The organism is Bifidobacterium sp. FKU (assembly GCF_026016385.1).
Taxonomy (GTDB): Bacteria; Actinomycetota; Actinomycetes; order Actinomycetales; family Bifidobacteriaceae; genus Bifidobacterium; species Bifidobacterium infantis.
Window position 1 is genome coordinate 922361 of the sequence record NZ_CP092888.1, and the last position, 230686, is coordinate 1153046.

Consider the following 230686-nt stretch of genomic DNA (forward strand, 5'->3'; position numbering starts at 1 on the left):
CATTGGCGGAACTCGCGCATCGCAACGGTATTCCGCTTATCGTCGACAATACCGTGCCTACCCCGTACCTCTTCCGGCCCATCGAGTTCGGAGCCGATATCGTGGTGCATTCCACCACGAAAGGCATCACCGGGCACGGCAACGCCATCGGCGGAGTGGTTATCGACGGCGGAAACTTCGATTGGGCCAACGGCAGATTCCCGCAGTTCACCACTCCCGAACTGGTCGTCAGCGATGAACGCAAAGGAATAGCGCGCAGCTTCGCCAGCAGATTCGGCCGCGAGGCGTTCATTCGCCGTGTACGCATCAAATATCTGCGCACTTTCGGCGCGGTGCCCAGCCCGTTCAATACATACCTGTCGATGGTGGGATTGGAGACACTGGCTGTGCGTGAACGGCAGGAAGTCGAATCGGCCATGCATATTGCCGAGCATCTCACGCATGCGCCGCATGTGCTCAAGGTCAATTATTCCGGTTTGGGCAACACGGGTCAGTATGATCTGGTCGCCAAATACTTCCCCAAAGGGATCGGTACGATACTGTCGTTCCTCGTCGACGGCGATGAGAACAACGTGAGACGCATTCTCGACGGAACCGAGGTATTCTCCTATGTGCCGAACATCGGTGACGCGCGTTCGCTGATTGTCGATCCGGCGCGCATCACCCATCGTGAAGTGCCGTTGGAATATCGGCATGCCGCGGGCGTAAGCGACAACCTTATCCGCCTGTCCATCGGATTGGAAAACGTCGATGATTTGATTGCGGACCTTGACCAAGCCATTGCCAACGCATACTGACGTGTATCGCTTACGTATGCGGATAATTGTTCGTTCTGAGAAAAACCTGCGCTGTTATTCTTGAGGCGTTGTGAATTTGGGTTGTTGTATTACGAAAGAAGGAGCAGGACATGGCTATTGACGTCTATGGCGCAACATGGTGCGGTGATTGCAAGCAGGCGAAGAACACGCTTGAGGAGCTTGGCGCCGAATATACGTGGCATAACATCGAAACCGAGGATGGGGCAGCCGATCGTGCGGTGGCCATCAGCGGCCAGCAGCACATTCCCGTGGTGCTCTATCCTGATGGCACATTCCAGGTCGAACCGTCGGCTGTGGATATCAAGAACAAGCTCAACGAGCTGAATATCAAGTAAAGACAAGAGTTGTACGAGTTTGACGATCTGCTGCATCTGTGAGCGAACAATACGTCGGCGTCCGATGTGTTATTCATTGGTGTGAATAGCACTCCATAGGCACTGGATATAACCACGCCGAAACACAGGTGAGCAAGCGCGTCTACGGTAAGGGATTGTGCTTCGCGAACGAACGTTGACGTGCATAACAGCAGCGAAAAGAGAGTATCGGGATGATTCGGATTAGGGGAGTGAGCAAGAGCTTTGCCGACACCACCGTGCTGGATGGGCTTGATCTTGACATTCCTCGACAAAATGTGGTTACTGTCATCGGCCCCTCAGGCTCCGGTAAATCCACACTGTTGCGCATTCTGGATTTCCTTGAGCACGCGGATTCCGGTACCGTCGATTTCGGTGATGGTCTTGTGGATTTGACCACTACCAAATCTGCCGACATTCACAAGGTGCGTTCGAAAATCGGGTTCGTGTTTCAGAACTACAACCTGTTTTTGAACAAGACGGCATTGCAGAATGTGACCGAACCGTTGGTGTATTCCAAGGGAATCAAGCCTGATGAAGCCCGCAAGATCGCTATTGAGCAACTCGATCGTGTGGGACTTGCCGATTTTCATGATCGGTATCCGAGCACACTGTCCGGCGGGCAACAGCAGCGTGTGAGCATCGCCCGCGCCGTGGCTATGAATCCTGAGCTGTTGGTGCTTGACGAGCCCACTTCGGCATTGGATCCGGAAATGGTCAACGGGGTGCTGGGGGTCATCAAGCAACTCGGTAGCGAAGGCATGACCATGCTGATGGTCACCCATGAGATGCGGTTCGCCTATGAGGCATCGAATCATGTGGTGTTCATCGAAGGAGGCCATGTGGTCGAGCAGGGTGATCTGAAGCGGATCTTCGAACATCCGCAGGAGGAGCGTACCGTCGAGTTCCTGTCTTCAACCAACAATGTGCTGATGATTCCGGTGACTCGGTAGAGGCGTTTCACGGCTGTTGTAATTAATTGTGACAATATCAAGAGAGGGGTTTGTCATGTTCAATAATCAAGTGATTCGCAAGGCTGCGGCTTTGCTGTCCGGTGTCGCCGTGCTGGTTTCGGTTGCCGCATGCGGTTCGGCTTCCGCTTCCAGCTCCAGTGCATTGGAGCAGGTCAAGCAGTCCGGCAAAATCGTGTTCGCCACTGAGGGCACTTATGCTCCGTTCAGTTACCATGACTCCAAAACCAATGAGCTGACCGGTTACGATGTCGAGGTGGCCAAGGCCATTGCCAAGGAGGTCGGTATCAAGGCCGAGTTTGCCGAGGGCAGCTTCGACTCCCTGCTTGCCGGTGTGGATGCCAAGAAGTACGATACGGTTGCCGATCAGATTTCCGCCACCGACGAGCGCAAGGCCAAGTATGATTTCTCCGAACCATACACCTACTCCTACGGTGTCGTCATTACCTCCAAGGAGAACCCGAAGAACGTCACTTCGTTCGATGACGTCAAGGGGCTTCGCGCCGCTGAAACCGGTACCTCCAACTGGAACAAGACCGCTCAGGAGAAGGGCGCTACTATCGTTCAGGTTAACGATTTTGGTCAGCAGGTCGATGCCATCACGTCCGGTCGTGCAGATGTGTCATTGAACGATGGCCTTGCTGCGCTCGACTACCTGAAGCAGAAGCCGGATGCGGACATCAAGATTGCCGCCAAGTCCGAGAAGACTCCGGCCGCCTACCTGCCGTTCCGCAAGGGCAGCGATGACTTGGTCAAGGAAGTCAACAAAGCCATTGTCAAGCTGCAGAAGGATGGCACATTGACCAAGATCTCCGAAAAGTACTTTGGCGAGGACTTCTCTCAGGAGTGACATGTTTCCCGGCTCTCCTGTAATTAGGGGAGCCGGGAAATATGAGCTGGCCTCGTGAAGATTACGAGCAGGTGCAACATATACCACACAACAAAGGATGACCAATGGACGCACGAGTATGGGGAATAGTCGTAGATTCTTTTGCTAAGCTACTGATTCCCGGTATCACTGTGACCATTCCGCTGACGCTGATTTCCTTCGCTCTCGGTTTGATACTGGCGATTGTGGTGGCGCTGGTGCGTGTGGCTAAAGTACCTGTGGCCTCCCAAATCGCGTGGTTCTACATTTGGGTGTTTCGTGGTACGCCGTTGCTGGTGCAGTTGTTCGTTATCTTCTTTGGATTGCCGTCTGTTGGCATTACGATTCCGGCATTGCCTTCCGCGGTAATCGCGTTCTCGCTGAATGTGGGCGCCTATGCCGCCGAAACATTGCGTGGTGCGATTCTTGCCGTGCCTAAGGGGCAGCTTGAAGCTGGCTTGGCGGCGAACATGCCGTATGTGACGATTATGCGCCGCATTATTCTGCCGCAAGCATTCCGCTCCGCCTTCCCTGCATTGTTCAACTCCTTCATCGCATTGGTCAAGGACACGTCTCTCGCGGCGAACATCACCGTGGTGGAAATGTTCATGACGGCCCAGCGCATTGTGGCGATTTACTACGAGCCGCTGGTCCTATACATTGAAGTGGGCTTGATCTACTTGCTCTTCTGCACGTTGCTTGGATGGCTTCAGGATTACTGCGAGAAGAAGCTCAACGAACACTTCTGATGTGTTTATATGGCGGCAGTGCTTGATTCAAGTCGGGTGTTTCCTTGGTTGAAATGCCCGACTTTGTTGTTTCTGACGTGCGACTTGGCTGCTTCAAATAATAGTGCACAAGATGTGGCTGCCGGAGTGAACGGAACATGAAATCTGACGTTCGCTTTCTTGGACTTGCCTGTGAGAGCTATCAGTTACCGGGCGTGCGCTGGTAGCATGGATGGTGTTGGGGCGCGGCACAACGATATGCCGTGCTTGACCCTTGTGAGAGGAGTTTTATATGACCATCGCAAGTATGTTGGGCGGAACCATGCTGTTGGTGCTGATTCTATTAGTCGTTCTTATCGTGCTGCTGGCCGCCGCATTGTTCATCGTGCCGCAGCAGCAGGCGTATATCATCGAACGTTTCGGCAAGTTCCTGAAGGTTCAGTTCGCCGGCATTCACATCCGCATACCGTTCGTGGACAGCATCGCCATGAAGACCAACATGCGCGTCAACCAGCTCAACGTGCAGCTGGAAACCAAGACTCTTGACAACGTGTTCGTGACCGTCGTGGCTTCCACCCAGTTCCGCGTGAACCCGAACGACGTGGCAACCGCCTACTACGAGCTGCGCGACCCGGCCGGCCAGCTGAGGAGCTACATGGAGGACGCGCTGCGTTCCGCCATCCCGGCCCTAACCTTGGATGACGCCTTTGCCCGCAAGGACGATGTGGCGTTCGACGTGCAGAAGACAGTGGGCGCCGAAATGAGCCGCTTCGGCTTCACCGTGGTCAAGACGCTGATCACCGCCATCGACCCGAGCCCGCAGGTCAAGAACGCGATGGACTCCATCAACGCCGCCCAGCGTGAAAAGGAAGCCACCCGTCAGCGTGCCGAGGCCCAGCGCATCCAGATCGAGACCCAGGCCGCCGCCGATGCGGAGAAGACTCGCTTGCAGGGTGAGGGCCAGGCCAACTATCGTCGCGAGATTGCCAACGGTATCGTCGACCAAATCAAGAGCCTGCAGGCTGTGGGTATGAACATCAACGACGTGAACAACGTGGTGCTGTTCAACCAGTATCTTGACGTGATGCGCTCGCTGTCCGAATCAGGCAATGCCAAGACCGTGGTGCTGCCCGCCTCCACGCCCGGCGGTTATCAGGATCTCTACGAGCAGGTCACCAAGGCCATGCTCACCGCGGCCGAGACGAAGTAATCACCCCGTTTGCAAATCCTCATCCATCGATAGTGAAGCCCCTCCAAGCGAGGGGCTTCACTGCGTTCCGCGCTGATTCCGACAAGTGCGCAAATGGGCCGTATACAGATTGTGACAAGTGTGAGAATCATCTACTTATAGATTGTGACGAATGCAAAAATACCCCGAATTCAATTTGTAAGTGCAACGCTCGTCTTTGGGTGGCTTGTCTTCGGGAGTACCTTGCCGAGTTCGCGGTACCAAACCTCGTTGGGTGTTTCCCAGTCCAGGACCTTCATGGGGGTGTCGTTGATCTCGTCCACGATGGCCTGCAGGTCGGCGTCCGTCAGGCCGTCGAAACCGGTCCTCTTGGGCAGGTAGCGGCGGATGCGCCCGTTGCGGTTCTCGTTCGTGCCGCGCTGGTACGAGGAGTACGGGTCCGCGAAATAGGTCAGCATGCCGAGCGCCTCGTCCACGAGCACGTGGCAGGAGGACTCCGTGCCGTTGTCCCAGGTGCGGTCGATCCTCGCGGGCGCGGGGATGTCCTTGTAGATGTCGTATTCGGCGCGCGCCGTGGCCGGCGCGCTCTTGTCGGGGATGAACCGGGCGAACAGCCTGCGGCTCCTGCGTTCGACCTGCGTGTCGATGCACCGCTTCGACGGGGAGGCGCCGATGACCGTGTCGGACTCATAATGGCCGAACTCTCGGCGCGAGTCCACGCGTTTCGGACGTTCGCCGATCGGCTGTGTCCTCAGCTCGTCGATCCGGACACGTTCCTCTGCCGACAGGTGGGAATACACTCTCATATCGAGCGCGACACTTTCTCTCTGGTTATGAACTTGAACACTTCCAGCCATGGAGCAGGTGTTGCGCTTCTATTTAGAACTCGTGCGGTCTATCATTACATATTGTGGGGAGGTGTCGTAAATGCCGATTGTCGCGGGATTCCGGCCGTTTTGTGATGCGGTGGCGACATCGTGGCGGACGAGTGCGTATGCGTTGCGTAGGCGTCCGGTGCGTACGGTGGTGATGTGGCTGTCGATGTTGGTGATGATGGCGATGCCGTCGTTGCAGGTGTGGCTGATCGGTTGGGCGTGCGGCCCGGACGGGCTTGGTATGGGGTCGGGGCTGGGCGTGGGCCGGTTCGCGGTGATCCTGGCGGTGCTGACGGTGGGCGCGGTGTTGATGTCGGTGTCGTCGTCGTTGGCGCAGAACATGCGTGACTTGTTGCAGGAGCCATTGATGGCCGAATACCAGTCCGATCTGACCGACGCGCTGGCGCGTCTGACTCCCGCGCAGACGTTGGACGACGAGGTGACGACGCAGGTGCGGGCCGCGCGCGACGCGATCCCGTACAACGTGGCCTCGCAGGCCGCGGACGCGACCTCAGTGGTGGGCGCGCTGGCGTCGATGGTCATGCTGGCCGCGTCCTTGTGGCATATGCATCCGTTGGCGGCGCTGATGATCGCGTTGGCGATGGTCCCGGAGCTGTTGGCCCAGTTCGGCGTGGAGAAGCTCACGAACGAGTTATGGCCCAAGCGCGGCAGGGAGTCGCGTCGGGCGAACTATTTCGAGCGGTTGTTGGATTATCCACCGTCGAGCACGGAGATCGCGGCCACGGCCGGTTCGTTCGGCATCCCTGCGCAGGCGCGCGTACGCTATTTCAATATGGCCGGCATGTGGGAGCGTATCTCGTGGCGCACGGTGCAGTTGACCGGTGTGAGTTCGCTCGTGTTCGCCGTGCTGACGGGCGGCGCGTTCTGGCTGATCCTGACGTCCGGCCATGCGTCCGTGTCGAGCATCCCGGCCGCGTTGGTGGGCATCATGACGGGATTGTCGGTCACGCGCACCACTGGCGAGGCGTTCGGCAACCTCATGGCGTCCACGCCGATGATCCTTGCCTACGAACGGCTCATGGACCTGCTGCGCGCGAACCCCGCGATCCCCGAGACGACCGGTCCGGTCGGCGTGCACGTGGAGCATCTGACGTACGCGTATCCGACTGTTGCAAAGCATGACGATGACGCGGATGACGCGTCGGCAGCGTCGGTTCCGGCCGTTCAGACTCCGGCGTTGGACGACGTGTCGTTGGATGTCGAAGCGGGATCGATCGTCGCGCTGGTGGGCGAGAACGGGTCGGGCAAGACCACGCTCGTCAAGCTCATCGCCGGCATCCTCGACGCCCCGGACGGCACCGTGACCCTGTCCTCGGGCGCGGACGGCGGGAACGGCCGTACCTTGGGGTCGTGGGCCGAACGGTTGGGCGCGTCGAGCATGGTGTTCCAGGATTTCACGCACATCGAGGTGACCGTGCGCGAGTTCATCGATCCCGCTCTGCGGCAATCGGATGATGAGTTATGTGACGGGTTGCGTCGCGCCCGCGCGCTCGACATCGTGGATGGGCTTCCCGGCGGCTTGGATACGCAGCTCGGTCAGGAGTGGGGCGGCGTTGGCCTGTCCGGCGGGCAATGGCAGCGGCTTGCGCTGGCCCGCACGTTCCTGTCCGGCAAGCCGTTGTGGATACTCGACGAGCCGACCGCCGCGGTCGACGCCACCGCCGAGGCCGCGATCTACCATGATCTGATCGCCAACCGTCCGGCGGGCACCACTGTGATCGTCATCAGCCACCGGCCCCGCGTGCTAACCGGCATGGACCGGATTATCGTCCTCGACCACGGCCACGTCAATGAAACCGGCACCTACCGTCAACTGGTCGACAGCAACGGCACCTTCTCCCGTCTCGCACACGACAGCCTCGAATGAGCTCGATGGCATATCCGGTTGATTGTTAAAAACTCAGTGGCCGGCCGACAGATTCGTCCGACGAGGCTCGCGCGAGTGATCATAGCGCGGGTCGCGTCGGATATGCGGGAGATGGCGCGCCTTATATCAAAAGCGATGATTTTCGAATAAGGACACGGCCCCATCAGCCGGTCGCGGGTACTACAGTGAACCACAACGTTCCTCCCCCGATGGTTTGGGGAAACACAGAAAGAGGGAGGAACGATTCCAGGAGCATTCGCTCCGTTGCCATGCAGCAGTAAGGGGAAATTCATGACTGCATCAACCACCGCGGTACCATCAACGGTATCCGCCAGCACCGGAAAGTCCGGTAGCGCAACAACCAAACTCAGCCGCACGCTGGGCGCCGCCCTGGTCTGGGTGGTGTTCGGCGCGGACAACTCGTTCGCCGAAAACGAGAAATTCAACGTGTCCGGCGATCTGTGCCTGCACCTTGACACTTCCGCTTCTGCATTGCGTGCCGTACGAGCGTGAAGCGGCGTTTCTCTGCTCGGTGCATGCCAACGTATACATGGATGTCGGCCTTGCCAATCCGCATATGGGAGCGCAGGTGAGGGAAGTGCTGCGCAATGTTCTGGCGTGGTGCCCATTTGACAAGTTGCTCTATGCGTCGGACGGCGTCGGCATCAGTGAATTGCATTATCTGGCCGCGGTGCTGTTCCGCAGGTATATTGCGCGAATCGCCATCGATTGGGTATCGGATGGCGCATGGAACGCGAATCAGGCGAAACGGGTTATCGACGCCATCGCGCATGCCAATGCGGAATGGCTATACGGTTTGGCGTGAACGGGTACTTCGCCGGTGCCGTCACTTCCCGAGGAACGCCGGGATGGCTTCAGCCGCCGCGTATCCCTTGCGGTACATCATTTCCAGGCCCTCGAAGTTCTTCTTCAGGGTGTTGAGACCATACAGGTCTTCGGGTGCGAGGATCAGCACTTTGCCTTCCGCCTCGTAATGCTTGGCGAGTTCGAGTTCGTCGTTGTAGGTCTTGTAGCGCATGCGCAGCTTCTCGGCCGCGGCGGGGTGGGAGCGTTCGAGGATGCGGGCCGGAGCCAAATCCTTCTGCTGCTTGCGCACTTCGTCACGCAAGCGGGACAGAATCAGAATCACGCGATCATAGCCGTCATCCAGCGCCTTCTGTACCGGGATCGGATCGGCGATGCCGCCATCGAAATACGGCACGCCATCCACCACATACGGCTCGCAGGCCACCGGCACGGCGGACGAAGCCTTGATGATGTCGAAATCATCAAAACGCACGCGCGATTTGTCGAAATACTTGGTCGAGCCGTCCTCGGCATTGCAGGCCACCACGGTGAATCCGGTCGGATTGGCCTCAAAGGCCTCGAAATCCAACGGATTCTCACCGTCATGGTTGCTCAGCGTGCCATAGATGTAGTCGAGGTTGGCGAAGTTGTGGTTCTTGAAATAGCTCTCCGCGCTCGCGTACTCCTTGCGGAAGGCGTATTTGGTGTAGAAGGTGTGGTTGCGGCCGTGCTGGCGGGCGATGAACGAGGTCATATTGGCCGCGCCGGCGGAAACGCCGTAGCACATGTCCACGTCGATGCCGTCTTCCATCATGCGATCCATCACGCCGCAGCCGAAAATTGCGCGGAACCCGCCGCCGACATCAATCATCGCCGTCTTTGCCATACCAACCCCCTGTTCACTTGAATTTGGTATGAGCTTACGCGCGCTGCGCGGACAGCGATATGGGCAGTGTGCCGTGAATTTGTCTGGTTCTTTCTTGGCTCATACGTTCAACAATTTGCGTGATAACTCGGCAATCCGTTCGGACGGATCGGAATTGGCAAGCTCCACGCCGCCGGTAGCGCCTTCGGGCGCCAGCTTGCCCAGAGATTCCAACACCACGCCCAGGTGGCGCACGGTGCCCTCATTGCCATCGATGACGGCGGCCCGTTCAGGCAGCAGCTCGCGGAAGTAGTCGCGGTAAAACACGAAATGCGTGCAACCCAACACCACCGAGTCGATGTGCTCCATGTCATATTGATCGAAGTAGCCGTGCAGCGTGCGCATCACCAGATCATGGTCGCCGAGCCGCCCGGACTCCACAATCTCCACCAAGTCGGGGCAAGGCTCCTTGAAAATGGTGTTCTGCGAGTCGAATCGATCCATGAGTGTGGCGAACTTCCGCTCACGCAAGGTCAGGGGAGTGGCCGCCACAATCACTCTCTGAGGAATATGATGCGGGTCGGAAGGCACGTCACCACGGTCGCACGCCACTTTCAGGGCCGGCTCCATGCCGATGATCGGAATATCGTAGTGTTCGCGCAAATCGTTCACCGCGGCGGAAGTGGCGGTATTGCAGGCGATGACCACGGCCTTGACGCCTTGACGCACGAACCGTTCGACGATATCGAAACTCAGGGCCCTCACCTGCTCAGGCGTCTTGATGCCGTACGGGGCGTTGGCCGAATCGCCAAAATACAGCACATGCTCGGCCGGCATATCCTTGGCGATTTGGCGAGCCACGGAAATACCGCCAAGACCCGAATCGAATACGCCGATTGGAGCCGAAGAGCTCATGCCTGAATCCTCCCTATAGCCATGCCTGCAACCGTATGTTGCCGCGAACCGAACATAAAGCCGATTTTCAGCGGTGTTGTTTCGCTCCCTAGAGTACTCTGAAAGCCATGAGTCTTCCGCAACGAGTAACCAAGACACACGCAACCGGCAATGATTTCGTGGTGTACCTCGACAAGTCCGGCAAATTCGAGCCCACCGCCGATGAGGTTCGATTCCTGTGTGACCGTCACTTCGGCATTGGTGGCGATGGCCTGATTCGTCTGACCCGTCCTGAGTTCGTGTCCGACCTAAGCGATGACCAGGTTTCGGCTGTGCTAGCCGGGGGCGCGAAATGGTTCATGGACTATCGCAACGCGGATGGATCGTTGGCGGAGATGTGCGGCAATGGTACACGCGCCATCACCTTGTTCGCCCAACGCGAGGGTGTGGCCGACTCCACCGAGCCGTTCCGCCTCGGCACCCGTGCCGGCGTCAAGATTCTCACTCCACGCAGCAACACGAAGCCATACGGAGCCAACGTCTTCCAGATCGAAATGGGGGAGTGGAAGGTCGGCGAAACCGATGCCTACGAGGTCACCATCCCCGGCACTGAGGGCTCGGCGCGCGGTACATTCGTGGATATGGGCAACCCGCATGTGGTCGCGGTGATCGAGGATGCCTTCGCGTCCCTGCCAGTGGTTGAATCACTGGATTTGGTCACCAAGCCCGTGGTGGCTCCCGTCATCGAATCCGATCAGAACGTGGAATTCGTGCGGATCGACGAGATCGACCAGAACACCGGCGTGGGCGAGGCCACAATGCGCGTCAACGAGCGTGGCTGCGGCGAGACCCTGTCCTGTGGTACCGGCCTGTGCGCCACAGGCATTGTGCTGCGGGCCAAGACCGGCATCAGCCACTGGGACATCACCGTACGTGGCGGCACCCTGCGCGTGGACGTCACCGACAGCGACGTAAAGCTGACCGGAGCAGCCACGCTGGTCGCCGATATCGATTTGTTGTAAAGGAATCAGGCAGCGAACAGGGCCGCGCCTTCGGTGACGATGATGAGTACCACGATCGCCACGATCCACAGTATGTCGACCATGAGGTCGATGTTGAGGCGATAATACTTATTGAGTCCGGCCGGCACCGCCGCGACATCGGCCTCGCTGTCGCTATCATCAGCCGCCACAGCCTTACGTGACGGCAATCCCTGCACGGCCACGGTCGCATGGCTCAACGCCATGAACTGGATGGTGGTGGAGAACATCAGGGTCAGGCACCACGGGCACAGCGCGTGAATCACGAACAGCGACTGTGTGCTCAGCCAGTACGAGTAGGCCAAAGCGGCCAGTCCGCCCAGCCACGTGCAGGTCGCGAACCAACGCGGCACCTTCACACGAGCCAAACCGATCACCGCGATGGTAATGAACACCGATTCGGCGGCGATGCCGAAGAACGCGTTCGGATAGCTCAGCCCGCCGAACTTCACGATTTCCGCCTGCCAGGACTGGGCCACCGCCGAACAGGACACCACCGAGTTCAGATCGCAGCCGAGCGCGGACTCCGGATGCCTAGCCAACTGCAAAGTCTCGGCGGACAGAATGAGCGAGGCCCCCAATGCCACTGCCGAGGCGATCAGCATGATGAGATATGTCCAAGTGGCACTGTGGCGCCATCCAATCAACGGTCGCGTCTCCGCCAAGCCAAGCGGCGTGGTGTTCGTGGTGCTGGATGATGTGTCGGTTGCGGTGTTACGAGTCATCATGCCCCTTTCGATAGCGCTGCGCTCCAGATTAGCCTCTGCGGTTGTCAGCTGAGTGCCGAATGTCTGGTCTTGGCCGTTGGCAGAAGGTGACGACCTGTCTGCGCCTTGCGTGGGAATGCTGAGATGAGGTTACGATGGAAGGTATGACTGGATATGTGATGCCTTTGGAGCCGCCCGCCGTCGGGTGGGACATCCATTGCCATACCGTCTTCTCGGATGGCACGGAAACGCCGGTCACATTGGCCGAACAATCCAAGGCATTGGGACTCAAGGGCGTGGCCATTTCCGATCATGACACCACCGCCGGCTGGCCGGAGGCCGAAGCCGCAGCCCATAGGGTCGGTTTGCCGTTGCTCCGCGGCACCGAAATCACCGCCACGGATGAGAACGTCTCCGTACACATGCTCGGCTACCAGTATGATCCCACGAATCAGCACATCACGGACTTGTTCGCCGATACTCGAGCCGCACGGTTGCAACGCACGCAGCGCATGGTCGAATTGTTGTCTCGTGATTATCCGATTACCTGGCAATCCGTGCTCGCCCAAGTCAAAGAGGGTGGCAAAACCACCATTGGCCGGCCTCACATCGCTGATGCTTTGGTGAGTGCCGGCGTATATCGGACTCGTTCGGAAGCGTTTGCGGATGCGGTCAGCGCCTCATCCAAATACTATATTCCCACGCCTTCGCCGACCTCTCATGAAGTGGTGGCCGCCGTCAAGGGAGCGGGCGGTGTGATTCTGATCGCCCATGCCGGTGATGTGAGCCGTAACCGCAGACTGTTGTCCGATGACCAGATCGAGGCATTGATCAGCGAGGGATTGGATGGGCTGGAGGTATGGCACCGTGGCAATCCACCGGAGCAACGAGAACGGCTGCTCACCATCTGCCGCCGGCACCAGCTGCTGGTCACCGGTGGATCTGACTGGCATGGCAAAGGCAAACCGAACAAACTGGGGGAGAACCTCACCGATGAGGCCACTGTCGAAGAGATCGTTCATCGCGGCGTGCTTCCGCTATATCGGTGATTCGGCAATAGAAAAGCGTCCTCGAGAAAATGCTCAAGGACGCTTATGCGCGATTCATGGTCACAGCGTGCCGAAGCCGACGGCGTGCTTGGTTTCGGAGCCGATGATCGCGTAACCGAGTGCCTTGGCGGGCACGATGATGCGACGGCCCTTGTCATCGGTCAGATCGATCGTCGCGTTGTCGGCCACGGCCTGCGCGATGGCCTGGCTCACATTGTCGGCTGATTCGTCGGTGCTGAAGTTCACCGGTCGTGCCACGTTCTGAATGCCCAGTTCGATATCCATATAAGGCTCCTTGTCCTGCCGTCTTTGTGACGAACATCATGGTAAGTGGCCGTCGCCGGCCGAGGTTCTGTACTCTATTGTGCCGCGTGTCTGCGTCGTCATGTGCGGTGTTACGCGCTCGGCGTGGCGCGGAACACCGCACACGACATTATTTGGATGATGCGGATGATTCGGCCAGCGGATTGCCCTCGCTGTCATACCCGTCCAACCCGGCACGGGCATCGCGCAGAGCGCGTTCTTCCCGCTCCAGCAGCGGAATCACCGTGGTTTGGGCACTCGAGGCTCCATGCTGAACGAGACTGTCCGGAGTATCGTCATTCACCGCATCGTCGGTCGGGGCGGCGGATTGAGACGCAGGGGAAGCGTCGGTTGACGTCGTGCCGCTATGCCCGTTCATACTGAGGAGCTCCTTCAGCGTGATCGTCACCGAAGAATGGGAAGCGCCATGTGAGGGCTGCGGTTTGGTCGATCCTGTACCGGTTGCGGTGCCGGAGACACTCGCTTGCGGGTGATTGGCGGTCCGGTCAGCATCGGGTTCGACTTCCGGGGTAAGATCCACGTCACCAGCGGCCACGATGTCAGCGGAACCGGTGCGATCGGGGTCGGGCGTGTCGTCCGAGACCTCGGCCGCCGCGGTACCGGTGTCGGACTGCTGCGGTTGTGCGGGTGCCTGATGGCGGTCGTCCTGCAACAATGTGCCGACGGTGATTGTGGAAGGCGAACCGGGCTTCGTCGACGCGGCGGCGGCCGACCCTGCGGCTGGGGCCGATGCCGGAGTGTGCTTGATCACGCCCAACTGGTGTGCGAGTCGTTCGACCTGTGCCTTGAACTGCATGATGCGATTGTTGTCCGCACGGTTCAACGCCTGAATGAATTCGCCCACCTGTTCCATCTGCAGCCACAGGTTGGCCCTGAGCATGATGAGATCGTCAAGTCGAGAGCCCATCATGCGGCCGTATGCGGAGAGCACGGCGTTGCGATGGGATTCGTCGAGCTTGCCGAAAATCCAGGCAAGGTCTCGTGCCGGATCGTTGACCTGCATATCCTGCCAGTTGGTCACCGTGGTGATGGTGGAACCGGAGAACAGGAAGTCGCCGTCGGAGAATCCGCCGTGAACCGTGCAGGTGGAGAACGACCATAGTCCCTCGGTGTCCATGATGCGCGCCCAGCTGTCGGTGATTTCTTGGGGAACATGGCCGGCGGAGCGTAAGCGGCGAATCCAGGCGGTCAGCTGCGAACGAATCTGACCGGTGGTGACTACCGGATATTTGGCATTGGCCAGAAAAGTCGAAGGCAGACGATGAATGGCTCCGATGGAGGTGCCGACGGCCGCGCAGTCATCCAATGTCAACAGGTCGAGAGGACGTGCCTGACCATCACGGTGGACGGCGATCATCACGGTCGTCTCGCCTGTGGGACCGGGCTTGCGCGGGGTCAGCGGTGTGGACTCCGCCTGGGCCTGCTGCCCCACGGCCTGTGCGGTGGCCGTCTGGCCGGGTTGGGAAACGTCTCCCGGGACGAATGCGACCACACGGTCCATATCGAAGCCGAGGCCACCAAGCTCGCGCGCGGCTGCCAGTGTCTGCGCCGCTTTCACACGGCGGATCAGACGTGTACGCCCTTCCCTGGTGTCAGTGGCGTATACGTCGTACAACTTGCCCGAAGCATCTTGGATCACGGTCTGGTCGATGCCTTTGGCCTCGTCGGTTGCGCTGGCCTGCACGTTCTCGCGTACGCCGGCCACCCCCAGATTCGGCAGGACGGCTGAGGCGAGTGCCGCCAACATATAATCGCTACGTTTCATCACCCTTCCACACTAATACATCCGTGGCGATTCGCACCGCAGAATGACACGCAAAACGCATGATTCTGGCGATGTTTTGTCGTGAGCCCGGTTCAGCCATAGGCGTGAGTCGTGCCGTGAGCGCGAATCGTGCCACAATGGACGCATGGAACAGGCGCAGGGGATTCTTGAGGGGCTCGATGAGCGGCAGCGTACCGCCGCGACTACGTTGCAAGGGCCGGTGCGCATCATCGCCGGCGCAGGTGCCGGTAAAACCCGCACGGTCACGCGGCGGATCGCCTATGCCTGCGCCACCGGGGCATGGAAGCCGGAGCGGGTGCTTGCCGTCACCTTTTCGGTAAAAGCGGCGGCGGAAATGCGCGCACGGTTGGTCCAACTCGGCGTAGGGGGAGGTACTGGACGTTCCGGTTCGGGTGCGGGAACTGTCGGAGTCACGGCCGCGACCTTCCACTCAGCGGCATTGCATCAGCTCAACAGCGTCTGGTCAGACATATGCGAGGCTCCATTCCCGCATGTGATCGAAGATCAGCGTGACGTCGTCTCCCGCGCGATCATCCGCGCCACCGCACGTACCGATGCCGATCCGCTGACCGTTCGCGATGTGCTCGCCGAAATCAATTGGGCCAAAATCTCGTTGGTGGCGGTGGAAGATTATGCACGGACCTGTGCCATCGCCCATAGGCAACCGCCCGCCGGACTCGACACCGCTCGGTTCGCCGACGTCTACAGCGCCTACGAGCAGGAAAAGACCTCGCGTGGCGAAATCGATTTTGACGATATTCTGCTGCTCGTATGCCATATCATGGATGATTTTCCCGAAGCCGCCGCCCAAATTCGTTCCACCATCGGCTGGCTCACCGTCGACGAGTATCAGGACGTCTCGCCCCTGCAACACAGGCTGCTGACCCTGTGGCTGGGCGGGGGAGGACCTGACGGCAAGAGCGCGATGAACCGCAACGTATGCGTCGTGGGCGATCCGGCCCAGACCATCTACTCGTTTGCCGGTGCCTCCAGCTGGGATCTGCTGCGTTTCGCCGATGAATTCGGGCCGCTCGCCGCCGATGTCAATCTCAACACCGACTATCGTTCGACGCCGGAAGTCGTGAACCTCGCCAACCGGGTGCTTGCGGCCGCGCCGAACCGTGAGGATTACCTGAAACTGGTTTCCGCCCGCGAATCCGGCCCGCGCGTTACCCGAACCGCTTATGAGAGCGATATGAAAGAGGCGCAGGGCGTGGCGGCACGCATCGCCCGGTTGGTCGCCAACGGAGCCAAGCCGTCCGATTGCGCGATCCTCACCCGCATCAACGCCCAACAGCCGGTATTCGGTGCCGCCTTGCGCGCTGCAAGACTGAAATACCGCGTCCGCAAGGATTCGGGATGGCAATCATCCGCGCTCGCCGACGATGCCGCGTCCAAACGCGCACTATTGGAGGCGATGGGTTTGGACGCCACCGGACTTGCCGCAAACGACGATCCCGGCGTTACGATTTCCACGATCCACGCATCCAAGGGTCTGGAATTCAAGCACGTGTTCCTGATCGGCTGTTCGGAAGGGCTCTTGCCGTACGGTTCGCCGGAAACGGGGGATGCGCTGGAAGAGGAACGCCGGCTTATGTATGTGGGCATCACCCGAGCTGAGGATTCGCTGCATCTGTCGTATGCGCGGACCAAGGATGGTTATGGAGCGCAACACAGACGCCCATCACGATTTTTGTGACGGGCGTCGTTCATGCATACTGAATGCTCCTGAACATTCAGGAGCGGGAATTGGCTGAAGGCCGGTTGACTATGCCTGCGTATCCTCCGAGTTGCCGTTTTCACTGTCTTCGCCATCTTCGCCGAGCAGCTTGGACAGTTCGGCATCCCAATCGATATCGCCGGTCTTGCCATCTGCGGCAGGGTGGGAAGCGGAACCGTTGGCATCGGAAGAGGAGCCTGAAGGGGCGTCGGACGACGGAGACGCGCCAACTGCGGGCTTGTCGCTAGGCAGCGAAGGCAGCAGATCGGGATGCGACCACTTGGCGTCACGGCTTTCAGGGCCTTCGGCGGCGGTGATCATCTCCCACAATCCGGCGGCCTCGCGCATGCGCTTGGGGCGAAGCTGCAGGCCGAGCAGACTCTCGAACGTGCGTTCGGCCGGGCCGCCCATCGCGCGCTCGCGGCGCAGCATCTCCCGCAACTGTTCGATATGCGGCAGGTGGGCCATGCCGGCGCGCCACACCACGCAATCCACCCAGCCCTCGACCATCGCCAGCAACGATTCCAGCGAAGAGAGCGCCTCGCGCTGTTCGGGGGTGTCGGGGATGCCGACCTTGGTGAGGTTCACCGCGCCGGAGATCGACTCCGGATCCATCGACGTGGCGTCACGCAGCTGTTCCTCCATCGCATCCAGGTCGATGGAGATGCCGCGTGCGTACTTGCCGATGAGCGCCTCGAAACGCGGCATCAGCCACGGTACCGAGGCATACAGGCGGGCGTGAGCCATTTCCTGCAGGGCCAGGAAGGAAAGCACTTCAGATTCGGGGATTTTCTCGGTGGTCTCGAATCCGGAGAGCGCAGCCTCGAACGCGGCGGCGTCGGCGGAGGCATCGGAGCCGGAGACTTGGGCGGCACCGTCAGTTGCCGGAGTATCGCTGTTGCCGGCCGAAGTGAAGCCAATGGGATTGGCGGAAGCGTCGGTGGATGTGGAGAACGGATTGACCGAGTCGGTTGAAGTGCCGGCCGTATCGGCCTCGGGCGCAGGGGTCTCACCGTTCAGCATCTTCGCGTATTCGGTGGCGTTCTGGGCAATCAGTCCACCAGCCGGATTCTTCAGCAATGCGATGCCCTGATCGAAACTGCCATGCACTTCATGGCTCAGATTGCCGGCCGCATGCCCCAACTGCATGGCAAAGGACGTGTTGCCCAGCAGCTTCATCAGCTGGGCTGGATCTTTCATGCCGTCGGGAATCGGAATCGGCACCGGTCCGGCGAACATGCCGGCAATCTCGCCATCGCCGAACGCGCCGCCAAGACGCTCCGAAATCACCGAAGCCAAAGCGTCGTTCATCGACTCGGCCACAGGAGCTGCGAACTTCGCCCACTGGTCGATGGTGCCTTCCACCCAGCCGTCGCGGGTCAGCACATCCGGATCGCCGGGCGCGGGATTGAACTCGCAGGCGGTATCCAGCCACAGGTTCGCCTCACTCATCGCGCGGCGAGCCGCCTCGCCATCCACGGCGGACACGCTGGACGCGGAACCGGAGGCGTTGGCCTGCTGCAAGGCAATCGACTTGGCGAGCTTGACGTTGATCGGCCCTTCCTCGACAGTGCGCTGCATATCGCCCATCGTGTTGAGTCCGCCGGCGCTGAACGCGGCCATCATCTGCTGGACTTCGGATGGATTGGGCAGCCGGCTGGGGTCCTGACTCATCAGCTGTTCACGGATCTCCTCAGGCAACTGGCTGATCTGCTGCCAGGCCATCTCACCCTGAATGGGGCCGAAGCATTTGATCAGCCACTCGTGAATCGCGTTGTCGTCCATGCGTATCCTTCTTTGCCGCGGTGTGTTACCCCAAGTGTAGGGTCTGCCCGGGCCTGTTCGCTCGTGGCCGAGCAATATTTTCGGTTTATGTTCGTTTTCGGCTGATTTCGGCCCTCCGCTTACACTGTAGGGTATGTTTGCACGCCACAGGAATCAGGAACCAGACTTCGTCCAGGAGCAGAAGAGCCCGACTGCGGATTCGGAAGCGGGGGATGGGCGCATGCCATCGTTCGAAGTGAAGCATGATTCGCGCCTATCTCGTGGAATCAGCCGTGCTCGGGCCTATGCGGCCGCTCGTCCGAAACGCCATTTCGTCGGTGCATTCGCCGTGTTGCTTGGTGTGGTGATTCTGCTGCTGCCCAGCCCGTACGTCATCGAGATGCCCGGACCCACCCAGGACGTGCTGGGCAAGGTCGAGGATGGTGCGGTTATCGACATCACCGGTACCGGCGTGACGACGTATAAGGATTCCGGCAAGCTGCTGCTGACCACGGTGAACGCGTCCGGCGTGCCCGGGTACCCGATCGTCAACGCGCAGGCCGTCTGGGGCTGGGCCAATCCGCAGGTGGCGGTCATGCCGCGTGAGGCCACGGTACCGGTGGGCCAGAGTGCGGACCAGTATCAGAAGAAAGTCGAACAGGACATGGCCGGTTCCCAGGATTCGGCCAGTGCCGTCGGTCTGGCGCATGCCAAAGCCCATGCGGACGAACTGGGCATTGACGCCAGTGCATTGCAACACGCCAAGGTGACGATGCACGTGGACAGCATCGGCGGACCGTCAGCAGGCATGATGTACACGCTCGGTCTCATCGACAAACTCACCCCCGCCAACGAGAGCGGCGGCAAGACCATCGCCGGCACCGGCACCATAGACAAGGACGGCAAAGTCGGCAGAATCGGCGGCATAGCGCTGAAGATGCTTGGTGCCAAGCGCGATGGCGCCACATGGTTCCTGGCCCCCGCGTCGAATTGTTCGGATGTGGCCGGCCGCGTGCCGGATGGTCTGCGCGACGTCAAGGTCGCCACGCTGGACGAGGCGTATCAGGCGTTGGTGGCCATCGGCAAGGGGCAGGCCGACGATTTGCCTCATTGCGAGGCATGACACGCGCGGCCAGTCGTTGTTTCTGGTGAGACGACTCGCATGGGTCTGCCCACAATGCGGCGATTTTCGGCCGCGTTAACGCATTTGTTCGCGAAGACTTGCTAATGTGTCCCCTGTGAATCAAACGGCATCACAGAACGCTGAAGAATTTGGTTTCGAGCCCGGCGATATCGTCCAGGAGTGGCTCTGGGACGACGATGTGGACGATTCCATTCGTGCCCAGATTGAAGAGCTCACGGGCGAGGATCTCGTGGACGAGGACTACGACTCCGCTGTGGACGGCGTCATCGTATGGTGGCGCGACGGCGATGATGAGGACGAATTGTCCGATACGATCGTTGACGCCTACGCGGTACTGGGCAATGACGGCCCGCTGTGGATACTGACTCCCAAGCCCGGCCGCCCGGGTGCCGCCAGCTCCTCCACCGTGCAGTCCGCCGCACAGACCGCCGGTATGAACGCCGCCACCCCGCTGACCGTCAGCTCGGACTGGAACGGCATCCGCCTGCGCGCATTCGGCAAGGGCCGCTGATAAGCCTCAATCAATACGCTTGACTTTAAGCGTGTTGACCGGCGTCGCGTGCTGCGTAGTGCTGTTGGGCGTGACTGAATGTCATTGCGATTGAGCGCTACGGCACGCGTATACGACACCACGTGTCGCGCAGTGCCGGCCATACGCTATTGTTGTCATTTGCGGGCAATTAGCTCAGTTGGTTAGAGCGCCACCTTTACACGGTGGATGTCGGGGGTTCGAGTCCCTCATTGCCCACTTTCATTTTTCATCACTTCATGCAATCCCCTCATTCCACGGATATGGGCTGTGACGATATTCCCTGACAGTCTTCGGCAAAGGTTCTGAAATCTCAGTGAGATGCGTGCAGAAGGAAACCGGCAGTACTGCTACAGAATCGTGAATTTCGGTCTTCTTGGTCAGATGCGTCTCAATAGTCACGTAAAGTTGTGGCAGAGTGTTTATATCCAGCAGGAGGTCGAATAGCCGATGGCGCAGGAACTTCGTGAAGGGGACGGCAAGTCGGGCATCGCACGTGCGGGCAAGCGCAAGTGGGGGTATGATCCCGCTCAGGTGGACGCTTTCCTGGAGCGCGCCCATGCTTTGTATGACAGCGAGGGCATGAATCTCACCCAGCATGACATTCAGAACGTGTCCTTTGATCTGCGCAAGAACGGCTATGTGATCGCACAGGTTGACGCCGCGCTTGGACGTCTGGAACGTGCCGTGGTCGATAAGCAGACCACATGGGAGATAGCACAGCATGGGCGTGTGACGTGGAAGGCGAAGACCGAGAAGCTGTATCACGAAGTCCAGAACCACGCGGAGCGTAACGAGCGCGAACGTTTCAAGTCCGGAGCGCCCAAGCAGCCTTCGTATGATAAGAAGCAGGTGGATCGTCTGGTCGACCAGATTGTGGACAAGGCGGCGGCCGCATTGGGCGTTGACGGCGTGACCGAAGACGATGTACGGTCTTTGGCCGATCTCGATGCGGATACGGTCAACAATGTGATCTTCACCCAGCGCAAGGGCAAGAGAGGCTATGACGAGCGACAGGTCGATTACTTCCTGAATGCCTGCGTGCAGTTGCTGAGTCGCTTGGAATCCTATGCCCGTGTGGCCGATTTCGTGTCCGGCGAGCCCGCGGCTCCTGCCCAGACCGCCACGAACGTGACCGTTCAAGCGAACGGCGTCTCGCCATTGTTCGCTTCCGGAACGCAGCGCCCGGCAACTGACGAACGTTTTGCGCCGTCTGCCGTTGCTCATGACGAATCATTCGATGCCCTGCATCAGGCCGAGCAGAGCTTGTTCACTGCTCCGGCTCCGGTTGCTCCCGCAGCGCCGGCCGCGGCGGCACCGATCGCCTATGCGCCGGCTCCTGCATCGTTCGATGCTTCCACAAGCACCAATAGCACCAATGCGGAACAGCCGGTTTCCTTTGCTCCCGCAGCATACCCGGTGCATGCGTCCAACGAGTCTGCGGCGAAGCCCGTCTCCGAGACGCCTTCCGTGGCTCCTACCGCAGCTGTTGCGGCTGAGCCTCCCGTCAGTGCCCCGTCCGCGCCGGTTTCCGGTGCGACCGCTGGCAACGCCCCCTCGTTTGCTCCGGCACAGTCGTCACACGAATCCGCAGCTCCGTCATCGACCCCGTCGGTGTTCGCGGAACAGCCCGTGGATATGGTGCAGAACGATTCCTCTCTGGCCGCTCTCGCCCACATGGCTGCGGTTTCTCAGGAACTTCCGGCGGTGGATGTACCGTCCTTCGCTCCCAAGATGCCCAGCCTTGATACACCGAATGCGCTGAAATTGAATGAGGTACCGGGTTCGGTTTCATCCCCGGCACCCTCCGCCCCGGCAGCGCAGCCTGTGAATAGCACTGCCGACGAGGCTGCGTCCGCTGCCATGCCGGTCTCCTTTGCTCCCACCAGCAAGCCGGATCGTAACACGAACTCCATTCCGGTTCGCGTATCCGATAGTCAGCCTGCAGACAGCACGACCTCCCGTCCGGCTGCGGAATCATCTGAATACGTTGCCGCCTCCCACGACACGGAAGCGGCTCAGCCGTCACAGGATAAGCACGATTCCAACGATTCGTTCCCGCTGCTGTTCCCGCTTGTCGGTAACTTCGATTCGGATATCCCCGACCTGTCGTTCCCCACACTGAACAATGACGATACGAAGAAGGAACAGTGAGCATAGCCTCCAACTCCACCGTCATCATTCTCGGATCCACTGGATCCATCGGCACCCAAGGACTTGACGTCATCGCGCGTCACCCTGAACGATTTACCGTCACCGGTCTGGCGGCGGGCGGAGCACATATCGAGCTGCTGGCGCAACAGGCCGCACAGTTCCATGTGTCCGAAGTCGCGGTGTTTGATGAGACCAAGATTCCAGCACTGCAAGCAGCTCTCGCACAGGCCGGCGCACAAGGTGTCCGCGTGACCGGCGGTCCGGATTCGGTCATCGCCATGGCCGGATCCGGTGCGAATGTCGTATTGAACGGCATCACCGGCTCCATCGGCCTCGAACCGTCGATCGCGGCGCTCAAGGCCGGTTCCCAGCTGGCATTGGCCAACAAGGAGTCCGTAGTCGCGGGCGGTCATCTGCTGTTCAGCGCCCAAGTACGCGAGAACCAGATCAACCCGGTCGATTCCGAACATTCCGCCATCTGGCAATCCCTGCGCTCCGGAACCCACGCCGAAGTCGCCAAGCTTGTGGTCACCGCCTCCGGCGGACCGTTCCGCGGTTGGAAACGTGCCGACATGGAGAACATCACTCCCGAGCAGGCGCTGCATCATCCGACGTGGAACATGGGGCCGGTTGTCACCATCAACTCCTCCACACTGATGAACAAGGGGCTCGAAGTCATCGAGGCGTCCCGCTTGTTCAACGTGCCGCCTGAACGCATCGACGTGACCGTGCACCCGCAGTCCATCGTCCATTCCATGGTCGAATTCGTGGACGGCGCCACGATTTGCCAGGCTTCGCCGCCGGACATGCGTCTGCCCATCGCGCTGGGCCTGTCCGCGCCGGACCGCATGACCAATGTGGCCGCCGCGTGCGACTGGACGAAAGCCGCAACTTGGACCTTTGAACCGTTGGACGATGAGGCGTTCCCCGCCGTGCAACTGGCCCGCCACTGCCTGGCCGCCTCCGAGAAGCATACGGCGGTGCTGAATGCGGCCAATGAACAGGCCGTGCATGCCTTCCTCGAGCATCGTCTGCCATACCTCGGCATCGTGGACACGGTCAAAGCCGTGCTGGACCAGATGGACGCCGAGCTTCGTGGTAACCCGCTGTTCACGGACGTGGAGGAAATGAACCAACTTGAGCTTGAAGCCCGCCGACGCGCCGACGACCTGATAAACAAGCAATGATGAATACCTTGAATACGGAAAATCACATCGAAAAGCCGTTCCGCAAAACCGGTGATCCGGTCGACCTGACCAGCGAATCGCCCTTGCACCCGCGCCGCAAGTCCCGCCGCATCATGGTGGGTCCGGTGCCGGTGGGCGGGGGAGCGCCCATCTCCGTGCAGTCGATGACCAACACGCTCACGGCCGACGTGCCCGCCACGCTGCAGCAGATCGCCGAACTGACCGCCGCCGGCTGCGACATCGTGCGCGTGGCCGTGCCGAGTCAGGACGATGCCGACGCGCTGCCGGAAATCTGCCGCAAATCGCCGATTCCGGTCATCGCCGATATCCACTTCCAGTCCAAATACGTGTTCCAGGCCATCGACGCCGGCTGCGCGGCCGTGCGCGTGAACCCCGGCAACATCCGTAAGTTCGACGAAGTCGGCCCGGACATCTGCAAGGCCGCCACCGACGCGGGCATCTCGCTGCGTATCGGCGTGAACGCCGGCTCGCTGGACAAGGACCTGTACGCCAAATACGGTGGCCCGACTCCGGAAGCGCTGGTGGCCTCCGCCTTGAAGGAAGCGCACATGTTCGAGGACGTCGGCTTCCACGATTTCAAGATCTCCGTCAAACACCATGACGTCATCACCATGGTCGAAACGTACCGATTGCTCGCATCCAAGGGCGACTGGCCGCTGCACCTCGGCGTCACTGAAGCCGGCCCCGCCTGGCAGGGCACCATCAAATCCTGCCTGGCGTTCGGCGCGCTCTTGGCCGAGGGCATTGGCGACACGATTCGCGTGTCCCTCTCTGCGCCGCCGGTCGAAGAGGTCAAGGTGGGTTGCAAACTCTTGGAATACATGGGATTGCGCCCCCGCAAGTTCGACATCATCTCCTGCCCGAGCTGCGGCCGCGCCCAAGTGGACGTGATCCAGCTCGCCTCCGCCGTCACCGAAGGCCTGAAGGACGTGACCGCGCCGATCCGAGTGGCTGTTATGGGCTGCATCGTCAACGGTCCGGGCGAGGCACGCGAAGCCGACCTCGGCGTGGCCTCCGGCAACGGCAAAGGGCAGATCTTCATCAAAGGCAAGGTCATCAAGACCGTGCCCGAAGACCAGATCGTCGACACGCTGCTCACCATAGCGAACGATATCGCCGCCCAGATGGAGGCCGACGGCCAAGTGCCAGTCAATTCCACCGGCCCGGTAGTGGTTCCAATCCAGCATCCCGGTCACTGATTCGGCCGAATAGGCCCTCGGCATAAATATCGCGGTCAGATTACAATAGCGCACGTGTCGCAAGAAGAAGAGCATCGCCGTACTGTTCGATCCAAGCCGTGGACCAGCGTCCATCGGCTGATGGTCAGCCTGCCCATCTTCATCATCCTGCTCGGCGTGATGGTCTGCATCTCCAATCTGACCACGGTCCCTTGGAACATCGAGCCCACCGGTCAGTCGATGGCCACGCTCACCGACGACACCAAGGTCACCTTCGACAACCCATCCGGACGGACGTTGCCGGTGCGGGGCGCATATGAGGTCGATGAGCGATACGTCACGCTGAACATGACCGACGATGGCGAGCTGACCGATGAGCCGGGCGCGCAAGGCAAAGCCAACAAGGATGGCATCCAGGCCATCAGGGTGCTGATTCGGGCGCCGAGGAACGCGCCGGGCGCGCGACCGGGCGTGGTGTTCATGCACGGCGCCGGCTTCGGCACCTGCGACAACTCCTTCGGCGACGTGGCCTCCGACATGGCCTCGGCCGGATTCGTGACCGCCGTGATTGACAAGCCCGTGTGGAACACCACCGACGTCACGCGCGACTACCCGGCATCCGCCAAAGCCTACGATCAGGTCATCGACTATCTGCGGGCCCAGAACGACGTCGACGCCGCCAAGGTGGGCATCTACGCCACCTCCGAATCGACGTGGATTTCCTCGTATCTCCTGCAGGACGACCCGAATATCGCCTTCCAGATCCTCCTGAGCCCGATGGTGTTCAGTCCACGTCAATCGCTGGGATTCTTCATCACACAGGATTTCACCCTCGTCGGCGCGAACAAAGGCTACCAGTCCATCGTCCAGCGCGTGTTCAGCGCGGACACCGCCCTGTTCGGACTGACCAATCTCGATCTCGACACGCTCAGGCCGGCCGCCTACGCCGTGCCCACCTACGTGGCGTACGGTTCGAAGGACGTGATGACCGCACAGGTCGACGGTGTGCGGGCGATTCTCGACAACGCCCACAAGGCCGGCAATTGGAACGTCACCATACGCAGCTATCCGGTCGCCAACCATGTGTTGCGCCTGGGAGACGAATCCCAGGCCGGCACCCCGTTCGCCGACGCCTATGTCGACGATCTGATCGACTGGGCCGTCGGCACTTCGGCCGGACTCACGCAGACCAGCGAGAAGGCGGGCGGCACCGACCTGTATCAATCGGTCGGCCTGCCGGGCGCCCTGAAACCCCGCCGCGCCGGCACCATCTACGGGGTGATCCTGCATGCCGCAGTGATGCTGCTGCTGTTGGCGTCCATCGTACTGTCGCTGGTGGCGTTGGGCCGCAAGGCCTCGGCGGACATCCGGTGGCGGCGGGACAGGCGTGAGGCCAAGCGTGCGGGCATGACGGTGCCGAGACGTCCCGAGGTGCTGGGCTTCGTCCACGGTTTCGGCAATGCGCTGCTGACGTTGACCCTCACCACGCTCGCCACGCTGCTCATCTTCGGTGCGGGCCTCGGCCAGGTGATCATGGGCGTGGTCAGACTCGCGTGGGGCGGCGCACCCACGGAGACGCCGGGCGTCATGTACTGGAGCTGGCCGGTCATCCAAGTGGTGTCGGTGCTGGTGTTGTGGGCGTGGTCCCGTGTGTTCATGCACCTGATCGAAGTCGCCTCCATCCGCGGCTTGATTCAGCTGCCTCCTCGGCGTGAATCCGTGCGGGACATCGTCACCGGTACCGATCCGGTGCTTGCCTCCACCCGCCTGGGCCGGATCCTGTTCTGGCTGGTGGCGTTCACCATGCTGTGCATACTCCTGGTGTTCGCCTTCTGGGGACTGTTCGTCTACTGATCGACGACGCCGGGTGCCCGCCGTTCACCGGGCCCCGCCGCAAGGGGAACGAAATGTCACTGTACCGAGATGAAGGCGTGGTGTTACGCACGTCCAAGCTGGCGGAGGCCGATCGCATCATCACCGTCCTGACGCGCGACCATGGCAAGATCCGGGCGGTAGCCAAGGGCGTGCGCCGCACCAAATCGCGCTTCGGCGCCCGGCTTGAGCCGTTCATGCGCGTCGATCTGCTGATCGCCGAAGGCCGATCGTTGGATACGGTTTCCCAGGCCGAGTCGATCGCCGCGTACGGTGCCGCGATCGTCGGGGACTATGCGGCGTATGAGGCCGCGAACGTCATCGTCGAAACCATCGACAAGCTCGTCGGCACGGAACGTGAGCGCATGACGGACCAGTATCGGCTCCTGATCGGCGCGTTGAACGCGCTCGCCAAACGCGCCCACGCCCCGCAGGCCATAGGCTGCTCCTATGTGATGCGCGCCCTGGCACTGGCCGGTTGGACGCCGCGTCTGGGCACATGCGTGGTATGCGGTGCGGCGGCGCCGGCGTATCTGTCGATCGCATCCGGCGGCGTGATGTGCGAGGCCGACCACACCACGGACGCGCGTCGCATCGCGCCGTCCGCATTGGGTCAGTTCGATGCGCTGGTCCATGGTGATTGGACGGTGCTTGACGCCGCACCGGTGGAGCGGGTCGTACGGGAGTTGGTTGAAGATTGGGGGGAGTATTACCTTGAACGGCCGATTCGTTCGCTGCGCTTGATAGATTCGTAGGTATGGCTTTTGAGAACGTTGATTACACCTCGCTGAACATCCCCGCGGCCCCATTCAGCGACCCCGCCCGTATTCCCGACTTCCCCAAGAACAAAGTGCCTCGCCATATCGGCGTGATCATGGACGGCAACGGCCGTTGGGCCAAGCAGCGTGGCATGATCCGCACCAATGGGCATCAGGCCGCCGAACCGGTGGTATTCGACACGATCGCCGGCGCCATCGAGGCCGGTGTGCGCTATCTGAGCCTGTACACGTTCTCCACCGAGAACTGGAAGCGTTCGCCCCAGGAAGTGCGCTTCCTCATGGGCTTCTCGCGTGAGATCATCCACCGCCGCGTGGAACAGATGGACGAGTGGGGTGTGCGCGTGCGCTGGTCCGGCCGTCGCCCCAAGCTGTGGAAGTCGGTGATCGACGAGCTTGAGGCCGCCGAGGAGCGTACCAAGAACAACAAGGTCATCGATGTGGTGTTCTGCATCAACTATGGTGGCCGTGCTGAAATCGCCGACGCCTGCGCCGCCATCGCTCGCGAAGTGCGCGATGGCAAGATTTCCGGCGACCGCGTGACTGAAAAGATGATTGCCGACCATCTGTACAATCCGGACATTCCCGATTGCGACCTGGTGATTCGTACTTCCGGCGAACAGCGCACCTCCAACTTCCTGCCGTGGGAGGCCGCGTATGCCGAGTTGGATTTCGTGCCCGAACTCTTCCCGGACTGCGGCCGTGACGTGCTATGGCGCTCCATCGACCACTACATCCACCGCGATCGCCGATTCGGCGGCGTGAAATAAAGAACAGTCCGGTGGACTGTTCGTTCACGCCGCCTGGCCGAGGCCGATAGGACATGACCAGGTAATGATGAGTCCGGCGAAGCCGGTCCTTGATTGCTGGGGGTGTGAAATAGTCCTTGTTAGGCCCCCTCTGACGGGCTGAGCCGTAAAGCAAACAGCCTGGTCTGTTTGTAGGCGAAGGCGAGACGAGAGTCGAGCCAGAAGAATGCGAGCGGCAGCTTGTCCGTAATTGCGGTCGAGCTGTCCGTGTAGCGGACTGAGGGGAGTTACCGGCACACCTCAGCCATCCTCTCTGCAAACTCATCCAAAAAACGTCCCGAATCCACACCAAGTGCCACATGCACATGCGGCATGGAATGATTCACCAGCCCAACCGGGTCTCCGGTGGTCCGGCCTCGTACTCCATTGAAATCACCGGTATTGGTCTCCGCGCGCAACGCAAGATCAAAACAATCGACCAGTGAAGAATCAAGTGCAACCGCCGCCGCCAACGGATCATGCAACGGCATGCCGCCAGAGAACAGTGCGGGGTCGGCTTCCAAATTTGCCTTGATGGAAAAGTCCGCGAGATCAGCCAAGAACCGCCCGCGCTTGGTCCCTGTCGCACGCCACCGGTCGGCCGCCGATCGCGGTAGCAAACACTGGTGAGTCACATCAAGTCCCACCATTGTGATGTCTGCGCCGGAATGAAATACACGATTCGCGGCCTCAGGGTCTTGGATGATATTCGTCTCGGCCACCGCATCCCAACAATTGCCGGGTTGGGTAAGCGTACCGCCCATCATCACCAGCCTGAGTTTCGACGCAATATCCGGTGCCCGAGTAATAGCCGCATCCACATCCGTCAACGGCCCGGTAGACAGCACGGTAACGTCTCGGCCAAACTCACGAACCTGCTCAATCAGATACTCAATCCCATCCGCAGCATCAACGGAGCACTTCCTTGTGCCCCCGCTGACGAGAGCTGTCGATGTAGCCGACTGGGGACGGTCCACAGGCCGAGAGCGACCCACACGAGAACAAGACCCCGACGCCGGATGAGCATGAGCGTCCCCTACCAAATACCCGCCAACAGAAACAACCCCATCGGGCACATCCTCAGACATGTCATCCCCAGACATATCATCACCAGGCACACCAGCTCCATCAGCCAGAGCCCCGGCCCCTGCCAGCCAAGTATTCCCCAGTCCATCCTTCCCATGAAACTGGGCACACCCTGCATCGGGAACGAACGCATCAGCCCAAGAAGGATGCTCGGAGCCCAAAAACACCGGAATATCCGCCCGGCCAAACAAATCAAGCACCGCGCAAGTATTGGCATAAGCCGTGTTCGCATCCACATTGCCATAACTGGCGATCACACCGCTCAGCTCGCACTCATCCGCCGACCCCAACAAATACGCCAACGCCAACGCATCATCAACACCGGTATCCATGCTGGTAATAATGCGGTCAGGACGTTGGGCCATGGAATCGCCTCCTTGTTAGCATGATTCGCTATGAATAACCTTATCGGCCGATACGCAAAAATGCGTCCTTTCCTCATGGGAAGGACGCATTTTTGCGTAGATTCAAACTCGGAATATCGGAAATTACTTGCCGAGGAATTCGTCGGTGCCAAGGTCCTTGGCCTGCGGGGCCTCATGAATCACCTTGTCATGACTGTCAGTGTAGGCGTCTTCTTCAGCCAGGAAGTCGAAGTATTCCTGAGTGCCCTTGAAGTCGTTGGTGCCGAGCACGAAAGAGCCGTCCTTGATCTTGGCCGGATCGCCCCAGTACTGGCCGTCGACGATAACCTGCATGCTCTTCTTGACGAATTCGGGCTTGAGGTTGGCGTCAGGGGCTTCGTCCACGAGAATCTGCGCGGCGTCATCCGGGTTGGCGTACGCGTACTCGTAACCCTTCTGAGTGGCCTGAGTGAACTTCTTGACCAGGTCGGGATTGTTCTTGATGGTCTTGTCGTTGGTGATGATGCCGATGGCGTCGGCGTTGCCGGGCACGCCGTAGTCGGGCTCGGTGAAGCAGTTGAGCTTCGGGCCGTACATGTCGGCCTGCACGCCTTCCCACGTGGCGTAGAAGCCGCCGAAATCGGCCTTGCCGGATTCCATGGTCTGGAAGGTGGAGGTGCCGACGGTCACCTTGTCGAACTCGCCCTTGCCGCCATCGGTTTGGATCATGCGGCGCACCACGGCATCGGACTCGTTGGAGCCGAAGGTGGCGAAGGTCTTGCCATCCAAATCCTTAGGGGACTTGATGGCGGCGTTGGACGCCAGTGCGCACCAAATGGCGCTCGGCTTCTGCTGCACCTGCAGCACCTGCTTGATGTGAGCGCCCTTCAGCGTGTAGATGCCCACGTTGGTCAGGTTGGACAGGGCGAAGTCGGCCACACCGTTGTTCACGGCTTGTTCGGCACCAGCCTGGGCCACGGCCACGATATCCACGTCAAGGCCGGCGTCCTTGAAGTAGCCCTTGTTCTTGGCCACGTACACGCCGATGTGGTTGGTATCGGGTGCCCAGGAGAGCATGAAAGTGACCTTCTTGAGGTCGGAGGTGTTGGAGTTGGAGGAGTCGGCGGTGTTGGTCTGGCCACATGCGGCGAAACCGAAAGTCATAGCAAGGGCTCCCACGAGGGCAGCGGCCTTGGATACAAGGCTTTTCTTCATAATGATGGTTCCCTAATTCGTTGTCTCTCTATCGTTCTCTGGGATTGCTTCGAACGGAAGTCGGCAGAAAACGATATGGAGGGCCTTGATTTCCGTTCGACCAGCGCCCCCGACATTCCCTATGAAAGCTCGGGAAAGCCGGTTTGCCACACGCTGGTAAAGCTGTTCCATTATAGAGACAGGGTTGGAGAGCTCATGAGAAGCCGCCGCGTTCAGTCGGTCCTGGCTGCCGGCTCGTGCCTTTGACGGTAAGAAAAGAACTACTGGTCCGCGTCGGGATCTTCGTCATCGCCGGCCGGGCCGAGCAGGATGCGTTCGCTGGCGTTCACCGCCAGCATCAGTACGCATGTCATCAGGATAATGACGATGGTGGCGGAGAAGATCAGCGGCGTGCGGAATGAATTGTAGGCAGCCTGCAACCAGATGCCGAGGCCCTTGCGTGCGCCAAGGTATTCAGCGGTGGATGCCGTGGCGAAGATGTATGCGGCAGATACTCGGATACCGCCATAGATCTGACGTGCGGCAACGCGCAGCTTCACGTGCCAGAGCGTCCAGACCGGGGTCGCGCCGCAGGTCAATGCGACGTCGGAATAGAACTGGGGCACGGCTTCCAGTCCGCGCACTGTCTGCACGGCGATGGGGAAGAGGCCGAATACCGCCACGATTACGATTTTGCCGGAAATCTCAAAACCGAACCAAATCAGGAACAACGGGGCGATGGAAATCAGCGGCATGGTTTGTGCGGCGGCAAGCAGCGGATAGAACGCCGCGTTGAACGTGTGAGAGCAGTACAGTGCAATGCCGATCATAATGCCGAAGAACACGGCGAACAGGAAGCCGACCACGCCCTCATAGCCGGTGATTGCCGCGGCCGGGCCGAGCGTGTTCCATGTTTCGATGGTGGCGGCGAAAATCTCGCTTGGCGCGGAGATCATCGTGGGGGAGACATGCCCTAGATCCACCCACGTTTCCCAGACTGCCAGCAATACGATGACGGCGATGACGGTGGGCATGCGGCGCTTGAGGCGCTTGGCGATGGACATGGGATGTCACCTTGCTTTCCGCGCCAGTCCGGTTTGCTGGTGGCGCTTGCGGCCGGGGCGTGGAACAGTAAGGTGAGGAGCCTGCGCGCCTGCCGGTCGTGTGATGGATTGTGTTATATGCCGTCCATCAGTATAGGCGAAGGCGAACGACAGGGGCACACAAAAAACCTCCCTCTGTGAGGGAGGTGAGAGAGCTACTACAGTCCGATGGACTTCATGTGGTGGAGCTTCAGGGAATCCACCTTGAGACTACCGGACTCGGCGGCGAGCTTGATGGCGCGCGGGCCTTCGGAGGCGTAGGAGTAGGAGCTCAGCACCTGGTGGCCACCGTTGACGTAGACCTCCACGGAGCCGCGATCCACGAACACGCGCAGGTCCAGCTTGCCGGAGGCCAGTTCGGCGTCGGTCAGTGGGGCGGCGCGGTAGCCGTGATCGCCGTTGGCCATGGCCTGGCGATCCACCACCACGCGGCCGATCTGGTCGTCATAAGCCACGTAGGTGTAGGCACCGTCTTCGGTGGCGTGAATCTTCAGGCCGGCACGCTCGGCAGTGGAGGCGGCCAAGTCGATGGTCATTTCGATTTCCACGGCCTCGGCGTCATCGGCGATGACCTGCTCGCCATCCATATCGAGCGTGATCGAACCATGGTCGAGGGCATCCTCGCGCAGGCCTTCCATTTCGGCGACCGGCGCGGTGACCACGTCGCCGTCATCGTCAAGGGTGATCTCGCGCGGCAGGGTGAGCTGACCACACCAGCCGTCATCCTCCATGGGAATCGGCTGCACGAACGGGCTCATCCAGCCATAGACGATCTGACGGCCGTCCACGTTGAAGGACTGTGGGGCGTAGTAGTTGTGGCCGCAATCCCACAGGCGGAACTCGGTTTCCGGCTTGAATTCGCCGCCCGGCTCCCACGTGCCGATCATGTAGCCGGCGTTGTTGACGTTGCGGTTCATGAAGCCGCTGGGCTTGGACCCCATGGCGGAGAAGCCAATGACCCACTTCTCGTTGCCGTCCTTGTCTTTGATGGGGAAGAAGTCGGGGCATTCGAGCATGAACACGTCCGGATCCGGGTGCTGGAAGAGCACGCGCTCATATTCCCAGCGGACCATGTCCTTGGAGGAGAACAGCCACATCTGGCCGCGCTTGTCCGCAGAGGAGACACCGAAGGTCATGTACCAGGTGTCGCCGGTCTTCCAGACCTTCGGGTCGCGGTAGTGGTGATCCACCTTGTCGGTCGGGCAGTCGATGATCATGCCCTGCTTGGTGGCGCTGGTCAGCTCGTCGTTGTCCGGCTCGGCGAGCATCTGCACCTGCCAGTCGCCGCCGGTGTTGTCGTGGCCGTTGGCCCAACGGTGGCCGGTGTAGTAGAACTTGAGCTTGCCATCGTCGCCGATTACTGCGGAACCGGAGAATACGCCGTCCTTCTCCTCTTCAAGGGTCGGGGCGAACATGATTGGCTCACGTTTCCAGTTGAGCATGTCGGTGGAGGAGACGTGTCCCCAGTGCATCGGACCCCACTGGGTGCCGTACGGGTGCAGCTGGTAGAACACGTGCCAGCGGCCCTTATAGAAGCACAGGCCGTTCGGATCGTTGATCCAACCGCCGTTGGATGCGATGTGGAACTTCGGGTACCAGCGGTTGTTGCGTTTGGCGGCCATGGCTGCAACGCCTGCTTCCGCCTGTGCCAGAGCTTCGCTGTGGTTCTTGATTTCGTGGAGGACGGGTGCGTCCGGAGTGAAGCCAGTCATCGTTGAATAGCCTTTCTTCATGATTGATGAATCTTGCGATTGTTGAATTGTTGCTTATTGAGTTTTTAGATAAAAGTTTTAAGAATGCTGCCCGAAACGGAAAAAGGGGAAACGCTTCGGGCAGCACGATTTAGTTGTGTTTTTGCCGATTTTGGCGGTTGCGCTCAGGCGTTTGCTTTAGCTGTGGCTTGGGCCTTGAGCTGCTTATCGGTGTAGAACGGATCACCGCCGACTTCCTGGTCGTCCTTCTTGATCACGAAGAAGCCGTAGATTAGGGCGGCCAGCACGATGCCGGAGATGGTGAAGAAGGTCGGACGGTCGCCCATGGCGTCATGCAGGGCGCCCATCGGGGTGGAGAAGATCACCTGGCCGATTTGGGAAGCGATCTGGAAGCCCACCATGTACAGGGTTGCCGACAGTTTGGTGTCGAAGTGCAGGGTGAAGTAGCGGAATGCCGGTAGGCAGAACAGCGGAACCTCGATGGAGTGGAACAGTTTGACGATGGAGACACTGACCGGATCGTGGAACACGCCGCACAGGCCGATACGCAGGAACATCACGGTTGCGCCGAGCAGCAGGGAGTTACGAACGCCGATCTTCTTCATGATAATCGGAACGACGCCCATCATGGCGGACTCGAGGAACACCTGGAAGGAGTTCAGGGTGCCGTAGGTGGCGTTGCCGATTTCGGTGGTCGGGAAGAGGGAAGCGTAGTAGTTAGGGAACATCTGCTGGTCGAACACGGTGTAGAAGGTGTTGGTGAACAGCATGAAGACGATGAGCACCCACAGAGTCGGCATCTTCAGAACGGAGATCATCTCTTTGAAGGATGGGTTGGTTGGAGCCGCGTTCGGATCGGCTTCTTTCTTGAGCTCTTCCTTTTGCTTGGCCGGAACCCAGAAAGCGTAGACGCACAGCATGCCAAGGCCGCAGATAGAGCCGACCCAGAAGTTCAGCAGCGGGTTGATGTTGAACAGGAAACCTGCGCACAGTGCCACGATGGCGTAGCCGAAGGAGCCCCAAGCGCGGGACTGGCCGTATTCGAAGCCGAACTTACGGGAGTAGCGTTCGGTGAGCGCTTCGAACAGGGAACAGCCGGCCATGAAGCCTGAGGAGAGCACGATGGAGCCGATGAGCACGCCGATGAAACGGGTGGTGCCGCCGGCAGTCAGCATCGGGGCATACACGAACTGTACGAACGGGCCGACGAGCGCTGCGATGGCGGAGACGAAGATCACGAGCTTGCGCTTGATGCCCAGCTGATCTTGGATGGCGCCATAGGCGAACATGATGACCAGGGTTGCCAAGGAGTTAATGGAGTAGATCTGGCCCTGCTCTGCGGAGGTCATGCCCAGGCCGTGGGTCGGGTCGGTGAGCCAGCGGGAGAAGAAGGACCACCAGATGCCCCAGGAGCAGAAGAACATGAAGATGCCGAAGGAACTCTGCAGATAGGAAGGATTCTTCCATGCAGATTTGGTTGCACTTGCCATAATCGTCCTTTGATTACTACTTGGTTGGTTATTGGTTATGTGACGCTTCTGCTCGGGCGGCTGTGCCTTTGTAGAAGTTGTTGTGTAGTAATTACTATGCGACGTCAATCGATTTACGTCAATCGATTTATGTCATCGGCGTGTCGTACCCGTTCGACATGCAAAAAGGCCTCCGTGCTGAACGGAGGCCTTGAGAAATCGCGTGGGCCTCGGTTACTTCACCGAGGCCTTTTCGATCAGCGTGCAGTGGATCTTCGCCGGAATCGGCGCGTCGATCGGCGGCAGGGGAGCGGTGGTCGCTGGCCGTGAGACGTCGTCCATCGAGCGTCCTTCGATAATTGACACCAGCTTGGCCACGGCCCAGTAGCCCATCTCGAAATGCGGCAGTTCCACAGTGGTGAGCATCGGTTCCAGCGTTTCGGCGAACACGCGATGGTTGTCCACGCCGACCACGGAGATGTCCTTGCCGACCGTGAGTCCTCGGCGTGCGGCGCATTCGTACACATACCAGGCGCGGGCATCGTTGAAGCAGAAGAATCCGTCCGGATGCTCGGCGTCGAACAAATCGCTGACTGCGGTCAGTGCCGGCCCGCTGTTGAGCACATTGACGACCAGATGATCGTCATAGTCGAGGCCGGCATCCCTGAGCGCCGCCTGATAGCCTTCCAAACGACCGTCCTGCGCAATCATCGGCTCCGAGCAACCCACATAGGCGATACGTGCGCATCCGGCCTTAACCAATCTGGTGGTGGCGTCGTAGCCGATTCGGAACTCGTTCGGTTCGACGCTCGGGATTTTGCCAAGCGAGTCGGTGGCATCCACCAACACCAGTGGCGTCTTGGCTAGCGAAGAAGGCACATGGGTGATGCGGTTCGACATCTTGGCGTACAGGAAACCGTCGGTGCCGTATCGCTTGAGTGCGGCGATTTCCTCGCTCTCGCTGTTCTCACCGTCGGTGATCACGGTGATGAGAATATAGCCGAACTGGCTTGCGGCGGTCTGCGCGCCCAGAATCATACCGCCGGCGTACGGGGTGGTGGCCACCTCCTCGCTGATGAAACCGAGGATGTGTGTCTTGCCTGTACGCAGCGAACTGGCCAGCGGATTCGACCGGTAGCCGAGCTTGGTGGCGATGGCGCGCACATTGTCCGCAATTTCGGACTTTACGCGCCCCTCGTCGCGTCCGTTGAGCACCAGCGACACCGTAGAGACGGAAACCACCGCCTTGTTCGCGATTTCCTTCATCGTAGCCATGCGTCAAACGATACACCCTAATTGACGGACTGTTGGGAAAGCATCAGTTTTCTCCACCGACTCCGCCGAGGTTGCGCACCGCACCGATGAATAATGGTATGCCGTCCGGGGTGACGTACGAATACAGGAATGGGCGATCCACCGTGAATTCGACGTTGTCCACCGGCGCGCTAGTGAAGTCTGCGCCGGCTTTGGTGAAGGACATGGCCTTGGCGCCGGCCTCGTTCACCGCGATGCGCGTGCCCTGCAGAATCGAGCCGATATACAGGTTCTCGCCGTGCGAACCGGCGTCGACCATCTTGGTGAAGTCGGCGTCGCCTGCACTGAACGCATCGGTCACCCCCAGTTTTTCGAATGCCTTGATGGTGGCTTCCGAGTCGAACATGCTGTCGATGGTGAATCGCGGTAGCGTGACGTTCACCGTGGCCGAGTTGACGGAGACGCCCCATCCGGGCATACTGTCCGCGGCGCAACCCATTGCGCCCTCGCCAAGGGATGCCGACGAACACGTGCCGAACGCCCATCCGAGTTTCTGAGCATCGCCGGCCAACTCGTCAAAATGCCCTTCGGCCGGCAGCACGATGGCCAGATTGCCGCCGTTGTCGAACGGAATCTCCACCCGTTGCCAAGTGTTGTACTCATCATGTCCGTAAGCCATTTGGCTGAAGGCCCGGTGCATCATCGGCACCTGAGCATCTCCGGCTTCGCCGTGGAAGGTGCCGTCGCCGGTGGACTGCTCTTCGAACGGATCCTTCCAGCGGCCATCCGCATAGACGGTGTTGATGATGGACAGGACTTCACGGTCACGCAGCGTGATCTTCGGCTTGAGCGAACCATTCGTATGCTTGGCAATCCAATCGGACATCTTGGCGGCGGCCTGATCGTCGAACGGTAGCGTGGTGACTTCGGCCTCGAATATCTTCTTGACGGTGGATTGGTAATCGCTGGCAAGAGAGTAGTCGTTATCGATCCACAGCGAGTTCGCGGCGCTCATCTCGGATTTCGCCCCCGAATATTGCCCGTTGATCGAACTCAGCAGCGATTGGTAGTCGCTGTCGGCCAGCGAACCGGAGTCCAGCAGTTCGTTCAGTTGCGAGCGGGTCGTGCCATTGGCGCCCTGCGCGGCGATGGCCAACGCCATCCACATCGAAGCAGGGGAGTAGTTCACATTACCGGTGCCTCGGTCGCCGGCTCCCATCGCCAGGAATTCCGGTGCGGTGCGGTAGGCGAAGGCTGCGGTGCTGTCGACTACCGGCTGTGTGGCAGGCGTGGCCTTCGGCTTGAACATATTGCGAACCAGTGCGCTGCCATCGCCGGCCGTCCACCATACGCCGCCGGCGACGGCAAGGACAAGCACTACTGTCACGATGGCGGCGATACAAGCGTTACGGCGTTTGCGTTGTTTGCGCAACCGGTACTGTTCCATCAGTTTCTCGCTCATGGTCAGCCCCTTTGCTTGGATCGGCTCGTGCATCATTGCACGAAATCGCTATTTTCATTATATTGCTGCTTTCCCTTGAGCCCAGGAACGGTATGGGAACCCCGGCCGTAAGCGAAGATTGGTACAGCCGAATGCCAGCGGTCCGATGGTTGCGCTCGCCAATGGGAAGACAGACTGCCGGATCGTATCGAACCAAGTATCAGGTTAGTGATTCCCAACACCAATGGCCAGTGCAGCACCATACCGGGGAACCATACGAACAGGTTTTTGGCAGCCCTGTCAAGGACCTCGTCGGGCATGAGATACATTGATGAGCTCCACTGCAGCAGCAACAACACCGCTATCAGTACAACCATGCCAATCCAATGCGCGCGGTTCCATGTGAACAGTCGTTGCGTCCCGCGCTCGGCGGCGGACTGCCTTGCGGAGTTCATACTCGTTGCCATTGTGGGGTGGATGGCGTTTCGTCCGGTCACCGGATGCGTGGCGGTGGCTCTTCATCCAGTGGGTCTGACAGCGCAGGGCGGTCGGGAAGCGACTTCACCGGAAGCGCCCATGAATCGAGCGGTTCTTCTGCCGAGCATCGCACTGGGCAAGTGATTCTTGGTGCGATTGCCTTCTATGGTGTGATGCCAGTGGCCGTGCTGTTTATTGGCTTCATGCTTGGTGGCATGGCGGCGCGATGGAATCACGAACGCAGCTTGGCTCGAGCGGAGTTGGCTCACCGCCGTCAGCAGGAACGCACAGCTCAGGACATTCACGATTACGTATCCAATGATTTGGCATACCTGATTTTGCGATTCGACAACAATATTGCCGATGGCAAGACCCCTTCTGAAGAAGAATTACGCAAACTGCGTAGCGTGGCTATGGGCGCATTAGATCGCACGCATCAGGTCATTGATGTTATTGAAGGCAGGGGAGAAGCGGCGCACAGTGCAGTGACTCCGCATGATTCGACCGTTGATGCCGCTTCTGGCATTGCAACTGCGCGAGCATTTATATGCCCCACTTACGCTCTTACCCTGTTGAAAGAAGGAAAAAGGCAGAGCCGTGATTCCCATGGGGCGGTAAAACACTCATGGGGCGGTTAGCGGATTTTGCCTTTCCGCAGAATAGAGCCGTTTTCGCCTACCGCCCCATGAAGGTTTTACCGCCCCATGAGATATTTACCGCCCCATGGGTGAGCTACCGCCCCATGAAACGTGTAATAACAAAGCATGCCCTTGCTGGTGGAAGCAATGCTTTGCTACTTCGCCCGCTTGTCGGCGAGGATCTCGTCCACCAGCTTGGGCTTTTCGGTCAGCTGGCCGGTGAAGCCGGGACGGATATCCATGTGCAGCACCAGAGAAGTGCGGTAGCCCTGCTCGGCGAGCTTCTTGGCGGCCTCACCGGCCACCTTGAGCACGTCGTCCAGATTGCCTTCCACGTTGGTGAACAGGGCGTTGGTTTCCTGCGGCAGGGCGGATTCGCGAATCACTTCGACGGCCTGAGCCACGTATGGTGAAACCTCGGAGCCCACGCCATTGGCCGACACCTGGATGGCTGCCACGGTGTTGAGGTACGGTTTGCCGGTTTCCGGGTCGATCGGCACTTCCTGAGTAACGGCATTACGGTCAAGAACCATGATTCTCCTTTTTCAGTAGTGTTAAGCTCCCCTGACAGGGGGGAGCTTAACAACCACACTTATGTCAGCGATACTTCCAGAGATGATCCATCGGGCCGGAGCCGTGGCCAAGATTCAGCTGGGCCTTCAGCGCACCGGTCAGGTACTTCTTCGCATGCTTGATGGCCTTGGGCAACGTGTCGCCAAGCGCCAGATACGAGGCGATGGCGGAACTCAGCGTGCATCCGGTGCCGTGCGTGTTCGGATTATTGATACGCGCGCCATCAAACCAGGTCACGGTTCCATCCGTCTCGGCAAGCACATCGTTGGCATCCTCGGTGCCATGACCACCCTTGACCAGCGCGGCACAGCCGTAACGCTCCACGATGCGGTGGGCGGCGGCCTCCATATCCTCCTGATCGCGAATCAGCGTATCGGTCAGCACTTCGGCCTCGGGAATATTCGGAGTCACGACCGTAGCCATCGGGAACAGCTTGCCGGTCAAGGCCGCAATGGCATCGTCACTGATGAGCTTGGCACCGGAAGTGGCCACCATAACCGGGTCGAGCACGATGTTCGTGGCGTGATGGAAGGTGAGTCGTTCAGCAATGACGTCGATGATGTCAGTGGCAGACACCATGCCGATTTTCACCGCGACCGGCGGAATATCCTCAAACACCATGTTGATCTGGTCGGCGAGAATGTCCGGTTTGGTGTCCTGAATGGAACGCACGCCGGTGGTGTTCTGTGCGGTGAGCGCGGTGATGGCGCTCATGCCGAACACGCCGCAAGCCAGCATGGTCTTCAGATCGGCCTGCATGCCGGCACCGCCGGACGAGTCGGAGCCGGAGATCGCGAGAACAGCGGGAAGTGTAGATGTTGCAATCTGTGCCATAGTGTTCATTCTAAGTGGGGCCCATGATGTTTTTCGGAGCGGTTTTCCTTGATGTTTTGCCGCTCCTGTGGTGAGATGGGAGGGTTTGCTGATTGCGATTGATTCATGAAATGTTCGGGAGGGGACATGGCTGATAACGATGTACTGCGCCGTGACGGCGTCTTGGTACGCATCACCGGTTTTGACGATGAACGCACCGCATATTTTGGCGTAATGCCTAATGGGCACACCACACAGCTCACATTTCCGCGTCAGGAGGTGTTCGATGTGGGCGACGTGTTGCTCGTCGGCACGGATTTCTATCGTAAAGTGCCGCATGATGTGTGGCCGTTGAAGCCCCGTGTGGGCATCGTGCGCCGTGCGCTCAACGAAGGCGTGGTCCTGGAGACTTCCGATGGCCTCGAACTGCTTGAAGGCGATTACCCGAATTCGATCATGCCCGGCAACACCGTGCAGTTCACCGACCTGTTCGGCATCGAACGAGTGCTGTGGCCCACGGCCATCCGCCCAGGCGAATCCGATCACGATGACGACATCAAGCAGTACCGCATCACGCCGGGCAGCGATCCGTCGCTTACCTTCGATTCGTTCGGCGGTTATGAGCAGGTGATCACGCGCGCCAAGGAGCTTATCGAAACGCAGCTGGGCAACAGTGCGCAGATGCGTGCGATCGGTGCCAAGCCGATCAAGGGCGTGATTTTCACCGGTGCTCCGGGCACCGGTAAAACACATCTGGCCCGCATCATCGCCAATGTGGCGGACGCGCAGTTCTATCTGGTGTCCGGCCCGACCATCGTGAGCAAGTATGTGGGCGATAGTGAGGAAACGCTGCGCATGATTTTCGCCGCCGCGCAGGCGGACAAGCGCGCCATCATCTTCTTTGATGAGATCGATTCGATTGCGTCCTCGCGCGAGAACGATACCAATGGCGTCGGCAAGCGCTTGGTGGCGCAGTTGCTGACGTTGATGGATGGTTTCGAGTCCAAGGGCAATGTTGTGGTGGTCGCTGCGACCAATCGTATTGAGGACGTGGATCCCGCTTTGTTGCGTCCGGGCCGTTTCGACTGGCAGATTCCTTTCCCAATGCCGTCCGAGCACGACCGTTTGGGCATTCTGCAGGTGCAGGCCCGTTCGTTGTCAATCGAGGGCGAACTGCCGTTGGTGGATATCGCGCAGCGAACCGAAGGCTGGAGCGGCGCCGAAGTGTGCGCCATCTGGACCGAGGCCGCTCTGGTGGCCGCCAAGGACCGACGCGGCGCGATCCGTGCTGCCGACCTCGTCACCGCCTTCGAGCGAGTCGAGCGTCGTCCCGAATTAAGACACCACCGGGCATAATAATTGGCTCCCCTCTCTGAGGGGAGCCAGAGAAAAATTACTCCTGGGCGGTGGAGTAGAGCTTGCCGCCTTGGGCGGTGTACTTTTCGCTCATCGCATCCATGCCGGCGAGGATTTCTTCGGGGCTGAGCACGTTGGCGGACACCACGTCGTTATCGACATTGGCCTTGGCCTTAGCCAGTGCCTCGGAGTCGATGCCAGCAGCAGCCTCCTTCACGATTTGCTGCTGAGCGGCCTCGCCGCCGAATGCCTTGCGGATGTTCTGGGAGATGGCCATCGAGCAGAACTTCGGGCCGCACATCGAGCAGAAGTGCGCCATCTTGGCCGGCTCGGCAGGCAGGGTGTCATCGTGGAAGGCGATGGCGGTGTCCGGATCGTAGGACAGATTGAACTGGTCGAGCCAACGGAACTCGAAGCGAGCCTTGGAAATCGCGTTGTCACGATCCATCGCGTGCGGGTGGTGCTTGGCGATGTCTGCGGCGTGGCAGGCGATCTTGTAGGCGATCACGCCCTGCTTCACATCATCCTTGTTCGGCAGGCCAAGGTGTTCCTTCGGGGTCACGTAGCACAGCATAGCGGTGCCGTAACGACCGATCTCGGTGGCGCCGATGGCGGAGGTGATGTGGTCGTACCCCGGAGCGGTATCGGTGGTCAGCGGTCCGAGGGTGTAGAACGGGGCGCCCTTGCACACCGACTTCTCCAGTTCGATGTTCATGCGTACGGTATCGAACGGCACGTGGCCCGGGCCCTCGATCATCACCTGCACGTCCTTGGCCCAGGCGCGCTCGGTCAGCTCGCCCAGAGTCATGAGCTCGGAAAGCTGCGCTGCGTCGTTCGCGTCGGCCAGGGAGCCGGGGCGCAGGCCATCGCCCAGAGAGAACGCCACGTCGTACTTGGCGAAGATGTCGCACAGCTCGTCGAAGTGCGTGTACAGGAAGCTCTCCTGGTGGTGGCGCAGGCACCAGTCGGCCATGATGGAGCCACCGCGGGAGACGATGCCGGTCACGCGGTTGGCGGTCAGCGGCACGTAACGCAGCAGCACGCCGGCGTGGATGGTCATGTAATCCACACCCTGCTCGCACTGTTCGATCACGGTGTCGCGGAACAGCTCCCAGCTCAGCTTGGAGGCATCATCCTCGACCTTCTCGAGGGCCTGGTACATCGGCACGGTGCCGATCGGCACGGGGGAGTTGCGCAGAATCCACTCACGGGTGGTGTGGATGTCGTTACCGGTGGACAGGTCCATCACGGTATCGGCGCCCCACTTGGTGGCCCACGTCAGCTTCTCCACTTCCTCGTCGATGGAGGAGGTGACGGCCGAGTTGCCCATGTTGGCGTTGAGCTTGGTCAGGAAGGCGGATCCGATAATCATCGGCTCGGCTTCGGGGTGGTTGATGTTGCAGGGCATCACCGCGCGGCCGGCGGCCAGCTCGGAGCGCACGAGCTCAACATCGCAGTTCTCGCGGGTGGCCACGTACTGCATCTCCGGGGTGATGATGCCGTGGCGGGCGTACCACATCTGGGTGATCGGGTGGTCCTTGGCGCGCATCGGCTGGTGCTTGCGTCCACGCCATTCCTTGGTAGCGCGGCCGCGCTTGATGGCGCGCTTACCATCGTCCTCAAGGTTGCGGCGGCGGCCCTCGTAGTCTTCGATGTCGCCGCGGTCGCGGATCCAGTCGAGACGCAGGGGCTTCAAACCTTCCTTCGGGTCGCACTTGGGGCCTTCGGTGTTGTAGTCGTGGAACGGCGGGTTCGGGCCCACGCCGGGCGTGTCGCTCAGCTTGATTTCGGTGTACGGCACTTCCAGGTCGTAGGAACCGTACTGATAGGTGAACGGTACGGACTTGGTCTTGCGGATGTGCGCCTTGTCGCGCTGCTTGGAACCACGGGCGGCGATGTCCACGCGCTGCTGCTTGGCGAGCTTCTGGGCGTCCTTGGCGTCCTTGGCGTTGGTGAACTTCTTCTCAGTGGCCTCGGAGCCAGGCTTTGCGGCCCCTTCCTGAGCAGCCTGAGTGTCAGCAGCGGGGGTGTGGGTTACGACGCGCGGCGCGTAGCCGTGCTTCTTGTCACCGCGGATGGCCTTCCAGCCTTCGACCATGGCGCGCGCGGCCTCTTCCGGGTTCTCGGCACCCGCGATGGCGGAGACCGCGAACCAGCCAGCGGCCTTGGTGTCGGCGAGCATGGCCATATCGGCTGCGGTCACGCCGCCGCCCACGACCACCGGGAACTCGCTGGCGACGCAGATGGTGTTGATCTGGGCGGCGTCCAGCGTCTTGCCGGAGCCGTCGTTGCCGCCCACGGAAGCCTCGGGCTTGGTGGTGGAGACGTGCAGAGGGCCGGCGCCGATGTAGTCAATGCAGCCGTCGGGCAGCTCGTTGATGAGCTGAACGAGGCTTTCGGTCTCAGCCGACAGACCCACGATGGCCTCGTCGCCGAGCAGGGCGCGGGCTTCGCGCGGCTCCATGTCGGTCTGGCCGATGTGCACACCGTCCACCTTGATGCCCTTGCGGCGGGCCTGCCACACCACGTCGGCACGGTCGTCGATCACAAAGGCCACGGAATCGGACTTCTCATTGTCCTCGATGATCTGCGCGATGTCGCGGGCCATGTCGGTCAGCTCAGAGGCATCGGCCTCCTTGGCGCGCAGTTGGATGAAGGTTGCGCCGCCGTGCAGAGCCTGATCCACCACGTCGGTCAGCGGACGGCCTTTGCAGTCCTCCGGCCCCACCACGAAGTACGCGGACAGGTCGAAGCTGTCTCGCATGGAGGCGTATGGGTATTCATTACTCATTATTATTCCTACCTTTGTTGTTTCTTGTGGAAGTCTTATTGGGAAAAACTGTTACGAGCTCCCTCATCAGAGGGAACTGAAACTACTGCACAAAAATCTCGGATTCCGCCACCTGTTCGGCGGTCACATTCCACAGCGCGTCAAGGAACGCGACCTGGAATGAGCCCGGCCCGTGCGAAGTCGTATCGGCTATCTCTCCCGCGCGGTTGTACAGCAGAGATGCGGACAGAGCGGCGGTCAGCGGATCGGAAACCGCCAGATATGTGGCAGCCACGCCGCCCAGCGAGCAGCCGGCACCGGTGATCTTGGTCATCATCGCGCTGCCGCCCGGCAGTCGGTACACGGTTTCGCCGTCGGTCACCAGATCGGCGATGCCGGACACGGCCACGGCGCAGCGGGTGGAAGCGTCATGGGAGGAATGCTTGGCGTGCTGTTCGGTCAGATACTGTGCCAGCGCCATCGCCGCACCGGTTGCGGACTCCACGCCATCGACGGATTCCACTCCGGCGGGGCGGTGCTCGGAAGTGTCCCCCACGGTTTCGGTATTGAGCCCCCACATGTTCGCCAGCGCGATTACCTCGGAGGCGTTCGCGCGAATCATGGTCGGGGGAGCGGCCTTGAAGGCCTGAAGAATAGCGGTGCGGGTGCGGCCGATGCCGGCGGCCACTGGGTCGAGCACCCACGGCTTGTCCAAGTAGTTGAGTCGCTGGGCGATTTCGGGCAGCGCGTCCTTATAGAACGGCAGCAGCGTGCCCACGTTGATGTAGTTCGCGCCCGCGATTTTCGCGGTTTCGATCACGTCGTCCGGCAGGAAACTCATGGCCGCAGTGCCGCCGGCCGCCAGTTGCGCGTTGGCAACCAAATTAATGGTCACAAAATTGGTGAATGACTGGGCCAACGGAGTCGTCTCGCGTACGCGGCGAACGGCATCGGCGATATTGTCGCGGATGGGTGAATCGGCTGGAACCGGAGTCCCGGCGGTACAACCGCTGGACATACCGGTAAACGATGATGCACTATTGCTCATTTACTGCTCCCTACGATGGTCTTAACCAACAGGTTCTAAGGGTCAGGCTCAGGCCTTTCTCAACTCGCGAACCACATGCGAGTCCCCCTGCACTACAGTGCCGACGCTATGCGCCAACATGGACATTATCGTGACGGATTTGTTCGATACGTGTCGTCAGGTCTGGCGCGTCCCGTCCATTCGTGATATGTGGACGCCTCCGCCGAGCAACATCTCCCGAATTTGTGACGCTAACGCGATGTCAGTGGTACAAATTGGGGAAGGGCAAAACAACAGGAACAATATGGAGGTGTTTGCGATATAGGAATCGCTGCGAACGGCCGCTCGTGAGACGCGGAACATATACCGGACAATGCCGCCTGACCTGTCACCATATACGGCTATCCTGAAGCGGTTGTTATTAGACCCCAAACCGTTCAAACCAGAAGGTGCATTGTGGCTCAGTCCAAACTCGATGAAGTCGTATCCCTTGCGAAGCGTCGCGGCTTCGTGTTCCCCGCCGGCGAAATTTACGGCGGCACCCGTTCCGCTTGGGATTACGGCCCCCTCGGCGTCGCTCTCAAGGACAATATCAAGCGTGAATGGTGGCGCTCCATGGTCGTCACCCGTCCTGATGTCGTCGGTGTCGACACTTCCATCATTCTGCCGCCCGAAGTGTGGGTGGCGTCCGGCCACGTGAGCGTGTTCAACGATCCGCTCGTCGAGTGCCTCAACTGCCACAAGCGCAACCGCGCCGACAAGCTCGAGGAATCCTACGCCGAGAAGCACGGCGACAAGATGCCGGAAAACGGCATGAAGGACATCGTCTGCCCGAACTGCGGCACCCGTGGCCAGTGGACCGAACCGCGCGACTTCAACATGATGCTGCGCACCCACCTCGGCCCGGTCGAGGACGAGAACAGCCTGCACTACCTGCGTCCGGAGACTGCACAGGGCATCTTCGTGGACTTCAAGAACGTGATGACCTTCTCCCGTTCCAAGCCGCCGTTCGGCATCGCCAACATGGGTAAGTCCTTCCGTAACGAGATCACCCCGGGCAACTTCATCTTCCGCACCCGTGAGTTCGAGCAGATGGAGATGGAGTTCTTCGTCACGCCCGGCACCGATGAGGAATGGCACCAGTACTGGATCGACGCCCGCACCCGCTGGTACATCGACCTCGGCGTCAAGCCGGAGAACCTGCGCCACTACGAGCATCCGAAGGAAAAGCTCTCCCACTACTCCAAGCGCACCGTGGACATCGAATACAAGTTCGGCTTCCAAGGTTCCGACTGGGGCGAGCTCGAAGGCATCGCCAACCGTACCGATTACGATTTGAGCGCGCACTCCAAGCACTCCGGCGAAGACCTGAGCTACTTCAACCAGGCCACCGGCGAGAAGTACGTGCCGTACGTCATCGAACCGGCCGCCGGCCTGACCCGCTCCCTGATGTGCTTCCTCGTGGACGCCTACGATGTGGACGAGGCCCCGAACACCAAGGGCGGCGTCGACAAGCGCACCGTGCTGCGTCTCGACCCGCGTCTGGCCCCGGTCAAGGCCGCCGTGCTGCCGCTGAGCAAGAAGCCTGAACTGCAGACCGTGGCCCAGAACCTGGCCGACGACCTGCGCTTCAACGAATGGATGATCGACTACGACGAGTCCGGTGCCATCGGTCGTCGTTACCGTCGTCAGGACGAGATCGGCACCCCGTTGTGCATCACCGTGGACTTCGACACCCTCGAAGACCATGCCGTGACCATCCGCGAACGTGACACCATGGCCCAGGAGCGTATCGCCCTCGACAAGGTGGCCGATTACGTGGCCGCCCGCATCGGCGAGAAGCGCACCCGCGTGCCCCTGAAGCCTGTGGAAATGGGCGGTGAGCCTTGGCCTGAGTCCGGCGTTCAGGAAGCCGGCGGTCTGTACTAAAGACGGGTCTGTATAGAGGCTCCCCTCTATGAGGGGAGCTGTCCACGAAGTGGACTGAGGGGAGCCAAAGCTATTTCAGAACAGGAACCACATGGCAGAATCTGAAACCGAAACCACCATCACCGCTACTCACGAGACCAACAATCTCGACCCGCGTACGGACGCGCCGGCACGGCCCGAGACTCCGGTACACATCGCCCCCGTGCAGCTCGGCAACATTACCGTGCCGACCCCGGTGGTGCTTTCGCCGATGGCTGGCGTGACCAACTGGCCGTTCCGCGTGATCTGCGAGGAATACGGTCCCGATGGTCTTTACGTGGCCGAGATGATCACCGCGCGGGCCCTCGTGGCGCGTAATCCGAAAGCCCTGCGTCTCTGCCATTTCGCCAGAAGCGAAAAAATTCGTTCGCTGCAGTTGTATGGCGTGAATCCATCCATCACCGAACAGGCGGCGAAAATCGTGGTCGACGGCAACATGGCCGACCATGTGGACCTGAACTTCGGTTGCCCGGTACCCAAGGTCACTCGCCGCGGGGGAGGCTCGGCCCTACCATGGAAAACCGACATATTCACCGAGCTCATCCAGCGTGTGGTCGCCGCATGCGAGCCGGCGGGCATCCCCGTCACCGCGAAGATCCGCGTCGGCATCGACCATGACCATGAGACCTTCCTCGAAGCCGGACACATCGCGCAGGAGGAGGGCTGCAAGGCCGTAACCCTGCATGCCCGCACCACCGCCGAATACTATGGCGGTCATTCCGACTGGTCACGCATCGGCGAGCTTAAGGAACACCTCAACATTCCGGTATTCGGCAATGGTGATATCTGGGGTGCCGAGGACGCGCTCGAAATGGTGCGCGAGACCGGCTGCGACGGCGTGGCCATCGGCCGCGGATGTCAGGGCCGGCCGTGGCTGTTCGCCAACATCAGAAACGCCTTCGAGGGCAATACCGAACGGCTCAACCCGAATCTGGGCGAGGTCTGCCGGGTGATTCACCGTCATGCCGAGCTGCTTACCGAGTTTTATGAGGGCGATGAGATGATGGCCGTCCACGATCTGCGCAAGCACATCGCCTGGTATCTGAAAGGATTCCCGGTGGGTGGGTCCACCCGCAAGGCCTTTATGGAATGCGAGAGCCTGACCGATGTGGACCGCGAGATCGGCAAGCTCGACCCGACCATCGAATACCCGCCACGCGTGGTCGACAAACCGCGCGGCCGCGTGCGTTTCGCCAAGAAGGTGCACTTGCCGTATGGGTGGTTGGAATCGCGCACCACCACCCACGAAGAGCGTGAGGCGCTCTTCGGTGACGACCCAATGGACGCCAGTTACTGAGAAAATACTGAAAATACACGCAACACGCGCCATTCTGCGCGTGAATTTCCCTCCAAGAGTAGCCTGTTTGCGCTACTCTTGGGTGTAACCGTGAAGTGACAGGAGCCAAACGTGAGCGAGATCGCGCAGAATGAGTTCAACGACAAGACCAACATCAAGGTTGTTGGCGTCGGCGGTGCCGGCGGTAATGCCGTCAATCGCATGATTGCCGAGGGACTGCAGAATGTTGAATTTGTGGCGGTAAATACCGATGCGAAGGATCTTCTGCGCTCCGACGCCGACGTGAAAATCTCCCTGTCCGATCAGTCCAGCCGCGGACTCGGCGCTGGCGCGGACCCGGAGAAGGGTGCTAAGGCCGCACAGGATCATCAGTCTGATATCGAGGAATCCCTGAAGGGTGCCGACATGGTGTTCGTCACCTGCGGTGAGGGTGGTGGCACCGGTACTGGCGCCAGCCCGATCGTCGCTCGTGCGGCTCATCAGCAAGGTGCTCTCACCATCGCGGTTGTCACTCGTCCGTTCAGCTTCGAAGGTCCTCAGCGTTCCGCTTCCGCCGAATACGGCATCGACAACCTGCGCAAGGAAGTCGACGCGCTGATCGTCATCCCGAACGATCGCCTGCTTGAGCTTTCCGACCGTTCCATCGGCATCATCGAAGCCTTCAAGACGGCCGATACCGCACTCCTCGCCGGCGTGCAGGGCATCACTGACCTCATTTCGATGAATTCCTACATTCACGTCGATTTCTCCGACGTGAACTCCATTCTTCGTGGCGCTGGTACTGCGCTGTTTGGCATTGGTTCCGCGCGGGGCGAAGACCGCGCCACCCAGGCCGCCGAAATCGCCATCAGCTCCCCGCTGCTTGAGGAGAGCATCGAGGGTGCCCACGGCGCGTTGATCAACATTGCCGGCCCGACCGATCTGAAGCTGCAGGAGGCTTCCGCCGCCACCGAGCTTGTACGCAAGGCCATTCACCCCGAGGCCCAGATCATCTGGGGTCTTGCTCTGGATGATGCCTATGGCGACGAAGTGCGTGTTACCGTCATCGCGGCCGGTTTCGATCCGGTTACACCGCAGGATCCCTCTGCCGCCGCTCCGGCAATTGCCGTACCGGCCGCCCAGCCGGCTGCCACGCAAACGCAGCAGCCCGCCGCCGCTCCAGCCGCCCAGCCCGTGGCCACTCCGCGTCCGGAATTCACCCCGACGACCGCAGACCCGGCATCCCTGCCCTTTGACGATCCGACTACCTCGCATCCGGACATCGCCGTGAACGATCCCGCCGGCGATCTCGACATTCCTGATTTCCTGCGCTGAAAGGACTAATCCATGGCTGGGTTCATGAAAAACGCGATGTCCTATCTGGGCATGAGCGACGTTGTGGACGATGAGGACGACTACATCGAAGAGGACGAGGAGCAGAAGCCGGCTCCGAAGTCCGCATTCGATTCCGACCATACGGTCACGCCGTTGGCGTCAACCACCGCGCCTGCCGCATCGTCGACCACCAAGCCGTTCCCCGGTGGCCGCGTGAACAGAATCACCACCATCCATCCGAAGTCATATGAGGATGCTCAACTGGTCGGTCGCGCATTGCGTGACGGTGTTCCGGTCGTACTGAATCTCACCGATGTGGCCGAAGCCGTGGCATATCGCATTGTGGACTTCTCCGCCGGCGTGGTGTTCGGCGTGCGTGGTTCCCTCGAGCGTGTCACTCCGCGCGTGTTCCTGTTGAGCCCGGCGCAGGTGAACATCAAGGTCGAAGAGACGACAAAACCAGCCTCGGCACACGATTTGTTCGCTGACTGACCGGTTCAGTAGTTTTCGTATTCGACGTTATATCGGTATTCGGCCGACTCCCAGCAAGGAGTCGGCCGATTCTTATTGTGCTCCGAGCAAACTTTTCATGCGTGGTTGTTAGTCTGTCAGCATGCTTTCCTTAGTGTTCTCTCTGATCGGCCGCATTCTTGCATGGCTCATCAACGCGTATATCACGGTTCTGTTCGTGCGCATGATTCTGGACTGGGTCTCCGTTTTCGCACGAAACTGGTATCCACGTGGTGTGGTGGCCCAGCTGATCAACATTGTGTATTCCATTACCGAACCCCCTCTGCGCTGGCTACGTCGCTATATTCGTCCATTGCCGCTCGGCCCGATTTATCTTGATGTCAGCTTCATCGTGCTGTATCTTGCGCTGGTGGTACTAGAAAGTGTTGTTCTGATAGTGTTCTGAGGCCGTTTTTAACCCGCCGGAGGCATATATATGGCATAAAAACCCACGTCGAATGTTCTGAAACGATGGGGTCGTGATAGCATTCTGACTTGAGACCAACGTAAGTGCGGGCAATGCCCCAAAGCGAGGTGCAAGATTTATGGCTCTGTTGACGCCGAAGGATATTAGGGAGCATACCTTCCAGACTGTTCGATTCAAGGAAGGTTATGATGTCGACGAAGTCGATGACTTCCTTGATCAGGTCACGGAAACCGTCGAGGCTCTTGGACGTCAGGCGGTAGCCGGCGGTCAGGCCACCCAGTCTCTTGGTCCTGACGTGACCAACCTTAATGCGAAGATCTCCGATCTTACCGGTCAGGTGCAGCAACTCCAGTCGGAGAATGCTGGTTTGAAGAACGCTGTGGCTCAGGCCCAGCAGGCCGCTCAGGCTGGCAATGATCAGGCAGCACAGCTTGCCTCTGCCAAGCTCAGCGAAGCCGAGGAATCCAACCGCGCGCTGTCCTCCCAGAATGAGCAGCTCAAGGGTCAGGTCGATCAGCTGAACGCTCAAATCGATCAGCTCACCGCTCAGGCCGCTCAGGCCTCCGGTAACCAGGAAGCCGTCGGCCAGCAGATCGCCGCCATTCAGCAGGAACGTGATCAGTTCCGCGCGGCCAACGAGGAGCTGTCCCGTCAGCTCGCCGCTGCTCAACAGGAGGGTTCCGCCGCTCAGCAGCAGTCCGCTCAGATCGCTGAGCTGTCTCGTCAGCTCGAAGAAGCCAAGCAGCGTGAAAACCAGCTTCGTGCCCAGGTTTCCAAGGTCGAGCCGAGCACTGAGACCGGTTCTCTGCAGAAGATCGCTGGCGCCGCTTCCATGCCGGGTACCGAGCCCGAGCGCGCTACCGCCATGCTGACCCTGGCTATGCAGCTGCACGATCAGTACGTGGAGAAGGGCAAGAACAAGGCCAAGGAAATCACCGAGGCCAGTCAGAACAAGTACAACGACCTGGTCACCAAGGCCAACAACTACTCCGAGCGTACCCGCTCCGAGGCCGACGACTACTCCACTCGTACTCGTTCCGACGCCGACACCTATTCGGATCGTACCCGCTCCGAGGCCGACGCTTACCGTGACCAGACTCACGCGGATGCCGAGACCTACTCCCAGAACACCCGTTCTGAGGCCGACGCATACTCCGTCAAGACTCGTCAGGATGCGGACAACTACTCCAAGTCTCAGCACGATGACGCTGACAACTACGAGAAGGAAGTGCAGCAGCGTGCCGCCGAGTATGACAAGAACACTCGTTCCGCAGCTGATGCGTACGACAAGAACACCCGCTCTGCAGCCGATACGTATGCCGAGCAGGTGCGCGACAACCTTCAGGCTCAGTCCAAGGTCGTCGAGGGCAACATCCAGAGCCTCAAGCAGTTCGAGACTGAATACCGCGCCCGCCTCACCGAGTACCTCGGCCAGCTGGCATCGCAGGTTTCCGAGTCGAACAACTACGTCGACCAGACCTCGTCCAAGACCAACTGAGCGTAGGCAGGTACAGGTCGTATGACGAACCAACAGGGACGGCTGCGCACTCGCGTGGCCGTCTTTGCATGTGTGGCCGCGGCTGCGCTGATTGTCGATCAGCTCACCAAGGCTTGGGCGATGGCCGCGTTATCCAACGGTCGGACCATTCGCGTGATTCCCGGACTGCTGTCCTTCACCTTGGTGCGTAATCCGGGCGCGTCCTTGGGTATGGGATCAGGCGCTACTTGGGCAATCAGTCTGTTGGCCGTTGTGGCTTGCGTGGCCCTTGCTGTGGCTGGGGTGCGCACTGTCTCCATGAAATGGTCGGTGGCGCTTTCTTTCGCGTTTGCAGGCGCTTTGGGCAACCTGATTGACCGTGTTATGTACGCTGACGGCTTCCTCAACGGCAAAGTGGTGGATTTCCTTAACTATGGCTGGTCCGTTGGCAATGTGGCGGATATCTATCTGGTAGTCGCCGGTGTGGTCTTGGTGATTCTGATTCTTATGGGGGAGCCGTTCTCCCACAAGGATCTTATCGAGCAATCCGACGAATCCCTACAGTCTGGGCCGGAGGCGGACGCCAAGTAATGAGTCGAATGGTCCCTGCTCCCGATGCATTGGTGGGTAAGCGTTTCGACGTAGCCGTGGCCAAGATGCTGGGTATTTCACGATCTAAAGCCGCCGATTTGGTCGACTCCGGACAGGCGCGCGTTTTAGGGCGTGAAGTTGCGCGGTCCAGCACGTTGCAGGCGGGGGAGACCGTCGAATTTGATTTGGCGGAGGAACAGGCCGGGCCTGAGCCTATCGCAACTGATATGGCTGTTGTCTACGAAGACGATGATGTCGTCGTGGTCGATAAGCCTGTAGGCGTGGCGGCGCATGCCTCGGTTGGCTGGACCGGTCCCACGGTATTGGGATCGTTGCGTGATCGTGGCGTGCATATCGCTTCCTATGGCGCGGCCGGGCGTGAAGGCATTGTTTCTCGCCTTGATGTAGGCACTTCCGGCTTGATGTTGGTGTGCAAGTCCGACCTTGCGTACACCGAGATGCGTCGGCAGTTCGCCGAGCATGAGGTAAAGAAAACCTATCATGCGCTCGTGCAGGGCGGTCTTAAAGAGAACAAAGCGACCATTGAGGCACCGATCGGGCGCGCCAAAGTGTCCGATTTCCGCTTCTGCGTGACTCCGGCCGGCAAACCGGCCGTTACGCATTGGGATGTGTTGGAGCGTTTCGGCCATGAGGCCACACTGGTATCCGTGAATCTGGAGACCGGACGCACCCATCAGATTCGCGTGCATTTCTCATCGATTGGGCATCCCCTGTGCGGCGACCCCATGTATGGTGCCAATCCGGTGCTGTCTGAAGCTTTGGGACTTGACCGGCAGTGGCTGCACGCCATGAAGCTCGAATTCCGTCATCCCCGCACCCGCGTCTGGACCACGGTCCGGTCCCAGTACCCGGCCGACTTGGCTGCCGCCCTCGATGCCATGCGTGCCCGACACATCGAACCCGCTGAACCTGCCGAACATGCCGAAGTTCTGGTGGACTAATTCCGCAACGTGTGCATCATGCGTTTTAATATTTAGATTCAGTTCCAGCCTCGCCGGATTCATCCCAGAATAACGAGAGATCGGTAATGATGGCTCTCCGTCATGACCATACCCCAAGTGACTGCGGATGCTGAGTACCGTTCAGGCCAATGGTCGGTAACCGTACGTGAATTACCGGTATTTCCGCTCAACGTGTCTCGGTACTCCAGCGTGAAGTGAACAGAAATGAGCCAAAGCAGTAAGGCTGAGTACGAGTATTCGTGGCCGTCATCAATCGATGGTGGTCATTGGGATTCGCGCCATGTACTACGCAGTATGTTGTACGCTCTGCCGAGCTGTGACTGGATTCTGGGGTCCGCAGCCGGTTGACGAGGCTGAAGGCATGTAAAACTTATGCATACTGATCTGTTTTCTTAAATTTGGCTTTATCAATGGCGTCGCGCAGGCTCTTTACCCGCGTTCGGATTCGATCGTTCGTTTTCTCCATGGTCGTCCAGGCTCGATTGAGCCGGACCGGTGCCATATCCGGATCGCAGATGACTGGCGATTCCGGAAGATCTACGAAAACGTCATCTTTAGATGACGATTCAACGTTTCATATTGCAGGTCTCCTTACGGGGCGTTACGTCCGATCGCATTCTTTGAACAATGGGCCACCTAGATTTCCGAGGAGATTGAAGGGCAACACGTGACTTCGGTAGACCAAGGCTGCCGGAATATCTCCGTCAAACCGCCTGTAGCTCGATGGTGTTGTCGCATTGTGCGGCGATGCCAAGATCGTGGGTGACGATGATGAGGGTCTTGCCGTATTCGTGCTGGAGTCGGAGCATTTCGTCGAAGACATGTTGGGCGAGATCGCGGTCGAGCGCGCCGGTGGGCTCGTCGGCGAGGATCAAATCCCCGGGCTTCAATATGCATCGTGCGAGGGCGACGCGCTGCTGTTCACCGCCGGAGAGGGTCATGATCTTGTCTCCCGCGACATGGCCGAGTCCGAGCCGGGAGAGCATGGCCTTGGCCTTGCGCTGCCTGACCTGTTTGCTGTCACGGGTGAAGCGCATGCCGAGGGTGACGTTGTCAAGGGCGCTCATGTCGTTGATGAGTGCGTATGACTGGAACAGGTAGTTGATCTTGCCGCGGCGCAGCATGGTCGCCCGGCGCCCGTCGATGCCCGGCAGGGGCTGCCCGTCGAGCGTGATCGCCCCTCCGGTGGGCGTATCCAGCAGGCCGATGATGTTCAGCAGCGTGGATTTGCCTGAGCCGGACGGGCCGGTGATGGCCATGCTGGTGCCTTCCTCCACGCTGAAGGACAGGTTGCGCAGGATGGTGCGGCTGCCGTAGGTCTTGCAGAGGTGGTCGGCGGCGAGTTTCGTGTTCATGATGATGCTCCTTGGAGGGAAGACCGGGAATATGCCGCGTAATGCGTGCGATGGGTGTTATTCGGATTTGATCATGACCTGCACCTGCCCGGAAGACAGGGTGCGGGACTGGACGGCCAACAGGATCAGCTGGAAGACGAACGTCGCGGCGGCGGCGATGGAGCCGGCCGTAGATCCGAGCAGTACGGTGGCCAGGATCGATATGGCGGACACCACGGCGACCATGACGAACGCGGGCGCGAAGATGCCCGTGAGCGAATAGCCAAGGAGGCGTTTGACGGCGATGGTCTCCCGGTAGGTCACCGCGTAGACACGGCATAGGGTGGCCATGCCGATCAGCTGGAACAGGGCCGCGAGCAGGGCGATGCCGCCGAACAGTTGGATGAACTCGGTCAGGCTTTTGCGCAGTCCGGCGATGAAGTCGCTGGCTGGTCGGTAGATCGGGTTGTTGTCCTCCAGACGGTATTCGGCCAGGTATTCGGGCGTCGTGTATTGCCGTGCTGCGGTTTCGCCCAGCTTGATGTAGCTGTTCGTCAGGCCGGTCGCGCCGAGGCTTTCCGCCTCGAACGGCGTCATGTCCGCGCCGGTGGCCACGAGGATCACCGGGTCCGTGGTTTCGGCGGGCTGGCTCAGGTCGTCGCTCCATGTGAACAAGGGCGTGGACGGATGGTAGGTGGCGAATCCGATCTTGCCGGTATCCATGAACGTGGTGTGGATGTTGCTGTTCCAGTCCTTGTATTTCATGCTGGTCTCGGTCAGGTAGCCTCTTATGCGCTCCTGTTCCGCCGCGTCCATGGTGTCGGGGATCAGGAACATACGTTCGCCGGCCTTGGCGCGCGCGACCGTGTCCTGGTCCAGATCGAATCCCTGGTCCTTCAGATAGTTCGGGGAGACAATAAAGTACCAGAACGCCTGCTCGGGCACCTGCTCGTACAGTCCCTTCCATTGTGCGAGCAGACCGGCATCGAAGTGGCGGGTGTTGGCGATGTACACGCCGTCCCTGCCCTCGATGGACGTATACCAGTCGTACACCTCGCGCATGTGGTCGCCGGACGTGCCCGACGATTCGGTGTGGTTCGTGCCGCGCGAATCCTTGTACAGGAGTCGCAGCGAATCGTATCGGCCCCACCGGGCGTTGACCTGTCCGAGTTTGGAAACCTCGTTCATCGGCGCGTCCAGCGCATGCGCGCCCGCGACCAGGCCGGCGGAGGCCAACACGTACACCACGGCGATCACCGCCAGCAACGCCTTCTTCGATACCCGGTTGCGTATCGCCGCGACCGGACGCACCGACAGCAGCACCAACGCCCCCAACGCCGATGCGGCCAGCACGATCCCGACCACCATCGCACCAGGCATCAGGCCCGTCACCACCAGCTGCACGGTGACCGGGAAACCCTCCATGCCCCACAAAGTCACGGCGAACGGCACCACCATCGACACGAGAGCGCACACCATCAGCGGCCGGTATATCCGCACGGCGTACCCCAGACGCGACCATCCCAACAGCAGATACACGCCCAGACGGGAGAACTCCTGAAACGCACCCAACACCAGCAGCAGCACCAGCGCCACTGCCGCCACGGCCAGCAGCGCCAACGCGATCATCCGCATGAAGCTGTCCTCTGTGCTGGAGCCATGCAACGGGGACGTCAGTCGGTCCGCATCGATGCCGCTCGCCTCGCTCACGCGCTGCGCCAACGCCCGGAACCCAGTGTCGTCAAGACCGATGATCCGGTAGTCGCCGTTGACGGTGCCGGAGAGACGCTCCAACGTGTCCAATCGGACCACGACCAGCCGCCCGCCGAATCTCGCGGCCGGCAAAGAGGCAATCATGTCGGCGCTCACCCGATCCAACCCCAAGGTCGCATCGGCATCCGACCGAAGCAGACGCGACAACAAGTCCAAATCAAGCACGTCAACGCCCTGGTAACGGAACGTCACCTCATCGGAATGCGCACCCACGTCGCCATACACGCCCAAGCGATACCCCTCCACGGATCCGTCCACGGGCGAGACCAGCACATCCGAACGCACCACAACCGCATGAGCCTCCTCTACACCGCTCATCAACGCATTCAACGTTCGGGAGGAACGCTCCTGCGGTACATCGGACAGCGATAGCGCCCGCCCTTGCAAGGGGTACGCGCGCACCGCCGCCATATATCCATCACCCAACGCAAACAACGACAGCATGCCCGACAACATCGCCATCACGACAATCACCAGACATGACGACCAACGTAACCACCTATGCATCAGACATCACCTTCTTGAATGGGACATGTGCCCGTGTTCGCTGATATCACCCAGAACAATCCCAAGCTTGAACCGGTCCGAAGAACTCCACCTGATGCTGGACCGTCAGCAAAAGCGGTACCTACAGGAGTAGCGAAGAGGACGACTGTCATCAGCGTGCACAGTAGCGCTTTTGTTTTCTCATGAAAGCTCCTTTGCATATTCATGTTGAGGTTGTAGCGTCATTGTCGAACCAATGCGATGTATGGTTCTGGGCCTTTTCCGTCGAGAATCGTCAGATGCCGTCGCTTGGTGTTAGTGCAGTGTATGCCTCATCATGTAGGAAGAATTGTCGTGACCAACGTAAATCGCAACTCCCCTTCTTATAGATTTGAGTTCACCGATAGTCACGCGGTAGTCGTCTATGCCTGCCGTGCTGATTGATAGGACGCGAGATGTTATTTAGAATGGACTTATACCGGTACTCCTGCCGCTGATTTCTTACAGAACAAAGTCTACCACCGATAGAGGCGATTACTCTTGTCGCTGGTTGTCCTGTCATCTAAAGATGACAGGACAACCAGCGATTCTTCAGGTTTCTTCATTGACGTTGTTTTGTTCCTGCCGAGATGTGCATAATGGATCCGCGTCTGCGGGAGCCACGGCCTGACGCGGTCGATGGGCGCGAAGGGCCTTAAAAATTGAATTCGGGACAATGGTAACAACAGCTACAGTTGAACTATGCATGGGTTGAAGAGTGCGATTGACAGGGCAGCGGACGCGTGGGCGCGTTCGCTGCCTGGGCGCGTGCTCGACCGGTATGTGTCGCGGCGCGGCCCCCTGCTGGCGAATGGTCTGGCATATGGTCTGCTATTCGCCTTTTTTGCCGGCGTCTGGATTGCGGTGAGCGTGTTCGGCCTTATCATGGTCGGCAACATTGATTGGCAGCAGATGCTGATTGACGCGGTGCGTGAAGTCATTCCCGGTGTGGCCGACTCGTTTCTGACGTCTTCCGCACTAAACACCATGTCAAGCACATTGACGTGGACCGGTCTGGCCACGTTGGCCATATTCTGGTGGACGGTGACCGGCTGGATGAACTCGCTGCGCCACGCCGTACGGTCCATGTTCGACGACTGCGGCGACGAGCTCAATATCGTCGTCGCAAGGTTACGCGATACGCTTGCCGCCATCGCCATCGCAATACTGTTCATTCTTTCGACCGCGGCCGGTACGGTGTCCGGTGGCATCGTACGCCGACTGCTGCAATGGGGTGGCATCCCCAGCAGTTCGTTGCCCGGCACCGTGCTTTTGGAGATGACCGGTTTCGGTACCGGTGTCGCGCTGAATTTCGCGTTGTTCATGTTGCTGCTGCGTGTGGTCTCCCACATCAAAGCCGGACGATTCACGATATTCGGCGCGTTACTGGGATCTCTGACGGTTTCCGCAATGCAGCTTCTCGGTGCGCGACTATTAGCCGGAGCCTCCCGCAATCCGCTGCTCGCACCGTTCGCCGCGTTGATCGGCGTGCTCATTTGGTTCAATCTCGTCGCCCAGGTCATCATGCTGTGCGCCGCCCTCATCGCGGAGTGCCGACGGGAATGCTGAACGGCCGCCCAGACCACACGGTATGGTGGAACACATGGCTGATTACGGGAACAACTTTGTGCAACTGCATAACCACACGCACTATTCGCTGCTCGATGGTGCGTCGAAGATTCCTGATTTGGCCAAGCGTGCGGCCGAACTTGGCATGCCTGCGGTCGGTATCACCGACCATGGTAACATGCATGGCGCCTACGAGATGTACACCAACTGCGTGGCCAATGGCGTCAAGCCCATCATCGGCATCGAAGCTTATGTGACCCCGGAAACCGCACGTCAAGACAAGTCCCGCGTGCATTGGGGCACTGAAGCCCAGCGCCGCGACGACGTCTCCGGTGGCGGTCTTATCACCCACTTGACCATGTGGGCCGAAAACGACGAAGGTCTGGTCAACCTCATCAAAGCTTCGTCCGTGGCCAACCTCGAAGGTCGCGTCATGCGTTATCCGCGTATGGATAAGGAGGTGCTCGCCACCTATTCCAAAGGCGTGATCGCATCCTCCGGCTGCCCCTCGGGCATTATCCAGACCCGTCTGCGTCTCGGTCAGTTCGATGAGGCCCTGCGCGCTGCCGGCGAATTCCAGGATATCTTCGGCAAAGACAACTTCTTCATCGAACTCATGGATCACGGTCTGCCCATCGAAACTCAGGTGACCGGTGACCTGCTGACCATCGCCAAGAAACTCAACGCACCACTGCTGGCCACCAACGATTCCCACTACGTACACGCCGAAGATGCCCAGGCACAGGACGCCATGCTCTGCATCAACTCCGGTTCCCGTCTTGACGATCCGGACCGATTCAAATTCGACGGCACCGGCTACTACATCAAAACCGCCGAAGAGATGCGCGAACTGTTCAAGGACCACCCGGACGCCTGCGACAATACGCTCGTTATCGCCGAACGCTGCAACGTGATGTTCGACGACCACGAAGACGGCGCGTTCATGCCGAAATTCCCCTGCCCCGAAGGCTGGGATGAGACCTCCCTGTTCCTTAAAAAAGTCGAGGAAGGTCTGGAGAAGCGTTACGACGGCAACCCGCCGCTCGACGTATTGAAGCAGGCCGACTACGAATGCGGCGTGATCTGCCAGATGCAGTTCTGCGGATACTTCCTCGTGGTCGCCGACTACATTCAGTGGGCCAAGGACCACGGCATTATGGTGGGGCCGGGCCGTGGTTCGGCCGCAGGCGCCATGGTCGCCTATTCCATGGGCATTACCGAGCTCGATCCGCTCAAGCATGGCCTGATTTTCGAGAGGTTCCTGAACCCTGAGCGAGTGAGCCTTCCTGATATCGATGTCGACTTCGACCCTGAAGGTCGTGCGCGAGTCATCGAATACTGCGGCGAAAAATACGGCACCGATAAGGTCGCCCAGTGCGTCATCTATGGCACCATCAAAACCAAACAGGCCCTGAAAGACTCCGCCCGCATCATGGGTTATGAATTCTCAGTCGGTGAAAAAGTCACCAAGGCGCTGCCTCCGGCGGCCACCGGCGGCAAAGACATCAGCCTGCATGACATCTTCGACCCGACCGCCAAACGTTATGCCGAGGCCAGGGAATTCCGAGAACTCTACGATTCCGATCCGGACGCCAAGCGCATCACCGAGGAAGCCAAGGGTATCGAAGGCCTGATCCGACAGACCGGTGTACATGCCTGCGCCACCATCATGGGTAGCGCGCCCATCACCGACACCTCGCCGTTGCTGGAACGCACCGATGGCACCATCACCACCACCTTCGAATACCACACGTGCGAAACGTTGGGGCTGGTCAAGATGGACTTCCTTGGCCTGTCCAATCTGACGATCATCCACGACACCCTGAAGAACATCGTGGCCAACGGCAAACCCGCCATCGACTACACCAAGATTCCGCTCGATGACGCCGAAACCTACAAACTCATGTCCCGAGGAGACACGCTCGGCGTGTTCCAGCTCGATTCCGACGGCATGCGTTCACTGCTGAAAACCCTGAAGCCCGATAACTTCAACGATATTTCCGCACTTATCGCCCTGTACCGACCGGGCCCGATGAGTATGGATTCGCACACCAACTATGCCAAGCGCAAAAACGGCCTGCAGAAGATCACGCCAATCCACCCTGAGCTTGAGGAGCCTCTGAAGCAGGTGCTTGACGAGACCTATGGCCTGATCATCTACCAGGAGCAGGTGCAGTCCGCCGCCCGAATCCTCGCCGGCTATTCGCTGGGCAAGGCAGACGTGCTGCGTCGAGCCATGGGTAAGAAGAAGCCCGAAGTGCTGGCCAAGGAGAAGGTGCCGTTCTTCGCCGGTATGAAGGAGCACGGATATTCCGAAGAGGCATCCCAGGCCGTGTGGGATATTCTGGTGCCGTTCTCCGGCTACGCTTTCAACAAGGCGCACTCCGCCGCATACGGTCTGATCTCCTACTGGACCGCATATCTGAAGACGCACTACCCGGTCGAGTTCATGGCCGCCTTGTTGCAAGGTGCCGCCACCAACAAAGACAAGACCGCATTGTACTTGGGCGAGGCCCGCCGCATGGGCATCCAGGTGCTCTCGCCGGACGTCAACGAATCGGTGTACGAGTACTCGGCAGTCGGCGACGTCGTGCGATTCGGTCTTGGTGCCATCCGTAACGTGGGTGACAAGGCCGTGGCCGATATCATCGCCGAACGCGAAGGCCCGCGCGGCAAGTTCGTGAACTTCATGGACTTCATCCGCCGCGTGCCCCTGACCGCGCTGAACCGGCGATTGGTCGAATCGTTGATCAAGGCCGGTGCCTTCGACTCGATTGACCCGAACCGTCGCGCGCTGTTCACCGTGCACGAGGCCGCCATCGACTCGGTGGTGAGTCTGAAGCGCAAACAGGCGGAGGGCCAGTTCGATTTGTTCTCCGATGCCGAGGATGGGGGAGCGGAGGCCATGGGCGACGCTTCCGTGACCGTACCCGATCTTGAGGAATGGGACAAGAAGACCAAGCTTAACTTCGAACGCGAAATGTTGGGCCTGTATGTGTCTGATCATCCGCTCTCCGGTATGCAGTCGATTCTCGCGTCCTTGCGTGAAATGTCCATCGCGCACTTGGTCGATCGAGCCAGGACGATGGGCGAGGGACAGCAGGTCACGTTGGCCGGTCTGGTCACCAATGTGGACCGGCGCGTATCCAAGAAGGGCAACCCCTGGGCCATCGTGACCATCGAAGACATGGAAAGCTCCGTCCAATGCATGTTCTTCGGCAAGGTCTATGAAGCGGCCGCCGCCGAACTTGCCGTGGACGCCATCGTACAGATTCGTGGTCAAGTGGAGTTGCGCGACGAAACCGTTTCTCTGAGAGCCACGGAAATGCAGATTCCGACCTTGGAAGCCGAGGATGAACGTCCGTTGGTCATCACGCTGCCGCCGGTGGCGTTGGAGCGCCAACGCATGATGCAACTCGGTCAGGTGCTCGCTAATCATCCTGGTTACTGCGAAGTACATCTTGCGGTGCTGGATGAGAAGGGTAACGCTCAGGTGCTCACGTTTGGCGATCGTTTCCGCGTCAAGCGGGATACTTCGTTGTTTGCTGAGATCAAGATTCTGTTTGGCCCCAGCTGCTTGCCTGCCGCCTGATTGGCGGGTTTCGCCCCTGGCCTCTCCCTCACCTGGCTTTGCTGGGGGAGGGCTCCTTCATCAGAGGGGGCTAAGGCATGTGCCACCATACGATGTGCGCGACTATTGTGGAACGTATGGGCATGGAGATGGCGGATACTGGTAACAACGATGACGAGCAACAATGGATTGCCGCGATGCTGGAACGGCTGTCTCATTCGCAGTTCCGCGCCAAATTCGCTTTGACCGACAAAGACCGAGCCTATGCCCGCACCAAAGGCAAGGCGACCATCGATCGTCATGCGCGAGAAATGTTGCGAGACCGCATAGGCGCAGCCAAACCGAAGAACGACGGCAGGCAGACGCCATGGCGCGGCCATCCGGTATTCACCGCTCAGCATGCTACCGCCACATGCTGCCGCGGATGCATCGAAAAATGGCATCATCTGCCCAAAGGCCGTGAACTCACCGAAGCGGAGGTAAACCGACTTGCCGATTTGGTCATGGCATGGATTGAGCGGGACCTTATCAATCATCCGGTTCGGTGAAGCACCCCGCATCCTCAGTATGCCTGTATACCTTCAATAGTTATGAGCCAACAGCCAACACAGGCCTCGAAAACCGTAGACGCAAGGTATTGGCGAATACGGCAGAACGCCGAACGTTGCCTATGGCGCGTTCGGCAATAATGCGACATAATGTCTATTCAAGAAGAGCTGACGAAGTGTCAACTCAACCCCAAGGAGGCGGAATATGTACTACAGCAGCGGCAATTATGAGGCTTTCGCACGCCCGAAGAAGCCGTCCGACGTGGACAACAAGCATGCATACATCATCGGTACCGGACTGGCGGCCCTGTCCGCGGCCTGCTATCTGGTGCGTGATGGTCAGATGCCTGGCGAGAACATCCACATCCTTGAGAAGGACCCGGTACCCGGCGGCGCCTGTGACGGTCTTGATATTCCCGGCCTCGGCTATGTGATGCGTGGCGGCCGCGAAATGGACAATCATTTCGAGGTCATGTGGGATCTGTTCCGCTCGATTCCCTCCATCGAAACCGAGGGCGTCAGCGTACTCGACGAGTACTACTGGCTCAACAAGGAGGACCCGAACTACTCGCTGTGCCGCGCCACCAAGAATCTCGGCAAGGACGCGGGGCTCAAGGGCAAGTTCGGCCTGTCCGACAAGGCTTCGATGGAAATCATGAAGCTGTTCTTCACCCCGGACGAAGACCTGTATGACAAGCCGATCACCGATTTCTTCGACGATGAGGTGCTGAACTCCAACTTCTGGCTGTACTGGCGCACCATGTTCGCCTTCGAGAACTGGCACTCCGCGCTGGAAATGAAGCTGTACATCAAGCGCTACATTCATCACATCGGAGGCCTGCCGGACTTTTCCGCGCTGCGTTTCACCCGCTACAACCAGTACGAGTCGATGATTCTGCCGATGGTCAAGTATCTGGAATCGCACGGCGTCGAATTCCGCTACAACACCAAGGTCGAGAACGTGGAATTCGCGATTGGCGGGGGAGCCGGCCCCAAGCGTGAGTACACCGGCGTAGGCCAAGACACCATCCAGAAGATTCAGGCCACCTCCGGTTTCTTCAAGCGCAACCCTGCCAGCACGCCCACCAAGAAGCTTGCCGTGCGCATCGACGTGGATCACGAGGGTGATAAATCCTCCATCGACCTGACCGAGAACGATCTGGTGTTCATCACCAACGGCGGTTGCGTGGAGAACTCCACCATGGGTTCCCAGAACTCGCCCGCCGCATGGAACCCAGACCTGAAGCCCGGTGGCGGCTGGGATATGTGGAAGCGTATCGCCGACCAGGACCCGAGCTTTGGCCATCCGGAGAAGTTCTGCTCCGATCCGAATGCCACCAAGTGGATGAGCGCCACCGTCACCACCCTGGACGACGAGATTCCGCCGTACATCCAGAAGATCTGCAAGCGCGACCCGTTCTCCGGCAAGGTCGTCACCGGCGGCATCGTCACTGTGCAGGACTCCAACTGGCTCATGAGTTGGACCCTGAACCGCCAGCAGCAGTTCCGCGACCAGCCCAAGGACCAGTTGTGCGTATGGGTCTACGGCCTGTTCCCGGACAAGCCCGGCAACTATGTGAAGAAGCCGATGACCGAATGCACCGGTGAAGAGATCTGCGAGGAGTGGCTTTACCACATGGGCGTGCCGACCGACAAGATCGAGGCGCTCGCAAAGCACCACGCCAACACCGTGCCGGTCATGATGCCGTACATCACCGCGTTCTTCATGCCGCGCGCGGCCGGCGACCGCCCGGACGTGGTGCCCGATGGTGCCGTGAACTTCGCATTCCTTGGCCAGTTCGCCGAGACCCCGCGCGACACGATCTTCACCACCGAATACTCGATGCGCACCGGTATGGAAGCTGTCTACACGTTGCTCGGCGTGGACCGCGGCGTGCCTGAAGTGTGGGGCAGCGTCTATGACGTGCGCAACCTGCTCAACGCCACCGTCAAATTGCGTGACGGTGCACCGGTCACCGATATGAAGCTCAACTTCATTGAAAAGGCCGTGGTCAAGAAGGTGCTCAAGAAACTCGACGGCACCGATATTGCCACCCTGCTACGCGAATACCACGTAATCTGACATCTATCTGGCTCCCCTCAAGGTGAGGGGAGCTGGCACGCGAAGCGTGACTGAGGGGAGTTGAACGTGGAATGAATTGTCGCGACACGCCAGTGAACATCTGATTTCGTTACGTGAGCCTATAAAAAGCCGGCGTATCCTGATGGTAACGGCGTGATTCAAGTTGATTTCGACACGCCGATAGAACGCCGTCGTTGCAACGATTCTGGCGTGCCTTTTCATGCCCGATTTGCGTGTGTTCGTGTGTTCGTGTAAGTTATTCACCTGTTGCCGCTCAGCGCGGCGGGTTCCTTCCTCTGGTTGGTTTTCCGTCTTGCTGGTGTGGTGGTGGTTTGAGAACTCAAGAGCGTGTTTGTACTACTTCTTTATAGTCAATGATTGCCAGTTCATTCCTCGCCTGATCGCCTGTCGTGGTGGTCGGGTACCCGGGAGGGTTTGATGAGGGGTGAGGTTTTTTGAGGGCGTCCTTCCTTAAGGACGTGCTCGTCAATTTTTGTTTTGAGAGTCATCTGTCGATGTCTCTTCGCATTCTTTTTGTGGAGGGTTCGATTCTGGCTCAGGATGAACGCTGGCGGCGTGCTTAACACATGCAAGTCGAACGGGATCCATCAAGCTTGCTTGGTGGTGAGAGTGGCGAACGGGTGAGTAATGCGTGACCGACCTGCCCCATACACCGGAATAGCTCCTGGAAACGGGTGGTAATGCCGGATGTTCCAGTTGATCGCATGGTCTTCTGGGAAAGCTTTCGCGGTATGGGATGGGGTCGCGTCCTATCAGCTTGACGGCGGGGTAACGGCCCACCGTGGCTTCGACGGGTAGCCGGCCTGAGAGGGCGACCGGCCACATTGGGACTGAGATACGGCCCAGACTCCTACGGGAGGCAGCAGTGGGGAATATTGCACAATGGGCGCAAGCCTGATGCAGCGACGCCGCGTGAGGGATGGAGGCCTTCGGGTTGTAAACCTCTTTTATCGGGGAGCAAGCGTGAGTGAGTTTACCCGTTGAATAAGCACCGGCTAACTACGTGCCAGCAGCCGCGGTAATACGTAGGGTGCAAGCGTTATCCGGAATTATTGGGCGTAAAGGGCTCGTAGGCGGTTCGTCGCGTCCGGTGTGAAAGTCCATCGCTTAACGGTGGATCCGCGCCGGGTACGGGCGGGCTTGAGTGCGGTAGGGGAGACTGGAATTCCCGGTGTAACGGTGGAATGTGTAGATATCGGGAAGAACACCAATGGCGAAGGCAGGTCTCTGGGCCGTTACTGACGCTGAGGAGCGAAAGCGTGGGGAGCGAACAGGATTAGATACCCTGGTAGTCCACGCCGTAAACGGTGGATGCTGGATGTGGGGCCCGTTCCACGGGTTCCGTGTCGGAGCTAACGCGTTAAGCATCCCGCCTGGGGAGTACGGCCGCAAGGCTAAAACTCAAAGAAATTGACGGGGGCCCGCACAAGCGGCGGAGCATGCGGATTAATTCGATGCAACGCGAAGAACCTTACCTGGGCTTGACATGTTCCCGACGATCCCAGAGATGGGGTTTCCCTTCGGGGCGGGTTCACAGGTGGTGCATGGTCGTCGTCAGCTCGTGTCGTGAGATGTTGGGTTAAGTCCCGCAACGAGCGCAACCCTCGCCCCGTGTTGCCAGCGGATTGTGCCGGGAACTCACGGGGGACCGCCGGGGTTAACTCGGAGGAAGGTGGGGATGACGTCAGATCATCATGCCCCTTACGTCCAGGGCTTCACGCATGCTACAATGGCCGGTACAACGGGATGCGACGCGGCGACGCGGAGCGGATCCCTGAAAACCGGTCTCAGTTCGGATCGCAGTCTGCAACTCGACTGCGTGAAGGCGGAGTCGCTAGTAATCGCGAATCAGCAACGTCGCGGTGAATGCGTTCCCGGGCCTTGTACACACCGCCCGTCAAGTCATGAAAGTGGGCAGCACCCGAAGCCGGTGGCCTAACCCCTTGTGGGATGGAGCCGTCTAAGGTGAGGCTCGTGATTGGGACTAAGTCGTAACAAGGTAGCCGTACCGGAAGGTGCGGCTGGATCACCTCCTTTCTACGGAGAATACAGGATGCCGTTCGGCGTCCGGTGCGGACCCTCCCGCGCGATGGTCGCGTGTGGACGGGTTGCTGGTGTGGAAGACGTCGTTGGCTTTGCCCTGCCGGTCGTGCGGTGGGTGCCGGAGTGGTATGGATGCGCTTTTGGGCTCCCGGATCGCCACCCCAGGCTTTTGCCTGGCGCGATTCGATGCCCGTCGCGCCTGCGGGCCGGCCGTGTGCCGGCGTGATGGCGTGGCGGTGCGTGGTGGCTTGAGAACTGGATAGTGGACGCGAGCAAAACAATGGTTTTGAATCTTTGTTTTGCTGTTGATTTCGAATCGAACTCTATTGTTCGTTTCGATCGTTTTGTGATCATTTTTAGTGTGATGATTTGTCGTCTGGGAATTTGCTAGAGGAATCTTGCGGCCATGCACCTTCATGGTGTGTGTTGCTTGCAAGGGCGTATGGTGGATGCCTTGGCAGACAGGACCGATGAAGGACGTTTGAGGCTGCGATAAGCCTCGGGGAGCCGCCTACAGGGCTTTGATCCGAGGATTTCCGAATGGGGGAACCCACCGGCCGTCATGGGTCGGTACCGGCTTCGGCCGGGGGGTACGCAGGGAAGTGAAACATCTCAGTACCTGCAGGAAAGGATATTCCGTGAGTAGTGGCGAGCGAAAGCGGATGATGGCCAAACCTTGCGCGTGTGATACCCGTCGGGGGTTGCGTGTGGGGTGTTGCGGGATCGCGTGCGCCGGCTCCGACGGGCCGGCCGGCAGTTTTAGAAAACCATGTGTCAGGGGAACCGGGTTGAATACCGGGCCGCAGAGGGTGAGGGCCCCGTACCTGAACGCGCATGGTCTGCCGATCGCGTCTCCCAAGTAGCACGGGTCCCGTGGAACCCCGTGCGAATCCGCCCGGACCGTCGGGTAAGCCTGAATATTCCTGTCTGACCGATAGCGAACGAGTACCGTGAGGGAAAGGTGAAAAGTACCCCGGGAGGGGAGTGAAACAGTCTCTGAAACCGTGCGCCTACAATCCGTCGGAGCCTCTTCGTGGGGTGACGGCGTGCCTATCGAAAAATGAGTCTGCGAGTCAGTGGCATGTGGCGAGCATAACCCGTGTGGGGTATGCGTAGCGAAGGCGAGTCTTAAAAGGCGTTTGAGTCGCGTGTCCTGGACCCGAAGCGGGATGATCTAGCCCTGAGCAGGTTGAAGCGCGGGTAAGACCGTGTGGAGGACCGAACCCACCTGGGTTGAAAACCGGGGGGATGACTTGGGGTTAGGGGTGAAAGGCCAATCAAATTCCGTGATAGCTGGTTCTCTCCGAAATGCATTTGGGTGCAGCGTCGGGTCATTGCGTCCCGGGGGTAGAGCTACTGGATGCTTGCGGGCCCGTATCGGGTACCAACAGCAACCAAACTCCGAATACCGGTGACGTGTATCCCGGCAGTGAGTCGGCGGGGGATAAGCTTCGTCGTCGAAAGGGAAACAGCCCAGACCGTCGTCTAAGGTCCCGAAGCGTGTGCTAAGTGGGAAAGGATGTGGAGTCGCATAGACAGCCAGGAGGTTGGCTCAGAAGCAGCCATCCTTGAAAGAGTGCGTAACAGCTCACTGGTCTAGTGGTTCCGCGCCGACAATGTAGCGGGGCTCAAGCACACCACCGAAGACGCGGCAGTATTTTGTACTGGGTAGGAGAGCGTCCCATGAGGGGCGAAGCGGCCGTGTGAACGCGCCGTGGACTTCATGGGAGTGAGAATGCAGACATGAGTAGCGAAAGACGGGTGAAGATCCCGTCCGCTGGATGACCAAGGGTTCCAGGGCCACGTTCATCGTCCCTGGGTGAGTCGGGTCCTAAGGCGAGGCCGACAGGCGTAGTCGAATGGATGAACGGGTCGATATTCCCGTACCGGCTTTCAGCCGCCAGAACCGAGGCTTGGAGTACTAACCTCCGGGTCCGGGCTTGCTTCCCCTTCGGGGGTGGGATGCCTGGGCCTGTTGGGACCGATCCTTGTAGTAGGTCAGCGCAGGAGTGACGCAGAAGGGTAGCCGGCCGCGGAGGTGGTTTTCCGTGGTCAAGCACGCAGCCCGTCCCGTAGGCAAATCCGCGGGGCGTGTGGGCGAGGTGCGATGGTGGGGGCCTTATGGCCCGATATCCGGTGATCCCGGCTGCCGAGAAAAGCTTCGGCGTGAGGCTCGAAGCCGCCCGTACCCCAAACCGACACTGGTGGTCAGGTAGAGAATACCAAAGCGATCGAGCGAATCCTGGTCAAGGAACTCGGCAAATCACTCCCGTTCCTTCGGTTTAAGGGAGACCCCCGATGGTGATCCGCCTCGCGCGGGGAGCTTTTGGGGGTGGCACAGACCAGGGGGTAGCGACTGTTTACCAAAAACACAGGTGCATGCGAAGGCGCAAGCCGCTGTATATGCACTGACGCCTGCCCGGTGCCGGAAGGTTAAGAGGATCCGTCAGCCTTCGGGTGAAGCGGTGAATTCAAGCCCCGGTAAACGGCGGTGGTAACTATAACCATCCTAAGGTAGCGAAATTCCTTGTCGGGTAAGTTCCGACCTGCACGAATGGCGTAACGACTTCCCCACTGTCTCGACCAGGAGCTCGGCGAAATTGCAGTACGAGTAAAGATGCTCGTTAAGCGCAGAAGGACGAAAAGACCCCGGGACCTTTACTATACCTTGGTATTGGCATTCGGTGTGGATTGTGTAGCATAGGCGGGAGGCCGAGAGGCATGGTCGCCAGATCGTGCGGAGCCGCAAGGTGAAATACCGCTCTGTTCGCATTGGATGTCTAACCTCGAACAGTGATCCTGTTCAGGGACAGTGCCTGGCGGGTAGTTTAACTGGGGCGGTTGCCTCCCAAAGAGTAACGGAGGCGCCCAAAGGTCCGCTCAGCCCGGTTGGCAATCGGGTGGCGAGTGCAAGTGCACAAGCGGGCTTGACTGCGAGGACGACGGTCCGAGCAGGGACGAAAGTCGGGACTAGTGATCCGGTGCCGGTGTACGGACGCGGCATCGCTCAACGGATAAAAGGTACCCCGGGGATAACAGGCTGATCATTCCCAAGAGTCCATATCGACGGGATGGTTTGGCACCTCGATGTCGGCTCGTCGCATCCTGGGGCTGGAGCAGGTCCCAAGGGTTCGGCTGTTCGCCGATTAAAGCGGCACGCGAGCTGGGTTCAGAACGTCGTGAGACAGTTTGGTCTCTATCCTCTGCGCTCGTTGGAATGTTGAGGAGGCCTGCCCATAGTACGAGAGGACCTGGGTGGACGAACCTCTGGTATGCCGGTTGTCACGCCAGTGGCACGGCCGGTTGGCTACGTTCGGAAGGGATAACCGCTGAAAGCATCTAAGCGGGAAGCCTGCTCCAAGATAAGCATTCCGTGCAGCCTCGAGCTGCTGTAGTCCCCATGCAGAACACGTGGTCGATAGGCCGGACGTGGAAGCCCCGCGAGGGGTGGAGCCGACCGGTACTAACGGACGAAAGGCAACACTATTATTCCCCGATTCGTTCGGGGACCGCATCATCCTCCTGCAAACCATCCCGTATGGCAATGAGCACGGGAATGGCGCAAGACGAAGCAACATCAACGGCAATCGCGTCCCCTGTCCGGTTCCCGGGCCGCCACAAGGCCGGCAGACCTTGGTGTCTGACCGTATAAGAGAAGATTTGCGGCGGTCATGGCCCAGGTGAGACGCCCGGTCCCATTCCGAACCCGGAAGCTAAGGCCTGGCACGGCGATGGTACTGCACTCGACAGGGTGTGGGAGAGTAGCACGCCGCCGCATCACACGTACGGGAAGCCCCGATACCTTGAAGGTACCGGGGCTTCCCGCATATCTGAAACCAACAAGACAAGACACCGACAAGATATAGGCTCTCGCAACTAGGGTGCGGCCGAATCGTAAGCATATAGAAGAGGGAACCCTCAAGTGACGGAGAGTTCCCTCTTTGCGTATCTGGACCTATAAAGGTCTAGAAATTGAAATTGTCAGGATCGGCACCGTTGCGCTTGCCGGTGTTGATGGCGGAAATGGCGGTCATATCATCGACTGTTAGGTTGAAGTCGAAGACCTCGAAGTTCTGCTTGATACGCTCGGCATGGGTGGACTTGGGCAGCACGACGATGCCGCGCTGGATGTGCCAGCGAATCACCACTTGGGCAGGTGACTTGCCGTACTTGGCACCGATCTCGGCCAATACTGGATTGCTCAGCAGGTTGCCGCCGGTACCGCCGAGCGGACTCCAAGCTTCAGTGTGAATGCCTTTGGCGCGTAGCTGTCCGATAAGTTCCTGATTGGTGAACTGCGGAGAAGACTCAATCTGGTCTACGGCAGGCACCATATCGCTGTGGGTCAGCAGCTCATCAATATGATGCTTTTGGAAGTTACTGACGCCAATGGCCTTGGCACGGCCAGAGGCATAAATCTCCTGCAAGTCATCCCATGCCTGCTGCCAGCCGTCTGCCGGCCAGTGAATCAGATACAGATCCACATAATCCACGCCCAAGCGGTCGAGGCTTTCTTGGAATGCATCCTTGCCACGGCGTGCGCGAATATCGTCATTCCACAGCTTGGTGGTCAAGAAGAAATCGCTGCGCGGCAAACCAGCACGGCGAATACCTTCACCTACTGAGGCTTCGTTGCGGTAAATCATTGCGGTATCGATATGACGGTAGCCATTCTCCAGAGCCGTCTGCACCGCGTTCACTGTAGTATCACCATCCGGTGTCTGGAATACGCCCAAGCCCACCTGCGGGATGACAGTGCCGTTGTCCAGCATAATTGTCGATTGAATTGCCATAATGCCTCATTAGTCGTAGTATTCGTTCAATTTCCCATTCTAGAAACAAGACGATGCAATGAGCCGCGTTTCGCGGGCAAAGAATTGCGTAATGTTGGCGTGATTCTCGTTCATTAGGTCATTATTGCATTCATTAGGTCAATGGGTCCAGGGTCTTCGGCATCAGAACCCAGTCATTACGCCATTCCTGAAGAGCCGTCTTACGGCATACCGACCTAATGAACGTGAAATCGGCCTAATGAATGCAACGAGTAAGCGGCTACGATAATAACCAGTAGAATCACAACCCAGATTGAAGGGGAGAGCACGTGGCAGAGGAGTATGTGGCTGCATTCGATGCAGGGACCACGGCGTTGAAGGGTGCCTTGGTTGATAGGCGAGGCCGTATCGTAGCCAGTGCGAGTAGTGAGCTTAACCTTATTATCAACGGCGACTATCGGGAACAGAGCCCCGACCAATGGTGACAAGCCTTCTGCACGGTCTCCAAGCACATGATTGAGCAGGCGCGGCAATCCGAGTCAGAATTCAATGTGACTCGCATTCGTGGCATCATCTTCAGCGGTCAGATGCAGGATGTTATTGCTTTGAACGGCGAGCTCAATCCCGTCCGCAATGCCATTCTGTATTCGGATGGCCGAGCCGAGGAACAGGCCAAGCAACTCGCCAAGACATATCAGGGTGGAGTAGAACGTTTCCTGAACACCGTTGGCAACCGGCTCGAAGGCTGCTTGCCGTTGCCCAAGTTGATGTGGGTGCGTGAACACGAGCCGGAAACGTACGCGCGCATTCGTCATGTATTGATCAGTTCCAAGGACTACTTGATCGCCCAATTGACCGGCGAATGCGTGGGCGATGTGGCGGCTTGTTCCACAGCCGGTGCCATGAATATCCGTAATGGCCAGTGGGATGCCGAATTATGCGAGGTTGCAGAAATCGACATGACCATATTGCCGCAACTGCATAATCCGCAGGACTGCATTAGCATAGTGACGGAATCCGCTGCACAACGCGCCGGTTTCTCCGCCGGAACTGCGGTATACGCGGGCATTGGCGATGCGGGTGCCACCACGCTGGCCAGCGGTGTCAGCCGCCCCGGCCAATACAACATCAATATCGGCACCTCAGGTTGGATTGCCACCGTTTCGCCCGAACCGTTCACCGACAAGCCCGGTGCTGCGAATCTGGCATTTGGTGTGGAAGAAGGATTCGTGAATGCGGTGCCATTCCTCAACGCCGGTGACGTGCATAAATGGGTTACCGGCGTATTCGCTGATGGCGATTACGCGGAAGCACATCAGCTTATCGAAACATCCAAACCCGGCTCCAACGGTGTGATGTGCCTGCCCTATCTGGTAGGGGAGCGGTTCCCCGTAATGAACCCGAATATTCGCGGGGCCTATGTTGGCCTCGATCCAGACACCACCAAGGCAGACATGATGCGTGCCGCGCTTGAGGGCGTGGCCTTCTCCATTCGTCAAGGTATGGAAAGCTTTGATGCCGAGCCTACCGAGATTTCCCTGATTGGCGGCGGAGCCAGAGAAAATGCGTGGTGCCAGATTCTGGCCGATGTATTGGAGCATCCCATCGAAGTGTTCGCCAATGCCGATATTCTGCCAGCAGTGGCGATGGCCTCGTTGGTGTTCAATGCACCAGACCTGCTGCAATCCGTATGTGAACGCACCGTATATCAACCGAATCCTGACACCGCACGCACATATGCCGACGCATACCGGCGATTCCTGAGCCTCTACCCAATGCTGCGAACGATGGATTAGAGACTTAGTAACCTGCATCACGAATCCACATCACGCACGATAATCTCACGATACGGGTGAACATGGGCGTTCCTCGCCGCTTAGGCCCCTCACGTTGGTACGATGGGGCTTTATGAGTGAGAACATCATGCGAATCATTGACCTGCGTGGTCAGCACCTGTCCCGTGCCGAACTGCTCGCCGCGATGCCGCGCGCCGCAATGGGCACTTCCGAAGCCACCGATCTGGTGCGTCCGATTCTGGACGATGTCAAGGAACGCGGTGCCGCGGCCCTGCGCGACTTCGAGGAGAAGTTCGATCACGTGCGTCCCAAGAACCTGCGCGTGCCGGTCGAGGCGATCAAGGACGCCCTGACCACGCTCGACCCCGAAGTGCGCGCTGCCATCGAGGAATCGGTACGCCGCGCCCGCGCCGTGGCCGCCAACCAGGTGCCGAAGGACTTCTACACCGACCTCGCCGAAGGTGCCCGCGTGGCCGAACGCTGGATTCCGATTCAGCGCGTCGGCCTGTATGTGCCCGGCGGCAAGGCCGTCTACCCGAGCTCCGTCATCATGAACGCTGTGCCGGCCCAGGCCGCCGGCGTCGAATCGCTGGCCATCGCCACCCCGCCCGCCCGCGACAATGAGGAAGGCCTGCCGAACAAGACCATCCTCGCCACCTGCGCCATCCTCGGTGTTGACGAGGTATACGCGGTCGGCGGCGCTCAGGCCATCGCCATGTTCGCATACGGCGCCAAGGGCAGCGAGCCACAGGACGGCGACATCCTGTGCGATCCGGTTGACAAGATCACCGGCCCGGGCAACATCTTCGTGGCCACCGCCAAGTCGCTGGTCTCCGCATTCGTGGGCATCGACGCGGTCGCCGGCCCCACCGAAATCGGCATCATCGCCGATGCAACCGCCAACCCGAGTCTGCTGGCCGCCGACCTCATCGGCCAGGCCGAGCATGATGAGCTCGCCGGTTCCGTGCTGTTCACCGACTCCACCGAGATTGCCGACAAGGTGCAGGAGAACCTCAAGTACCGCGTGCCGCGTACCGAGCACGCCGAGCGTGTCCACACGTCACTGTCCGGCACCCAGTCTGCCATCGTGCTGACCGACGGTCTCGACCAGTCCATCGACGCGGCCAACGCCTACGCCGCCGAACACCTTGAGATTCAGACCAAGGATGCCGATGCTGTCGTCAAGCGCATCAAGAACGCCGGTGCCATCTTCCGCGGCCCGTACTCCCCGGTGCCGCTGGGCGACTACATGTCCGGCTCCAACCACGTGCTGCCCACCGGCGGCACCGCCCGCTTCGCCGCCGGCCTCGGCGTGCACACCTTCATGAAGCCGGTCGAAGTCATCGAATACGACGAGGAAGGCCTGAAGGCACTCGCCGCCCGCATCAACGCCTTTGCGGTGTCCGAGGATCTGCCCGCCCACGGCGAGTGCGTGCTCTCCCGCTTCGTCAAGGATCCGTATGACAAGGCCACCCTGCGCGAGCAGGAGAAGGGAGCCGGTCTGCGATGAGCTCGATTCCCGCAAACCTGCCGTTGCGCAACGACCTGATCGGTGAGGAGCCGTACGGCGCTCCTCAGCTGGACGTGCCGGTGTGCCTGAACGTCAACGAGAACCCGTATGCGCCGGACCCGGCCGTATGCGACACCATCGCCAAGCGTGTGCGTGAAATCGCCCCCACACTCAACCGATACCCGGACCGTGAGCACATCGAATTGCGTCAGGCATTCTCCGATTACCTGGCCCGCGAATCCGGTACCCGTCTGGACGTGGACGAGCTGTGGGGCGCGAACGGCTCCAACGAGATCATGCTCCAGCTGTTCCAGGCTTTCGGAGGTCCGGGGCGTACCGCCTTGGGCGCCGACCCGACGTACTCCATGTACCCGGAGTACGCCCGCGACACCTTCACCGGTTGGAAGCTCGCCCACCGCAACGCCGACTTCACGCTGAACGTCGACAAGGTGCTTGAGGCCATCGCCGAGGTCAAGCCTTCGATGGTGCTGCTCACCAGACCAAACAACCCGACTGGCACCCCGTTGCCGATGGAGGATATCGAGTGTATTCTCGCCGCCTGCGAAACCGCCGAAGTGGCCGGCGCGGGTGAGGGCGTGCACCCGATTCTCGTCATCGATGAAGCGTACGTGGAATTCCGCAAGCCCGGCACCCCGAGCGCCGTGAGCCTGATCAAGGACCACCCGAACCTGGCCGTAAGCCGCACCATGAGCAAGGCCTTTGCCTTCGCCGGAGCGCGAGTCGGCTACCTAGCCGCATCCAAGGGCATCATCGACTGCGTGCGCATCGTACGCATGCCGTACCACCTGTCCGCCGTGACCCAGGCCGCCGCACTGGCTGCCTTCGAACACACCGATGAACAGCTGAGCCGTGTCGAGCACCTGCGCGAAACCCGCGAGGCCACCGCCGCATGGCTCAAGGAACAGACCTACAAGGACCAGCCGCTTGAAGTGGCCGAATCCGGCTCGAACTTCCTTCTGTTCGGTGGGCACTTCGACAAGCGCGAAGCCATCTTCGACGAGCTCCTGAAGCGCGGCGTACTCATCCGCGTGGTCGGACCGGACGGTTGGCTGCGCGTGTGCATGGGCACCGACGAGGAGATGGAGACCTTCCGTAACGCCCTTGTTGAAGTGCTTCGTATAGTGGAAGCAGCATAAGGGACGTTTCTTTCCGATTGCGGCGAGACCCGAAGCGATTCGAGTCCCGCCGCAATCCAATATGACGAATCACACAGGAGACATGATGGCAAGAACCGCGCACATCGTCCGCGAAACCAGCGAATCACACATCGACCTCGAACTGAACCTCGACGGCACCGGCAAAACCGATATCGATACATCCGTGCCGTTCTACAACCATATGATGACCGCGCTCGGCAAGCATTCGCTGATCGACCTGACCATCCACGCCCACGGCGACACCGACATCGATGTGCACCACACCGTGGAAGATACGGCCATCGTGTTCGGCGAAGCCCTGAAGCAGGCTCTCGGCGACAAGAAAGGCATCCGCCGCTTCGCCGATGCCACCGTGCCGCTCGACGAGGCGCTGGCCAAGGCCGTTGTCGACATTTCCGGGCGCCCGTACTGCGTGTGCAGCGGCGAGCCCGAAGGCTACGAATTCTGCATGATCGGCGGGCACTTCACCGGCTCGCTGGTCCGCCACGTCATGGAATCCATCGCCTTCCACGCCGGCATCTGCCTGCACATGCAGGTGCTCGCCGGCCGCGACCCGCACCACATCGCTGAAGCCGAATTCAAGGCGCTGGCCCGTGCGTTGCGCTTCGCCATGGAAATCGACCCGCGTGTAGACGGCGTGCCCAGCACCAAGGGAGCCCTGTGATGGCCGACGACAAGTTCGATCCGGACGAATCGCACTTCTCCGACGAGGAGCTTGAGGCCGCGCTCGCCGGATTCGAGAAAGAATTCGCGGACGATTCGGCATCCGGCGATGCCAGTGATACCAGTGATGCCGCTGAAACAGCGGACGCTGCTTCAGCGAAGTCCGATTCCGACGCGAATGATGATACGGCTGATAAGGCTTCCGCTGATTCCGGCCAGCCTATGACCGACGACGTCACCGGGTCCGTTGCGGATGCGGTGAACGAGGCCATGGCCGACGTGGTCGACCCCTCGCTCGGCTTCGACAACGAACTCGCTGGACTGTTGGGTAACAAGGCGAAGGTGGCGTTGATCGTCACCCGTCTTGCCTCCGCCGAACTGTTGGCCGCGTTCTGCCAGCTGTCAGATATCTCCGCCGCATGCATCGGTGCCAATCAGGGGGCCGTCGCGGTGCTGAAGAATCTGGACGGCGACGGCCCGGAAGCCGCAGCCAAGGACCTGACCACCGTGGTATCCGGCATGGCCGTGATTCTTGCAGTCAATCGTGCCGACAAGCTCGAAGTGGCCATGTACGTGCAGGGAGAGGCCGGACAGAGTTTCGCGCCGCCCGTGCTGTTCACCTCCACACCGCGCTTCGTCGAGGACCTGATGCTCGGCATCGTAACTCTGAACCAACTCAAGACCCAAGGGTTTGAAGTGGTGGATTCCGCTGGACTCGACCATGACCAGGCGATGCAGATTCTCGCCAACCACACCAGACGCGGACGTGGCGGGCGCGGCTCCCGCATCGAATAGACGCCAACCAACCAGTAGGGGATAGGAGAGAATATGACCACAGCGGTTGTTTTCGATTACGGTTTCGGCAATGTACGTTCCATGGTGCGTGCGCTCGCCAATCTTGGCGTCGACACCACTCTCACCTCCGATTATCGTCAGGCGCTGGAGGCCGACGGTCTGGTCGTGCCGGGCGTGGGCGCGTTCGCCGCATGTATGGAGGGTCTGAAGAAGGTCGACGGCGACCGTGTGATCTATGATCGCATCCGCGCCGGCCGTCCGGTGCTTGGCGTGTGCGTGGGCGAGCAGATCATGTTCGAACACGGTCTGGAGCACGGGGTCCATGCCGCGGGCATCGGGCTGATCGGCGGTTCGGTGAACCTGCTGGACGCCGACGTGGTGCCTCACATGGGATGGGACACGATCGAGGCCGCCCCCGATTCGGTGCTGCTCAACGGCGTGGAGAACGAACGGTTCTACTTCGTGCACTCCTACGCCGCGATGGAAGTGAAGCCGGTGGATACGTCTCGTTTCGACATTGATCTGAGCGGTGCGCCCGAACGCGTGAGCTGGTGCTCGTACGGCCGGTCGCGTTTCGTGGCCGCCTATGAACACGGCCCGCTGTCCGCCACGCAATTCCACCCGGAAAAGTCCGGAGACGCCGGTGCCCAACTCCTCAAGAACTGGATCGCCACACTGTAAAAAGCATGAAGCTCCCTCTGACGAGAGAGCTCAAATCGTGTATATGTAACTGAAGAAAGGCTCTTCTTATGTCGTTGACTCTGCTGCCCGCCGTCGATGTACGCGATGGCAAGGCCGTGCGCCTACGCCAGGGTGAATCCGGTTCCGAAACCGATTACGGTTCGCCGTTCGAGGCCGCCCGTACTTGGGTTGAGGCCGGTGCCGAATGGATTCACCTGGTCGACCTTGATGCCGCTTTTGGTACGGGCAACAATCGCGATCAGCTGCGAGAAATCGTTCACGAGCTTGGCGACCGCGTGAACATCGAACTGTCCGGCGGCGTGCGCGATGACGCTTCGTTGGACGCGGCCCTTGAGGCCGGTGCCGCCCGAGTGAACATCGGCACCGCCGCTTTGGAGAATCCGGATTGGACCGCTTCGGTCATCAAGAAGTACGGCGACCGCGTGGCTGTTGGTCTGGATGTGCGCGGTCACACACTGGCGGCGCGCGGCTGGACACGCGAAGGCGGTGACCTATTTGAGACCATGAAGTTCCTTGACTCCGTGGGCTGCTCGCGTTATGTGGTCACCGACGTGGCCAAGGACGGCATGATGTCCGGCCCGAACATCCAACTGCTGCGTGAAGTCGCCGAACGCACCGACGCCAAGGTCACGGCTTCCGGTGGTATCTCCAAGCTGGACGATTTGCGCGCCATCAAGGAACTGGCTGAAATTGGTGTTGATTCTGCCATCCTCGGCAAGTCCCTCTATGCACGTGCGTTCACGCTCCAGGAAGCGCTCGCAGTCGCGAAGTAGGCAAAGGACTCGCCTTGGCGAGACTGTTAATCTGCTTTCGCTCAGCTATCGCTTCACTCAGGTCTCGCCTACGGACAGCCCACTGGGCTGTCCGCTTAACGGCTCAGCACGGGAGGTCGCCGGATTTGAGGAGTTTCTTGAAGACGGCGTAGTCTTCATCATTCTGTTCGGCGTAGCTGACGGCGAATGAGGCGATGGCCTGATCGAATTCGTCGGTGCCACCCATGTAATTGGCAATCGCGATCGAATCGCCGGTTCGCTCATAGTCACTACCATAGTGCCGTGCCGGCATGGGCCCGAGCCATGCCTGACATGCGGACCGGGGCATGTTGATGAAATCTCGCGACTCGCAGGTGACGAACAGTGAGATGTTAACGCCCCTCGTAACACGGTTATGGAACGATAGGCGACTATGGATAAACAGCAGGAGTTTGCGCTGCGCACGGTCGAAGAACGCGACGTGCGCTTTATTCGTCTGTGGTTCACGGACGTGTTGGGAACACTGAAGTCCGTGGCGATTGCTCCGGCCGAACTGGAAGCCGCGTTCGAGGAGGGGCTCGGCTTCGACGGCTCCGCCATCGAGGGCATGACCCGTGTATCCGAGGACGACATGATCGTCCAGCCCGACCCTTCGACGTTCCAGATTCTGCCGTGGCGGGGCGGCCCGCAAGGCACGGCCCGCATGTTCTGCGACATCCTGACCCCGGACGGCGAACCCTCGCTCGGCGATCCCCGGCATGTGCTGAAGCGCACGCTCGCCAAGGCCAAGGACAAGGGCTTCACGTTCTACGTGCATCCGGAAATCGAGTTCTACCTGTTCGAAAGCCAGGACGACTGGTCCAAGACCCCGACCCCGATCGACGAGGGCGGCTACTTCGACCACGTGCCGCGCAGCCCAGGCATGGACTTCCGCCGCGCCACCGTGAACATGCTCGAGCAAATGGGCATCTCGGTGGAATACTCGCACCATGAGGCGGGGCCAGGCCAGAACGAGATCGATCTGCGATACGCGGACGCGCTCACCATGGCCGACAACATCATGACATTCCGTACGGTGGTCAAGGAGATTTCCTTGGAGCGCGGCATCCACGCCAGCTTTATGCCCAAGCCCCTGGCCGACGCGCCCGGTTCCGGCATGCACACGCACCTGAGCCTGTTCGAAGGCGATTCCAACGCCTTCTACGAGGCCGGTCAGGAGTTCAGCATGTCCCTGACCGCCCGCCAGTTCGCCGCCGGCATCCTGTACCATGCGGCCGAAATCTGCGCGGTCACCGACCAGTACGTCAACTCGTACAAGCGCCTGTGGGGCGGCAACGAGGCGCCGAGCTACATCTGCTGGGGCCACAACAACCGTTCCGCGCTGCTGCGTATCCCGCAGTACAAGCCGGGCAAGGGCAACTCCGCGCGCATGGAGTTCCGTGCGCTCGACCCGGTGGCCAACCCATACCTTGCCTACTCGGTGCTGCTGGCCGCCGGTCTCGATGGCATCGATAAGCAGATGCAGCTGGGCGAGCCCACCAGTGATGACGTGTGGGAGCTCACCGACGGCGAACGTCAGGCCATGGGCATCCAGCCGCTGCCGCGCTCGCTGGACGAGGCGCTGAAGATCATGGAGAAATCCGACTTCGTGGCCGACGTGCTCGGTGAGCACGCCTTCGGCTACTTCCTGGACAACAAGCACCAGGAGTGGGAGGACTACAATCATCAGGTCACGCCGTTCGAACTGAAGAAGTACCTGCCGAAGCTGTGATGGAGGAGAGTGTCCCGAGATGAACGCACCGATGGACGGAGCAGGTGCCGGTCGTTTCTTCAACCTGCAGGTCGCCGTCCTGGTGACCGTCACCTTCATGCTGGGCATGAGCGAATTCGTGGTGGTCGGCATCCTTCCCGACATCGCCTCCGGCCTTCGGGTCTCCGAGGTGACCGCGGGCAATCTGGTGGCCCTCTTCGCGTTCGTGTATGCGCCCTGCACGCCGCTCGGCTCCGCCCTGTCGGCGCGGTTCCCCCGCTTCGCCACCTATATGGCGCTGATGGGCGTGTTCCTGGCGGGCAATGTCCTGTGCGTCCTCGCGCCGAACTATCCGGTGCTGCTGGTCGCCCGGCTGCTCATCGCGTCGGTGTCCGGCACGCTGGTGGCCGTTTCCATGACCTTCGCGCCCGACGTGACCGAGGACAGATACCGCACCAAGTTCATCGCCTGGGTGTTTTCGGGATTCTCCATCGCCTCCGTGGTCGGTGTGCCGGTTGGCACCTGGGTTGCCGCCGCCTTCGGCTGGCGGGCCTCCTTCGCCCTGATTTCGATTCTCACCGCCATGCTGATGGCGCTGATGGCCGTGGTGCTGCCGCGTAATTCCCACCCGGCGCGAATCGGGTTCCTCCGGCAGTTCCGTCTGTTCTTCGACCGTCGCATCCAGCTTGGCGTGGCGGACGTGGTGTTCGGTGCGGCCGCATCCTATGTCTTCTACACCTATCTGACGCCTATCATGCGCGACGAGATCGGTGTGCCCGAGCACATGATCAGCATCGGCCTGGTGATATACGGTTGCGCCTGCCTGTGGAGCAACCTGTACGGCGGCACGTTGGCCGACAAGGGACATGGCGTGGAGCCGTTGACCCACATGCGTCCGGTCTACGGCGCTCAGGCCGTCTGCCTGTGTCTACTGGCGTTCGCGTCGCTGGTGCCGGTCGCCGGAGCTCTGCTGCTGGTGGCGCTCGGCATGTTCATGTACCTGCAGAACGCCTCCTCCCAGGTGCTGTACATGGACGTGGCGTACCAGTCCCACCCCGGTTCGGTGAATCTGGCCGCTTCTCTGAATTCCATGTCGTTCAACATCGGCATCGCCATCGGCTCCGCGGTCGGAGGCATGGTCAACGACGCCCTTGGTCTGGCTTGGCTTGGTCCGTTCGGCGCGATATTCGCGCTGCTCGCGGTCGGCACCACGACCCTGCTGCGTCCGTACGTCAGCCCGGTCGGGGAATGACGGGTGGCGTGACGCGCGGGAACGAAGGTTTTTTCCCGCGTGTCCCCGCGGCATGCCTTATCCGCCGACTGCCGTCCATTGATAACCTGCTATCCAAATAACCGATAAGGCCACAGCATGTCATCCTGCTGCGAAACCTTAATGTTAGGACACCGGCTGCAGGGGACCCGGCTCACGGGCGCCCACCTGCGCGGATTGATGATTATCGGCATGTTCAGCGTGAAAATGGGGATGACAATATGACGGATGCGACTGCGAAAGCCGCGCCGAAGGCGGAAAGACGGCGGCGCGTTCTCCGTTCCGGCGCTCGCTCATCGATAGTGGTCGGCGGCGCCATCGTGCTGTTCTTCGTGCTGCTGGCGGCGCTGGCCGGGCCGTTGTCGGCCATCACCGGCAACGACCCGTACGCCGAGCATCCCGAGGCCTTGGGTGCCGGGTCGGTGCCGGCCGGATTCGGCGGCGGCATCAGTGCCCGGCACTGGTTCGGCGTCACCCCGCTGCGCGGCGTCGACCTGTTCTCCATCGTGGCGTACGGCTCACGGATCTCGCTGGGCATCGGCGTCGTCTCGTCGGTCATCTCGCTGGTCATCGGCGTGGCGCTCGGGCTGCTGGCCGGCTATTTCCCCGGGTTGGTCGATGCGCTGATCTCGCGCACGATGGACGTCTTCTTCGGCTTCCCGTTCCTGATCTTCGCGATCGCGCTGTCGGCGGTGGTGCCGCAGAGCTTCCCGAGGCCGGTGCTGCTGACGCTAGTGCTCGGATTCTTCGGATGGCCCGGCATCGCGCGTCTTGTCCGGGGGCAGACGCTGACGCTGAGCAAGCGCAATTTCGCCGTCGCGTCCAAGGTGATGGGTGCTTCGCCTGCCCATGTGCTGTGGCATCAGATCCTGCCGAACCTCATGCCGCTGCTCATCGTCAACATCACGCTGTCGATCCCCGGGCGCATCGGCGCCGAGGCGGGCCTGTCGTTCCTCGGCGTCGGCATGAACCCACCGACGCCCTCATGGGGCCGGTCCATCTCCGACGCCGTGCAGTGGGCACTGGTCGACCCGATGTATCTGATCTTCCCGGGCGCCGCCCTGTTCCTGCTGACCTTCGGCTTCAACCTGCTTGGCGATGGCCTGAGCGACGCCATCGACCCGCGCAAGGGGGTGCGTGCATGAGAATCCTGCAATACATCGGCAAGCGCGTGGCGAGCTCGATCGTCGTCATCCTGCTCATCACGCTGGCGCTGTTCCTGATCTTCTTCCTGCTGCCGACCAATCCGGCGCAGCTGTCGTGCGGCAAGCCGTGCACGCCCGAGCAGCTGCAGCGGGTCTCCGCCTTCATGGGCACCGACAAGCCGTGGTACGAGCAGATGGGCAATTACGTGGCGGGCATCTTCGTCGGGCGCACCTTCGGCAGCGGCGGCGGCGCCGTGGTCTGCTCGGCGCCATGCCTCGGGTATTCGTTCCGTCTCAACGAATCGGTGAGCCAGCTGATCCTCGACCGCTTCCCGATCACCGCGTCGATCGCGGTCGGCGCGGCCGTGCTGTGGCTGGTCATCGGCGTGGCGACCGGCGTGTGGGCGGCCCTCAAGCGCGATACGCTGATCGACCGCACGCTGCTCGGGCTGTCGATCGTGGGCGTTTCGGCACCGTCATACCTGATCGGCCTGCTGACGGTGATCGCCTTTTCGCTGGTGCTGCAGATATTCCCCAGCGGCGGGTACGTGAACTTCCACGACGACCCTGTCGGCTGGTTCACACATCTGCTGCTGCCGTGGCTGGTGCTGGCCGTGCTCAGCGCCGCCGGCTACACCAGGGTCACCCGCACGCAGATGATCGGCGAACTGAGCCAGGACTATATCCGCACCGCCCGCTCCAAGGGCGTGCCCGAATCGGTGATCGTCTTCAAGCACGCGCTGCGCAACGCGCTGCTGCCCGTGATGACCATGTTCGGCCTCGATCTGGGCGGGCTGCTCGGCGGCGCGGTGCTCACCGAGAAGGTGTTCTCGATGCAGGGGCTCGGCTCGCTGCTGCTCGATTCCGTGTCGAACCTCGATCTGCAGGTGCTGGTCGGCGCGACGATATTCGCCGCCGTGCTGGTCATCGTCGCCAACCTGATCGTGGACATCTGCTACAGCCTGCTCGACCCCAGGGTCGCGCTCGGCACGAAGTAGTGCGGCTGCGGCCGCAACACGCGATACTTGCCGGTCTGCTCCACGGACCGGCACCGATAGAGAGGAAAACCATCATGAAGAACAACGCATGGCGCGTATTCGCGGCGGGGGCTTGTGCCGCGGTACTGGCGCTGTCCGGCTGCGGCGCGTCCAACGACAACGCCGCCACCGGCTCGGCGAGCGGCACCACCGTCAAGGGCGGCACGCTGAACGTGCTGCTGTCCAGCACGGAGATGGATCTGGACCCGGCCAAGAGCCAGGGTCTGCCGACCACCACGAACGGCAACATCTTCCGCCGCCTGACCGCGTGGAAGATCACCGACAAGGGCGAGACGAAGGTCGTGCCCGATCTGGCCACCGACACCGGCAAGTCGAGCGACGACGGCAAGACGTGGACGTACACGCTCAAGGACGGGCTCAAGTTCTCCGACGGCACGCCCATCACCTCCAAGGACGTCAAGTACGGGCTGGAGCGTTCCTTCGCCGACTCGCTGACCGGCGGCCTGAGCTACCACAAGACGCTGCTCGAGGGCGCGCAGGACTACCACGGCCCGTTCGACGGCCAGGAGCTCAGCTCCATCGAGACGCCGAACGACAAGACCATCATCTTCCACCTCAACGCGCCGTTCGGCGACTGGCCGTGGGTCGTCTCGCTCGCCGCGTTCACCCCCGTGCCCGACGGCAAGGGCCCGGCGTCCGGCTACGGCAAGCTGCCGGTGGCCTCCGGCCCGTACAAGGTCGAGTCGAACGAGGCCGGCAAGCAGGCCGTCTTCGTGCGCAACACCTACTGGGACAAGAAGACAGATCCGGTGCGCACCGCGGGCCCCGACAAGATCGTGTTCAAGATGGGACAGGACACCTCGGTGGCCGCCCAGTCGATCATGCAGGGCACCGGTGAGGGCAAGAACTCGTTCCTGTCCGGATTCGTGCCGGCCGCGCAGCTCGCGCAGGCGCAGGCCAACCCGAACTACAAGAAGCTGCTGACCACCAGCGGCGACGGCGCGCTGGAATACCTCGCCATCAACACCCAACACGTGAAGAACGCGAAGATTCGCCAAGCGCTGCAGTACGCGGTCGACAAGAAGGCCTACCAGACGGCTTCCGGCGGCGAGATCGCCGGCAACTTCGCCACCACGCTCATCACGCCCGGCATCGAGGGCCGCGAGGACTACGACCTGTACAAGGCCGATCCGACCGGCGACGTGGACAAGGCCAAGCAGCTGATCAAGGAGTCGGGCGAGCAGGCCCCGACCCTCAAGCTCATCGCCACCTCCGCTCAGGCCGAAACCGCCTCCTCGATCCAGACGAGCCTCAAGCGGGCCGGCGTCAAGGTGGACATCCAGACACTCAACGACGATGTGTATTCCGATACGCTGACCAACGACAAGGGCGACTACGATCTGGCCATCAGCTCGTGGCAGCCCGACTTCCCGTCGCCCTACGCCAACATCTCCCCGCTGTTCGACTCCTCGCAGATCGGCCACGGCAACTACAACCTGGCCCGTTACGCGAACCCGAAGGTCGACGAGCTGATCAAGAAGGCCACCGAGACCATCGATCAGACCGAGGCCGGCAAGATCTGGGCCGAGGCCGACAAGACGATCATGGCCGACGCGCCGGTCGTGCCGCTGATCTATTCGAAGAACACGTTCATCCACGGATCGAACGTGACCAACTTCGTCATCGGCAACTTCCCGGCGTACCCGGACTACACGCAGGTCTCGCTCGCCAGCGCGAACTGAGCCGGCATCCGCATCCGGCGCGCGCCGGCGGCATGGTCCGCTGGCGCGCGCCGGACGCATTCCAACGCTTGTGCATCCAAGGAGCTTCCAATGAGTGAACCACGCGCGATCGTGACCGTGGACGGTCTGGCCGTCAGCTTCGACGAGCGGGAGGTGACCCACGGCGTCAGCCTCAGACTGTTCCCGGGGCGCATCACCGCTCTGGTCGGCGAATCCGGCTCCGGCAAGTCGGTGACGGCGATGGCGCTGCCCCGTCTCGATCCGTCGGTGGCCAGCGTGAAGGGCCACGCGTACCTCGACGACGCCCTTGTGGATGACGGGCCGGACTCCGGTCCGGGCGGCGACGGCAAGGACGCCGCCGGCCGCGGCATCGATCTGCTGGCCGCCGACGCGCCGCTGCAACGCATCCGCGGCGAATACATCGGCACGGTGTTCCAGGAACCGTCCACCGCGTTCAATCCGGTGTTCACGCTCGGCGTACAGGTCGCGGAATCGCTCAAATACCACCAGAAGCAGCTCAGCGCCGCCGAGCGCAAGGCCAAGGTGCTCGAACAGTTGCGCGAGGTCGGGCTCGACGACGCCGAACGCGTGTGGTCGTCGTACCCGCATGAGCTGTCGGGCGGCCAGCTGCAGCGCGTGATGATCGCCATGGCGATCATCAACCGACCCAAGGTACTCATCGCCGACGAGCCGACCACCGCGCTCGACGTGACCACGCAGAAGGCGATTCTCGCCCTGATCTCCTCGCTGGCGGTCGACCTCGATCTGGCCGTGCTGCTCATCACCCACGACATGGGCGTGGTGTGGCAGGCCGCGCAGGACGTGTACGTGATGCACAACGGCGTGATCGTCGAGCAGGGGAGCGTCGCGCAGGTCTTCCGCCACCCGTCCGACGACTACACGCGGATGCTGCTCGACGCCGTGCCGCGCCTGCGCATCGACGAGCATGCGGCAGACGGCGAACATGCGGCCGGCGGCGAACGCATCACGGAAAGCGACGCGCCCGGCGGCGGCAGGCGCATCACGCAGGTGAACGACGTGGCCGTGTCGTACAAGGCCGGCAGCTTCGCCGTCAAGGACATCTCGTTCGATCTGGTGGCCGGCAGGACCCGCGCGCTGGTGGGCGAATCGGGAGCCGGCAAGACCACGATCGCCAAGGTGATCTCCGGCCAGCTCGCGCCAACCTCGGGCACGGTGCTCATCGAGGGGGAGGATCTCGCCAAGGCGCATGGCAGGCGCAAGCGCGAGATCCTGAAGCATATGGGCTATGTGTTCCAGGACAGCGGATCGGCGCTCAACCCGCGCAAGTCCGTGGCGTGGAGCATCGGCGAGCCGATGCTCGTGCAGGGCGGGCTCAGCGAGACGGACCGGCGCAAGCGCGTCCTTGAATTGCTTGATCAGGTGGAGCTGCCCGCCGATGTGGCCGGCCGGTTCCCGCACCAGCTGTCGGGCGGCCAGCGCCAGCGCGTCGGCATCGCGCGCGCCTTGGCGCTCAACCCGTCGCTGCTCATCGCCGACGAGCCGACGTCGTCGCTGGACGTGACCGTGCAGCGCAAGGTGCTCGACCTGCTGCGCCGGCTGCAGCGCGAGCACGGTTTCGCATGCCTGTTCATCACCCATGACCTGGGCATCGTGCAGGAGGTGTCCGATGTGATCACGGTGCTGCGCCACGGGCGCGTCGTGGAGAGCGGGGAGACCGGCCGTGTGCTCAACCATCCCAAGGCCGAGTACACGCGTACCCTGCTCGACGCCTCCCCGAAGATCGACCTGTGAGCCGTGCCGCCCGTCATCCGGCCGGCTCTCCGGCCGTGCGGCGGGGCGGCGACGACGGCGCGGATGGCACCTAGCCTTACCGTGGTTTCGGTTTTTGCCGTTCCCGCCCCTATCGGCGCGCGGCACCGAACCAGTTGGCGTAGATGAGGGCGAAGTTGCGGTTGCCGTAGCTGGAGCATGAGTCGCCCTCGCCGAACCCGGCCGCCAGCGAGGCGTCGTTCGGCTGGTAGGGCGTGTAGATGTAGAGCAGCGCGGTCGCCGTGTTCTCGATGTACACGTTGGTGCCGCCGCACCCGGCATTCGGGTGGTACTGGATGTAGTTCAGCGCGTTGGCGTGATAGCCGTAGGCGCTTTCATGTGCCACGTAGTATTGGTAGCGGTGCGCCGCCCCGTACACCTGTCTGAAGAAGCCGGCATAGGCCGGATCGCAGTTCGCGTCGTCCGGGCAGCTCAGCCCCATGGCGGCCTTGTACTGGAAGCCCGTCGGATTGACGGCCGTGACCAGGTGCTGCTCCTTCTGCATCACGGTGAGCAGCACCTTCTGGCTGATGCCGCACGCGCGCGCCGACTTGTCGATGATCGCGGCCGCGGTCTCCTTTCTCGCGCCCTCGTACGCCGCGCAATACTCGTTCGCCGCCTGGTCCTCGGTGTCGAAGGTCATGGTTTTCAGGCACCGGGAACCGCTGCACGCCGCGCCCTGCTTGTCGAGGAACGACTGGACCTCGGCCTCGCTCATCGCATTGGCGTTGAAGAACTGGCCGTCCGAGATGATGTCGCCGGGATTGAAATCGTATTGCTGCGTCAGCTGCAGCTGACGGGCCTCGGCCTCCTGCACGTTGCGACGCCACTGGACGACCCGCACAGTGCCCACGACCAGCGCGACCACGCATGCGGCCGCCACCACGGTGACCAGCACAGCCGCGACGCGCTGCGCCAACCCGGCCAGCTTCCACCAGCGCGCCGGGCTGAGCGGATACCTGCGATTGCGCGGGCGTTTGCCCGGGCGACGTTTGCGATTGCCGCCTGACACGCCCCGCCCCGCGACAATCACGTTCGCCCTGCCGCGCGGATTGGCCGGCTTGCGCCGTTGCGTCGTCGCCATCGCTACGCCAGCGCCTTCTTGATGCGCTGCAGGCTCACCGGCTTGGCGGTGCCGAGTTCCTGCGCCCACAGGGACACGTAGAATTCCTCGAGCATCCAGCGGGCGGCGGTCGCCTGCTTCATCAGCGTCTCGTGGCGGGGGCCGGCCGGCTCCGCCTTGGCCTTGGCCATCGCCTTGTCGACCAGCGTGCGGGCCTCGTCGGCCTCCCACGCCCATCGCACGTCGCGGTTCTTGTCGGTCTTCGCCTTGGCCAGGCGCATGAGATCGGCCTGCAGGTATCGGGAGATGTTCGCCAGCGCATCCGGGGGAGTACGCCCGACGAATCCGGGGAACACCAGCGTGGCGATGTGCTCGCGCACCGACTGCAGCACCGACAGCATCGGCAAGTCGGCCTTGCCGCCAGTGGCCTTGTCGACTTCGGCATAAGCCTTGAGCACGGCGATCACGTCATGCGCCACCTGATAGACGGTGTCCTCGTACACTTCGCGCACATCGAGCACCGCATTGGCCAACGCCTCATCGTCCGAGAGCCTGTCGACATTCGGCATCAGCCGTTTGACCGTGGCCAGCTGCAGGTCTTCGACCAGATCCTTGGTGGACTTGTACGGAGCAGAAGCCAGCATCAACGCCTCGGTACCCAGCCAGCGCGACGAAATGCGTTCGGCCGGCAACCGCAGCGCATCCAATGCGCCACGCCAGAGCATCGTGGCCCGGGACTCGGTGGTGGCACCCGCCTTATGCAACAGGTTCGCCTGACTGACCAGCTTGCCCTGTTCTCCAGCCTGATCGGCCTGCTTCTTGACCATTTGACGGGCCGACGCCTCCGCCTGCGCGGCGAACTTGCGTTGCAGCGCCTTCAGATCCTTGGACACACCCAGCACCTTGACGGGGCCGCGCGCATGCCGGCGTCCACGAGGGTGCTTGCCGGCCGGCAGTTGCTGCTCCACCGAGAACGTGACCCTGAGATACGGGGAAAGACGCTCGACCAGTTCCGGCCCCAACACTTCGGGATGAATCTGCGCACCCTTGGTGGCGATGGCCGCCTTGGTGAACACATGTGCCAGATCGGGCCAGCCAACGGTCGTGCCATCCTCATCCACCGGCGGCAGATTCGGCTTCTGCTGCGTGCCCGAGCCCGGCAGATCCGGGTAATGCTCGTCGATCCAGTCACGAATCGCACGCGCGGCATCCGGGGCCGGCACAAACTGGACGCGCAGCTGCTTGGGCAGCGCCTTGATCATCGACAGGATCAGCTCATCCAACAGGCCCGGCACATTCCATGTGAACTGGTCGGGCGTGATACGCGAGAGCGCCTTCAACGGCACATGCACGGTGACGCCGTCGGCCGGGTCGGCCGGATCGTACACGTAGCTCAAACGCAGGTCGATGGGTTGGCCGTCCGATCCGGTCGTATGCCAATGGTCGGGGTAATCGTCCAGACTCACCGAATCGCTGGATGCCAGACGCTCCACCTTGGCCGGGTCGAAATCAAGCAGATTCGGCTGACGGTCATGCTCGGACTTCCACCATTTCGCCAGATCGGCCACGCTGGTCACATCGTTGGGAATGACCGCGTTGTAGAAGTCGAACAGATCCTCGTCGGACACGGTATCCGCCAGCTGGCGAGTGCGGCTCGCATCATCGGCGGCATCCTCGAGAATGTCGCGGTTCTTGCCCACAAAGTCGTCGTAACTGAAACGCTGCTGAATATCGCCCTCGACCAGACCCTGGCGAATCAGGAAGTCGCGCGCCTCAAGCGGATTGATGCGTCCCCACTGCACGGCACGGTCCTGTACGATCGGCAGACCATACAGCAGCACGCGCGCGGTGGCCACAGCCGAGCCACGCGAACCCGACCAGTGCGGCTCCGCATACGTGGTGCGGGTCAATTGGCCGGCCAACGGTTCGGCCCACGTCGGGTCGATGGCCGCCGAATAGCGGGCCCACAGGCGAGAGGTCTCCACCAGTTCGGTGCTCATCACCCATGACGGGGTCTTCTTGGCCACGGCGGAGGCGGGGAACAGGGCGAAACGGGTGCCGCGCGCGCCCTGATAATCGTTCTTCGACTGCTTCTGGGCGCGTTTCATCGCACGGGCGCGCGCCGCACCGGTCAGCCCCGCGAAATCGGATGCCTTGGGCTCACGCACCACCTGCATGCCCATCATCGACAACAACCCGGCGAGCATCGACTTGTGGATGCCGTCCGCATCCCACGAGCAGCACAGCGAATGCGCGGCCTGCTGATTCAACGGCATCTGGCGAATCTCCAAGCCTGGGCGGGAGGCGGGCAGCGGGTCGCCGACCTTGAACCGCAGCTCCCGGCACATCTGGCGCAGCTGGGAGACGAGATCCTTCCACTGGCGCATCCTCAGCCAGCTGAAGTACTCGGTTTTGCAGATACGGCGCAGCGCGTTGTTGCTCGGGTCGCCGTCCGCCTGGAACACGCGGTCCCAGATGTTCAGGGCCGTCAGGAAGTCGGAGGTCTCATCCGCATACCGGTTGTGGATACGGTCGGCATCCTCACGCTTGTCGTCCGGGCGTTCACGTGGGTCCTGCAAGCTCAGGAACGCCACGACCACGAGCACCTGGGCCAGAAGATTCGGCGAATCGGTTTTCGCGGCTTCGATAACCATACGTCCCAGACGCACGTCGATGGGGATGCGCGCCAGCTGACGGCCGGTATGGGTGAGCGTCACCTCGCCGCGCTTGCGGCCGATGGCCTTGAGCTCGGTGAGCTCATTGAAACCGTCCGACACGGCCTTCATATCCGGCGGATCGATGAACCCGAAGTTCGTGACGTCCTCGGCCGTGCGGGCCACGCCCACCGACAGCATGTGGAGCACCACGGCACCCAGCGAGGTACGCAGGATTTCCGGCTCGGTGAAGCGCGGTCGGGTCTCGTAATCCTCACGCGAATACAGGCGGATCGCGATGCCGTCGGCCACGCGGCCGCATCGGCCGGACCTCTGGTCGGCACTGGCCTGGCTGATCGGCTCGATCGGCAGACGCTGGACCTTTGCGGTCTTCGAATACCGGGAGATACGGGCGGAACCGGGGTCCACCACGTAGCGGATGCCGGGCACGGTCAGCGAGGTCTCAGCCACATTGGTGGCGATGACGATGCGCTGGTGAAGGTGCGATTCGAACACCTTGTGCTGGTCGGCGGCGGACAATCGCGCGAACAGCGGCATGATCTCGATGGCATCCGGTCGGCGCATGTCGTCGGCGCGCGGGCCGTAATGATGCCGCAGTGCGGCCTCGAACTCGTGGATGTCGCGCTCGCCGGAGGCGAAGACCAGGATGTCGCGCGGGCCGCGTTCGTGGGAGGAGTGGATCACCAGTTCGGCGCAGGCGCGGGCCACCGCCGTGGGCATGTCGGTGATGCCGTCGTCGGCGTAGGAGGCACCGGACCGGCCGCGGGGCCGGTCGGAATCGGATTCCGCGATGGCGCTGGCCAGCTCGTCGTAATCGGCGTCACCGGGGCGGGCACCCACCGCGAATCCCGGCACTTCGCGCATCAACGCGGGCGCGGTGCCAAGCGGCTCGTAGACCACCTGCACGGGGAAGGTGCGGCCGGAAACCTCGATTACCGGCACTTTCTCATGCAAGGCGTGCTCGAAATGCTCCTGGAACTTGACCGAATCGATGGTCGCGGAGGTGATGATGAGCTTCAGATCGCGGCGCTGAGGCAGCAGTGCCGTCAGATAGCCGAGCAGAAAGTCGATGTTAAGACTGCGCTCATGCGCCTCGTCGATGATGATCGTATCGTATTGGGTGAGTTTCGGATCGCGCTGGATCTGGGCGAGCAGAATACCGTCGGTCACGACCCTCAATCGTGTGCTGGGCGAGCTTTCGTCGGTGAAACGCACCTGATAGCCGACCTCGTCACCGAGCTTCACGCCCATCTCCGAGGCGATACGTTCGGCCACCGTGCGCGCGGCGATGCGGCGAGGCTGGGTGTGCACGATCTGCTTGCCGTGCGTGCCACGGCCAAGCTCAAGCAGGATTTTCGGCAGCTGTGTGGTTTTGCCCGAACCGGTCTGGCCGGACACAATAACGACTTGGGAACGTTTGACCGCGCTGGCTATCTCATCACGCGCGGCAGATACGGGAAGTTCTGCAGGATACTCATATTTCATGACGAACTTCAATGATACGGAAGCCCTTGGAGCTCGCGTATTTGCTCGCAGTGAACCCCTCGCCGAGCGCATCGTCCAGCCAGGGGATCAGCGAATCGGAGCCGAGATTCTTCTGCACTACGAGATAGGCGGCGCCGCCCACCTTGAGCTTCGGCAGCCAAGCCATAAGCAACGTATGCAGCGCTTCCTTGCCGACTCGGATCGGCGGATTCGACCAAATCGCATCAAACGTGAGATCGCCCGGCACCGTCTCGCAGAACGCCGGCTGGTTCTCGGCGGGCAGGGGAGTGCTGGACTCGTCCACCTGAGCCGTATGAATGTTCGTGCGGCCGTTCGCCTGTGCGTTGGCATGGGTCAGGTCCAGCGCGCGCTCGTTGACATCCACCGCCCACACGTTCGCTTCGGGCGACTCAAACGCCAATGTCAGGGCGATAGGGCCCCAGCCGCAGCCCAAATCCAGGAAATCGCCGGTAAGCGGTGGCTCGGGCGCATGCTTCAGCAATACCGACGTACCGAGGTCCACGCGCGAGCCGGAGAACACGCCGTTCGACACCTGAGCGGTCGTCTCATGGCCGCGCAACGTTACGTTCAATGTGCGGCGCACATCCTTCGACGCGGGTTCCGCAGAGAAATACTGTTCTGCCATGGTCGCTCCATTTCTGCGGGATTCGCCGCTCTCGTATGCCGACCTGTATCAGCCGGCCTATGCCGGTACGTGCCGATCTATGCCAGCATGTCACCTCATGTGATGATAATAAAGGACCATAGAAGAATCGTGAACCATTCCAACCAAACGAGGCGCACTTGACCGACAACACCCAGTACACCGACATCGACCGCGGCAACAACGACGTTACCCCTGAAGGTGTGCTGGCCGGGCAGTCCGAAGTGCTGCTCGACGACAGCCAGCGCGCGACCGGCTGGCATGAGGACGCCAACCAGGAATGGGAGGAGCGCGAGGCCCGCAACGAGCTCAAGCATGTCGCCGGTCTCGGCGAGCTGCAGGACGTCACCGAAGTCGAATACCGCAAGGTGCGTCTGGAACGTGTGGTGCTCGTCGGCGTCTGGTCGTCCGCCGTCACCACGCAAGCCAAGGCCGAGGAATCGTTGAGGGAGTTGGCGGCGCTCGCCGAAACCGCCGGTGCGGTGGTATGCGATGGTTTGCTGCAGCATCGCTCCAAGCCGGATGCAGCCACGTACGTTGGTTCCGGCAAAGCCAAGGAGATTGCCGACATCGTGGCGCGTGAGGAAGCCGATACGATTATCGTGGACGACGACCTGCCGCCGTCACAGCGCCGTGCATTGGAGGACGCCGCCAAAGTCAAGGTGGTGGATCGCACCGCGGTGATTCTGGACATCTTCGCCCAGCACGCCACCTCGCGTGAAGGTAAGGCGCAGGTGGAGTTGGCGCAGCTCGAATACATGCTGCCCCGACTGCGTGGTTGGGGTGGTTCGCTGTCCCGCCAGGCCGGCGGCCGCGCGGCCGGCGCGGATGCGGGCATCGGATCGCGAGGCCCGGGCGAGACCAAAATCGAAATGGACCGTCGTGTAATTCGCACGCGTATCGCCAGACTGCGCCGTCAGATTCGTGAGATGGCCCCGGCGCGTGAGGTCAAGCGCGGTTCGCGCCGTCGCTTCGGCCTGCCCACAGTGGCCGTGGTCGGCTACACGAACGCCGGCAAATCCTCGTTGACCAACCGTCTGACCGGCTCGGCCGAACTGGTGGAAAACGCGCTGTTCGCCACATTGGACACGGCCGTGCGCCGCGCCAAAACCCGCGATGGACGCGCTTACGCCTATGTGGACACGGTCGGTTTCGTGCGCCGCCTGCCCACCCAGCTGGTCGAGGCGTTCAAATCCACCCTGGAAGAGGTGGCCGAGGCCGATGTGATCCTGCACGTGGTCGATGGCTCACACCCTGACCCGTTCTCTCAGGTCGATGCGGTCAACGATGTGTTGGCGGACATCGAAGGCACGGCCTCGATTCCTCGTATTCTCGTATTCAACAAGGCCGATCAGGCGGACGAGACAACTCGTGAACGACTTGCCGCACTGCAGCCGGATGCGTTCATCGTCTCCGCCTATACCGGTGAGGGATTGGACGAGCTGCGTACCGCGGTCGAAAGTCTGCTGCCGGTCCCGCATGTGCATGTCAACGCTCTGCTGCCGTATACCGCTGGCTCCCTGATCTCTCGTGTACGCGAATACGGCAAGGTAGACAAGGTGGAGTACCGTGATGATGGCATACAGCTTGAAGCGGACGTTGACGCCCATCTTGCCGCTCAGGTGGTCGAACAGTCCATTGACTAACGTGATAAACATCACAGTTTGTTTGGGAGCGCTAACAACCGTTGAGAACATTACCATACCGTTATCAAACAGGGTGGTGCGCTGGTAGCAAAACGTCTTAGCGGGTTTATAGAGTGAAGACGTTAGTTACAAGGCCTGCCATTCATCAGCAGACCGCCTTTGAAGAGAGGTTCATCCATCATGGCGGAAACTACCGTTAAGCCCACGAAGCTTGCTGTTATTGGTGCCGGTGCCGTTGGCTCCACCCTTGCCTTCGCCGCCGCCCAGCGTGGCGTCGCTCGCGAGATCGTGCTTGAAGACATCGCCAAGGAGCGCGTGGAAGCCGAAGTGCTTGACATGCAGCACGGCTCCAGCTTCTACTCGACCGTGTCCATCGACGGTTCCGACGATCCTGAGATCTGCCGCGACGCCGACATGGTCGTCATCACCGCTGGTCCGCGTCAGAAGCCGGGCCAGTCCCGCCTGGAGCTCGTTGGCGCTACCGTCAACATCCTCAAGGCCATCATGCCGAACTTGGTCAAGGTGGCTCCGAACGCCATCTACATGCTCATCACCAACCCGGTCGACATCGCCACCCACGTCGCTCAGAAGCTCACCGGCCTGCCCGAGAACCAGGTCTTCGGCTCCGGCACCAACCTGGACTCCGCTCGTCTGCGCTTCCTGATCGCCCAGCAGACCGGCGTCAACGTCAAGAACGTGCACGCCTACATCGCCGGCGAGCACGGCGACTCCGAGGTCCCGCTGTGGGAGTCCGCCACCATCGGTGGCGTTCCCATGTGCGACTGGACCCCGCTGCCCGGCCACAGCCCGCTCGACGCCGCCAAGCGCGAGGAGATCCACCAGGAAGTCAAGAACGCCGCTTACAAGATCATCAACGGTAAGGGTGCCACCAACTACGCCATCGGCATGTCTGGCGTCGACATCATCGAGGCCGTGCTGCGCGACACCAACCGCATCCTGCCGGTGAGCTCCATGCTCAAGGATTTCCACGGCATCTCCGACATCTGCATGTCCGTGCCGACCCTCCTGAACCGTCAGGGCGTCAACAACACCATCAACACCCCGGTCTCCGACAAGGAGCTCGCCGCCCTGAAGCGCTCCGCCGAGACGCTGAAGGAAACCGCCGCCCAGTTCGGCTTCTGATAAAAATCGCTGTACGGAGCGCTTTTCGCACCGCACAAGGCTCGACCTGCCTTTGTAGGCCTTCACCTTGTGCGGCACGAAGATCGCGCATGTACAGCGATTTTCTATACCCTGCTGAATGCTCCCGTTGAGAGCATTTTATTTTTATTCGTGGAATTCGTTGGGGGAGTGGGAGCTATAGCCCTCGGGCTCGAGCTGGAAGGTGGTGTGGGGGATCGAGACCGGGAAGTGCTCGCGCAGGCAATCCTGCAGTTGGGTGAGGATTGTGGCGGCATCTTCCATGGTGAGGTCTTTGTCAACTACCACGTGGGCCATCAGAATCGGCATGCCGGTGGACACCGTGCTGGCGTGGAGGTCATGCACGGCAAGCACATGCGGCATGCTTTCCAGATGTTCGCGTACCTTATCGAGGTCAAGTCCATCCGGCGTTTCCTCCAGCAGCACCTTGACCGCGTTGTGCAGCAACTTGATGGCGCGCGGAATCATCATCAGTGCGATGACGGCACCGGCCACGGCGTCGAAGCCATTCCATCCGGTGGAGATCATTACCAGGGCAGAGGCCACCACGGCCACCGAGCCAAGTGCGTCATTCATCACCTCGAGGAACGCGGCCTTCATATTCATGTTGTCTTCGCGCTGCGAGGCAAGGATGAAAATCGAGATGATATTTGCGGCAAGACCCAGAATGCCCACGAACAGCAGCAAGCCGATATCGTCGATTTCCGCTTTGGAACCGCCGAACAGGCGCATGCCGGCCTCCACCAACGCATAGATGCCAACGACGAGCAGCACCACGGCACCTGCGGCAGCGGTGAGCACCTCAAGCCTGGCCCAGCCCCAAGTACGAGTGTTGTTGGGCTTGCGGCGCATCAGTATGGCGGTGATTGTGGATGCCACCAGCACGGACATGTCGGTGAGCATATGACCGGCATCCACCAGCAGGGCCAGTGAGCCGGTTAAAACGGCCGACACCACTTCGATGAGGAAGACCGAACCGGTGACGGTCAACGTGGCAATCAGCCTGCGCTGATGCGCGGCAGGGTCTACGGAGGTGGATGATGCGGGTGCATGGGTATGAGCCATATGTACTCCTTCGCTCTATCGAGTTGAAACCGCTTCTCAATACCATTTGCGATATGGTCTGAATACGACGAAACCCCGGCGCGAGGCCGGGGTTTCGTAAGCTGTGTGCGACTATAGCACGACCAGCGCGATTCAGCGCACGCTGATCAGCTGGTGGCGAACAGGCTACAATTTGCGCAGTACGGTGACCACCTTGCCCATAATCGTTGCATGTGTGCCGTCGATGGGCGAGTATGCGGGGTTGTGCGGCATCAGCCAGACATGGCCGTTTTCCTTGCGGAAGGTCTTCACCGTGGCCTCGTCATCCAGCAGAGCGGCGACGATATCTCCGTTGACGGCGGAATTCTGTTCTCGCACCACCACATAGTCGCCATCGCAGATAGCGGCATCCACCATGGAATCACCGTGGACTTCCAGCATGAACAGGGTGCCGGAGCCGGTCAGCCGTTCCGGCAGACGCATGACGTCGTCCACATGCTGTTCGGCGGTAATCGGCACACCGGCGGCAATACGGCCAACGAGCGGCACATCGTGTGATTCGGCAATGGCTTCGGCGGGGAATTGGTATATCTCCGCCACATTACTGGTGCTGGTTGCCTCTTCGCTGGCTTGGGAGGGCTTTTCGGCATTCGGGGCGGATCCTGCCACCACCTCGATGGCGCGACCCTTGTTCGCGTTCATGCGGATGAAGCCCTTGTCTTCCAAAACTTGTAGCTGATGCTTGACCGAAGATGGACTTTTGAGCCCGGCGGCATTTCCGATTTCCCGGAAAGAGGGAGCGAAGCCTTGTTCGTCGATATGCGTGCGAATGGCGTCCAACACTTTGCGCTGGCGGTCGGTTAGGGTGGACTCGTCCGGCTTCTGCTTGGGGGAGAAGGGAATGGTGCTCACGTCAGGGCTCCTTTCGTTATGCCACCAGCATAACGTGTTGTTCGCGTGAAATCAAACATCTGTTCGAGTTTCGACTTGACCGTGTCGAACATTTGTGCCATTATAAGAACAGTTGTTCGATAGAACATCTGTTCGAGAGAGGTGGTCGTGATGACTGGTTCAATGGTGATGGCCCCGGCCTGTAGCGCACGTGTAGCTATGCAGCATGCTGGAACGTCCCGCCGGAATGTGCGTGGGAGGATTATCGCAGTGATGGTCGCCTTGGCGCTTGCCTGGTGTGGTTTCGGCGCGTTTACCGCTCAGCAGGCCCAATCGGATACGGGGGCCACGCAGGTGACCAGTTATATCGTGCGGCCGGGGGATACGCTCTGGTCATATGCTTCGGCTATCACGCCTGCTGGTCATGATGTATCGGAAACGGTGGATGAACTGATTGCGTTGAACAATCTTGAGTCCGGATCATTGCAGGCCGGGCAGCGCATTATTGTTCCGGCTGAGTAGATGAAACCCGATCGGCATGGTTTTTCCGCCCGTACACGTTATTCTGGGGAGCATGCATTGTCCTTTTTGCCAGAACCCCGACACCAAAGTCATTGATACGCGCATTAGCGATGACGGTCATTCCATCCGTCGGCGTCGCGTATGCCCGAAATGCAACAAGCGTTTTACCACGGTGGAAACCAGTATGCTGCTGGTCACTAAACGTTCGGGTGGCGTGGAGCCATTCAGCAGAGACAAAGTGATTTCCGGCGTACGCAAAGCCTGCCAGGGGCGGCCGGTCAGAGAAGAGGATCTGAAGCTGCTGGGACAGAAAGTCGAAGAGGATCTTCGCTCCCGAGGCCTTGCCGAAGTCACCTCAGACGAAGTGGGCAAAGCCATCCTGAAACCGTTGCGTGACTTGGATGTGGTGGCGTACCTTCGATTCGCGAGTGTGTACCAGAACTTTGCAGGTCTGGAGGATTTCCAAAGCGCCATTGATGGTTTGCGTGAATAATATTCGAATGCCATGCACCGTGATATGCGAGTGATTCGCAAACCATGGTGCGCGCCAATCATGAAGCCCTGCACTTATGAAAGAGACCCGTCAACGACGGGTCTCTTTCATATCAATCGAGGATGAGCTGCGTCAGCTGATGACACGCATGCGAATGGTGCCCTCGATGCTGCGCAGTGCTTCAAGCGTGGCGGCGCTGGGCTTCTGAGCCACGTCGGTGACCACATAGCCAAGTTCGCCTTCGGTGGCCAGCGACTGGAAGGAAACGTTGATGTTCTCCTCGCCGAGCACACGATTGACATGAGCCAGCACACCAGGAAGATTGTCGTGCAGATGGGCGATACGGCACACACCCTCGCACTCACCGAGGTTGATCTGCGGTAGGTTCACGGACAAGGAGGTAGAACCCCTGAACCAGTAATCCTCAAGACGCTGAGAGACGAAATGGCCGATGGATTCCTGAGCTTCCAAAGTGGAGCCGCCAATATGAGGAGTCAGAATCATATTGTCTTCATTGGCCAGTGAGGTCTCGAACGGATCTCCGCTCTTCTTCGGTTCAACGGGGAACACGTCGACCGCCGCGCCAGACAGATGGCCGGAATCGAGGTGCTGCTTCAGAGCTCCCAGATCGGCGACGAAACCGCGCGAAAGGTTAATGAAAATCGCGTCCTGCTTCATGTGGGCGAATTGGTCTTCGCCGAAGAAGCCGGTGTTCGACTTGCGGCCATCCACGTGCAGGGTCACGGCATCGGACTGTTCCAGCAGTTCGTTGAGGGTGTCGCAACGGTGGGCGTTGCCCAGTGCCAGTTTCTCTTCAATGTCGTAGAACACCACGCGCATGCCGAGGGCCTCGGCCAGTACCGACAGCTGGGAGCCGATGTTGCCGTAGCCTATGATGCCGAGGGTCTTGCCGCGCACTTCATGCGAGCCGGAAGCGGACTTGTCCCACAGGCCATGCTTGATGTGATGCGTGTGTGCGGGAATGCGGCGCATCAAGCAGATGATGTCGCAAATCACCAATTCCACCACGGAACGGGTGTTGGAGTAGGGAGCGTTGAACACGGCGATACCACGCTTGCCGGCGTACTCCAGGTCGACCTGATTGGTGCCGATGCAGAAGCAGCCGATGGCGCTGAGCGTAGGACGCGCATCCAGCACGCGGGCTGTGACGTTGGTCTTGGAGCGTACGCCCACCAGGTCCACGCCATCCAGCGCGTCGATGAGCTCGTCCTCGCTCAAGGCGCCCTTCATGGTCTCGACTTCGAAACCGTGGTCACGCAACGACTTGGCCGCGTCGGGGTGAATGTTTTCCAATAACAGTGCTTTGGGCATGCTTCATACCTTAGATGTTCAGGGACTTCTCGTCTGTTTTTGTCCGAACTATAACCAGTTTCTGGGTCGGCCTGGTCATTGCCACGTACAGGTCCGAAGCGGCGACCGGGCGGCTCGGCGCGTCATCCTCGATGAGACCGGGCTCGACCACCACGACGGCATCGAACTCCAGACCCTTGACCGTTTCGGTGCCGCAGACGCTGATTTGCTCATCCCATTCGGGCTGCTCGATGAGCCTTGCGTATTCGGCCGGGTCAAGAATGGCGGCCAGTTTGCGGCGCACGGCGTCGCGCACCGGGGCGATGAGATCATCCGGACAGATGACGGCGATGCGGCCGGTGCCGTCTGCCGAAACGAATTGTTCGGCAAGCTGCGCCGCCTGCTCGGCCGTCGTTTCCAGCAAGGACGACATGTCGGGCACCACGTTGCGGGACACCGAATCGGGGATGGTGCGCACCGCATTGACCGTGGAGATATAGAGGCCTTCCTTCTCGGCGAAGCGTGAGGCAAGTTCGGAAACTTCCTGCGGATTACGGTAGTTGATGGTCAACTCGTTCAGATCCCAGTGGCTTTCGCCGAACAGGCGGTTCATCGATTTGCTCCAGCGTCGGGTGCCACCCAGCGCCGAAGTCTGCGCCACATCGCCCACGATGGTGAACGAGCGGGAGGGGCAACGGCGGATCAACATACGCCAGTCCATGGCGGTCAGTTCCTGCGCTTCATCGACCACGATGTGCCCGTAGGTCCATTCACGGTCGGCCGCGGCCCGCTGCGCGGTCAGCTCAGCGTCGTCCCCGTTCATCTGGTCGAGCAGCATCTGACTGGAGACGATGCCTCCACCCAGACCGGTCGCGGCCAGCGTGTCTTTGGCATACTGCTCTTCGGCGGCACGACGTGCGTCGGCGGCGGACTGGCGGGCCACCGCCTTGGGATCGGGGCCCAGCATATCCATCGCTTCGTCGAGCAGCGGAATATCGGAACGGGTCAGCGGGGAGCCCTTGGGGCGGGCAAGTGCCGCGATGTCGTTGTCGGTCAGCCAACCAGCCAGAGACTTCAGACGTTCGGGATGGGCGAACAGCTGATCGATGAGCCATGGGGCGGTCATCGGCAGCCAGCACAGGTTCAGGGTCTTGCGCACCTGCTCGTTCATACGCAGCAGCGACATTGCGCGGTTCAGCTCCGCCTGATCCGGCGTGTAATCAAGCTGTTCGGCATAACGGTTCTGCATGCTGGTCAGCATCGAACGGATAAAGGTCTCGCGGGCCTTGTTATGAGGTTGCCGGGTGCGCTTCGCGTCCGCCTGCGCCTGTTCGATATCAGTGGCCAGCATCGGTACCTGAATGCCGCTAATGGTTACTGTCGGCAGAGCAGCGGGAACACGCACGCGTGCGGCGATGGCATTGGCCACTACGGAGGTCATGCGTCGGTCGCCCTTGAGCTTGGCTGCATAAGGGGAGTCGACCGCCGTGGCGGTGATGCCGGGAATCAGATCGCTGATGGTGCGTGAGACCACGCCGGTCTCGCCCAAGGAGGGCAGCACCTGATCGATGTAGTGCAGGAACGCCGAGCTAGGGCCAACCACCAGCACGCCGGAACGTTCCAGCGTGCGCCGGTGCGTGTACAGCAGGTAGGCGGCGCGATGGAGCGCCACGGCCGTCTTGCCGGTGCCGGGGCCGCCCTGCACCACCACGGCGCGATTCATGTCGGAGCGGATGATGCGGTCCTGCTCGGCCTGAATGGTGGCCACGATATCGGTCATCTTGCCGGTGCGGCGTGAGCTCAACGAAGCCAGCAGCGCACCCTCGCCGGTCAATGTGCCGGCGGAAGACGCCTGGCCGACCTGGTCTGAATGCACGTCGAGCACCTCATCCTCAACGCCCACGACTTCGCGGAAACTCAAGGTGATATGCCTGCGCATCACGATGTCGCCGTGATTGGAGGGGGTCGCCTCATAGAAAGGACGTGCGGCTTCGGCACGCCAGTCGGTCAGAATCGGCTCATGGTCCGGGCTCGACAGGCCGATGCGGCCGATGTAATGACGGTCGCCGTTCTTGGCATCGAGGCGGCCAAACACCAGCCGATCCTCAACGCTGCGCAATTGCGTGAGGCGGTTTTCGTACATTGTGGCAAAGGAGTCTCGTTCGCTGCGTTGCGTGGGGGATCCGTGGGAGCCGGCGGCGCGTACGGTGTCCAGGCGTTGCCACATTTCGGCTCGCAGATCATCCAATCGTCCATAGGCGCGATCGACGGCCTGCTGCTCCTCATGCAGCTGGGAGGCGTAACTCGACATGCTGTTCTCTTCGTTCCATTTCCGTGGGGCAGAAAAACTTAAGGCATTCAAATTTACCGCACACCCCCTACGTCAGTGATGCGGACAACCCGGAATAGGTGAATTCAGCGTGAATTCACCATGCTGCTTGGTCGGTGGAGTGCGCAACGTGGATTGGATGTGCGGAGCGTCCATTCGTGCGACAGTCGTGGCCGACACGCGCAATCCATCGGTAATCGCCCTAAAAGGGTGAGCAAATCGTGCAGGAGTGGGGAGAAATGGGGAATCGTGGGGTAGAGTGGTGAACCAGTTGGCCGAAGTGTATCCCACGTAACGATGAAGGAGGTGGAGCCATGGTTGCCGATCAGCCGATTCGCGACGCTGATGCCAACGCACAAGGCTCCACCACTATGGCCGATCTCATGGCTGGTCTGCCGCCATTGCTTCTCGGCACATATACGCCGAAGATCGATGCCAAGGGCCGTATGGCGCTTCCGGCCAAATTCCGCTCCCAGCTGGGGCAGGGCCTGGTCATGGCCCGAGGCCAGGAACGGTGCGTGTACCTGCTGCCGTTCGATGAATTTCGACGCATCGCCTCGCAGATTCAGCGTGTGTCGGTGGGAAACAAAGCCGCCCGCGAATACCTGCGTGTGTTCCTTTCCGGTGCCGTCGACCAGCAGCCGGACAAGCAGGGCCGCGTACTGGTGCCGCAGATGCTGCGCGATTACGCCAATCTGGGTTCCGACGTCGTGGTGATCGGCGTTGGCACCCGTGCCGAACTGTGGAATAAGGACACGTGGGAGTCCTACCTCGCCGAGAAGGAAGAGGGATATTCCGACATTGCTGACGATGTGTTGCCGGAGGTGGAATTCTGATGGTTGATGTGGCGAATATTCATCTGCCGGTATTGCTTGACGATTGCGTGAACCTGATGGCGCCTGCCCTGGAACATGAGAACGCCGTCGCAGTGGATTGCACTTTGGGCCTTGCCGGCCATTCCATCGCCTTCCTCAAAACTGCGCCTCAGGCTCGGCTCATCGGCATTGACCGTGACAGCGAAGCGCTGGGGCTGGCCGCCGAACGCATGGAACGGGAGGGGCTCGCCGATCGATTCATCCCAGTGCATGCCGCCTTCGATCAGCTTGATCAGGTGTTGACGGACCGAGGCATAGAACGTGTGGACGCCGTATTCATGGATCTGGGATTATCCAGCCTGCAGATCGACGAAACCGATCGTGGCTTCTCCTATTCGCATGATGCGCCGCTGGATATGCGCATGGACGTCAGCCAGCCGTTGACGGCCGAACGGATTCTTGCCACCTATGATGCGGCGGAACTGGTCCGCATATTCAAGGAATACGGTGAAGAGCGTTTCTCGCGTCAGATCGCCCGCGCCATCGTGGCGCATCGAGACAAGGAGCCGTTTACCACCACCGCACAGCTCAACCGTCTGGTCGATGAAGTGGTGCCGCAAGCCCACCGCCCGGCGGGCAATCCCGCCAAACGCGTCTTCCAGGCGTTGCGCATTGAAGTCAACGGCGAATTGGACAAGCTCGCCTCCACATTGCCGCAAGCCGCGAACCGACTGCATGTCGGGGGACGACTGGTGGTGGAGTCCTATCATTCGCTCGAAGACAAAACCGTCAAATCGTTCATGGCGCAAGGGCTGCGAGTGGATGTTCCGGCTGGCCTGCCTGTCATACCGCCGGATGCCCAACCGTTTTTCACGGATCTCACGCGAGGTGCCATCAAGGCCGGCGAACATGAAATCGCAGCCAACCCGAGATCGGCTTCGGTGCGGTTGCGGGCGGTGGAAGTCAGCCGTGATATTCCGTCACGATGGAGGAAACGCTTTACGCAAACCGCGCAGGGCCTGAATGACATCAAGATACAAGGCTCCGCGTCTCCGGGCAGAGCCAAAAACACAGCACGAATTCGTACAAGGAGGGGATAACGGCATATGGCAACCGCACGTAACATTCGGTCGAACGCGGCTCCGGCCTCGAACCGGCCGCACACCAAGCATCAGTCCTCCTCCCGACCTGAGCTGCGGGTGGTCTCCAACCCGCGTGGAGACGAGCGGGGCAATGTCGTCGGACGGGTCATCGAATGGACCAGAACAAGAAGCGCACCGCTGGTGCACGTGGCCATCGCAGTGATCTTCCTCGTCGGCACCTTGTTCGGCGCGCTGATGCTGCGTACCCAGATGGTGCAGAACTCGTTTGAGGCGGCACAAATCGAAACCAATATCAACAGACTTACCCAAGATATCGAAGACGATCAGGCCAAACTCGATCAATTAGTCGCGAACCTGCCCGACAAGGCCAGCGACATGGGCATGGTCCCGCAGCAGGGATCAGTGTCCATCGACTTAAGCGGATACCAGTCCAACAAAGGCGGAACCCAGTGAACACCATTCGTCGCATCGTAGAGTTCGCCAAGGTCAAGACCTTCGCGTTCAAATGCATTGCCATCGGCGCCGCATTGGCGTTGGTGGCGTCGGCATGCGTGATTCAGCTGGCCTCCACCCAGCTCATCGGTGGCCGTCAAACCGCACAAGCGGCCACGGCTAACCGCACCCTGACCGTGACGTTGAGCGCCAAGCGTGGGCGTATCCTCGACGCCAACGGCTCCGTGCTCGCTCAAAGCGTGGAGCGTTATACTATCGTCGCCAATCCGGAGGCTGCACAGGAGTTCGAGCCGATTACTTGCAATGACAACACCCGTGATTACTGCCACGAAATTGACGGCAAACCCGTGGGCGCTACCGGAGCGTCGGCCGTGGGCCGACTGCTGGCCAAAGTCTTGGATATGAACGCCATGGAACTGGGAGCTGATCTGTCCGGTACCGGGCAGTATGTGATTCTGAAGAAAGACGTGACCCCACAGGTCAAGCGCAGCATCGAGGCGTTGCACCTGGGCGGTATTGTCTGGGGTGAGCTGAGCAGTGAACGACTGTATGCGGATGGCGATCTCATGGGCGCGCTGCTTGGCGGCGTGAACGACAACGGCGATGGCGTCGCCGGCATCGAGCAGGTCGAGAACAAGACGCTTACCGGAACCGATGGCCATGAAACCTACCAGCGTGGTAATGGCGGCGAAGAGATTCCCGGCACCATGACCGAATCGGTGGCGGCCAAAAATGGCGACGATGTCACCCTGACCATTGACCGTGATGTGCAATGGTATGTCAAAAAGGCCTTGAAGGAGGCCGAGTCCAAGTATGGTGCAGCATGGGCGATCGCCGTGGTGCAGGATGTCCAGAGCGGGGAGATTCTCGCACTGGCCGATAGCGATGAAGTACAGGCTGGTACCGATGCGGCGAAGATGAGCCCGTCTCGGGCCGTGTCCGAAACCTTCGAGCCTGGTTCGGTGGGCAAGGTCATCTCCATGTCCGGCTATCTGCAGACGGGACTGCATAAGATGAGCGATCAATTGTCGGTCCCGGACCACATCACACAGAAGGGCCAGACCTACAAGGACTCATTCGACCACGGCACTGAGCGCTGGACGCTCGCCGGCATTCTGCAGAACTCATCGAACGTCGGCATGATTATGGCCGGAGAGAACTATCCGGATGAGCAACGCTACGAGTACCTGACCAAATTCGGTATCGGACAACCGACCGGACTGAACCTGCCCGGTGAATCGAGCGGTCTGCTCACCAGCCCTTCGGCATGGGATCTGCGTACGCGCAACACCATCCTGTTTGGTCAGGGCTACACCGTCAACGCCCTGCAGCTCAACAACGTGGTGGCCACCATCGCGAACAAGGGCGTCAAGCAGCAGCAGTCGATCATCAGATCAACCACCGATGCCAATGGCAAGACCACTGAGACCAAGAAGGGCGAAGCCACCCGCGTGGTGGATGAAAAGGTCGCATCGGACATGATGAATGCGATGGAATCAGTGGCGGAGAGCTACAACAAGTTCGTCAAGGTCGATGGTTACCGCATGGCCGCCAAGTCCGGTACCGCAGAGGTGCAGGGTTCGGATGGCGCGCTCTCGTCCATTATCTCCGATTATTCCGTGGTGATTCCCGCGGACAACCCGCGCTATGCGGTTACCGTGGTGCTGAAGGATCCGAATGGTGTGTTCGGCGGTCTGACGGCCGGCCCTGTTTCCGCACAGATTTGTGAGTTCCTTATGCAGAAATACGAGGTGCCTGTCTCCAGTCCACGAAAAAATGCTATTCCAGTCACGTGGTAAGGATCAGGGGAGAAAGGCGATAGCCCATGAGTGCAGTGAGCGAATCCATCGCCCAGCGGGTGACCTTGGGAATGCTGGTCGAACGGTACGGTTTTGAAGTCGATCCACCCTTCGCCACCAATGTCACCATTACCTCACTCAGCGATGCCGTGGATACCGTTATTCCCGGCTCGCTGTTCATCTGCACGCATGAGCAGGAACCCGATGTACTGCATGCCGCACAGGCAGGTGCCTATGCGGCGTTGCTGCCACGCGCGTCCAAAGGGCAGATCGCCAATGCCGATATACCGTTGCTCTACGGCGATTTCGACGATCGCGTACTCGGCGATCTGGCCAGCGGCCTGGCCGGCGGACCATCCAACGCCATGGCGGTGTTCGCGGTGACCGGTGCGGATGAGCAGGCCGTCGACGCAGGCGTGTCCCAGCTCTCCGAATTCCTGCACATGCTGGGCAATCCGGTGGCGGTAATCACCGCATCCGGTTCCACGTCGATGACACGTACCATGAACCTGGACTATCCTCTGGGCATCCTCGATATGCAGCGCGCGCTGTCCGTGTGCGCCGAAGACGGTGTGGCGGCCGTGATCATCGCCATGGATGACCGCACATTGGCCGAGCATGCGTTGGAATCGGTGAACGTGGATGTGCTGGGCACGGAAGATGTCAACGCAAGCGCAAGCTTGGACGAATTGAAGACACGCTACGCATTCGTTGCGGAACATGACATGTCCATGACCTCGTCGACACCCGAATCGGATGAAATGGCTGCGGATTCACCGGCCATGTACGACCGCGTCCGACTCGGGCACATGTCCTTGGCCATCGCCATGGTACTGGCCGCCGGCGTGAGGAAAAACAACATACGCAGTGCCCTGCATGTGGCCAATAATCTCAATTAAGTCCGTGGATGCGGGACGAAGCGTAATCGTAAAGGAGTTTGAAACACCATGGTTCCGATGAGCGTGGAGGAGATCGCCGAGGCCGTCGATGGTCGATTGATCGGCGACGCCGATTCCGAGTCTCGAGCCACCAATACGGTCAGTGACTCGCGGCAGGCCGGCCCAGGATCGGTGTTTGTGGCCATCCGAGGCGAGCGTGTCGATGGGCATGACTTTGTGGCGAAAACCGCTGAACAGGGAGCCACGGTGGCCATCGTCGACCATGAGGTGGAGTCCGATGGCCTGCCGCAGATCGTAGTGAAAGACACGGTCGACGCCCTTGGCGAGCTCGCCCGACACAACATCGTTCGCCGCCGCGAGCTGGACGGCGACTTCGACATCATCGGATTGACCGGTTCGGTGGGCAAGACCACCACCAAGGATCTGCTCTCCTCTCTGCTTGCCACCGTAGGCCCGACCGTGGCTCCGGTGGGATCGTTCAACAATGAGATCGGCCTGCCGCTCACTGCGTTGCGGGTCGATGAGCACACCCGGTTCTTCGTGGCTGAGATGGGTGCCAGCCATATCGGCGAAATCGCGCGACTGACCCGTATCGCACCGCCGAACACGGCAATCGTATTGAAGGTCGGCGTCGCTCACCTTGGAGAATTCGGCTCCCGCGAACGCATCGCACAGGCAAAAAGCGAAATCGTGCAGGGACTGCTTCCCGGAGGCACCGCGGTACTGAACGCCGATGACGGACACGTGGTTCCCATGGCCGGCTTGGCCAGCGGCGATGTGCTGTGGTTCGGCTTGGGATCGTCGCAGGAGCCCGAGGTGCGGGCCATTGATGTCACTGCCGACCAGTCCGATCATGCTGAATTCACGTTGGTCGATGCGGACGGCAACCATACGCCGGTGCATCTGGGCATTCCTGGACGTCACAACGTGATGAACGCGTTGGCCGCCGCAACCGTGGCGATGCGTTACGGTATGGCACCCGAAACGGTGGCGCGGATTCTGGCCTCGCAGCACACCATCAGCCCTCATCGCATGGCATTGTCCACGGTGAATCGCGAGGGGACTTCCTTCACACTGATCGATGATTCCTTTAATGCCAATCCCGACTCCATGAAAGCCGGCCTGAACGGGTTGAAGGCTTGGAACTCAAATGACGGCAAGGATCCGTTCCGCGTGGCGCTGCTGGGTGCCATGCTGGAACTCGGCGCCGATGAGACGGCATTGCACACCTCTATCGGCACGTATGCGGCCGAATTGGGCATCGACGCGATCATCGCGGTCGGTTCCGCCCAAGACCAACATCTCGATGCACTGGCACAGGCTCTGGCGGACGGTGCCCGTCAGAGCCAATCCGCGTCGGTGGATTGCGTACACGACATCGATGCGGCCGAACAGCTGGTCATCGACTTGGCGCGCAACCATTCCGACGCTGTGGTACTGCTCAAGGGATCGCACGCGTCAGGCCTGAGCGCTTTGGCTGAACGCTGGGCAAAGAACTGACCCGATAACCACCCCAAGAAACCGACAAGAAAGAGAAGCTGCACGTGATTGCTCTGATCATTGGAATGCTGGTGTCGCTCATCGTCACCCTGGTCGGCACCCCGCTGCTGATTCGGCTGGTCCACAAGCTGCACTATGGCCAGTACATCCGCCAGGATGGGCCGCAGTCGCATCTGGTCAAGCGCGGCACCCCCACGTTGGGCGGCGTGGTCATCAACTTCGCGATTCTGCTCGGTTGGGCATCCTCCGCACTGTACCGATACCTGCGTTCGGACGACGTGCCCTCCTGGTCCGCGGTGCTCGTACTGTTCGCCATGCTGTCGATGGGTCTGCTGGGCTTTATCGACGACTTCGCCAAGGTGCGTAAGAAGCAGAACGAAGGCCTATCGGTGACCGGCAAGTTCATCGGCCAGTTCATCTTCGCCACCATCTACGCGGTACTTGCGCTGCTGATTCCCACCAAATCGGGATTCCCCAGTGCGCAGGCGGGCATCAGCTTCATCGAACGGCCGTTCTTCAACTTCGACTTCGCCGGCCGTGCCGTAACCATCATCCTGTTCGTCATCTGGGTGAACTTCCTGATGACCGCATGGACCAACGCAGTGAATCTGACGGATGGGCTTGACGGTCTGGCGGCAGGTTCGTCGATGATCGCCTTCACCGGTTTTGGCATCATCGCATTCTGGGAAAGCTACCACATCAAGGGCGGCAGCCATGGCGGCTATTCCTATGCCGTGTCCGATCCTCTCGATCTGACCGTCATCGCCGTATGCGCGGCCGTCGCCTGCTTCGGCTTCCTGTGGTACAACTCGAACCCCGCATCGATTTTCATGGGTGATACCGGGTCCCTGGCCTTGGGCGGCCTGTTCGCAGCCCTGTCCATCGCCACGCACACCGAATTCCTGGCGGTGGTTCTGGGTGGACTGTACGTCATGGAAGCCATGAGCGACGTCATCCAGGTCGGGTACTTCAAGATGACCCACAAACGTGTATTCAAGATGGCACCGATCCACCATCATTTCGAACTGAAGGGTTGGACCGAAACCAAGGTGGTGGTGCGGTTCTGGATGATCGAACTCATCTTCGTGCTGCTCGCCCTGACGATTTTCTACGGCGACTGGGTCACCCGCTCCGGCCTGCTGTTCAGCTAGCGGAAATCTGGGTGGGATTATGCTCACCCACGGAATTCCTATATCAGGAGGAACAATGCAAGTAGCGGATAAGACAGTGGTGATCGCCGGACTGGGTGTGTCCGGCACCTCGTTGGCGGAGGTATTGAGGGAACGCGGCGCCCACGTGATTGGCGTCGACGAGAGGAAGCCCGAGGCCGGTCTCCGCTCCTTTGATGACGTGGACTGGGACCACGTGGACTACGTCATGTCGTCCCCGGTGTTCAACCCCCGCACCCCATTTGTGCTGGAAGCCCAACGCCGTGGCATCCCCGTGATGAGCGAGGTGGAATTCGCATGGCAACTGCGTGTGAATAACGAGCGCACCGGTACTCCGGCTCCATGGATCGGCATCACCGGCACCAACGGCAAAACCTCCACCACCGAGATGACCTCGGAAATGCTCACCGCCTGCGGACTCGACGCGCCGACCGCCGGCAATATCGCCTCCGGAGACATGAGCATGAGCCTGTCTCGTTGCGCCACCAATCCTCAGCACGACGTACTGTGCGTGGAACTGAGCTCCTTCCAATTGCACTTCACCGATTCGCTGGCACTTGACTGCGCGGCGATCACCAATATCGCCGACGATCACCTCGACTGGCATGGCGGGCGCGAGAATTACGCCGCCGACAAATCCAAGGTGTTCCACAACGCCAAACACGCCATCGTCTACAATGCGCAGGACGCCAAAGTCAGCGAACTGGCGGCCGAGGCCCAAACCGCCGAAGGATGCCGCAAGGTGGGATTCACGCTCGAGGCCCCCCAGGCCGGTCAGATCGGCATTGAAGATGGCTGGATCGTGGACAGGAGCGGCGTGGCCGGCGGTGCAGTGGGGGAGCCGGTCAGACTGGCCGCCATCACCGATTTCACGCATCTGGCAGAGCCGGACGGCTCACTGTACCCGCATCTGGTGGCCGATGCATTGACGGCATTGGCGTTGGTGCTGGGACTTGGCGCTGATCGAGATACCGCGTTGAAGGCGCTTACCTCGTTCAAGCCGGGCGGCCATCGCATCGAAACCGTGGCTGAGGCCGCAGTCGAGGGCGGCTCCGTTCGTTTCGTGGACGATTCCAAAGCCACCAACGGCCATGCGGCACGCGCCTCGCTGTCCAGCTTCCCGGCCAAGTCTGTGATCTGGATTGCCGGAGGTCTGGCCAAGGGCAGTCGATTCGAGGACCTGGTCAAGGACCAGGCACATACCATCAAAGCGGCCGTCATCATCGGCAAAGACCAGCAGCCGATGATCGAAGCGTTTGCCAGCCAAGCTCCGGACATCCCGGTGACCATCATCGATCCCGAAGACAACGATACCGTCATGGATCGTGCCGTCGAAGCCTGCGGCACGTATGCCGCCGCCGGCGACATTGTGCTTATGGCTCCGGCCTGCGCCTCCATGGACCAGTTCAAGTCCTATGCGGATCGAGGCAATCGATTCGCCGCCGCAGCCAAGACGTGGAGCGAGGTGCATGGCCTCCACTGATATCCATAAGCGTAAGGCATACAGAGCCCCTGACAAGCCCGCACTCGAAATCACCGACTACACGGGTTGGCGAAGCTTGCTCAACCCGCTATGGTGCTACCACGGATTCCGCATGGCCGTGGTGGGGCTGACATGCTTCGGCCTGATCATGGTGTTCTCCAGCTCCACGGTCACCATGGCCGCACTGGGCAAGTCGCCGTTCCTTCAGCTTCTGAACCAGGGCGCGTTTTGCCTGATCGGCTTGGTGCTGGGCTTCGTGGCATTGACGATGCCGGTGACGTTCTGGAAACGGACCGGCGTGTTCTTTGTGGTGGGTGCCTGTCTGTTGCAGGCGCTGACCTTTACTCCGCTGGGTCTCGACGTCTACGGCAACAAAGGTTGGCTGAACCTCGGCTTCACCACTATCCAGCCGGCCGAATTCATGAAGTTCGCGATATGCATATGGCTGCCCTCATCGTTGCATGCCTGCAGCAAGATGTACCACAAGAAGGGAATCAAAGCATATGCCGCGCCGTTGGTGTTGTATGCGATAGGCGTGGCGCTGGTGATAGGCGGCAAGGACCTCGGCACGGCCATGATTCTGGTCTTCATCGGAGGCGTGGCCTTCCTGATCGTCGGATTCCCCAGTAAATGGATGGGAGTCGGCGTATTGGGCGCGGTGGTTATGGTCGGTGCATTGGCGGTTTCCAGCCCGAACCGCATGCGTCGTATTCTGGCCACATATGGCGATTGCTCGGCCGCTGACGCGCAGAGCGTATGCTACCAGTCCATTCACGCCAAGTACGCCATCGCCTCCGGAGGCTTTCTGGGATTGGGCATCGGCAATTCGCGTGAGAAATGGAATTACCTGCCGGCCGCCCATAACGATTTCATTTTCGCGATCATCGGCGAGGAGACCGGATTCGTCGGTTGCGCCATCGTATTGCTGTTCTTCGCGATTCTCGCCTGGTGCATGATCGTCATCGCATTGCAGGTCACCGATCGTTATGTTGCCATGGTGCTGATGTGCGTCACCATTTGGATCGTGGGCCAGGCCATGGTCAACATCGGCGTGGTCGTGGGTGTGTTCCCGGTATTGGGCGTGCCTATGCCGTTCGTCTCCGCAGGTGGCTCATCAATGATCATGTGCTTGACGGCGGCCGGACTGGTTGTGGGACTTATGCGTTCTCAACCGCAGATAAAACAGTCGCGTCAGAGCGCGTAAGTAGACTCGGTAATCATGAATCAAGGCACACCACATATCGTTCTTGCTGGCGGCGGTACCGCCGGACATGTCAATCCGCTGCTCGCGGTCGCCGGGGCGATTCGCGACATCGAACCCACGGCACAGGTCACCGTCATCGGCACTGCGGTGGGTTTGGAGAAGGATTTGGTGCCTGAGGCCGGCTACGAGCTCGACACCATCGAAAAAGTGCCGTTCCCGCGTCGCCCTGACCTGTACATGCTTCGCTTCCCGGCAAAATGGAAGCGAGAAACCGCCAAGGTGCGCTCCATTCTTGAAACGCGGCATGCGGATGTCGTAGCCGGATTCGGCGGGTATGCTTCCGCCCCCGTCTACGCCACCGCACACAAGATGGGCATTCCGATTGCCATCCATGAGCAGAATGCGCGTGCCGGCATGGCCAATAAACTGGGCGCTCGTTGGGCCGATTTCATCGGTACCGTGTACGAAGGCACCGGTCTCAAACCGCGTGCCGGAGCCGACGTCGAGCGTGTCGGTCTGCCGTTGCGCCCGACCATCGCCTCCCTGACCAAACGCATCGGTGACGATCGTGCCGCCGTACGCCGTGAATCGGCCGCGCAGCTTGGCGTCGATCCGAACCGTCCGCTGGTGCTGGTCACTGGCGGATCGCTGGGAGCGCAAAGCCTGAACCGCGCCATCGCCTCCTCCGCCGCAGACCTGTTGGCCCACGCACAAATCATCCACTTGACCGGGCGAGGCAAAATCAGCGAAGTACGCGAACTGGTCACGGCCTCGGCCGGCGCGGACGTGCTTACCGGCATCGGCCCCGAATCGGCCGGACAAGGTGACTACCATACCGCCGAATATCTGGAACGAATCGATCTGGCCTTCGCCTGTGCCGACTTGGTGATTTGCCGCGCCGGAGCCGGATCGGTATCCGAGCTGGCTGCACTGGGTCTGCCGGCCATTTACGTGCCGCTGCCAATCGGCAACGGCGAGCAGCGTTTCAATGCCGAGCCAGTGGTGAACGCCGGCGGCGGCCTTCTGGTCGCAGACAAGGACCTGACCCCGCAGTGGGTGCATGAACATGTGCCCGATCTGCTCGCCGATCACGAACGACTTGCCGAATTCGGCCGCAAGGCATGGGAATACGGCATCAGAAACGCTGCCGAGATCATGGCCCGGCACGTTCTGCAATTAGCCGAACCATCCAAATAGTATTCAGATATCATCCCGTGCGCGATACGGGCCAATCCCGTCCCGCAACACGAGATACGGTCATAATATAGGGTGCTGGAATCCCCAAAGGAGTTTTGAATTGTCTCAAGATCAGCCCATCGTGCTTGACCCCACGTATGCCTCATTCGATGCTGCGGCCCGCCCCGCGGATCTCGGCGCCACCCATTTCATCGGTATCGGCGGTGCCGGTATGAGCGTTCTGGCCGAAATGCTGCACGCCGAAGGAGTCGCGGTGGACGGCTCCGATCGCGCACACAGCGCCAAAACCGACCGACTTGAAACGCTGGGCATCACCGTTGAGTTCGGGCAGCGAGCCGAAAATGTCGCCCAGGCCGAGACCGTGGTCTACTCCAGCGCCATCAAACCGGACAATCCGGAAATCGTCGCAGCGCACGCGGCGGGCAAGCGCATTGTGCATCGCAGTGACATCCTCGCCCTGCTCATGAACGGCAAACGAGCCGTCACCGTGGCCGGAGCGCACGGCAAAACCACCACCAGCTCCATGCTGTCCCACATTCTGGTGAACGCCGGTGCCGATCCAAGCTACGCCATCGGCGGCTTTATCCAAGGCCCGGACGGCACCACGCTGGACGGCGGACACGCGGGCAAAGGCGATATCCTGGTGGCCGAAGCCGATGAATCGGACGGCAGCTTCGCCAAATATCATCCGACCATCGCCATTATCACCAACTGTGAAGCCGATCATCTCGACCATTACGGCGACGAAGCCCACTACCGTGCCGCGTTCGTTGCCCACGCCGGCCGGGCCACCGGTCACGTGATCATCAGCATCGACGACCCCGACGGACTTGCCGTGCTGGAGGCCATGCCCGCCGACGTGAAATCCCATACCGTTGCCTACGGCACTACCGCGCGTGAATCCCTGCCCGATTTGGGCGGTGCCGCGTATGTCTGGATCGCTTCGGAAAGTGAGACCGCAGGCAGCGGCGTCGAACAGCTCACCCTGCATCTGCCGGCCGCGGTGACGGCGGGGGAGCCGGTGTCTCAGAGCGTTGCCCTGAAGGTTCCTGGCGTGCACAATGCGCGCAATGCGGCCGCCGCCATCAGCGCTGCCGTGCTGCTGGGCGTGAGCCCCGCAGACGCGGCCAAGGCGGCCGGCGCATTCCTCGGTGCGGCACGCCGTTTCCAGGTGCGCGGCACGGTCAAGCAGGTCACTGTAGTGGACGATTACGCCCACCATCCCACCGAAATCGCGGCCCTGCTGGATGCGGCCCGACGCCGGTACCCCGATTCGACCATTCGTGTGATCTTCCAGCCACACCTGTTCTCCCGCACCAAGTTCTTCGCGCACCAGTTCGCCGAATCCTTGGCCAAAGCCGATGACGTCATTATCACCGGCATCTTCCCGGCCCGTGAAAAGCAGACCGATTTCCCGGACATCAGCCCCTCCACCATCGTGGACGCGGCTGAGGGACTCAAGGACGCTTCCGCAGGCACGTGGATTCAGCCGGTCGAGGATATGTGCCTGGCCGCCAAGATGATGGCCATGCGCGCCCACCACGGCGACGTGATCTTCACCGTGGGCGCGGGCGACATCACCGACATGGATCAGGTGCTGCTCACCGCACTTGAGGCCCATCGGGAAAGCTGCGAGTGATGTCCGGGCGCACGGTCAGATCCGGGGGCAATGACAACGGCTCACGTCGTTCGTCCGGAAGTCCCCGCAAGCCGCGCACCATCGGTTCACGCGGAAACACGGGTCACTCGTCGAAGTCTCGCGCTCCCCGGTCCGTGTCTTCCGGGCACGAGATCGACGAGCCGGAGATCATCGACGATGTGACGGTAGCCAAGGGCCAGGCCGGTGCCTTCGTCGATGCACGACGGTTGCGCAGCGAGGATTACGTTGCCGAAACGCTGCACCAGACCACCGGCTCCCTAGGAGTCGTATCACGCCCGAAAGTGGTGAATTTCACCGAACGCGCCAAAGAACGCAAGCGTGCGAACGTACGTGTCGTTGCGTTACGCGTGTTGATTGCTGTCGTCAGCGTGGCTGTAGTGACGGGGCTAACGTGGCTGCTGCTCTTCTCGTCGGTGTTTCGTCTGGAAACCAGTGAGATCGGCGTATCCGGTGCCAACGAATGGGTGAGCGCGCAGACCATCCATGCCATCGCCGATAAGCAGGCTGGAAAGTCGTTGTTCCTGGTCTCCACCCATGAGGTCACAGAGCAACTCAAGTCCATTCCCGGCGTCAGCGAGGCCAAGGTCTCCAAACAGTTCCCCAAGTCGATGAGCGTGGAAGTCAAGGCGCAACGGCCTGCGGCCATGCTGAAAAGAGGCGATACCCTGACCGCGGTGGATTCCCAGGCGCGTGTGTTGAACTCGGTGAAGAACGCCAACGTGGATGGCATTCCGGTGATCGAGGTCAAGGATATAGACGCCAGTCTCAAGAACCGTTCGGTGAAGGAGGCGCTGACGATTCTGGGCGCATTGCCGGAATCGATGCGTAAGTCCATTACCAAGGTCACCGCTGAGACGCAGGATTCGGTGACCACCACGCTTAACGACGGTGACCGCGTAATCATTTGGGGAGACTCCTCGCAACTGAAGCTGAAGCTGGCGGAAGTCGAGGAAATCGACAAGAACATCACCGCTGGCACGGCTGGCTTTGCCGGCAAACATCAGATTGATGTTTCCGCATCCCAGAAGCCCATCATCAAGTGACGGCGATTCAGTTGGTTCCGTTGGTTCCGTTGGTTCCGGGGCGATGTTCGCTCCGTTGGTCCTGCTGACAACGTTGGTCCCGTCAATGCCGGGGCGATGTTCGCTGCCGGCGATTTGCGCGAGTAGCGCCATAGGGTGTATGCTGAAAAGTCCGGCCGAAAAGCCGGAAGTTTGATAACTCAAGATTGGGGGCGATCGGTTTCGACGGTGACCTGTTCGCTGCAGGGAAGCGTGCCGAGAACGCCGGGTCCGCTCGTGGATGACCCCGGCAAAAGAATAAGTGCTAAATCTAACCGCACTGAGTTCGCTCTCGCTGCCTGATTTTAGTCAGGATTAACCAGTGAGCAGCCGCTCCGTTCACTCCTCCTCGTCTTTGGGAGGATGCTGAGCGTCGTTTAGAAGACTTGCTGATGCAGTTGAGCCTCAGGGCTGCATCGGGACTTTAACTGCGGATATGCTCGCCATCAGTTGTCTGCGACATCGATGGGGGCAGAAAAATCGCCAACTTGGCCAGCAGACTACGCACGTAGAAGACTGTGGGCTCGGTCATCGGACCGGGGTTCAATTCCCCGCGCCTCCACTAACTGCCTGCTGGTGTTGATACAATTTCGCGCCAGCAGGTTTTGTTTTTGAGTTTTGCTCCAAAATTTGCTCGTTTGCTCCAAAATAGGGGTTACGTGAAATTGTTGTGTTGAGCTGGGTAAATAGAAAGCCAGCAACCGAAATGATCGGTGCTGGCTTTTGGATGTTGAGCTTTGCTGCTATTGCTCTGGTGGGCTGGTTCCGTCTTTCCAGATCACGGTCGCTTTGCCATTTGGTGTTATCTCGATGCGTTGGCACAGGGCGTGGAAGGTGGCGGGTGATATGATATGAACTGATTTTTGTTCCGTATTTCCTCTGACTCGATGGGGGATGATGGAACCATGGCAAAGGGCGCTCGATATACGCCGGAGTTCCAGGCGAAGGCGGTCAGGCTGCTGGCGGAATCGCGTTCCTTGTATTCGTCGGAGACGAACGCGATCTCCGCGGTGGCGAAGGATCCGGGGATAGCGCCGGAATCGCTGCGGCGTTGGCGCGACCAGTCGGACGCGACGGTCGCGGAGGAGACGAGGCAGTCGGCCGAGGACGCGATGGCGGAGCTGAGGAGGCTGCGGGCCGAGAACGCGGAATTGCGTCGGGCGAACGAGATTTTGACGACGGCGTCGGCTTTTTTCGCGGCCGGGCTCGACCCGACACGGCGTTGATGGCCGCGTACATCGACGAGCATGAAAGCCGTTTCAAGGTCGGGCCGATCCGCAGGGTCCTTTCCGAATCGTTGGACTGCGGGTTTCTCACGCCGCGCGGCTACCGCATGTTCGAAACACGTCCCGTCAGCCGCATGCGGGCGGGGCATGAGGCGCTGGCCCGCGACATCCTCCAGATCCACTCGGATTTCTTCGTGGCCGTGTACGGTTACGGGAAGATGCACGCGCAGCTGGTCGCCCAGGGCCGGGATCGGGCCGGGGTCGGCCGCGACCAGGTGATGAACATCATGCGCGAGCTTGGCATCCGGGGCGTGCGCCATGGCCATGAACACGCAGGAGCTGCCGTTGCAGGCGTTGGAGCAGGCGATCTCATGGGCCGCGTCCCGTGGCGGAACGGATGGTCTTATCCACCACAGCGACCATGGCACGCAGTGCATCGGCACGGTGTACACCACCAGGGTTATGGAATATGGGATGCTGCCGTCGACCGGCACCGTCGGCGACTCGTACGACAACGCCATGGCCGAAAGCGCCGACGGCGCGTACAAGACCGAGCTGGTATGGCGGCGCAAACCCTTCGCGGATCTGAAGGACCTGGAATTGGCGACGTTCCGGTGGGTCTCGTGGCGGGGACTCGAAGCGCCTGCACCGGTCCCTGGGCTACAGGACACCGGAAGCGGTGGAAACCGAGTATTATCAACATCAAGCGGCACAAGCCGCCTCACTATAAGGGAGGAACAAAAATCAGGCCACTTCAGTTGACGAAGCAACTCGAAGTGATTCACTTCGGTTCCGGGGTGGGTGGGATGCGAGATGTCCGTATCCCACCCACCGCTACAGCACTCGAGAAAGGTCACACGTGACTGACTATGCAGTTGACGTACGCGACGTAAGCGTCGTCATTAAGGGGAAGACGATTCTTTCCCACCTCGACCTCCAGGTGGAAGAAGGTTCGTTCCACGGGATCATCGGTCCAAACGGGGCGGGCAAGACGACGCTCTTTAACGCGATCCAAGGGTTTCGAAAGCCGACGGAAGGAACGATCCGAGTCCTCGGCCAGTCGCCCTATCCGCGCAATCTAGCCCTGCTGTCCCAGATCGGGATCCAGCCCCAGCAGTCGGCGTTCTTCCCGAAGACGACACTCCGCGAGCACCTTCGCGCGGTCTGTGCGATCCAGGGCGCAGAGCACTCCACGATCGACACGCTCATCGAGGCCCTCAACCTCGCGAAGGCGGCTGACACCAAAGTGGAGAATCTCTCCGGGGGCGAGCGCCAGCGACTCGCCGTCGCCACCGCGATTGTGCACCGGCCGAAAGTCCTCTTCCTCGACGAGCCGACGGCAGGTCTCGATCCCGAAGCCAGGTACTCGTTGGTCTCCCTGCTCCAGTCGACCAATCTTCTGGAGATGACCACCCTTTATACGACGCACTACCTCGACGAAGCTGAGCGGCTATGTGACACGGTGTCGATCGTCGAACAGGGCAAGATTCTCACGACGTCGAGCCCGAGCCGCCTCGTCGCCGAGGCCGATCTCGGCTCGACGGTCATTCTCCCCAATGCTCTCCACCAGGCGGATGCGGTGGCGACGCTTCTTGGCCCGGACGCGGTGCGGGTCACCAAAGACGGGCTCGAGGTTCGGTCTCACGACACGGCCGCTCTGTTCGCGCGCCTCGCTGAAGGCGGGATCGATACACGGCACGCCCAAGTCCACGATGGGCGCCTCGAGGACGTCTATCTCCAGCTCACCGGAAGGGATTACGTAGCATGACCAGATACCGCGCATTAACCAATGTCCTTCTTCGCTACGACCTACGCGACTGGGCAACCCTTATCTTTACGTTCCTCTTCCCGGCGGGCCTACTCGTTGCGCTCGTGTTGACGATGGGTGACAGTATCGAAGGAATGGACCTCACCGGGCCGATCAGCGCGAACGTCATGGCCTTCGGCGCGGCCTTCGTGGGAATCTTCGCGGGCGCCACCCACCTTGCGCTGTGGCGCGAAAACGGAATGTTCGTCGTCCTACGGAGCTTCCCCATCTCCTCAAACACGGTCATTGCCGCACAGGCGACGGCGGGCATGATTTTCCTGATAACGCAGGCCCTTGCCCTCTTCGGCATCGCGATGGCACTCGGCATGACTCCGGAGGCGACCGCGCCGATTGCACTCCTGCCCTTGATCCTGGGCTTCCTGCTTTTCTTCATGCTTGGGGTACTCGTCGGAATCATTCTGCCGTCGATGGCCGGCGTCTCCATGGCAGCGGTCGCCATCATCATCCCCTTGGGAATGATCGGTGGAGCCATGATGCCGATTGAGACGCTTCCGAGCTGGGCGCAGACGGCTGCACCGTACACTCCGATCTACCACATGCGCGAGGCCGTGACGATGCCGCTCATTGGCGAGGGGACGTGGGGTGACGTTGGAATTGGGCTCGGCTATCTGGTCGCTGTGACCGCGATACTCACGTTGATGGCGCAGCGAGCGATGAAGTGGAAGTAGAGCTGTGCCTCCCGGATTCAATTTGTAAGCGCAACGCTTGTGTTCGGGCTGGCTGCCTTCGATTGTAGCCTGGCGATCTCCTCGTCCCATACCTCGTTGGGCGTTTTGTAGCCGAGGAGCTTCATGGGGGTGTCGTTGATCTCCCCGACGATCGCGTCGAGGTCCTCCTGGGCCAAGTCCCCGAACCCGGTTCCCTTGGGCAGGTAGCGGCGGATCCTGCCGTTCCTGTTCTCGTTGCTGCCACGCTGCCAGGAACCGTACGGGTCGGCGAAGTACGTGAGCATGCCCAGCGCCTCGTCCACCAGCATGTGCAGGCTCGCCTCCGTGCCGTTGTCCCACGTGCGGTCGACGCGCGCGGCCGGCGGGATGTCCTTGAAGATCTCGTATTCGGCCCTGGCCGTGGCGGACGCGCTCTTGTCGTCGACGAGCCGGGCGAACAACCTGCGGCTCCTGCGCTCCACCTGCGTGTTCATGCAGCGCCTCGACGGCGCGGCGCCGACCACCGTGTCCGACTCGAAATGGTCGAACCCCTTCCTGGATCCGACCGCCTCGGGCCGGTCCGCGACTGGATATGAGTAAAGCCCCTGAGATGTATGTCCCAGAGGCTTTCACACTAATCCTGATACGGAGTATGCCACGGGGTGGATTCACCCTACTCCCGCTTGTGTTTTGTTTTTTCAGGCGGCTTGGATGGTGAGGCGTCCGCCGAGGGCGTGGATTACCTTGGCGATGGTCTGGAAGCTGGGGTTGCCGTCCTTGCTGAGGCTCTTGTAGAGGCTTTCGCGCCCCACGCCCGCGTCCTTGGCGATCTGGGTCATGCCCCGGGCCTTGGCGACGTTGCCGAGCGCGGCCTGCATGAGTGCGGGGTCGTCATATTCGGCTATGGCGTTGAGGTAGGCGATGATGTCCTGTTCGTTTTCGAGGTATTCGCTGGTGTCGTAGTCGGTGAATTCGGTGCTCATTGTCGTTGTTCCTTGTAGTCGTTGAGGATGTCGTGGGCTTGTCTGATGTCGGTCTGCTGGGTGCTTTTGTCGCCGCCTGCGAGCAGCAGCATGAGCACGTTGCCCTGCATGGCGAAGTAGACGCGGTATCCGGCCCCGGTGTGGAACCGCATCTCGCTGACCGGGCCTCCCACGGGTTTGATGTCGCCGAATGGCCTGCCTGCGAGCTTGCAGGCATCGAGCCGGGCTTGGATGGCGGCCTTCGCTTTGTGGTCCCTGAGTTTCTTGAACCACTTGCGGTATTCGGCGGATTGCTTGATTTCCTTACCTCTATTGTATCCTACAGACTACATCATGTCAAGCCGAACGGCCGCTGGAGCCCATAGCCAACGCAAGAATCTCCCGTATGTTGAACTCCCAGTAGCCGTCATCGACGGGTCTCGAGCCGGGGAGTTTGCCCCGGTTGAGCCAGTTGCTGATCCGCCTGCGGCTGACCTCGTACCCGTAGTTTCCCTTGAGCCATTGGCTCATGCCTGCCGGGGTTTTGGTCAGGTGGATTGATTCGGCCTCGGCTTGGCTTTGCTCGCGCAGCTCGGCCACGTTGACGGGGTCGCCGCATTTGCACAGGCGCAGCGCCTCGCCCTTCGCGGCCATCACTTCGCGTCCGCATTCGGGGCAGACGCCGATTATCCTGCGGGTGCGCGGCCTGCGGTCAACCTTGGCAGAGCGTCCATGGTGCCTCGACCTGCTGGCTGCCGCAGTATTGGCATGGTTCGGTGGTGATGACTGCACACGTTGTACTGTAGGGAACCATGAAAGTCGTATTGCAACGAGTATCCGAAGCGTCCGTGAACGTGGTCAATGAGTTGGGCACGCTGGATCCCACGTTCGAGCCGCAGCAGATTGGCCCGGGATTCATGATTCTGGTAGGCGTCACCGATGAGGACGGCGACAAGCAGATCGCCTGGTTGGCTCATAAGATTCTGAATCTCAGGGTGTTCGAGGATGCGCAGGGCAAGATGAACCGTTCGATTCAGGACATCGGCGGCGAGATTCTCTCCATCTCGCAGTTCACGCTGTTCGCCGACGTGCACAAGGGCAATCGCCCGAGCTTCATCAAGGCCGGCAAGCCCGAACATGCCGATCTCATGTGGATCAAGTTCAACGAGGCGTTGCGCTCCGGGGGAGTGCCGGTGAAGGAAGGTCGTTTCGGCGCGCATATGCGGGTCGGGCTGGTCAATGACGGGCCGGTGACCATCGTCATCGACACCGAGCGTGACATGCCTGACGGAACACGCTGAATTGCGATAATAATTTGACATCATATCCCGTTCCCTCCAACATGTTACTAAAGCGCTTTAGTCTCCTGCGGGCGAGGGCGCATGTCGATATGTTTCCCATGAACGGGCAGCACAATGATGTGGCCTCACAAGCGGCAGAGATAAGGGGAGTGAACAGCAGATGTTCCTGAAACCTGAACAGCAACTGGAGCGGTGCAAGCGCATCGTGCGCCAGCGCGTGGACCCTCATATCCACCCATCGATCGCACAGCTTGCGGTGGAGTCCTTTGACATTCCCGGAGAGCCGATGCCCACTGACGAGTTCTTCGAGAAGCTCAATCGAGGTGACATCGATTTCAAGCCGTTTACGCTCGGCAGCGAATGGGGCACCACATGGGGCACGGTCTGGTTCCGCCTGACCGGTACTGTGCCGGCCGGCTACCCGAAAGGCAAGCCGCTGGAGCTCATCCTCGACCTTGGCTGGTACCCGCACTCCTGCGGCGGCCATATCGAGGGCCTCGTCTACCGTGCCGACGGCACCGCCATCAAAGCCGTACACCCGCTCAACTATTGGGTGCCGTTCATGGATGCCGAGGGCAACGCGCAAGTGCCGGTCGCCGAAGACGGCAGCTTCACCCTGTATCTCGAAGCCGCCAGCAACCCGCTGCTGCTCGGCGTGCCTCCGTTCATTGAGACCGAACTGGGCGACCATGCCACCGGCAAGCCGGACGAGCCGTACGTATTCAAGTCCGCCGATCTGACCGAATTCGATGCCCGTTTCGAGAACTACTCCGTGGATCTCGACGTGGTGAGCTCCCTGATGGAATTCGCCGACAAGCAGTCGCCGCGCTACTGGCAACTCGCCAAAGCATTGCAGCGTTCGCTGAACGCCTACGACGAGCGTAACTCCGAATCCGTGGAAGCCGCGCGCGCAGCACTCGCCGGCGTACTGGCCAAGCCGGCCAACGCCTCGGCCATGAACGTCAGCGCCATCGGCCACGCACATATCGACTCCGCATGGCTGTGGCCGGTGCGCGAGACACGCCGCAAGGTGGCCCGCACCGTATCCAACGCATTGGCTCTGATGGACGCCGACCCCGACTTCAAATACGCGATGAGCTCCGCCCAGCAGTACGCTTGGCTGGAAGAGGATCATCCGGACATCTTCAAACGCATGAAGCAGCGCATTGAAGAAGGCCGGTTCATCCCGGTCGGTGGCATGTGGGTGGAAGCCGATGGCATGCTGCCCGCCGGTGAATCACTGATTCGCCAGATTGCATATGGCCGCAAATACTTCAAGGAACATCTCGGTGTGGAGCCCAAGGGCGTATGGCTGCCGGACAGCTTCGGCTACACCGGCGCATGGCCGCAGATCGCCCGCCGTGCAGGGTACGAATGGTTCCTCACGCAGAAGATCTCGTGGAACGACACCACCAAGTTCCCTCACCACTCGTTCATGTGGGAAGGCATCGACGGCTCGCGCATCTTCACCCACTTCCCACCGGCGGATACCTATGCCGCCTGGTGCAAGGTCCAGGAACTCGATTACGCCGAGAAGAACTTCCAGGACAAAGACCTTGCCGACCGTTCGCTCCTGCTCTTCGGTTTCGGCGATGGCGGCGGCGGCCCCACGCGCAACATGATGGAGCATCTGCACCGCTACGAGAACCTCGAAGGCGTCTCCAAGGTGAGCGTCGAAACACCGGACGAGTTCTTCGCCAAGGCGCGTCGGCAGATCGAACGCAACGCCGGATCCGAAATGCCCGTCTGGAAGGGCGAGCTGTACCTCGAACTGCATCGCGGCACTTTGACCTCGCAACAGGACATGAAACGCGGCTGTCGCCAAGAGGAATCGCTGCTGCGCACGGTCGAATACCTGGGCGCGGCCGCCACGTTGGCCGACCCGAACTACGCCTATCCGCGCGAAGAGCTGGACCGTATCTGGAAGACCCTGATGCTCAACCAGTTCCATGACGTGCTGCCGGGGTCGTCCATCGCATGGGTGCACCGCGAAGCCCGCGAGGACTATCGCCGTGACCTGAAGCGTCTCGCTGAAATCGCCCAAGACATGTGCGCCGTGCTGCGCAAGGCCAACCCGCAGGCCGATCTGCTCGCCGAAGCCCGCATCAGCCAGTTCCGTAATGACGGCGCGTCTTGGCGTGCCAGCCGCATCAACGAACCGACCAACGCGCTTTCCGTACTGACCCAGACATTGGACAACGGCCGTGTACTGCTGGCCAACGGCGTACTGTCCGTCACCATCGAGGCCGACGGTACGATCTCGTCGCTGCTTGACGAGGAGCATGGCCGTGAACTGGTTCCGGCCGGCACCCGATTGGGCCAATACGAACTGTTGAGGGACGAACCCGCCGTTTGGGATGCCTGGGAGATCGAACGCGAATCCCTGCTCATGGCGAATGCCATGACCGGATCAATCGAATCGGTCGATACCGAAAACGGTGCGGTACGAGTCCGTGTGCGTACCGCCGACGATGACACCGTCATCACCACCACCATCACGCTGCGCCCCGGTTCACACACGCTCGATTTCCACGCCGACATTGACTGGCACGAACGTGAACGCTTCTTCAAAGTCGATCTGCCGCTGGGTATCGTGGCCGACCAAGCAACATACGACTGCCAGTATGGTCTGGTCCGCCGCCCAATCGTCAAAAACACCGCATCCGACGAAGCCAAGTATGAGAGCAGCACGAACCGCTTCGCCCTTATCGGCGACGCCGGTTACGCGGCGGCCGTCATCAACGGATCGGTGTACGGGTCCGATGCCACGCCGATCTCCGGGAACGCCGCCGAAGGTCGTGACTCGGGCACCATGTTCCGACTGTCGCTGCTCTCCGCGCCGACCTTCCCCGACCCGCGCACCGATATCGGCTCGCACGAGTTCGACTGGTCCGTGGTGGCCAACGCCACGGTGGGCCGTGCGCTTGACGCCGCTTGCGCACTCAACGCACCGACGCTTCATGACATGCCCGACTTGGCGCCGCTCGCCTCGATCGAGTCAGCAAACGGCACCGTGGTGTTGGACTGGATAAAGCTGGCCGACGATGGCTCCGGAGACCTGATTGTGCGCGCCTATGAGGCGGCCGGCGGCAGGGCCGATGCCACGCTGCACGTCTGCCCGGCGCTCGCAGGCGCTTCGGTGCATGAGACCAACGTGTTGGAAGGCGACGATTTGGCCGCCGACCTGCCGGTCGCGCTGCAAGACGGCACACAGAACGCCGAAGGCGCCACACTGCACTTCGGCCCGTTCCAGCTCGCCACCCTGCGCGTCACGCGCTGAATTCTCGCCTGACGCTTCTGCCTCCTTGTACCATGAGGGGACAGAAGTATGTCGTATTACGGTTTCTCCAATTACCATCACTCCCACCCCTACCACCAGACACAGCAAAGGAGTTGAACTCTCCATGTTTCTTCTGCCCAATCAGCAGTTGGAGCGCTGCGACCGCGTCATGCAGCAGCGTGTCAAACCGCATATCCACACCACACTCGCCGCATGCACCTTGCGTTCGTTCCACAATCCCGGCGAACCGGTGCCCTCCAGTGAATTTCTAGCCAAAGTGCGCAACGGCCAAGTGCCCTTCGAACCTTTCCGCGTTCCCGGCGTCTGGGGCACCACATGGGGCACCACATGGTTCGAGGTGAACGGCCATATCGACATGGCGGCGGTCAAAGGACGAAAAGTCGAACTCATGGTAGACCTCGGCTGGCTCGATCACCGCGGCCCCGGATTCCAATCCGAGGGACTTGTCTATCGTGCCGACGGCACCGCCATCAAATCCGCGAACCCACGCAACCACTGGATTCCACTCGTCTACGCGGACGGTAGCAGCACTGTCGAACTCGATGAGCATGGCGACTTCACCGTCTATATCGAAGCCGCCGCCAACCCATTCGTCGAAGGCCCCACCCCGTTCTCACCCACCGAACTCGGCGAAGAGGCCACCGGCACCTGTGACTTCCCATACACACTGAGTCGTATGGACGTCACCATCTTCAACGAAGACGTGTTCGCCTACTACATGGATCTGGAAACCGTCTCCTCGCTGATTCGTGAGCTCAAAGACGACGACCCACGCTACTGGCAGCTCGCCAAAGCACTGCAACGCTCCCTGAACATCTACGATGAACGCGACTTGGAAACCGTGTCGGCAGCCCGTGCGGCGCTCGCCGGCGTGCTTGCTGAACCGGCCGCCTCCAGCGCAATCAACCACATCGCCATCGGCCACGCGCATATCGACTCCGCATGGCTGTGGCCGGTGCGCGAAACCCGGCGCAAGGTGGCCCGTACCGTATCCAACGTGCTGGCTTTGATGGACGAAGACCCGGACTTCACGTATGCGATGAGTTCCGCCCAACAGTACGCATGGCTGGAAGAGGAGCATCCCGACCTGTTCGCACGAATGAAGCGGCGCATCGCCGAGGGCCGCTTCATCCCGGTCGGCGGCATGTGGGTCGAATCCGACAACATGATTCCCGCGGGCGAATCATTGGTGCGGCAGATCACGTTCGGCCGCCGATATTTCAAGGAGCATCTCGGCGTCACGCCGCGTGGCATCTGGCTACCGGACAGTTTCGGCTACACCGGCTCCTGGCCGCAGATCGCCCGCCGTGCAGGATTCGACTGGTTCCTCACGCAGAAGATCTCGTGGAATGACACCACCAAGTTCCCTCACCACTCGTTCATGTGGGAAGGCATCGATGGCTCGCGTATTCTCACGCACTTCCCGCCTTCGGATACCTACTGCTCGTGGATGAGCATGCATGAGCTGATGTATTCGCAGAGCAACTTCCTGGACAAGGACCTCTCCCGTAACGCGATTCTGCTGTACGGCTTCGGCGATGGCGGTGGCGGCCCCACCCGTGAGATGACCGCGCGCATCCGCCGCGACCATGATCTCGCCGGCGCGCCGAAAATCGAATTCGGTACTCCCGACCAACTGTTCGACCGTGTGCGTAAGGATATCGTCGACGATGCGCAAGGGGAGACCCCGGTGTTCAAGGGCGAACTGTACCTTGAACTGCACCGCGCTACCCTCACCGCCCAGCAGGACATGAAGCGCGGCTGCCGCCAGGAGGAGTCGATGCTGCGCGTCACCGAATACCTGTGCGCCGCGGCCCGCATCAAGAACCCGGACTATGTCTATCCGCGCGAAGAGCTGGACCGCATATGGAAAACGCTGCTCCTGAACCAGTTCCACGACATCCTGCCCGGTTCGGCCATCGCGTGGGTGCATCGTCAGGCGCGGGCGGAATACGAGCGGGACATCGCCCGACTGGACGGGATCATCCTTGACGCGGGGCGCGCCATCGCGGCCGTGAACCACGATGCCGCGATCATCGCCGATGCCATGATCGTCCCGTATTCCCGGCGTGCCGAGGATGCGTGGGTGGTGCGTCCGGCGTCGGCGCTGGCCGAAGACGGTGCCACGACCGGGGCCCGGGTCGCCGTCGGTCATGACGGCGATGCGCTCGTGCTCGACAACGGCCGCCTGCACGTGCGCATCGAGGCCGACGGCACCGTTTCGTCGCTCGTCGATCAACGCAACGGCCGCGAACTGGTGCCGGCCGGCACCCGATTGGGCCGTTACGAGATGCTCAAGGACGAACCGTCCCACTGGGATGCCTGGGATGTCCAACGCGATGCGTTCCGCACCGCTTCCCCACTCGCCGAAGCTTCGATCGAAAGTCTCGACAAGACCGGCTGCGGCGGGGTCGTCGTGCATGCCGTCGCACGCTCGGAGGGCGTCGATATTCGCACGTCCATCACCCTGAACCCGGGTTCGGCCACGATGGACTTCGCCGCCGACGTGGACTGGCACGCCGTCGAGAAGTTCCTCAAGGTGGATATGCCGATCAGCGTGCAGGCGATGAACGCGCAATACGAATGCCAGTACGGGCTGGTCGAACGTCCGATCGCCAAGAACACGCGCGGCGACGAGGCCAAATTCGAAAGCTGCACGCATCGTTTCGTGCGCATCGCCGACGCCGGCTATGCCGCGGCCGTGGTCAACGCCTCCACCTACGGCTCCGACGTCAGCCCCATCCACGCCGATGCGGCACATGGCACCGGCCGCGGCACCATGGTGCGGCTCTCGCTGCTGTCCGCACCGCTGTACCCCGACCCACGCACCGACCAAGGCGCACACTCCTTCGCGTGGTCTCTGGTCGCTGACGCCGATATGAATGCGGTGCTGGACGAAGCGGCGCGACTTAACAGCCCCGTAATAGGGGAGTTGCCTGATATGGCGCCGCTGGTCTCGCTCGCCGACGCCACCGGCGTCATCGTATTGGACTGGATCAAGCTCGCCGATGACGGTTCCAGCGATCTGATCGTGCGCCTGTACGAGGCCGCCGGCGGCAATGCCACGGCCACACTGCGCCTTGACGCCGCTCTCTCCGATGCCAAGGCCGGCGTGCGGGAGGTGAATCTCATGGAGGAGCCGGAGCTGGATGCCGAACTGCCGCGCGCGCTCGCCGGTGACGAACCAATGCCTGCCGACGGTGCGGTCGTTTCGTTGGCGCCATTCCAGCTCGCCACGCTGCGTATTCGCCGGTGACGGCATGTCGGGACCGCGGGGCCGATGGCGAGACGCGACGGTTTGTCTCACCATGCGGCCCCACGGGGCCAGATGTCACAGGAATCCGATAAACCGCTCAATACCGCCGAAAATCAGCCGCCATGCGTCGCGAGTGGAATGAAAGAAGTCCGATTCGGAAACGCGCGGTTAACAAACCGGGGCGATAGTCGGCGGAAAGGCCGTGTCCACAGCACAGGCGCGGCGATGCCATTACAGAGAGAGGACTCCTGTGCATTCCAAGAAGATTCTGGCCGCCATCGCTTCCGTGGCCGCCATCGCGTCCCTCGCCGCATGCGGCGGCGTGAAGGATGATGCCGCCACGGCCGGCGGCAGCTCCGCCGTCACCATCGGCACCACCGACAAGATCACCAGCCTCGATCCGGCCGGATCCTACGACAACGGCTCCTACGCCGTGCAGATTCAGGTGTTCCCGTTCCTGTACGCCCAGAACTACAACACCTCCGAACTGTCTGCCGACATCGCCGCCGACAACGGCACCTGGAACGCGGACGGCACCCAGTTCACCGTCAAACTCAAGAAGGGTCTGAAATTCGCCAACGGCAATGACCTGACCGCCTCCGACGTGAAGTTCTCCTACGATCGCGTCAAGAAGATCAACGACGAGAACGGGCCGAGTTCGCTGCTGGCCAACATCACCGACGTCAAGGCCGTGGACGACACCACCGTGGTGTTCACCGACGCCGTGCCTTTCGACGTGACCCTGAAGCAGGTCATGAGCTCCCCGGCCGGTCCGATTGTCGACGAGGACTCCTTCGCCGCCGACAAGCTGACCGACGCCGACACCATCGTGTCCAAGAAGGCCTTCGCCGGCCCCTACTCGTTGACCTCCTTCAAACTCAACGAGACGGCCGCCTACGAGAAGAACGCCGACTACCAAGGCCTGACCCCCGCCAAGAACGCCGCGGTGCAGGTCAAGTACTTCGCCGACGCCTCCAACCTGAAGATGGCCGTGCAGCAGGGGCAGGTCGATGTCGCCTACCGCTCCCTGACCCCGACCGACATCGAGGACCTGTCCAAGGACTCCAAGCTGCAGGTCATCAAGGGACCGGGCGGCGAGGAGCGTCTGCTCGTCTTCAACATGAAGATCCAGCCCTTCGGCGAATCCCAGCCCAACGCCGACGCCAACAAGGCCAAGGCGGTACGCCAGGCCGTCGCCAACCTGATCGACCGTGACGAACTGGCCACCAAGGTCTATAAGAAGACCTACACCCCGATGTACTCCTACATCCCCGATGGCCTTGCCGGCCACGAGGATACGTTGAAGGCCGCCTACGGCGAGAACGGCAAGCCTTCCGTCGACAAGGCCAGGAAGGTGCTCAAGGACGCCGGCGTGACCACTCCGGTCGACCTGAAACTGCAGTACAACGGCGACCATTACGGTTCCTCCTCCGCCGACGAGTACGCCGCGATCAAGTCCCAGCTCGAGGAGGGCGGCCTATTCTCCGTCGACCTGCAGCAGACCGAATGGACTCAGTACAACAAGGACCGTGTGGTCACCAAGGATTCCGACGGCGCATACCCGGTCTACCAGCTCGGCTGGTTCCCGGACTACTCCGATCCGGACAACTACCTTTCCCCGTTCTTCCGCGACGGCAACTTCGTGAACAACGGATACTCCAACAAGGAGATCAACGACCTCATCGTCAAGCAGGCCGTCCAAACCGACGAGAACGCCCGAGCCGAGACCCTGAAGCAGATTCAGCGGCTCGAAACCGACGATCTGTCCACCATCCCGCTGCTGCAGGGTGCTCAGACCGCCGTCGCCGGCTCGAACGTGAAGGGCGTCGTGCTTGACGCATCCTTCCGCTTCCGCTACTCCTCCGTCACCAAGTGACCTGCATGCTCCCCGACGGGAGCCATCCGCCGCAAGGCGGGAGAAGGGAGAGCGCGCGTAACGGGCATTCGCCTGGCGCGTCTCTCCCTTCCGGCGTCGCGTCCCACCTCCCCGCATAGGGAAGGTGCGTGTCGTGACGCGACTTTGTCATCGCCTCCCATGCCGGGAGGAACAATCGTTTCCATTGGCCTTTACCGTAAGGAGCGCCGCGTGTCCAACACAGCAGCTCCGGCCGCCGCACCTGATGCGGCGAAGCCGAAACAAGCCAAAAAGAACCGACTGTCGGGTGGATTCTTCCGTTTCGTCCTCACTCGGTTCATTTTGATCATTCCCACCGTCTTCATTCTCGTCACCATCGTTTTCTTCGTGATGCGCGCCACCGGTGACCCGATCTCCGCCGCGATGGGCGGACGGCTGACCCCCGAGGAGCTGCAGCGACGCATCCACGCCGCCGGTTACGACCGGCCTCTGATCGTGCAATACGCCGATTATCTGGGTGACCTGCTGCATGGCGACCTCGGCACCACGCTGACCGACAACCAGCCGGTGAGCGCCATCCTCGCCCACTATGGCGCCGCGACCTTTGAACTGGCCTTCCTCGCGCTGATCGTCGCGCTGATCGTCGGCATCGGTCTGGGGCGTCTTGCCGCACGCCGGCGCGACCGCGCGGCTGATGCCGGCATCCGCACCTTCGCAATCCTGTGCTACGCCACGCCGGTCTTCTTCCTTGGCCTGGTCCTGAAACTGATCTTCGCCATCTGGCTGAACGTGCTTCCCGCTTCCGGCCGATCGTCATTGGCGTCCGAGATGCAGTTCTCGAGACTGATCTCGCCCACCGGCTTCTACATCATCGACGCCCTGCAGCTGGGCAACATGACCGTGCTCGCCGACGTGTTGCGCCACGCCGTGCTTCCCGCGTTGGCGTTGGGCCTGCTGACCGCAGGCGTGTTCATCCGTCTGGTGCGCACCAACGTGATCTCCACGTTCAACGCAGGCTATGTCGAGGCCGCCCGTTCTCGTGGCGTGAGCGAGAAGCGCCTGTTGAACACGCATGCTTGGAAGCCGGCGCTGATTCCGATCATCACCGTCATGGGCATGCAGATCGCCCTGATGCTCGCCGGCGCGGTGCTTACCGAAACGACCTTTGAGTGGAAAGGGCTGGGCTTCATGCTGTCCCAATATCTGAAAGCCCGTGACTTCGTGGCCGTGCAGGGCATCGTGATCCTGATCGCCGTCATCGTGGCCGTCGTCAACTTCGTCGTCGACGTGATCGCCGCGCTCATCGACCCGAGAGTGAGGTACTGACGTGTCCAACGCATCCGCAAACAAAGTCACCGTGCCGGGCGACGAACGCCTGAACAAGCTCAACGTCAACGCCGGCGCGCCGTTGTGGTCCAAGATCCCGATCATCAAGGAGCTGCGCGTCGCGGTCGGATGGCAGAAAGCCATGCTGGTCACCGGCCTGTCGCTGACCGCCTTCTTCCTGCTGGTGGCCGTCTTCGCGCCGCTGATCGCCCCCTACGGCCATGCGCAGATCAAGGACGCCAACGGCGTCTCCTTCCCGGCGCAGGCCGCCCCCAGCGCCGAACACATCTGGGGCACCACCGCCGGTGGCTTCGACGTGTTCTCCCGTGTGGTGTGGGGCGCGCGCACCGCCGTGATCGCCATCGTCGTGGCCGTGCTGCTTTCCATCTTCGCCGGCGTGATGCTGGGCCTGGTCTCGGGCTATTTCGGTGGCTGGGTGGACCGTGTGTTGGTGATGATCGCCGACGCCGTCTACTCCTTCCCCTCGCTGTTGCTCGCCATTTTGATGGCCATCATGATCTCCCACGGGCAGTCCGGCCTGTGGAGCGGCATCCTGGCTTCGGGCATTTCGATCACCGTGGTCTACGTTCCGCAGTACTTCCGCACGATTCGCGCCGAGGTGATCCGTATCAAGGAATCCGCCTATGTGGAATCGGCCCGTGTGGTCGGCGCCTCCACCTGGCGGATCATGACCAAGCACCTGCTCAAGAACTCCACCCGCACGTTGCCGGTGATTCTGACGCTGAACTCGTCCGAAGCCATCCTGACCCTCGCCGGTCTGGGCTTCCTGGGCTTCGGCATCGAGCCGACGGCCGCGGCCGAATGGGGGTATGACCTGAACCGCTCCGTCTCCGACGTGACCGCCGGCATCTGGTGGACCGCGGTGTTCCCGGGCATGGCCATCGTGCTGATCGTGCTTGGCATCACGCTGGTGGGCGAATCCCTCAACGACCTTGCCGACCCGCGCCTGCGCGCGCGCAAGTCCGCCGGCGAAGTGGTGGGATCCATCGAAGACACCTCCGTGGATCCCACCGAGAAACCCTCCGTGCGCAATGAAGTGATCGCCGAATTGGATTCCAACGTCAATCCGCCGTCCACCGTCATCGATCACGACCCGGACTTCACCGCATCCGAGTGGACCGGCGAAGGCACCGTCGCGCCGGCGACCAAGGGCAAGGAATGAGCATTATGAGTGAACAGCGTCAACATAATCTGGCCGACATCAAGGATCTGTCCGTCTCCTTCATGACCGATGCGGGCTCCATCAAAGCCGTAGAGAACGTGAATTTCACGATCCCACGTAAAACCGTGGTCGGCGTGGTCGGCGAATCCGGCTCCGGCAAATCCGTGACCGCCCGCTCCATCATCAAACTGTTGCCGGAAACCGCCACCACGTCGGGAGCGGTGTACCTTTCCCGGCGTGACGGCTCCGATGGCCTGGACGTGCTCTCGCTTTCCGGCGAACAGCTGCGCGACATGCGTGGATCCGAAGCCGCGATGGTCTTTCAGGAGCCGAACTCGGTGCTCAACCCGGTGTACACGATCGGATGGCAGATCGAGGAGGGCCTGCGCGCCCACGGGCTGAAGGACAGGAAGAAGCTGCGCGCCAAAGCCGTCGACATCCTGAACAAGGTCGGCATCCCCGACGCCGAGACCCGCGTGGATTATTACCCCCATCAGTTCTCCGGCGGTCAGAAGCAGCGCATCGTCATCGCCATGGCGTTGGTGCTCAACCCCGGCCTCATCCTGGCCGACGAGCCCACCACCGCTCTGGACGTGACGGTCCAGGCCGAGATTCTCGACCTACTTCGTCTGGCGCGAGACGAATTCGATGCGTCCGTGCTCATCATCACCCACAACATGGGCGTGATCGCCGACATCGCCGACCAGGTGGTGGTGATGTACCGCGGCCACGTGGTCGAACAAGGCACCGTGGAGCAGGTGTTCTACGACCCTAAGGACGACTACACCAAGCGCCTCCTGGGCGCGGTGCCGCGCGTCGGCCAGAAGCTGGTCGTGCGCGATCCGGACGGTCGCGTGATCGAACGCAAATCCGATTGGCGCGAGCAGCCGGTGGCCGTCGAGGCCAAGGGATTGACGATCACGTATCCCGGGCATCTGATGCAACCCGATTTCAAGGCCGTGGACGGCGTGGACTTCACGATTCACCGTTCCGAAGTGCTCGGCCTGGTGGGTGAATCCGGTTCCGGCAAATCCACCACCGGTCGCGCCATCGCCGGCCTGCAGAAAGTGTCCGGCGGGTCATTGAACGTGCTTGGCGTGGAGATGAACGGTGTCAGGGAGCGGGACTTCAAACCCAAGCGCGCCGACATCGGCTTCGTGTTCCAGGATCCCGGCTCCTCGTTCAACCCGTTGATGACCATTGCGGAAAACGTGGCCGAACCGCTGATCGTGCACAGGAAGTATGGTTCGGTGGCCGAGGCTAGGGACTATGTGGGAGATCTGTTGGAGATGGTGCAGTTGCCGCGCGCCTACATGAACCGTTTCCCCCACGAGCTTTCCGGCGGGCAGCGTCAGCGCGCCTCGCTGGCGCGGGGCCTGGCCCTGAAGCCCTCCCTGCTGATCGCGGACGAGCCGACATCGGCTTTGGACGTGTCGGTTCAGGCCAAGGTGCTGGAGCTGTTCAAGCGGCTGCAGGCGGAGATCGGCTTCGCCTGCCTGTTCATCACCCACGATCTGGCGGTGGTGGATATGCTCGCCGACCGCGTCATGGTGATGCATAAGGGACGGATCGTGGAGCATGGCGACGCCGATCAGATCATGCGGCATCCGCGCAACGCCTACACGCAGAAGCTGTTGGCCTCCCTGCCGGTGCCCGATCCGCGCGAGCAGAGGCTGCACCGCGCGCATCTTCACGAACTGCTCGCCAGCGGAAAGTAACGAGTCACCCCGCACGGCGGCATGGTGTGCTTCGTCCATACGGCGAGGACGTCGAGGCTTGCTTCGCCCGCGAACCCACACTCATGGTTGTCCGCTTCGGACATCCGGCGCGACAATCGGGGTGTGGTGCGCGGCGGGAAGCATAATGTGTTGTAGCGTGGTATTCGCATCGTGGCTGCAAGGAGGAGTATTCATGGGACCTGCTCGCGGGGCGTCATCGCCGGCGTCTACAGGTGCGCAGCGTGTGAGCTTGAAGGACATCGCGGACGAGCTGGGCATTTCGCAGACCGCGGTGTCCTTTGCCATCAACGACCGGCCCGGCGTCTCCGAGCAGACCAGGCGGCGGGTCAAACAGGTCGCGGCGGAACTCGGATGGACGCCGGTCTACGCCGCGCAGGCGTTGGGTTCATCGAGAACCATGACCATAGGCTTCGCGCCCGCGCGATCCGTGCAGGGACTCACCGATGAAACCTTCATGTTGCATTTCATGGCCGGCGTGCATACCTCGCTCAGTCCCAAGGGATATGGTCTATTGTACCGACCATGCCGATCGTTGAACGAGGAGATGAGCGTCTATCGGGGCTGGGCGTCGAGCAAGCGCGTGGATGGCGTGATTCTGGTCGACCTGCGGGCCGATGATCCGCGGCCCGCGCTGTTGAGGGAGTTGGGGGTCCGCGCGGTGTTGGCGGGCGGACCCGATCCGAATGATTACGTTCCCTCCCTGTCCATCGATGATTCGCGCACCATGGGCACCGTGCTCGAACATCTGTCGTCGTTGGGGCATCGCCGGATCGCCTACCTTTCCGGCGACGCCAATCTGGATTATTCCCAGGGGCGTGTGGCGGCGTTCCGCTCGTTCGCCAAGAGACGCAGACTGGAGTCCATCGCCATCGAGTTCACGAATTTCGCCGCCGAACGGGCCGTGACGCTGACGATGGGGATGTTGCGCTCGCCGCAGCCGCCCACCGCGTTCATCTATGAGACGGAGATTCTTGCGGCGGCGAGTCTGCATGCCATGGCCAAAGCCTATGCCACCTGTGCCGCCACCATTGGGCGATCGGCGTCGGGGGAGGGGCGGTTCGCGGCATATCCCAGCGGATTGCCCGCCATCGTCAGTTTCGAGGACAGCTTCATCTGCGAGACGGCGTATCCGTCGATCACTTCGGTGCACCGCGATGCCGGCGAATACGGCGTCAAAGTGGCGAGGCTGTTGCTCAAGGTGCTTGCCGGCGAGCAGGTGGGTGGCAATAGGCGGATTCTCACCCCGAAACTGGTGGTCAGAGACAGTACGTCCGAACCAGTGGATCCGTCATGACGCGGGCGGGGCGCATCACGGGACGATGTGCCGTGATGCGCCCCGCGTCAGCGATTGCCGGCGTGAGGACGCCACGGCGATGGTCACGCCGCGTTTCTGACCGCGGTCGCAATGGACACGGCCGGGTCCAAGAACGGAATCAGCGTGGACTGGAAGGCATGGTACAGGTCGGACTTGCCCGGCCAGACCGTGCCGATCACGCGATTGTCGCCGTCAAGCTGGTGGAACCATGATCCGCCTTCGTGGTCGATGACGTGCTCGTCGACGTAGCGGGCAAACGTGGCGTACCAGTTGGCGTATCGTGCCTCGCCGGTGGCAGCGTGCAGCGTGGCGGCGGTGTTCAACGATTCGGCGGCCGTCCAATGCATGCGGTCAGTGACCACCGGTGTGCCGTTCCAGTCGGTCGTATAGACGAGCCCCTCCGCGCCGTCCGCGTTCCACGCATCGTCCACCGCCCGCGCAAACAGGTGCTCGGCGGCGTCGATGTAGGGCCGCGCGCCGTCTCGGTTGGCGAAGGAGCTCAGCGCCCACTGCACGATGAGGCGCGCCCATTCGATGCCATGGCCCGGCGTGGCGCCATACGGTTTGAACTGGTCGTCCTTCTTGTCGGCGTTGCATTCGAGGTCCAACGACCAGTCGGATTTGAAATGCTCGGGGATGCGCCACCGGTTGTGTGCCGCCCATTCGATGACGTGGTCGATGATGCGGCCGGCGCGGACGCGATAGGTGTTGTTCCCGGTGGCGTCGGCCACGGCCAGGAATGCCTCGGTGGTGTGCATGTTGGCGTTGAGACCACGGTACGGGTCGAGCTCGGTGAATTCGGTGTTCCAGGTATCGACGGCCAGACCGATCTTGTCGTCCCAGAAATGCTCGTCATATGTGTCGAGCGCCTCGTCGAGCAGTTCCTTGGCCCCGGGCCGTCCGGCCAGCAGGGCGGAGGATGCGGCGAGTATCACGAAGGCGTGCGCGTAGCAGATCTTGCCCGGCACGTGGGTGCCGTCCTCGAACACCTGCGCATACCAACCGCCATGTTCGTCGTCATGCAGGATGCCGGTCAGGCCTCGTAGCGCCTTGTCGACCAGCTCCCCGGCGCCCGGATATCCGAGCATGTCGCCAATCGAATACACATGGGCCATACGGCTGGTGATCCACGTTTCGACGCCGTGGGATGGGTCAAGGGTGCCGTCGGCGTTCAGCCAGCCGGAACCGCCGTTCGGCGCTGGGAAGCCTTTGCCGAACTTCAGCAGCTCGTAGGTTTCGGAAGCCATGAAAATACGGTTGGCTTCGGTGCCGAGCGTATACCGTGGGTTATTGGTCATAATGATTGTTCCTTTCCGTAACGAGAACATGCGGTGGGTGCGCAATGAACATTCAGCGGACACGTCTTAGTGTTTCACGTGAATGTCGAAATAGTCCATGACCAGTTCGCAAAACATCATATTCGACCAGCTGAACCATTCGCGCGTGTACTTGGTCGGATCGTCCACGTCGATGCCTTCGTGCATGAGATGTGTACCGGCGTCGGTGGTTACAAGACGGTCGAGGATATGCGCCTTGAAGTCCTTGTTGTCACTGGTCATTGCCTCGATAGACAGGGCGATGGGCCACACATAGCGCGGCGGGGTGTGCGGTGAGCCGATGCCCTTGAGATACTTGCCCTCGTAGTAGTACGGGTTTTCGTCGCTGAGCAGCGTACGTCGGGTTGCCAGATATGTCGGATCGTCCGGTGCACAGTACCCCAAGTAAGGGGCCGCCATCAAGGAGGGCACATTGCTGTCGTCCATGACATTGACGTGACCCAGGCCGTCGGTCTCGAACGCGTAAATCGTCTCTCCATTGCGGTTCGTCGTCTTGGCGTGGTTTTCGATGCCTTCGGTGATGGTGCGGCGCAGCTCGCCAGCGCGTGCGGCGATATCGGCGTCATCCAGAATCTCACCGCCGAAGATGCGTTCCAGATAGCCCATCACCACAGCGGCGAACATGTTTGAGGGCACCAGATAGTGGTAGGTGCAGGCGTCATCGCTGGGGCGGAATCCGGACCAGGTCATGCCGGTGTACGCCGCCGGCGTACCCTTGCCGTTATTGCTCAGCGATTCGGTGGGGATGTCCGTGTCACGGATGAAGAAATACGGGGAGCGTTCATGATGCTGCTCGGTCTCGAAGACGTCAAGAATCTTCTTGACGCCGGCGATGAATTCGGCATCGAAATGACCGGTGTTGCCGGTGTTCGCATACAGCATCCAAGCCAACTGGACGGGGTAGCACAGCGAATCCACCTCGTACTTGCGCTCCCACAGCCAAGGGCTGGAGAAGTCGGACTGATCGTCTTTGTCCCAGGAAGCACCATTCGGCTCCTCGTTGAAGGCATTCGCATACGGGTCGATGGTGATGTAGCGGAACTGTTGCCGTATCAGACCGGCGATTAGGCTCGCGATATCGCTGTCTTCGACGGCAAGGGCCAGATACGGGCGCAATTGCGCGGTCGAATCACGCAGCCACATGGCCGGGATATCGCCGGTGAGCAGGAATGTGGTGCCGTCGTCATGCCGTTTGACCGTGGTGGTCAGGGTGTTGGCAAAGCAGGCGTTGAAGTTCTCGGCCCAGGCGGCGTGTTCGGTGCCGCACAGGTCCGTGATGTGCTGCATGAAATCCGAGACCGACTTCGGTATCGCGGTGGTCGCCATAAATTTAACTTCTTTGTTTTGGGGGATATGCATATCAAGGGAACAGCATTATTCTAAACCGCTTTAGTTCATGACACGCGAAAGTACGTGAAGAGCATGAGTGTGAGCGCACCATATGAAAAACCGGTGAGATTTCCTGTTCGGAGAATCTCACCGGTTGCGATCAGTCGATTCGTGAAGTCGCACGAATGGCGGATAAGGGGATGGGTGGATTACTTGCCGATTTCAGCCAGATAGTCGGGCATCTCGGCCGGGTAATCGGGCCAGGCGCCGGCCTGGGTGCAGACGTAGGCGGCGGTGTTGACGGCCTTGCGGTGGGCTTCTGCCAGCGTGTCGCCCAGCAGGATGCGGGCGGTGAAGGTGCCGGAGAAGGAGTCACCCGCACCCACGGTGTCGTTCACCTCGACGTGCGGGGTGTCCAGCGTGGAGACCTCGCCCTTGCGGGAGATGATGGTGGAGTAGGCGGAGCCGGCGGTCAGAATCACGTAGTCAAGGCCGAATTCCTCGATGAACCAGCGGGAGGCGTCTTCACCGGAGGTGCCGCGAATGTCGAACATGTCGCGCAGCAGCAGGAGTTCCTCGTCGTTGATCTTGAAGACGGTGGCGGCCTTGAGCAGTTCCTCGATGAGATCCTTGGAGTAGTGGTCGCCGCGCAGGTTGATGTCGAAGAACTTCATCGCGCCCGGCTTGGTGTGCTTGAGCAGCTCGGTGATGGTGGCGTGCGATTCGGGAGAGCGCAGGGCCAAGGTGCCGAAGCAGACGGCGTCGGCCTTGGAGACCACGTCGATGAGCTGACGGGTGTACAGGATGTGGTCCCAAGCCACGCCCTTGACGATGGTGTACTCCGGGATGCCGTTCTTCAGCGCGACCTCGACGGTGGAGGTCGGCCAGGCGTTGCGCTGGATGACGGTGTTGATGCCGGCCTCGTTGGCCTTGGCAATCAGTTCGTCGCCGAGTTCATCCTCGCCGACCGCGCTGATAGCCCAGCCTTCGGTGCCGTTCTTCATCGCGTGGTAGGCGAAGTTGACGGGGGCGCCGCCGGCTCGCTTGCCGCTCGGCAGCATATCCCACAGCAGTTCACCGAGGCTCAGAACGATCGGGGTAGTCATGGTTGGTTCCTTTCCTTTGTTTCCTTTATCGGGTGTTTCGTATGGAACATCTTGTGATGTCGGCGTTTGTTTTAGGAGACATCGAAGAATACTGAGGGGTGTTCGAGGAATTGGGTCACCGCCACTGCTGCGGCACCGGAGACCGCCGCGTCGGCGGACAGGGTGGATAGGCTGATGGAAGTGGAGGCATTGATTTCGGGGATGGCCCGTTCGGCCACCGTGGCGCGCACCTCATCGAGCAGTATCGGGCCGGCTTCGGCCACGATGTCGCCGATGATGATGTGCTCGGGATTGTATCCATTGAAGATGGTGACGCATCCGTAGCCGACGTATCGGGCGACTTCGCGGACAATGGCGATTGACGCTTCGTCGCCGTCGCCGGCTTTGGCGAACAGGGCGCGGGCGGCTTCGGTGTGGGTCATATCGGCCGCGCCGGGAACCACGGTGCCATCGGCGATGAGCATGTCGTGAATGGCGGGGGTGGAGCAGTAGCGTTCAAGGCAGCCGACGTTGCCGCAATCGCAGGGGCGGCCGTTGACGTCGATGGAGATGTGTCCGATTTCGGTGGCGGCACCGAGGAAGCCGTTGATGAGACGACCGTTGTCGATGGCGCCGAGGCCCACGCCTTCGCCGACCAGATAATAGGCGAGGTTGCCGTCGGCGTGCACCGACGGGTCGAAGAGATAATGTGCGAGGGCTCCGGCGCGGGCGTCCTGTTCGATGAACACAGGCACGCGGAAAGCGGTGGCGAATTCGTCGATGAAGTTGATTTTGCGCCAGCCCTGCATGCTGGACACCACGGCGGTGCGGCCTACGTTACGCAGGTAGGGGCCGGGCACCGCCATGCCGATGGCCACGATGGACGGGTCGTTGTCGAGCAGTTGTTCGACGCGCTGGTGGATGGTGACGATGGTGTCGTTGATGGTGTTGTCGTACACCGTGGGCAGGTTTTCGAAGCTCAGGGTGTTGCCGCACAGGTCGAACACGCCGATCTGCACCAGCGAGCGGGCGAATTTGATGCCGATGATGCGGAACCGCGTGGTGTCGAGTTTGAGACCGATGGAACGGCGGTTCTTGGAACCTTCCAAATCGCCGGTCTCTTCAATCATGCCGGCCTCGATAAGGCGTGCGGTGATTTTGGTGATGGCCGCGGGGGTGAGTTCCAGTGCCTTGGCGATTTGCGCGCGGGAGCTGATGCCGTTGTGATACAGGTGCTTGACGATGCGGGAGCGGTTGGATTCGGAGACACTGGCCTGGGAAGTGGCATGGGCGGTGTTTGTTGCCATCGGTCTTAAGTCCTCCTTGTCTGCACCGCTGCGAATTGTTCCGCTCGTCTTTGAATCTGAACTTGATTAAGATATTAACGATGTTAATTAATTGACGCAATCAATATGTCATTCGGCGTGTCGTGTATGTGAGTGTCGCCTTGGGTGAATTTGTTAAGATAGTTGTCAATAGTCGGATGCACACTTATACCAAGCGAAACGTTCGATGAAGAACAGGGGAGGGCTGATGGCCGAAAACATTATGAACAATCTCAGAATCGGTGTTGACGTGGGCGGAACAAAAATCGAAGCTGTGCTGGTTGACGCAATGGGCACGGTATTGGGTTCCGCCCGCATTCCCGCCAGACATGGCAACGATGCCGTGATCGAAGACATCGTCGCTGTGGCACATCAGGCGGCGGGTGAGCGTTTTGACGAGGTGGGCGCCATCGGCATCGGCACTCCTGGCACGGTGGATTCAGCCAGCGGGCATGTGGGCAATATCGTGAATCTCGACGTGGTCTCGCTGGACATGGGGCCGTTGGTCTCGCAGCGTTCGGGCGTGCAGGCCCATGTGGAAAACGACGTCAACGCCGCCGCCGTCGGTGCGGCCACCGTGTTGGGCGGTGCGGATGGCATGGCCGGTACCATTGCGTTCCTGAACTTCGGCACCGGACTGGCTGCGGGCATTGTCCAAAACGGCGTGCTGATGCATGGCTATAGCGGTGCGGCCGGCGAAATCGGCCATATCCCAGTCGAACCTCATCGCCTCAAGTGCCCTTGCGGGCAATACGGATGCTTGGAAACCGTCTGCTCGGGCGCATCCGTGGGGCGTCTGTGGCCCAACGCCGACCCGCCGATGCCCGACCTGATTCGTCGCGCGAAAAAGCGGGAGGCCGAGGCCGTCGATGTGCTGGACATGGTAGTGCGCGCCATCGGCGACACTATACAGATTCTGGCCCAATCCGTTGATCCGCGGCTGATTATCTTGGGCGGCGGCATGGCCAAGACCGGCGAACCGTTGGTCGAGGTGATCACGGCTGAGCTGCGCCGGCGCGAATCGCAATGCCGATTCCTCGAAACGCTGGACCTGCCGGCCCGGCTGCGTCTGGCACCCGTCGGCCAACCGGTCGGAGCCATCGGTGCCGCCATGGCGGCGTAGCACTGGCATAGTGCCGGGGCATGGAAGATGAGGCGTCGGATTTGTCTCCGAGGCCCCATCTTCCACGCAGTCCTATATCGCTTTATATCGTGCTGTGCCGCGCTTGGTCTTGCGCGTTTCGTTGCCGGGGTGACCGGCTTTTATTTGGTCAAGTGTTGGAAGACCGCGGCGATGGCCTCGCCCTGCACGGTGATGTCGGGTCCGCATTCGCAGCGCCGGATTACCGTGTGTTTGTGGAAGGACGAGGATGTGGCGGCATCCAGATATCTCTGGGCCGCGTCAACGAACGTCTCGTTGATGATGTTCGGCTGCCCATAGACGCATACGTCTGCCATATCCAAAAGGCCCACAGGCATGGACAGGGCTTGGCCGAGATAGCGGCCCGCCCGAGCGAGGATATTCTGATGCTGCTCCACGTCTGCCGCGCTGAGCTGCTTCTTCAATGCGGTTCCGGAAATCATCGTCTCCAGGCAGCCGCGCTTGCCGCAAGGGCATAGCGGCCCATCAAGATCGATGGAAATATGGCCGATTTCGCCGGCTGCATGCAGTTCGCCGATTACCGGCGTGTCCGAGAGCAGAATCGCCGAGCCGATGCCTCTTTCGATGCATACGAAGAGCATATTCGGCCCGCCTTGGCCGAAGAAACGTTCGGTGAGCATGGCTGCGGTGGCGTCGTTGCTGACGTTTACTTCAAGTCCAAAATGCTCGGCGATCGGTGTGGACAGGTCGAGATTGTTCCAGCCGCGCATCGTGGAGGAGCGGACCACGCCGTTGTCTACCACGCCGGGGGAGGAGACTCCGATGCCGATGACATCGCCGTCGGACATGCCCAGCATCTTCTCGATAAGTTCGATGATCACATCCACGGAAACGAATGAGCCGGTGTTCAGGGTGACTTCGGCGTGGCGTAGCGGCTGTCCGAGCAGATTGGTGACTGCACCGTGCAGCAGGTGCTCCTGCGTCAGGTCGATGCTGATGATGCGCAGCCGATCGGTATCGATGCTCAGCAGTGTGCCTCGTTTGCCTTTGCCGCCGCTGGGTGCCTGACCGGTCTCGCGCAGCAATCCTTCCTCCAGCATCTGACCGACCACATCGGAAACGGCCGCGCGGCTCAATCCGGTGCGTCGGCCGAGCTCGGCGCGCGAATACTGGTTGGTGGGGAACAACAACCTGAAGATGAGTTGGCGGTTCTTGCGGCGCACATCGGCGGGGGAGGCCTTGGCCTCATGGTCGTCGGTCGTTGTGTTGAGACCGAGATATGGCATGTTTCCTCCTGCCTGATGGCGAGCGAATGGACGGTGATTGTTGTTCCGTACACAGTTTAGACGGTGAAGCACAATTTCGTCGTTGAAATTGTTATGAAACTTCACCAATAAATTCCAGTGTACCTGTGCGAAGCGTCAGGAAACACCGTGAGTGTTCACAAGGTCCAAAATTGTTAGTATCATTAACAAATAGCGAATCGCCAATCGGCACTATGCCGAATGGTGGTTGGAACGCCGCACATCACCCGGACGTGACAAGGATGTTGCCATTATCCGCAAGACGGGCGGCAGTACAGCGACTCGCATCGGGCGGGCCGCACGGAACTGGAGGAAACCGATGCCGGAAATCATCATTGTCAAGAACGAAGCCGAGGCCGGTGAGATCTACGGCCGTTGCGTGGCGGACCTGATCAAAGCAAAGCCGGACGCCGTGCTGGGCCTGGCCACTGGTTCCAGCCCGCTGGCCGCCTATCAGGCGCTCGCCAAGATCGTCAAGGACGAGGCCATTGACGTTTCGGGCGTGCGTGGTTTCGCGCTTGACGAATACATCGGACTGCCGCTGACCCATCCTGAGTCCTATCATGCGACCATCCATCGTACCGTGGTCGAACCGCTCGGCCTGGACCCAGCCAAGGTCCATGTGCCCGGCGACGTACTCAACGGCACTCCGCTCGAAGACGGCGACAAAGTCGCGCTGGCCGGCCCGGCCTATGATCGTGCCATCGAAGCCGCTGGCGGCATCGACGTGCAGATTCTCGGCATCGGCACCGACGGCCACGTCGGCTTCAACGAGCCCGGTTCCTCGCTGGCCTCCGGCACTCGTGTCAAGACCCTGGCCGAGCAGACCCGCGTCGACAACGCCCGCTTCTTCGACAACGACATCAACCAGGTGCCCACCCACTGCATCACGCAGGGTATTGGCACGATCATGAAGGCCCGTCACCTCGTGCTGCTGGCGTTCGGTGCCGGCAAGGCTGAAGCCATCGAGGAGACGGTGGAAGGCGGCTTGTCCGCGTTCTGCCCGGCTTCCGCGCTGCAGATGCACCCGCACGCCACGATTATCGTGGATGAGGAGGCCGCCTCTCGTCTGCGCCACAAGGACTACTATCGCTACGCCTACACCCACAAGCCGGCCTGGCAGGGCATCTGATCCGATCCGTTCGCCCCATTGCTGAGCTTTCGAGCCTGCAAGCGGTCCATCGGGCCGCCTGCAGGCTCGTCTTGAGCGCAAGACGAGCGGACGGGAAACCATGTGGAGGAGTTGAACATGTCTGATAGGGAAGAGATCGTTTCCCGCGTGACCACGGCGTTGAATGGCAGGCCGTCCCCGGTGGCCATCCGCAATGCGCGCAAGGTGGATGCGCGCGGCGAACAGCGTGGATATTGGGTCGTCTCCGACGCCTCGGGCGTCATCGTGGCATCGGGCACGGGGGAGGAGGCCTTCGAACATTACTGTCGTGCGGTGGGGATTGACCCCGCCGACCGTGGCACGGTCATTGATGCCCAAGGCCGTATCCTGACCCCCGGCTACGTGGACATCCACGCGCACGGCGCATGGGAGAAGAGCTTCGATGACGGGTCGGATGGCATCGACGTGGCACGGGCCGGCCACGCCGTGCACGGCACCACACGTCAGGTGCTCTCGCTGATCACCAATCCGGTGGATGTGATCTGCCGGAACATCCGCACCGTCCGCGCCAAGATGGAGTCCGGCCGCCCCGACATCCTCGGCTGCCATCTGGAAGGCCCGTTCCTGGCTCTGGCCCGCAAGGGCGCGCATGACCCGGAATGCCTCAAGGACCCGGTGCCCGACATCGTCGATAAGATGCTTGAGGCCTCCGGTGCCGACCCCGCCTCCGGTGGGCTTGGCTGCATCCGTCAGATCACCATCGCGCCCGAACTGCCGCACGGCATCTCCGCTATCCGCCAGTTCGCCGCTGCCGGCGTGGTGCCGGCCGTGGGCCACTGCGACGCCGACTACGAGACCGCCAAAGCCGGTTTCGACGCGGGCGCGGGCATCATGACGCACATGTTCAACGCGATGAACGGCCTGCATCACCGCGAACCCGGTCCGATCCCGGCCGCGGTGGAGGATCCGCGCGTCACCATCGAACTCATCAACGACGGATTCCACGTGCAGAATCCGATGGTCAGGCTCTCCTTCCGGTTCGCGCCTCACCGCACGGCCTTCGTGACCGATGCGATGGCCGCCACCGACTGCCCGGACGGCGCCTACAAGTTGGGCGCGCTGGATGTGAACGTGGTCGACGGCCATGCGCGTCTGGTCTCCAACGGCGCCATCGCCGGCTCCACCCTGCTACTGGAAGTCGCCGTGCGCCGTGCGGTGTGCGAACTGGGCTTCAGCCCGGTGGACGCGGTTGAGGCGGCCACTCTGACGCCGGCCAAGGCGTTCGGCTTCGACAAGCCGAATCCGGTGACCGGGGCGCCGCTGGGCCTCATCGCCCCCGGCTATGCCGCCGACTTCAACCTCGCCGACCCGGCCGATTGGACGGTCGAGCAAGTGTGGTGCGCAGGTCGTAAGTTGCGCTGAGGCCGATTGCGCGCGGTGCGCGCGGAAGGCATGTCGGAAGTTCGTCGACGATTCGGCGGACCGATGGCATGACGCCCGCGCACACCGCGCTTATGCGTATGCCGTGAATCCCCGTTCGGCTTGACGTGCGCGATGGCAGTGCCGCCATCGCGCACACCGTCGCGGATCGCGCGTCTGTGCAACAAAGCTAACATATTGGAAACGCTGACCGTGTCGTGTCACGGTTTCCGAAACCCCAGTGATTGCAAGGCTTATGACGATGTTCTTCGTTGTCTTGCAGCGATAATCCCGCGGTGATTTCATTTGCCGAGAAACATAGTGTACATTAAGAAAACGTACAGAGAAGTACAGAAGCGCATTCGCGCAGGAGAGTGAAGTGGCGTCCGTCGCTTCGGCTCTCCATATGACGGACAACAAGGAGGTTCGTGATCATGACTCACTTCAGCACTGTGAAACGCGTCATCGCCCTCGCCGGTGCCGGTGCCATGCTGTTTTCCGTGGCGGCCTGCGGTGGGGGAACCGCTTCCGGTGGCGGCAAGACCACACTCAAATTCGCGGCGTTCGAGGGCGGCTACGGTGCCGACATGTACAAGGAGGTGGTCGCCGCATACGAGAAGCTCAATCCCGACGTCAAGATCGAGCTGACCACATCCAAGAAGATCGAGGACGAGATCACGCCGGGCATGAAGGCCGGCAACTATCCCGACATCGTGGAGCTGGGACAGGGCTCGACCTCCGGACTGACCGAGACGCTGCTCAAGGACAAGGCCATCGAGGACGTGACCGATGTGCTTGACATGAAGGTCCCCGGGGAAAACAAGACCGTCAAGGACAAGCTCGTCGACGGCGTGATCGGCCTGTACACCAACCCCTACGGCGGAGACAAGACCTACCTCATGCCCATGTACTACTCACCCTCCGGCTTGGTGTACAACAAGACGCTGCTTGAGCAAAACGGTTGGAAGATGCCCACCACATGGGACGAGATGTTCAAGCTGGGCGATGAGGCCAAAGCCAAGGGCATCTCGCTGTTCACCTACCCGACCGCAGGTTACTTCGACGCCTTCTTCAACGCGCTGCTCGCCGACATCGGCGGCGACCAGTTCTACCAGGACGTGATGACCTACAAGAAGGACGTGTGGAAGACCGACGAGGCCAAGGAGGCGTTGGAGACCACCTATAAGCTGGTCACCGAATACCTCAACCCCGACACCGTGGGCTACGCCAACGCCCAGGACTTCACCAAGAACCAGCAGTCCATCCTCGACGGCAAGTCCCTGTTCATGCCCAACGGCACCTGGATTGTCAACGAGATGAAGGATGCGCCGCGCACCAGCGGCTTCGAGTGGGGCTTTGCCCCGGTGCCCACCGTCAAGAATGGCGGCACCCGCTACATCAACACCACGATCGAAGCCGTGTGGATTCCCGCCAAGGCCAAGAACAAGGAGGCGGCGAAGAAGTTCATGGCCTACCTGTACTCCGACGAAGCCGCGTCCATCTTCGCCAAGACCGGTGCCATCCAACCGATCAAGGGCAACACCGATGACCTGGCCTCCGACATGAAGGTGTTCTACGACGCCTACAACGAGGACAACGTCAAGGCCGTGGCCGGCTCGTTCTCCGCAACCGCCACCGTGGAAGGCAAGAACATCAAGGACGACCTGTACAACGCGGTCGACTCCGTGGCCTCCGGCAAGACCACGCTCCAGCAGTGGCAGGACAAGCTCAACGAGACCAGCAACGCACTGAACGCGGCGGCCAAGCAGTAACCTCGCCGTCGAACAACGGCCGGAGCAGATGGTCCCACGGTCCGGCCCGTCGCACCGATGCATCATCGGCGGCGGGCGGGGCGGCGGACCGCTCCGGCCCCGCTTTGCCTCAGCGCCATACAGGCAACGCTTTTCAGGGGGAACGATGTCTTCAACGAAACATACAACCGACCTTGGCAGGATGCGCAGCCGTTTCGGCATTCTTTGCTCGCTGCCCACCGCAATCCTGCTCATCATCTTCATCTTCATACCCACGGTCAACGTGTTCCGCATGTCCGTATACAAATGGAGCGGCTACTCGGACGAACAGACCTTCGTGGGGCTTTCGAACTTCCGGAAACTGTTCGTCGATCCGAACTTCATCCACGCGTTCCAGAACACCGTGCTCATCCTCGTGCTGGTCACCTCCGTCACCATGCCGCTGGCCATCATCTTCGCCGCGGTGCTCACGCAGAACCGCATCATCGGAGGCTCGCTGATTCGCTTCATCCTCTATGTGCCCTCGGTGCTGTCCATCGTGGTGGTCGCGGCCATATTCTCCGCCATCTACGATCAGAACAACGGCCTGATCAACGGCACCCTGAGCTTCCTGCACCTGAACGGGCTCAAGCAGGTGTGGCTGGGCAATCAGGACATCGTCATCTTCTCCATCGCCTTCGCCATGCTATGGCAGTCCTGCGGATACTACATGGTGATGTACATGTCGTCGATGGCGGGCATCGACCCGAGCCTGTACGAGGCGGCGCAGCTGGACGGCGCCAGCAAGACTCGACAGCTGTTCTCGATCACCATCCCATTGATCTGGGCGAACATCCGCACCACGCTCACCTTCTTCATCATCAGTTCGGTGAACCTCAGCTTCGTGCTCGTTACGGCCCTGACCAACGGCGGGCCCGATAACGCGTCCCAAGTGCTGCTCGGCTACATGTACGACCAGGCGTATTCGAACTCGTCCTACGGCTACGGCATGGCGATCGGCGTGGTGATCTTCCTGTTCAGCTTCATCATGTCGCTGATCGTGAACCGTGCCACCAAGCGCGAAGTGCTGCAATACTAAAGGAGGGCGAGATATCATGGCTTATTCATCAGTTTCCGGAAGACCGGCCCACTCCAGGCGCGTGCGTCCGGCGGCCGATCGAGGTTCGGCCCATTCATGGACGGCGGGCCGCATGGTTGGCCAGGTGGTGCTGGTAATCGCCGCCTTGGGCATCGCCATCCCCACCCTGTGGGTGTTCGTGGCTTCGTTCAAGGATAAAAGCGAGTTCTACGGATCACCCTGGACCTGGCCCAAGGGCCTGCACTGGCAGAACTATGCGGATGCTTTCGTGGACGCCAAGCTCGGACAGTACTTCGGCACATCGGTGCTGGTCACCGTCATGTCGATGGCCATGGTGCTGGTGATCGCGCTGCCCTGCTCCTACGTGCTCGCGCGCTTCGATTTTCCGGGCAAGAAGATTCTCAAACTCGCCGTTCAGGCCGGCCTGTTCATCAACGTGAACTACATCGTCGTGCCGATCTTCCTGATGCTTGTGGACGCCGACAAGCTGCTCTACAACATCATGCCGAACGGGTTCTTCGTGAACAACGTGTTCATCCTGGCGCTGGTCTACGCCTCGACGTCGCTGCCATTCACCATCTTCCTGCTCCAGGACTTCTTCGCCTCCATCCCGAAGGACTACGAGGAGGCCGCCATGATCGACGGCGCCTCGCAAACCAGGATCATGACCCGCATCTTCTTCCCGATGGCCATGCCCGCCATCTCCATGTCGATGCTGTTCAACTTCCTGACCTACTGGAACGACTACATCATCTCCATGACCCTCATGACCGGCAACAACCGCACCGTGCAAGTGGGCCTGCTCAACCTCATGCAGACGCAGAAGGCGGCCACCAACTACGGGCGCCTGTACGCCGGCATGGTGATCGTCATGGTGCCGGTGCTGATCTTCTACGCCGTCGTGCAGAAGAAACTCCTCGAAACCTCGACCATGGGAGGAATCAAATGAGCGACAGGACGAAAAGCGTGATCGCCACGACGGTCAAAGTGACGCTGTATGTCTGTTTCGTGGTGCTGACCATCGTCGGCGTCGGTCGTGACGGATGGGACGGGCTCTGCCTGGAACTCATCGGATTGGCCGGCGTGATCGGCGTGGTGTGGTGGTACAACGCGCATAACCGATGATCCGGCCGGACGGTGTGAGGCAACGGCCTGGTCACCCAGGCCGTTGCCTCACACCGTTTCTCGCCCCTCCCATGAAAAAGGGCAAGAAACGAAGGCGCACGAGCCGCGGCTAGTGCATCCGGCCGTCGGCCATGAACAAGGCATGGGCGTCGCCCTTCGCCTTGGCCTCAAGATAGCGGCGGAACACCGACAGGCGTTCCGTGGTGCTATGGGCTAGGGGAGAGGGCAATTCGTTCAATGCGAACCAGCCGACGTTAAGGCTTTCGTCATCCCCCACAAACGGTTCGGCATTGCCGCCGGGCTTGAGCGCGCACAGGAAGGAATGATCCATATACTGCGCGTGGTCGCCGTTGGCATAGGTGAGGATACGCTGCTCGGAATTCACGGACACCAAGTCGGTGACCACGACGTCCACGCCGGTCTCCTCCTTCACCTCGCGTACCGCGGCGTCGGCAGGCTGCTCGCCCGGGTCGATGATGCCGTACACCATCGCCCACTCGCCGGTGTCGGCGCGCCGACCCAGCAGTATGCGTCCATGTTCGTCAAGTACGCATGCCGTCACGCCATGCAGCCACAACAAATCATGGCCGATCTTCTTACGCAGTTCCAGAATGAACGGGGGCGTGCTCATGCGTTGGCCCGTTCCGACATCCACGCCTCGACTCCCTCGATGGTCTTCGGGATGCCGGCGGAAATCCATTCGGGGCCGTTCTCGGTCATGAGCACGTCGTCCTCGATACGGATGCCGATGCCGCGGTATTCCGGCGGAATAAGCAGATCATCCTCACGGAAGTACAGGCCGGGCTCGATCGTGAAGATCATGCCCGGACGAATCGGCGCGCCCTGATAGGACTCGAAACGAGCCTGCGCGCAATCGTGCACATCAAGACCCAAGTGGTGGGCCACGCCGCAGGCGAGCCAACGGCGGTGCTGCTGGCCTTGCGGGGACAGTGACTCCTCGACGCTCACCGGCAGCAGACCCCAATCGTGCAGACGCTCGGCGATCACACGCATGCAGGCGTGGTGGATGTCGGAATAGGTGGCACCCGGCTTGGCGGCTTCGAAACCGGCCTGCTGCGAGTCGAGCACGGCCTGGTACAGACGTTTCTGGAAGTCGGTGAACTTGCCGTTGGTCGGGAAGGTACGGGTGATGTCGGCCGTGTACAGGGAATCGACCTCAACGCCGGCATCCACCAACAGCATGTCGCCGTTCTTCACCACACCGGTGTTGCGCATCCAGTGCAGAATCGGGGCGTGGGGGCCGGAGGCCACGATGGAGTCGTAGCCGACGGCGTTGCCCAGCTCACGGGATACAGCGTTGAACGCGCCTTCGAGGATACGCTCGGAACGCGGCTTGTCGAGCGCGGCCGGCAGCGAGGAGAGCAGGCGGTCGAAGCCATGCCTGGTGGCGTCCACGGCCTTGCGCATCTCGCCTATCTCGTAAGCGTCCTTGACCATGCGAGCCTCGGCGGCGAACTCATGCAGCTTGTCGTCGGATGCGGAGTTCTTGTCCGGATCGGCGAAACCGTTGGCCTCGCGGATGGACTCGACCATCGAAGTGATTTCGGGGTCGGTCTCGCTGACCACGCGCACACGCACGGCACCGGCCTCGGCACCCACGTCCTTGGACAGGGCGTCAGCCAGCTGGGCGATGTCGTGGGTTTCGATGCCGGTCATCGCCTGCATCTCCTGGAGGCCAGCACGCGGGCCAACCCAGTATTCGCCGTAGTGGGCGGACATGAAGAAGTCCTCGGTGGAATTGTCGGCGCGCGGCGCCACAAACAGTTCCGGGGTGTGGGTCTTGCCGGCGGCAGCTTCGGGGGAGTCGGGGTCGACCGGGTTCAGGACCAGCACGGCACCAGCTTCATAATCGGAACCCAGGCCGGTGTAGTAGGCGAACGTGGTGTCCGGGCGGAACATGTAATCGCAATCATTGTTGCGCACCTTCGGCTGGCCGGCCGGAATGACCAGACGTTCGCCGGGGAAGGCCTTGCCCAGCGCCTCAAGACGGGCGGGAATGAACTTGGAGGATTCGAGAGGCTTGATCTCCGGATCGTCGTCGGCCCAGCCGGACTTCATGAACTCCTTGAATGCGGCCGACTGCGGGCGCAGCGAGCGGTTGTTCACGCGGTCGCTCATCGACTGGTTCGCGCCCGGCGCCGTAGCGCGCTCTTCGGCCTCATATTCCTTGTCCTTGGCGGTGATCACTTCACCCATTGCCACTCTCCTGTATGTAGTTGTTGTCGAATCATCGATTCCCACTTCATACTAGTCGGCTTTATGCGATGTGCCACGATTGACGGCTGACGGTAAAACCAAGTACGGAATTTGGACGGTCTTCTGGACATGTCCATATGGCGAGTGCATCGGGCTGGAATGCGGGCCCGTTTATTGTTCTCGGCAGGGAAGGAGAGGGGCATGGGCTTGGGCTGGAGCTTGTCGATTGATATTGACATATTTTGCGGGCTGAATCCATGTGAACCCATGCGATGAAGGTTTATCGCGTCGCGGGACTCACTGCTATGCGGAGGTCTCCACCTGAGGCACCCCGGCTTTGATCAGTTTTACCCGCAGCGGAGTGCGTTCGATGGTGTCGGCGTATGTGAAATGGACGATTTCGGTGGCACCGGCTCGTTTCAGTCCTTCGTCGCGTGCTCGTTCCTTGGCCACTACCTCCTGAATGCTGCGGTTATCGGTCATGGCTGGGTCCACGTATTTTTGTGTGCCGTCGTATTCGGCCACTATCACGCGCCCGTCATCGAGCTTCCATACGAAATCAACGCGGTGCTCGGTATTCGTCTGCGGGTCGGTCACCGTTACCTGAATACGCGGCGTGAGGAAGCGATCCTCGATGATGGTGCCTCGCGCGAGGGATTCTCCACCATTCTCGCTCCTTTCGTTTGCATAGCGCAGCAGGCGGAATACTCGGGCATAATCGATTCTCCATTGAACGCAGTCGGCGGCTATCTCTTCCTTGGTTATTCCCTTGGCAAGGGCCGAGTCAAAGATCGGCAACGCAAACCGAAAATCAAGGTCTATGGCGGCCTCGACCAAGGTTCTAGCCGGTGATATCAGGGATAGGCCGGAGGCCTCGTAATGCGTCTTCGGATTGTTCATATCGGGCATATAGACATGTCGTAAGCGCTGATGGCATTGACGAGATCCATGATCGGAAGTCACGATGGTTATGCAGCCATCATGCAAATGCCATTGATGTTCGAATCCATAAGCACTTACTGCCACCAAGCCGCCAAAAACCCACTGAGGATGCTCTTGCGCAAGAGCGCGGGCCATATGCAACGTTCGCTCCGGCGGCGTCAAACCATCCCAGTATGCGGTATTTGCATAAAGACTGGGAATGCCGTCATACACTTTCAACAACTCGCCACTCTGGGCACGGCGGCGTAGAGCGGTCTGTTCCGCTTCATTTCTTGAATAGACGCATCTCAGCTCATTCTGCGCGGCTGATATGAGCGAGGCCACTGCTTTGTGTGTCTTCATGACGTCGAGCGTAGCCGGAACGAAGCAGCGTAAGTATGAATTTCAGCCATTGTGGTTCTAGCCTCGGAGCTTGGCTGTCTTGGAGTGAGATATTCCCGATAATTTCAAGGTATTAGGCCACTAATTCGGAATAGTGGATAACATGCAAAACTTATCCACCATCAGTAATGTCATTCGAACAACGTGCTTTGGGGATTCGAACAAGATATCATCGGCGAAGGCGGATGTAGCTGGTAGAGGGCGGCGAATTGACGGTTAACAGTGCTTATGCTTTGTACGCCGTCGGTGCTGATTCAGATATTGGCTGGCTTCTGTCTGAGTGTGGAATCTAGCGTCGGCGTGAGTCCAATGGTTGTATCGTGGCCGACGATTTGCTGCGATTTATTGGCGGCATAGATCCAGGGCTTGGACGGCTGCCGACGGTGAGAGCAGTCATAACAGTGAATGAGCCTCTGCGAGTTCAAAAGATGATGTAGCGGATGTTTGTGAGAGTCGTTTCCGGGGCAAGACATGGTCGATTGACGACGTTGAAATTTCTCAACGACGGCAGAATGGCATGCCTTGGCGAGGAGACGACACTGAGAGGCGATGGAGTCGGGATTAATCCAGGTTTTGGCCAGCTGCCGACTCGCAAGAGCATCATAGCGTCGGTGTACCGCCAGAAGCTGGCACTGTACCGACGCTGAATAGCATCAGCGTCGCCGGACATACAAGTTTTGGATTGCAGCCGACTAAGAATGGGATGCCGACGGCAAGAGCCGCATTGCAACTATATGAGACGGCTTCACTGTGCGCGCTGCAGGAAAAGGCCGCCCGCGCGGCGGCGACATATGAGACGGTTTCACTGTGCGCGCACGATAAACCACCCCGGCGGCTAGGATAGAGGGAATTGAGGAGTGTGACTCCACGCGTGAAGGCAAGAATCCCGAACCATGCAGGGCAAACCTGTGCGAGGGGAGCTTCCTGCGCATGCGGAAGCGGAATATATGCGGGCATGCGTAGACATGACGAGAATGGCGCGAACACGTAAGTGGCATACGCACTCCGAACGGTGCAACAGCAACACGAGCAGAGGTTAGAAGAGAATATGTCATTCGAGCATCCGAATCGGAACAATGAGAGCATGCGGGACGTCGAACTGGACATCATGAGCCGCCCGCCGGAGCATAACACCACCAATCTGGATCTCGACCGGATGAACCTGATGCTCGACATCCTGGGCCACCCGGAGCAGTCGTTCCGAGTGATTCATATCACCGGCACCAACGGCAAAGGCTCCACCGCACGCATGGCCGAGGCCATCTGCCGCGCCTACGGCATGCGCACCGGCCTGTACACGTCGCCGCATCTGGAGAAGATCAACGAGCGTATCGCCATCGACGGCCAGCAGCTGTCCGACGACGATTTCATCGACATCTGGGACCAGACCAAGGATCTCGTGGCCCTGGTGGACGCCAAGATGGAGGAGCAAGGCAAGCCGAAGATGAGCTTCTTCGAGGTGCTCACCGCCATGGCCATCTGGAAGTTCGCCGACACGCCTGTGGACGTGGCCATCGTCGAGGTCGGCATGGGAGGCCTGTGGGACGCCACCAACGTGCTCAACGCGGATGCGGCCATCATCGGTCCGGTGGACATGGACCACATGCAGTGGCTGGGCGACACCGTCGAACAGATCGCCACCGAGAAGGCCGGCATCATCAAGCCGAACTGCACCGCCATCATCGGCCCGCAGCCGCATGAGGAAGCCGTCATGCCGATTCTCACCGAAGCCGCCGAACGCAACCACGCCACGCTCGTGCGCGACGGCTACGAAATGACCGTGTCCGACCGCATGGCTGCAGTCGGCGGACAAGTCGCCACCCTGACCACGCCCAACGGCACTTACGAGGGCGTGCCGATCGTCAAGTTCGGCGAGCATCAGGCCCATAACGCACTTGCCGCGCTCGTCGCCGCCGAAGTGGTGATTCCGGTCAATGGCCCGCTGGACGGCGACTTGGTGGCCGAGGCGTTGAGCTCGGTCAAGATTCCCGGCCGCATCGAACAGATCCGCACCTCGCCGACCATCATTCTGGATGGCGGACACAACGTGAATGCCGCCGAAGCCCTACGCAAGGCCATCGAGGAAAGCTACGACTTCAAGCAGCTGGTCGGTGTGGTCGCCATGATGCGCGACAAGCAAGTCGAGGAATATCTGGGTGTTCTGGAGCCGATCCTGAGCTCCGTGGTGGTCACCGAGAACTCGTGGCGCGAGCGTGTGATGCCGGCCGATGAGCTTGAGAAGATTGCCGTGGACGTGTTCGGCCGTGACCGTGTGATCAAGGAAGCGAACCTGCCCGACGCGATTCAGGCTGCCGTCAACATGGTCGATGCCGAAGACGAGTTGGGCGTGGGCTACGGCCACGGCGTGCTCATCTGCGGCAGCTTCGTCACCGCCGGCGACGCACGCCTGATGCTTGAGGAACACGCCAGCCCCACGATGAGGCAGGCTATGGCCGTCCATCAGCCGGCGGTTGGTCCGGACGGTTCGGATCGGCCGGCAGACAAGGCCGAGGATGAGGCCGCCGACAACCTCGAGGATTCGGTAAGCCCGGACGACTTCGACGTGTTCGACGTCCTCGGCCTCGGTAAGGAACAGGCCAGTGACGCCGGTAACGCCGGCACCGGCACGGCCAGTGCCGACACAGGCACCGACGATTCCGCCGACGCCCGGTAACCCGAATCCAAGGCATATCGGATACCCGGACGCCCGACATACGGAAAACAGTCTCACGCCATGTATCTCAAGGAACTCACCCTCCGCGGATTTAAATCCTTCGCCTCCGCCACCACGCTGCGCTTCGAGCCCGGCATCACGGCGGTCGTCGGCCCCAACGGTTCGGGCAAGTCGAACATCGTCGACGCCCTGACCTGGGTGATGGGTGAGCAGGGCGCCAAAAACCTGCGCGGCACTTCGATGGAGGACGTGATTTTCGCGGGCACGTCCTCCCGCCCGCCATTGGGCCGTGCACAGGTGAGCCTGACCATCGATAATTCCGATCACACGCTCGATATCGATTACACGGAAGTCACCATATCCCGCACCATCTTCCGCAACGGAGGCTCCGAATACGCGATCAACGGCTCGCAATGCCGTCTGCTCGACATTCAGGAACTCCTCTCCGATACCGGTCTTGGCCAGCAGATGCACGTGATTGTGGGTCAGGGACGATTGGATGCGATTCTGAAGGCCGACCCGTCCGGCCACCGCGCGTTCATCGAAGAGGCCGCCGGCATCCTGAAGCACCGCAAGCGCAAGGAACGCGCGTTGCGCAAGTTGGCCAATACCGAAACGAACCTGAGTCGACTTGACGATTTGCTGGGGGAGATTCACCGCCAGCTCGGCCCCCTCGGACGCCAGGCACGCATCTCCCGGCGCGCCGACGCGATTCAGATATCCGTACGCGACGCCCAAGCACGCCTGTATGCCGAAGACGCCCAACGCTCGATGAGCCGCCGCGACACGGTACGTCAAGAGCTTGGCGATGTGCGCAACCAGCTGGCCGTCGCCCAACGTGAACTCGCCCACGTCAAAGTACGCATCGAACAGGTCGAGGCGTTGAGCTCTGAATCCAGTCCGGCCATCGCCAAGGCCAACCAATACTGGCATGAATTCTCACAGACCCGTGAACGACTGAACGCGCTCGCCCAGTTGGCCGAAGAGCGCAGCCGGTCACTCACCGGCCAGATCGTCACCAACTTCGGTGAGGATCCCGGCATGCTCGTCAAACGAGCCGAGGAACTGGAGTCTCAGGCCGCGGCACAAACCAAGGCCGTGGCCGATGCACGCATCGCACTTGACAAGGCCACCGAGGAACGCGCCGACGACGAGAAGAAGCTTGCCTCAGTCCGCCAGACCTTGACAGAACTGCGCAAAACCGCACAGGAGCGCGATGCACAAATCGCCCGACTGCGCGAACTCATCGCCCGCGAGGAATCCGCCGTGCAACTGGCGACCAGCCGCGCCAAGGATTACGCCTCCCAACGTGACTCGCTGACTTCCCAGCGCGACGATGCCCAGCAACAGCTGGACGCATTGCGCAGCGAAGCGGACTCCATTGCCGACGATGACGGTGCCGCATTGGACGCCGCACGTGCGACGCTCGCCGAATGCCGCGAACGACTGAACGAACTCGCCGATAAGCAGCGCGAGATACAGTCCAAGATCATCTCGCTCAAAGCCAAGGCCGACGCGCTTGCCGACACGCTAGGCAGCCGCAATGCTTCCGGATCGTTGGAGCGTGATACGGACGTGGCCTCGCTTGGCCGACTCACCGACTTCATCCATGTGGCCGAAGGCTGGGAAGATGCCGTGGCCCACGCGCTCGACCAGTATGCCAGCGCTATCGTGGTGCCCGAGGCAGGCAACATGTTGCACGCCCTCGAACGCGCTCGGGAAGATAAGCTCGGCAAAGCCGTGGTGCTGACCGCGAGCATTGCCGGCGATTCCGCCACAGAGCCGGGCACGGAGTCGGAGGAGAGTAGCGCCGAGAACACGGCGGCCGCCCCGCGATCGGGCAGCGCGCTGGCAGCACTCGTCACCGCGAACCCGGATGCAGAGAACCAGGCGCAGGCCGAAGCTGTCGTGCACACCGTGCGTCTCCTGCTGGCTGATGTAGCCATGGCCGGCACCGCCGACGAAGCACAGCACATCGTGGCATCCGGCGAAGCCATGCGGGCCGTCACCAAGAACGGCGAGACCTTCACACACGGCGTGGCGGCGGTCGGCGGCTCTTCCATCTCTCAATCGGACCTGTCTCTGGCCGCCCGTCGAGACAAAGCATTGGCACAGGTCAAACAGTTGACCGCCCAAGACGGCGGAATGGCTGAGCAAGTGGCCGAGGCCAAAGCCAAACGCGATGAAGCGGCCCGACTCGTCGACCAGGAATCCGCCAAACGCACCGAAGCCCGGCTCAAAGCCCAACAGGCGGAGAAATCTCTGAAATCCGCCACAGACCGCGTCGCATCGTTCACCCGTCAGCTCGAGCAGCTGGATAGGAAAATCACCGAGACCCAAGAGAATCGCAACGAGCATCAGCTCAAGCTCGACGATCTCAATCGCGCTTTGGCATCGGCCCAGCAATCCACAGCGGAACATGCCGATTTCGACGAACTTGATGAACGTGAACGCACGCTGGAGCGCGAACTGAACCTGACTCGCGAGCATGAGGTCGCCGCGAAAATCGCGTGGACCGAAGCAAGCCGCAAAGGGGAGTCACTGAGCCGACAGGCCGGGCTGCTGCGGGACAACGCCAAAGAAGCCGCCGAACGCCGCGCCCGCATCGAGGCGTTGAACGATCGCAGACGCGAGCAGGCCGCACACCTGCAAGGCGTGGCCGATGACGCGCGAGCAGTGGCCGCCATGATAGAGCATACGCTGCATGACGTGGCCGCCAAACGAGACGAGCTGCAGGCCGCCGCCTCCAGCCATGACGAGGAACTCAAGGCCCTGCGCGCGCAGCGCAACCAGATCGAGCCCAAGGTCACCGATCTGACCGGGCGCGAACATGCCTTGGATGTAAACCGCGAACGGTTGGCCGCCGAATCCGGGCAGCTCATGCAAAAAGTGTCCGACGAACTCGGTCTCACTTTGGAGGAATTGGTTAGTGGTTACGGCCCCGAACAGCCGGTGCCCGTGCTGGATGATGAGGGCAACCCTGTGCCGTTGGATGAGACGGAAGCTGAGTCTGAGACCGAAGAGGGAGAAACCGGGGGAGAGACCGGCACCAACGGCGATTCCGCCCTCTTTAAGACCGTGCCGTATAACCGTCAGGAGCAGAAGAAGCGTCTCGATAAGGCTCGCCGCGATCTGGCCGCACTCGGTAAGATCAATCCTTTGGCCACCGAGGAATTCGAAGCGCTTGAGGAGCGGAACAAGTATCTCAATGATCAGCGCAACGATGTGGTCAAATCACGTGACGATTTGATGCAGCTCATCAAGGATCTCGATTCCACGATGGTCCAGGTGTTCAAATCCGCGTTCGACGATACCGCCGAGGCATTCGAGCAGATGTTCGCCACGCTGTTCCCAGGCGGCACCGGACGACTGCGCCTGGAAAACCCGGAAGACATGCTCACCACCGGCGTACTGGTCGAGGCCAGCCCGGCCGGCAAGCGCGTCAAACAGCTGAGCCTCCTGTCCGGCGGCGAACGTTCGCTGACCGCGCTGGCGCTGCTGTTCGCGATTTTCACCGCCCGCCCCAGCCCGTTCTATGTGATGGACGAGGTCGAGGCCGCGTTGGACGACGTGAACCTGACCCGTTTGATTAATGCGTTCAATGAGCTACGCGCCCATGCGCAGCTCATCATCATTACGCACCAGCAACGCACCATGTCGATTGCCGACGCGCTTTACGGCGTAACCATGAGAGCCGATGGCGTAACAGCCGTGGTGAGTCAAAAACTCGAACGATAAACGAATGGTTCCCGCTGGCAGGAACTGGTACCACAGGTGACAGAGGGCGGTCCATATCGAAAGACCGCCCTCAGTCTCGCTTCGTTCGACAGCTCCCGCCAGCGGGAGCGGGGCGGTATTAGCGCAATGCCTTGCGCACGCCCTGTACAGTCTGCAGCGTCTTGTAGAAGACCTTCTTGATGGGTACGTCGCGGGCGGGGGCCACCGGGGTGATTTCCTCGGTGAACTTGCACTTGAACTCGTTAAGGCCCTTGAGAGACGGCGCGAAGTCGGAGCCAATGCCCATGAGATCGTATTCAGTAATACCCTGCGAGCCTAGGATGCAGCATTCGGAATACAGCAGCTTGTCGGTCACATGCAGACGCATAACCTCGTTGCGCATGCCGGCATAGTAGCGCACCGCATGTGTGCCGTTCACGGTGACAATCGACCATGCCACCACACGGTCTTCAATACGTGCGGCGAACACACGGCAATGGTCGGCACCCAACGCGCCGATCATATCGTAATAGTCGCTCATCGGAGCAGGCGTGAATCCATCGCGCTGGCCGGTCTCGACCATCACATCGTAATATTCGGAGAAATCGGCCAGCGCCTTATCCGTCTCATCGGCAACCTCGGCCGGGCACTCGCGCAGAGACTTGCGCACGTCACGGCGTCCACGACGCTTCATCCGAGCCAGAATCTCATCATCGCCACCGGTGACGTCGATGATCACGGTCTGGTCGTACGGCACTGTGGAGAGCACCTTCTCCGTACCATCGGCGAACCAGGTGTCGATACGCAGGAACGCGATGTTCTTGTCGGCCTTCTTGACGGTGTCCACGATGGCGTCGACGACCTCGCGCTCCTCAGCCTCGGTGGGCTTGGCGACCCACGCCGGCCCATGCATCGAGCGCAGATAATGATAACCGTGCGTCTCAAAATCGATAAAGGAGATCACGGCGACCAATTCACCATCACGCTTGATCAGATAATCGCCCCATGGCGTGCGTCCGTCGATATCCGCCTGAAAACCAGACCAAACCTTGGTCTGTTCGATGGGCAACGTGATGCCGGCCTTCTCGGCTTCGGCTTCCAGTGTGGCTCCGTCAACTTTCTCCAACGTGATCATTACGATTCAGCTATCCTTTTTCGTTCGTATCCGTATGTCGTGTTTCTGGTTTGGTCGTATTGCGCGTGATCTGATTGGCCGGAATCCCGTCACAAGCCAAACATGCGTTCGACGACGTGATCGTCGCCGTCGAACGGCACATGCTTGTGATGGTCCTTGATCCAACGCTCGTTGCCCTTGCCGATAATCAGCAGGATGTTGAATCGGTCGGCGTGCGCACGGGCATCGTAAATGGCGTTGGTGATGGCCGTCGGACGGTCGGAAATCACCGTGGAGGCCACATCCTTGTTCGTGATGTAGCCTTGCATTTCCATGCAGATGTCGATGAACGGCTCGGTGTCCGTATCTTCGGCGGTGAAAATGAAGTTCGCGATACGGTTCTCGGCCGCCTCGACGATTTCCTTACGACGATCGTAGGCCTTGTTGCCGGCCGATCCGGTCACCAGCGTGATACGCGGGTTTTCCTCGCCCCAACGCTCGTAGACGAAGTCAAGCAGCGCGGTGACGGATGCGTAGTTGTGCGCATAATCGACGATGGCGAGCGTGTTCGACTGCGGGTCGCGGAACTGTTCCATACGGCCGGCGATACGTACGGATTCGATGGCGTGCAGTGCGTCGGCGTCATCGAGCGATACGCCAGCCGCATGGGCGATGGCGATGGCCGCCGCCGCATTGAGGTAGTTGAAGTCGCCATCGATGGACAGATGGTAGTCGCCAAGGGTCTGATCTCCGTCGGCGATGTGGAAGGAGGCGTGCTCCGGGTCGGCGGGCCAGGCGACGACGTCCGCACTGGTGCCGGCATTATCCGCGTCATGCAGGGCGAAGGTGGTTGCGCCGATGCCGGCTGCCGCCGCGTCCTCCCGCAACAGATCGGCGTGCAGACTGTCCGCGCCGAGTACCAGCGACTTCGCGTTGGCGATGATCTGGCGCTTGCAATACAGGTAATCCTCGAACGTGGGGTGTTCGATCGGGCTGATGTGGTCGGGGGAGATGTTCAGGAACGCGGCCACATCGAAAGTCAGGCCATAGACGCGGTCCACTTTGTACGCCTGGGAGGAGACCTCCATCACCAGATACTCCATGCCGTTATCGGCCGCCTCGCGCATCATGCGGAAGGCGTCCATCGATTCGGGCGTGGTCAGATCGGACTCGACGTAGGTGTGGCCGTCAAGGCAATTATCGACCGAGGAGAACAATGCGGCCTTGCCACCGGAGACGGCGTTGATAAGCGCCTGCGTGAAGTACGAGGTGGTCGTCTTGCCCTTGGTGCCGGTGACGCCGATGACCGTGAGCTCGTTCTGCGGATATCCGTAGAACGCGGCGGACAGCAGGCTCATCGCCTTGCGTGCGTCGTTGACGATCAGGCCGGGGGCGGCGGTTGCGGCTGAGTACTCGGTTTCGGCCACGTATGCGGCCAGGCCGGCTTCGTCGATGCCGTTCAGATACTCGGCCTTGAATCGGCCCTTGCAGCACAGCAGGGTGCCCGGCGTGACCTTGCGGGTGTCGTAGGTGATGCCGGCGAACGGTTCATCCGTCGAAGCGATACGGGCCGGGTCGTCGGTCCAGACATCCCCTTGGATGATTTCACGCAGCAGATGGTGTTCCTTGAGCAGGTCAGCGGCCGAAGCCAAAGTCAAAGCCATAATTGTTTCTCCCTATTATCTAGCCGATACGCCATTCTACAGGTGGGGTGCAGCGTGTTGTGGCTCACACGTCATCGACCACGATATGGGCACATGATTTGATTAGAATGGTGAACCGTGACGACAAGCGAAGCAACTACGCAATCCGGGCAGTCGGCCGGATCGGGCGAGTCCATGGCAGCCAAGCGCGCCAGATTCGAGCAGCACGCCATGCCCGCCGTCAATGCACTGTACCGGCAGGCGATGAGGCTGACCAACAATCCCGATGACGCGCAGGATCTGGTCCAGGACACCTTCGAACGCGGGTTCAAGGCCTTCGACTCATTCCAGCCGGGCTCCAACTTCGAGGCGTGGATGACCACCATCGAGCGCAATGCCTACTTCAACCAGTATGCCAAGGCCAAGCGGCGCCCGCAGCGTGCCAACGACTCCACTGGCGAATACGACGATTGGGACATTTACGATGCCGCCGAACATACGTCGGACGGGCTCAAGTCCGCTGAAGAGGAATATTTGGACGCCTTCGCGCCCGAGGAAATCATGACCGCGCTCGCCAAACTCTCGCCGGAACGCCGGCAGGTGTTCATCGACGCCGCCATCGACGGCAAGTCCTACCAGCAGGTGGCCGATGAGCAGGGCGTGAAAATCGGCACGGTGATGAGCCGCCTGAATCGCGCCCGTACGCAACTCAAGCGTGAGCTCGCCTCGTATGCGAAAGAGCGCGGGTACGTGACTGGTTCGTCGGCTGGTTCACCATCCGCGAAGTTGAGCGAAAACGTTGGTCGAATCGCCGATTCCGGCCATAATGAAAGTAGTGAACAAACTGTTGGTAGCAATGGCGACACGCAAGCCGTAGTGAGACATAGTCATGCGACTCACGCCCACACGCCACAACAGTCAAGCAAGCTTTCGGGAAAGGAGATCTGATGAACGATCAGCCGGTAGAGCGTACTCGCCATATCTCCATAACCCGTACGGCGGCCGATGGCACGGTAAGCCAGACCGAAGTGCATATCACGGCGGTGCATCATCGTTCAGTAGATACCGGCTCGGCCGCTGCGTCGGTCCAGACAGACGTGCATATCGTTACGGAGGGCGACTGTTTTGACCCCCGTACCTGCTGCGACGAGCGTGAACAGGCGTTGATTGCCGCGTTGCGTGCCTACTTGCGCCCGGATGTGGCGCCCGAATGTCTGATGGCCCGGCTCAAGGCCACGCTTGATCACTGCTGCGGCGAAGATAAGTAACGACATATACAACAAGGCCCGTCTGATGTATCATCAGACGGGCCTTGAGCGTTCTATAAGAAACGCGAAGAATCAGGCGTTAGGACGCTTGCCGTGGTTGGCGGCCTTCTTACGACGATCCTTGCGCTTACGTCCGCGCATGCCCATGATGGACTCCTTTGCTGCAGTAAAAAAATAAGCCTTCGGAATTATGCCACATAAGTACGACGTGATGCAACACGGGTGTCCATGTGGCGATGATCGTCAGGCTTGGTTATTCGGTTTTTCAGATTTGTTCGGCGTGGAAGGTGACCACGGTGGTGTAGTCATCGCCCGGCTCGAGCACAACCAGATCCTTGCCGGTGCGGAAGGCGTCGGCGTAGGCGGTCATCGGTTCGACGGCCACGCCGGCCTGACGAGCCTTCTCGTCGATTTCGTTGCCGGTGCACACCTGCCAGGAGTTGATGGTCTTGTCGCCGGTCAGCGTGACCTTGATGCCGTCGGGGCGGGTGAACACGGCGGAAGTGCTGCCATCTTCACCGCGGTTGGTGATATCGGTCCAGGCATCGTCGAAGCCACGTCCCTCCAGCGTGGGGTTATCGCGCAGGTCGAAGATGCCGGAAACCGGCTCTTCGCCGGTGGGTAGCAGGTGTTCGTCTACGGTCACGTGAGTATCGCAGTGCAGCTCAAGACGGCAGGACTCGTTGTCGGCGGTAATGGCCTGACCGGTGGCGTGCTTGCCGTTGGCCAGCCACGGGTGGATGCCAAATGCCCACGGGGCCTTCACGCTGTCGTTGTTGTGCACGGTGAAGGTTTCCGTGAGACCGTTCTCGTCAAGTGCATAAGTGGCGGTGATAGTGATATCAAACGGGTAGCCGACGATGTCGGGGGAGCGCCAGGAGAGCGTCACATGTGATTCCTGCAAATCAACGAGCTCCCACATGTAGCGGTAGGCGTAGCCGTGCAGGGAGGATTGGCGGTCGAACTCGTCGATCGGCATCTGGTAGTCTTCGCCATCGAAAGAATACTGACCATTGGTCACGCGGTTCGGGTACGGTGCCAGCACCCAGCCGTTGCAGCAGGGGATGACCTTGTTCGGGTCGAAGGGGACGATGAGGTCTTCGCCGCGCCACTTCAGCTCGCGCAGGCTGGCACCCATTTCGGTGACGACGGCACCCCATTCGCCGGCCGAGATGACATATTGGTTACCAGTGCGAGGCTTCAAAGCCATAGTGCACACTCCTTGGTGAAACAGATTGTTACCGCTCACAATCGTATCGCACAAGTCCCAAGACGCGGCGGCACATAAGGATAAATAATTGGCTCCCCTCTGGCGGGGAGCCAACGTAACGGAACTACTTCTGGGCTACTTCGTAGCGGACCACAGTGGTGTAGTCGCCGTTGGGGGCGAGCGTCACCAAGTGGTCACCAGTGCGGAAGGCATTGGCCGGGGCGGTCATCGGTTCGACGGCGATACCATACGGATGCTCGGAGAACGGCGCGCCAGTGGCGGTGTAGCACTGCCAAGCATTGATCGTCTCATCGCCAATGAGCTTCACTTCAATACCGTCCGGGCGGGTGAATGTGGTGGTGGTCGTACCATCGGCGGCACGCTCCACGTCGACCCAGGCATCATCAAAGGCGCGGCCTTCGAGCGTCGGGCCATCGTTCAGGTCGTAGATGCCGGTAACCGGTTCGGTGCCGGTGGGAATCAGCGCCTCGTTCACCGTCACATGACTGTCGGCCTTAATCTGCAGGTGGCAGGCGGCGGAGTCGGCATCGCGTTCGGCGACAGTCGCGCCCTGCTTGCCGTTGGCCAGCCACGGATGCAGGCCGAGAGCCCACGGTGCCGGCTCGTCGCCATCATTGCGGGCATTGACGGTCACGGTCATGCCGTTGTCGCCGAGTTCGTAGGTGACGGTCACGGTCACATCGAACGGGTATCCGTCCAGGTTGGGGAAGCGCAGCGAAAGCGTCACGGCGCTATCGGTCAACGATTCAAGCTTCCACATGTAGTGGTAGGCGTATCCGTGGTTCGCATTGTTGCGCGGTGCGGGATGATATTCGTTAACCGGCGCGCAGTAATGCTTGCCATCGAAATCGTATTCGCCGTTTTCGATGCGATTCGGCCACGGGGCCAGCACATAGCCGTTACAGGTGGGGGTCAGGTCGTTGACGCCGAACGGGCAGAAAATTTCCTTGTCTTGATAATCGAATCGGCGAATCTTGGCACCGAGTTCGCAGATGACGGCGGAATAATCGCCATAGTGAATCGAATACTGATTTCCGGTGCGTGGTGTTTTACTCGTCATGGAATCACTCCCGTAGTGAGGTTGGTGAGCCGGTAGCTCCTGCTATCGCTGGCTCCAGTCTAGCGCGTCTCCTCTATCGAGGCGGGGATTGGCGATAGCCGGCATATAATAAACAATTCGTACAGACACGGTAGCAATACGTGGAGTGACGAGTCTCACACCATCATGCGAGAAGCACGTGGATTCCTTGGAAACCGGTGATTCGTGGGAGACACGGAATAGTTGTGACGGCAGATTCCTGTAATCCCTGCCTTACACTGGAAAACACTATTGACGTTCAGGAGGTTCCGATGACCAAAAGCGTTGTGCTCGCTGATCCGCGAGGCTTCTGCGCGGGTGTGGACCGTGCGATTCTTACCGTACAGACCATTCTCAAAGCCGCGGAGGCTTCCGGAAAGCGGACGCGCGAGGATGGGCTGCCCCCGGTATATGTGCGCCGGCAGATCGTACACAACAAGCATGTGGTCGAGGACTTGGCCGGGCAAGGCGCGGTGTTCGTCCAGGAATTGGCGGAGATTCCGGATGCTGCTGCCCAAGCGGGTATTCCGGTGGTGTTTTCCGCCCATGGCGTATCTCCGGTAGTGAAGGCGGAAGCCGAACGTCGTGGCATGCATGTGGTGGATGCCACCTGCCCTCTGGTGGGTAAGGTGCACCGTGAGGTGCTGCGTTTCGTGCGTGAGGGGTATGAAATCGTCTATATCGGGCACAAGGGCCACGATGAAGCGGTCGGCGTGGTGGGGGAGAGTCCCGAACATGTGTACTTGATCGAGCATGAATCGGATGTCGATTCGTTGAATTTTGCGCCCGACACCAAGCTGGTGCTGCTCTCGCAGACTACGTTGAGCGTGGATGAGACCGCCGGCACCATTGCCGCGCTGAAGGCCAAGTTCCCGTGGATTCAAGAGCCGCCGAGTTCGGATATCTGCTATGCCACATCGAATCGTCAGGCTGCGGTCAAACTGGTGGCCCAGCAGTCCGATTGCGTGGTGATTGTCGGATCGGCCAACTCCTCGAATTCCGTGCGACTGATGGAGGTGGCGCAGGAGGGCTTGGGGAAGCGCGGCAAAGCGTATCGCGTGGATGATGCCAGCGAGCTTGCCCCGGCGTGGTTCGTCGGACTGGAGTCCGTGGGGGTCTCCTCAGGTGCCTCCGTGCCGGACGAACTGGTGTCCGGTGTGATTGACGCTCTGCAAAACTTGGGTTTCACCGGTATGAAGTCCATCGAAACCATCAAAGAAAACATGCACTTCGTGCTGCCGGCGGAGTTGCGCAGGGAGAAGTAGTCATCCTTGGCTCCCCTCACCGAGGGAAGCCAAGAACGGTCACCACGTGCCGATTGGTGCGGCAACGGCGTTCAAGACCTTGAGCAGGTCCTGCGGGTTCACGCCTACGGACAGTCCGCGTTTGCCGCCGGAGACCAGAATCTGGTCGAATTGCAGGGCGCTTTCATCCAACACAGTCTTATGACGTGTCTTCTGGCCCAACGGCGAGATGCCACCTACCACATAGCCGGATTCACGCATCGCGACCTTGGGATCGGCCATAGAGGCCTTCTTGGCACCTACGGCTGCGGCCAATGCCTTCAGGTCCATATGTCCGCTGACTGGTACCACGCCTACCACACGCTCCGAACCGGTGTCCGCCATTAGGGTTTTGAACACCTGATGCTCGTCGAAGCCGAGCTTGGTGGCCGCTTCCACGCCGTAGCCGTCATCCATATGGTCGTTGGAGTGCTCGTATTCGTATACGTGGAATTCCACGCCCGCCTTCTCCAGTTGGACTGTCGCCGGAGTGGAACCCGCGCCCTTATCATGCTTGCTTTTCTTTGCCATGATTACCGTTCTACTACGAAGAGACCCCCGCACAAGGCGGGGGTCTCACAGCTTAGTTCTCAAACGAACCGTAGCGGCCTAGACCGCAGTGGTTCACTCGGAGATCTCAGCGAAGTACAGCAGGGTACGGATCATGTTGGAGGTGAAGCCGTACTCGTTGTCGTAGAAGGACACGGTGCGAGCCAGGGTCACGCCGTCAATGGTGTTGACGTCGGTCTGGGTCGGGTCAAACACGCCACCGTGGGTGTCGCCGAGAATGTCGGAGGAGACGATGCCCTCATCGTTGTAGCCGTAGTACTCGGTGTCGGAGAAGGCGGCCTTGAAGGCTTCGTTGATCTCGTCGGCGGTGGTCTCGGTGTTCAGAACGGTGGTCAGCTCGGTGACGGAGCCGTCCGGGACCTGGACGCGCTGGGCATGGCCCTGCAGCTTGCCGTTCACGGACGGAACGACCTTGCCGATGGCCTTGGCAGCGCCGGTGGAGTGGGCGATGGTGTTGATGGCGGCGGCGCGCAGGTTGCGGCCGGTCTTGGTGCCACGCGGGCCATCGAGCAGCATCTGGGTGCCGGTGTAGGCGTGGATGGTGGTCATGAAGCCGGCCTTGATGCCGAACTTCTCGTCCAGCAGCTTGACCATGGCGGCCATGGAGTTGGTGGTGCAGGAGCCGGCGGAGACGATCACGTCGGAAGCCTTGAGGATGTCGTGGTTCACGCCGAACACAACGGTCGGGGTGGTGTCATCCTTGGCCGGGGCGGAGATCAGGACCTTCTTGGCGCCAGCGTTGATGTGAGCCTGGGACTTCTCAGCGGAGGTGTAGAAGCCGGTGCACTCGAGCACGTACTCGACACCGTCGTTCTTGACCCACGGAATGTTGTTGGCGTCCTTCTCGGCGTAGACCTTGTATTCCTTGCCGTCGACGATGATGGAGTCTTCGGTGGCCTTGACGTCAACCGGAGTGCCATCGTCATGACGGAAGGTGCCGTGGGTGCTGTCGTACTTCAGCAGGTAAGCCAGGGTAGCCGGGGTGGTCAGATCGTTGATGGCGGCAACTTCAATGTCACCAGCCTGGCCGCCGCGAGCCTGCAGCTCGAAGATGCGACGGAAGGCGAGACGACCAATGCGACCGAAGCCGTTGATACCAATCTTAACTGTCATGTAATTCTCCCTTGTAGGGTGGCCTTGGCGCGCTTTGGCACACCGGGCCATTGTTTACCAACAGTTGCTACTGTAATGCCGACTCTGTACACATGGCAACGTTTCAGCGTGCGTTTTGGGCAAAAATGCCGTATTTTCTGTGAGCGCTCACAATTCGGATTGCCCGCAACCGACATGTGATTTTCCTCTCCTTTGGAGGAATGTCTTGAATCATCACGAGCAAGCGCACGATACGCGAGTCAGCGAACCAGCAGCTTGGACACTGCGGTGTCCAGCTCGCCGATATCGCCGCCAAATTCGTGAAATCGGCTCACCTGAGGCAATGCCACCTCGATGGGGAAAGTGACGATCAGTGTGCCGTGTTCCACGCTGATGGCCGCGTCCACGCCGTCGCGGAACTCGTTGCTGACGCCTTGCACCACCGTATTGGTCAGCGTGCCGTTCTTGAGCTCGTATTTCAGCCCCGGTTCGTTCACGCCAAGCGAAACATCGGAGTGGGAGAACGCCGACACCATACGGCCGTCCTCGGGCACCGGATGCGCGGGGAACGAAAGCCTGCCATCGGTGATGGCCGTGACGATGAGCCCGTCACCATACAGGTACCCGCTTGCCCCATGCCGGGCCAATAATGCCATCAGTTGAATGCCGGAAATCGTATGGTCAATGCGGCCGCCCAAACCGCCATAGACATGGAATTCGCGGCAACCCGCCGACCAACCGACCTTCAGCGCGGAAAGCATGTCCGGGTCGTCCTTCAACGCGGGCAGCGCGATGGTGCGCACATCAGTGCGAGGCGGCCGGCCCTCCAGCGAATCGAAATCGCCCACCACCACATCGGGCACGATGCCCAACTCGCGCGTATGGTCGAGCCCGCCATCGGCCGCCACCACATACGCGCCGGCCGGCACCACGGGCGTGCCCGCATAGTATTCGCCCGCACCAAAAATCACGCATACCTGAGCCATGATGCCCACTGTAGCCGGTATCCACCCACCGACACACGGGCCGCGAATGTCCGGGCGTGTGGTAGGATTCCTATTTGGCTTGAGAAATCAAGAAAGCGGGGCAACCCCACCTGGAAGCCTTTCAAGGCCTCGGGTTCAAGGCAAACAGCCTAGCGATTGCGATATACAACGCGCAATCAGGAATGACGCAAAGAACTGATATGCGTCTGCAGAAGCTGAGCGCATATTGGCGCTGGTTTTGGCTTGCCATGAACCCAAAGCATTGAACAGGACTCCAGCAAAGGACCTCGCCACGGAATTAAAGTAGAGGATTGGAGTCATCATCAGCGACGAACCACGTATTAACGACGAGATTCGCGTCCCGCAGGTACGCCTGATCGGCCCGAAGGGCGAGCAGGTGGGCGTCATCGCGACTTCCGTCGCGCTGAACCTGGCCAAGGAGGCAAACCTCGATCTCGTCGAGGTGGCCCCGAACGCGAAGCCTCCGGTCGCCAAGCTCATTGATTACGGCAAGTTCAAGTACAACGAGAAGATCAAGGCTCGTGAGGCTCGCCGCAACCAGAGCACCGCGGAAATCAAGGAGATTCGTTTCCGCCTGAAGATCGACGACCACGATTTCGACGTGAAGAAGGGCCATGTGACCCGTTTCCTTAACGGAGGCGACAAGGTCAAGGTCACCATCATGTTGCGCGGTCGTGAGATCTCCCGCCCGATTGGTGGCGTGGAACTGCTGCAGCGTTTGGCCGACGATGTCGAGGAATACGGCACCGTCGAGTCCAAGCCGAAGCAGGAGGGCCGCAACATCATCATGACCCTTGCGCCGAAGGGCAAGAAGGTCCACACCCAGTCCGAGCAGCGTCGTCGTGGCGCCGAGTCCCGCGCCGAGCGTCAGGCTCGCCAGGCGGCTCGTCTCGCGGCCAAGCAGGAGTCTCAGGCTCAGGCCGCGGCCGACGCGCAGTCCGCGATTTCTCAGAAGACTTCCGACAAGAAGCAAACCAGCAAGGAGGGCAGCAATGCCGAAGATGAAAACTAATTCCGCCGCTTCCAAGCGCGCCAAGATCACCGGCACCGGCAAGGTGAAGCATGTCGGTTCCGCCATGCGCCACAACCTCGAGCACAAGTCCGCTCGCAAGCGCCGTGAACTGTCCGCCGACGATGTGCTGCGCGGCGGCCAGGCCAAGAAGCTGCACCAGCTTCTGCAGAAGTGAGCATAGGGCTTACCCGGAAATAATAAGACTTTAGAAAGCTGAGGAATAGATTATGGCACGTGTCAAGCGCGCAGTGAACGCCCACAAGAAGCGTCGCGTTGTTCTCGAGAGGGCTTCCGGCTACCGTGGCCAGCGCTCCCGCCTGTACCGCAAGGCCAAGGAACAGCTGCTGCACTCCTTTAACTACAACTTCCGCGACCGCAAGGCTCGCAAGGGCGATTTCCGCAAGCTGTGGATCCAGCGCATCAACGCTGCCGTCCGCGCTGAGGGCATCACCTACAACCGCTTCATCCAGGGCCTGCGTCTCGCCGGCATCGAGCTGGATCGTCGCGCTCTGGCTGAGATCGCCGTCTCCGACCCGAACACCTTCAAGACCATCGTGGACGCCGCCAAGGCCGCCCTGCCTGAGGACGTCAACGCTCCGGTTGAGGCCTGATTGCTTGAAGTCGTGACTTCACACTAGAAACCCCGCTTCCGAGCGGGGTTTCCTATTATTAGCCCCCTCTGACGAGGGGGCTCCCGCGCAGCGGGTGGGGGAGAGAACAAACTCATGACCAACGGATTCACCAGACTCACCGAGCAGTTCCTCGTCCACATCGGCGTGGAGCGAGGACTCGCCACGGCCACCGTCACCGCCTACGAATCCGACATCACCAAATACATTGATTGGCTCGAAACCCGCGGCATCCACGAACCGGACGCCATAACCAAACAAGACGTCGAAGACTACATCGCCGCCCTTGGCCAGGCGGGGGAGTCCGCCCGCTCCAAAGCCCGAAGACTGGCCTCGATCCACGAATTCCATCGCTTCGCGCTCGGTCAGCACGCGGTGACTGCCGACGTTTCTGCCGCAGTCAAGGCACCCAAAGGTGCCAGCACCCTGCCTGACGTACTCACCGTGGACGAGGTAACCCGTCTGCTCGACACGGCGGCAGTCGGCGGATCAACCGATCCGGTGGTATTGCGGGACAAGGCCCTGCTCGAATTCATGTACGCCACCGGCTGCCGCGTCTCGGAAGCCACCGGCGCGAATCTGGACGACATCGACCTGGACGAGCACATCGCGCGACTCATGGGCAAGGGCTCCAAGCAGCGGCTTGTGCCATTGGGCAGCTACGCATGCCGGGCCATCACCGCATACCTCAATGCGGGGCGTGGCGAGCTGGAACGGCGCTCCAGCACCAAGATTCCCGAGAGACGCGCACTGTTTCTCAACAAACGTGGCAAGCGCATCTCGCGGCAATCGGTATGGGAAATCGTCAAAGCAACCGGGGAACGGGCCGGCATCACCAAACCACTCCATCCGCACACCCTGCGCCATTCCTTCGCCACGCACCTGATTCAAGGCGGCGCGGACGTGCGCACCGTGCAGGAACTGCTTGGGCACGCCAGCGTGACCACCACGCAGATCTACACGCATGTAAGTCCGGAAACCCTGATCGAAACGTATCTCACCGCCCATCCTCGGGCGCGATGACCGATGTCTGGCGAGGTGATGAGACGGGTTGTCCGCGATATGTCGAAGCAACGTGTTTGCGGCGATATTGGCGAACGGATAAGAGTACGCTGGTCAGGTGAGATCAGGATTCGACGGAGGTCCAGGCATGGCAGATCGGCGTGTCGACCACGGGCAAGACGGCGCATTCCGTCAAGGCACGCTGCCCATGGACGAAGCGTATGTCGTTACACCACCCCGGAACATGGATATTGATAAGGTAGACAGTATGCCTACCGATTTGCTTGGACGTGAATACGAAACCTTCCCCGCACCCGGACCGCTGCAACAGCACGGTCCGGCGCGCGTCATTGCCATGTGCAACCAGAAGGGCGGCGTAGGTAAGACCACCAGCTCCATCAATATCGCCGGTGCGTTGGCCCAGTATGGCCGCCGCGTGCTTATCGTCGATTTCGATCCGCAGGGCGCCGCCACTGTGGGACTGGGCGTCAACGCGAATACCGTGGAGAACACGATTTACACCGCGCTGTTCGATATTTCCGTGGATCCACATGATGTGGTGCAGCACACCGCATTCGAGAACATCGATGTGATTCCGGCGAACATCGATTTGTCCGCCGCCGAGGTCCAACTGGTCACCGAAGTGGGCCGAGAGCAGATCCTGAACAGTGTGCTGCGCAAGCTCAAGTCGGAATACGATCTCATCATCGTCGACTGCCAGCCATCGCTCGGCCTGCTCACCGTGAACGCGCTTGCCGCAGCTGATGGCGTGATCATTCCCGTGGCCGCCGAATTCTTCGCCTTGCGTGGCGTGGCCCTACTTATGCAGTCCATCGAAAAAGTGCAGTCCCGCATCAATCCCGCATTGGAAGTGGACGGCGTGCTCATCACCATGTACACCAAGACACTGCACTGCGAAGAGGTCTGCCAGCGCATTTACGAGGCGTTCAGCGAAAAGGTGTTCCACACGTTCATCTCCCGCTCCATCAAACTGCCCGATTCCACGGTTGCCGCCGCGCCCGTGGTGGTTTATGCCCCTGAGCACAAGACATCAAAGGAATACCGTGAGGTGGCACGTGAGCTCATTGCTCGCGGCATCGTGGCGTAACGATTGTTTCGATAAACGATGAATGAGACTTCCCTTTCTCGGCTCCCCTCTCTGAGGGAAGCTGGCTCGCGTAGCGAGGCTGAGGGGAACTCCGCGGAAGCCGAAATCAGCACGGAGGAATCCGCCACCTCCGGCTTCCAAGTCAACCTCGAAGTCTATTCCGGTCCGTTCGATGCCTTGCTCGGCATGATCGCCAACAACAAACTCGAGCTGACCGAAGTTTCCCTCTCCTCGATCACCGAGGAATTCCTGACATACGTGCGTGGGCTCGATTTCGCGAAAAACATGGATGAGGCCAGCGCCTTTCTCGATATCGCCTCTATTCTGGTCGAGGCCAAAAGCGTGGCGATTCTGCCCGGCAGCGAAGACAGCCAGCACGACGAGCAAAGCCTTGAAGCACTGCGCGAACGCGATTTGCTGTTCGCCCGACTCCTCCAATACCGCGCCTACAAGCAGGCCGCAGGTGACTTCCGGGCGCGTATCGCCGCCAACTCCGGCCGATTCCCGCACCCGGCGGCCATGGACGAGGCCGTTGCCGCCATGCTGCCTGAGCTGGTATGGACGCTGACCCCGCTCGAACTCGCCCAACTGGCCGCCCAGGTCATCGCCAACGCGCCCGCCTCCGAAGTATCGATTCACCAGCTGCACGTGCCGCTGGTCGATCTGCGGGCCCAATCGCTGGTGGTGCGCGACCGACTGATCGCGGCACTGGAATTCAAGGGAGACCAGTCGATGTCGTTCAGCGAATTGACCCGGGACTGCACTTCTCGTATTGAGGTGGTGGCTCGGTTCATGGCCGTGCTCGTGTTCTTCAAACAAGGTGTGCTGCAGTATCAGCAAGATGGTCCGTTTGCCGAACTGCATCTGAGGTGGGTGCCCGGCGTAGACGAAACGATGAGCGACGTGAACATTTCCGAAGGCGATTTTGCGTAAGGACGGCGACTGGTGACTGAGCGGATTGACGCAACGAATGCAACCGAACACATGGCAGATACGGAATCGACGGCTGGATCCGCAAAGGCCGCGGTGAGGGGAGTGGAGGAGGCGCGGCCCCAATACGTGGATTTCACGGTAGACGTTTTTCCCGGCGGGCTGCCCGCATGTCTGGAAGCGATTCTGATGGTCTCCGACCAGCCGCAGACCGCCACCGAGCTGGCCCGCATTTTGGCATTGGACCGCAACACAGTCGAAGGGGCATTGCAAGCCCTGCACGATGACTATGAGGGCGATGAATCCCGTGGCATCCGCCCGCGCGGCTTCGAACTGCGCCGCACCGCTCGTGGCTGGCAGTTCGCCAGTCGCGCCGCGTTCGAGCCGGTCGTCTCATTATTCGTCACCGACGGCCAGACTGCGAGACTCAGTCAGGCCGCACTGGAGGCGCTTGCCATCGTGGCCTATCGCCAGCCCGTCACCCGAGCCCAAGTGGCCGCGATCCGCGGTGTCAACTCCGATGGCGTGATTCGCTCGCTCACGGTACGCGGCCTTATCAAGGAAGACGGCGTGGACCCCGAATCCCGCGCGGCCCTTTTGGTCACCTCCGAATCCTTCCTCGACCAAATGGGCCTGAAGAGTCTCGACGAACTACCCTCCCTAGCGCCGTTCCTCCCACCCGTCGCCGAAATGACACAGTCGAAATCGGAAGACACGGACGTGATTTCGTAGCGATTGGGGCCCGCTACCTGACCAATATTCGTGCGCTAGACCATCCAATATGTGATTTATGGTCATTGTGACTATAAGTAGTGCTATGCTCTCAATGCAGGGAGAACAACCGGTATGGAAAGAGGCATGGCATGGGATTCGGCAATGTGTCCGAGCGCCGCAGCGCACCGCCACAGGTCGGCGTGTCAGTGGTGATTCTGGCACTCGGCCCGAAAGGCGATACCGGCAACAGTGCCGCCGATTCCGGCAACGCCGCGAACTCGGCCCATTCCCGTCTCTGGCTGCCCTTGGTCAAGCGCGTCCGTCAGCCGTTCCTGGGCTGCTGGGCATTGCCCGGCGGCGACCTGCGCTCCGACCGGTCGTTGGAACAGTCTGCCTACGCGGCCCTCGAATCGACCACAGACCTGCACCCGCGATACCTCGAACAGCTGTACACCTTTGGAGGCCCGACCCGGTCTCATGGCGGATTGCCCATGGTATCCGTCGTGTACTGGGCGCTCGTCGGCCAGACCGAGGCCGCGGGCTTCGAGGATGGTGACAACGTACGATGGTTCCCCGAAGACGAACTGCCCGAGCTGGCGTTCGACCATCGCCAGATCATCGACTACGCGCTGCTCCGCCTGCGCTCCAAAATCGAATACTCCGACGTGGCCACCCGACTGCTCGGCCCCACGTTCACCCTGCGCCAACTGCACGGCGTCTATGAGGCGATTGGCGGCGAAACCCTCGACTTGGCGAACTTCCGCCGCAAAATGCTTGCCTCGGGAGATCTTGAAGACACCGGGGAGAAGGTGCGCGAAGGCCGCCAACGACCGGCCACCGTCTACCGCTACATCCCCAAACGACTTGTCGAGAACGGTACGCCCCACGAATCCGATGGCGACGACATCGTGGAACTGTCCAGACAAGGCGAGCGTGAAGACGCTCTCGACGCGCTGATCCCATCCGCGCGCATCTGATTTTTCCCGCCGACCCGCTTCGGGCCGGCACCACAGACGTATATAGGAAAGGAACCGCTATGACCGCACTATCCACTGCGCCGTCTGTTGACGAGATCATCGCCAAGCTGGGCGCGCAAAGCACCTGCGATGCAGGACTGACCCAGGATCCATGGCATTTCGACACCACCACACCCAGCTACGGTCCCGGTGCCTCGATGCTCGACCGTCTGCCCGCCAACGCGCCGCGCCAGCAGGTGCTGCCGGACGAATACCGCAAGGCCTCCGACGAGGAACTGCAGCAGCGCATCACCGACGCCAAGCAGCGTCTTGGCTCCAAACTGTTGATTCTGGGCCACTTCTACCAGCGTGACGAGATCATCAAGCACGCCGATTTCGTGGGCGACTCCTTCCAGCTGGCCAAGAACGCCACCGAACGCCCGGACGCCGACCACATCGTGTTCTGCGGCGTGCACTTCATGGCCGAAACCGCCGACATCCTCTCCACGCCCGAACAGAGCGTGACCCTGCCCAACCTGTCCGCCGGCTGCTCGATGGCCGATATGGCCAACATCGACCAGGTCCAGGAATGCTGGGACCAGCTCGGCGAGATCTGCGGCACCCAGCCCGACTCCGATGGCTTGCAGCAGATCATCCCGGTCACCTACATGAACTCATCCGCCGCGCTGAAAGCGTTCTGCGGACGCAACGGCGGCATTGTATGCACCTCGTCCAATGCGCACGCCGTGCTGGAATGGGCGTTCGCCCGCGGCAAGCGCGTGCTGTTCTTCCCGGACCAGCACCTGGGCCGCAACACCGCCCGCGCGATGGGCATTCCGCTTAGCGAGATGCCGCTGTGGGATCCGTTCAAGGCACAGGGCGGCGCCGCCGATCCGGCCGACTACGCCCGCGCCAAGATGATTCTGTGGAAGGGCTTCTGCTCCGTGCACCAGCGTTTCACCGTCGAACAGGTCGAACGCGCCCGCAAGGCATACCCGGGCGTCAAGGTGATCGTGCACCCCGAGTGCTCGATGCAGGTGGTCGACGCCGCCGACGGCACTGGCTCCACCGCGTACATCGTCAAGGAGATCGCCAACGCACCCGCCGGATCCGCCATCGCCGTGGGCACCGAAATCAACCTGGTGAACCGTCTGGCCGCGCAGTACCCGGACAAGACCGTGTTCTGCCTGGACCCCGTGGTCTGCCCCTGCTCCACGATGTACCGCATCCACCCGGCTTACCTGGCTTGGGCTTTGGAGAACCTTGAAGCCGGCAACGTGGTCAATCGCATCACCGTGGACGAAGACACCGCCCGCGAAGCCAAGGTGGCACTGGAGCGCATGCTGCGCGTTCACCCGTGACATGCTTCTAGCTCCCCTCCCTGAGGGGAGCTGTCACCGTAGGTGACTGAGGGGGCAGATGACGCAAAAACAGAGGAAAGCAACACAATGAGCAACACCGAAATCGTCGTCGTGGGCGCAGGCGTCGCCGGACTGTCCGCGGCACTGGCCGTGGCCGGCACCGGACACGACGTGACCTTGGTAACCAAGGCCGAACTGGTGGAATCGAACACCTATCATGCGCAGGGCGGCATCGCTGCGGCCATCTTCTCCGACGACGACCCGAAGCTGCACGCCGCCGACACCATGGCCGCGGGCCACGGCCTGTGCGACCCGAAGGCCGTGGACATCCTCACCCGTGAGGGTGCGGAGCGCGTCCGCGAGTTCGCCGCGGCCGGCGTCCACTTCGACCGCGACGCGCAGGGACACATGCTGCGCGGCCTGGAAGCGGCTCATTCGCGCGCCCGCGTGGTGCATGCCGGGGGAGACGCCACCGGCAAAGTGCTCGAACTGGACGTCTCCGCCATGGTGCGCAAGAACCCGCGCATCCACATCATCGAGAACGCCTTCCTCAAAGACCTCATCGTGCGGGACGGCCACATCGCCGGCGTCCGCCTGCTGATCGACGGGCAGGACAAGGATCTGGCCGCCGACCGGGTGATCTTGGCCGCCGGTGGAGCAGGCCGTATGTACCCGTACACCACCAATCCGCCGGTCGCCACCGCGGACGGCCTCGCCGCCGCATGGCGTGCGGGCGCCCAGGTCGCCGATCTGGAGTTCTACCAGTTCCATCCCACCGCCATGGCCGTGGGCGAGCACTTCCTCGTCTCCGAAGCCGTGCGCGGCGAAGGCGCGGTGCTGCTGGACGAACACGGCCACCGGTATATGAAGGACATCGATCCGCGCGCCGAACTCGCACCGCGCGACGTCGTGGCCCGCGAGAACTTCCGCGTGATGCAGGCGCAAGGCGGCAAGCCCGTGATGCTCGACGTCTCGCCGATGACCCGCGAGAACCCCGACCTGGCCAGCTTCCTGGCCCACCGATTCCCGACCATCGACGCCTATACGCGTTCGCTTGGCTTCGACTGGAGCAAGGAGCCGATCCCGGTGGCGCCCGCCGCGCACTACTACATGGGAGGCATTCGCACCGATCTGGACGCCCGGACCTCCATCCCCGGCCTGTACGCGGCCGGCGAATGCGCCCGCACCGGTGTCATGGGCTCCAACCGCCTTGCCTCCAACTCGCTGCTCGAAGGACTTGTCTACGGACGCCGCGCCGGTCTTGCCGCCGTCGCGGACGGTGACGACGCGGTCTGGGCACCCGAACCGTTCCTGAACTCCGCCACCGGTGCCGTGTTCGACCATGCGCCGATCGCGTTGGCCGCTCCTGCCGCTACGGCTGCTGCTGACGATACCGCCGCCGACAAGGTGTGGGACCGTACCCGTATCCAGAACACCATGTGGCATGGCGTCGGCGTACTGCGCGACGAGGCCGGACTGAAAACCGCCATCGCCGAACTCGGCCAAGGCCTCGCCGCCGCAAACGCCCAGGCTGATATAAACGCCGATGGCGCTGCAAGTAGCGTTGAGGCTTTGGAGAACCGCAACATGCTCACCGTAGGCTATGTGGCCGCCACCGCCGCGCTCGCCCGCACCGAGTCGAGAGGCGCCCACGCACGCACCGACTACAGCGAGCCAGTCGACAACTGGGCCCACTCCGTCGCCTACATCAAGGACTGACCCATGCTCACATCACACATCATCCGCACCGCCGTCGAAGCGGCGCTCGCCGAAGACGCGCCCTACGGCGACATCACCTGCGAGACCACCATCCCCGCGGACGAAACCGGCTCGGCCCACCTCACCGCGCGCGAAAACGGTGTGATGAGCGGCATCGACGTGTTCGCCGCAGCCTTCGCCGCACAGAACCCGGCCGTCACCGTCACCGTCACCATCAAGGACGGTGAGCGATTCCAGCGCGGCCAGATACTCGCCACCGTGGAAGGCCCGGTACGCGACCTGCTCACCGCCGAGCGCATCGCCCTCAACTTCACCCAGCGCATGAGCGGCATCGCCACCATGACCGGCGCCTTCGTGGACGCGGTGAACGCCATCTACGGCGACGACTATGACGGACCCGTCACCCGGCCACGCCGCTACGAGCGCACCCGCATCGTCGATACGCGCAAAACCACGCCCGGCCTGCGCCCGTTCGAGAAATACGCCGTGGTCTGTGGCGGTGGCCACAACCATCGCTACGGACTGTCCGACGCGGTCATGATGAAGGACAACCATCTGGCGGCGCTCGCCGCGCGCGGCATCGACCTGGCCGGCGCGATCCGCCACGTGCGCGAACAGGTGGGCCACACCACGCATATCGAAGTGGAAGTCGACCGCCTTGACCAGATTCCCGCCGTGCTCGCCGGCGGAGCGGACACCATCATGCTGGACAATTTCTCGCTCGACGACACCCGTCGCGGCGTGGAGCTCATCGACGGCAAGGCCATCGTGGAAGCCAGCGGCAACATGAGCCTGGAGCGAGTGCCAGCCGTGGCCGCCACCGGCGTGGACGTGATCTCCGTGGGTGCGCTCACCCACTCCGTGCGTAGCATCGACCTCGGATTGGATTGGAACTAGTCATGGCCGATACCCCCAACACGTCCAGCGAAGCCGGCGAACTGTACCTGGACGCCGCCGCCACCGAACCGGTGAGCCCGGCCGTCATCGAGGCCATGACCCCATTCCTGACTGACGCCTACGCCAATCCGGCCAGTGTGCACCAGCCCGGCAAAACCGCGGCCCGTGCGCTGGACGCGGCACGCGCATCGTTCGCCGCGGCATTGGGCGCCCGGCCGGATGACGTGATCTTCACCTCAGGCGGCACCGAATCGGACAATCTGGCCATCAAAGGCATCGCCATGGCGCGCATGCGCAAACTGGGCTTGCGGCCGGTCTACGGATTCGCCGAAGCCGATGGCGAACAGCCGGCAAATTGTCGTCTGCGCATCATCATCTCCTCCATCGAGCACCCGGCCGTGGCCCAATCGGCGGCATGGCTGCACGAATGGTTCGGCTTCGAAGTCGTGCGCATTCCCGTGGATGCGCAGGCGCATCTCGATCTTGACGCGCTCGAACGCGAGCTTGACGGCGAGGCCGGCGAACGTACCACGCTGGTCTCCACCATGCTGGCCAACAACGAGGTCGGCACCGTGGAACCCGTGGAGGAACTGGTCCGCATCGCCCACGCGCACGGCGTGCCCATCCATGTGGACGCCGTACAGGCCGCCGGCCAGATTCCGATTCGTTTTCGTGACTGGGATGTGGACGCCCTGTCCGTATCCGGACACAAATTCGGCACGCCCAAAGGTCTGGGCGCACTGCTGGTACGCGGCCGCACGCCCATCGAACCGGTGCTGTCCGGCGGAGGGCAGGAACGGGGCCTGCGCTCCGGCACACAGAACGTGGCCGGTGCCGTGGCGCTCGCCATCGGACTTAATGAATCGAATGCGCGCATGCAGGCGCAGTACCGTGAATTGGTCGCGTCCCGAGACATGCTCATCGATGCGGTTCGCCGGGTCGTGCCCCGCGCCGACCTGACCGGCGACCCCGTGCGCCGTCTGCCCGGTCACGCCTCCTTCGTCTTTCCCGGCGTCACCGGCGAGGCGCTGCTGGTCGATCTGGACGCGCGCGGCATCGCAGCCTCCTCCGGTTCGGCCTGCGCCATCGGACGCCACGAGATTCCTGCCACGTTGCTGGCGATGGGCCTCGAACCGTCCGTCGCCAAATCGGCATTGCGCATGACGTTCCGCAGGCCATTGGCCCGCGAGCAGATCGAACGGGTCAGCCTGGCCCTCGAAGAGTCCTATGCCGCCCTGACCCGGCGTTGACCCGGCACCGTCGGTCCGGCCCGGACGATCCGCGGGGGGGGGGCGCTCGCCGCGTGGTCAAGCCGTGCAAGTATCATCGTGACGGTTTGTGTGCAGGTATACATAACACCTCAGAGTAGATACTCAAGTACTCGAGAACGCAAGTACCGAACGATTACGCAAAAGAATCAGCATTAAGAGAGGTTTCGATGGCGGTTCGTGGAGATATCCGTAATGTGGCGATTGTGGCTCACGTCGATCACGGCAAGACCACCCTGGTCAATGCCATGCTTCAGCAGTCGCACGTGTTTTCCGAGCGTGAGGAAGTGCCGGATCGTGTAATGGATTCCAACGATCTGGAACGCGAGAAGGGTATCACCATTCTCGCCAAGAACACGGCCGTGGAATACGCCGGTCCGCTGGCCGCCAAGTACGGCCACCCGGAGGGCATCACCCTCAACATCATCGACACCCCCGGCCACGCCGATTTCGGCGGCGAGGTCGAGCGCGGCATCTCCATGGTCGACGGCGTCGTGCTGCTCGTGGATGCCTCCGAAGGCCCGCTGCCGCAGACCCGCTTCGTGCTGCGCAAGGCCCTCGAAGCCAAGCTGCCGGTCATCCTGTGCGTGAACAAGGTCGACCGCCCCGACGCCCGTATCGAAGAGGTCGTCGGCGAAACCTCCGACCTGCTGCTCGGCCTGGCCGACGATGTGCAGCACGAGGGCATCGACCTGAACCTTGACCAGCTGCTTGAAATGCCGGTCATCTACTGCGCCGCCAAGGCCGGCTACGCCTCCGTGAACCAGCCCGCCGACGGTGGCCTGCCGGACAACGACAACCTCGAGCCGCTGTTCGAAGCCATCATCTCCACCATTCCGGCCCCCGAATACGAGGAAGGCGCCCCGCTGCAGGCTCACGTGGCCAACATCGACTCCTCCGACTTCCTCGGCCGACTCGGTCTGGTCCGTATCTACAACGGCACCCTTGAGAAAGGCAAGACCTACGGCCTGTCCCGTGTGGACGGCTCCCTCGAGAACTTCCGCGTCTCCGAACTGCTGCGCACCCAGGGTCTTGATCGTATCCCGGTCGAGTCCGCAGGCCCCGGTGACATCGTGGCCGTCGCCGGCGTCAACGACATCATGATCGGCGAGACCATCGTCGACCCCAACGATCCGAAGCCGCTGCCGCTCATCCATGTGGACGATCCGGCCATCTCCATGACCTTCGGCACCAACGACTCCCCGCTGGCCGGCACCGAGGGCAAGGACCACAAGCTCACCGCCCGCATGATCAAGGACCGTCTGGACCGCGAGCTCATCGGCAACGTCTCCATCAAGGTATTGCCCACCGACCGCCCCGACGCCTGGGAGGTCCAGGGCCGTGGCGAGCTGGCGCTGGCCGTGCTCGCCGAGCAGATGCGTCGCGAAGGCTACGAGCTGACCGTCGGCCGCCCGCAGGTGGTCACCAAGAAGATCGACGGCGTGGTCAACGAGCCGATGGAAAACACCACCATCGACGTGCCGGAAGAGTACATGGGCACCGTCACCCAGCTCATGGCCGACCGCAAGGGACGCATGGATGGCATGACCAACCACGGCTCCGGTTGGGTCCGCCTGCAGTTCACCGTGCCGTCCCGTGGTCTGATCGGCTTCCGCACTGCTCTGCTGTCCGCCACTCGCGGCACCGGCATTTCCTCCTCCATCTCCGCTGGCTATGCTCCGTGGGCTGGTGCCATCACCATTCGTCAGAACGGTTCCATGGTTTCCGATCGTCAGGGTGTGGCCACTCCGTATGCCATGCAGCGTCTGCAGGCCCGTGGCAACTTCTTCGTCGAACCGCAGTCCCCGGTGTACGAGGGTCAGGTCGTGGGCGTGAACAACAAGCCCGACGAGCTGGATGTGAACATCACGCTGGCCAAGCACATGACCAACATGCGTTCCTCCACCGCTGACGTGCTCGAAACCCTGACCCCGCCGATCAAGATGAGCCTTGAGGAGTCCCTGGACTTCGCCAACGAGGACGAGTGCGTGGAAGTCACCCCGGAGTCCATCCGCGTGCGCAAGATCATCCTCGGCCGTGAGGACTGGTACAAGTGGCGCGCCAAGCAGCGCCGCCAGAACGCCGCCCAGCAGGGTAAGTGATTCCGAATTGCCCCCCCGCTGGCGGGGGGCTGTCGGCGGAGCCGACTGGGGTGGTCACTGTAAACCACCCTCCCAGTCTCACTTCGTTCGACAGCCCCGCCAGCGGGGGCATGTCTATATCTATACTGAAACGCATGACTGTGAAGAGCAATACCGATTTGCGTCCGTGGTCGCATCGTCAGAACGTGCTGGTCAAAGTATTGATCACGATTGCGGCGGGCGTGGCGTCTGCCTTTGTGGGCACGTTCGCCCATCGTATGGGGGCTGAATTGAACATTCCATACGGATTGGTTCTTGCGTTCCTGATTATTGGCCTGTCGACATGGTGTGCCCGCTCACGCATGGGCGTGGTTGGTCTGGCTTTGCATCTCATCGCATCTTCCCTGACTGTCTGGGGCATGGCCGTGACCACCACCTCAGGCAAGGCGCTGATTGTCGCCGGATTCCAAGGCGAGATGCCGTTCTTCGCCCAGCATGCCGGATACATCTGGCTCTACGGCCTGATTCTCGTCCAAGTGATCCTGCTCGTCCTTCCCGCACGTTGGTTCAGCGTTATGCCGAAGCAATCCCGATAGAGACCATCGCTGAGCAAAAGCGCAGCCATCGCCCTCAAACCCGCTACCATAGAACCTTATGGCACGCATGAAACTGTTCTATTTGGGCCCGGAGGGCACATTCACCCATCAGGCGGCAATGACGGCCGCCAATCGGTTCGCACCGCTCGGGGACTTTGACCTCGTTGCTCTACCGGATGTACCTGCCATCATGCAAGCCGTCGAATCGCGTCAGGGTTGGGGCGTGATCGCTTGGGAAAACAACGTCGAAGGGTATGTGGTGCCCAACCTCGATGCCCTGATTGATGCCACTGATGTAGCGGGTTTTGCCCGTGTCAGTGTGGATGTGGCCTTTAATGCTTTCACGGTGCGAGGTCACGGCATTTATGATTGCACCGGCGGCATCGTCAGCGCTCACGCCCATGGTCTGGCGCAATGCAAACGATTCATCGCCGAACATCATCTCAAGCCCGAGCCCTCATCGTCCAATGCCGCTGCCTGCCGCGATTTGCAGCCCGGCCAAGTGGCGCTCGGTCCCAGCATCTGTGGTGAGTTGTACAACCTGGATACCCTTGCCGAACATGTGCAGGATTTCGAGGGAGCCCGCACTGAATTCCTTGTCATTGCTCCGCGAGATGTGGTTCAGGATCTCAATGCCCGCGCGCATCGCAATAATGCCGACGATTTTGAAACCATCATCACATTCATTCCGCTGGTCACAGGTCCTGGTGTATTGGCCGATCTGCTTGATGTGCTGCGTGACGCAGGACTGAATATGACCAGCTTCATTTCCCGCCCCATAAAGGGGAACGATGGCACTTATAGTTTCATCGCCACGCTTGATGCCGCGCCGCGGGAGCCCAAGTTTCATGCCGTGCTCGAAGAAATTGCCGAACATGGTGATTGGGCTAAGACTCTGGCTGTATACCCACGTCGTGAACGTCCCAGCCCGCCGGTTGATGCATGGATGTTGCCCGAAGGTGGTGTCCATGTCGATGCTGAGCATCCGTCAGAAGGCTGGCAACACACCGAAGAGGCCAGGAGGGAATTGTTGTGGTAAATACAGTCGGAATCATTGGACTGGGACTGATTGGCGGTTCCCTTGCCCGGCGCCTGGCCGAGCGGGGCATACGTGTAGTCGCATGGAACCATCGCCCGCATCCTTATGCTCAAGCCGAGGCAGATGGCATATTCTGCAAAAGCACATTGGCTGAGCTCATGGATGCTGAGCCGGATGTGGTCGTGTTGTGCAATCCGCTGAAAGCCATGCCTGCAATGCTTGACTCGTTGGCTCCTCTTATGGTCGAACATCCGCGTACCACCATCACTGATGTGGGCTCGGTCAAAAGCATGGTTCGCGAGCAGGTCGAAGCCGCCGGATTGGGGGAGTGCTATGTGGGTGCCCACCCGATGGCCGGCAACGAATTGTCCGGTTGGCAGGCTGCAGACCCGCATCTGTACGATGATGCACTATGGGCGGTGACCGTTGATAGTGCCACGAATTATCAACGATTCCTTGACGTGGCCGCTTTGATTACCAAAGGTGTTGGCAACCGTCTCATCGTGCTGGACGATGAGACGCACGACAAAGCTGCGGCAATGATCTCCCATATGCCACACGTGGTATCCACCGCGTTGATCAACGAACTGTCTGCCTACCCCGATCGCAATATTGCGGCCGCATTGGCCGCTGGCTGCTGGAGGGATATGACCCGTGTGGCTCTGACCGACCCTAATCGCACGCGTGCGATGGTCGAGGAGGATGCGTTGAATGTCGAAGCGTTGCTTCGCCGTATGGCCAAGCGTCTGACTGATATGGCCGACCAATTGCATGACGGCGACGAAACCGACGTGATTCGGTTCTTTGCTGAAGGCAACCCGTTCCGCCAGTACAAGTCCGCACTCACACATGCGAGTGACGGTGCAGCCGAGAGCTTGCCGGAACGCGAGCTTACCGTTCCTGAATCCGGTTGGCAGCAGACCTTGCTGTTTTCCGCGCGCAGAGGTGAAGCCATCATCGGCTTCGTCAACCCGCGTCAGGCGATTATTCAGCTGCGCCCTGCCATGTAGTCAATACCGTTGCTCACAGGTACGACGAGTACAGTGGAATGCGTATCGAAGTTGATATATCGGGAACGGCAAGGGGATGATGATTATGACGTTGCCCAGGCAAATTCCAACAGGCGCGCGAGTGGTGGTGCGTGTTACCGAGGGCGTGGATCCCACTGACCATCGTATGAAATTCCGCGATTACGTGGGTCATGTGGTCTCATGGGACGGCTACACGTTGGAACTGGTGCGTGACGCCGCGGCCAACGGCTCTCGTCCAGCACAAAACGTGACGATTCATCAGGAGCAAATCGCCACATTGAAGCCGATACCGGAGCGTCCGGTCACGCCTCCGAGACCGTAACGACTGCTTAGCGACAGAAATTCAGGAAATAAGTGGCTTCGCCCTGAAATACTGTCACTGACAGTAACTCAGTGACAGAAATTCAGGAAATAAACGGTTTCACCCTAAAATCCTGTTGCTGACTGCGATTCAGCGACAGAAGTTCAGGACGAAAGGGGTTATTCCCTGAATATCTGTCGCTGGGCGAGATGAATGATGACGAGATCATTGGGTTACTCCGAGATATCAGTGAATATTGCGAAGTGACAGCAGTTACTCCGAGGCAACAGCATCCAGAACCGGCTGCTTGAGCGCGCGAGAGGCAGGCGAGACGGAGGCGATGAGACCCACCAGAATCGAGAGCACGAGGAACACTCCGAGCTGATCCCACGGAATGCTGAGCACACTCAGACCGTCGGCCTCGTACACCGCGCGAATCACAGCGCCTGCCGCGACGCCGACCACCATGCCCATCACCGTGCCGAACACGGCGATCATGGCCGCTTCGATGCCCAACATGCCTCGCACCTGGCCACGCGACGTGCCGATGGCCCTCAACAGACCGATTTCCTTGGTGCGCTCGGACACGGATAACGCCAACGTGTTCACAATGCCGAAAATCGCAATCACAATGGACAATGCCAACAGCGCATAAAGCACCAACAGAATCTGATCGACCATCGAGCCCATCGTGGACTTGTATTCGTCGCGGTTCATCACCGAAATCACGTAGTACGGCTTGACCGCCTTCTTGATGCGCTGCTCCAACTTGTCGAGATTCTCGCCCGGCTTGGCCACCAGATACATCTGCATGGTGAACATCGTCTGCTTGGTTCCCAGCTGGTCGCCCAAATCATCATTGACGAACACGCACGAACGGTATACCGAATTCGAGATGATCGCACCGACTTTGAGCTTCTTGATTACCGTGACCTGCTTGGTTTTCACCAACGTTGCCGGATCCACGTTTTGAGCCTGCTGCGTGACTTGTTGAATCTCATCGGATTTGGCCTGCGCTCCCGCCGCATCGCCAGCCAATGCCAGCTTCTGCGCCTCTTCGGTCAACGATTGAATTTGAGCCTGAACCTGTGTCTGATAGTCGGCCTGTGCCTGGGCGGTGGCCTCCTCATCTACCGTCGTGTTCTCGGTGGACACCTTTACGGTGTCGCCGACTTTCCATCCTTGATCGTCGGCGATGTCTTCGCCGACCACCAGTTCGCCGCCACGCAATGCTTTATTCGCGTCACCTGCAATGATTTCGGGCGCGAACACGTCAGTGAACAGGGAATCCTGAGCCGCGAACGTCATGCCCTTGACCTGCTTGCCGTCATACTTCGCACCGAAAATCATTCGATTTGAAGACACGGACTTCAGCCCATCTACACCTTTAATCGCTTCGACGGCATTGTCGGGAATCTGGCCGGATGCCGCGGACGATATGGAGAAATCAGCCTTTAATCCAGTGTCGACGATGTCATTCACCGAGGCCTTGGCCGAGGTGGCCACCACGCTCAGGCAGGAGACGATTGCCACGCCCACGAATAGGGCCGCCGCCGTGTTCGAGGTGCGGCGCTTCTGTTGGGAGAGATTACGAGTGGCGAGCCGGCCCGTTACCTGGAACACATGCGCCGGAATCCAGCCCAAAACCGCGCCGGCAGGGGAGACCCAAGCCGGGCCCGCCACAATAACGCCAATGACGATAAGCGCCGCGCCCACGCCAAGCGGCCAGCCGGTGCCGGTCCAGGAAGCGAAGTCGTTGAGCCAGCCGATTAGCGTCGGATCGCCGTCCGCCAGTGTGATGCGGCAGGTCCAGGCCCAGGTCAGTGCGCCCACCACAATCATCGTGGTGCCGATGATGCCGCGAGTCAATACCGGCTTTTCCGGGTTCACGGTCTCGTTCATTGCCTGAATGGGCGGGGCCATTGCGGCACGACTGGCCGGCAACGCCGCGCCGATCAGCGTGACGATCAGGCCTACCGCGAGACCAACCAGCATGTCCGAGACGCTCGGATTCGAGGATCCGGTCATCGGCGTGCCCATCTGACCCATCATCGCGACGATGCCTTTGACCATGCCCCAGCCGAGCCCGATACCGATGCCGGAACCGACCACACCGAGCACAATCGCCTGCACGATCACCGTGGTGAACACTTGGGCGGGGGAGGCTCCTATTGATCGCAGCACTGCGTAGCCGCGCATTGATTCGCGCACGATCATCGAGAACGTGTTCGCGATGATGAACGAGCCCACGAACAGGGCAATTACCGCGAAAATAAGAATCAATGGCTGAACGAAGCCCAGTGCCTCCTGCGCGGATTGGGTCGACTCGTCGCGCAGCTGGTTGCCGGTGATGGCATGTGCTTTGGAGCCGGCAGGCAACGCCTTATTGATACGGTCGGCGAGTTCCTGCTGCGCCTGCTCGTCCAGCGGGGTTTTGAGGTTACCGTAGATATCGATCTGGTCGGTCTTATCCGGGTCGTCGCTTTGCTGGGTGGCGTACGTCTTGGCCAAAGATGGTGGAATATCGATGATGATGGCACCGGCAAGCGAGGAATCCAGATCGAAGATACCGGTTACCGTTACGTCTTTCGGCCCGTCCGGGTAGACGACTTTGGTTTTGTCTCCAACCTTCAGATTCGCCTTCTCGGCGGCAAAGGAATGCAAGGCGATTTCGTCGTCCGAGGTGGGGCATGTGCCCGAAGTGAATGTGGCGGAACGCCATGGCACATCCTTGCCAAAGCCCACGGCCAATGTCGGCGCTCCCATGGTGGATACGGCCGCGCCGTCCTTACCGACCAGCACCGTGCCGGACACGGAATACACGACTTCCGCGCTTTTCACGCCCTTGACGTCGCCGATGGTCGAGGCCAGATCGACGTTGATGGTGTTATAGGTTTTCGAGGAAGACGAGGCGGCCATCAGGCCGGAGGAGTCGGATTTGACTTCTTTTGAGCCGCGAACATATACGTCATGGTCGGCGCTGGTGCCCATCATGTCGGAGACCTGGTTGTTCATCATTTCACGGAAACAGAACGAGCCGACCACAAAGCTCACGCCTAGTGCGATGGCGATGATGGACATGACGAATCGCCCGAAATGCGCGCGGGCGTCGCGCAATCCGATTTTGATCATGCTTGTGCCACCTTGCCGGCCTCATCCGCACCGTCATCGGCAAAGACCTCAAGAATCTGCTCATAGGTAGGGTGGTCGAGATCCTGCGTAATATGGCCATCGGCCAAAACCAGCACGCGGTCAGCGTAGGAGGCGGCGCGCGGATCATGCGTCACCATCACAATGGACTGGCCATATTCGGTCACGGACTGCTTCAGGAAGCCCAATACCTCACGTGAAGAACGAGAATCGAGGTTACCGGTGGGCTCATCGGCGAAAATCACGGACGGGCGGGCCATCATCGCACGGGCGCAGGCCACGCGCTGCTGCTGTCCGCCGGACAGCTGGCTTGGCCGGTGGGTGAGTCGCTTCTCCAGCCCGACCACCTTGACCACCTGCTTGAACCAATCGCGGTCAATCGGCTTCTTCGCAATTTGCAAAGGCAGCAGGATGTTCTCTTCAGCGCAGAGCGTGGGTACCAGATTGAACGACTGGAAGATGAATCCTATCTGCGCACGTCTCAAGTCGGTGAGCTGCTTCTGGCCCATCGAAGACACTTCGAGGCCTTCGACAAACACCTTGCCGGAAGTCGGTTGGTCGAGTCCCGCCATGCAATGCATCAGCGTGGACTTGCCTGAGCCGGACGGGCCCATGATTGCGGTCATCTGGCCGCGCTGGAATTCCACGTTCACATGATCCAGCGCCACTACCTGGCTGTCGGCGTCACCGTAGGTTTTCGTCAGATCTACGGCCCGCGCCACCACATGGTCGTGCTGTTCCTCGGCCTGTTCGATGCTTTGTGCGACGCCTTTTGCGCTGTGCCGTGCCATACTGCCCCAATCATCATGGAAGTTCGTTTCTTTGCGGCCAATACGGTTTCGTTCCCTGAGTCAAGGCCGGTTGGCGTTGTCACGGCAAAGGGGATACCCGTGTATGGGGCCGCTCTGTGCCTATAGTTTATCTGACAGTATGCTCACAAGACTCGACAGAGGAGCGATAAGTATGCGGTTTAGCAGTGACGTCGACTCCTTTATTTCCTATCTGAGAGCTAATCGTGGGCTATCCGCTAATACGCTAAAAGCGTATCGTTGCGACATTGAGGCTTGTCTCCACCTATTCGAGTTGCGTGGTGTGGTCAGCCTGAACGAAATCACGCTGAATGATCTGCGTAGTTGGATGGCAACGGAATCGCACAATCACGCCAGAAGCAGTATGGCCCGCAAAACCGTAGCGGTACGAGGTTTCTTCGCTTGGGGCTATGAGCATGGCGTGGTTGGTGTCAATCCGGCCGCCACATTAATGACCCCCTCGATTCCTAACACCTTGCCGACTGTACTTACTGAATCGCAGGCCGAGCAGCTTCTTGATTGTGGTGAGCATAGTGAGGCCCTGCAACGGAAGAATCGTGATATCTCCAATGACTTCTCGGCTGATGGTCCTCATTCCGCTCGTGGGCGGAGCGCGGATCGGGCGAGGGAAATCGCAGAACGCCAGCGGGATGTGGCGATTCTCGAATTGCTGTATGCCACCGGCATCCGCGTGGCCGAATTGGTTTCTTTGGATATTCGTGATGTCGACTTTTCCAATCGCACCGTCAGAGTGACCGGTAAAGGCAACAAGCAACGGGTGGTTCCGTTTGGATTGCCTGCGGAGCAGGCATTGCAGGACTGGATCGATTATGGACGGCCAGCGCTGGCTCGTTTGGCGATTGAAAAAGCCGTCCCCCCGAACGGTTTTTTTTCAGACGAGGGAGCCTTGTTCCTCGGTATGCGTGGTAAACGGCTGAACCAGCGTGTGGCGCGTGAAATCGTGCATAAGGCCGCACGTGAAGCGGGCGTTCCGGACATCAGCCCGCATGCCTTGCGCCATTCGGCAGCCACGCACATGTTGGATGGGGGAGCTGATTTGAGGGAAGTGCAGGAGATGCTTGGGCATTCCTCCTTGAAAACCACACAACGCTATACGCACGTGTCCATCGAGCAGCTCAAAAACCGTTACGGTCAGGCATTCCCCCGAGCATGACCACTATGTGGACGATGGTTAACAAACTTAGCAAAGGCTGAACATAGCCGGTAAATGGACCATGATTTTACATAGGCGTAACAAAAAAGCAACTGGTTGTCTCCCAAGTGCGCAAAAATGTCAGGCAATCAGCAACGGGTTGGATTGTTCGAGACATCGTGAGATGCAAGTCTCACGGGTGACGGGGAATCCAGTCCCGTTCGCATGAGGCGGGGCTGAGACGTCCTGCAACCTAATGAATAGGAGAAATCATATGAAGAAGAAAGCTCTTGCTTTCGCTGCCATGGCCTGCTCCGTGGCCATGCTGCTGAGCGCCTGCGGCGGCTCCAACAGCAACGCTGCCTCCGGTGACACCGCTGGCTCCAACATCATCACTGCGTACAACTCCGAACCGCAGAACCCGCTGATCCCGGGCAACACCAACGAAACCGGCGGCGGCAAGCCGGTCGACCTGCTGTTCTCCCGTCTGGTCTCCTTCGACAAGGACGGCAAGGCTTCCAACGAAGTGGCCGAGTCCATCACCCCGAACGATGACGCCACCCAGTACACCATCAAGATCAAGTCTGGCTGGAAGTTCACCGACGGCACTCCGGTGACCGCTGAGTCCTTCACCAAGGCCTGGTCCTACGTGGCCAACGCCAAGAACGCCCAGAAGTGCTCCTCCTTCTTCTCCGCCATCGCCGGCTATGACGATCTGCAGAAGGATGGCCTCAAGGGTGACGAGCAGCTCTCCGGCCTCAAGGTCGTGGACGACACCACCTTCACCGTCGACCTGAACCAGTCCGACTCCGTGTTCCCGATTAAGGTCGGCTACTCGGCCTTCGCCCCGCTGCCTGAGTCCTTCTACAAGGACCCGAAGGCCTTCGGCGAGGCTCCTGTGGGCAACGGCCCGTACAAGTTCTCCAAGTGGGACCACAACAAGGAAATCGCCCTCGTCAAGAACCCTGACTACAAGGGCAACGAGGACGTCAAGAACGATGGCGTGACCTTCAAGGTCTACACCGACGACTCCGCCGCCTACCGCGACATTCAGGCCGGCAACCTCGACGTGATGGAGTCCGTCCCGGCCGCCTTCACCAAGACCTTCAAGACCGACAAGAAGGTCCAGGCTTACTCCGAGGCCGGCTCCGTCATCCAGACCTTCACCATCCCGTCCTCCCTTGACCACTTCAAGAACGACGAGGAAGGCCAGCTGCGTCGCCAGGCCATCTCCATGGCCCTCAACCGCAAGCAGCTCATCGACAAGGTGCTGAACGGCAACGCCACCGCCGCCACCGAGTTCACCTCCCCGAAGACCCCGGGCTACTCCGACTCCCTCAAGGGTGCCGACAACCTGAAGTTCAACGCCTCCAAGGCCAAGGAACTGTGGGCCAAGGCTGACGCCATCTCCAAGTACGACGGCCAGCTCACCTTCTCCTACAACGCCGATGGTGGTGCCAAGCCGCTTTACGACGCCGTCGTGAACCAGCTCAAGAACAACTTGGGCATCGACGCGGCCACCAACCCGATCCCGACCTTCCAGGAATTCCGTGACGCGGTCACCAACCGTCAGATGAAGGGTGCCTTCCGTACCGGCTGGCAGCCTGACTACCCGTCCGCCGAGAACTACCTGTGGCAGCTGTACTCCACCGCTGCTGCTGATGGTAACGGCTCCAACGATGGTGACTACAAGAACCCGGCCTTCGATGACCTGTGCAAGCAGGCTGCTGCCGCTTCCAGCACTGATGACGCCAACAAGCTGTACCAGCAGGCTGAGGAAATCCTCCTCAACGACCTTCCGGCCATCCCGCTGTACTACTCCAACGCCTCCGGTGTGGCTTCCCTCAACGTGAAGTCCGGCTACGCCTTCGATTGGCAGAACCTCCCGACCTACACCGAGATGTCCAAGAAGTGAGTCTGACTCACTGAACGGATACCGTTAGGTAGTTCGGAAATAAAGGGCGAGGATCGCAAGATCCCCGCCCTTTTTGTTGTGTGAGGGGTGCTTGCTCACGCCATCGGGAACCAAGTTAAAGTATCCACTATCCGACCGCAACCATGGGCATATCCACCAACATTGCCCAATCTCAAACCTTGCGTTAACGCAAATTTACATATCACAGTCCGGGCATGCGGTAAACTGTCGGAGTATTTATCGACCGGCGGGGGCGTACTATACCCTTTCTGGCCGGTCAAGGAAATAAGGAGCAACCGTATGGGTAAGTATCTTCTGCGACGCATTCTGCAGATGATCCCCGTGGTTCTCGGTACGACACTTCTGGTCTATGCCCTTGTCTTCGCCCTGCCGGGCGACCCCGTCAAGGCCATGTTCGGAGACAAGCCCGTCAATGAGGCCGTCGCAGCCCAGATCCGCGCAGAATACCATCTCGACCAGCCGTTCATCGTTCAGTACTTCATCTACCTGAAGAATGCACTGACCCTGAACTTCGGCGATACCTTCGCCGGGCAGCCTGTTCTCGACGAAATCGCCCGCGCCTTCCCGGTCACCATCCGGCTCGGCCTGATGGCGTTCGTGTTCGAGGCGATCTTCGGCGTGGTCTTCGGCATCATCTCGGGCCTCAAGAAGGGCAAGTGGTACGACACCGTCATCCTGATCGTCTCCCTGCTGCTTATTTCCGTGCCGACCTTCGTCACCGGCTTCGTCATGCAGTATGTCTTTGGTATTCAGTGGACGATATTGCCGGTGACGGCAGGCGCAGACCCGGGCTTCATCGACCTGCTCATGCCGGCCATGGTGCTCGGATCGGTGTCGATGGCCTACATCATTCGATTGACTCGCTCCGAAATCTCCTCCAACATCGCCGAGGATTACGTGCGCACCGCCCGCGCCAAAGGCATGTCGAACGGTCAGGTCATGCTGCGCCACGTACTGCGCAACTCCCTGATTCCGGTCGTCACCTACCTTGGTCAGGACATCGGCGCCCTGATGGGTGGTGCCATGATCACCGAGCAGATCTTCAACATCCACGGCATCGGCTTCCTCACCTACCAGTCCATTCTGAAGGGCGAGGCTAACCTGGTGGTGTCCATCGTCACGTTGCTCATGCTGATCTTCGTGGTGTGCAACCTCGTCGTCGACCTGCTGTACGCGGCCCTCGATCCGCGTATCCGTTACGCGTGAGCCGGGAGGAGTGAGCGATAATGGCAAACGAAACCACTGAGAACGAACTCAACGAGACCGGCGAACCGGGAACCGAATACTTCATGGAAACCCTGCCTGGTCAAGACCGCTACGTGGCTCCAATCGAGGAGACCCCGCTGCAGGACGTCGATTCCGTCGACGAATCTGCTCCGGCCACCAGCATGTGGGCCGACGCATGGCGAACCCTGCGCCGCAACCCGCTGTTCATCATCTCCGGGCTGCTGATCCTCTTCATCATCGTGGTGGCCATCGCACCGGGCCTGTTCACCAAGCAAGACCCGAACGCTTGCGATCTGGGCAACTCCCTGAGCCCCTCCACCGCCGGCCATCCCTTCGGCTTCGACCTGCAAGGCTGCGATGTGTACACCCGCGTGGTCTACGGCACCCGTACCTCGCTGTCCGTCGGCGTGCTCTCCACGCTGCTGGTCGTGATCGTCGGTACCCTGATCGGCGCCGTCGCCGGCTTCTTCGGCGGCTGGATTGACGCAGTGCTGAGCCGTATCACCGACATCTTCTTCGCGCTGCCTATGCTGCTCGGCGCCATCGTGGTGCTTCAGATGTTCAAGACCTCCAAGTCCATCTGGAAGATCGTGCTGGTGCTGACGCTCTTCGGCTGGGTCGGCGTATGCCGTATCGCCCGAAGCGCCGTGCTGGAATCGAAGAACCTCGAATTCAACACCGCTTCCACGGCCCTCGGCTCCACGCCTGCCAGAAACCTGTTCCGTCACATCCTGCCGAACTCCCTGGCCCCGATCATCGTCATCGCCACCACCTCGCTGGCCTCCTACATCGTGGCCGAAGCCACGCTGAGCTTCCTCGGCGTGGGCCTGCCCACCACCACGGTGAGCTGGGGGGGTGACATCTCCAGCGCGCAGACCAACCTGCAGACCGATCCGATGGTGCTGTTCTATCCGTCCGCCGCACTGGCCATCACCGTGCTTGCGTTCATCATGATGGGCGACGCCGTCAAGGACGCCCTCGACCCGAAGAGCCGAACGGCCTGAGCAAGGGGAGTGGAGAAAGACAATGACTGACAATACCAACGCCACGATGCTAGCCATGCAGAAAGAGCATGGTCCGCTGCTGGAAGTCCGGAACCTGGCCATCGACTTCACCACCGACACCGGCAAGCCGGTGCACGCGGTGCGAGACGCCAACTTCACCGTCTATCCTGGCCAGTGGGTGGCCATCGTGGGCGAGTCCGGTTCCGGCAAATCCACCTCCGCCATGGCTGTGCTGGGTCTGCTGCCCGGCACCGGTCACGTGGTCAACGGCTCCATCAAGCTCGACGGCGAGGAAATCGCCGGCGCCAAGCAGAGCGAGTTCGACAAGCTGCGCGGCACCAAGATGGGTCTCGTGCCTCAGGACCCGATGAGCAACCTCAACCCGGTGTGGCGTATCGGCTCCCAGGTCAAGGAAGCACTGAAGGCCAACAACATGGACGTGGCCCACGAGAAGCGCTCCGCCCTCGCCAAGGCTCTGGCCGGCGACGAGGTCGAAGTCAAGGGCAACGACGACGAGACCTTCCTCGGCGCCAAGGAACTGCCCGAACTCATGGCCGAGGCCAAGAAGGCCCTGAGCGAGGCCGGCGTGACCGGCGCGGCCTTCGACAAGGCCGTCGCCCGCTTCGCCGACGAATGGGTTCCGGGCTCCGAAACCCGCTGGCGCGTGGCCGACGACCTCATCAAGGCCGGCGTGGCCGATGATCAGGCTTGGTATCTGGCTAAGAAGTACGTCACTGGCTCCACAATGGATGACCGTATCGCGGGTCTGCTGTCCGAGGCCGGTCTGCCCGACGCCGCTACCCGTGCCCGTCAGTTCCCGCACGAGTTCTCCGGTGGTATGCGCCAGCGTGCGCTCATCGCCATCGGTCTGGCCTGCCGCCCTGACCTGCTGATCGCCGACGAGCCGACCTCCGCCCTGGACGTGACCGTGCAGAAGCGCATCCTCGACCACCTGCACATGCTCACCGACTCGTTGGGCACCGCCGTGCTGTTCATCACCCACGATCTGGGCCTTGCTGCCGAGCGCGCCCAGCACATTGTCGTGATGTACAAGGGACAGGTCGTCGAATCCGGACCCTCCCTGGAAGTGCTCCAGCACCCGCAGCACCCGTACACCAAGCGACTCGTGGCCGCCGCCCCGTCGCTGGCCTCCCAGCGCATCATCTCCGACAAGGAGCGCGGCGAGAATGCGGACGCCCTGCTCGATCACCACATCGCCGGCGAAAGCACGCTTGAGAAGAGCGAGCACATCATCACCGTCGACCACCTGACCAAGGAATTCAAGCTGCCCCGCAAGAAGGAGATGTTCAAGGCCGTCGACGACGTGTCCTTCTCCGTCAAGCGCGGCACCACCCTGGCCATCGTGGGCGAATCCGGTTCCGGCAAGTCCACCGTGGCGAACATGGTGCTTCACCTCCTGAAGCCCACTTCCGGCAAGGTGTTCTACGAAGGCCGCGACACCTCCACGTTCAAGGCCAAGGATCTGCTCGGTTTCCGCCGCCACGTGCAGCCGGTGTTCCAGAACCCCTACGGTTCGCTCGACCCGATGTACTCCATCTTCCGTTCCATCGAGGAGCCGCTGCGCATCCACAAGATCGGCGATTCCAAGTGGCGAGCCAACCGTGTCAAGGAACTGCTGGACATGGTCGAGATGCCGGCTTCCGTGATGGGCCGTTACCCGAACGAGCTTTCCGGCGGCCAGCGTCAGCGTATCGCCATCGCACGAGCCATGGCTCTGGATCCGGACGTCATCGTGTGCGATGAGGCCGTCTCCGCTCTGGACGTGCTGGTGCAGGATCAGGTGCTGCGCCTGCTCAACGACCTACAGGCCGAAAAGGGCCTGAGCTACCTGTTCATCACCCACGATCTGGCCGTAGTCCGCCAGATTGCCGACGAGGTTGTGGTGATGCAGCACGGCAAGCTCGTGGAACATGCCACCACCGATGAGGTCTTCGAGCATCCGCGCCAGCAGTACACCCGCGATCTGCTCGACGCCATCCCCGGCGGCAAGCTCCAACTCGGTCTGGACTGATAATCTGCGTTTGAGCGCATTGTATTGGGTTCTTTCCATCCGTGGAAAGAACCCAATATTCGTATGCGCAGGTTTGCATGATGGTTCGCGTGGGACGAAAACGCAAAAATTGGTGTTTTCCCGATGTTGTCCCACAATTTGTGGGACAACATCAACATCAATCGATAGACATGAGTGTTGTCCCACAGCAGATTTCTCACGAAGCCCGGAATTACGCCATTCTTAGTGTGGTTGATAATTACTCATGCTGTGGGGCGTGGGACGACCCGCGAAAATCGTCGATTTTCGGATGTTGTCCCACGGAATATGTCATACCTCGTATGTGATCGTGAGTGGGGCGTGATCGGACCAGCGTTTGTCATACGTGGGAGCCTTGTCGATGACGAATCCGCGTGCGGTCTCCGCCAACTCGGGCGTGGCGAACTGGTAGTCGATTCTCCAGCCGACATTGTTGTCGAAAGCGCGCCCTCGCTGGCTCCACCAGGTGTATGGCCCCTGAATGTCGCCGGCCAACGAACGCATCACATCCACGAACTCGTATTCGTCCAGCCATTTGTCCACGTAGGCACGTTCTTCGGGCAGAAATCCGGCGTGCTTCTCATTGGCCTTGGCGTTCTTGATATCAAGCGGCGTGTGCGCGATGTTGAAATCGCCGCAGAGCACGGCCTGTTTGCCGCCATGCGCAGCCTCGTCCCGCAACGCGCCCATGCGCTTCAGCATCGTGTCCAGAAAACGATACTTCTGTTCCATTTTGGTCGGATCGTTAGTGTTGCCGGCATGCACATATACGGATGCCACGGTGATCGCGTAGCCCTCAGGCGTTTTGACATCGGTTTCGATCCAACGCCCTGAATCCACATCCTCGCTCAGACCTGGCAGACCATATCGCTTGTCAAGCACTTCCAAGTCGGTGAGCAGTCCGACTCCCGCGCGGCCTTTCACCCGGCAGACCTCGTTCATGGCATGGAGGTTGGCCGGTGCCTCGATCTTGCCGGCGGTGGCGTATTCGAAACCAAATTCATCGAAAATAGAATCGACATCGTCTTGAGGCGCGCGAACCTCCTGTATGCACCAGACATCCGGCGCATGCTTGCCGGCCCAATCCTCGATGCCCTTGCGTTTGGCCGCACGAATGCCGTTGACGTTAGACGTGGTAATGGTGATGGTCATGCGGCCATACTATTTTGGCCTCCCTACGAATCGAACCGGACACCGGCGGCCGCGATGCTCAGCTTTCTCTAAGCCTGAGTGCTAGTGTTAACAAGGTTGCAACCGTTATACGAAACGAGGAATCATGGGACTGTTCGGATTCGGCAAGAAGAAGAGCAAGAAGGAAGCCGAGCCGGCCGTTGAGCCTGTCGATGAAGACAAGGTGGCCGCCGAAGCCGCAAACGCCGCAGCAAAGGCGGAAAGCGCTGAAACCGTATTGGCGGAGCCATCCAGCGAATACCAGGGCCGCGGAGAAGAGCGAGGCCCGTGGGACGTCAACGATGAGGACGTGCCCGATTATGACGATTATCTGGATCTCGGCGCCTACTACCTGCCTTTCCTCCAGGGCATCCAGCTGCGTATCAAGGCCAACCGCGCCACCCAGCAAGTGCTTGGCTCCACCATCACCTTCGGCTCCTCCAGCCTGGAGATCGAAGCCTTTGCCGCACCCAAGACCCTGGGACTGTGGGACGACGTCCGCGGTGACCTGCTTGAAGCCAACAAGGCCGCTTCTGAAGTGGACGGTGTGTTCGGCACCGAACTGAAGCTGCCGGTCAATGTCAAGGGCGGCAAGACCGTGAACACGCGCATCGTTGGTGTGGACGGCCCGCGCTGGATGCTGCGTGGCATCTTCTCCGGCAAGGCTGCTATCGATCCGGGCAGCCCGGAGACCGAGGCGCTGAACAAGTTCTTCGCCGGCATCGTCGTCGAGCGTGGCGAGGAGCCTTTGGCGCCGCGCGATCTGATCCCGATGCATCCGCCGGTCGCCCCCGCCGAGCGCAAGGCCGCGGCCGAAGCCGGCGAGCAGAACGGCAAGGAACACTTCAAGGACATTCCGGACAACAAGCCGAAGGGTCCGCTGAGCCAGGACCAGCAGACCGAAGTGAAGACCACGCTGTCTCGCGGCCCGATGTTCTCCGAAGTTCGCTGATCTATAGGAAGAGACTTGGCAAACAACAAACGCACCGGTTTGTCCGCGCTGGCCGACGCCGGCAATGACGGCGGAGACTTCTCCGTCATTGATGCCATCGGCGGCCCTCGCGGCGTCATCGAATCCATGCTGCCCGGCGTGGTGTTCGTCGTACTGTTCGTGGCCACGAACAATCTGAATCTCACCATTGCGGTTTCGGCCGTGCTGGCAGTATCGCAGGTTATTGTGCGACTGATTCAGCGCCAGTCGGTAATGGGCGCGGTCTCTGGTCTGGTGGCGGTAGGCATCTGCCTGATTTGGGCATGGCAGACTCATGAGGCCCGCAATTACTACATCTTCGGATTCATTACCAATGCCGGCTATGCCGCGTTGCTTGCCGTGTCGCTGATTGCGCGCGTGCCCGGACTGGGTTTGGTCGTCGAATTCATTCGTAGCCTGCCCACCGAGCATTTCAAGGCATGGTTCCATGACTGGATGGACGACAAGGCCCTGAAACGCGCCTATATGATTGTCACCGGCCTTTGGGTCGGTCTGTTCCTGCTGCGGCTGGTGGTGCAGGTGCCGCTGTATCTGACCAACCATGTGGCTGCGCTCGGTGTGGCCCGCCTGCTCATGGGCATTCCGTTCTGGGCATTGGCGATTTGGGTGAGTTACCTCATTATTGCCACGCCGATGCACCGGCATAAGGTCGCGGCTAAGAAGACACAGACTGAAGTCGCTGTTGATGCCGAACTCGAACCGAGCGCAATCGGAAAGGACGATGATGCAAGCTGAAGTTCGTATCGAACGATACGCCGACCAAGGCCGCTGCGTGGCCCATATCGACGGTCGTGTGGTGTTCGTCCGCTTCGCCTTGCCCGACGAACTCGTGCGAGTCGAGCTTGACGAGCCCCACGACCGGGATGACCGGTTCTGGACCGGCGAAGTCGTCGAGGTTCTCGAGCCGTCTGAAGACCGAGTCACCCCGGCATGGCCACTTGCCGGTCCCTTGGCGATGGGCGGGGGAGTGGGCGGCGCGGATCTCGTGCACGTCTCTTTGCCCGGCCAGCTCAAGTGGAAGGCCATCACCGTCTCCGAACAGATGAGCCGACTCGGCCATATCGACGTGGCCGTTCCCATCGAGCGCATGCCCGGCGACAAGGAAGCCGTCGGCCTCAATTGGCGTACCCGCATCGAAATGATTGCCGACGACAACGGCATGCCATCCATGCGCCGGCGCGGCACACACAACCGCGTGGCCATCGACACCATGCCGCTTGCCACGCGCACGCTGCTGGACGTCGCCAAGCGCGAACAAGTGTGGGAGGGCGGCTTTGAACCCGGCTCCCAGATTCGTCTTTCCGTGCCCGAACCGCGCGGCGAGATCGTCGATACCGCGGCAGCAGACGACAATTACGCCGTACTTGTGGACGGCGAACTGCGCGCCGGCTCCCAGCTGCTCACCGAACAGGTGACCATCAACGGCACGACCTTCGACTATCAGGTTGACGCCAACGGTTTCTGGCAAGTGCATCGCCAAGCGCCGATCGCCCTCGGTACGCACGTGATCAACCTGGTCAACGGGCAGCTGCAGTCAGCGGCGGACGCCGTAATCTGGGATCTGTATTCCGGTTCCGGCCTGTTCACCCTGCCGCTGGCCACAATGACCGGTGAACGCACCCGCATGCTCAGCGTTGAAGGCGCGCGTGTGGCCGTCAAGAACGCTCAGCGCAACCTGCGCGCCATGAACCTGAACGACGTGGACGCCCGCGCGGGTGACGTCTCGCGCACGCTGGACCATGTGCCGGCGCATCTGGCCAAACCGAATGTCGTAGTGCTTGATCCGCCGCGTGCCGGTGCTCGTGCCAAGGTCTGCCGCCAGATTGCCGCGGCCGGCGCATCCAGCGTGGTCTACATCGCCTGTGATCCCACCAGCCTCGCACGCGACACCGCGATACTCATCGGCGAAGGCTACGAACTCAAAGACATCCGTGCCTTTGACATCTACCCGATGACCCACCACGTCGAGACGGTATGCCTTTTTGTCCAAACTTCATGAAGCGAAGCATCATATAAATGTGAGACTGGATATGGATGAGTTAGATATTACCTCTGCTGAAAGTAAAGCAACCTATGAGGAAATCAAGTCATATGTGGCAGAGCATAATGAGGGGATGAAAGTATCTAACCTTTATATTGCGCAGATTAAGGATAAGTATGGAATTATAGAGCGTGAGAATTATAATAAACCTAAGTCAGATGACACAAGACAGCCTAAGTATCCGAAGGAGAATGCAATCGTAGAGGCACTGAGATATTTTAGAATGATTTAATTCAGTTGGAGCAAAAGTAGAAGTGCTTGAGCCGGAAGAAGTGCGGGACATTATTTGCAGGAATGCAGAGGAAATAATAAAAATCTATGGAGGATTAGGAAAATGAGATTAGACGGTTTTGGATTGTTTGTTGATGATATGGCAAAGATGATTCGTTTTTACAGGGATGTTCTCGGATTTGAAATTAAGGAAGAAGAGAATACTTCCAATGTTTATCTTGTGAAAGACGGAACACTTTTTTTACTGTATGGACGGAATGATTTTGAGAAAATGACAAACCGGCAATATGAGTATATCAAGGGTCTGAATGGTCATTCTGAAATGGCACTATATGTTGATACTTTTGAAGAGGTGGATGAGGCATATAAAAAGGCTGTGGAAAACGGTGCGACATCTGTGCTTGAACCGGAACTTGAACCTTGGGGACAGAGAACCTGCTTTATAGCTGATCCGGAAGGAAATCTGATAGAGATTGGTTCCTGGAATAAGCCTTATGAAGAGAAGGATTTAGAGGAGGTGTAACGGTGACCCTGTTCGTCCGATGAGATGGTGATCACATGACACGACGGATTCTCGGATTGATGGCCTGCATGGCGGCCGTGTTGTCTTTGGGTGCCTGCGCGCCGGCGGGCAGCGCGGTCGGCGACACCCAGGACGCCCTGCCGCAAGTCGCCCATGATGCCGTACATGCCGCTGATGCGACCGTGGGATTCGTGGGATCGGGCGACGCCGCCGCGGACAGGTCCGTCATCGACGCGTTGTGCGACGACCGGCTCAAGGTCTCCTACGCGGCGGCATCGGATTCGCCCGACGCCGCCGCGGAAGGGGCCGCCGCCCGGCGAGGCGTTGCCGATTTCGTGGCCAGGGCGGTCAGGGTCGTGGTCATCAGCGGCATCGACGTCACCGACGCCAACCGGGGGAGCTGGACCGAAACACTGACCGACGCGCGCAACGCGGGTGTTCCGGTCGTCTTGCTCAATCCCGTACACGCGCCCGACGACGAGCTGCTGTACGCCGCCACCCTGCGCTCCGCCGACGCCGCTGACGATGGCGGCACGCGCATGCACGTCACCGACGCCGTGCTGGCCGTCGTGCGGGACGAACCCCACGGGCGAACCATCGACATCGTTGTTCCCTGAACGCGTAAGACGATTCGCAAGACGCGCTAAAGTGGAGGGCATGAATGCAACAGCAGTCGCGCGGATGCCCGAAGTCGACGAGACCGGCCTGAGCGCCGAACAGGTGGCGCAACGAATCGAAAGCGGCCAGTCGAACGCGGTGAAAACCTCCACGTCCCGCTCGGTGCGGGACATCGTACGGGCCAACGTATTCACGCTGTTCAACGGCATCATCTTCGCCGCGATGGTACTGGTGCTGATCACCGGTTCATGGAGGGACGCGGTGTTCGGTTTCGTCATCATCATCAACACGGGCATCGGCATCGTCACCGAACTCAGGGCCAAGCGCACGTTGGATAAGCTTTCCATCCTTGTGGCCTCCGAATTCCTCGTGCGTCGTGATGGCAAGGATGTCGAGGTATCTCATAACGAAATCGTGCTTGACGACTTGTTATGGATTCGTGCCGGCGAACAGGTGCCGGCCGACGGGCAGATCATCCAGACCTGGGGACTGGAACTCGACGAATCCATGCTCACCGGCGAATCTCGTACCGTGCGCCACAAGGTGGGGGAGCAGGTGTATTCCGGTGCCACCGCGGTCTCCGGCATGGCATTGGTCAAGGTCAATGCGGTCGGCAGCCATTCCTACGCCGCCACGCTCACCGCGCAGGCCAAGGTATACAAGAAAACCGTGTCCGACCTGAACAAGGGCATCAACACGATTCTGAAATTCATGACCTTCCTCGTGGTGCCGCTGTGCATTCTGCTGATTCTTTCGCAGATTCATACGGTCGGAGGATGGCACGCGGCGCTCTCCACCGGTGAATGGCGGCAGGCCGTGGTGTCCGCCGTCGCCGGTGTGGTGGGCATGATCCCGGAAGGTCTGGTGCTGCTGACTTCGCTGAACTTCGCGGTGGCCGCCATGCGCCTCGCCCGCCACGACACTCTGGTGCAGGAGCTTGAATCCGTGGAGACACTGGCTCGCGTGGACGCGCTGAACCTCGACAAGACGGGCACGATCACCGATGGCGGCATCGCCTTCAACCGGCTCGTGATGCTCGATTCCGCCAATGCGACTGCGGAACAGACAGCCACGCAGGCCCTCTACGACTGCTGCAACGAAGAGCAGCCCAACGGCACCGGCCAAGCCGTACTCGCCGGGCTCAAGGCCCAAGGATATGGGGCAGGCACGGTTGAGTCTCGTGTCCCGTTCTCTTCGGCGCGCAAATGGAGTGCGGTGCGTAAATCCGGCGAGACCTGGTACATGGGAGCGCCGGAGGTGATTATTTCTGCGCTTGAGGGTGACTATTCGTCGGTGTTGCAGCAGGTTAACGAGTATGCCAATGACGGCAACCGTGTGTTGCTGGTTGCGCGGTCTACAGCTCCCCTCAGTCCGCTTCGCGGACAGCTCCCCTCGGAGAGGGGAGCCGAGAAGAGCGAGCTGGTTCCCCTCTCCGAGGGGAGCTGTCGCCAGAAGCGACTGAGGGACGCAGTTGAGGGAGCCAATGTCTCGGACGGCCCGCAACTGGATGTGCAGGCTGAGCCGGTGGCGTTGGTGTTGTGCTCTGAGAAGATTCGCGAGGACGCCGCGCGGACGCTGGCCTGGTTCCGTGAGCAGGGTGTGCGCTGTCGTGTGATTTCCGGTGACAATCCAGTGACCGTGGGTGCCATCGCCCGCAGAGTGAAACTGACAGGCGACCATGAGCCTGTGGCGATGGACGCGCGCGAACTGCCCGAGGACGTGAACGAACTGGCCCGCGTGCTCGAAAACGTCGATGTGCTCGGCCGCGTGCTGCCTGACCAGAAGAAGGCCATCGTGCAGGCGTTGCACACGCAGAACCACGTGGTGGCCATGACCGGCGACGGCGTCAACGACGCGCTCGCCATCAAGGAGGCGGACCTCGGCATCGCCATGGGCAACGCGGCGCCCGCCACCAAGGCCGTGGCCCAGGTGGTGCTGGTGGATTCGAAGTTTTCGCACCTGCCGGACGTCGTGGCGCGGGGCCGTCAGGTCATGGCCAATATGGAGCGCGTGGCCAGCCTGTTCCTCGTCAAAACCGTGTACTCCGCGCTGATCTCGCTCGGCGTAGTGCTGACGCAAATCCCATACCCATACCTGCCGCGCCATATCACCTATATCGGCGCTCTCACCATCGGCATGCCCGCGTTCATCCTGGCGCTCGCGCCGAACACGCGCCGCTATATTCCGGGGTTCCTCAAGCGTGTGGTCGCGTTCGCGTTGCCGGGAGGCATCGCCACCGCGCTGTCGGTGCTGCTGGCCGCTTGGGTGCTGCCGCCGGTCATGGGCTGGAACGTGACCGGCGATGCCGCGGACCTGTCCGCCCTGCGCGCCACCAGCGCCATCATCCTGTTCGCGATGGGCGTGTTCGTGCTGGCCCGTGTGGCCAGACCACTCAACGGTTGGCGTGGCGTGCTGGTGGCGGTGTTCGCGGCGGCGGGCGTGATCGGCGCGTTCGTCCCGTTCGTGGCGAACTTCTTCGCCCTGATTCTGCCGACCGGCGCCACGATGGTGGCCACGCTGATCGCGTTGGCCGGTTCCGCGCTGATCTTCGCGCTGTGCCTGTGGCTGGCGCCGCTCGTGCGCGGACTGACGGGCAAGCTCTCGCGTCAGCATTGAGACGGCGGCGCGATTGTCTCATACTTCAAGCCGACACGCCAGAGCCTCGGTAACGTGCCCGTACCATGTGTAGCGGATAATCAGCGGCATCATAAGCCGATTCATGATTTCGGAGGAAGCATGTCCTTACGCGACGACCAGCTGGCTACCCTCAAGGCAGCCGGCAAGGACTTCGATTACTACAACATCGCCAATCTCGACGGCATCGATCAGCTGCCGTACTCGCTGAAGGTACTGGTCGAGAATCTGGTGCGCAACATCGACGGTGCCAACATCACCGACGAGCACGTCAAGACCCTGCTCGACTGGGATCCGAACGCCGAACCCAGCCACGAAATCCAGTTCACGCCGTCCCGCGTGATCATGCAGGACTTCACCGGCGTGCCCTGCATCGTGGACCTCGCCACCATGCGCGACGCGGTCAAGGACCTCGGCGGCGACCCGGAGGTCATCAACCCGCAGGTCCAGTCCGACATGGTCATTGACCATTCCGTGCAGATCGACAAGTACGGCATCGCCGACGCGGTCCAGCAAAACATGGACATCGAATACCAGCGCAACGGTGAACGCTACCAGTTCCTGCGCTGGGGTCAGCAGGCATTCAAGAACTTCCGCGTGGTGCCGCCGGGAACCGGCATTATCCACCAGGTCAACATCGAATACTTGGCCAAGGTGGTCATGAGCAAGGCCGAGGCCAACGGCAACACGCTCGCCTACCTCGACTCCTGCGTGGGCACCGACTCGCACACCACCACCGAAAACGGTCTGGGCGTGCTCGGCTGGGGCGTCGGCGGCATTGAAGCCGAGGCCGCCATGCTCGGCCAGCCGATCTCCATGCTCGTGCCGCGCGTGGTCGGCTTCAAGCTCACCGGCTCCATCCCGGAGGGCGTTACCGCCACCGATGTGGTCCTGACCATCACCGACATGCTCCGCAAGCACGGCGTGGTCGGCAAGTTCGTGGAATTCTACGGCGAAGGCATCGCCTCCGTGCCGCTGGCCAACCGCGCCACCATCGGCAACATGGGCCCCGAGTTCGGCTCCACCTGCGGCATCTTCCCGATTGACAATGTCACGCTCGACTACCTGCGCCTGACCGGCCGCTCCGAAGAGCAGGTCGCGTTGGTCGAAGCCTACGCCAAGGCCAACAAGCTGTGGGGCGACGCTTCCGACCCGGATTACGTGGAACCGCAGTACTCCGAATACGAGGAACTCGACCTCGGTACCGTGGTGCCGTCCATCGCTGGCCCGAAGCGCCCGCAGGACCGCATTCTGCTGTCCGAAGCCAAGAGCATGTTCGAGAAGACCGCCCCCGCCTACGAGACCGAGAAGACCGTCAAGGATCCGGTGGCCGTGTCCACCGACTTCCGTGGCGATTTCGACATCGAAAACGGCGACGTGGCCATCGCCTCGATCACCTCATGCACCAACACCTCCAACCCGTCCGTGATGATCGCCGCCGGCCTGATCGCCCGCAACGCACATGCCAAGGACCTTAAGCCCAAGCCCTGGGTCAAGACCTCGCTGGCTCCCGGCTCGCAGGTCGTGGCCGACTACCTGAAGGCCGCGGGGCTGCAGGACGACCTCGATGCACTCGGCTACCAGCTCGTCGGCTTCGGCTGCGCCACCTGCATCGGCAACTCCGGCCCGCTGCTGCCCGAGATTTCCGAGGCGATCAACGCCAACGACCTGACCGTCACCGCCGTGCTTTCCGGCAACCGCAACTTCGAAGGCCGCATCAGCCCGGACGTCAAGATGAACTACCTGGCCTCCCCGCCGCTGGTCATCGCCTACGCGCTCGCCGGCACGATGGACTTCGACTTCGAGACCCAGCCGCTCGGCACCGACGCGGACGGCAACGACGTGTACTTGAAGGACATCTGGCCCACCAATGCCGAGGTCGCCGCCGTGGTCGACGGCAGCGTGAGCCGCGAGATGTTCCTCAAGGACTACGCCTCCGTGTTCGACGGCGACCACCGCTGGAAGGGCCTCGACGTGCCGGAAGGCGAGCTGTTCGCGTGGAACGACAAGTCCACCTATGTGCGCAAGCAGACCTTCTTCGACGGCATGAAGGCCACGCCGGACCCGGTCGCCGATATCCACGGTGCCCGTGTGCTGGCCCTCCTGGGCGACTCGGTCACCACCGACCACATCTCCCCGGCAGGCGCGTTCAAGGCCTCCAGCCCGGCCGGCAAGTACCTGACCGAGCGCGGCGTGGAGCCGAAGAACTTCAATTCTTACGGTTCTCGCCGAGGCAACCACGAGATCATGGTGCGCGGCACGTTCGGCAACATCCGTCTGCGCAACCAGCTGCTCGCCTCCGTGGGCGAGGAGGTGACGCCTGGCGGCTTCACCTACGACTTCCTCGCCAAGAAGCCGACCACGATCTTCGAAGCCTCCCGCGACTACATCGACAACAAGGTGCCGCTCGTGGTGCTCGCCGGCAAGGAATACGGCACCGGCTCCTCGCGCGACTGGGCCGCCAAGGGCACGGTGATGCTCGGCGTCAAGGCCGTGATCACCGAAAGCTTCGAGCGCATCCACCGCTCCAACCTGATCGGCATGGGCGTGCTGCCGCTGCAGTTCCCGGCAGGCGAATCCTATGAGTCCCTGGGCCTCAACGGCACCGAGACCTACGATATCGCCGGCGTCGAGAAGCTCAACGAGGGCGTGACCCCCAAGACGGTCCACGTCACCGCCACCCACGAGGACGGCTCCAAGACCGAGTTCGACGCGGTGGTCCGCATCGACACGCCCGGTGAGGCCGACTACTACCGTAACGGCGGCATCCTCCAGTACGTGCTGCGCAACCTCATGAAGTAACCACCTTCTTGGCTCCCCTCTCTTGAGGGGAGCTGTCAGCGAAGCTGACTGAGGGGAGCAAGGCCGGTATCCGCCAACGGATACCGGCCTTTTCCATGCATGCCAAAATGCTATACTGTATAGCATCTTCGAAATGGAGGTTGCCATGACCATGGTCCAAATGAACGTTCGCATTGATGCGAAACTGAAGAACGAGGTCGAAGAAGTCCTCAAGGGCAAAGGCGTATCGGTGAGTGACGTAATCCGGTCGCTGTGGTTATACATCGCCGACCGCAAGGAAGTGCCGGCATTGGAAACGACCGCCGAAGAGCAAGCCCGCGAGGAGGAAAAGCAGCGCAAGCTGAAACTGATTCGAGAAGGTGCCGGATACGTGCACAAGGAACTGGTCAAGGCCGGACTGATCTCAGAAGACACCGACCTCATGGAAGGCCTTACCTACAAGCAGTTCCGCGACAAAATGTACGACGAGCAGCTTGATACGTATTACAACATGAAGAGGGCCGATTGATGACCGACGTTTCCATGCAGCGTATTTTGCTCGATACCAATGTACTGTTGGACTATTTGCTCCATCGCGATGATCACGCCAAGATGGCGGAAGCGGTTATGGAACTTGGCGCGAAGAACAACGTTACGTTGTTGTGCGCGTCATTGTCGCTGAAGGATATCGCATACCTATCATCATCGGCGATTCGTAGGGAATGCAAACCGAATGAATCGGAAGTGGAGAATTTCACTCGCGGCTTTCTGTCGTCACGGGTGCCATGGCGTTGTATCGAGCAGGTGAAGGAGATGTGTGACATCGTCGCTGTCGATGAGTCGACATGTGATAAGGCTTTTTCCCTGCAAAAACGGCATCGGGATTTTGAAGATGATCTGATCATCGTTGCCGCGCAACAATCCGGTGCCAACTGTGTGGTCACATCGGATGCCGAATTAATCAGTCATTTTCCCGAATATTGCAGAACACCGGCTGAAATCGTGGCGGCACTGGAATAAATGAGCGGGTGGCTCCCCTCACGGAGGGGAGCCACCAATGATGTGCCGGCTTACTGTAGACTACTGCGCCTGTAAGCGGAACTGCTTCCAGATGTCGCTGAGCTTCTGACCGTTGCGCGTGCGCTTCCACACGTCCAGACCGCCGCCGCGACGTCCTCCGGCGGCGGCACGGGCCGCGGCGGTCGGAGTCGGATATTCGGAGCCGTCATCCAGACGGAGACGACCGTTTTCGGTGATCGTGGCAAACCAGCGCTCGCCCTTGCGCGGCCGCTCCCACACCAGACGCTCGCCCGGCACTAGCAGACCAGCGTCGATCACCTGCCGGATCGTGACGCGCCGCGAACTATGAGACGGCCGTGGAGAGGTCTTCGACAACTCATCGACATTCTGCTTGGTCAGATCACGGGCGTCCTTGTCATACCGGATGCCCCAGTATTCCACGATGAGTCGGACCGACTCTTCCTGCCGCGCCTCCAGCAGGGCAGGTGTGCAGTCAGCGAAATCCTTCAACTGATTGGTCAGCGGGAAACGACGTGAATCCGCGCGCAACAGCATGCGGTCGCGACGTGCCGGATATTCACTCAACCTGTCCAACTGATCCTCAGGGCCCTGCACCAGCGCCATATTGCCGAGTCGGTACATCCAGAAATCATGTTGATCCTGCGGCCAGTCCGCAAACGATTTCGACCGTTCGATATCCAACGGCATAATCGGCAGCGCACTGAACCGGCGTGGTCGATCCAACTGCATCCGGCCTTCTGCTCGTTGGCGCGAATCAGCAGCAGACGGACCAAATCGCCGTCACCCTGCATCTCGCCATGCAAACGGACCAATGCGCCTTCACGGTCGCCGTCCGAGACATGCAACCCGTTCACGCGCTGGACCAAATAGCCCTTGTCAAGATCACGGATGGCGGCGTTCGCATAACCGCGCCGCTCCAACGCTCCAGCGCGATTCAGCGTGCGGATGCCGGTCACCTGTTCCAATGCGGTCAGAATTTCCAGCAGCCGACGCTCGTCATGGGCGCCCAACGATTCCAACGTGGCCGTGGTTCTGGCGATACGCGAGGCACGAACCACAAACGGCGACAAATCGGCGTCGCCCAGCCCGCGATACGAATTGACCAACGCCCACATGGCCACGGGCTTCCACTCGTGGCTGCGGTAATCGTCCAATCCCTCAAGCCGGCTACGCACCTCGGCGGGCAGTACGGTATCGCTGGGGCGCGCGATGATCTGCCACGCCATCGCGTAGGGTGCCAGCACCTGGTTGATGAACGTGGGCACCGTGCCTTTGTCGATGTACGGTTGCAGCACGTCGGCCAGGAAATCCTCGATGAGCTTGTCGGTGGCCGGCTTGTGCGTGAGCACGAGATGCAGATAGGCGAAGAATTCCTCACAGTCATGCGGATCGTCGCCAAGCGGGTCAATGATGTCATCCCAACGGGCTGCGTACACGTCAAGTTCGGCGGTCGACAGGCTGGCCGTGGCGCGCGCCTTGAACACGTCGGACGGGGTGAGCGGCAGGCCGCGCATGTTCATCACGTCGAAGATGCGATGCGCGCCGTCGAGATCGTCGGTGGTCACGATGACGAGCGTCACCTCGTTGACCAGATACTGCGCGAATTGCTGGCGTTCGGATGCCGACCAATTGGAGATCTCGTCGTACGTCTTGCGGATGTTGGCGACGATGTTGCGTTGCGCAGCGGTCGCCAGATCGTCGTCGTTCATGTCGAACACGGATTCGAGGTTGTCCTCCTGCACGTGTTCGCGGAAGAACGCCGCGTCGCGCTCGCGCAACGTGAGGCGAGGCTCGGTGACGATGCCGCGCAGCTTGTCGCCGGGCTCCACCAGCAGCGCGTCGAGTTGGCACATGAGGTCCGGGTCTCGCTCCAGATCGCGCAACACGGCGATGATGATCGACAGGGATACCAGCCGCTGCTGCCCGTCGATCACGTCATAACGGTTGTCGCCCTCGCGTACCAGAATCAGCGAGCCGAGGAAGTACGGGGTACCGGGTGACTTGCAGGCGTCGTCCAAGTCGCTTACCAGTTGCAGGATGTTCTCGGCCTTCCATATGTAGGCCCGCTGGAATGAGGGGATTGTGAACCGGAAATCCGGGGTGAACACTTTCCCGAGTGGTAGTTCCTTCGCGCTGATTGCCATGTCAATCCCTTCGTCGCCGGCCTCTGGACGGTATGCCGACGTGCCGACTGTGCTCAAGCCTACCAGTGTTCGCCCGACGGCGGGCACATCACGCCGGCTCGGGCACCGACCCCTCATACAAGTAGAACGAAGACGGGTTTTCTCCCGGCCCGGATGCGGGCAGTGACTGCTCGCACACCTGCGTCAGGCCGCGATGTACATAGAATCCGACATCGCACGTGGTATCCGTGAATAGGAAGTACTGACGTATGCCGGCTGCGCGGAATGCGCTCATCATCGTCTCGAACATACGCCGGCCCAGACCGTGACCGCGCGCCGCCGGATCAAGTACGAACAGCACCACTTCAGCCGAATACTCATGGCCAATGTTCGCCGCCTGCTTACGCAGTTGCCTATCGACATGAAGAGTCCCGAGAATCTCGCTCGCAGCTGCCATGCCGTTGTGGGCAAACGCCAGTTGCAATAGCTTGCGCAACGAATGACGCCGGTGCATGTTCAGCGGGCTGCGATGGTCGAGCTCGTCGATACGCCCCACAATCAATGCGACGGGTTTATCTTCCAGCTCCGCGACAAAGGCCGTGGTCACACGTGCCAGACAGTTCTCCCAATCGGCCTCGGCTGCCAGCAAGCCGGTCCGCTCATCATATTCGGCGTACCAAGTGCGACGCACCAGGTCGATCAGCGCCGGATAATCGTCTTTACGTAACGTTCGAATAATCGCTTCACTCATGTTCTCCATTATGACTGATATGGCTCGATAACCGGACGTGTTACAGTCGCGCCGGCAAATCGGCCCGCTCCACCAGCCTCGCCATCTGTACGCGGCCCATATTGAGCTTGTCCGCCGCGGAGGAGAGATGCGCCTTGGCCGTATGCTCCGAGATAAACATACGGGAGGCGATTTCGGCGTTGGGCTATGTGCTGCAAGACAATTCGCCGATTACGGTGCATGCCACGCGCATGGTGGAAACGCCCGTTACGCTTTGAGATGAGCAGAACGAGCCGATCGATCCTATTCATGGAATGTTCAGCTTTGTTCCTCTAAGATTGGTACTGGAACAAACGCTAAAGGAGCGATTATGACATTCGGTCAGCAGCCCCAGAACAACGGGCAATACAACCCGCAATACAACACGCCTGATTACAACGCCGCCCAACAGTCTGGATATGGACAGCAATACGCACAGTCCGGTTACGGCCAGAACTACTATGCCCAGCCGCAGGGCGCCCCCACCTACCAGTACGCGCCGCAGGATGCGGCCGGTGCCGGCGCGGGTGCCGCCACCATCAACACGACGATGACCTACAACTACGAGGAGGCCCGCCGCGTCTCCGTAACCAAGGTGTACGGCGAGATGACCATCGGCATCCTCGTCACCGCCGTGGTCGCCGTGCTCGGCCAGATCACCGGAGCCTACTACAGCTTCCTCATGGCCACCGGCATGGTGGGCCTCATCGGCCTGTGCGTGGTGCAGATTGCCCTGGCCGTGGTGCTCGGCATGCGCGTCACCAAGATGAAGTCGGCCACTGCGCGCGTCATGTTCTATGTGTACGCCGCATTGATGGGCTTCACCTTGAGCTCGATCTTCATGGTCTACGACCTCGGCTCGATCGGCGTGGCACTCGGTGTCACCGCCGCGTTCTTCTTCGCGCTGACCATGTTCGGCATGACTACTAAGTTCGACATGCTCAAGGCCGGCCCGATCCTGATGATCGGCCTGATCGTGCTCATCATCTCGCAGATCGTGCTCGCCTTCGTGCAGGTCGACGGCATGACCAAGATCGTCTGCGCCATCGGCCTGATCCTGTTCGCCGGCATGGCCATCTACGACGCGCAGTCCACGCGCGCGCTGCTGACCGAGTACGAGGCCCAGGGCCCGGAAATGGTCAAGAAGATCTCCATCCTGTGTGCCCTGAACCTGTACCTCGACTTCGTGAACATGTTCCTGTACATCCTGCAGCTGCTCGGCAACAGGGACTAGCCTCGCCAGCCGATTGGTGGGCGGCATGTAGCCTGCTCGTCAAACGTCACAGCCCGACCACATTGTGGCCGGGCTTTTTCATGTCTGTCACATTCGCACGTTAGGCTGTCTCCCCGTGAAAAGACAAGAACTCGTAGGCATGCTGAGCCTGTTGTTGACCGCGCTGATCTGGGGTTTTGCGTTCGTGGCGCAGGTCCAGGGCATGGATTTGATGTCGCCGATGTTCTTCAACGCCACCCGCTTCACGCTGGGCGCGCTGTCTTTGGTGCCGATTTTGCTGTGGCAGCGTGGCCGGGGGAGCGCAGATAAGGGCGATACAGCCGGGGTCGATGTCGTTGGGACCGAGGCATCCAGGGCCGTCTCCACAGATGCCGCATCGAACGGTGCATCCGACGTCGTTACCATCACCGGTGCCAAGCTGAATGCGAACAAGCCCGATTCGGCCGTGGCGCTGTCCATCGCAGGCTTCTATCTGCTGTGCATCACCGATGGTTTCGGTTCGATCGGCCTGGCGGATACCCTGCTCGTGTTCACGGCCGTGCTGTTCGCCGTGCATATTCTGGTGATCGATACTTTGGGCGGCACCATGGACGCCATCAAGCTTTCATTCGGCCAGTTCTGCACCACCGCCGTGCTGAGCTGGGCGGGTTCGCTGATCGAAGGCTCGGTCGACTGGGCCTTCGCTGCCCATTCCTGGATTCCGATTCTGTACGCCGGCATCGGCTCGGTGGGTATCGCGTACACCTTGCAGGTGGTCGGCCAGCAATGGGTGCCACCGACGCGAGCCAGCCTGCTGATGAGCCTCGAATCGTTCTTCTCGGCGGTCGGCGGTGCCCTACTCCTCGGTGAAGTGATGACCCCGCGCGGCTACCTCGGCTGCGCCCTCATCTTCCTCGGCACCCTACTGGCCCAAGCGCCGGCCAGACTGCCGAAGTGGCTGAAACGCTAAATGAATCGGCCGCAGGCCGATTCCATAGCACCTCAGTCCGAGGTCTTAGGCGCTTCGCCCACTTGCGGCGCGCCGTTGATGTCGCGGTGGATGTTCTGCATTTGCACTTCAATGTTCTGCAGCGAACGGGCGCAGTCGAGCAGCGTCTGTGAATGCTCGGCGAGCTTGTTGTCCGGCAAATCGGTCTTGTAGCGCAGCGCATGCTCCAGCGACGCCCAATAATCCATGGCGATGGTACGGAACTGCACCTCCACCGGCGTGTAATGCGCGCCCGAGGAGAGAAACACGGGCACCGCGTAGATTACGTGCAATGAACGATACCCGTTCTGTTTCGGGTTCTTGATGTAATCCTTGACGCGCAGCACCTGAATATCGGACTGCGACGACAGATAGTTGGACACGGAATACACGTCGTCGCGGTAATTACAGATCACGCGGATGCCGGCCACATCGAACAGATTGTCCTTAATCGAATTGACACTGATTGGCAGATTCTTGCGCTCCAGCTTGCCAATGATCGAACTCACCGACTTCAGACGGCGTTCCATATGATGTATCGGGTCATGGCTGAACCGCACCTGGAACTCGTCGTCGAGAATCTCCAGCTTGGTGCTGATCTCGTACATCGCGCCTTCATACACCTGCATGAGGTCAACGAATTTAACGACCTGTTCGGGAGTGAAGGTGCCTCCCGGAAGATCCAACGCTTTGAGACGGGCTTGCAGATCGGAGGTTTTGAGTCGGCTATGTCGGTCAAGTATCACGTCCACCAATATACTCGGCGGATTCCAACCAATCTGGATGTTAGCGGGGAATCTTTCCAAGAACCCATAATTTGACATCGTGACAACCAATGGCATACGTGACCGGAGCATGACGAACCCCGCCGATAGAATCGGTCGTTATGAATGAAGACATGATGACCGAGGCGGAGCGTGCCTCGATTGCAGCCGATGGAACCGATAGCTTGCTGGGGGAGCGTGGAAAGGGCGTATTCCATATCCACACGCTCGGCTGCCAGATGAACGTGCACGATTCCGAGCGCATCGCCGGCGTGCTGGAGGCCAATGGCTACGTGCCTGCAACCGAGGGCCAGATCAATGACAATGACCTCGATCTGCTGGTGCTCAATACCTGTGCGGTACGCGAGAACGCAGCCGAACGCATGTATGGCACCATTGGCCGATTCAATCGCGTCAAACTGGTTCGGCCGAACCTGCAGATCGCCGTTGGCGGCTGCATGGCCCAGCTTGACCGCAAGAAGATCGCGGATACTGCGCCATGGGTTTCCGCGGTGTTCGGTACCAAGAACATCGAAGATCTGCCCAAGCTGTTGGATCAGAATCGTGCGACCGGCAAGGCGCAGGTCCAGGTCACTGAACAATTGCGGCAGTTCCCGAGCCAGCTTCCCGCCGCCCGCGCCTCCCGCATCAGCTCGTGGGTGGCGATTTCCGTGGGCTGCAATAACACCTGCACGTTCTGCATCGTGCCCACCACGCGAGGCAAGGAAAAGGACCGCCGCCCCGGTGACATTCTTGATGAGATCCGCCAATGCGTGGCCGACGGCGCCAAGGAGGTCACGCTCCTCGGCCAGAACGTGAACTCGTTCGGCTACGGCATCGGCGATCGATACGCTTTCAGCAAGCTGTTGCGCGCCTGCGGAACCATCGACGGTCTCGAACGTGTGCGCTTCACTTCGCCGCACCCGGCCGCCTTCACCGATGATGTGATTGCAGCCATGGCCGAAACGCCGAATATCATGCATCAACTGCATTTCCCGCTGCAGTCCGGTTCCGACCGGATTCTACGCGCGATGCGCCGCTCCTACAGGTCCGCCAAGTTCCTCGATATCTTGGGCCGCATCCGCGAGGCCATGCCCGACGCCCAAATTTCCACCGATATCATCGTCGGATTCCCCGGTGAAACCGAGGAGGACTTCCAGCAGACCATGGACGTGGTGCGCCAGGCGCGCTTCTCCTCGGCGTTCACGTTCATCTACTCGCCACGCCCCGGCACGCCGGCCGCCGCAATGGAACAGATTCCGCGCGACGTGGTGCAGGACCGGTTCGACCGTCTGGTGGCGTTGCAGGAGCAGATCACCGAAGAGAACCTCGCCACATTCGAGGGCCGCGACGTCGAAGTGATGATCACCGGCAAACTCGGCAAGAAGGACACCGACACCCACCGTGTCACCGGCCGCGAGAAAACCGGCGTGCTGGTGCACATCGGCGTGCCTGAAGGCGAACCGGTACCTGAAATCGGCGATTTCGTCACGGTCACCGTCACACACGCTGGCCGCCATAATCTGCTTGCCGACCCCGATGTGGCCGCTGGACAGACCTATTCCGTGCGGCACTGAGGGGGCGTATATGACGCAACGAGTCGTCTCCATCGTCGGTCCCACCGCGTCAGGCAAGACGGGGTTGGGCATCGCCATCGCCCGGCGTCTGGCCGAAGCGGGGGAGCGGGCCGAAATCGTGAACGCGGACGCCTACCAGATGTACCGTGGCATGGATATCGGCACCGCCAAACCCACCGCCGAAGAACAGGCGGTCGTGTCGCACCATCTCATCGACATCATCGACCCCGAAGACACGATGAGCGTGGCCCGATTCCAGCAGCTTGCGCGCGAGACCATCGCCGACCTGCAATCACGTGGCATCCGGCCGATTCTCGTCGGCGGCTCCGGCTTGTACGCCAGAGCGGCCATCGATGACATCACCTTTCCCGGCACCGATCCCGACGTGCGCACACGTCTTGAGGAACGCGAGAAAACCGAGGGTGCCGGTGCTTTGTTCGACGAGCTGCGGGCCAAAGACCCCGAAGCCGCCGCGCGCATGGACCCACGCAACCCACGCCGCACCATCCGTGCGCTGGAAGTCATCGAGCTTACCGGCAAACCGTATTCGGCCAGCCTGCCGCGCTACCGGTACGTGATTCCGTCCATACAGATCGGACTCGACCTGGACCGCCCGGATTTGGACCATCGCATCGACCTGCGCACCAAGCAGATGTATGACGATGGATTCATCGAAGAAGTCGAACGGCTGCGCCCGCATCTGGGTGCCACCGCCGTACGCGCGCTCGGCTATCAGCAGATCATCGACCTGCTGGACGGTATCTGGGATGTGAACGACGCCTTCGCGGACATCGCACAGAAAACCAAGCGACTCGCCCGCAAACAGATGGGATGGTTCGGCCGTGACCCGCGCATCCACTGGCTGCAGGCCCTGAACCCGAAACTGGTCGACAACGCGATGGCCATTATCGCGCACGCCGACGCCGGCGACTACGACTCGATCGACGCCCGAGCCGACGAATACACCCAGCATCATCTGGGGGATATCACGGCGTAGGAATCAGCCAAAGGCCGATGCAATCACCCGCAATCAGTGTGCAGGCCCCTGATTCCAGCCGGCGATCAAGAACACGCGCGTCGGATTCGCCGGGCGTAGTATCGCGTCGAACATCGTCTCCAGTGCAGACGTGTCGCCCCGATATGCCGAGTGCTTGGCGGAGCGATACTCTTCGCGCGCCACTGAGCCCCAGTCGAGATCCCAGCCGGCGTCATGCGCCAAGCGTGAACCGAATATACGCAGCACCATCGCATTGCCGCCACGGAACGGATGCAGATAACCGAGCTCATCATAAATAGAAGCAAACGCGTGAACGAACACGTCGCGATCCAACGCATGCAGGTTGCGCTTGTCCGCCAACTCCATCGCGATGTTGTGCGCGCCGGTCTCAATGAGCCCAGCCGGGAAGAACGCCTCAGGATTCGCGGCCCGAGCCCGGTCGTTCGTCACCTCGCGTGTGGTGTTTGAGGTACGCAACTTGCCCGCATCCTCGAACACGCCTTCGAACAGCCCCTTATGAATGGCGGTCAACTCGTCCAAGTCGCCAGACGGATTCCACCGACGTTCCGCCAACAATACGGTACGTGCGAACACCGCATCCGCGCGATCCGTGGCATGATCATCCAGACTGCCGGCAGCCAGACGATCCTTTCCGGCAGGGTCGGCGGCGGCGCGCAGACGCATGGCGGTCTGCTCGTCCGCCACATCGATGAGATGGGTCACGGGCTCCAAGCCACGTTCGTAGGCAACCGCGGCGCGCATCGTTGCCTCGCCCGGCGTCATCGCTTCCAGTGCGCAGTTCTTGAGTGCAAATGCGACTGCGCTCGCACGCTCTGCGGGTGTCATGCAACCCATGATAAGGCATATTCGCGCTCCAGCGGGGAATCGACTCGGACGAACCTCGACGAACCGCGGCGAATCGGCTGTCGGGATTCGTCAATCGACCATATCGTCACGGTGTCGTCACCAACCATGCACCCCCGTACTAGTAGAATCAGACCCGATATGGCACGAACAGCATCCTCCAACAGCACCAAACCCCGTAAATCCAAAGACAACGGGTCTACCCATGATGGCGAAACCAAGGTCCAGCCCGAGCTTGACCTCGAACCTGAGCCGTTGTGGAAGAAGATCCTGCTCGCGATTCCGCGCGCGTTCGGCTCCGGCGTACGCGCCGTCACCGGCGTCGGCGAATACGACCCAGCCTACCGTCGTGACGGTTTGTGCTTCCTGCTGCTCGTGCTCGCCGTACTGTTCTGCGCGTCCGAATGGTTCCGTGTCAGCGGTCCATTCGGCCAGCTGCTTCACGCCATCGCGGCCGGTGTGCTTGGTCTGATGAGCGTCGTGCTGCCGGTGTTGCTCGCCGCCGTGGCCTTCCGACTCATGCGCAATTCCGGTAAAGGGTCCAATAACCCGCGTGTGGTCACCGGTTGGGTGCTGCTCATGTGGTCGATCTGTTCGATCATCGACGTGGCGATCGCCGCCGACCACACCGGATTCGACATCACGATTCTGCAATCCGCCGGCGGCCTGTTCGGCTTCTTCCTCGGCTCACCGCTCGCCTGGGGCCTTTCCAACGTGTTCGCCATCATCATTTTCGTGGTCGTCGGCCTGTTCTCCTTGCTGATGATTACCGGCACCCACGTCACCGATTTGCCGGAGGATGCGCGCAAAATCGCAGCTAAAATCCAACGCAAACCGTATGTGCCGATGGGCCAGGAGGCCGACGGAAGCGCCAGCCAGTTCCCCAACGAGGTCCGTGTGGGAGATACCACACTCGCCTTTGCCGACGGTGTTCCCTCGCATGACGGCGACGATGACGGCAACGACAACGATCAGGCCGGCGATGCACGGCCCAGCCTGTTCGCACGACTGTTCGGCCGCAAGTCCAAGACCGAAGACGACAAAACCCTTGACAAGTATGCTGCCGACGATCCGTTCGACCGTGCCGCCAGCCAGCATGGTGCCACCGCCGAAACCCCGGTGGTCGATCCGATGACCGGCGAGATTACCGGTGCGCGAACCATTGCATCGTCTTCGTACGACGGCCGTCCGCACCTATCCAGCCCTGCGCCTGCTGCCGATGCAGATGATGGCGACGCTTCCCGAACCCGCGTCATCACCAGTGGCCAGCCCGTCGCCATGCCCGGTGGGGGAGCGGTAGACGATCCGTGGGCACCCAGTGCCGCCCAGGCCGGTACTGTCGCGCTCGCAGGGGCAGCCGGGGCGATGGGAGCAGTCGGAGCCGCCGGTGCCGCGGCCGCGGCAGCCGCGACCGGAGCCTACGCAGGCGCCGATGCGGATGGCAGCGGAGTCGGCCAGGGCGTGCCCAATACGGACGGACAGCCGAATGCCGATGCCAGCAGCGACATCGACGACGATGCCAATAGGCCGTATCAGTTGCCCGACCTGAACCTGCTGACCAAAGGTCAGCCCCATGCGATGCGCACCCCGGCCAACGATCGTGTGATCCGGGCATTGACTTCCACCTTCGAACAGTTCAACGTGGACGCCAGAGTCGTCGGCTTCCTGCGTGGCCCTTCGGTCACCCAATATGAGGTCGAGCTTGGCCCCGGCGTCAAGGTGGAGAAAGTCACCAACCTGCAGCGCAACATCGCCTACGCGGTGGCCAGTTCGGATGTGCGCATCCTTTCACCGATTCCCGGCAAGTCCGCCATCGGCATCGAAATCCCGAACGAGGATCGTGAAATCGTGCACTTGGGCGACGTATTGCGCTCCGACAAGGCCGTGGGCGACCCGAACCCGATGCTCTCCGGCATCGGCAAGGACGTCGAAGGCCACTTCGTGACCGCCGACCTGACCAAGATGCCGCACCTGCTGGTGGCAGGTGCCACCGGTTCCGGTAAGTCGAGTTTTATCAACTCGATGCTCACTTCGATCATCATGCGTGCCACGCCCGAACAGGTGCGTCTGATCATGGTGGATCCCAAGCGCGTGGAACTGTCCGCCTACGCAGGCATCCCGCACCTGCTGACCCCGATCATCACCGATCCGAAGAAAGCCGCACAGGCCCTCGAATGGGTGGTCAAGGAGATGGATGCACGCTACTCCGACCTCGAATTCTTCGGATTCCGCCACGTCAAGGACTTCAACGAGGCCGTGCGCGCCGGCAAGGTACATGCGCCCGCCGGCTCCCAGCGCAAGGTGGCCCCCTATCCGTACATCCTCGTGGTGGTCGACGAGATGGCCGACCTTATGATGGTGGCCAAGAACGATGTGGAAAGCTCCATCCAGCGCATCACCCAGCTGGCACGAGCCGCCGGTGTGCATCTGGTGCTCGCCACCCAGCGTCCGTCCGTGGACGTGGTCACCGGTCTGATCAAGGCCAACATTCCATCCCGACTGGCGTTCGCCACCTCGTCCGCCACCGATTCGCGAGTCATTCTCGACACGGTCGGTGCCGAGACCCTGATTGGCCAGGGCGATGCGTTGTTCCTGCCGATGGGTTCCGCCAAGCCGATTCGTGTGCAGGGCTCGTGGGTGTCCGAATCCGAGATTCGCAAGGCCGTGGAGTTCGTGCGCACCCAGCGCAAGCCGAAGTACCGCGAAGACATCGAACAGATGGCCAAGGAAGCCGAAAAGAAAGACAGCATGGAGCCCGACGAGGAGATCGGCGACGACATGGACGTGCTGCTGCAGGCCGCCGAACTCGTGGTCACCAGCCAGTTCGGCTCCACCTCGATGCTGCAGCGCAAGCTCAGGGTCGGCTTCGCCAAGGCCGGCCGACTCATGGACCTGCTCGAATCGCGTGGCGTGGTCGGGCCGTCCGAAGGCTCGAAGGCCCGCGAAGTGCTCGTCCAGCCGCAGGACCTACCGCAGGTGCTCGCCTTCATCCGAGGCGAAACCAGCTCGCTCGAAGCCACCGCCCCGCAACAGCCCGAACTCGGCGAGTAATTCACCCATCGACCTTCCTCTGATGAGGGAGGTGGCCCCGAAGGGGCGGAGGGAGAGAAGCGCCGCCACGCGGCCATCAACACGCAACCTGATTCCCGAATAATAGCAGTCAATATCCAGCCACCACTCACTCAAGGTAGGAGTATGGGGGTAACGTGAACACTATGGATGAGAACACAATGGACAAGCAGTCATCGCCCAAATCATCGCTGTTCGACGGGTGGAACGCGCCGCCGAACCTGGTCACCTACTCGCGCATAGTGCTGGTGGTGATCTTCCTGGTGCTCGACATTCTCGCCGGGGCCTGGGGCGCCGACGACCTCACCCTGCGTTGGATCGCCGCGGTGCTGTTCATCGTCGCCGCGTCCACCGATAAAATCGACGGTTGGATGGCCCGCAAATACAATCAGGTCACCGAAATGGGCAAGCTCATGGATCCGATCGCGGACAAGCTGCTCACTTGCGGCGCAATGATTGTATGCTCCGCGTTCGGCGAGCTCGGCTGGTGGGTGACCATCCTGTTCCTGATTCGCGAAATTGGTATCACCGTTATGCGTTTCTTCGTCATGGAGCGTCCGGGCGGCAAGGTCATCGCCGCCGCATGGCCCGGCAAGCTCAAGACCGTATTCCAGTGCGTGGGTCTGTCCATGCTGCTGCTGCCGTTCTGGTCTCTGGGTAACGGACAAGCCACGCCGTTCTGGATGACCGCTTACTACTTCCTAACCTACGCCATCATCTACGTGGCATTGGTCCTGTGCCTCTACTCGGGTGCTGTATACCTATATAACACGTTCGTCGCCCCGAAAAGGAAGTGACGGATATTCCAATGCAGGAATTGTGCGACAGTCTCGCGGCCGGCATCCTCAAGATCTGCGAGGCGAACAATACGAAAATCGCCTGCGCTGAATCCCTGACCGGTGGCCTGCTTGCCGATGCGTTCGTGCGTATTCCCGGTGCCTCCAACGTGTTGTTGGGCTCCGCTGTCACCTACGACATCAATGCCAAGGCCTCGATCCTGCACGTGGACAAGGCCCTATTGGGTCGAGAAGGCGCCGTACACCCAGAAGTCGCCCGGCAGATGGCCATCGGTGCCGCTCGCCTATACAGCCAGCCGGAATACGGCGACCGAATCATCGGCCTTTCCACCACCGGCGTGGCCGGCCCCGGTCCGGACGGTGACAAGCCGGCCGGACTGGTGTATGTGGGCCTGCGCATCCCCGCAAGCCTCACCACGGACCATGCCGAAGTGCTCAAAGCCGTCGAACTCCATCTTGATGGCATGCGCGAAGAGGTTCGTCGCCTCGCCGTATTCCACGTTCTGCAAAACTTGAGTCTATTTACAGCAAGTTTTAAGGAATAAAACCGCGGGACCGTCGTGTTGTACATAGTGGAAACACTGAACCGACCTTGGAAGGGGCGATGGCGATGGAAACGATGACCCGAGTGAACGAACAGATGGATGTGGCCGCCAAGAAGCCGATGGCTGTGCAGCCGGGTGTCGCCCGTATGCGTGAACTGACTCCGGCCCAGCGCCGTGCGGTGATGTTCGCCCAGCAGCAGGTGCTCAAGGCGCAGGCCGCCAAGAAGGCCAAGGATCAGCGTCAAGCCGTTCGTGAACGTATGTGGGATGAGGATTCGCCGTCGGACAAGCCGACTGCCGCTGCCGAGCCCGTGGTGGTTGAGGAGGAGCCTCGCGAGGTTTCGCTGCGTGGTGCTATCGGTCATGTGCTGCGCGAACTGCGCACACGCGATCGCCGTACGTTGCGTGAGGTCTCTGAGAAGGCAGGCGTTTCGCTGGGCTACCTTTCCGAAGTCGAACGTGGGCAGAAGGAAGCCAGCTCCGAACTGCTGAGCTCCATCGCCGATGCGCTCGGAGTCTCCACTTCGCGCATGCTGCGCATGGTGGCTGATTATCTCGACTCGGTCGAGGGCTGATCGGTTGGCGGTGTGAAACCGTGTCCCGTAATCTATGTCTAGCTGTGAACCCGTATCGCTTGTGGCGATGCGGGTTTTTGCTGTCCTGTGGGTGGTGGCACACTGGCGTGTATGCGTGAACGGGAATTCTGGGAATTACTTGAAGAGGTGTTCGGTCGGACCTACGGTCGTTCGCTGTCGCGTGATCAACGGATGCCCAAACTGGCGAATATGACTGTGGTCGAGGCGTTGGACGCGGGGGAGGAGCCACGCGTGGTCTGGAATGTGCTCTGCGACCAGATGGAGGTTCCGGACTCCAAGCGTTGGGGCCGCGATCATAACGCGCCGCCCATGCCCGCCGTCTGACACTGCGGGATTACGGAGTCGCTGAATCGTGAAATTGGCGATTTCGGCGTGTTGCACGCCAAATTCGAACAGATGTTCGTGTGTGTGGTTATAGTTATCCACAGTGACAAGAAGCCGCATACGTGTGCACAGGGTGCTTGCCATCCGCCATAAGCCTTACCGCAGTAGGGCTTAAGGAGGCCAGGCGGCCGAGCTTGGGCAAGCTGGAACCACAATGGTTGGTTTGGATTGCCTCACATGGCATGTCCGTCATACGGTGGAGGCATCCGATTCGCGCACGACTTCGACAAGGAGAAGATCATGGCACTTGAGACCAAGCCGGCCAAGGACCCGGCAGCCGAGGACAAGCACGAGCTCGATCCCAAGCGCAAGGCGGCGCTGGACACCGCGCTGGCGCAGGTCGAGAAGAGCTTTGGCAAAGGTTCCGCAATGCGACTGGGCGACCAGCCCGAGCAGAACGTCGAGGTGATTCCCACCGGTTCGTTGGCCCTCGATATGGCGCTCGGCATCGGCGGCCTGCCCAAGGGTCGCATCGTGGAGATCTACGGCCCCGAATCATCCGGTAAGACCACGCTCGCATTGCATGTGGTGGCCAATGCCCAGAAGAAGGGCGGCGTGGCGGCCTACATCGATGCCGAACACGCGCTCGACCCGGCCTACGCCCGCAAGCTCGGCGTGGACACCGACTCACTCATCGTCTCCCAGCCGGATAACGGCGAGCAGGCTCTCGAAATCGCCGACATGCTGATTCGCTCCGGTGCACTTGACGTCATCGTCATCGACTCGGTCGCCGCCCTAGTGCCGAAGGCCGAAATCGAAGGCGAAATGGGAGACAGCCATGTTGGTTTGCAGGCCCGACTCATGAGTCAGGCGCTGCGCAAGATGACCGGCGCGTTGGCTCAGGCCGGCACCACCGCCATCTTCATCAACCAGCTGCGTGAGAAGATCGGCGTGTTCTTCGGCAACCCTGAAACCACCACCGGTGGTAAAGCTCTGAAGTTCTACGCCTCCGTGCGTCTCGACATCCGCCGCATCCAGACCTTGAAGAACGGCGACGAAGCGGTGGGCAACCGCACGCGCGTCAAGGTGGTCAAGAACAAGATGGCCCCGCCTTTCAAGTCCGCCGAATTCGACATGCTCTACGGTGAAGGCATTTCCCGTGAGGGCTCGGTGATCGACATGGCTCAGCAGGTTGGCGTGGTCAAGAAGTCCGGTTCGTGGTTCACCTATGAGGGTGATCAGCTCGGTCAGGGACGCGAGAAGGTTCGTCAGTTCCTTAAGGACAACCCGGCCATCACCGAGGAGATTGAGAACAAGGTCAAGGCCGAGTTCGGTCTGATCGGTTCCGCCGACCAGTTCGCGGAAGATGGCGAAGCCGCAGCAGCGGCCGCTGTCAGCGAGGCCGCCGCTGCCGACGTGGCCAAGGACAGCAAGGCCGCAGCGGCGCCTGCTGCCAAAACGACCCGTGCCAAGGCCGGCGCAGCTAAGGCCTGAACATGATTAGTGCCGAAGCATTCTTGCGGCGCAATCCTGTTGCGTCGCAAGACATGCCCATTGCCGAGCAGCGTGTTCAGTCGAAACCGTCGGGACGTTTTTCTCGACGGGGGAGAGGTGCTGCCGTTGTCGAAGATCCCAATGATTTGGACGCTTGCCGCGAGGCTGCATTGCGTTTGCTGGACGCGGCCCCGCGTGCATCCGGTGCGTTACGCGAACGATTGCTTGCCAAAGGGTACGGCGAGGCGATCGTGGACGAGGTCATCGAACGGCTGATTCGCGTGCAACTGATTGACGACCGCGCTTATGCCGAATCGGCCGTACGCTATTGTGCCGGTCGCATGATGGGCCGTCGTGGTGCGGTCCTGGAACTTGCTCGCAAAGGCGTGGACCGCAAACTGGCTGAACAGGTGTGTGGCGAAGCTGAGCAAAACGGCATCTTTGAAGATGCCGCATGGGAATTGGGCCGCCAGATAGCCCGCAAAACCCATGGCCTCGATCATCAAGTCCGTCAGCGTCGGTTTTGGTCCGCAGGCGGCCGCAAAGGACACAGCCCCGAAACCCTCCGCCGAGTCGCCGCCGAATTGTTGGCGTAGCCAAGAAAAAAATGAGACCTCTCATACCCCGGGTTCTGTCGTGCCGTGCGCGAACGCGCAGCACGGATGGCCATCCATCTCGACCTGACGTTACCGCCAGGCTCTAGCAGCCTACCCGATGACACGGGCGAGCAGCCCTTACCGCCATCTGCTTGGCCTTGCTCCCGATGAGGCTTGCCATGCGACCTACTGTTACCAGAGGCCCGGTGGTCTCTTACACCGCCGTTTCACCCTTACCCGTCGAGGACGGGCGGTCTGTTCTCTGTTGCGCTATCTCTCAGGTCACCCTGGGCGGACGTTATCCGCCATCGTGCTCTATGGAGCCCGGAAGTTCCTCAGCCGATCCCAATGAAGATCACGGCCGCGGCCATCAAGAGGTCTCAAGCTTGCAATTATACATAAGGTGCGGAAAAGGCGGCATCCCGCCCTGCGGTGAGGCCATGACGTTGCCCGGTTATCCTGTTTTCTCCATAGTTGGGCGATTCGTGAACGACGCGCCGAATATCGGATGGGGCGTGTCGGGCGTGTCGTATGGAGACGAATCAAATCTGTAAGAGCTTGGTATGTGCGAGAAAGAGCAAGAAAACGCTGCCTATCCATTGCAGTATTTACCATGACGAACAAACAAGCCAGCCTGATAAACCGGTATCAAATCTTCTTATAGGAGACTGCTGCCAAAACCCCAGTATATACATCGTTTCATTGCAAAGAAAAGCCCGGAGATAAACATATATTCTCTGGGCGAGTTTCCGGCCGTTCACCCATTGTTCGTCTACAATGAAACATACCCGGTCGGTGATGATGCCGTTCGGAACACATATAGCGGGTTACACCGCTTGAGTTAGAGGAGGTCAACATGGAAATCGTCGTTACCGGACGCCACACGCAGGTCAAGCAAAGGTTCCGTGATGTGGTCGAGACCAAGATGAATCGTGTGACCGCTATCGCCCCAGATGCTCAGCGCGCGCAGATCGTGCTGACCCATGAGGGCAACCCGCGTCAGGCCGATACCGCCAAGCGCGTGGAAATCACCGTTATCGCCGGACGTACCATGGTGCGTGCGGAGGCTTCCAGCACCGATGAATTCAGTGCGCTGGACATGGCGCTGGATAAGTTGACGCTGCGTCTGCGTCGTACTCGTGACCGTCGCAAGGATCACCGTCGTGGTTACGCGAACCCGGTCCCGGTGGATCTGGGTGTTATCGCCCCGGAGCCCGAGCCGGAGGTGTCGGAGGAAGAGCCGAACAACAGCCCGCAGGCTGCGGTCGCCTCCGATCTTGGCCCTGGCGAATCCGTGGAGGTCCAGGTTGGGGATACGCCGATTGTCATCCGTCGCAAGCTGCACATCGCCGAGCCTATGAGCATCGACGAGGCGCTGTACGAGATGGAACTGATCGGACACGACTTCTTCCTGTTCGTGAACAAGGAGACCGGACGCCCGTCCGTCGTCTACCACCGTCACGGTTGGAGCTACGGCGTGTTCGAAATCGATACTCCGGAGAACGTCAAGAAGGCCTGAAGGTAAGGCCTGCTGACACGATCAGCTGATACCGCATGGACCGCTTCCAATATGGAGGCGGTCCATTTTTTCGTAAGAAGGTCGAAAAAATCGACTGCTGACGGTGCGAGGCGCTATTCTGGTACGCGGACACCACCACTTATCAGTCAAGGGAGAACCCAGTGGTCGATATTGTTGACAAAGCCCTGCGAATGGGTGAAGGCCACCAGCTCAAGAAGCTGGAGAACGTGGCCAAGGCCGTGAACGCTC

Annotated in this window: 182 protein-coding genes, 1 tRNA gene, 3 rRNA genes, 2 other RNA genes, 8 pseudogenes and 1 riboswitch (2 of these 197 cut by a window edge); of the genes and pseudogenes, 136 read left to right on the top strand and 60 right to left on the bottom strand. The window is 60.6% G+C overall.

The genetic code is table 11. The features are described from left to right. The 6 genes from MMB48_RS04095 to MMB48_RS04120 form a co-directional block, all read left to right on the top strand. Positions 1-797, top strand: the 3' portion of a protein-coding gene (locus tag MMB48_RS04095) for an O-acetylhomoserine aminocarboxypropyltransferase/cysteine synthase family protein (RefSeq protein ID WP_012577146.1). Its footprint begins 499 nt before the window's first position; 797 of the gene's 1296 nt are visible here — the last part of the coding sequence; its start codon lies off the left edge, out of view; the stop codon is at positions 795-797. A 74-nt stretch (positions 798-871) separates the two neighbouring features. Continuing rightward, complete coding sequence (locus MMB48_RS04100) at positions 872-1153, top strand: mycoredoxin (RefSeq protein WP_077323659.1); 282 nt, start codon at positions 872-874, stop codon at positions 1151-1153. Positions 1154-1365: 212 nt separating this feature from the next. Further along, positions 1366-2124: an amino acid ABC transporter ATP-binding protein gene (locus MMB48_RS04105; protein WP_032745337.1), complete on the top strand. Its 759-nt coding sequence runs from the start codon at positions 1366-1368 to the stop codon at positions 2122-2124. A 55-nt stretch (positions 2125-2179) separates the two neighbouring features. After that, positions 2180-2992, top strand: a complete 813-nt coding sequence (locus tag MMB48_RS04110) for a transporter substrate-binding domain-containing protein (protein WP_012577147.1) — start codon at positions 2180-2182, stop codon at positions 2990-2992. 104 nt (positions 2993-3096) lie between these two features. Beyond that, complete coding sequence (locus tag MMB48_RS04115) at positions 3097-3759, top strand: amino acid ABC transporter permease (protein ID WP_008782666.1); 663 nt, start codon at positions 3097-3099, stop codon at positions 3757-3759. Positions 3760-4060: 301 nt separating this feature from the next. After that, entirely contained in the window at positions 4061-4948 is an 888-nt protein-coding gene (locus MMB48_RS04120) for an SPFH domain-containing protein (RefSeq protein ID WP_409337982.1), read from the top strand. Positions 4949-5118: 170 nt separating this feature from the next. On the opposite strand, the pseudogene MMB48_RS04125 reads toward MMB48_RS04120, so the two are convergent. Further along, positions 5119-5739, bottom strand: a pseudogene (locus MMB48_RS04125) (IS30 family transposase); the annotation flags it as partial. Between the two features lie 202 nt (positions 5740-5941). Between MMB48_RS04125 and MMB48_RS04130 the strand changes: the two are divergent. The 3 genes from MMB48_RS04130 to MMB48_RS04140 all read left to right on the top strand — a co-directional run bounded on the left by MMB48_RS04130 (position 5942) and on the right by MMB48_RS04140 (position 8516). After that, entirely contained in the window at positions 5942-7690 is a 1749-nt protein-coding gene (locus MMB48_RS04130; protein ID WP_014484695.1) for an ATP-binding cassette domain-containing protein, read from the top strand. 291 nt (positions 7691-7981) lie between these two features. Continuing rightward, positions 7982-8203: a hypothetical protein gene (locus MMB48_RS04135; RefSeq protein ID WP_012577151.1), complete on the top strand. Its 222-nt coding sequence runs from the start codon at positions 7982-7984 to the stop codon at positions 8201-8203. A gap of 37 nt (positions 8204-8240) precedes the next feature. Then, positions 8241-8516, top strand: a complete 276-nt coding sequence (locus MMB48_RS04140) for a hypothetical protein (RefSeq protein WP_136527176.1) — start codon at positions 8241-8243, stop codon at positions 8514-8516. Between the two features lie 21 nt (positions 8517-8537). Here the strand turns inward: MMB48_RS04140 and MMB48_RS04145 are convergent, their stop codons facing one another. Together MMB48_RS04145 and murI are read right to left on the bottom strand one after the other, a co-directional pair. Further along, entirely contained in the window at positions 8538-9383 is an 846-nt protein-coding gene (locus MMB48_RS04145; protein WP_012577152.1) for a patatin family protein, read from the bottom strand. Between the two features lie 99 nt (positions 9384-9482). After that, positions 9483-10277, bottom strand: coding sequence for a glutamate racemase (gene murI, locus MMB48_RS04150; protein WP_012577153.1), 795 nt, complete (start codon positions 10275-10277; stop codon positions 9483-9485). Between the two features lie 107 nt (positions 10278-10384). Between murI and dapF the strand changes: the two genes are divergently transcribed. Further along, a complete protein-coding gene (gene dapF, locus MMB48_RS04155; protein WP_012577154.1) occupies positions 10385-11278 on the top strand; it encodes a diaminopimelate epimerase in 894 nt (297 codons plus the stop codon). Positions 11279-11283: 5 nt separating this feature from the next. On the opposite strand, the gene MMB48_RS04160 is transcribed toward dapF, so the two are convergent. After that, a complete protein-coding gene (locus MMB48_RS04160) occupies positions 11284-12021 on the bottom strand; it encodes a vitamin K epoxide reductase family protein (protein WP_012577155.1) in 738 nt (245 codons plus the stop codon). Between the two features lie 137 nt (positions 12022-12158). On the opposite strand from MMB48_RS04160, the gene MMB48_RS04165 reads away from it, so the two are divergent. Further along, positions 12159-13052, top strand: coding sequence for a PHP domain-containing protein (locus MMB48_RS04165; protein ID WP_080714926.1), 894 nt, complete (start codon positions 12159-12161; stop codon positions 13050-13052). A gap of 60 nt (positions 13053-13112) precedes the next feature. Here MMB48_RS04165 and MMB48_RS04170 read toward each other — a convergent pair whose 3' ends face one another. Then, a complete protein-coding gene (locus MMB48_RS04170; RefSeq protein WP_007054042.1) occupies positions 13113-13337 on the bottom strand; it encodes a DUF3107 domain-containing protein in 225 nt (74 codons plus the stop codon). A gap of 148 nt (positions 13338-13485) precedes the next feature. Continuing rightward, a complete protein-coding gene (locus MMB48_RS04175) occupies positions 13486-15141 on the bottom strand; it encodes a phosphotransferase (RefSeq protein ID WP_032745334.1) in 1656 nt (551 codons plus the stop codon). 145 nt (positions 15142-15286) lie between these two features. Here MMB48_RS04175 and MMB48_RS04180 point away from each other — a divergent pair, with 145 nt between their 5' ends. Further along, positions 15287-16861 carry an ATP-dependent helicase gene (locus MMB48_RS04180; RefSeq protein WP_032745333.1) on the top strand — a complete coding sequence of 525 codons (1575 nt, stop codon included), beginning with the start codon at positions 15287-15289 and terminating at the stop codon, positions 16859-16861. A 69-nt stretch (positions 16862-16930) separates the two neighbouring features. On the opposite strand, the gene MMB48_RS04185 is transcribed toward MMB48_RS04180, so the two are convergent. After that, positions 16931-18667 (bottom strand): zinc-dependent metalloprotease, encoded by a 1737-nt coding sequence (locus MMB48_RS04185; RefSeq protein ID WP_032745331.1) that lies wholly within the window; start codon positions 18665-18667, stop codon positions 16931-16933. A gap of 220 nt (positions 18668-18887) precedes the next feature. Here MMB48_RS04185 and MMB48_RS04190 point away from each other — a divergent pair, with 220 nt between their 5' ends. The 9 genes from MMB48_RS04190 to MMB48_RS04230 all read left to right on the top strand — a co-directional run bounded on the left by MMB48_RS04190 (position 18888) and on the right by MMB48_RS04230 (position 28277). Next, positions 18888-19769, top strand: a complete 882-nt coding sequence (locus MMB48_RS04190; RefSeq protein WP_032745329.1) for a S16 family serine protease — start codon at positions 18888-18890, stop codon at positions 19767-19769. A gap of 115 nt (positions 19770-19884) precedes the next feature. Then, positions 19885-20301 carry a DUF3052 domain-containing protein gene (locus tag MMB48_RS04195; RefSeq protein ID WP_007053292.1) on the top strand — a complete coding sequence of 139 codons (417 nt, stop codon included), beginning with the start codon at positions 19885-19887 and terminating at the stop codon, positions 20299-20301. A 163-nt stretch (positions 20302-20464) separates the two neighbouring features. Beyond that, positions 20465-20538: transfer RNA gene (locus MMB48_RS04200), tRNA-Val, on the top strand. A gap of 231 nt (positions 20539-20769) precedes the next feature. Next, a complete protein-coding gene (locus MMB48_RS04205) occupies positions 20770-22473 on the top strand; it encodes a DivIVA domain-containing protein (RefSeq protein WP_032745328.1) in 1704 nt (567 codons plus the stop codon). Then, positions 22470-23660 carry a 1-deoxy-D-xylulose-5-phosphate reductoisomerase gene (gene dxr, locus MMB48_RS04210; protein WP_032745326.1) on the top strand — a complete coding sequence of 397 codons (1191 nt, stop codon included), beginning with the start codon at positions 22470-22472 and terminating at the stop codon, positions 23658-23660. Before MMB48_RS04205 ends, dxr begins: the two co-directional genes overlap by 4 nt. Continuing rightward, a complete protein-coding gene (gene ispG / locus MMB48_RS04215; protein ID WP_032745325.1) occupies positions 23657-24880 on the top strand; it encodes a flavodoxin-dependent (E)-4-hydroxy-3-methylbut-2-enyl-diphosphate synthase in 1224 nt (407 codons plus the stop codon). Before dxr ends, ispG begins: the two co-directional genes overlap by 4 nt. A gap of 120 nt (positions 24881-25000) precedes the next feature. Beyond that, positions 25001-26713: an alpha/beta hydrolase family protein gene (locus tag MMB48_RS04220; protein WP_168928624.1), complete on the top strand. Its 1713-nt coding sequence runs from the start codon at positions 25001-25003 to the stop codon at positions 26711-26713. A 53-nt stretch (positions 26714-26766) separates the two neighbouring features. Further along, positions 26767-27486, top strand: a complete 720-nt coding sequence (recO, locus tag MMB48_RS04225; protein WP_012577166.1) for a DNA repair protein RecO — start codon at positions 26767-26769, stop codon at positions 27484-27486. A 2-nt stretch (positions 27487-27488) separates the two neighbouring features. Continuing rightward, positions 27489-28277 (top strand): isoprenyl transferase, encoded by a 789-nt coding sequence (locus MMB48_RS04230; RefSeq protein ID WP_012577167.1) that lies wholly within the window; start codon positions 27489-27491, stop codon positions 28275-28277. Positions 28278-28543: 266 nt separating this feature from the next. Here MMB48_RS04230 and MMB48_RS04235 read toward each other — a convergent pair whose 3' ends face one another. The 8 genes from MMB48_RS04235 to MMB48_RS04270 form a co-directional block, all read right to left on the bottom strand. After that, positions 28544-29746, bottom strand: coding sequence for a nucleoside hydrolase (locus MMB48_RS04235; protein ID WP_032745321.1), 1203 nt, complete (start codon positions 29744-29746; stop codon positions 28544-28546). Positions 29747-29869: 123 nt separating this feature from the next. Next, positions 29870-30940: an ABC transporter substrate-binding protein gene (locus MMB48_RS04240; RefSeq protein WP_032745319.1), complete on the bottom strand. Its 1071-nt coding sequence runs from the start codon at positions 30938-30940 to the stop codon at positions 29870-29872. Between the two features lie 260 nt (positions 30941-31200). Further along, on the bottom strand, positions 31201-31983 hold the full coding sequence (locus MMB48_RS04245; RefSeq protein WP_007056912.1) for an ABC transporter permease: 783 nt from the start codon (positions 31981-31983) through the stop codon (positions 31201-31203). A 197-nt stretch (positions 31984-32180) separates the two neighbouring features. Continuing rightward, entirely contained in the window at positions 32181-33734 is a 1554-nt protein-coding gene (locus MMB48_RS04250) for a glycoside hydrolase family 32 protein (RefSeq protein ID WP_032745318.1), read from the bottom strand. A 164-nt stretch (positions 33735-33898) separates the two neighbouring features. Next, a complete protein-coding gene (locus MMB48_RS04255; protein ID WP_032745316.1) occupies positions 33899-35224 on the bottom strand; it encodes an MFS transporter in 1326 nt (441 codons plus the stop codon). A 213-nt stretch (positions 35225-35437) separates the two neighbouring features. Further along, a complete protein-coding gene (locus MMB48_RS04260; protein ID WP_172664362.1) occupies positions 35438-36478 on the bottom strand; it encodes a LacI family DNA-binding transcriptional regulator in 1041 nt (346 codons plus the stop codon). A 43-nt stretch (positions 36479-36521) separates the two neighbouring features. Then, positions 36522-37955: a serpin-like protein SerU gene (serU, locus tag MMB48_RS04265; RefSeq protein ID WP_050496318.1), complete on the bottom strand. Its 1434-nt coding sequence runs from the start codon at positions 37953-37955 to the stop codon at positions 36522-36524. Further along, positions 37952-38353 (bottom strand): hypothetical protein, encoded by a 402-nt coding sequence (locus MMB48_RS04270; protein ID WP_012577175.1) that lies wholly within the window; start codon positions 38351-38353, stop codon positions 37952-37954. Before MMB48_RS04270 ends, serU begins: the two co-directional genes overlap by 4 nt. Here MMB48_RS04270 and MMB48_RS11675 point away from each other — a divergent pair. Beyond that, positions 38325-38905, top strand: a pseudogene (locus MMB48_RS11675) (2CS histidine protein kinase); the annotation flags it as partial. The gene MMB48_RS04270 and the pseudogene MMB48_RS11675 overlap by 29 nt on opposite strands. Positions 38906-39168: 263 nt before the next feature. On the opposite strand, the gene MMB48_RS04280 reads toward MMB48_RS11675, so the two are convergent. Next, the gene (locus MMB48_RS04280; protein ID WP_032745311.1) at positions 39169-39546 is read right to left on the bottom strand and encodes an MTH1187 family thiamine-binding protein; all 378 of its coding nucleotides are present in this window, start codon (positions 39544-39546) and stop codon (positions 39169-39171) included. A 64-nt stretch (positions 39547-39610) separates the two neighbouring features. After that, positions 39611-40420: a bifunctional hydroxymethylpyrimidine kinase/phosphomethylpyrimidine kinase gene (gene thiD / locus MMB48_RS04285; protein WP_014484704.1), complete on the bottom strand. Its 810-nt coding sequence runs from the start codon at positions 40418-40420 to the stop codon at positions 39611-39613. Between the two features lie 126 nt (positions 40421-40546). Here thiD and MMB48_RS04290 point away from each other — a divergent pair, with 126 nt between their 5' ends. Continuing rightward, positions 40547-41755, top strand: a complete 1209-nt coding sequence (locus MMB48_RS04290) for an ATP-binding protein (RefSeq protein WP_012577179.1) — start codon at positions 40547-40549, stop codon at positions 41753-41755. Positions 41756-41792: 37 nt separating this feature from the next. Here the strand turns inward: MMB48_RS04290 and thiC are convergent, their stop codons facing one another. Together thiC and MMB48_RS04300 are read right to left on the bottom strand one after the other, a co-directional pair. Further along, positions 41793-44546, bottom strand: a complete 2754-nt coding sequence (gene thiC, locus MMB48_RS04295; RefSeq protein ID WP_032745309.1) for a phosphomethylpyrimidine synthase ThiC — start codon at positions 44544-44546, stop codon at positions 41793-41795. 82 nt (positions 44547-44628) lie between these two features. Beyond that, positions 44629-45573 carry a hydroxyethylthiazole kinase gene (locus MMB48_RS04300; RefSeq protein ID WP_032745308.1) on the bottom strand — a complete coding sequence of 315 codons (945 nt, stop codon included), beginning with the start codon at positions 45571-45573 and terminating at the stop codon, positions 44629-44631. Beyond that, positions 45564-45672, bottom strand: a riboswitch (TPP riboswitch). It overlaps the preceding gene by 10 nt. Before the next feature lie 336 nt (positions 45673-46008). On the opposite strand from MMB48_RS04300, the gene MMB48_RS04305 reads away from it, so the two are divergent. The 8 genes from MMB48_RS04305 to MMB48_RS04340 all read left to right on the top strand — a co-directional run bounded on the left by MMB48_RS04305 (position 46009) and on the right by MMB48_RS04340 (position 54098). After that, positions 46009-47481 carry a glycine--tRNA ligase gene (locus MMB48_RS04305; protein ID WP_032745306.1) on the top strand — a complete coding sequence of 491 codons (1473 nt, stop codon included), beginning with the start codon at positions 46009-46011 and terminating at the stop codon, positions 47479-47481. A gap of 91 nt (positions 47482-47572) precedes the next feature. Continuing rightward, entirely contained in the window at positions 47573-48817 is a 1245-nt protein-coding gene (gene dusB / locus MMB48_RS04310) for a tRNA dihydrouridine synthase DusB (RefSeq protein ID WP_080714924.1), read from the top strand. A 111-nt stretch (positions 48818-48928) separates the two neighbouring features. Further along, positions 48929-50131 (top strand): cell division protein FtsZ, encoded by a 1203-nt coding sequence (gene ftsZ / locus MMB48_RS04315; RefSeq protein WP_032745305.1) that lies wholly within the window; start codon positions 48929-48931, stop codon positions 50129-50131. Positions 50132-50143: 12 nt separating this feature from the next. Then, entirely contained in the window at positions 50144-50623 is a 480-nt protein-coding gene (locus MMB48_RS04320; protein WP_032745304.1) for a cell division protein SepF, read from the top strand. Positions 50624-50744: 121 nt separating this feature from the next. Beyond that, positions 50745-51047, top strand: a complete 303-nt coding sequence (locus MMB48_RS04325; protein WP_032745303.1) for a YggT family protein — start codon at positions 50745-50747, stop codon at positions 51045-51047. 139 nt (positions 51048-51186) lie between these two features. Then, positions 51187-52566 (top strand): DivIVA domain-containing protein, encoded by a 1380-nt coding sequence (locus MMB48_RS04330; protein WP_032745302.1) that lies wholly within the window; start codon positions 51187-51189, stop codon positions 52564-52566. A 21-nt stretch (positions 52567-52587) separates the two neighbouring features. Further along, positions 52588-53136, top strand: a complete 549-nt coding sequence (gene lspA, locus MMB48_RS04335; RefSeq protein WP_032745301.1) for a signal peptidase II — start codon at positions 52588-52590, stop codon at positions 53134-53136. Then, positions 53136-54098: an RluA family pseudouridine synthase gene (locus MMB48_RS04340; RefSeq protein WP_032745300.1), complete on the top strand. Its 963-nt coding sequence runs from the start codon at positions 53136-53138 to the stop codon at positions 54096-54098. Before lspA ends, MMB48_RS04340 begins: the two co-directional genes overlap by 1 nt. A 725-nt stretch (positions 54099-54823) precedes the next feature. On the opposite strand, the gene MMB48_RS04345 is transcribed toward MMB48_RS04340, so the two are convergent. Both MMB48_RS04345 and MMB48_RS04350 read right to left on the bottom strand, forming a co-directional pair. Next, on the bottom strand, positions 54824-55474 hold the full coding sequence (locus tag MMB48_RS04345) for an ABC transporter ATP-binding protein (protein ID WP_032745299.1): 651 nt from the start codon (positions 55472-55474) through the stop codon (positions 54824-54826). A 57-nt stretch (positions 55475-55531) separates the two neighbouring features. After that, positions 55532-57733 (bottom strand): hypothetical protein, encoded by a 2202-nt coding sequence (locus MMB48_RS04350; protein WP_136527175.1) that lies wholly within the window; start codon positions 57731-57733, stop codon positions 55532-55534. A gap of 720 nt (positions 57734-58453) precedes the next feature. On the opposite strand from MMB48_RS04350, the gene MMB48_RS04355 reads away from it, so the two are divergent. From MMB48_RS04355 to rrf, 7 genes are all read left to right on the top strand, one after another. After that, entirely contained in the window at positions 58454-59320 is an 867-nt protein-coding gene (locus MMB48_RS04355; RefSeq protein ID WP_080714922.1) for a YihY/virulence factor BrkB family protein, read from the top strand. A 34-nt stretch (positions 59321-59354) separates the two neighbouring features. After that, positions 59355-62912 carry a DNA polymerase III subunit alpha gene (gene dnaE / locus MMB48_RS04360; protein ID WP_012577193.1) on the top strand — a complete coding sequence of 1186 codons (3558 nt, stop codon included), beginning with the start codon at positions 59355-59357 and terminating at the stop codon, positions 62910-62912. A 116-nt stretch (positions 62913-63028) separates the two neighbouring features. Then, the gene (locus MMB48_RS04365) at positions 63029-63439 is read left to right on the top strand and encodes a DUF4186 domain-containing protein (protein WP_032745297.1); all 411 of its coding nucleotides are present in this window, start codon (positions 63029-63031) and stop codon (positions 63437-63439) included. A gap of 205 nt (positions 63440-63644) precedes the next feature. After that, entirely contained in the window at positions 63645-65522 is a 1878-nt protein-coding gene (locus MMB48_RS04370) for an oleate hydratase (RefSeq protein WP_012577195.1), read from the top strand. A 533-nt stretch (positions 65523-66055) separates the two neighbouring features. Beyond that, positions 66056-67580, top strand: a 16S ribosomal RNA gene (locus MMB48_RS04375). A 428-nt stretch (positions 67581-68008) separates the two neighbouring features. Next, positions 68009-71073 (top strand): 23S ribosomal RNA (locus MMB48_RS04380). 174 nt (positions 71074-71247) lie between these two features. Continuing rightward, positions 71248-71364: ribosomal RNA gene (gene rrf, locus MMB48_RS04385) — 5S ribosomal RNA — on the top strand. The 16S, 23S and 5S rRNA genes sit together here, the layout of an rRNA operon. Before the next feature lie 187 nt (positions 71365-71551). Here rrf and MMB48_RS04390 read toward each other — a convergent pair. Further along, positions 71552-72379 carry an aldo/keto reductase gene (locus MMB48_RS04390; RefSeq protein WP_032744267.1) on the bottom strand — a complete coding sequence of 276 codons (828 nt, stop codon included), beginning with the start codon at positions 72377-72379 and terminating at the stop codon, positions 71552-71554. 308 nt (positions 72380-72687) lie between these two features. Here MMB48_RS04390 and MMB48_RS04395 point away from each other — a divergent pair. The 7 genes and pseudogenes from MMB48_RS04395 to priA all read left to right on the top strand — a co-directional run bounded on the left by MMB48_RS04395 (position 72688) and on the right by priA (position 79775). Continuing rightward, positions 72688-74154 (top strand): annotated as a pseudogene (locus MMB48_RS04395) (xylulokinase). A 112-nt stretch (positions 74155-74266) separates the two neighbouring features. Then, positions 74267-75664 carry a histidinol dehydrogenase gene (gene hisD, locus MMB48_RS04400; protein ID WP_012577199.1) on the top strand — a complete coding sequence of 466 codons (1398 nt, stop codon included), beginning with the start codon at positions 74267-74269 and terminating at the stop codon, positions 75662-75664. After that, positions 75661-76821, top strand: coding sequence for a histidinol-phosphate transaminase (locus MMB48_RS04405; RefSeq protein ID WP_012577200.1), 1161 nt, complete (start codon positions 75661-75663; stop codon positions 76819-76821). The genes hisD and MMB48_RS04405 overlap by 4 nt, the downstream gene beginning before the upstream one ends. A gap of 85 nt (positions 76822-76906) precedes the next feature. Next, positions 76907-77506: an imidazoleglycerol-phosphate dehydratase HisB gene (gene hisB, locus MMB48_RS04410; protein WP_012577201.1), complete on the top strand. Its 600-nt coding sequence runs from the start codon at positions 76907-76909 to the stop codon at positions 77504-77506. Beyond that, complete coding sequence (locus MMB48_RS04415) at positions 77506-78300, top strand: hypothetical protein (RefSeq protein WP_012577202.1); 795 nt, start codon at positions 77506-77508, stop codon at positions 78298-78300. Before hisB ends, MMB48_RS04415 begins: the two co-directional genes overlap by 1 nt. A gap of 33 nt (positions 78301-78333) precedes the next feature. Beyond that, positions 78334-78981 (top strand): imidazole glycerol phosphate synthase subunit HisH, encoded by a 648-nt coding sequence (gene hisH, locus MMB48_RS04420; RefSeq protein ID WP_012577203.1) that lies wholly within the window; start codon positions 78334-78336, stop codon positions 78979-78981. A gap of 68 nt (positions 78982-79049) precedes the next feature. Beyond that, the gene (gene priA, locus MMB48_RS04425) at positions 79050-79775 is read left to right on the top strand and encodes a bifunctional 1-(5-phosphoribosyl)-5-((5-phosphoribosylamino)methylideneamino)imidazole-4-carboxamide isomerase/phosphoribosylanthranilate isomerase PriA (protein WP_012577204.1); all 726 of its coding nucleotides are present in this window, start codon (positions 79050-79052) and stop codon (positions 79773-79775) included. A gap of 103 nt (positions 79776-79878) precedes the next feature. Here the strand turns inward: priA and MMB48_RS04430 are convergent. Continuing rightward, positions 79879-80040 (bottom strand): annotated as a pseudogene (locus MMB48_RS04430) (DUF2252 family protein); the annotation flags it as partial. Positions 80041-80187: 147 nt separating this feature from the next. On the opposite strand from MMB48_RS04430, the gene glnA reads away from it, so the two are divergent. From glnA to MMB48_RS04460, 6 genes are all read left to right on the top strand, one after another. Next, a complete protein-coding gene (gene glnA / locus MMB48_RS04435) occupies positions 80188-81525 on the top strand; it encodes a type I glutamate--ammonia ligase (RefSeq protein WP_032744275.1) in 1338 nt (445 codons plus the stop codon). 19 nt (positions 81526-81544) lie between these two features. Next, positions 81545-82756 carry an MFS transporter gene (locus MMB48_RS04440; protein ID WP_032744278.1) on the top strand — a complete coding sequence of 404 codons (1212 nt, stop codon included), beginning with the start codon at positions 81545-81547 and terminating at the stop codon, positions 82754-82756. Positions 82757-82995: 239 nt separating this feature from the next. Next, positions 82996-83919 carry an ABC transporter permease gene (locus tag MMB48_RS04445; RefSeq protein ID WP_032744279.1) on the top strand — a complete coding sequence of 308 codons (924 nt, stop codon included), beginning with the start codon at positions 82996-82998 and terminating at the stop codon, positions 83917-83919. Next, the gene (locus MMB48_RS04450) at positions 83916-84917 is read left to right on the top strand and encodes an ABC transporter permease (RefSeq protein ID WP_012577208.1); all 1002 of its coding nucleotides are present in this window, start codon (positions 83916-83918) and stop codon (positions 84915-84917) included. The genes MMB48_RS04445 and MMB48_RS04450 overlap by 4 nt, the downstream gene beginning before the upstream one ends. Before the next feature lie 74 nt (positions 84918-84991). After that, positions 84992-86659 carry an ABC transporter substrate-binding protein gene (locus MMB48_RS04455; protein ID WP_032744280.1) on the top strand — a complete coding sequence of 556 codons (1668 nt, stop codon included), beginning with the start codon at positions 84992-84994 and terminating at the stop codon, positions 86657-86659. A gap of 90 nt (positions 86660-86749) precedes the next feature. Continuing rightward, complete coding sequence (locus MMB48_RS04460; RefSeq protein WP_012577210.1) at positions 86750-88432, top strand: dipeptide ABC transporter ATP-binding protein; 1683 nt, start codon at positions 86750-86752, stop codon at positions 88430-88432. 109 nt (positions 88433-88541) lie between these two features. On the opposite strand, the gene MMB48_RS04465 is transcribed toward MMB48_RS04460, so the two are convergent. The 3 genes from MMB48_RS04465 to MMB48_RS04475 are packed head-to-tail and all read right to left on the bottom strand — an operon-like array spanning position 88542 to position 94319. Then, a complete protein-coding gene (locus tag MMB48_RS04465; RefSeq protein ID WP_172664391.1) occupies positions 88542-89534 on the bottom strand; it encodes a hemagglutinin in 993 nt (330 codons plus the stop codon). A gap of 2 nt (positions 89535-89536) precedes the next feature. After that, positions 89537-93673, bottom strand: coding sequence for a DUF3418 domain-containing protein (locus MMB48_RS04470; protein WP_032744282.1), 4137 nt, complete (start codon positions 93671-93673; stop codon positions 89537-89539). Beyond that, positions 93663-94319: a class I SAM-dependent methyltransferase gene (locus MMB48_RS04475; protein ID WP_032744283.1), complete on the bottom strand. Its 657-nt coding sequence runs from the start codon at positions 94317-94319 to the stop codon at positions 93663-93665. Before MMB48_RS04475 ends, MMB48_RS04470 begins: the two co-directional genes overlap by 11 nt. 158 nt (positions 94320-94477) lie before the next feature. Between MMB48_RS04475 and hflX the strand changes: the two genes are divergently transcribed. Together hflX and MMB48_RS04485 are read left to right on the top strand one after the other, a co-directional pair. Beyond that, complete coding sequence (gene hflX, locus MMB48_RS04480) at positions 94478-95983, top strand: GTPase HflX (protein WP_032744285.1); 1506 nt, start codon at positions 94478-94480, stop codon at positions 95981-95983. A gap of 180 nt (positions 95984-96163) precedes the next feature. Continuing rightward, entirely contained in the window at positions 96164-97126 is a 963-nt protein-coding gene (locus tag MMB48_RS04485; protein ID WP_032744287.1) for an L-lactate dehydrogenase, read from the top strand. Between the two features lie 144 nt (positions 97127-97270). On the opposite strand, the gene MMB48_RS04490 is transcribed toward MMB48_RS04485, so the two are convergent. Both MMB48_RS04490 and lexA read right to left on the bottom strand, forming a co-directional pair. Further along, the gene (locus MMB48_RS04490) at positions 97271-98209 is read right to left on the bottom strand and encodes a cation diffusion facilitator family transporter (RefSeq protein ID WP_012577216.1); all 939 of its coding nucleotides are present in this window, start codon (positions 98207-98209) and stop codon (positions 97271-97273) included. A gap of 165 nt (positions 98210-98374) precedes the next feature. Continuing rightward, complete coding sequence (lexA, locus tag MMB48_RS04495; protein ID WP_007052535.1) at positions 98375-99100, bottom strand: transcriptional repressor LexA; 726 nt, start codon at positions 99098-99100, stop codon at positions 98375-98377. A gap of 150 nt (positions 99101-99250) precedes the next feature. Here lexA and MMB48_RS04500 point away from each other — a divergent pair, with 150 nt between their 5' ends. After that, a complete protein-coding gene (locus MMB48_RS04500) occupies positions 99251-99601 on the top strand; it encodes a LysM peptidoglycan-binding domain-containing protein (protein WP_032744288.1) in 351 nt (116 codons plus the stop codon). Between the two features lie 16 nt (positions 99602-99617). Continuing rightward, positions 99618-100094: a transcriptional regulator NrdR gene (gene nrdR / locus MMB48_RS04505; RefSeq protein WP_012577219.1), complete on the top strand. Its 477-nt coding sequence runs from the start codon at positions 99618-99620 to the stop codon at positions 100092-100094. A gap of 132 nt (positions 100095-100226) precedes the next feature. Here nrdR and serA read toward each other — a convergent pair whose 3' ends face one another. Together serA and MMB48_RS04515 are read right to left on the bottom strand one after the other, a co-directional pair. Further along, positions 100227-101426 carry a phosphoglycerate dehydrogenase gene (gene serA / locus MMB48_RS04510; protein ID WP_012577220.1) on the bottom strand — a complete coding sequence of 400 codons (1200 nt, stop codon included), beginning with the start codon at positions 101424-101426 and terminating at the stop codon, positions 100227-100229. A 10-nt stretch (positions 101427-101436) separates the two neighbouring features. After that, positions 101437-103716, bottom strand: a complete 2280-nt coding sequence (locus MMB48_RS04515; protein WP_032744289.1) for a HelD family protein — start codon at positions 103714-103716, stop codon at positions 101437-101439. A gap of 332 nt (positions 103717-104048) precedes the next feature. Between MMB48_RS04515 and mraZ the strand changes: the two genes are divergently transcribed. The 13 genes from mraZ to ssrA all read left to right on the top strand — a co-directional run bounded on the left by mraZ (position 104049) and on the right by ssrA (position 118642). Then, positions 104049-104570, top strand: a complete 522-nt coding sequence (gene mraZ, locus MMB48_RS04520; RefSeq protein WP_012577222.1) for a division/cell wall cluster transcriptional repressor MraZ — start codon at positions 104049-104051, stop codon at positions 104568-104570. Then, positions 104570-105649: a 16S rRNA (cytosine(1402)-N(4))-methyltransferase RsmH gene (gene rsmH / locus MMB48_RS04525; protein ID WP_032744290.1), complete on the top strand. Its 1080-nt coding sequence runs from the start codon at positions 104570-104572 to the stop codon at positions 105647-105649. The genes mraZ and rsmH overlap by 1 nt, the downstream gene beginning before the upstream one ends. A 6-nt stretch (positions 105650-105655) precedes the next feature. Then, positions 105656-106105 carry a hypothetical protein gene (locus MMB48_RS04530; RefSeq protein ID WP_012577224.1) on the top strand — a complete coding sequence of 150 codons (450 nt, stop codon included), beginning with the start codon at positions 105656-105658 and terminating at the stop codon, positions 106103-106105. After that, entirely contained in the window at positions 106102-107904 is a 1803-nt protein-coding gene (locus MMB48_RS04535) for a peptidoglycan D,D-transpeptidase FtsI family protein (RefSeq protein ID WP_032744291.1), read from the top strand. The genes MMB48_RS04530 and MMB48_RS04535 overlap by 4 nt, the downstream gene beginning before the upstream one ends. A gap of 26 nt (positions 107905-107930) precedes the next feature. Then, the gene (locus tag MMB48_RS04540) at positions 107931-108803 is read left to right on the top strand and encodes a hypothetical protein (protein ID WP_032744292.1); all 873 of its coding nucleotides are present in this window, start codon (positions 107931-107933) and stop codon (positions 108801-108803) included. A 48-nt stretch (positions 108804-108851) separates the two neighbouring features. Further along, a complete protein-coding gene (locus MMB48_RS04545; protein ID WP_032744294.1) occupies positions 108852-110303 on the top strand; it encodes a UDP-N-acetylmuramoyl-tripeptide--D-alanyl-D-alanine ligase in 1452 nt (483 codons plus the stop codon). Positions 110304-110347: 44 nt separating this feature from the next. Then, positions 110348-111454 (top strand): phospho-N-acetylmuramoyl-pentapeptide-transferase, encoded by a 1107-nt coding sequence (gene mraY / locus MMB48_RS04550; protein ID WP_032744295.1) that lies wholly within the window; start codon positions 110348-110350, stop codon positions 111452-111454. A 55-nt stretch (positions 111455-111509) separates the two neighbouring features. Continuing rightward, positions 111510-112955: a UDP-N-acetylmuramoyl-L-alanine--D-glutamate ligase gene (gene murD, locus MMB48_RS04555; RefSeq protein ID WP_032744296.1), complete on the top strand. Its 1446-nt coding sequence runs from the start codon at positions 111510-111512 to the stop codon at positions 112953-112955. After that, positions 112942-114159 (top strand): putative lipid II flippase FtsW, encoded by a 1218-nt coding sequence (gene ftsW, locus MMB48_RS04560; protein WP_032744298.1) that lies wholly within the window; start codon positions 112942-112944, stop codon positions 114157-114159. Before murD ends, ftsW begins: the two co-directional genes overlap by 14 nt. A gap of 15 nt (positions 114160-114174) precedes the next feature. Beyond that, positions 114175-115356, top strand: a complete 1182-nt coding sequence (locus MMB48_RS04565; protein ID WP_032744300.1) for a UDP-N-acetylglucosamine--N-acetylmuramyl-(pentapeptide) pyrophosphoryl-undecaprenol N-acetylglucosamine transferase — start codon at positions 114175-114177, stop codon at positions 115354-115356. Between the two features lie 100 nt (positions 115357-115456). Continuing rightward, on the top strand, positions 115457-116995 hold the full coding sequence (gene murC / locus MMB48_RS04570) for a UDP-N-acetylmuramate--L-alanine ligase (RefSeq protein ID WP_032744301.1): 1539 nt from the start codon (positions 115457-115459) through the stop codon (positions 116993-116995). Between the two features lie 134 nt (positions 116996-117129). Further along, on the top strand, positions 117130-118059 hold the full coding sequence (locus MMB48_RS04575; RefSeq protein WP_014484721.1) for a cell division protein FtsQ/DivIB: 930 nt from the start codon (positions 117130-117132) through the stop codon (positions 118057-118059). A gap of 187 nt (positions 118060-118246) precedes the next feature. Then, positions 118247-118642, top strand: a transfer-messenger RNA (tmRNA) gene (gene ssrA, locus MMB48_RS04580). Here ssrA and MMB48_RS04585 read toward each other — a convergent pair. Beyond that, a complete protein-coding gene (locus MMB48_RS04585) occupies positions 118621-118989 on the bottom strand; it encodes a hypothetical protein (protein WP_155270629.1) in 369 nt (122 codons plus the stop codon). The genes ssrA and MMB48_RS04585 overlap by 22 nt on opposite strands. Here MMB48_RS04585 and MMB48_RS04590 point away from each other — a divergent pair. From MMB48_RS04590 to MMB48_RS04600, 3 genes and pseudogenes are all read left to right on the top strand, one after another. After that, a pseudogene (locus tag MMB48_RS04590) lies at positions 118983-120065 on the top strand (transposase). The gene MMB48_RS04585 and the pseudogene MMB48_RS04590 overlap by 7 nt on opposite strands. A 97-nt stretch (positions 120066-120162) precedes the next feature. Next, positions 120163-121071: an ABC transporter ATP-binding protein gene (locus MMB48_RS04595; RefSeq protein WP_032744304.1), complete on the top strand. Its 909-nt coding sequence runs from the start codon at positions 120163-120165 to the stop codon at positions 121069-121071. Further along, positions 121068-121799: an ABC transporter permease gene (locus tag MMB48_RS04600; protein WP_032744305.1), complete on the top strand. Its 732-nt coding sequence runs from the start codon at positions 121068-121070 to the stop codon at positions 121797-121799. Before MMB48_RS04595 ends, MMB48_RS04600 begins: the two co-directional genes overlap by 4 nt. 17 nt (positions 121800-121816) lie before the next feature. Here MMB48_RS04600 and MMB48_RS04605 read toward each other — a convergent pair. The 4 genes and pseudogenes from MMB48_RS04605 to MMB48_RS04620 form a co-directional block, all read right to left on the bottom strand. Then, positions 121817-122368, bottom strand: a pseudogene (locus MMB48_RS04605) (IS30 family transposase); the annotation flags it as partial. A 108-nt stretch (positions 122369-122476) separates the two neighbouring features. Next, complete coding sequence (locus MMB48_RS04610; RefSeq protein WP_007057517.1) at positions 122477-122761, bottom strand: addiction module antidote protein; 285 nt, start codon at positions 122759-122761, stop codon at positions 122477-122479. Further along, entirely contained in the window at positions 122758-123060 is a 303-nt protein-coding gene (locus MMB48_RS04615; protein ID WP_032745284.1) for a type II toxin-antitoxin system RelE/ParE family toxin, read from the bottom strand. Before MMB48_RS04615 ends, MMB48_RS04610 begins: the two co-directional genes overlap by 4 nt. 37 nt (positions 123061-123097) lie before the next feature. Further along, positions 123098-123394: a hypothetical protein gene (locus MMB48_RS04620; RefSeq protein ID WP_032745282.1), complete on the bottom strand. Its 297-nt coding sequence runs from the start codon at positions 123392-123394 to the stop codon at positions 123098-123100. Positions 123395-123552: 158 nt separating this feature from the next. Here MMB48_RS04620 and dtd point away from each other — a divergent pair, with 158 nt between their 5' ends. The 8 genes from dtd (at position 123553) to MMB48_RS04660 (ending at position 137995) form a co-directional block, all read left to right on the top strand. After that, complete coding sequence (gene dtd / locus MMB48_RS04625) at positions 123553-124041, top strand: D-aminoacyl-tRNA deacylase (RefSeq protein ID WP_032745281.1); 489 nt, start codon at positions 123553-123555, stop codon at positions 124039-124041. A 160-nt stretch (positions 124042-124201) separates the two neighbouring features. After that, positions 124202-127321 (top strand): alpha-mannosidase, encoded by a 3120-nt coding sequence (locus tag MMB48_RS04630; protein ID WP_136527129.1) that lies wholly within the window; start codon positions 124202-124204, stop codon positions 127319-127321. Between the two features lie 124 nt (positions 127322-127445). Further along, positions 127446-130598, top strand: coding sequence for an alpha-mannosidase (locus MMB48_RS04635; RefSeq protein WP_032745277.1), 3153 nt, complete (start codon positions 127446-127448; stop codon positions 130596-130598). Between the two features lie 250 nt (positions 130599-130848). After that, positions 130849-132474: an ABC transporter substrate-binding protein gene (locus MMB48_RS04640; protein ID WP_032745275.1), complete on the top strand. Its 1626-nt coding sequence runs from the start codon at positions 130849-130851 to the stop codon at positions 132472-132474. A gap of 210 nt (positions 132475-132684) precedes the next feature. Further along, positions 132685-133779: an ABC transporter permease gene (locus MMB48_RS04645; RefSeq protein ID WP_032745272.1), complete on the top strand. Its 1095-nt coding sequence runs from the start codon at positions 132685-132687 to the stop codon at positions 133777-133779. A 1-nt stretch (position 133780) separates the two neighbouring features. After that, positions 133781-134962 carry an ABC transporter permease gene (locus MMB48_RS04650; protein ID WP_012577243.1) on the top strand — a complete coding sequence of 394 codons (1182 nt, stop codon included), beginning with the start codon at positions 133781-133783 and terminating at the stop codon, positions 134960-134962. Between the two features lie 5 nt (positions 134963-134967). Beyond that, entirely contained in the window at positions 134968-136680 is a 1713-nt protein-coding gene (locus MMB48_RS04655) for a dipeptide ABC transporter ATP-binding protein (RefSeq protein ID WP_032745270.1), read from the top strand. Between the two features lie 193 nt (positions 136681-136873). Next, positions 136874-137995, top strand: coding sequence for a LacI family DNA-binding transcriptional regulator (locus MMB48_RS04660; protein WP_032745268.1), 1122 nt, complete (start codon positions 136874-136876; stop codon positions 137993-137995). An 83-nt stretch (positions 137996-138078) separates the two neighbouring features. Here the strand turns inward: MMB48_RS04660 and MMB48_RS04665 are convergent, their stop codons facing one another. The 4 genes from MMB48_RS04665 to MMB48_RS04680 form a co-directional block, all read right to left on the bottom strand. After that, positions 138079-139314, bottom strand: a complete 1236-nt coding sequence (locus tag MMB48_RS04665; RefSeq protein ID WP_032745266.1) for an AGE family epimerase/isomerase — start codon at positions 139312-139314, stop codon at positions 138079-138081. Between the two features lie 66 nt (positions 139315-139380). Further along, positions 139381-140679: a glycoside hydrolase family 125 protein gene (locus tag MMB48_RS04670; protein WP_032745264.1), complete on the bottom strand. Its 1299-nt coding sequence runs from the start codon at positions 140677-140679 to the stop codon at positions 139381-139383. A gap of 212 nt (positions 140680-140891) precedes the next feature. Next, on the bottom strand, positions 140892-141788 hold the full coding sequence (locus MMB48_RS04675; protein ID WP_032745263.1) for a carbohydrate kinase family protein: 897 nt from the start codon (positions 141786-141788) through the stop codon (positions 140892-140894). A 71-nt stretch (positions 141789-141859) separates the two neighbouring features. Beyond that, positions 141860-143074, bottom strand: coding sequence for an ROK family transcriptional regulator (locus tag MMB48_RS04680; RefSeq protein WP_032745262.1), 1215 nt, complete (start codon positions 143072-143074; stop codon positions 141860-141862). A gap of 226 nt (positions 143075-143300) precedes the next feature. On the opposite strand from MMB48_RS04680, the gene MMB48_RS04685 reads away from it, so the two are divergent. Next, positions 143301-144215, top strand: a complete 915-nt coding sequence (locus MMB48_RS04685) for an ROK family protein (protein ID WP_032745261.1) — start codon at positions 143301-143303, stop codon at positions 144213-144215. A gap of 140 nt (positions 144216-144355) precedes the next feature. Here the strand turns inward: MMB48_RS04685 and MMB48_RS04690 are convergent, their stop codons facing one another. Next, positions 144356-145480 (bottom strand): ROK family protein, encoded by a 1125-nt coding sequence (locus MMB48_RS04690; protein ID WP_032745260.1) that lies wholly within the window; start codon positions 145478-145480, stop codon positions 144356-144358. 337 nt (positions 145481-145817) lie between these two features. Here MMB48_RS04690 and nagB point away from each other — a divergent pair, with 337 nt between their 5' ends. The 6 genes from nagB (at position 145818) to MMB48_RS04720 (ending at position 151982) form a co-directional block, all read left to right on the top strand. Then, the gene (gene nagB, locus MMB48_RS04695; protein WP_012577252.1) at positions 145818-146630 is read left to right on the top strand and encodes a glucosamine-6-phosphate deaminase; all 813 of its coding nucleotides are present in this window, start codon (positions 145818-145820) and stop codon (positions 146628-146630) included. Positions 146631-146747: 117 nt separating this feature from the next. Further along, entirely contained in the window at positions 146748-148031 is a 1284-nt protein-coding gene (locus tag MMB48_RS04700) for an N-acetylglucosamine-6-phosphate deacetylase (RefSeq protein WP_032745259.1), read from the top strand. 431 nt (positions 148032-148462) lie between these two features. Further along, on the top strand, positions 148463-149800 hold the full coding sequence (locus tag MMB48_RS04705; RefSeq protein ID WP_080714915.1) for a carbohydrate ABC transporter substrate-binding protein: 1338 nt from the start codon (positions 148463-148465) through the stop codon (positions 149798-149800). Between the two features lie 145 nt (positions 149801-149945). Continuing rightward, entirely contained in the window at positions 149946-150857 is a 912-nt protein-coding gene (locus MMB48_RS04710; protein WP_012577255.1) for a carbohydrate ABC transporter permease, read from the top strand. 16 nt (positions 150858-150873) lie between these two features. Then, a complete protein-coding gene (locus MMB48_RS04715; protein ID WP_012577256.1) occupies positions 150874-151806 on the top strand; it encodes a carbohydrate ABC transporter permease in 933 nt (310 codons plus the stop codon). After that, the gene (locus MMB48_RS04720; RefSeq protein ID WP_012577257.1) at positions 151803-151982 is read left to right on the top strand and encodes a DUF6903 family protein; all 180 of its coding nucleotides are present in this window, start codon (positions 151803-151805) and stop codon (positions 151980-151982) included. The genes MMB48_RS04715 and MMB48_RS04720 overlap by 4 nt, the downstream gene beginning before the upstream one ends. A 109-nt stretch (positions 151983-152091) precedes the next feature. Here the strand turns inward: MMB48_RS04720 and MMB48_RS04725 are convergent, their stop codons facing one another. The 3 genes from MMB48_RS04725 to MMB48_RS04735 all read right to left on the bottom strand — a co-directional run bounded on the left by MMB48_RS04725 (position 152092) and on the right by MMB48_RS04735 (position 155354). Continuing rightward, positions 152092-152613, bottom strand: coding sequence for an NUDIX hydrolase (locus MMB48_RS04725; RefSeq protein ID WP_032745258.1), 522 nt, complete (start codon positions 152611-152613; stop codon positions 152092-152094). After that, positions 152610-154199: an aminopeptidase P family protein gene (locus MMB48_RS04730; protein WP_032745257.1), complete on the bottom strand. Its 1590-nt coding sequence runs from the start codon at positions 154197-154199 to the stop codon at positions 152610-152612. Before MMB48_RS04730 ends, MMB48_RS04725 begins: the two co-directional genes overlap by 4 nt. A gap of 303 nt (positions 154200-154502) precedes the next feature. Next, positions 154503-155354: a hypothetical protein gene (locus MMB48_RS04735; protein WP_050496316.1), complete on the bottom strand. Its 852-nt coding sequence runs from the start codon at positions 155352-155354 to the stop codon at positions 154503-154505. A 1252-nt stretch (positions 155355-156606) separates the two neighbouring features. On the opposite strand from MMB48_RS04735, the gene MMB48_RS04740 reads away from it, so the two are divergent. Together MMB48_RS04740 and smc are read left to right on the top strand one after the other, a co-directional pair. Next, positions 156607-158196 carry a bifunctional folylpolyglutamate synthase/dihydrofolate synthase gene (locus tag MMB48_RS04740; RefSeq protein WP_032745252.1) on the top strand — a complete coding sequence of 530 codons (1590 nt, stop codon included), beginning with the start codon at positions 156607-156609 and terminating at the stop codon, positions 158194-158196. A gap of 60 nt (positions 158197-158256) precedes the next feature. After that, positions 158257-161934: a chromosome segregation protein SMC gene (gene smc / locus MMB48_RS04745; RefSeq protein ID WP_032745250.1), complete on the top strand. Its 3678-nt coding sequence runs from the start codon at positions 158257-158259 to the stop codon at positions 161932-161934. Between the two features lie 118 nt (positions 161935-162052). Here smc and MMB48_RS04750 read toward each other — a convergent pair whose 3' ends face one another. Further along, positions 162053-163048 carry a lipid II:glycine glycyltransferase FemX gene (locus MMB48_RS04750; RefSeq protein ID WP_032745249.1) on the bottom strand — a complete coding sequence of 332 codons (996 nt, stop codon included), beginning with the start codon at positions 163046-163048 and terminating at the stop codon, positions 162053-162055. Between the two features lie 89 nt (positions 163049-163137). Next, the gene (locus MMB48_RS04755; RefSeq protein WP_032745248.1) at positions 163138-164691 is read right to left on the bottom strand and encodes a UDP-N-acetylmuramoyl-L-alanyl-D-glutamate--2,6-diaminopimelate ligase; all 1554 of its coding nucleotides are present in this window, start codon (positions 164689-164691) and stop codon (positions 163138-163140) included. A 174-nt stretch (positions 164692-164865) separates the two neighbouring features. Here MMB48_RS04755 and MMB48_RS04760 point away from each other — a divergent pair, with 174 nt between their 5' ends. Both MMB48_RS04760 and MMB48_RS04765 read left to right on the top strand, forming a co-directional pair. Next, positions 164866-165618: a sigma-70 family RNA polymerase sigma factor gene (locus tag MMB48_RS04760; protein WP_032745247.1), complete on the top strand. Its 753-nt coding sequence runs from the start codon at positions 164866-164868 to the stop codon at positions 165616-165618. After that, complete coding sequence (locus tag MMB48_RS04765) at positions 165618-165938, top strand: hypothetical protein (protein ID WP_007055264.1); 321 nt, start codon at positions 165618-165620, stop codon at positions 165936-165938. The genes MMB48_RS04760 and MMB48_RS04765 overlap by 1 nt, the downstream gene beginning before the upstream one ends. Before the next feature lie 72 nt (positions 165939-166010). Here the strand turns inward: MMB48_RS04765 and MMB48_RS11680 are convergent, their stop codons facing one another. From MMB48_RS11680 to MMB48_RS04775, 3 genes are all read right to left on the bottom strand, one after another. After that, complete coding sequence (locus MMB48_RS11680; protein WP_003817083.1) at positions 166011-166085, bottom strand: 50S ribosomal protein bL37; 75 nt, start codon at positions 166083-166085, stop codon at positions 166011-166013. 118 nt (positions 166086-166203) lie between these two features. After that, positions 166204-167148, bottom strand: a complete 945-nt coding sequence (locus tag MMB48_RS04770) for an aldose 1-epimerase family protein (RefSeq protein WP_032745246.1) — start codon at positions 167146-167148, stop codon at positions 166204-166206. A gap of 124 nt (positions 167149-167272) precedes the next feature. Further along, positions 167273-168229 (bottom strand): aldose 1-epimerase family protein, encoded by a 957-nt coding sequence (locus MMB48_RS04775; protein WP_032745245.1) that lies wholly within the window; start codon positions 168227-168229, stop codon positions 167273-167275. A 269-nt stretch (positions 168230-168498) separates the two neighbouring features. Between MMB48_RS04775 and MMB48_RS04780 the strand changes: the two genes are divergently transcribed. Next, on the top strand, positions 168499-169512 hold the full coding sequence (locus MMB48_RS04780; RefSeq protein ID WP_265074936.1) for a 4-hydroxy-3-methylbut-2-enyl diphosphate reductase: 1014 nt from the start codon (positions 168499-168501) through the stop codon (positions 169510-169512). 39 nt (positions 169513-169551) lie between these two features. On the opposite strand, the gene ybaK is transcribed toward MMB48_RS04780, so the two are convergent. The 3 genes from ybaK to MMB48_RS04795 all read right to left on the bottom strand — a co-directional run bounded on the left by ybaK (position 169552) and on the right by MMB48_RS04795 (position 172178). Next, entirely contained in the window at positions 169552-170061 is a 510-nt protein-coding gene (ybaK, locus tag MMB48_RS04785; RefSeq protein ID WP_013410753.1) for a Cys-tRNA(Pro) deacylase, read from the bottom strand. Between the two features lie 93 nt (positions 170062-170154). Beyond that, positions 170155-171213 carry a type I glyceraldehyde-3-phosphate dehydrogenase gene (gap, locus tag MMB48_RS04790; RefSeq protein ID WP_012577270.1) on the bottom strand — a complete coding sequence of 353 codons (1059 nt, stop codon included), beginning with the start codon at positions 171211-171213 and terminating at the stop codon, positions 170155-170157. 239 nt (positions 171214-171452) lie between these two features. Then, a complete protein-coding gene (locus MMB48_RS04795) occupies positions 171453-172178 on the bottom strand; it encodes a thiamine diphosphokinase (RefSeq protein ID WP_012577271.1) in 726 nt (241 codons plus the stop codon). A 310-nt stretch (positions 172179-172488) separates the two neighbouring features. Here MMB48_RS04795 and infC point away from each other — a divergent pair, with 310 nt between their 5' ends. The 17 genes from infC to MMB48_RS04880 all read left to right on the top strand — a co-directional run bounded on the left by infC (position 172489) and on the right by MMB48_RS04880 (position 188864). Further along, positions 172489-173211, top strand: coding sequence for a translation initiation factor IF-3 (gene infC / locus MMB48_RS04800; protein ID WP_032682519.1), 723 nt, complete (start codon positions 172489-172491; stop codon positions 173209-173211). Further along, entirely contained in the window at positions 173192-173386 is a 195-nt protein-coding gene (gene rpmI, locus MMB48_RS04805) for a 50S ribosomal protein L35 (protein ID WP_007052593.1), read from the top strand. The genes infC and rpmI overlap by 20 nt, the downstream gene beginning before the upstream one ends. Before the next feature lie 52 nt (positions 173387-173438). Further along, entirely contained in the window at positions 173439-173822 is a 384-nt protein-coding gene (gene rplT, locus MMB48_RS04810) for a 50S ribosomal protein L20 (RefSeq protein ID WP_011068013.1), read from the top strand. Between the two features lie 114 nt (positions 173823-173936). Beyond that, complete coding sequence (gene xerD / locus MMB48_RS04815) at positions 173937-174863, top strand: site-specific tyrosine recombinase XerD (protein WP_032745243.1); 927 nt, start codon at positions 173937-173939, stop codon at positions 174861-174863. 247 nt (positions 174864-175110) lie between these two features. Continuing rightward, complete coding sequence (locus tag MMB48_RS04820; RefSeq protein WP_032745242.1) at positions 175111-175950, top strand: ParA family protein; 840 nt, start codon at positions 175111-175113, stop codon at positions 175948-175950. Positions 175951-175968: 18 nt separating this feature from the next. After that, positions 175969-176883, top strand: coding sequence for a segregation and condensation protein A (locus MMB48_RS04825; protein ID WP_080714912.1), 915 nt, complete (start codon positions 175969-175971; stop codon positions 176881-176883). Between the two features lie 12 nt (positions 176884-176895). Further along, the gene (gene scpB, locus MMB48_RS04830) at positions 176896-177612 is read left to right on the top strand and encodes an SMC-Scp complex subunit ScpB (RefSeq protein WP_032745241.1); all 717 of its coding nucleotides are present in this window, start codon (positions 176896-176898) and stop codon (positions 177610-177612) included. Between the two features lie 131 nt (positions 177613-177743). After that, on the top strand, positions 177744-178571 hold the full coding sequence (locus MMB48_RS04835; RefSeq protein WP_012577276.1) for an NUDIX hydrolase: 828 nt from the start codon (positions 177744-177746) through the stop codon (positions 178569-178571). 59 nt (positions 178572-178630) lie between these two features. After that, positions 178631-179911: a quinolinate synthase NadA gene (gene nadA, locus MMB48_RS04840; protein ID WP_010080872.1), complete on the top strand. Its 1281-nt coding sequence runs from the start codon at positions 178631-178633 to the stop codon at positions 179909-179911. A gap of 87 nt (positions 179912-179998) precedes the next feature. Next, on the top strand, positions 179999-181630 hold the full coding sequence (nadB, locus tag MMB48_RS04845; RefSeq protein WP_032745239.1) for an L-aspartate oxidase: 1632 nt from the start codon (positions 179999-180001) through the stop codon (positions 181628-181630). 3 nt (positions 181631-181633) lie between these two features. Beyond that, the gene (gene nadC / locus MMB48_RS04850) at positions 181634-182527 is read left to right on the top strand and encodes a carboxylating nicotinate-nucleotide diphosphorylase (RefSeq protein ID WP_032745237.1); all 894 of its coding nucleotides are present in this window, start codon (positions 181634-181636) and stop codon (positions 182525-182527) included. A 2-nt stretch (positions 182528-182529) separates the two neighbouring features. Next, positions 182530-183777 (top strand): cysteine desulfurase family protein, encoded by a 1248-nt coding sequence (locus MMB48_RS04855; protein ID WP_032745235.1) that lies wholly within the window; start codon positions 182530-182532, stop codon positions 183775-183777. A 188-nt stretch (positions 183778-183965) separates the two neighbouring features. Then, complete coding sequence (gene typA / locus MMB48_RS04860; RefSeq protein WP_013140911.1) at positions 183966-185897, top strand: translational GTPase TypA; 1932 nt, start codon at positions 183966-183968, stop codon at positions 185895-185897. Positions 185898-186031: 134 nt separating this feature from the next. Then, positions 186032-186472 carry an alcohol dehydrogenase gene (locus tag MMB48_RS04865; RefSeq protein ID WP_014483627.1) on the top strand — a complete coding sequence of 147 codons (441 nt, stop codon included), beginning with the start codon at positions 186032-186034 and terminating at the stop codon, positions 186470-186472. A 58-nt stretch (positions 186473-186530) separates the two neighbouring features. Continuing rightward, entirely contained in the window at positions 186531-187511 is a 981-nt protein-coding gene (locus MMB48_RS04870; RefSeq protein ID WP_016462761.1) for a prephenate dehydratase, read from the top strand. Beyond that, entirely contained in the window at positions 187505-188521 is a 1017-nt protein-coding gene (locus MMB48_RS04875; protein WP_032745233.1) for a prephenate dehydrogenase, read from the top strand. Before MMB48_RS04870 ends, MMB48_RS04875 begins: the two co-directional genes overlap by 7 nt. An 85-nt stretch (positions 188522-188606) precedes the next feature. Continuing rightward, on the top strand, positions 188607-188864 hold the full coding sequence (locus MMB48_RS04880; protein ID WP_015438932.1) for a DUF6725 family protein: 258 nt from the start codon (positions 188607-188609) through the stop codon (positions 188862-188864). Positions 188865-189116: 252 nt separating this feature from the next. Here the strand turns inward: MMB48_RS04880 and MMB48_RS04885 are convergent, their stop codons facing one another. Then, entirely contained in the window at positions 189117-191975 is a 2859-nt protein-coding gene (locus MMB48_RS04885) for an ABC transporter permease (RefSeq protein WP_032745231.1), read from the bottom strand. Next, positions 191972-192784: an ABC transporter ATP-binding protein gene (locus tag MMB48_RS04890; protein ID WP_021649180.1), complete on the bottom strand. Its 813-nt coding sequence runs from the start codon at positions 192782-192784 to the stop codon at positions 191972-191974. Before MMB48_RS04890 ends, MMB48_RS04885 begins: the two co-directional genes overlap by 4 nt. A gap of 172 nt (positions 192785-192956) precedes the next feature. Between MMB48_RS04890 and MMB48_RS04895 the strand changes: the two genes are divergently transcribed. The 5 genes from MMB48_RS04895 to MMB48_RS04915 all read left to right on the top strand — a co-directional run bounded on the left by MMB48_RS04895 (position 192957) and on the right by MMB48_RS04915 (position 200154). Continuing rightward, positions 192957-193976, top strand: a complete 1020-nt coding sequence (locus MMB48_RS04895) for a tyrosine recombinase XerC (RefSeq protein WP_032745229.1) — start codon at positions 192957-192959, stop codon at positions 193974-193976. Positions 193977-194229: 253 nt separating this feature from the next. Next, positions 194230-195870, top strand: coding sequence for a peptide ABC transporter substrate-binding protein (locus tag MMB48_RS04900; RefSeq protein ID WP_032745228.1), 1641 nt, complete (start codon positions 194230-194232; stop codon positions 195868-195870). A 300-nt stretch (positions 195871-196170) separates the two neighbouring features. Then, positions 196171-197097 carry an ABC transporter permease gene (locus MMB48_RS04905; protein WP_012577289.1) on the top strand — a complete coding sequence of 309 codons (927 nt, stop codon included), beginning with the start codon at positions 196171-196173 and terminating at the stop codon, positions 197095-197097. Between the two features lie 20 nt (positions 197098-197117). Next, positions 197118-198122 carry an ABC transporter permease gene (locus MMB48_RS04910; RefSeq protein ID WP_032745226.1) on the top strand — a complete coding sequence of 335 codons (1005 nt, stop codon included), beginning with the start codon at positions 197118-197120 and terminating at the stop codon, positions 198120-198122. 22 nt (positions 198123-198144) lie between these two features. Then, the gene (locus MMB48_RS04915; RefSeq protein ID WP_032745224.1) at positions 198145-200154 is read left to right on the top strand and encodes a dipeptide ABC transporter ATP-binding protein; all 2010 of its coding nucleotides are present in this window, start codon (positions 198145-198147) and stop codon (positions 200152-200154) included. Positions 200155-200463: 309 nt separating this feature from the next. Here MMB48_RS04915 and MMB48_RS04920 read toward each other — a convergent pair whose 3' ends face one another. Next, positions 200464-201324 carry an exodeoxyribonuclease III gene (locus MMB48_RS04920; RefSeq protein ID WP_032745222.1) on the bottom strand — a complete coding sequence of 287 codons (861 nt, stop codon included), beginning with the start codon at positions 201322-201324 and terminating at the stop codon, positions 200464-200466. A gap of 124 nt (positions 201325-201448) precedes the next feature. Here MMB48_RS04920 and MMB48_RS04925 point away from each other — a divergent pair, with 124 nt between their 5' ends. The 10 genes from MMB48_RS04925 (at position 201449) to MMB48_RS04970 (ending at position 212181) form a co-directional block, all read left to right on the top strand. Beyond that, positions 201449-202294, top strand: coding sequence for a DUF3710 domain-containing protein (locus MMB48_RS04925; protein WP_008783115.1), 846 nt, complete (start codon positions 201449-201451; stop codon positions 202292-202294). 15 nt (positions 202295-202309) lie between these two features. Continuing rightward, a complete protein-coding gene (locus tag MMB48_RS04930; RefSeq protein WP_032745220.1) occupies positions 202310-203068 on the top strand; it encodes a DUF3159 domain-containing protein in 759 nt (252 codons plus the stop codon). After that, entirely contained in the window at positions 203058-204332 is a 1275-nt protein-coding gene (locus tag MMB48_RS04935; protein WP_032745218.1) for a class I SAM-dependent RNA methyltransferase, read from the top strand. The genes MMB48_RS04930 and MMB48_RS04935 overlap by 11 nt, the downstream gene beginning before the upstream one ends. A 31-nt stretch (positions 204333-204363) precedes the next feature. Beyond that, a complete protein-coding gene (locus MMB48_RS04940) occupies positions 204364-204606 on the top strand; it encodes a hypothetical protein (RefSeq protein WP_032745216.1) in 243 nt (80 codons plus the stop codon). A gap of 102 nt (positions 204607-204708) precedes the next feature. Further along, positions 204709-205128, top strand: coding sequence for a VOC family protein (locus tag MMB48_RS04945; RefSeq protein WP_032745214.1), 420 nt, complete (start codon positions 204709-204711; stop codon positions 205126-205128). Positions 205129-205163: 35 nt separating this feature from the next. Then, a complete protein-coding gene (locus MMB48_RS04950) occupies positions 205164-205745 on the top strand; it encodes a hypothetical protein (protein ID WP_032745213.1) in 582 nt (193 codons plus the stop codon). A gap of 40 nt (positions 205746-205785) precedes the next feature. Beyond that, on the top strand, positions 205786-208362 hold the full coding sequence (locus MMB48_RS04955) for an HAD-IC family P-type ATPase (RefSeq protein WP_032745212.1): 2577 nt from the start codon (positions 205786-205788) through the stop codon (positions 208360-208362). Between the two features lie 120 nt (positions 208363-208482). Continuing rightward, the gene (gene acnA / locus MMB48_RS04960; protein ID WP_032745210.1) at positions 208483-211182 is read left to right on the top strand and encodes an aconitate hydratase AcnA; all 2700 of its coding nucleotides are present in this window, start codon (positions 208483-208485) and stop codon (positions 211180-211182) included. A 145-nt stretch (positions 211183-211327) separates the two neighbouring features. Beyond that, entirely contained in the window at positions 211328-211690 is a 363-nt protein-coding gene (locus MMB48_RS04965; protein WP_011068030.1) for a type II toxin-antitoxin system RelB/DinJ family antitoxin, read from the top strand. Beyond that, complete coding sequence (locus MMB48_RS04970; protein WP_032745209.1) at positions 211690-212181, top strand: PIN domain-containing protein; 492 nt, start codon at positions 211690-211692, stop codon at positions 212179-212181. The genes MMB48_RS04965 and MMB48_RS04970 overlap by 1 nt, the downstream gene beginning before the upstream one ends. Positions 212182-212241: 60 nt before the next feature. On the opposite strand, the pseudogene MMB48_RS04975 reads toward MMB48_RS04970, so the two are convergent. From MMB48_RS04975 to MMB48_RS04985, 3 genes and pseudogenes are all read right to left on the bottom strand, one after another. Further along, positions 212242-214346, bottom strand: a pseudogene (locus tag MMB48_RS04975) (DUF262 domain-containing protein). 88 nt (positions 214347-214434) lie between these two features. Then, positions 214435-215076: a GNAT family N-acetyltransferase gene (locus MMB48_RS04980; protein ID WP_032745208.1), complete on the bottom strand. Its 642-nt coding sequence runs from the start codon at positions 215074-215076 to the stop codon at positions 214435-214437. Between the two features lie 40 nt (positions 215077-215116). Then, positions 215117-215257 (bottom strand): annotated as a pseudogene (locus MMB48_RS04985) (LuxR C-terminal-related transcriptional regulator); the annotation flags it as partial. Positions 215258-215425: 168 nt separating this feature from the next. Between MMB48_RS04985 and MMB48_RS04990 the strand changes: the two are divergent. Both MMB48_RS04990 and MMB48_RS04995 read left to right on the top strand, forming a co-directional pair. Continuing rightward, a complete protein-coding gene (locus MMB48_RS04990) occupies positions 215426-216328 on the top strand; it encodes a Bax inhibitor-1/YccA family protein (RefSeq protein WP_032745207.1) in 903 nt (300 codons plus the stop codon). A 139-nt stretch (positions 216329-216467) separates the two neighbouring features. After that, positions 216468-217277 carry a DMT family transporter gene (locus tag MMB48_RS04995; protein ID WP_032745206.1) on the top strand — a complete coding sequence of 270 codons (810 nt, stop codon included), beginning with the start codon at positions 216468-216470 and terminating at the stop codon, positions 217275-217277. Positions 217278-217309: 32 nt separating this feature from the next. On the opposite strand, the gene MMB48_RS05000 is transcribed toward MMB48_RS04995, so the two are convergent. Next, complete coding sequence (locus MMB48_RS05000; protein ID WP_080771594.1) at positions 217310-218050, bottom strand: GTP pyrophosphokinase family protein; 741 nt, start codon at positions 218048-218050, stop codon at positions 217310-217312. Positions 218051-218181: 131 nt separating this feature from the next. On the opposite strand from MMB48_RS05000, the gene miaB reads away from it, so the two are divergent. Continuing rightward, entirely contained in the window at positions 218182-219636 is a 1455-nt protein-coding gene (miaB, locus tag MMB48_RS05005; protein ID WP_032745205.1) for a tRNA (N6-isopentenyl adenosine(37)-C2)-methylthiotransferase MiaB, read from the top strand. 10 nt (positions 219637-219646) lie between these two features. Continuing rightward, positions 219647-220633 (top strand): tRNA (adenosine(37)-N6)-dimethylallyltransferase MiaA, encoded by a 987-nt coding sequence (miaA, locus tag MMB48_RS05010; protein WP_032745204.1) that lies wholly within the window; start codon positions 219647-219649, stop codon positions 220631-220633. A 33-nt stretch (positions 220634-220666) separates the two neighbouring features. Here the strand turns inward: miaA and MMB48_RS05015 are convergent, their stop codons facing one another. After that, positions 220667-221416, bottom strand: coding sequence for a Fic/DOC family protein (locus MMB48_RS05015; RefSeq protein WP_080714907.1), 750 nt, complete (start codon positions 221414-221416; stop codon positions 220667-220669). A 222-nt stretch (positions 221417-221638) separates the two neighbouring features. Here MMB48_RS05015 and MMB48_RS05020 point away from each other — a divergent pair, with 222 nt between their 5' ends. From MMB48_RS05020 to MMB48_RS05050, 7 genes are all read left to right on the top strand, one after another. Continuing rightward, on the top strand, positions 221639-224548 hold the full coding sequence (locus tag MMB48_RS05020; RefSeq protein WP_032745202.1) for an FtsK/SpoIIIE family DNA translocase: 2910 nt from the start codon (positions 221639-221641) through the stop codon (positions 224546-224548). Positions 224549-224712: 164 nt separating this feature from the next. After that, a complete protein-coding gene (pgsA, locus tag MMB48_RS05025) occupies positions 224713-225363 on the top strand; it encodes a CDP-diacylglycerol--glycerol-3-phosphate 3-phosphatidyltransferase (protein WP_154535879.1) in 651 nt (216 codons plus the stop codon). An 11-nt stretch (positions 225364-225374) separates the two neighbouring features. Then, the gene (locus tag MMB48_RS05030) at positions 225375-225908 is read left to right on the top strand and encodes a CinA family protein (protein ID WP_032745199.1); all 534 of its coding nucleotides are present in this window, start codon (positions 225375-225377) and stop codon (positions 225906-225908) included. Positions 225909-225967: 59 nt separating this feature from the next. Next, positions 225968-226483, top strand: coding sequence for a helix-turn-helix domain-containing protein (locus tag MMB48_RS05035; protein WP_080714905.1), 516 nt, complete (start codon positions 225968-225970; stop codon positions 226481-226483). 111 nt (positions 226484-226594) lie between these two features. Then, complete coding sequence (locus tag MMB48_RS05040; RefSeq protein ID WP_032745197.1) at positions 226595-226828, top strand: DUF3046 domain-containing protein; 234 nt, start codon at positions 226595-226597, stop codon at positions 226826-226828. A 300-nt stretch (positions 226829-227128) separates the two neighbouring features. Then, on the top strand, positions 227129-228322 hold the full coding sequence (gene recA / locus MMB48_RS05045) for a recombinase RecA (protein WP_013140879.1): 1194 nt from the start codon (positions 227129-227131) through the stop codon (positions 228320-228322). A gap of 2 nt (positions 228323-228324) precedes the next feature. Further along, complete coding sequence (locus tag MMB48_RS05050) at positions 228325-228918, top strand: regulatory protein RecX (RefSeq protein ID WP_012577315.1); 594 nt, start codon at positions 228325-228327, stop codon at positions 228916-228918. Positions 228919-228926: 8 nt separating this feature from the next. Here MMB48_RS05050 and rnpB read toward each other — a convergent pair. Continuing rightward, positions 228927-229301: RNase P RNA component class A (rnpB, locus tag MMB48_RS05055), an RNA gene on the bottom strand. 473 nt (positions 229302-229774) lie between these two features. Between rnpB and hpf the strand changes: the two genes are divergently transcribed. Together hpf and secA are read left to right on the top strand one after the other, a co-directional pair. Then, positions 229775-230437, top strand: a complete 663-nt coding sequence (gene hpf / locus MMB48_RS05060) for a ribosome hibernation-promoting factor, HPF/YfiA family (RefSeq protein WP_032745196.1) — start codon at positions 229775-229777, stop codon at positions 230435-230437. A gap of 161 nt (positions 230438-230598) precedes the next feature. Beyond that, positions 230599-230686 carry the start of a preprotein translocase subunit SecA gene (secA, locus tag MMB48_RS05065; protein ID WP_032745195.1) on the top strand. The gene runs 2807 nt beyond the window's last position, so only the first 88 of its 2895 coding nucleotides appear in the window; it begins with the start codon at positions 230599-230601; the stop codon falls past the right edge of the window.

Coding starts and splice junctions, on each gene's coding strand:
- ispG (WP_032745325.1), top strand. CDS start 23,657: ATGATGAATACCTTGAATACGGAAAATCACATCGAAAAGCCGTTCCGC.
- MMB48_RS04340 (WP_032745300.1), top strand. CDS start 53,136: ATGAGTCGAATGGTCCCTGCTCCCGATGCATTGGTGGGTAAGCGTTTC.
- MMB48_RS04545 (WP_032744294.1), top strand. CDS start 108,852: ATGGTTCCGATGAGCGTGGAGGAGATCGCCGAGGCCGTCGATGGTCGA.
- MMB48_RS04870 (WP_016462761.1), top strand. CDS start 186,531: ATGGCACGCATGAAACTGTTCTATTTGGGCCCGGAGGGCACATTCACC.
- MMB48_RS04270 (WP_012577175.1), bottom strand. CDS start 38,353: ATGAACTCCGCAAGGCAGTCCGCCGCCGAGCGCGGGACGCAACGACTG.
- MMB48_RS04365 (WP_032745297.1), top strand. CDS start 63,029: ATGGGCATGGAGATGGCGGATACTGGTAACAACGATGACGAGCAACAA.
- rplT (WP_011068013.1), top strand. CDS start 173,439: ATGGCACGTGTCAAGCGCGCAGTGAACGCCCACAAGAAGCGTCGCGTT.
- MMB48_RS04770 (WP_032745246.1), bottom strand. CDS start 167,148: ATGGCTTTGAAGCCTCGCACTGGTAACCAATATGTCATCTCGGCCGGC.
- MMB48_RS04630 (WP_136527129.1), top strand. CDS start 124,202: ATGTTCCTGAAACCTGAACAGCAACTGGAGCGGTGCAAGCGCATCGTG.
- MMB48_RS04895 (WP_032745229.1), top strand. CDS start 192,957: ATGCGGTTTAGCAGTGACGTCGACTCCTTTATTTCCTATCTGAGAGCT.
- MMB48_RS04970 (WP_032745209.1), top strand. CDS start 211,690: ATGACCGACGTTTCCATGCAGCGTATTTTGCTCGATACCAATGTACTG.
- MMB48_RS04175 (WP_032745334.1), bottom strand. CDS start 15,141: ATGAAACGTAGCGATTATATGTTGGCGGCACTCGCCTCAGCCGTCCTG.
- miaB (WP_032745205.1), top strand. CDS start 218,182: ATGAATGAAGACATGATGACCGAGGCGGAGCGTGCCTCGATTGCAGCC.
- MMB48_RS04460 (WP_012577210.1), top strand. CDS start 86,750: ATGAGTGAACCACGCGCGATCGTGACCGTGGACGGTCTGGCCGTCAGC.
- MMB48_RS04965 (WP_011068030.1), top strand. CDS start 211,328: ATGACCATGGTCCAAATGAACGTTCGCATTGATGCGAAACTGAAGAAC.
- hisD (WP_012577199.1), top strand. CDS start 74,267: ATGAGTGAGAACATCATGCGAATCATTGACCTGCGTGGTCAGCACCTG.
- MMB48_RS04680 (WP_032745262.1), bottom strand. CDS start 143,074: ATGGCAACAAACACCGCCCATGCCACTTCCCAGGCCAGTGTCTCCGAA.
- MMB48_RS04440 (WP_032744278.1), top strand. CDS start 81,545: ATGAACGCACCGATGGACGGAGCAGGTGCCGGTCGTTTCTTCAACCTG.
- MMB48_RS04235 (WP_032745321.1), bottom strand. CDS start 29,746: ATGGCCCAACGTCCTGACCGCATTATTACCAGCATGGATACCGGTGTT.
- MMB48_RS04655 (WP_032745270.1), top strand. CDS start 134,968: ATGAGTGAACAGCGTCAACATAATCTGGCCGACATCAAGGATCTGTCC.
- MMB48_RS04600 (WP_032744305.1), top strand. CDS start 121,068: ATGACCAGATACCGCGCATTAACCAATGTCCTTCTTCGCTACGACCTA.
- MMB48_RS04110 (WP_012577147.1), top strand. CDS start 2,180: ATGTTCAATAATCAAGTGATTCGCAAGGCTGCGGCTTTGCTGTCCGGT.
- nadC (WP_032745237.1), top strand. CDS start 181,634: ATGCTCACATCACACATCATCCGCACCGCCGTCGAAGCGGCGCTCGCC.
- MMB48_RS04405 (WP_012577200.1), top strand. CDS start 75,661: ATGAGCTCGATTCCCGCAAACCTGCCGTTGCGCAACGACCTGATCGGT.
- MMB48_RS04610 (WP_007057517.1), bottom strand. CDS start 122,761: ATGAGCACCGAATTCACCGACTACGACACCAGCGAATACCTCGAAAAC.
- MMB48_RS05050 (WP_012577315.1), top strand. CDS start 228,325: ATGATTAGTGCCGAAGCATTCTTGCGGCGCAATCCTGTTGCGTCGCAA.
- MMB48_RS04465 (WP_172664391.1), bottom strand. CDS start 89,534: ATGGCGACGACGCAACGGCGCAAGCCGGCCAATCCGCGCGGCAGGGCG.
- MMB48_RS04740 (WP_032745252.1), top strand. CDS start 156,607: ATGCGGGACGTCGAACTGGACATCATGAGCCGCCCGCCGGAGCATAAC.
- MMB48_RS04490 (WP_012577216.1), bottom strand. CDS start 98,209: ATGGCTCATACCCATGCACCCGCATCATCCACCTCCGTAGACCCTGCC.
- thiD (WP_014484704.1), bottom strand. CDS start 40,420: ATGGCACAGATTGCAACATCTACACTTCCCGCTGTTCTCGCGATCTCC.
- nrdR (WP_012577219.1), top strand. CDS start 99,618: ATGGTTTTTCCGCCCGTACACGTTATTCTGGGGAGCATGCATTGTCCT.
- miaA (WP_032745204.1), top strand. CDS start 219,647: ATGACGCAACGAGTCGTCTCCATCGTCGGTCCCACCGCGTCAGGCAAG.
- serU (WP_050496318.1), bottom strand. CDS start 37,955: ATGATGCACGAGCCGATCCAAGCAAAGGGGCTGACCATGAGCGAGAAA.
- MMB48_RS04160 (WP_012577155.1), bottom strand. CDS start 12,021: ATGACTCGTAACACCGCAACCGACACATCATCCAGCACCACGAACACC.
- MMB48_RS04660 (WP_032745268.1), top strand. CDS start 136,874: ATGGGACCTGCTCGCGGGGCGTCATCGCCGGCGTCTACAGGTGCGCAG.
- MMB48_RS04665 (WP_032745266.1), bottom strand. CDS start 139,314: ATGACCAATAACCCACGGTATACGCTCGGCACCGAAGCCAACCGTATT.
- dusB (WP_080714924.1), top strand. CDS start 47,573: ATGGCAGAATCTGAAACCGAAACCACCATCACCGCTACTCACGAGACC.
- gap (WP_012577270.1), bottom strand. CDS start 171,213: ATGACAGTTAAGATTGGTATCAACGGCTTCGGTCGCATTGGTCGTCTC.
- MMB48_RS04925 (WP_008783115.1), top strand. CDS start 201,449: ATGGGACTGTTCGGATTCGGCAAGAAGAAGAGCAAGAAGGAAGCCGAG.
- MMB48_RS04115 (WP_008782666.1), top strand. CDS start 3,097: ATGGACGCACGAGTATGGGGAATAGTCGTAGATTCTTTTGCTAAGCTA.
- MMB48_RS04255 (WP_032745316.1), bottom strand. CDS start 35,224: ATGGCAAGTGCAACCAAATCTGCATGGAAGAATCCTTCCTATCTGCAG.
- acnA (WP_032745210.1), top strand. CDS start 208,483: ATGTCCTTACGCGACGACCAGCTGGCTACCCTCAAGGCAGCCGGCAAG.
- MMB48_RS04820 (WP_032745242.1), top strand. CDS start 175,111: ATGCCTACCGATTTGCTTGGACGTGAATACGAAACCTTCCCCGCACCC.
- nadA (WP_010080872.1), top strand. CDS start 178,631: ATGACCGCACTATCCACTGCGCCGTCTGTTGACGAGATCATCGCCAAG.
- MMB48_RS04390 (WP_032744267.1), bottom strand. CDS start 72,379: ATGGCAATTCAATCGACAATTATGCTGGACAACGGCACTGTCATCCCG.
- MMB48_RS04355 (WP_080714922.1), top strand. CDS start 58,454: ATGCATGGGTTGAAGAGTGCGATTGACAGGGCAGCGGACGCGTGGGCG.
- MMB48_RS04325 (WP_032745303.1), top strand. CDS start 50,745: ATGCTTTCCTTAGTGTTCTCTCTGATCGGCCGCATTCTTGCATGGCTC.
- MMB48_RS04685 (WP_032745261.1), top strand. CDS start 143,301: ATGGCCGAAAACATTATGAACAATCTCAGAATCGGTGTTGACGTGGGC.
- MMB48_RS04835 (WP_012577276.1), top strand. CDS start 177,744: ATGGGATTCGGCAATGTGTCCGAGCGCCGCAGCGCACCGCCACAGGTC.
- MMB48_RS04620 (WP_032745282.1), bottom strand. CDS start 123,394: ATGGCCGCGAAGGGCGAGGCGCTGCGCCTGTGCAAATGCGGCGACCCC.
- priA (WP_012577204.1), top strand. CDS start 79,050: ATGTCGTTGACTCTGCTGCCCGCCGTCGATGTACGCGATGGCAAGGCC.
- rpmI (WP_007052593.1), top strand. CDS start 173,192: ATGCCGAAGATGAAAACTAATTCCGCCGCTTCCAAGCGCGCCAAGATC.
- xerD (WP_032745243.1), top strand. CDS start 173,937: ATGACCAACGGATTCACCAGACTCACCGAGCAGTTCCTCGTCCACATC.
- MMB48_RS05015 (WP_080714907.1), bottom strand. CDS start 221,416: ATGACGCCGGGCGAGGCAACGATGCGCGCCGCGGTTGCCTACGAACGT.
- MMB48_RS04370 (WP_012577195.1), top strand. CDS start 63,645: ATGTACTACAGCAGCGGCAATTATGAGGCTTTCGCACGCCCGAAGAAG.
- MMB48_RS04955 (WP_032745212.1), top strand. CDS start 205,786: ATGAATGCAACAGCAGTCGCGCGGATGCCCGAAGTCGACGAGACCGGC.
- MMB48_RS04675 (WP_032745263.1), bottom strand. CDS start 141,788: ATGACTACCCCGATCGTTCTGAGCCTCGGTGAACTGCTGTGGGATATG.
- MMB48_RS04260 (WP_172664362.1), bottom strand. CDS start 36,478: ATGGCTACGATGAAGGAAATCGCGAACAAGGCGGTGGTTTCCGTCTCT.
- MMB48_RS04205 (WP_032745328.1), top strand. CDS start 20,770: ATGGCGCAGGAACTTCGTGAAGGGGACGGCAAGTCGGGCATCGCACGT.
- MMB48_RS04690 (WP_032745260.1), bottom strand. CDS start 145,480: ATGCCATATCTCGGTCTCAACACAACGACCGACGACCATGAGGCCAAG.
- ftsW (WP_032744298.1), top strand. CDS start 112,942: ATGGCCTCCACTGATATCCATAAGCGTAAGGCATACAGAGCCCCTGAC.
- dtd (WP_032745281.1), top strand. CDS start 123,553: ATGAAAGTCGTATTGCAACGAGTATCCGAAGCGTCCGTGAACGTGGTC.
- MMB48_RS04700 (WP_032745259.1), top strand. CDS start 146,748: ATGTCTGATAGGGAAGAGATCGTTTCCCGCGTGACCACGGCGTTGAAT.
- MMB48_RS04565 (WP_032744300.1), top strand. CDS start 114,175: ATGAATCAAGGCACACCACATATCGTTCTTGCTGGCGGCGGTACCGCC.
- MMB48_RS05040 (WP_032745197.1), top strand. CDS start 226,595: ATGCGTGAACGGGAATTCTGGGAATTACTTGAAGAGGTGTTCGGTCGG.
- MMB48_RS04485 (WP_032744287.1), top strand. CDS start 96,164: ATGGCGGAAACTACCGTTAAGCCCACGAAGCTTGCTGTTATTGGTGCC.
- MMB48_RS04940 (WP_032745216.1), top strand. CDS start 204,364: ATGGATGAGTTAGATATTACCTCTGCTGAAAGTAAAGCAACCTATGAG.
- MMB48_RS04280 (WP_032745311.1), bottom strand. CDS start 39,546: ATGGTTCTTGACCGTAATGCCGTTACTCAGGAAGTGCCGATCGACCCG.
- MMB48_RS04935 (WP_032745218.1), top strand. CDS start 203,058: ATGCAAGCTGAAGTTCGTATCGAACGATACGCCGACCAAGGCCGCTGC.
- MMB48_RS04165 (WP_080714926.1), top strand. CDS start 12,159: ATGGAAGGTATGACTGGATATGTGATGCCTTTGGAGCCGCCCGCCGTC.
- MMB48_RS04345 (WP_032745299.1), bottom strand. CDS start 55,474: ATGAACACGAAACTCGCCGCCGACCACCTCTGCAAGACCTACGGCAGC.
- dapF (WP_012577154.1), top strand. CDS start 10,385: ATGAGTCTTCCGCAACGAGTAACCAAGACACACGCAACCGGCAATGAT.
- MMB48_RS04330 (WP_032745302.1), top strand. CDS start 51,187: ATGGCTCTGTTGACGCCGAAGGATATTAGGGAGCATACCTTCCAGACT.
- MMB48_RS04140 (WP_136527176.1), top strand. CDS start 8,241: ATGGATGTCGGCCTTGCCAATCCGCATATGGGAGCGCAGGTGAGGGAA.
- MMB48_RS04635 (WP_032745277.1), top strand. CDS start 127,446: ATGTTTCTTCTGCCCAATCAGCAGTTGGAGCGCTGCGACCGCGTCATG.
- MMB48_RS04300 (WP_032745308.1), bottom strand. CDS start 45,573: ATGAGCAATAGTGCATCATCGTTTACCGGTATGTCCAGCGGTTGTACC.
- typA (WP_013140911.1), top strand. CDS start 183,966: ATGGCGGTTCGTGGAGATATCCGTAATGTGGCGATTGTGGCTCACGTC.
- MMB48_RS04475 (WP_032744283.1), bottom strand. CDS start 94,319: ATGGCAGAACAGTATTTCTCTGCGGAACCCGCGTCGAAGGATGTGCGC.
- MMB48_RS05035 (WP_080714905.1), top strand. CDS start 225,968: ATGGCGATGGAAACGATGACCCGAGTGAACGAACAGATGGATGTGGCC.
- thiC (WP_032745309.1), bottom strand. CDS start 44,546: ATGAGTAATGAATACCCATACGCCTCCATGCGAGACAGCTTCGACCTG.
- MMB48_RS04180 (WP_032745333.1), top strand. CDS start 15,287: ATGGAACAGGCGCAGGGGATTCTTGAGGGGCTCGATGAGCGGCAGCGT.
- MMB48_RS04350 (WP_136527175.1), bottom strand. CDS start 57,733: ATGCATAGGTGGTTACGTTGGTCGTCATGTCTGGTGATTGTCGTGATG.
- MMB48_RS04120 (WP_409337982.1), top strand. CDS start 4,061: ATGCTGTTGGTGCTGATTCTATTAGTCGTTCTTATCGTGCTGCTGGCC.
- MMB48_RS05030 (WP_032745199.1), top strand. CDS start 225,375: ATGCAGGAATTGTGCGACAGTCTCGCGGCCGGCATCCTCAAGATCTGC.
- MMB48_RS04980 (WP_032745208.1), bottom strand. CDS start 215,076: ATGAGTGAAGCGATTATTCGAACGTTACGTAAAGACGATTATCCGGCG.
- MMB48_RS04705 (WP_080714915.1), top strand. CDS start 148,463: ATGACTCACTTCAGCACTGTGAAACGCGTCATCGCCCTCGCCGGTGCC.
- nadB (WP_032745239.1), top strand. CDS start 179,999: ATGAGCAACACCGAAATCGTCGTCGTGGGCGCAGGCGTCGCCGGACTG.
- MMB48_RS04540 (WP_032744292.1), top strand. CDS start 107,931: ATGAGTGCAGTGAGCGAATCCATCGCCCAGCGGGTGACCTTGGGAATG.
- MMB48_RS04885 (WP_032745231.1), bottom strand. CDS start 191,975: ATGATCAAAATCGGATTGCGCGACGCCCGCGCGCATTTCGGGCGATTC.
- MMB48_RS04320 (WP_032745304.1), top strand. CDS start 50,144: ATGGCTGGGTTCATGAAAAACGCGATGTCCTATCTGGGCATGAGCGAC.
- hisB (WP_012577201.1), top strand. CDS start 76,907: ATGGCAAGAACCGCGCACATCGTCCGCGAAACCAGCGAATCACACATC.
- ybaK (WP_013410753.1), bottom strand. CDS start 170,061: ATGGCAAAGAAAAGCAAGCATGATAAGGGCGCGGGTTCCACTCCGGCG.
- MMB48_RS04795 (WP_012577271.1), bottom strand. CDS start 172,178: ATGGCTCAGGTATGCGTGATTTTTGGTGCGGGCGAATACTATGCGGGC.
- MMB48_RS04730 (WP_032745257.1), bottom strand. CDS start 154,199: ATGGGTGAAGTGATCACCGCCAAGGACAAGGAATATGAGGCCGAAGAG.
- MMB48_RS04710 (WP_012577255.1), top strand. CDS start 149,946: ATGTCTTCAACGAAACATACAACCGACCTTGGCAGGATGCGCAGCCGT.
- MMB48_RS04910 (WP_032745226.1), top strand. CDS start 197,118: ATGGCAAACGAAACCACTGAGAACGAACTCAACGAGACCGGCGAACCG.
- MMB48_RS04825 (WP_080714912.1), top strand. CDS start 175,969: ATGAATGAGACTTCCCTTTCTCGGCTCCCCTCTCTGAGGGAAGCTGGC.
- MMB48_RS04755 (WP_032745248.1), bottom strand. CDS start 164,691: ATGGCTTTGACTTTGGCTTCGGCCGCTGACCTGCTCAAGGAACACCAT.
- MMB48_RS04990 (WP_032745207.1), top strand. CDS start 215,426: ATGACATTCGGTCAGCAGCCCCAGAACAACGGGCAATACAACCCGCAA.
- MMB48_RS04415 (WP_012577202.1), top strand. CDS start 77,506: ATGGCCGACGACAAGTTCGATCCGGACGAATCGCACTTCTCCGACGAG.
- MMB48_RS04950 (WP_032745213.1), top strand. CDS start 205,164: ATGACACGACGGATTCTCGGATTGATGGCCTGCATGGCGGCCGTGTTG.
- MMB48_RS04670 (WP_032745264.1), bottom strand. CDS start 140,679: ATGGCGACCACCGCGATACCGAAGTCGGTCTCGGATTTCATGCAGCAC.
- nagB (WP_012577252.1), top strand. CDS start 145,818: ATGCCGGAAATCATCATTGTCAAGAACGAAGCCGAGGCCGGTGAGATC.
- MMB48_RS04905 (WP_012577289.1), top strand. CDS start 196,171: ATGGGTAAGTATCTTCTGCGACGCATTCTGCAGATGATCCCCGTGGTT.
- MMB48_RS04530 (WP_012577224.1), top strand. CDS start 105,656: ATGGCAACCGCACGTAACATTCGGTCGAACGCGGCTCCGGCCTCGAAC.
- murI (WP_012577153.1), bottom strand. CDS start 10,277: ATGAGCTCTTCGGCTCCAATCGGCGTATTCGATTCGGGTCTTGGCGGT.
- MMB48_RS04900 (WP_032745228.1), top strand. CDS start 194,230: ATGAAGAAGAAAGCTCTTGCTTTCGCTGCCATGGCCTGCTCCGTGGCC.
- MMB48_RS04880 (WP_015438932.1), top strand. CDS start 188,607: ATGACGTTGCCCAGGCAAATTCCAACAGGCGCGCGAGTGGTGGTGCGT.
- MMB48_RS04500 (WP_032744288.1), top strand. CDS start 99,251: ATGACTGGTTCAATGGTGATGGCCCCGGCCTGTAGCGCACGTGTAGCT.
- MMB48_RS04515 (WP_032744289.1), bottom strand. CDS start 103,716: ATGTCGAGTTACGCCTCCCAGCTGCATGAGGAGCAGCAGGCCGTCGAT.
- MMB48_RS04105 (WP_032745337.1), top strand. CDS start 1,366: ATGATTCGGATTAGGGGAGTGAGCAAGAGCTTTGCCGACACCACCGTG.
- MMB48_RS04995 (WP_032745206.1), top strand. CDS start 216,468: ATGCTGAGCCTGTTGTTGACCGCGCTGATCTGGGGTTTTGCGTTCGTG.
- MMB48_RS04470 (WP_032744282.1), bottom strand. CDS start 93,673: ATGAAATATGAGTATCCTGCAGAACTTCCCGTATCTGCCGCGCGTGAT.
- MMB48_RS04855 (WP_032745235.1), top strand. CDS start 182,530: ATGGCCGATACCCCCAACACGTCCAGCGAAGCCGGCGAACTGTACCTG.
- dnaE (WP_012577193.1), top strand. CDS start 59,355: ATGGCTGATTACGGGAACAACTTTGTGCAACTGCATAACCACACGCAC.
- lspA (WP_032745301.1), top strand. CDS start 52,588: ATGACGAACCAACAGGGACGGCTGCGCACTCGCGTGGCCGTCTTTGCA.
- MMB48_RS04750 (WP_032745249.1), bottom strand. CDS start 163,048: ATGATCACGTTGGAGAAAGTTGACGGAGCCACACTGGAAGCCGAAGCC.
- smc (WP_032745250.1), top strand. CDS start 158,257: ATGTATCTCAAGGAACTCACCCTCCGCGGATTTAAATCCTTCGCCTCC.
- murD (WP_032744296.1), top strand. CDS start 111,510: ATGCAAGTAGCGGATAAGACAGTGGTGATCGCCGGACTGGGTGTGTCC.
- MMB48_RS04945 (WP_032745214.1), top strand. CDS start 204,709: ATGAGATTAGACGGTTTTGGATTGTTTGTTGATGATATGGCAAAGATG.
- MMB48_RS04240 (WP_032745319.1), bottom strand. CDS start 30,940: ATGAAGAAAAGCCTTGTATCCAAGGCCGCTGCCCTCGTGGGAGCCCTT.
- MMB48_RS04760 (WP_032745247.1), top strand. CDS start 164,866: ATGGCAGCCAAGCGCGCCAGATTCGAGCAGCACGCCATGCCCGCCGTC.
- MMB48_RS05020 (WP_032745202.1), top strand. CDS start 221,639: ATGGCACGAACAGCATCCTCCAACAGCACCAAACCCCGTAAATCCAAA.
- MMB48_RS04765 (WP_007055264.1), top strand. CDS start 165,618: ATGAACGATCAGCCGGTAGAGCGTACTCGCCATATCTCCATAACCCGT.
- mraZ (WP_012577222.1), top strand. CDS start 104,049: ATGGTTGCCGATCAGCCGATTCGCGACGCTGATGCCAACGCACAAGGC.
- serA (WP_012577220.1), bottom strand. CDS start 101,426: ATGCCCAAAGCACTGTTATTGGAAAACATTCACCCCGACGCGGCCAAG.
- MMB48_RS04720 (WP_012577257.1), top strand. CDS start 151,803: ATGAGCGACAGGACGAAAAGCGTGATCGCCACGACGGTCAAAGTGACG.
- pgsA (WP_154535879.1), top strand. CDS start 224,713: ATGGATGAGAACACAATGGACAAGCAGTCATCGCCCAAATCATCGCTG.
- MMB48_RS04450 (WP_012577208.1), top strand. CDS start 83,916: ATGAGAATCCTGCAATACATCGGCAAGCGCGTGGCGAGCTCGATCGTC.
- MMB48_RS04915 (WP_032745224.1), top strand. CDS start 198,145: ATGACTGACAATACCAACGCCACGATGCTAGCCATGCAGAAAGAGCAT.
- MMB48_RS04170 (WP_007054042.1), bottom strand. CDS start 13,337: ATGGATATCGAACTGGGCATTCAGAACGTGGCACGACCGGTGAACTTC.
- MMB48_RS04190 (WP_032745329.1), top strand. CDS start 18,888: ATGCCATCGTTCGAAGTGAAGCATGATTCGCGCCTATCTCGTGGAATC.
- MMB48_RS04185 (WP_032745331.1), bottom strand. CDS start 18,667: ATGGACGACAACGCGATTCACGAGTGGCTGATCAAATGCTTCGGCCCC.
- MMB48_RS04865 (WP_014483627.1), top strand. CDS start 186,032: ATGACTGTGAAGAGCAATACCGATTTGCGTCCGTGGTCGCATCGTCAG.
- MMB48_RS04455 (WP_032744280.1), top strand. CDS start 84,992: ATGAAGAACAACGCATGGCGCGTATTCGCGGCGGGGGCTTGTGCCGCG.
- recO (WP_012577166.1), top strand. CDS start 26,767: ATGTCACTGTACCGAGATGAAGGCGTGGTGTTACGCACGTCCAAGCTG.
- MMB48_RS04245 (WP_007056912.1), bottom strand. CDS start 31,983: ATGTCCATCGCCAAGCGCCTCAAGCGCCGCATGCCCACCGTCATCGCC.
- hpf (WP_032745196.1), top strand. CDS start 229,775: ATGGAAATCGTCGTTACCGGACGCCACACGCAGGTCAAGCAAAGGTTC.
- MMB48_RS04445 (WP_032744279.1), top strand. CDS start 82,996: ATGACGGATGCGACTGCGAAAGCCGCGCCGAAGGCGGAAAGACGGCGG.
- MMB48_RS04145 (WP_012577152.1), bottom strand. CDS start 9,383: ATGGCAAAGACGGCGATGATTGATGTCGGCGGCGGGTTCCGCGCAATT.
- MMB48_RS04220 (WP_168928624.1), top strand. CDS start 25,001: ATGGTCAGCCTGCCCATCTTCATCATCCTGCTCGGCGTGATGGTCTGC.
- MMB48_RS04715 (WP_012577256.1), top strand. CDS start 150,874: ATGGCTTATTCATCAGTTTCCGGAAGACCGGCCCACTCCAGGCGCGTG.
- MMB48_RS04290 (WP_012577179.1), top strand. CDS start 40,547: ATGGCTGATAACGATGTACTGCGCCGTGACGGCGTCTTGGTACGCATC.
- MMB48_RS04890 (WP_021649180.1), bottom strand. CDS start 192,784: ATGGCACGGCACAGCGCAAAAGGCGTCGCACAAAGCATCGAACAGGCC.
- MMB48_RS04250 (WP_032745318.1), bottom strand. CDS start 33,734: ATGACTGGCTTCACTCCGGACGCACCCGTCCTCCACGAAATCAAGAAC.
- hisH (WP_012577203.1), top strand. CDS start 78,334: ATGACCACAGCGGTTGTTTTCGATTACGGTTTCGGCAATGTACGTTCC.
- MMB48_RS04135 (WP_012577151.1), top strand. CDS start 7,982: ATGACTGCATCAACCACCGCGGTACCATCAACGGTATCCGCCAGCACC.
- glnA (WP_032744275.1), top strand. CDS start 80,188: ATGGATAAACAGCAGGAGTTTGCGCTGCGCACGGTCGAAGAACGCGAC.
- MMB48_RS04230 (WP_012577167.1), top strand. CDS start 27,489: ATGGCTTTTGAGAACGTTGATTACACCTCGCTGAACATCCCCGCGGCC.
- MMB48_RS04725 (WP_032745258.1), bottom strand. CDS start 152,613: ATGAGCACGCCCCCGTTCATTCTGGAACTGCGTAAGAAGATCGGCCAT.
- rsmH (WP_032744290.1), top strand. CDS start 104,570: ATGGTTGATGTGGCGAATATTCATCTGCCGGTATTGCTTGACGATTGC.
- recA (WP_013140879.1), top strand. CDS start 227,129: ATGGCACTTGAGACCAAGCCGGCCAAGGACCCGGCAGCCGAGGACAAG.
- MMB48_RS04775 (WP_032745245.1), bottom strand. CDS start 168,229: ATGACGAGTAAAACACCACGCACCGGAAATCAGTATTCGATTCACTAT.
- MMB48_RS04920 (WP_032745222.1), bottom strand. CDS start 201,324: ATGACCATCACCATTACCACGTCTAACGTCAACGGCATTCGTGCGGCC.